Origin of the sequence: Roseococcus sp. (assembly GCF_965227005.1) — a bacterium.
Taxonomy (GTDB): Bacteria; Pseudomonadota; Alphaproteobacteria; order Acetobacterales; family Acetobacteraceae; genus Roseococcus.
Map to the genome: position 1 here is coordinate 229,779 of NZ_CBDDFJ010000036.1, position 223,387 is coordinate 453,165.

Genomic DNA, 223,387 nt, shown 5'->3' on the forward strand with positions numbered 1-223,387 from the left:
ACGAAGGCCTCGATCTCCAGCAGGAAATCCGGCACCGGCAGCGCCGAGACCACGCTCGTCGTCCGGGCGGGGAGGTGCTCGGCCGGGAAGGCCGCGGCATAGAGGCGGTTCATCTCCGGCACGTCCGTCGCGCGCACCAGGAGTACGCTGGTCTTGAGGATGCGCGTCATATCCGCGCCCGCATCGGCGAGCACCGTTTTCAGATTCTCGATCACCTGTGCGAACTGCGCGGCGAAGTCGCCACGTGCGATGGTCCCCTGCGCGTCCAGCGGCCCGAGGCCTGAAACGTAGAGCGTTCCGTTATGGCGCACTGCCATCGAAAAAGGCGGAAAGGGTCGCCCGCCCGTCGGTGTTGCGTAGCGCGTGATCTTTTGCATGGTTCCTGCTCCTTGCCGGACGGAAATCCTCGCCTATCCTGCCGCTTTCGCGAAGGAGCGTGGCATGGCGCAGGTGGATACCGATCGGTTTTTGAAGGACCTTAACGATCTGCGGAAGATCGGCGAGTTCAAGACCGGCGTGCACCGCCCGACCTTCTCCGAGGTCGATATGCAGAGCCGCCATTGGCTCATGGACCGCATGAAGGAATGCGGGCTGGAGCCGAGCATCGACGGCATCGGCAATGTCTTCGGCCGCCATCCCGGCCCGGGGCCGCATCTGCTCGTGGGCAGCCATATCGAGAGCCAGAACGAGGCCGGCTGGCTGGACGGCGCGCTGGGCGTGATGTCGGGCGTCGCACTCGCGCGCGCGGGCCTGCCGGTGGACGTCGTGGCCTTCGCCGACGAGGAGGGGCACTACGGCAGCTTCATCGGCAGCCGCTCCCTGACCGGCCTGCTCGACGAGGCCGAGATCGACATGCTCTCCAATCGCTATCACGGCAAGCCCCTGCGCCAGGCGCTGAAGGAAGCGGGGCTCGAGGGCAAGCCGCGTCCGCAGCTGGACCTCGCCCGCTACAAGGGCTTCTTCGAGATGCATATCGAGCAGGGCACGCAGCTCGAATCCCAAAGCCTGCGCTCGGGCGTGGTGACGGGCATCGTCGCGATCTGGCAGTTCCGCATCGCGATCGAGGGCATGCAGGACCATGCGGGCGGCACGACCATGGCCGAGCGCAAGGATGCCGGCCTCACCGCCGTGCGCATGCTGGCGCGGATCGACCGCGAGTTCCCCATGGTCTGCGGCCCGCGCACGGTCTGGACCTGCGGGCGCATCGCGCTCGACCCCGGCGCGCCGTCGATCATTCCCGGCAAGGCCGAGGTGCTCTTCCAGTTCCGCGACATCGACGTCCCCACGCTGGAGCGGCTGGAGGCCTGCCTGCGATCCATCGTGCAGGAGATGAACCGCACGGAGCGCACCGTCTCCACCGTCGAGGCGATGAGCCGCAGCAAGCCCGCCCCCTGCGATCCTGCGATGCAAGCCAAGCTCGCCGAGGCCGCGACCAAGCACGCCAACGGCCAGTGGCAGCACATGCCGAGCGGCGCCGGCCATGACGCGCAGTACATGGCGCGCGTGATGCCCTCGGCGATGCTCTTCACGCCCTCGATCAACGGCATCAGCCATCACTGGGCCGAGGACACGAAGGAGGAGGATCTGGCGCTGAACATCCGTATCCTGGCCGACGCGGCCGAGGCCTTCCTGCGTGGCTGAGGTCGACACCGCGCGTTTCCTCGCCGATCTGCACGAGCTTCGTAAGATCGGCGAGTTCAGGACGGGCGTGCATCGCCCCACCTATACGCCGCAGGACATGGAAAGCCGTCGCTGGCTCATGAGCCGCATGGCCGAAGTGGGGCTGGAGCCGAGCATCGATGGCCTCGGCAATGTGCTCGGCCGGCATCCGGGCGAGGGGCCGCGCCTGCTCGTCGGCAGTCATATCGAGACGCAGAACGAGGCGGGCTGGCTGGACGGCGCGCTCGGCGTCGTCGCGGGGCTGGCCTTGGCCCGCGCCGGACTGCCGGTGGATGTCGTCGCCTTCGCCGATGAGGAGGGCCATTTCGGCAGCTTTCTCGGCAGCCGCAGCCTGATCGGTGCGCTGGACGAGGGAGAGATCGACGCGGCGAGGCACGTGCTGACCGGCCAGCCGCTCCGCGAGGCATTGGCCGAGGCGGGCCTCGCCGGGCTGCCGCGCCTGCGGCTGGATCCCGCGCGCTACAAGGGCTTCTTCGAGCTCCATATCGAGCAGGGCACGCAGCTGGAGAGGGCCGGACTGCGCAGCGGCGTGGTCAGCGGCATCGTCGGCGTCTCCCTCTGGCGGATCACCTGCATCGGCAAGCAGGACCACACGGGTGGCACGACCATGGCCGAGCGCAAGGACGCCACGGTCGCGGCCATGCGCGTGCTGAGCCTGATCGACGAGCGCTTCCCCATGGTCGCGGCCGAGCGCACGGTCTGGACCTGCGGGCGCCTGGCCATCGAGCCCAATGCGCCGCACATCATTCCCGGCCGGGCCGAGATGATCTTCCAGTTCCGGGACATCGATGAGGCCGTGCTGGACCGGATGGGCGAATGCCTCAAGGCCATCGTGCAGGAGGTCGATCGGCGGGACGCTTGCAGCGTCAGCCTGGAGCCCGTCAGCCGCTCGGCCGCCGCGATCAGCGCCGCACCCATGCGGGCGGCGCTGGAGACGGCGGCGACGAAGCACGCCAATGGCCAATGGCAGCCCATGCCGAGCGGCGCGATCCACGACGCGCAGCACGTGGCGCGGATCATGCCGGCGGCCATGCTCTTCACGCCCTCGATCGGCGGCATCAGCCACCATTGGAGCGAGGACACGAAGGAGGAGGACCTGGCGCTCGCTATCCGCATCCTGGCGGATGCGGCGGAGAGCTACCTCAGCGCTTAGACGCAGGCTGGGCGCGCCATCGCCCTGGCCAGGATCGCCGTTCCGGCTCGGCGGTCCTGATTTTCACAGCAGCAGATCCGCGGCGAGCCGCAGCATCGCGCCGCCCGGCTGGCGCAGCGTCTCGAGCACGCGGAAATGGTCCGCGCCGGGGATGTGCAGCAGCGGTCCCGGCGCCTGGGCATCGGCGCGCATCGCGTAGAATTCACGCGACTGGCGGCAGAGCTCCGGCAGCTCGGCGCCGCCATAGACGATGGCCATCGGTTTCTGCACCACGGGCCGGCGCATCGGCGAAAGCTCGATGATCTCCTCGTCGGTCAGCTTCAGCGCGGCGTTGAGATAGGTGTCGCGCACCGGCCCGAGCTCATAGATGCCCGAGATGGCGATGGCCGCCGTCACGGCCGGATGCTCGGCGCCCAGAGCGGTGAGGTGGCCGCCGGCGCTCCAGCCCGTCAGCACGAGGGGACCGGCCAGACCATGTTCCGCGCCATGCGCCGAGAGCCAGTCCAGCGCGGCGTGGATCTGATAGGCGATGCGCATCATCGTCACTTCGGGGCAGAGGCTGTAGCCGCAGATGGCTACATTCCAGCCCATGGCAAGCGCGCCCTCGGCGAGGATCGCGAAATCCTCGCGCCGGTTGCGCTGCCAATAGCCGCCATGGATGAAGACCAGCGTCGGCGCCTGGGGATTCTTGCCGGGATAGAGATCCCATTGCTCGCGCTGGCTGTCGCCATAAGCGAGGTTCAGCGTGGCGCCGTAATTCGCGCGGAAGGCGGCGGAGGCGTTGTTGCGCTCCTCGACCAGCTTCGCGCTGTCCACCACGGCTTCGGAGTTGTTATACGCATTGTCGCGCTCGCGCTGCGTCGCGCTTGCCCAGTCGAGCCTCATGCCGCTTCCCACCATTTCAGAATATCGCGGCCCTGAGCGAACACTGCCCCGGGCCGGCTGGCAATGGCGGCAAGCCTGGCTTCCAGCACGCCGATCCGATGCCCGCCGGACGCCGGACATCCTCGCCTCTGGCCTGCCCGCCCCTGGGGCGGGCAGGCAGGACCTCAGGTGATGACGCGGATGGGCTTGCCCGCATTATAGGCCTCGATGGCCTCCACCGCGCCGGCGAAATAGGCGCGGTAGTTCTCCACCGTCGAATATCCCAGATGCGGCGCCAGCAGCGTGTTCGGCGCCGACAGGATCGGGTGGCCGGCGGGCAGGGGCTCGATGTCGTAGACGTCGATGCCCGCCCCGGCGATCCGCCCGGCCTTCAGCGCCGCGATCAGCGCCGGCTGGTCCACCAGGGGCCCGCGCGAGGTGTTCACCAGGAAGGCCGTGGGCTTCATCGCCGCCAGCTCCGCCTCGCCCACCACGCCGCGCGAGCGATCGGAGAGGATGAGGTGCAGCGTCACCACATCGGCCTCGGCGAAGAGCGTCGCCTTGTCCACGCGCGTGGCGCCCTGGGCGGCGGCCGTCTCCTCGGTGAGGTTCTGGCTCCAGGCGATGACCTTCATGCCCAGCGCCTGGCCGATCTTGGCCACCTTGGTGCCGAGCTTGCCCAGCCCCACGACGCCGAGCGTCTTGCCCTCCAGCGTCGTGCCCAGATCGGTCTGCCACTGCCCCGCGAGCAAGGCGGCGGTCTGCGAGGGGAACTTGCGCGCGAGGGAGATGATCAGCCCCCAGGTGATCTCCACCGTCGGCGCGCCGAAGCTCGGCGTGCCGCTGAAGGTGATGCCGTGCTCGGCGGCGGCGGCGGCGTCGATGCCGCGGTTGCGCTCGCCCGTGGTCATCAGCAGCTTGAGATTGGGCAGGCGCGCGATCAGCGCGCGCGGGAAGGGCGTGCGCTCGCGCATGGCGAGGATCGCGTCGAAGGGCATCAGCCGCTCGACGATCTTGTCCTCGTCGAAGAGGGTGTCGCGGAACACCGTCTTCTTCAGCCCCGGAAGCCGGTCCCAGGGACCGAGCTTGAGGGTGACGTCCTGATAGTCGTCGAGAATGGCGAGGTTCTTCAGCTCGGGCATTTGGGGCTTCCTTGGATCCTGGCCGGGAGGGACGGCGAGAATCCGCCGCCCGTCAAGCCAGGAGCGGCTCGGCCGCTGCCCGTAGCGCGGCCGGAAGCGGGACCGTTCGCGCCTGCTCGTCGCGCCTCACATAGACATGGGTGAAGTGGCCCTCGGCGATGGCCTCGTCCCCGTCGTTGCGGAACAGCGCCAGCTCATAGGTGATGGAGGAGCCCCCGATCCGCTTCACCCGCAGCCCGCCGGTGATCTCGTCGGGGAAGGCGGCGGGCGCGTGGTAGCGGCAGCCGGTCTCGACCACGAGGCCGACCTCCTGGCTCGCCTTCAGGTCCAGCACGCCATGGGCCAGCAGGAAACGCGCGACCAGCGTGTCGAAGAGGCTGTAGTGCTGGACGTTGTTCATGTGGCCGTAGATGTCGTTGTCCATCCAGCGCAGCGGCATCGAGAGAAACCAGCGGTAATCGGCCCTCTGGCCGGGCGGAATCCTCACGCCAGCGCCTCCTCGACCACCGCCTCGTCCACACAGATCTCGAAGGCGGGCAGATGGGGCAGGGTCTTCGCCCGCAGCATGGCCTCGCCGAGCGAGTCGAAGGCGGCGCGGGGGAAGCGCGGCCCGTCGCCCCAGAGGCCCACATGCTGGTAGCGCGCGATGGCGCGGGCGCGGATCTCGGGCAGGACGTCGGGGAAATAGGGCTGCAGCAACTCGGCGACCTCCGCCGCCTCGGCGACGGCCAGCCATTCCAGCGTCTCGGCGAGGGCGCGCACCATGCCGCGCATCGACTCGCGCCGCTCGGTCAGCGTGTCCTGCCGGGCATAGAGCGAGGAATAGGCCATGAGCCCCGCCTCGGCCTGGGCGTACCAGACACTGGCGCCCGCCGCCTCGGCTTCGGAGGCGAAGGGCTCGAAGACCTGGATGGCGTCCAGCGTTCCGTCCAGCAGGCGCGCCAGGTTCTGCGCCATGGTCCCGCCCGAGCGGTCCTTCAGCTTCTGGCCGCCCGCCTTGGCCACGGCATCGGCCAGGCACCAGACCGGCGTGGGAACCTCGGTCACGAGGCCGAGGCGCATCAAAGGCAGCTCCGCCAGATGCAGCCCCTCGCGCGCGGCGCGACCGACGATGAGGAAAGGATCGCGCATGATCACCGCGCAGAAGGCCGTGATGGGCGAGGCGGGGTCGGCGGCGCGGTGCTGCATCACGCGCATGGGTCCGCTCCAGGCCACGTCGGCCTTGCCGGAAAAGACCGCCTCGGCGGCGAGGACCGTGGTGCCGGCGGTCTCCATGCGGACCTCCAGCCCCTGGCGGGCAAAGGCTCCGCGCGCCTGGGCCAGGTAATAGGGCGCATAGAAAAGGGCTCGAAAAGGCTCGGAGAGCGTCAGGATGTCCGTCATGGCGGCAGCATGAGGCCGAATCCGCATCGATTCCAGACGTCCCCCGACAGTTGGGGCTTCGCTGGAGCCGCCGGGCCGGGTATCACGGTTCCTTCAGCATTCTGTCCGGTAAGCCCCAGGAACCACATGTCAGCCACTGCGAGGCCCGCCTCGCCCCCCGAGACCTTCCGGCTCCGCGCGAGCAATTATAGCCTACTGACGCTGCGCCTTCTCACGGGCGACGTTCAGGCCGTGCTGCCGGCGCTTGGCGACCAGTTCCGCCGGGCCCCTGGCTTCCTGCGCTTCGCCCCCATCGCCATCGGCCTCGACGACCTGGGCGGCGAGCAGGTGGATTTTCCCGCCCTGATCCAGGGGCTTCGCGCGCTCGAGATCCTGCCGATCGGCGTCGTCGGGGGCGCCCAGCCGCTGCGCGCCGCCGCCGCCGGCGCGGGCCTGCCGACGCTGCGCCCCAATGGCCAGCGCGAGTCCGAGGTCGATATCGCGGCGCCGGCCGGGGCTTCCCCGGTCGTTGCTCCGGCCGTGAACATGGCGCCCGCGCCCAGCCTGGCGGCCGAGCCGCCGCGCCCGGCCATGGCGCGCACCATGATGGTGACCCAGAACGTCCGCGCCGGGCAGCGAATCTATGCCCAGGGCAGCGACCTGATCATCGTGGGTTCGGTGAATGCCGGCTCCGAAGTCATCGCCGACGGCAATATCCACATCTACGGCGCGCTGCGCGGCCGGGCCGTGGCCGGCGCCTCCGAGGATGCCGAGGCGCGCATCTTCGCCCAGAATTTCGACCCGGAGCTGGTCGCCATCTCCGGATTCTACGCGGTGCGCGAAGGCCTCTCCGCGACGCCGATCGGCCGCGGGGTGCAGGTGCGCCTCGACGGCGAGCAATTGCGGTTCGATCCCCTTGGGTGAGCCGGTGACCCAACTCCAGAAGGAACCAACCATGGCGCAGGTGATCGTCGTCACGTCGGGCAAGGGGGGCGTGGGCAAGACCACCAGCTCCGCGGCCATCGCCACCGGCCTCGCGCAGCGCGGCAAGAAGACCGTGGTGATCGACTTCGACGTCGGCCTGCGCAACCTCGACCTCATCATGGGCGTCGAGCGGCGGGTGGTCTTCGACATCGTGAACGTCGTGCAGGGCGAGGCGAAGCTGTCGCAGGCCCTCATCAAGGACAAGCGCGTCCCCGGCCTGTGCATCCTTCCCGCGTCGCAGACGCGCGACAAGGACGCGCTGACCAAGGAAGGCGTCGCGACGATCATCGAGGAGCTGTCGAAGGAATTCGACTACATCCTCTGCGACAGCCCCGCCGGCATCGAGAAGGGCGCGCTTCTGGCGCTTTACTTCGCCGACCAGGCCATCGTGGTCACCAATCCCGAGGTCAGCTCGGTCCGCGACAGCGACCGAATCCTGGGCGTCCTGCAGTCCAAGTCCAAGCGCGCCGAGGACAAGAAGGAGCCGGTGAAGCAGCATCTGCTCCTCACGCGCTATGACCCCGTGCGGGTCGAGCGCGGCGAGATGCTGAAGCTCGAGGACGTGCTGGAGATCCTGGCCATCCCGCTGCTCGGCGTGATCCCCGAGAGCGAGAGCGTGCTGAAGGCATCCAACGCAGGCAGCCCGGTTATCATGGACACGGAGAGCCAGGCGGGACAGGCTTACTCCGATGCGGTTTCCCGATTCCTCGGAGAGGAGAAGCCGCACCGCTTCATCGAGATCGAGAAGAAGAAGGGCCTCCTCGGGCGGCTCTTCGGTGGGAGGGCCGCATGAGCTGGCTGAACTACTTCCGCAGGGAACGCGAGACCAGCGGTACGGCGTCGACGGCCAAGAACCGTCTGCAGGTCATCATCAGCCATGAGCGGGTGAGCCGCACCAAGGACGACTTCCTGCCCAAGCTCCAGCAGGAGCTGGTGCAGGTGGTGGCGCGCTACGTCTCGATCGACCCGGACAAGGTGCAGGTGAATCTCGAGCGTGGCGGCGATTTCTCCACGCTGGCGATCGACATCGAGCTGCCTGGTCCGGCCGCCGGCCGCGCCGCCTGACACCTCCGGGGCGGATCGCCCCGGGGCGTGCCATGATCCTGACCGGCCCCTTGCCGACGCACGCCCGCGCGGGTGAAATGCGCGTCCAAGAAGCTTCAAGGTTTTTCCTATGACTCCCGCATTGAAGGCGGCCACGGATTTCGCGCTCGCGAGCGAAACCCCCTGGCCCCGTGATATCCTCGCCCATCTCGAAAGCGGCTTCTTCGAGCCGGCGCCGGACAACGAGGTCATTGGCCCGACGGCGCCGCGCGGCGGCCCGAATGGCGTCATCTACTGGCACGGCAAGCGGGTGGCTGAATGGGGCGATCCCAGCCGCGCCGACATGACCTTCAGCGTGGCCAAGAGCTACCTCGCCATCCTCGCCGGCCTCGCCTGGCGCGACGGGCTGCTGCCCGACCTGGACGCGAAGGTCGGCGAGAAGGTGCCGCACGAGGCCTTCACGGGCCCGCATAACGGCAAGATCACCTGGCGCCACCTGCTGACCAACACCTCCGAATGGGAGGGCACGCTCTTCGGCAAGAGCGACCTGATCGACCGCGGCCGCAGCCTGGGCGTCGAGGGCCAGGGCAAGAAGCGCAGCAACCGCCCGCTGGCCGAGCCTGGCGACTACTGGGAATATAACGATGTGCGCGTGAACGCGCTGTCGATGGCGCTGCTCTATCTCTTCCGCCGTCCTTTGCCGGAAGTCTTCGCCGAGCGGATCATGGACCCGATCGGCGCCAGCAAGGACTGGACCTGGCGCGGCTACAGCACCTCGCAGGTCGAGGTCGGCGGCCGCATGATCGAGAGCGTCTCGGGTGGCGGCCATTGGGGTGGTGGCCTCATCATCAATGCCGAGGACCAGGTGAAGGTCGGCCTGCTTGTCGCAGCCGACGGCCAGTGGAAGGGCCGCGAGCTCATCCGCAAGGAGTGGCTCGACCTCTGCCGCGCGCCTTGCCCGCTGAATCCGCATTACGGTTTCCTCTTCTGGCTCAACACCGGCCGCACGAAGTGGCCGAGCGCGAGCGAGGGGGCGGTCTGCTTCTCGGGCGCGGGCGGGGCGACGACCTGGATGGAGCCCGCCGAGGAGATCGTGGCCGTGTCGCGCTGGATGGACGGCACGAAGCTCAACGAATTCATGCGACTGGTTCGGGCAGCCCTCGCGGGTTAGTGCTTCCTCCGTCAGCGTGAACCGACACGAATCCGGGTTTGTCGCCCGGGTTCGTGTTGCGGCCGGGCGCGGTGAACGAGCACACTCTCCGCATGAGCCTTGCCCGTATCGTCACCTTCGCCTTCGCGGGCATCCAGGCCATTCCCGTGGAGGTCCAGGTGCAGCTCGCACCCGGTCTTCCCGCCTTCCTCGTGGTCGGCCTGGCCGACAAGGCCGTGGGCGAAAGCCGCGAGCGGGTGCGCGCGGCGCTCACCGGCCTCGGCCTCGCCTTGCCGGCCAAGCGCGTGCTGGTGAACCTGGCGCCGGCCGACCTCGCGAAGGAGGGAAGCCATTACGATCTTCCCATCGCGCTCGCGCTGCTCGCCGCCATGGAGGTCATCCCGCGCGACGAGCTGGCGGGTTTCGCGGCGCTGGGCGAGCTCTCGTTGGACGGCTCCATCCTGCCGGTCGCCGGCGTGCTTCCGGCCGCGCTTGGCGCTTCCGCCCGCAGCCTCGGCCTGATCTGCCCCGCCGCGCAGGGCGGCGAGGCCGCCTGGGCCGGGCGCGGCGAGGTCCTGGCGCCGGCCGATCTGCCCATGCTGCTCAACCATTTCCGGGGCGTGCAGGTGATGAGCCCGCCATCCCCGCCGCCGATCCAGCGCGAGGAATGGCGCGGGCCCTGCCTCTCCGAGGTGAAGGGGCAGGAGACGGCCAAGCGCGCGCTCGAAATCGCGGCGGCCGGCGGGCACAACCTCCTGATGATCGGCCCGCCCGGCGCGGGCAAGTCGATGCTGGCCGCGAGGCTGCCCGGCCTGCTGCCGGAGCTCACGCCCGGCGAGGCGCTGGAGCTGTCGATGATCCACTCCGTCGCCGGGCTCCTGCGCGACGGCCGCCTGCTTACGCGCCCGCCCTTTCGCGAGCCGCATCATTCGGCAAGCCAGGCGGCCCTCATCGGCGGCGGCAACCGCGCGCGGCCGGGCGAGATCAGCCTCGCCCATCACGGCGTGCTCTTCCTCGACGAATGGCCCGAGTTCCCGCGCCCCGCGCTGGAGGCGCTGCGCCAACCCATGGAAACCGGCCGCGCCGTCATCGCGCGCGCCAATGCCCATGTGACCTATCCCGCGCGCTTCCAATGCATCGCGGCGATGAACCCCTGCCGCTGCGGCCATCTGGGCGAAACGGCGCGCGAATGCGCGCGCGCGCCCCGCTGCGGCGAGGAATATGCGGACAAGCTGAGCGGCCCGCTGCTCGATCGCATGGACATCACGATCGAGGTCCAGGGCGTGCCGGCCGCCGAGATGGCGCGCGCGCCGGCCGGCGAGACCACCCGCGTCATCGCCGCCCGCGTCCAGGCCGCGCGCGACCTGCAGCGCACGCGCTATGGCGAGGACGGCCCGCGCCACAACGCCGCCGCCGACGGCGCCATCCTGCAGGACAGCGCCGGGCTCGACGCCGAGGCGCGGCTGCTGCTGGAGCAGGCGGCCGAGCGGCTCGGCCTCTCCGCGCGGGGCTTCGTGCGTACCATCCGCCTGGCCCGCACCATCGCCGATCTGGCGGGGCTTGCCGGCGTCCAGCGGGGCCATGTCGCGGAGGCCCTGTCCTACAGGGGCCGGCGGGGGCTGCGCCGCGCCGCGTGACCGGCCGGTAAAACCGGGCTAAGCCGCCTGGGTGATCCGCGCGCCGCTCCTTGCCCTGCTGCTGCTCTTCCCGATCACCACGCTGGCCCAGCCGGTCGTGGCGGAGCGGCAGATGGTAGTCGCCTCGCATCCGCTGGCCGCCGAGGCCGGGCGCACCATGCTCCGCGCGGGCGGGCGTGCCGTCGACGCCGCCATCGCCGTGCAGGCCGTGCTGACCCTCGTGGAGCCCCAGGCTTCGGGTATCGGCGGCGGCGCCTTCCTGCTGCATTGGGATCCCAAGGACCGCCAGCTCACCGCCTGGGACGGCCGCGAGACGGCGCCCGCCGCCGCGCGCGCCGACCTCTTCCTGCGCGATGGCCGGCCCATGGCCTTCCTGGACGCCATCGTGGGGGGCCGCGCGGTCGGCGTGCCGGGCGTGTTGCGCATGCTCCAGGAGGCGCATCGCCTACATGGCAAGCTGCCCTGGGCCGATCTCTTCGCGCCGGCCATCCGCCTGGCGGAGGAGGGCTTCGCGGTCTCCCCGCGCCTCGCGCAGTCCATCGCCGTCAGCGCCGAGACCCTGCGCCGCGACCCCGCAGCGCGGGCGCTATTCTTCGACGCGGCCGGCGCGCCGCTGGCCGAGGGCGCGATGCTGCGCAATCCGGCTCTGGCCGAGACGCTGCGCGCGGTGACGCAGCAGGGCGCCGATGCGCTGCATCGCGGGCCCATCGCCGCCGATATCGTCAATGCTGTGCGCCGCCACGCCAATCCCGGACTGATGACCGGCGACGACCTGGCCGGCTATGCCCCGCGCCGCGCCGCGGCCATCTGCATGCCCTATCGCGCCTATACGGTCTGCGCGCCGCCGCCGCCCTCGGGCGGGGCGGTGGTGCTGCAGATCCTCGGCCTGATCGGCCATTTCGACGTCGATCCCGACCCGGCGAGCCTCGATGCGGCGATGCTGCTGGGGGAGGCCGGACGCCTCGCCTTCGCCGACCGCAACCGCTACATGGCCGACCCTGGCTTCTCGCCCGTGCCGACCTCGGGGCTGCTCGATCCGGCCTATGTGATGTTGCGCGCGCAGATGCTCTCGCTCGACCGCGCCCTTAGCGCGCCGCGTCCGGGCAATCCCAGGCGCTTCGGCCGGGCCCTGTCCAGCCAGCCGCCGCAGGCCGAGGGCGGCACGGCGCATATGGCCATCGTGGACGCGGAAGGCGAGGCGCTGTCCATGACTACGACGGTAGAAAGCGCCTTCGGCGCGCGCATCCTGGTGCGCGGCTTCGTGCTGAACAACCAGCTCAGCGACTTCTCCTTCCTGTCGGAGCTGGAGGGGCGGCCCATCGCCAATCGCGTCGAGGGCGGCAAGCGCCCGCGCTCCTCCATGTCGCCGCTGATCGCCTTCCGCGACGGCGAGGTCGAGCTCCTGACGGGCTCGGCCGGGGGCTCGCGCATCATCGGCTATGTGGTGCAATCCGTGGTCGCGACGCTCGACTGGGATCTCGATCCGCAGGCCGCGGCGGCGCTGCCGCATGTGGGCGCGCTGAACGCGCTGACGGAACTCGAGCAGGGAACGGCGGCGGCCGGCCTCGCGGCCGCGCTGATCGCCCGGGGCGCGCCCGTCGAGGCACGCGAGATGAATTCCGGCACCAACATCATCCGCATGCTGCGCGACGGGCAGACGCGCCGTCTCGTCGGCGGCACCGACCCGCGGCGCGAAGGCGCCGTCGCTGGAGACTGATTTCCCATGAGTCGCAGTCTGGCGCGTTTCCTCTCGGGCCTCGTGCTCCGGGCGACCGCGCCCATGAAGCCGCGCCGCGCGGCCTCCACCCGCGCCCTCGTCGCCGAAGCGCTGATGCAGCGCGTGACGGTGCAGACCCAGGCCGGTCCGATCGAGGTGGAATGCCCATCGTCGCGCGCGCTGCATGACCCGCAGGGCTTCGGCCAGGACGAGCCGGAGACGGTGGCCTGGATCGCCGGATTGCCGGCGGGGACGCGGTTGTGGGACATCGGGGCGAATATCGGGCTCTACAGCCTCTTCGCGGCGAAGCGCGGCCTGCAGGTGATGGCCTTCGAACCCTCGGCCTCCAGTTTCGCGGCGATGGTGCGCAGCATCGAGATCAACGGCTTCGACGACCGGATCTCGGCCTATTGCCTGGCCTTCGCCGAGCGGACGGGCCTCGTTTCGCTGAACATGGCGAGCACGGAAGCGGGCCATTCCATGCACAGCATCGAGGCGCGCGAGGGCGGCTTCCGCCAGGCGGTGCCGGGCTTCTCCATCGACGATTTCGTCCGTCACATGAGTGCGCCGCCGCCCGATGCCATCAAGCTCGACGTGGACGGAATCGAGCCGATGATCCTGCGCGGCGCGCAGGCCACGCTCAGGGACCATGTGCGCGAGGTGCTGGTGGAGATCGACGGCGCCAATGCGGCGGCGGGCGGCAACGGGATCCCCGAGATCCTGGCCGCCTGCGGCTTCCGCGAGGCGCCCATGCCGGAGGCCGCGCGCAACCGCCGGTTCGTGAAGGTCTAACTAAGGCCGGATGTTCTTCTCCGCCACGAGGCGCGTCCAGGTGGCGAGCTCCGTCTCGATCCGCCGCCCCAGCGCGGCGCCGTCGCCGGTCATCGGCGTCGCGCCCTGGGAGGCGAAGCGCTCGCGCACCGCGGGCATGGCGTTCACCTGGGTCACGGCCTGGCGCAACCGCGCGGCGATGGCGGGATCCAGGCCACGCGGGGCGAGCAGCCCGTACCAATAGGTCATCGCGAAGTCATAGCCGGCCTCGCGCACCGTCTGCACGCCGGGGAAGGCCGCGATCTCGCCGCCCGGTGTGCTGACGGCGATGGCGCGCACCTGCCCGCCCTGCATGCCCGAGATCATCGTGGCCGGCGCGGCGAGCACGAGCTGGATGCGTCCGGCCACCGTGTCGAGGAAGGCCGGGCCCGCGCCGCGATAGGGCACATGGGTCATGCGCATCCCGGCCAGGTCCTGGAAGACCTCCATATAGAGATGCATGGTCGAGCCATTGCCCATGGAGCCGTAGTTCAGAACTTCCGGCTGGGCGCGGGCCAGCGCCACCAGCTCGCGCAGGTTGCGGACGGGCAGGGCCGCGGGGACGGTGAAGACGACGGGATAGTCCAGCAGCTCGGCCACCGGCTCCATGGCCGTGCGCATGTCGAAGCCGAGATCGGGCAGCAGCGGCGGGACCGTCACGATGGAATTGTCGGTGATGAGCAGCGTGTAGCCGTCCGGCCGGGACTGCACGACCTGGTTCCACCCGATCGCGCCGCTGCCGCCCGTGCGGTTCTCGACCACGACGGATTGGCCGAGCACGGCGCCGAGCTGCTGGGCATAGAGGCGCGCCACGAAATCCGTGGTGCCGCCCGGGGCCCAGGTGATGACCACACGAACGGCGCGCTCCGGCCAGGAGGCCTGGGCCGCGGCCGGAAGGGCCAAGGGCAGGAGGGCCGCCAGGCCCGCCAAAAAGCGACGAAGGATCATGGACACGGTTCCCTGGCCGTCATGCGCGGCCTTTCCCGTGATCTAATCCGAAGCCGGCGGGCGGTCCAGGAGCCCCAAACGGCGATGTCAGGGCAGGCAGAGCAGGTCCTGATGCTCCACGCGCACGGCCAGCTTGCCGTCATCGGCCTGCAGGCCCCGTGTTTCCGCCCATTCGCGGATCTGCGCCGCGCCGCGTCGCTCGTGGCGCAGCGCCGCCTCCGCATGGCCGAGCGCGAGTTCATAGGCCATCTCATGCGCCTGGCGCGGCACGATCCAGGGGCTGGGCGCGCGATGCACCGTGTAGCCCTGCGCCGCGAAGACCCGCGCGATCACGGCCGGGGCCTCGGGGCCGAGGGCGATGCCGCCGAAACCCTTGTCGCGCCGCTGGTCCCGCAGGAAGCCGCGCGCGACCAGGGCGTCGCCCGGCAGCGGCGGCGTGAAGCGCTCGCGGCCCGAGACGTTCAGCGCGGCGTAGAAGGGCAGCCTGCGCTGTGCCATGGCCTCCGCCAGCCGCTCCAGCCACGCCTCGGAGACGAGGTCGCAGAGCGCGGAGCAGGTGACCACGTCCACCTTGTCCAGCGGCAGGCTGTCGGGCGCTTCGGCGAGGTTGGTCAGGATGCCCTCGATGCGCCAGGCGCCCTGGGGCGAATGCATCAGCAGGGCCTTCTTCTGCGGCCAGGTGGCCTTCCAGCCGACCTCGTCCGCCGCCTCCATCATGCTGTCGAAGGCGCGCGACATCAGCTCGGCATCGGCATCCGCCAGGATCCAGCTGTGCGGCCGCCCGACGAAATGGCCGAGCCAGCGCGTGAGGCTGCCCGTGCCCGCGCCGAGGTCGAGGAAGCGCGGACGCGCCGTCTCGTCCACATGCTGCATCAGCAGCTCCGCGAGGCCCGGGTCGCGCGCGGCCGCATCGAAGGGCTCGCGCAGTTCCAGCCAGTCGCCGTCGAATTCCTCGGCCGCTTCCTCGTTATCCATGTCCGGCGGCCTCCAATTCGGTGACGAAGCGCGCGGCGCGATCCTCCCATCGGGGCAGGGACTGGCCGGCGGCCCAGCTCGCCTCGGCCATGGCGGCGCGAAGCGCGGGGTCGTAGATCGGGCGGCGCATGCCGCGCGAGAGGCTGTTGGCATCGCCCGGCGCGGCCAGGATCGCCGCACCTCGCCCGACGAGATCGGCGATGGCGCCGCCGGTGCACAGCGCCATCGGCAGGCCGCGCGCCTGGGCCTCGGCGGCGGCCATGCCGAAGCCCTCGAAATGGGTGGCCAGGGCGAAGAGATCGGCCGCCGCATATTCCCGGTCCAGCTCGCTCTGCGTGACGGAGCCCAGGAAGGTGACGCGCGAGGTGAGGCCGAGCTCCTCGGCCAAAGCGGCGAGGCCCTCGGCATGCACGGGATCGGCCGGGGGGCCGGCAATGCGTAGCGTCCAGTCGAGATCGGTCAGGCGGCCGAGGGCGCGCAGCAGCACGTCGTGCCCCTTGCGCGGAATGATCGAGCCGACCGAGAGGATGCGCGCACCCGGCCCGCCCGAGCCGCTGGCGCGCGGCGCGGGATCCGTGCCCGGCTCCACCACGCCGATCCGCGAGGGCTCGGCCCCCAGCGGCGCCATGCAGCGCGCGGTGAAGTGCGAGGTCGTCACCAGCCGGCCGCAAGCGGCGAAGAGCGCGCGCTCGCGCTCGGCCAGGGCCTCCTGGTGAGGGCCGGGCTCGAGCGAGGTCGGGTGATGGATCAGCCCGACGGCGCTGCGGGCGGCAAGCTCGCTCGCGAGGCTGGCGAAGGCCGGCAGGGCGAGGCCATCGATCAGCGGAATTTCGTCCCCGGCGAGGCCGAGGAAGCCGGCGCGGGCCGAGGCCTCGGCCGTCTCGTCGGGCATGGGGAAGCGGCCGTCGAGCTCCATCACGCGGACCTCATGGCCGAGGGCGCGCAGGCCCTCCACCAGGCGGCGATCGTAGAGATAGCCCCCCGAGACCGTGTCGAAGGGGGCGGGAACGAAGAGCGCGATCCTCATTCGAGCGGACCTTCGAAGGCGGCCCAGGCCACGTGGCTCTCGCGCAGCAGCACCTTGATGCCGGTCACGCCATCGCCGCCGGGGCCCATGCGCCCGTCACGGCAGGCGGCGGCCAGCAGGCCGTGGATATGCAGGCAGAGGAATTCCGTCGTCGTGTTCTTGGCGGCGAATTCCGGCACCTCGTCGAGATTTCGGTAATCGAGCGCCGAGAGGATTTTTCGCAACTCGTCCTTCGCCAGGCCGATATCGATCAACAGATGCAGGTCGTCGATCTTCGGGGCGCGGAATTCCGCCTCGACGACGAAGGTCGCGCCGTGGAGGCGCTGGGCCGGACCGAATTCGGCGCCGCGGAAGGAATGCGCGACCATGATGTGGTCGACGACGGTCAGGCTGAACATGTCGGAAGTCCTTACTGATCGTAGAGAATGATGGGGCAGAGCGGCTGGGCCGCGCCAGCCGGCGGGTCCAGCAAAGCGGACATGGAGGCGGCGAGCTCCGCGAAGGGAACCGACGGGCCGACCAGCGCGTCGAGGCGCGGATCGTCCAGCAAGGCGAGGGCGAGCGCCATCCGGTCCGTATAGGCGCGGCGGCCGCGCATGGCGGGCGAGACGCTGCCGACCTGGGTCGAGATCAGCTGCAGCCGCTTCTGGTGGAAGGCCGCGCCGAGGGGCAGCGACGGCTCGGCATCGCCGAACCAGCTGGCTTCCAGGAGGCGCGCCTCGAAGCCGGCGCGGTCGAGCGCCAGGCGAAGTCCGGCCTCGCTGGCGCTGGCGTGGATGAGGAGCTCCTGCTCGGCGGGCGCGGCGTCGGGCGTGAAGAATTCGGCGCCGAGGGATCGCGCGAGCTTGGCGCGGGCCGGATCGCGGTCCACCGCGCAGACCTGCACGCCGGGGATGCGCGCGAGGAGAAAGGCACAGAGCAGCCCGACCACGCCCGCGCCGATCACCATGGCGCGCTCGCCCAGGCGTGGCGCGGCATCCCACATCACGTTCAGCGCCGTCTCCATATTGGCGGCGAGCACGGCGCGCCGGTCGGGGATCGCCTCGGGGACAGGGGCGCACATGGCGATGGGGGCGACGAAGCGCGTCTGGTGGGGGTGCAGCGCGAAGACGCGGCGGCCGATCCATTCGGCCGGCCCCTGCTCGACGAGGCCGACCGCCGCATAGCCGTACTTCACCGGGAAGGAGAGCTCGCCCTCCTGCATCGGGCAGCGCATGACGGCGTGCTGGGACGGGGGCACGCGACCGTGATGCACCAGGCGCTCCGTGCCGCGGGAGACGCCGCTGGCCAGGGTGCGGATCTGCAGCTCGTCGGCGGCGGGGATGCGGACGCGTTCCTCACGCAGCTCGCAGCGGCCGGGGGCGACGTGCCACAGGGCACGCGCCATGCTCTCGCGCCGGATGGTCATGCGGCGCGGCGGCCCAGGGCGATGTCGAAGAGCATGTCGGGCTCGATGGGATGGCAGGTCCAGGAGAAGCGCAGGCCCTGGCAGATGCGCGCGACCTCGGGCAGGTCGAAGGCCGGGCGGCCGGAGCCCAGGATCATGGGCGCGACCGTGACATGCAGCCGGTCCAGGCAGCCGGCGACAAGGAAGCGCGAGACCGTCTGCCCGCCGCCCTCGACGAAGATCTTCGTCAGGCCGCGCGCGGCGAGGGCGCGGAGCAAGGCCGGCAGGTCCAGCTGCCCCGCGGCGTCGCGACCGATGCGCAGGGCCTGGGCCGCGCCATGCATCGCCGGGCCATCGCAGGCGGTGACGAGCAAAGTGGGCGGGCCGTCGCGGAAGAGGGCGTAATCCGCGCCGAGCCGCCGCTCGGGATCGATCACCACGCGCAAAGGCGAGGGGCCGGGGACGTGGCGGGTCGTCAGTTGCGGATCATCGGCGCGCACCGTGCCGGCGCCGACCACCACGGCATCGCAGAGCGCGCGGAGGCGGTGGGTGTGGCGGATGTCGCCGGGGCCGCCGATCCATTGGCTATGCCCCAGGTTGGTCGCGATCCGTCCGTCGAGCGTCTGGGCGAGGCGGCCGATGACGAGGCAGCCGTCGGCGGCTCCGGGCGGGGCGAGGAGGGGAGAGAACAGCGCGGCCAGCGCGCCCGCGCTCTCCGGGCGCCCCGCGAGGAGCGCCTGCCATTCCGGATCGTCCGCGCCATCCATCCGCGAGGGTTATGCCGGAAGCGGAGGGCGACCGCGAGGGGGCTTCGCCGCCTCACGGCATCACGGTCGCCTCCACCGAGGTCGGGGCGCGGGCCGCCATGGAGCGGGCGAAGGCCACCAGAGCGAGCCTGCGGCGATGATCGCCGATCGAGGAGAACATCTCCACCAGCGTCACCAGATCCTGAGTGTCGGGCGAGGTGGGCAGGGTTTGCGGCGCGGGAGGGGGCGGGGCGTCGTTCATGAAGTCCGCCGGGTGGACGCCGAAGACCGTCGCGATGGCCAGCAGCCGGCTGGCGGCCACGCGGGTGGAGCCGACCTCGTAGCGGTGCAATTGCGGGGCCGTCACGCCGATCTTCTGCGCGACCTGCTTCTGCGTCAGGCGCTGCTTGCGGCGCAGCGCCTTGATCCTGCGCCCGACCATCACATCGGAAGACGTCGCGGCGCGGTTGTTGTGGTCGCCATCCCTGACCGGCGGGGGGGCGGGCATCGACATATGGGTCATGGACATAACCTGCCTCCGTGGCATCCGGACCAGCTGCCGTCTCGGGGGCGAACGGCGGGCCTGACCCTGGGCGCTGCCTTTAGACCCGCCATGTCGCCACTTCGTCCCGCCGGCGGGTTCTATTGTCGCGTCTGTCGCGCCGGCAGGGTCGGCGAGGCGGTTTTCAGACCCGGGTGGTGACCGCCAGGGCCGGGGCCTGGCTCGGCGGCCGGCGCAGCCCGCCTCGCCCATAGCCCGGCGCGGCGGAAAGCGGCTTGGCCGCCCCGGCGATGGTCTCGATCACACGGGACTGCAGCGCGATCGCGGTTTCCAGCAGCTGGCGGTTCTCCCGGCCCAGATCGGCCAAGGACAGCGCCATCTTCTCGGCTGCCACGCGGGTTTCACCTTCGGCGCGGGCCTGGGTGCTGGTGGCGGCGGCGGTCGCGGCGGCCAGCGCGTCGGTCGCCTGCATCTTGCGGGTGGCCATGGCCGCGGCGCGGGTCATGTCGAGAGCGGCCAGCGCCTCGTTCTCCGCGCGCAGGGCTTCGGCGAGCCGCTCTCCGGCGGCGATCACGGCGTCCATCATGGGCGATTCTCCTGGTTGGATTGGGAAAGCTCCTGCAGGCGGATCATGTGGCTCAGTACCATGTCCTGCAGGCCGATGCCGCGTCCGGCGCGGGCAGCGCCCGTGGCGAAGCCCTCGACGAGCAGGGGGCGCCACTGAGCCTCCGCTGCGCCGCCGCCGAATCGGCCCTGGCCGACGCTGTCGAAGGCGGGCTGCAGCAGCTGGGCGAGAACCTGCGCCTCGAAGCGCTGGGCCACCTCGCGCATGCGCTCGGGCGTCTGGGCCGTGGCGGCCCGGGTGATGGGAGAGAGCATCAGCGCACCTCCAATTCGGCCTGGAGTGCCCCGGCGGCCTTGATGCTCTGCAGGATGGTGATGAGGTCGCGCGGGCCGACGCCGAGGCTGTTCAGCCCGCGCACCAGCTCGGCCAGAGTGATGCCGCCGCGCAGGATGCCCAGCCGCCGCTCGCTCTGGTCGTCCACTTCGATCTGCGTGCGCGGCACCACCACCGTCTCGCCGCCGGCGAGAGGATTGGGCTGGCTCACCTGCGGCGTCTCGGTGATGCGGATGGTGAGGCTGCCCTGCGCGATCGCCACCAGGGAGACCCTGACATTGGCCCCCATCACGATGGTGCCCGAGGCCTCCTCGATGACGACGCGGGCCACCTGGTCGGGCTCCACGCGCAGCTGCTCGATGGCGGTGATGAAGCCCATCGGGTCGCGCCCGCCCAAAGTGAGCATCACGGTACGCGGATCCGTGGCGCGGGCCACGCCGCCGCTCGCGCGGTTGATGGCGACGGCGATGCGCTGGGCCGTGGTGAAGTCGGGATTGCGGAGCGAGAGGCGGACATGGTCGCGTCCGCCCAGCGTATAAGGAATGGCGCGCTCGACGATGCCGCCCGCCGAGATGCGTGCCGAGGTCGGCACGCCGCGCGCGACCGAGGCGCCGGCCCCGCGCACGGTCAGCGCGCCCGTCGCGACGGCGCCCTGCGCCACGGCATAGACGGCGCCATCCGCGCCCAGCAGCGGCGTGACCAGCAGCGTGCCGCCGGTCAGGTTCTGCGCATCGCCCATGGAGGAGACGGCGACGTCGATCCGGCTGCCGGTCTGCGCGAAGGCGGGAAGATTGGCGGTGACCATGACGGCCGCGACGTTGCGCGTGTCCAGCCGCGCCTCGTTGTCGCGCGTGTTGACGCCGAGCCGCTCCAGCATGCCGACCAGGGACTGGCGGGTGAAGATCGCGGTGCGCAGCCGGTCGCCGGTGCCGGGAAGGCCGACCACGAGGCCGTAACCCACCAGCTGGTTGTCGCGCACGCCCTCGACATCGGCGATGTCCTTGATCCGCACGGGCTGCGCCGCCGCCATATTGGCAACCAGCATCAGCGCCGCCGCGAGCATCTTCACGGGTTGGAAAGGATATTTTCGCACTCTCGCCAGCTCTCCGCGATGACGGGCCGCACGCGGCGGCCTTGGAATGAGCAAGGCAACTGCCGTGCCAGCCCTGGGGCTCCCGGGATGGGCATTTCGTGCCGGGAGAGGGGGCGGGTTTGCCGCCCGGAGTCTTGGGGGCGGCACAAAGCGCCGCCCGGAAGGAGAGTTGCCGATGCTGACGCCGATCCGGGGCTACACCGCCATCGGGCGCGGGGCGGCCACCCGACGCAGTGGCGGCGCGGGCTTCGCCTTGCCGGAGGCGGAGCGCGGACGGGAGGCGGCCGCGGCCGGATCGGTCACGGGCAGCCTTGGCCTGATCGGATTGCAGGAGGGCTTTTCCGATGCCGAGCGCGACGATGCCGCGCGGCGCCGCGGTCATGCGGCATTGGAGGAACTGGAAGGACTCCAGCTGGCCCTGCTGTCCGGTCGGATCGATGCTGGCCGGCTGTCGCGATTGGCCCAGCTGGCCGAGGGCGAGTCGGGGGCCGATCCGGCGTTGCGCGCCATCATGCGGGCCATTTCGCTGCGTGCGCGGATCGAACTGGCCCGCCTGTCGCCAATGGCACGATGACAGAATTCGTCTCTCAAACCGCAATTGCTCGCGATTTTGGCAAGAATCCTCCTTACATGACGTCAAATGCATGAAATTGCTTGTGGTTCGCACTCTTGGGCAGGAATGGCCTCTTGGCGGGCGCAGAACAGTTGAATATGGTCCGGCCGCCCCGGGATCGCGGTCGGCACCGGGCCGAACGCACCACGTGGGGAGGGTTAAGGCTCATGGTCGTCACTCTTCCGCCCGATTATCGTCCCTCGGAAGACGAAGAATTCATGAATGCTTTACAGCAGGAATACTTTCGCCAGAAACTATTGAGGTGGCGCGGGGACCTTCTCCGTGAAGCAGGAGTGACCCTCAATTCTCTGTCCGCCGGCGGAATTTCTGAGCCGGATCTCACGGATCGGGCCAGTGTCGAGACCGACCGGGCGCTGGAGCTCCGCACGCGGGACCGGGCCCGCAAGCTGATCAGCAAGATCGATCAGGCGCTCGACCGCATCTCCAACGGCAGCTACGGCTTTTGCGAAGAAACCTTTGAGCCGATCGGCCTGCGCCGTCTCGAAGCCCGGCCGATCGCCACCCTCTCCATCGAGGCGCAAGAGCGCCACGAGAAGATGGAAAAGGTGCACCGGGACGACTGAGCTCCCGGCCACTCTTCCTCAGGGGGTGGCCACCGTCTCCTCGAGGGAGGCCAGAACCTTGTCCACGCGGCGCCCGTCCATGTCGACGATCTCGAAGCGCCAGCCGGAATGCACGATGCGGTCGCCCTCGCGCGGCACGCGCTCCAGCAAGGCCAGCATCAGCCCCGCCACCGTGTGATAGGCGCTGGATTGCGGCGGCGCCTCGAAGCCCTTGAGCCGGTCGCGCAATTCATCCAGCGCCATCATGCCGTCCAACAGCATGGAGCCGTCGAACCGCTCGATGACCGAGGGCTTCCCCGAGCTCGGCGCGGGGCCCAACTCGCCCACGATCGCCTCCAGCACGTCGGAGGCCGTCACCACCCCTTCGAAGCTGCCATATTCGTCGAGCACCAGCGCGAGGCCCAACGGGTCCGCCCGCAACCGCTCCAGCGCCGCCAGGGCGGAGAGCCCGTCCGGCATGGCGATGGGTTGGCGCATCGCGCGGGCGATGTTGAGGGGCGCGCCCTCCAGCATCTGGTCCAGCAGGTCCTTGGCGGCGACCACGCCCAGCACATTGTCCACGCGCCCGTCGGAGACGATGAAGCGCGTCACCGATTCGGCCCGCAGCGCGGCGGCGATGTCCTGCGGCTCGGCATTGCTGTCGAGCCAGGCGACCTCGGGCCGCGGCGTCATGAGCGCGCGGACCGGGCGGTCAGCCAGGCGCAGCACGCGCTCGATCATCTGGCGCTCGCTGTGGTCGAGCGCGCCGGCATGCACGCCCTCGGCCACGACGGCCTTCACCTCCTCTTCCGTGACGCTCTGGTCGGTCGGCACGTGCGCGCCGAAGAGCCGCAGGATCAGCGCGGAGGATTGCGACATGAACCAGATGAAGGGGGAGGTGAACCGCGCCAGCGCCGTCAGCGGCCGCGCGAGGGCGGAGGCCACCTTCTCGGGATTGCGAAGCGCGAGCTGCTTGGGGACCAGCTCGCCCAGGATCAGGTTCACATAGGTGATGGCGAGCACGACGAGGGCAAAGGCGAGCTCACGCCCGAAGCCCGCGAGGATCGGGATCTGCGCCAGGACTTCGCCGAAGGGGCCCGCGATGGCCGCGCCGCCGAAGACGCCGGCCAGGATGCCGACCAGCGTGATGCCGACCTGGACCGTGGGCAGGAAGCGCTGCGGGTTCTCCTGCAGCTCGAGCGCCGCGGCCGCGCCGAGGCTCCCCGCGCGCTCCATCGCGAGCAGCCGGCCCTTTCGGGAGGACACCACTGCCAGCTCGCTCATGGCGAAGATGCCATTGAGCAGCGTGAGAAGCAGGACGAAGACGATCTGTACGCTGACACCCATCGCCGATGCATAGCGCAAAGACGGGTTTGAAAGAATTGGTCCCGTGGATCTGGTGGAAGGCCATCTCGCCCATTGAGGCTGAGGCGATAAATGAAGATTGTATTAAAAAATGAGACTCGTTAACCTCCGATTCATAGATGGAAGCCACCGACGGGAGTCTGACCAATGGCCCAGATCCTCGCTTTCCCGCAGAAGCCGCAAGATCGCCTGCGCGCCGCGCTACGCAGCCTGGAGGCGGCGCTGACGGAGCAGAAGGAGGCGGTGGGTGCATTGCGCGGCAGTCTCGCGGCGCTGGGAGGCGCGGTTTCGGGCCTGGAGACGCGGGTGCAGGATTATCGCGGCGCCCTGGCCGGGACGGCGCGGGAACTGGACGGCGCCCGGGCCTCGGCGCGGCGGCTGGAGGCCACCGCCGATGGTTGGGCGAAGCAGGCGCCCTGACTTGTTGCATGGAGTTTGAGGGGCGGCGCGGCCCGATCCGTGCTTTGATCAGCCCATGTGCGGCCGCTACACCCTCCAGCGCAAACCGGCGGACCTGACCGCCTATTTCGCCACCCTTGCGCCGGTGGACGATTTCCCCGCCACCTGGAACCTCGCGCCGACGCAGGAGGGGCTCGCGGTCCGGCGCCATCCGCAGACCGGCGCGCGGCATCTCGATGCTCTCCGCTGGGGGCTGGTCCCGCATTGGGCCAGGGATTCCGCCGGCGCCGCCCGCCTGATCAACGCGCGCTCCGAGACGATTCTGGACAAGCCGAGCTTCCGAGAGGCCTTCGCCCGGCGCCGCTGCCTCGTCCCCATGGATGGCTTCTACGAATGGCTTACCGGGGCGGAGGGCAAGCAGCCCTTCGCCGCGGCCCTGCGCGACGGTGCTCCCATGGCCGTCGCCGGGCTTTGGGAGAATTGGAAGCGCCCGGATGGCGGCTGGATGCGGAGCTATTGCGTCATCACCATCGCCTCGGCCGGGCGCCAGGCGCTGATGCATGCCCGCATGCCCGTGATCCTGCCACCGGAGGCCTGGGCCGCCTGGCTCGGCGAGGAGGCGGCGGGCGAGGCGGCGCTGCTGGAAATGATGCGCCCGGCGGAGGACGCGCTCCTGGCCTTCTGGCCGGTGGATGGCCGGGTCGGCCGCGTCGCCGAGAACGACGCCCGGCTGTTGGCACCGGCGCCGGTGGAACTGCCGCCGGCGCTGCAGGCCCTGAACGACCCGCCGCCCGGCTGGGCGTTGGCCGGCTGGGCGATGGGCTGAGGCCGCGTCAGGCCTTCTGCGTCGCTTTCGCGATGGGCGCGATGAACTGCGCCTCGGTGTCCCAGGGGAAGAGGATCCAGGTATCCTGGCTCACCTCGGTCACGAAGCTGTCCACCAAAGGCTGGCCGGCGGGCTTGGCGTAGATCGTGGCGAAATGCGCCTTCGGCAGCACCGAGCGTACGACCCGCGCCGTGGTGCCGGTGTCCACCAGATCGTCCACCAGCAGCCAGCCGGTGCCGTCGCCGGCGGCGGCGGGCAGTTTTACGATCTGCGGCTCGCCGCGATCCTCCTCGTCATAGGTGACGACGCTGACCGTCTCGATGACGCGGCATTCGAGCTCGCGCGCCACGATCGCGGCCGGAATCAGCCCACCGCGGGTGATCGCGACCACGCCCTTCCAGGGGCCGCGTTCCAGGAGCTTCCAGGCCAGCGCCTTGCTGTCGCGATGCAACTGGTCCCAGGTGACGGTGAAATAGCGCGGCGTGGCCATCAGAACATCCGCCCGCCATCGGGCACCCGCAGGTCCGGCTTGAGCAGCACCACGTCGCCATTGTCGTCCGGCACGCCGAGGACGAGGACCTCGCTGCGAAAGGGGCCGATCTGGCGGGGCGGGAAGTTCACCACCGCCATCACCTGCCGGCCGATCAGCTTGTCCGGCGCGTAATGCGCGGTGAGCTGCGCGGAGCTTTTTCGAATGCCGAGGGGCTCGCCGAAATCCACCCAGAGCTGGAGGGCCGGCTTGCGCGCCTCGGGGAAGGGCTGGGCGTCGACGATGGTGCCGACGCGGATCTCCGCGCGCTCGAAATCGTCATAGGTGATGGTGGCGGACATGCCCTGGCTTAGCGGATCGGGGAGGCCAAAGCCAAGCCCCGCGCGCGCCTCGGGGATTCCCCCACAGATGGACGGACCGGCGATCTGGGGTATTCTTAGGGCTCGCCAGCGTCCTAGTGGGAGTCCTTAGCATGAATGTCATTCCGCCAATGGCGAGCCGTCCGGCTTTCCTCAAGAGCCACAGCAGCCGCGATTTCCACGCGCCCGGACGCAGCCCCGTCGTCTCCATGCGCGGAATGGCCGCGACCTCCATGCCCGCCGCGACCATGACGGCGCTCGACATCCTGAAGTCCGGCGGCAATGCGATGGATGCGGCGATCGCCGCCGTCGCCGTGCTCGGCGTGATCGAACCCCAGAGCACCGGCATCGGCGGCGACTGCTTCTGCCTCTATGCCCCCGCCGGCACGGGCAAGGTCTATGCCATGAACGGCTCGGGCAAGGCCGCGGGCGCCTCCACGCCCCAGAAGCTGCGCAGCCTGGGCGTGAAGCAGCTGGACGACACCAGCGCGCATGTCGTCACCATTCCCGGCGCCATCTCCGCCTGGGAGGCGCTGAACGCCGCCCATGGCCGCAAGGGCCTGGACGCGCTGCTGCAGCCCGCCATCAAGTTCGCCGAGGACGGCTTCGTCGTCGCCTCGCGCGTGGCGGCCGACTGGGCCGATGCCCGCGGCAAGCTCGCGGCCAACGAGGCCTCGGCGCGCCACTACCTGAAGAACGGCGCGGCGCCGCAATTCGGCGACGTCATGCGCTTCCCCGCGCTGGGCGCCACGCTGCGCACCATCGCCGCCAAGGGCGCGCGCGGCTTTTACGAGGGCGAGGTCGCGGCCGATATGGTCAAGCACCTGCGCGCGCTCGGCGGCGTCCACACCGAGGAGGATTTCGCCAACGGCCTGCGCACCGCCGAATTCGTGGAGCCGATCAAGCGCGCCTGGAACGGCATGGAGATCTACGAGTGCCCGCCCAATGGCTCGGGCATCATCACGCTCATGATCCTGGGCATGCTGGAGACCTTCCAGGCCCCCGGCCAGGCGATCTCGGCCGAGCGCTTCCATCGCCACATCGAGGCCGCGCGCCTGGCCTATCGCGACCGCGACGCCTTCATCGCCGACCCCGCCTTCGCCGATGTTCCGACCGAGGTGCTGCTCTCGGACGGCTACCTGCACGACATGGCGAAGTCCATCATGGACGCCCAGGCCATGGTGGTGCCGCCGGCGCCTGACACGCTGATCCCCAAGCACAAGGACACCGTCTATCTCTGCGTGGTGGACGAGGACGGCAACGCCTGCTCCTTCATCAACTCGCTCTTCAAGAGCTATGGCTCGGGCATCCTGGCCGAGGGCTCGGGCGTGATGCTGCAGAACCGCGGCTTCGGCTTCCGCCTGGAGGAGGGGCACCCCAACACCATCGCGCCTGGCAAGCGGCCCATGCACACCATCATCCCCGGCATGGCGATGAAGGACGGCAAGGCGGTCATGCCCTTCGGCGTGATGGGCGGGCATTTCCAGCCGATGGGCCAGTCGCTGCTGCTGTCCAACATGTTCGAATACGGCATGGATCCCCAGGCCGCGCTCGACGCGCCGCGCGTCTTCCCCGAGGACGGCAAGGTGCAGGTCGAGAGCAGCGTGCCCAAGGAGGTCGTGGCCAAGCTGGAGGCGCTCGGCCATAGCTGCGTGACCATCTCCAAGCCGCATGGCGGCGGCCAGGCGATCTTTATCGACCACGAGCGCGGCGTGCTCGTCGGCGGCAGCGATCCCCGCAAGGACGGCTGCGCCATGGGCTACTGAGCCCGGCTCCCGCAGGCTTCGCGACAGCGCCCCGCATGGCAACATGCGGGGCGTTTTCGTATCTGCCCGTCACAGTTCCTCATGGGGCGACACGCTCCGGGTCATGCTGCCGTAACCCTAGGCTCCAAACCCAATCAGTTGTGGCATCGACGCGCGAGGATGTGATTCACGATCTTTGGGAGGTCGTGGATCATGGAGCAGGGGTTTTGGCTGAGTGATGTTCAGTGGGCGGCGCTCGAGCCGCACCTGCCGCGCAACCAGCCTGGCGCACATCGGGTGGACGATCGGCGCGTGATCAGCGGGATCGTTCATGTTCTGAAGCATGGTGGCCGCTGGCAGGACTGCCCGCGGCGCTACGGCCCGCCGACGACCATTTACAACCGCTATCACCGATGGTCGCAGCGTGGCGTCTGGCAGGGCGTGTTCGCAGCCTTGGCCGAGGCCACGCCGGGCGGCGTGCAGTTGATCGACAGCACGACCGCCAAGACGCAGCGCAGTGCCGCTGGTGGAAAAGGGGGGCCGACGCTCAGGCCATAGGACGGTCTCGCGGCGGCAGGGGGACCAAGATCCACCTCGTCGTCGACGGGCGAGGGCGCGTTCTCGCCTTTGTCGTGAGCCCAGGTCAGATGGGCGATATCCGAGCCGCCCATGGTCTGCTGGCCAACCTTCCGCCCTCGGCTCTTTGCGCTGCAGACACGGCCTATGACAGCAATGGCCTACGCAGCTTTCTCATCGCACGCGGGACCTTGCCGGTCATTCCCAACAATCCTACCCGCAAGCATCCACACCCCTTCGACGAGAAGTTCTACAAGCTACGAAACCGCATCGAACGCACCATCGGGCGCCTCAAGGATTGGCGACGCATCCACACCAGATACGACAAGCTCGCCAACAACTTCGCCTCAGCTGTCGCCATCGCGGCCATCCTCATCGGATGGACCTGATTGAGTCTGGAGCCTAGGCCATCATTTTCATCGCATCGAAGGGGCGCCTCGCCTTTTCCGCCGATGGAGACGACGATGAAGCTGACGCGCGCGATGGCCCTTGGCGCCCTGGTCCTGGCCTGCGGTACGGCGGCGGCGCAGCCTGCGCCGGCTTCCCACGAACTGAGGGTGGGCATGCGCGACCTCGATCAGGACGGACGGGTGAGTCGGAACGAGGCCGAGCTCTTCGCGCTGGCGGATTTCCTCGCCGCCGATTCGGATGGCGACGGCGCGCTGACGGCGCAGGAATTCCGCGCCCTGCTCCTGCCCGATATCGCCCGCGAACTGGGGCTGTCCGGCCAGACCTCCGGCATCCGGCTTGCCGGAGGCCTGCCCCCGGTCGGTTTCCGCAGCTTCGACGCCGACGGGGATGGCGTCGTGACATGGCGGGAAATTCAGGCCGTCGTCGCCGCGGAGTTCCCCTCGATCGACAACTGAGCGGCCCTCGTCTTGCGCGAGCGCCCGAAGCGGGGATGATCCGGGAAACGCTGGAGATTGCCCGTGACCGAGCCCTGTGACCTGACCGCCGTGGAGGCTCGCCGCCTCATCGGGACGAAGAAGCTGTCTTCCACCGAATTGCTGGAATCCTGCCTCGCCCGCATCGCGAAGGTGAACCCCGCCGTCAACGCCATGACGGCGATGGACGAGGGCGCCGCCCGGGCCACGGCCAAGGCCGCCGACGCCGCGACCATGAAGGGCGACGCGCTGCCGCTGCTGCACGGCCTGCCGCTCGGCATCAAGGATCTGGAGGAGACCAAGGGCCTGCGCACCACCTGGGGCAGCCCGATCCTCGCCGATCACGTCCCCGACAAGGACGAGCACATGGTCGCCAATCTGCGCGAGCAGGGCGGCGTGATCGTGGGCAAGACCAATGTTCCCGAATTCGGCCTGGGCGCGAACAGCCGCAACCTCGTCTGGGGCGCCACGGGCAACGCTTTCAACCCCGAATTCAACGCCGCCGGCTCCTCGGGCGGCTCGGCCGTCGCGCTGGCGACGAACATGGTGCCGCTCGCCTCGGGCAGCGACACCGGCGGCTCGCTGCGCAATCCGGCGGCCTTCAACGGCATCATCGGCTTCCGGCCCTCCTCGGGCCTGGTGCCGAGCTCGCGGCGCCCGCATGGCTGGTCGCCGCTGCCGATGCTGGGGCCAATGGCGCGCAACGTGCCCGACCTCGCGCTGATGCTCTCGGCCATGGCCAGCGACGATGCGGTGGACCCGCTCGCCTATAGCTATCCCGGCCAGAAGATGCGCGCGCGCCCGGAACTCTATCATCCGGTCGTGCCGGCCGACCTCGCCTCGATGAAGCTCGCTTATAGCGAGGACTTCGGCCTGGCGCCGGTCGAGGGCATCGTCCGCCGCGCGTTCCAGAAGGTGGTGGCCGCCATCGGGCCGATGTTCGCCCGCGCGGTTCAAGCCCATCCCGACGTGTCAGGCGGCGATGAGGCCTTCGAGGTGCTGCGCTCCACGGGCGTGCTGACCTCGCATGTCGAGAAGGTGAAGAACCGCCCGCAGGATTGCGGCCCCAACCTGCACGCCAATGTCGAGGAGGCGCTGGGCTACTCGCTGGAGGATCAGGCCAAGGCGCTGGTGCGCCAGACGCAGATCTATCGCGGCTTCCAGTCCTTCTTCGCCGAGCATTCCATCCTCGTCACCCCGGCCATCTGCACGAGCCCGCGGCCCTGGCTGGAGCTCTATCCGGCCGTGATCGACGGCAAGCCGGTCCGCACCTACTTCCACTGGCTGAGCCTGTCCTACTACGTGACGCTCACGGGCCATCCGGCCATGAGCTTCCCCATCGGCAAGGACGAGAAGGGCTTCCCCTTCGGCCTGCAGATCGTGGGTCCGCGCGGCGGCGACGTGCTGGTGATGCAGGTGGCGGCGGCGCTCGAGGCGGCCTTCGCGGGCGATGCCGAATTCGCCCGCCCGTTGCCCGATCTGGCGGCGCTGGAGAAGGCGCCGCCGATCTCCTCGCGTCCGGGCTTCAAGACGTGGGATCAGGTCCCCTACCAGCAGTCCTGATCACCAGCCGCGGTGGTGGCCCCAGCCACCGCCGTGGCCGCGACCATAGTCCCGGCCCGGGCCACCCCAGCCATAGGCCGGGCGAGGGGCGTAGCCGCCATAGCCGTAGTAGCGCGGCGGGGGAGGGGGCGGCGGCGCATAGCCATAGGCGGGACCGGCCCAGCCATAGGCGGGCGGCGGGGCGTAGCCATAGCCGTAACCATATCCGTAGCCATGGGCCTCGGCCGGTGCGGCCAGCCCCGCGAGGCCCGTGCCGATCAGGCCGGTGAGCGCGAGAACGGAGAGAAGCTTGCGCATGGTCCTGGCTCCTTCGGGAGCAGCGAGGCGGTGCTTTCAGGATCCGCATCGGGAGGGGGTTTCTTGATCCTCTGACGATGAATCTGACGCGGCCTCGTGGCGCGAAGAGGGTCTCTTCAAGGCGCGTGCGGGCCGAATTGCGCCGGTTGCGTCGGCCCTGCGGCAGGATCGTGGCGGGTGCCTGGACGGCAAAAAGGGCGCCGGCATTGCTGCGGCGCCCCGAGACATCCTCCTGATGACCTACCAGCGGCGGCCGCCGCCATAGCCGCCACCGTAGCCGCCGCGATACCCGCCGCCGTAACCGCCGCGATATCCGCCGCCATAGCCCGAGGCATAGCGCGGGCCGCCGTGATGGCTGGTGGCCGCGACCGCCAGGCCCGCCGCGGCGAGGACGCCCACGCCCAGAAGGCCGGTCGCGAGCGGATCGACGCGGCCGTAGGGATCGGTGCAGGCCGCGAAGCCCAGGAGGGAGGAGAGGGCGAGGAGAGGGAGAAGCTTGCGCATCGGTCTGGCTCTTCGGGAGCATCGACGTGGCGTTTCGGGCGCCGCGCCTGGGAGGGGGTTTCTTGCATCCTCTGAGGGTGAATCTGACCCGCCTCCATGGCGCGATGAGGGTGTCTCCAAGACGTGTGCGGGCGGGATTGCGGCGGGCATGTTGGATTGATGGCGCGATGAAGGCGCAGCCCCGTTTGCGAAGGTACGGCAAGCGGTTCAGACTTCGCGGCAGCGGAAGCAACGAAGAGGACGCCCCAGCCATGTCAGCCTCAGCATCTCTCGCGGCGGACCCCGTGCAGGCCGACGCCTTCGACGCGATCGTCATCGGCGCGGGCATGTCCGGCCTCTACCAGCTCATCAAGCTGCGCCAACTCGGATTGAAGACGCGCGTGCTCGAGGCCGGAACGGGCGTCGGCGGCACCTGGTACTGGAACCGCTATCCCGGCTGCCGCTTCGATTCCGAGAGCTATTCCTACGGCTATTCCTTCGACCAGGAGCTGCTGAAGGACTGGGACTGGACCGAGCATTTCGCCCCCCAGCCCGAGACCGAACGCTACCTGAACCTCGTCGCCGACAGATACGACCTGCGCCGCGACATCCAGTTCTCCGCCCGCGTGAAGGCCGCCCGCTGGGACGAGGCCAGCCGCCTGTGGAAGGTCGAGCTGGAGGATGGCAGCCTCCAGCGCGCGCGCTTCCTCGTCACCGCCATCGGCGCGCTCTCCTCGCCGACGATGCCGAGCTATCCGGGCATGACGGATTTCGCCGGGCCGTCCTTCCACACCGGGCTCTGGCCCAAGGAGCCGGTGGACTTCACCGGCAAGCGCGTGGCGGTCATCGGCACCGGCGCCTCGGGCGTGCAGACCATCCAGGAGGTCGCGAAGACGGCCGCGCAGCTGACGGTGTTCCAGCGCACGCCCAATTGGTGCGCGCCGCTGCACAACGGCAAGATCCCGCCCGAAGAGATGGCCGAGATCCGCACGCGCTACGACGATATCTTCCGCCGCTGCCGCGAGACCTGGGCCTGCTTCCTGCACACCGCCCATCCGCAGGACACCTTCGATGCCTCGGCCGAGGAGCGGCGCGCCTTCTGGGAGAAGCTCTACGCCGATCGCGGCTTCGGCATCTGGGTCGGCAACTACCAGGACATCCTGACCAACCGCGCCGCCAATGAGGAGATCTCGCGCTTCATCGCCGATAAGATCCGCGAGCGCGTGAAGGACCCTGCGGTCGCGGAGTTGCTGATCCCCAAGAACCACGGCTTCGGCACGCGCCGCGTCCCGCTCGAGACGCGCTATTACGAATGCTACAACCAGCCCAATGTCACGCTGGTGGACAGCAAGGCCACGCCCATCGAGCGCATCACGCCGACGGGCCTCGTCACCAGCGCGGCCGAGTATGAATTCGACATCATCGTCTATGCCACCGGCTTCGACGCGCTGCGCGGCGCCTTCGACCGCATCGACTTCCGCGGCAAGGACGGCGTGTCGCTGAAGGACCAGTGGGAGGAGGGCGCGACGTCGCTGGTCGGCATGCTGGTGGACGGTTTCCCGAACATGCTGATGCTGGTCGGGCCGCACAATGCGCTGGGCAATATCCCGCGCACCATCGAGTTCAACGTGGAATGGGTGGCCGAATTCCTGCGCCACGTGACCGAGCGCGGCATCACGCGCTTCGAGGCGCGGCCCGAGGCGGTCGGGCAATGGATGGACCATGTGATGGAGATCGCCCAGGGCCTCCTCAGCATGGAGGTGGATTCCTGGATGACCGGCGTGAACATCAACGTGGCCGGCCGCCAGACGCGGCGGGTGGCGCGCTACACGGGCAGCGCCACCAACTACCGCGCCTGGGCCAACGGCATCGCCGAGCGGGGCTATGCCGAAGTGGAGCTCGGCTGAATCAGGCCTTGTCGGAGGCGAGCACGCCGCCGGTCGCCCAGTCGCTCTTCTCGATGTCCTGCAGGACGATCTGCACGGAGTCCGGCGTGCTGCCGGCGGTGGCGACGAAGGCCTCGGTGAGGGCCTTCACGAGAGCCTTCTTTTGCTCGGGCGAGCGGCCGGCATACATCTCGACGCGGATCATGGGCATGCGGTTTCTCCTGGATGGCGCGGCGGAACCATCGAAGATCGCGCCGCCGCCAGCAAGATGGGCGCGTTCGATTTCCAGCCCTCCGGGCCGATGGTAGACAAGGCGATCTCAGCAACGACAAGAAGTGATCCAGGAATGACATCGAACATCCGCAAGGCCGCGCTCATCACCGGCGCCGGGCGCAATATCGGCCGTGCCGTCGTCCTGACCCTGGCGGGCGAGGGCTTCGACGTCGTCGTGAACGGCTCGTCCGACCGCGCGGCGGCGGAATCGGTGGCCGCCGAGGCGCGCGCGCTTGGCGTGCAAGCGCTGGTCGCCATGGGCGATGTCGGCCGGCGCGATGAGTGCCTGCGCATCGCCGCCGAGGCGCTGGCTGCCTTCGGGGCGATCGACGTGCTGGTGAACAACGCCGCGCTGCGTCCGGAAAAGCCCTTCCTGGAGATCAGCCCCGAGGACTGGTCGCGCGTGATGACGGTGGATCTGGAGGCGGCCGTCTGGCTGTCGCAGGCGCTGTTGCCGGGCATGATCGCGCAGGGCTGGGGCCGCATCGTGAACTTCACCGGCATGAACGCCATGCAGGGCTATTCCGGCCGCGCGCCCGTCTCGGTCGCCAAGCACGGCGCCTGGGGCCTGACCAAGGCGCTGGCGAAGGAATTCGCGACGAAGGGCATCACGGTCAACGCCATCTCGCCCGGCCCGATCGCGGCCGATGACGACAAGCCGGGCGTCGTCACGGATCGCCACGGCTATGTCGCGAAGGTCCCCTCGGGGCGCATGGGCACGCCGGCCGAGGTGGCGGCGGTGGTGCGCATGCTGGTGAGCGAGGGCGGCGCCTATGTCAGCGGGCAGATGCTGCAGGTGAATGGCGGCGCGGCGACCTGACCGCTCACCTGCCGTCCATCTTCGCATGGACGAAGTCGCGCGGCGGCCAGCAGGTCGCCAGCACGCGCCGCCGTCCTGGCTGGCGCGGCTCGATGCCCGAGGCGTCCCACCGGACGACCTCCGTTCCCGTGACGCGGAAGCGGCGCACCGCGCCCGGCTCGCGCGCGAGGACGGCTTCGCGCGGATGAGCTGAACGGGGTCAGTTCGGCACCATCCCGCTCCAGAACTGCATCACCTGTCCCGTCTCGACGGGGATCGAGCTCGCGAAGGCGAGGCGGCCGTTTGGGGCCACACGATAGATCGCGAGGTTCGCCGGGCGCATCACCGTGCCGTCTCCCTGGCGCACGCGCCGCCCCACGATATCCGCCGCCACCAGCATCCGCGCCGAAGGATCGAGCGAGAAGGTGCGCGGGTGGAAGCCCTCGGTGTCCAGGCTCTGCACCAGGGTCGGCCGGCCGGTCGCGGGATCGAGGTCGAAGACGGCGACGCTGTTCTCGCCGTCGAGCCCGATCTCCTGGCCCTGGAACTGGGCCACCGCGTCGCTGCGGTTCGCCAGGTAGAGATGCCGCCCATTGGGGTGCGCATGCAGCGCGCTGGCCAGCTGCTGCGGCGGCAATGCGCCGGGCTGGCGCAGCGTCTCCACCGTGAAGATCGGATCGGGCGTCATCATGCCGTCGCGCAGGCCGTAGACCTGCAGCTTGTTCTGCCGCTCGATCGAGACATAGACGAGCGGCAGCGTGGGATGGAAGTCGATGTGGCGCGGCCCGAAGGCGCGTCCGCCATTCGGGGCGACGGATTGCCGCAGCGTGAGCTGGCCGTCGCGAAAGCCGAAGACCTTCAGCGCGCCGGGATCCTCGGGCTTGCCGCCGGCCGCGTCGTTGCCGCGCGTGACGAGGATGACCGCGCTGTTGTCCGGCGTCGCCAACACTTGGTGGCCGTAGATGCCGCCATCGGGCGTGGCCGTCTGGCGCACCTCCTCGCCCAGCATGCCGTCGGACGCGATGCGGTGAACGGTCAGGCCGCTCGGATTGTTGTAGGCGACGAGCGCGTATTCGCCGCGGCGATCCACTGACATGTGGATGGGCCGGGCGCGCAGGGGGATGGGCTCGCCATGCGGGCTCAGCGCGCCGCTTTCGGGGGCCATCCGGAAGGCGTTCACGAAATGCCGGTCGCCCGGACCGCCGGGGCCGCCATTGCTGGAGGCCACGTAGAGGATCCGCAGCCTCGGGTGCCGCCAGACATATTGGACATTGGCGGGCAGGGTCGTCTCGGACAGGCGCGTCAGCGAGGCGGCCGCCACATCCGGCCTCCAGTTGGCGAGGACCGGGCCGACGCTCTGGTAGAAGTTCACGACATCTCCGCCTGTTGCTGGGGTCTGGGCGGAGGCCGGACCGGCGATGGCCGTCCCCAGCGCCAGACCCATGGCCGTGCGACGCTCGATCATCCGATCCTCCTGAATTCTTCTTCGTTCTGGATGGAAAGCATGGTCCGGGCCGCCAGGGGCCGCAAGCTTCCATGCCGTGGGGCGAAGTGGCAGTCTCGGCCGGACCGGGCCCCTCGGCATCACCCCCCGGAGGAGCATCAGCGCTGGCGCAGATCGAGACCCTCGACGGAGATCCGCCGACCTCCCGCGAGGTCGAGGCGCGGCGCGTCCCGGCCGGCGAGGGCCGGGCGGAGGAGGTCTCGCGCCGGGTCGCCGTCGAGATGCCCGTGAGCCTCGTCTACGGCTTCCAGCCCTATGCGGTGATGATGGCCACCCCCGCCGATCTTGAGGACTTCGCCATCGGCTTCAGCCTCACCGAGGACGTGATCCGCGCCACCGCCGATATCCGCGGAATCCAGGTGGAGGAAGGCGAGGGCGGCCCCGTCGTCACCATCGATCTCGTGCCCGAACGCCTGCACGCGCTGCTGGCCAATCGCCGGCTGCGCAACACGGTCGGACGCACGGGATGTGGGGTCTGCGGCGTGGAGGAGGTCTCGGGCCTGCCGCTGGCCGCGCGGCGCGACGGTTCGGCGCCGCCCATCGCGCGCGAGGCGATCCATCGCGCCTTGGCCGGGCTTTCGGGCGGGCAGCCGCTCAATGCCGCGACGCGGGCCACCCACGCCGCTGCCTGGGCCGCGCGCGACGGCCAGCTGATGCTGGTGCGCGAGGATGTCGGCCGGCACAACGCGCTTGACAAGCTGATCGGCGCGCTGCTGCGGGCCGGGGCCGATCCGGCGGAGGGCTTCGTCGTCATCACCAGCCGCCTTTCCTTCGAGATGGTGGAGAAGGCGGCGGCCTTCGGCGCGGGCACGGTGGTTGCGATCTCCGCCCCCACCTCCCTGGCGCTGGACCGCGCGCGGCATCACGGCATGACGCTGGTCGCGATCGCGCGCGACGATGGGCACATGGTCTTCACCGAGCCGGGTGCATGATCCTGTGCTGACGGCCTTGCCGCCCGATCCCCTCGCCCTCCTGCGCGAGCCGCTGGCGCGGCTGCTGACCCTCGCCGGGCCGGTGTCAGGCACCGAGACGCTGGCGGCCGGGGCGGCCATGGGCCGCGCGCTGGCCGCGCCGATCCTCGCGCTGCACGACGTGCCGCCCTTCGACCAGTCGGCGATGGACGGCTATGCGCTGGGCCCGCCGGAGGGGGCGGGCACGGCCTGGCGCGTCACGACGCGGCTGGCGGCGGGCGATGCGCCGGTCGGGGCGCTCGCCCCCGGCGAGGCCGCGCGGATCTTCACCGGCGCGCCAGTGCCCGGCGGGGCGCGGTCCGTCCTCCAGCAGGAGAAGGCGAAGCCCCTGGGCGAGGGCATCGCCGTTCCGGCCAACTGGCCCGCCGGCGCCAATATCCGCCTCCGGGGCGAGGACGTGCGCGCGGGCGCGACCCTTCTCGCGGCCGGCCAGCGCATGGATGCGCGGCATATCGCGCTCGCCGTCGCGGCCGGGCATGGGGCGCTTTCGGTCACGCGTCGGCTGCGGGTGGCGCTGGCCTCCACGGGCTCCGAGCTGCGGCAGGCCGGGAGCGGGCTCGGCTCGGGCCAGGTGCATGATTCCAACGGGCCCATGCTGCGCGCCATGCTCGCCGCGCCGGATGTGGAGCTGGTCGAGATCGGCATCCTGCCCGACGAGCCCCTACGGCTGCGCGACGCCCTGCTGCGGGCCAGCGAGGAGGTGGACCTGATCGTCACGACCGGCGGCGTCTCGGTCGGCGAGGAGGACCACATGGTGGGCGCCATCCTGGCCGCGGGCGGGAAGATCGAGGTCGTCCATCTGCCGATCCGCCCGGGCAAGCCGGTGAAGGCCGGGCATCTGGGCGCGGCCGTGATCCTGGCCCTGCCGGGCAATCCGCTGGCTGCCTATGTGAACTTCTGGCTGGTGGGGCGGCGCGTGCTGGACGGGCTGGCGGGGACGCCCGCGCGGCCGCTGCGCCCTCTCGCCGTGCGGTCGGGCTTCCGCGAAGAGCGCCGGCCGGGGCGCGTCGAATTCGCGCCCGCGCGCTTCGCCGGGACCGATCCCTCGGGCCTGCCGGTCGTGGAGCTGCTGGGCCGGGGCAGCTCGGCCCGGCTGGCGCCGCTGGCGGCGGCCGACGGGCTTTGCGTGATCGGGCCGGAGGTGCTGCGCGTCGAGGAGGGGGACCTGCTGGCGCTGCTGCCGTTCTGACTAAGGCCGCACTCAGAACTCCGCGTCGAATTCCAGCTCGGTGATCCGGGGCTCGGGCTCCTTCCGGGCCGCCTCCACCCACTCCTGGTAATCGGCCCATCCCTCGATGGTCTTCGCATAGCCCTCGCAGATCTCGTCCAGCTTCACGTCATAGGTCCGGAAGCGCGTGACGACCGGGGCGAACATGGCATCCGCCACGCAGCGCTCCGTCCCGAAGAGCCAGGGCCCGCCCCATTGCTCCAGGCAACCGCGCCAGAGCAGCAGGATCCGCTCGATATCCGCCCGCGCGGCCGACCACACGGTGAAGCCGTGCACATGCGCCTTCAGATTGATCGGCAGCGAGGACCGAAGCGCGTGGAAGCCCGCATGCATCTCGCCGCAGATCGAGCGGCAGCGGGCGCGGGCGATGCGGTCGGCCGGGAAGAGCTTCGCCTCGGGCCGCAGCTCGTTGAGGTATTCCACGATTGCCGAGCGTGTCCCAGACCTCCGCGCCCTCATGCAGCAGGCAGGGCAGCAGGATGGACGAGGAGTTCAGCAGCAGCTCGGCCCGCGCGCCCGGCGTCGTCGGCGACCTCGGTGCGGAAGGGCAGGCCGGAGAGGCGCAGGATCAGCCAGCCCGCGCATGGACCAGGAGGAATAGTTGCGGCTGCTGATGCGCAGCCTCGCCAAGGGCGGCGGGCTGCGGTGCTCCACGGGCTTGGGCCGGGCCACCGCCTTGGGCTTGAGGGCGGCCGGCTTGCCCGCCACGGCCTTGTTGCGAGTCTTCACGCCTGACATGTGGGCCCCCGTCGATCCTCGGCACCCTACCCATCATTTCGCGGTTGCGAAAAGGCCCGGTGCGGTCAACATGATCGCACGGCGGTCCCCCACGGCAGGATGTACGGATGATCTACAGGGCTTTGCAGACCGGTCAGGACTTCTTTCACCCGCTGCGCTCCATGGCGCGCGGGCTGGGCGGGGCCATGGCGCCCCTGGAGACCCCGGGCCTGCCGGGGCTGAAGATGCTGCGCGCGGCCTTCGAGGTCTTCGGCCATTCGGGCATCTCCTCCACCCGCCCCGCCTTCGGCCTGGCCCCCGTGCGCGTGGGCAACCGGCTCGTCGAGATCGGCGAGGAGGTGGTCGCCTCCACCCCCTTCGCCGACCTGCTGCACTTCAAGAAGGACATCGACCTGGCTTTGCCGCGCGTGCTGGTTGTGGCCCCCATGTCCGGCCATTTCGCGACGCTGCTGCGCAACACGGTGCAGGTGCTGCTGCAGGACCACGACGTCTACATCACCGACTGGCGCAACGCGCGCGAGGTGCCGCTTTCGGCCGGGCGCTTCGGCCTCGACGAATTCGCCGAGACGGTGATGCAGTTCCTGGAGGCGATCGGCCCGGGCGGGCATGTGCTGGCGGTGTGCCAGCCGGTGGTGGCAGTGCTGACGGCAGTCGCCGTCATGGCGGAGGACCGCAGCCCCTTCTCGCCGCGCAGCATGACGCTGATGGCCGGCCCGATCGACGCGCGCCAGCATCCGACGGAGGTGAACAACCTCGCGGCCAGCAAGGAGATCGGCTGGTTTGAGCGCAGCCTGATCGCCGAGGTGCCGTGGCGCTACAAGGGGGCGGGGCGGCGGGTCTATCCCGGCGCGCTGCAGCTCTCGGCCTTCATGTCGATGAACATGGACCGGCATGTGAAGGCCCATCGCGACCAGTTCTGGGCGCTGTTCAAGGGCGATGCGGCCAAGGCCGCGCAGCACCGCCGCTTCTACGACGAATACCTGGCGGTGATGGACCTGCCGGCGGAGTTCTTCCTGGAGACGGTGAAGACGATCTTCCAGGATCATCTGCTGGCGAAGGGCGAGCTGACCTGGCGCGGGCGGCCGGTGCGGCCGGAGGCGATCCGGCGGACGGCGGTGATGGCGGTGGAGGGCGAGAAGGACGACATCTGTGGGATCGGGCAGACGATGGCGGCGCTGGACCTCTGCCGCAGCGTGCCGGTGACGATGCGGAGCTACCACCTGCAGACGGGGGTGGGGCATTATGGGGTGTTTTCGGGACGGCGGTGGGCGCAGGCGATCTATCCGCGGGTGCGGGAGATGATCCAGGCGAATGAGGGTTAGCTAATTCATTTTATATTTTTTTAAATAAATAAAATTAATTGGTGAATATAGATTTAATCGTCTCTAGGATACCAGAAGCTATGAGATTCCCTGCTGCACCTTCGCAGGTAGTCTTCATAGACGTTAAGGCCGCTCGTATTTTTCCCTGCGAGGGGTCTTTTGATTTAGTTTCCGCGGTCAAAATTTCAATTGGCTCAACAAGCGCTGATTGAACTTCAGGAGGCAATAACTTAATTGCAGGTGAAAGCTGATTCAAGAATGGAATAATCTTTTCGATTCCAATATCATTATTAATAGTTTGATTGTTATTTACCTGTCCTCCAGACGTAACGTCACCGATATTTCCGATATTACTATTAGCAAAATTATTAGTGATCGACACTGCCGCATTCCTTTCCCACAAGCTGAAACTAAAGCCCGCCCCGAGAACTCCACCCGCCTCAAGATCCAATGCCCATTGCATGGCACGACTTCTAACGGCTTCGACCAATGCAGCTAGTTGTCCGGGCCCAATCGCCCACCGCAGCGGCCAATCTTCGTCGGCGATTTCTGATACAAGCTGCTGAAGTTCTGGCGGGAAGGGTATCCGTAGCTTCGATACGCCGCCCTTTGTGATTAGAGCTTCGACCTCTGGTACCCCATTCAAAAAAGGCAATTCAAATAGAGCGCGCCGAATCGGCTCTGGACTTCCGTGTGCTAATTGAACTGGGATCTCACCCCGTACCGGGTTCATTGCCAAGGGATGACCGCTTAAAATACGGTAGGCTGGAAGTTCTTGCCCGCTACCCATGTATCCATCGAGCTCGTGTCCAATCCAACGCGCAATTTCCGCGTTACCCATTCCCAGCTTGCTCGCAACCAGCTTCGCCTTAAGCAAAATCGAGGACACTCGCTCCGAACTATCCATCGCCGCCATTTGAAGCTGGATTACAAGAGGCACGGCCTCACTAGAGTTGCCCATATTCCCGCCCCCGAATTCGCGCTAGATATGCGGTATCTGTATAGAAATATCAACTCCTGCGTGTGGAGGTAGATTGAGTGTATTCCTCGCGATGATTGTGGTGTTATGCCCTTTAGCCACCTAGTTCTCGCACCAACCAATCCCGAAACGCCAGCGCTTCTCTTCGCGCCGGCCCCGGCGGCAAAACCAGCCAATAGTGATCCCCCGTCGCCACATCCCCCTGCGCCAACCCCACCAGCCTCCTCCGCCGCACATCCTCCGCCACCAGCAGCGGCGGCGCGATCACCGCCCCCAGCCCCTCGATCGCCGCCTGCACGGCCAGCGACGTGCTCTCGAACAGCAACGGCGTCGCCGGCAGCGCCGTCCCCGTCACCTTCGCCCAGATCCCCCAATCCTGCGGCCGCACCACGCTCCCCAGCAACGTCACCCCCGCCAGCCCGCCCCGCTTCGCCGCCCGCGCCGGCCCCGGCGCCGCGAAGGGCGCGATGGTCACCTTGTGCAGCCGCTCGGCCCCCGGCGCCGGCGGGCGGTCGCTGGTGCGGATCGCCGCGTCCACCTGCTCGCGCGAGAAATCCACCGGCGTCACCGAGGTCGTCACCTCCACCTCCAGCCCCGAATGCCGCTCCCGGAACCGGGACAGCCGCGGGATCAGCCAGCGCAGTGCCCAGGTCGTATAGGCCCGCACGCGCAGCGGCCCCGAGGCGGGCGCGGCCAGCGCCGCCGTGGCCGTGCGGATCTCGGAGAAGGCGCCGGCCAGCGCCGTCGCGTAGCTTTCGCCCTCCGGCGTCAGGCGCAGTGCATTCGCCCCGCGCCGCACCAGCGCCACGCCCAGATGCGCCTCCAGCATGCGGATGCGCTTGCTGATGGCCGGCTGCGTCACGTTCAGCCGGTCGGCGGCCGCGGCCAGGCTGCCGGTCTCCGCCACCAGGACGAAGGCGTGCAGGCTCGACAGCGGGGGCAGGGACTCGATCACGCGTGCAGACTAACCCAGGGTTGGCCTACCCCGCGAATTCCTGCGCTGGCGGCCCTTCCGGACCTGTCGCAGGATCGCCGCCAGGAACGACCAGGAACACCATGCCAGACACCAACATGGCCTCGCCCGCCATCAACGCCCCGTGGGAGATGCGCGACAAGATCGCCTTCGCCGGCATCGGCACCAGCCGCTTCGGCAATTTCCCCGAGACCGACAGCTACGGCCTGGGCTGCGAGGCGCTGAACGCCGCGCTGGACGATTGCGGCCTGAAGCCCTCGGACATCGACGGCCTCATCGTCAACCGCATCCCCACCTACGAGCGCTTCGCGGAGATGATGGGAATCAACCCGCAATACTGCCTGCTGACCGAGGCGCCCGGCCGCTTCTCCGGCGTCTCGCTGGCGCTGGCGGCCCAGGCGATCCACAGCGGCGCGGCCAAATGCGTGGCGCTCGTCTACGGCAACAATGGCCGCTCGAACCGCATGATGTATGGCGGTGGCGACAGCCAGTGGTCGCCCTGGGGTATGACCAGCCCCGGCGCCACCCACGCCATGATGTGGCAGCGCCACATGCACCAGTTCGGCACGACGCATGCCGATCTCGGCCACGTCTCCAAGGCTTTCCGCGACCACGCCTGCCTCAACCCCGACGCGGTGATGCACGGCCGGCCGATCACGCTGGAGGACCACGCCAAGGCGCGCCCGATCTGCGAGCCGCTGAAGCTGCTGGACTACTGTCTCATCAATGACGGCGCCGTCGCCTGGATCATGACCACGGCCGAGCGCGCCAAGGACATGAAGCGCCCGCCCGTGCTGCTCTCGGGCTATGCCCGGCAGGACGCCTTCCACTACGGCAGCGGCCCGGCCGACGACCTCTGGTATCCGAACCTCAGCGCCACGCGCTCGGTCTATGACCGCGCGGGGATCGGGCGGGAGGACATCCAGGGCCTCGGCATCTACGACAACTTCTCGCCGACCGTGCTGCTCAGCCTCGAAGGCCTCGGCTTCTGCCCGCAGGGCGAGTCCGGCAACTTCGTGCGCGACGGCGCGCTGCGCCTCGGCGGGCGCTGGCCGACCAATACCTCGGGCGGCCATCTCTCCGACAGCTACATGCAGGGCTGGGGCATCATCGCCGAATGCGTCCGCCAGTTGCGCGACGATTGCGGTGCGCGTCAGATCAAGGACGTCCAGGCCATGCAGTACATCTGCGCCACCAACATCGCCCAGAGCCTCATCCTGCGGAGGGGCGCATGAGCCTCGCGACACGCCCCAAGCCCCTCGTCGACAATTGGAACCGTCCCTTCTGGGACGCGTGCAAGGACGGGCACCTGATCCTCCAGCGCTGCGCCGCCACGGGAAAATGCTTCTTCCCGCCGGCGCCGGTCTCGCCCTTCACGGGGCGGCCGGACTGGGAATGGGTCGGCGCCTCGGATCGCGGCGAGATCTGGTCCTTCGTCGTCTTCCACCAGAGCTACTACCCTGGAATGAAGGACGAGTTGCCCTATCCCGTGGCGATGGTGAAGCTGGAGGAGGGGCCCTACCTCCTCACCAACCTCGACGGCATGACCGCTGCCGACGCGAAGATCGGCATGAAGGTCTCCGTCCGCTTCCCCGGCGGGCCCGACGATTTCGTTCTCCCCCAGTTCGGACCTGCAGCATGAGCGGACCCATCGTCGTCACCCGGCACGAGGGCTGGGCGGAACTGCGCATCGACCGCGAGGACAAGCGAAACTCCATGAACCGCGAGAGCCGGCAGGGCCTGCTCAAGGCCTTCGACGAGCTGCGCGGCGTGGCCAAGGCCATCGTCATCACTGGCACAGGCGGCAGCTTCTGCGCGGGGATGGACCTGAAGGAGCGCGAGGTGGATCGCGTCGCCGGCATCGAGGGCGCGGGCGACGAGTGGATCGCGGTGAACATGGCGATCCGCGCGCATTCCTCGATCTTCATCGCGGCGGTAAACGGCATCGCGCTGGGCGGCGGTTCCACGCTGCTCAACGTCTGCGACCTCGCGGTGGCCAGCACCAAGGCCAGCATCGGCTGCCCGGAGATGGGCTTCTCCACCTATCCCGGCATGGCCGGCCCCGCGGCGCAGCTTTCGGGCATCACGCGCAAGCAGGCCGCCTGGCTGGTGCTCACCACCAACCGCATCGACGGCGCGACGGCCGAGCGCTGGGGCATGGTGAACGAGTGCGTGGAGCCTGACCGGCTCCTGCCGCGCGCCGCCGAGATCGCGGCCCAGGTCGCGCAGTTCGACGGTGTCGCGCTGGCCGAGAGCAAGAAGGCGCTGGACCGCATCCCCGCCTTCATCACGGACTGGCAGGAGGCGATGGATCACGGCCAGATGGTGAACCTCACCATCCGTTCGAAGACCAACGCCCAGGCGGAGGGCAATGCGCGCTTCGCCGCCGGCATCAAGAATCCGGGGCAGGGCTGAGCATGGCCGCCCCGCTCGCGGGCCGCCGCGTGCTGGATCTGGGCGCGCTCTGCGCCCAGCGCCCGCATGGCCTGGCCGCCTCGATGGCGGCGCGGCTCTGCGCCTCCTACGGCGCCGAGGTCGTGCGGCCCTTACCCGAGGGCGGCGAGCCGCTGGCCCAGGCCGCCCCGCTCCTGCCGGCCGGCGGCTCGGCGCTGGACCGCTTCCTGAACCTCGGCAAGCAATCCGGCCCGGCGACGGGGCGCTTCGACGTGGCGATTGGCGACGACGCGGCCCTCTCGGCGCATGCGGCCGGCGTGCCGATCCGCGCGCGCATCTCCGTCTTCGGCCCCGGCGAGGATCCGCCGATGAGCGAGCTCGGCCTGCTGGCCCTGTCCGGTCTGCTCGGCATTGTCGGCGAAGCCGAGGGTCCGCCCGCGCGCCTCGCCGGCCACCAGCCCGCCTATGCGGCGGGACTGGCCGCCTGCACCGGCATCCTGGCCGCGCTGCGGGCCGGAGGGGAGGAGGTCGTCGACGTCTCGCTGATCGATGTTGCGACCTGGCTGAACTGGAAGGTCGCGGCTGGCGTGCTCGTCCTCGGCAGCTCGCCCGTGCGCGGCGGCGCCCGCGCCGATTGGTACACCGTGCCGGTCAAGGACGGGCATGTCGCGCTCGTCTACCAGGAGAAGGATTGGCCCGGCCTGCGCGCTGTCGTGGGCGACGCGCGCCTGGAAGAAGAGCGCTTCAGCACCGCCGCCGGCCGCCGCCAGCATCGCGTGGAGTTTCTCGCCATCCTCGGTCCTTGGTTCCTGGCGCGCACGCGCGCCGAGGTGACGGCCGCGGCGCAATCCCGACGTGTCCCGGTCGGGCCGGTGAAATGGCCCGCCGAGCTCCTCGCCGACGCACAGAACCGTGCGCGCGGCTTCCTCGGCGCGGACGGCATGCCCGTGCTCCCCATCGGCTGGAACGGCCGCCGCGTGACCCCGGAGATGACCGATGCCGCGTGATCTGCCCCTCTCCGGAATCCGCATCGTGGATCTCGGCTGGCTGACGGCCGGTGCGGCTTCCTCCGCCTTGCTTTGCGATCTCGGCGCCGAGGTGATGAAGCTGGAGGGCCCCGGCGCCGTCGATCCCTTCCGCAACTGGGACGGCGCGCAGGACGGCACCGACTGGTGGAACCAATCGCCCTGGTTCGGCTTCACCAATCGCGGCAAGCGCTCGGTCTGTCTCGACCTCAAGGATCCGCGCGGCAAGGCGGCGCTGCTGCGCCTGCTCGAGACCGCCGACGTGCTGGTGGAGAACTATCGGCGCGGCGTGCTGGCCCAATGGGGGCTCGACGCCGCCACGCTGCGCCAGCGTTTCCCGCGCCTGGTCATCGCCAGCATCTCCAGCCAGGGGGAGGACGGGCCGGATCGCGACATGGTCTCCTTCGGCTCCACGCTGGAGGCCACGGGCGGCATGGCGGCGCTCACCGGCTCGGGCGAGGCGCCCGTTATCACCGGGCGCGACGTGAACTACCCCGATCAGGTGGTCTGCCTCTTCGCCTCCGGCGCGATCATCGCGGCCCTGCTGGAGCGCGACCGGACCGGGGAGGGGGCGCATCTGGACCTCTCCCAGCGCGAGCTCACCATCTTCCTGATCGGCGAGGAGCTGGTCGCCGCGGCCGCCGGAAATCCCTCGCCGCGCCTGGGCAATGCCGATCCGCTGGAGCCCGCGGACCGGGTCGTCGCCGATGGCGCCGGCTGGCGTGCCGAATGGCCCGGCGGCAGCGCCCCCGCGCGCGACGGCAAAGCGCTCGCCGCCGCCGAGGATTTCGCCAGGGGCACCGCGGTGCTGCGCAGCCCGGATGGCAAGCCGGCGAAGGGCATTCCCTTCCGCCTCTCGAGCCGTCCGCTCGCCATTCGCGGCAACTGCCACACGCTGGGCCAGGACAACCGCGCCGTCCTGACCGAGGCGGGGCTCACGCCGGAAGACATTGCCGCGCTGGAGGAGGCGGGTGTGCTCGCCACCGCTCCCCGGCGCGGAATCATCGCCTGAATCACTGAAAGCTCCGGCCATCAAGGCCGGAACCCCGAGGAGAATGTTCCAATGCGGCCTGCCGCAACCCTTCCGCTCGCCCGCCGGGCGCTGCTTCCGCTCGCTGCCGGATTGGCCGCCATTCCCACCGCGCTGCGCGCCCAGACGCCTTATCCCGACCACGCCATTCGCATGGTCGTGCCCTATACGCCGGGCGGCGGCACCGACAATCTCGGCCGCCTCGTCGCCCGCGCGCTCAGCGAGCAGCTTGGCCAGTCCGTCGTGGTCGAGAACCGCGGCGGCGCCGGCGGCAATATCGGCACGCAGAACATCGCCCTCTCCCCGGCCGACGGCTACAACCTGCTCTTCACCGGCAACGGCATCGCCATCAGCAACGTGCTGTTCCGCAATCCGGGCTTCGACTGGCGGGCCGACTTCGTGCACGTCGCCCGCTTCGCCAGCACGCCGATGCTGCTGGTGGTGAACCCCTCGCTGCCCGCGCGGAATCTCCAGGAGTTCATCGCGCTCGCCCGCGCCAATCCGGGAAAGTTCAACCACGGCACGCCGGGCGCCGGCACCTCGCAGCACCTGGCCGCCGCGCTCTTCGACGAGCTGGCCGGCACCCGGATCACCCACATCCCCTATCGCGGCACCGCGCCTTCCGTCACGGCGCTCGTCGCGGGCGAGGTGGAGGTCATGTTCGCCTCGGTCAGCGCGGTTGAGTCGTTGATCCGCGACGGCAAGATCCGCGCCTTGGCGAATACCGCGGGCCAACGCGCCCGCGCCTGGCCGGACCTGCCCGCGATCGCCGAGGCGCTGCCCGGCTATGCGGCGGAGCTCTGGTACACCATGGCCGCGCCGGCCCGCACGCCCACGCCGGTCGTCGCGCGGTTGGAGGAGGCCGCGCGCAAGGCCATGGAGGATCGGACCTTCCAGACCGTGCTGATGGAGCGCGGCTTCGATCCGGAATTCCTCGGCAGCGCGGCCCTGACCGCGGCGCTGGACGAGGACAACCGGCGCTGGGCGCCGCTGATCCCGCGCCTGGGCATCACCGCCGACTGAGGCGCGTCAGGCCTTGCCGGAGGCCGGAACCCGCAGGCGGGCCTCGCACCCGCCTTCCGGCCGCGTCGCCAGCGAGAGCTCTCCCCCATGGGCCTCCGCCACCCGCCATGCCAGCGCCAGGCCGAGGCCCGCGCCGGGCCAGTCCCGGCTGTGCGACATGTCCTTCTGCAGGAAGGGAATGCCCAGCTGCGCGAGGACCTCGGGCGAGATGCCCGGCCCCTCGTCGCGCACCGTGAACAGCGTCCATTCGGGCGCGCGGGCTTCCCAGCCGATGCTCACCGTGGCGCCGCTCGGCGAGGCCTTCACCGCATTGTCGACGAGCTGGAAGAGCGCGCGCTCGATCCGTGCGACGTCCCCCCGGACGCGGACCTCGCCCGGGCCGTCGGGGCGGATGGTGATCCGCCGGTCGCTCGCGGAGTCCTTGAGCATCGAGGCGACCCGCTGGGCGATGGCGGCGGCGCGGTCCTCCGAGAGCGGTCCCAGCCCCTGGCGGTCCTGCAGGGCCACGACGTCGAGCGCCACGTCGACGAGCTTCAGCAGGCTGTGGCCCGATGCGCGGATGAGGTTGGCGTATTCCTTCAGCTCCTCAACCGGGAGGCCGGGGGAGGTGGCGATCACCTCGGCAAATCCGATGATCGGGATGAGCGGCGAGCGCAGTTCGTGCGAGACGATGGTCAGAAGGTTGTAGCGGGCGCGCTCGCTGTGTTCGAGCGCGGTGCGGGTGTGCTGGAGCCCATGCTCGGATTCGACGAGGCGCTTCAACAGGCCCTGCCGTTCCTCATCCGCAACACGGGTGCGATTATGGATCTCCGCATCCCGGGTCGCCCGGGCGCGCCGGGCCAGGGCCGATCCCGCCGCGCGCTGCACCACCGCGGCGATCTCGGCGAAGCGGAAGGGCTTCTTCACGAGGTCGAAGGCCTGGGCGCGCATGGCGGCGATGGCGATTTCGGTGTCGGCGAAGCCGGTGATCAGGATGATCTCGATCGCGCGCAGCTCGTCGGTCTGGGCGAGCATCGCCCCAGCGAGATCGAGCCCCGTCCGGTCGGGCATCGAGATGTCCGAAACGACGACGCAGATCGACGGGTCCTGCGCGATCCGGGCTTGCGCCTCGGCCACACCGGCGGCGCCCTCGGCCTCGATGCCGAGCCGTTGGAGGTAAAGGGTCAGGGATTCGACGATCGCGCGCTCATCATCGACGACCAGCACGCGCGCCGCCCTGAGGTCGGCCTCGGGGGCCGGGGATTCGCTCAAGGCGATGCCTCCTTCCTCGACGGGGCGACATGGCCGCATGAAAATGGCCGGGACGGACATTCTGGGGCGGGCGGACCGTCGAGCTTCGTCATCGTAATTCTCGCAAAAGCGAAGTGAAGAGCTAGAGCCCGGGCGCGGAAAACGGGATTACTCGAGGCACGAATCACTCCCTTAAAACAATAAGTTATAAATTCCGCAATGATGTCCTCGACGCCCGGCGCCGGTGCGCCGGGGACGGCTGTGCTGACCCAGCTCTGATTCGCGCTCCAGGCCCAAGCCTCAGCGGCAAAGTGGGGTAATGATCTCTCTGGACGTCGCATGCGGCAGAAGCAAAAAGATGTGGCGCCCGCTGGCCGGCGCTTCCGGGCATCATGCCTGCCCGGCCGGGAACTGTCCCGGCCGATGCGTCATCCCAACTCGGACCGCCAGGGGCAGGTTGCGCCGGGCGGCCATTCTGCCCGCCGTCCAGGCGCCCCCCGCCACCCTCAGCCCCGTCGGATATTGTGGAACTGCGGCGGCCCGCGCAGCACGCCGCTGATATTGGCGCGATAGGCCGTCGGCTGGAAATACTGGCCGATGGGCATGTAGGGCACCGTGTCGAAGGCGATGCGCTGCATGTCGCGCGTCGCCGCCTGCTCGGCTGCGAGATTGGGCGCGTCGAACCACTCGTCGCGCTTGGCCTCCAGCTCGGGGATGGACGGCCAGCCCGGCCAGGCCTCGTTGCCGTTGCCGCGGATGGCGTTGTGGCCGGCCGGCGTCCAATGGTCGAAGGCGGACCAAAAGGTGCAGAAGGCCGACCACCCGCCCTGCTCCAGCGGATTGCGCGTGGCGCGGCGCTGCAAAACCGTGCCCCAGTCGGTCGAGGCCAGGTCCACGTTGAAGCCGATCCGGGTGAGGAGGTCGGCCATCACCAGCGTGCAGGCATTGATGGAGGCGAGGTCGGTCGCGTTCATCAGCACGAGCTTCTTGCCCATGGCACCGGCTGCCTGGAGCTCCGCGCGCGCCTGGGCGATCGATTGCTTGTAGCGATCCAGCCCGACATCGGAGGCCAGAGGCGAGGCCGGCGCGAAGAAGCCCACCTTGTCGCGGATCAGCTCCGGATTGCCGATCACCGGCGTCATGCAGTCCATCTGGTTGACCGCCGTGATGACGGCGCGGCGCACGGCGGGGTTGTCGAAGGGCTCGGTCAGGTGGTTCGGCCGCATGATGCCGATGAGGCCGAGCACGTCCGCCACCTCCACCTTGAGGTTGCGGTTGCGGCCGAGCATCGGGAGGAAGTCGCCCGTGGGCTGTTCCCACCAGTCGGTCTCGCCCGATTGCAGGGCGGCGGCGGCGGTCGAGAAGTCGGAGATGATCTGCCACTCGACGCGCTCGAAATGCGCGACCTTCGGGCCCGCCGTCTGCTGCGCCGTGCCGTTGGGTAGCGGCACGTAGCCGGCGAATTTCTCGAAGACGGCCTTGCTGCCCGGGTTCCACTCGTTGCGCACGAAGCGATAGGGCCCGCTGCCGACGACGTCAGTGATCTGCTGGAAGGGATCGGTCTGCGCGACCCGCTCGGGCATGACGAAGAGGCAGGGCGTCGTGATCTTCGCGAAGGCGTCGATCATCTTGGGGAAGGGCTTGTTGAGCTGGATCTCGAAGGTGGTGTCCGAGGGCGCGCGCATCTCCACGGTCTGCGTCAGCAGGCGCTGGCCGAAGGCGTCGCGCCGCGCCCAGCGGCGGATGGAGGCAACCACGTCGCGCCCGCGCACCGGCTCGTTGTCGTGGAAGCGCAGGTTGGGGCGCAGCGTGAACTTCCACAGAAGCCCGTCATTCTCGACCGTGTGGCCGGCGACCATCTGCGGCTGCGGCTTGAAGTCGTTGTCCAGCCCGTAGAGCTGATCATAGACGAGATAGCCGTAGTTGCGGACGATGAAGGCCGAGGACCAGAAGGGGTCGATGGTCGAGAGGTTCGCGTGCGGAATATGCCGCACCACCCTCGCATTGGCGGGCTGGGCCAGCGAGGGGCCGGCCAGCGCGGCTGCGCCGAGCGCGCCGGCGCCCGAGAGGACGTGACGTCTTTGGATCATTGTCCGGAAGTCTCCCGAGGATCGATGGCCGAATCCTAACAAGAGATCGGCGCATGTCTCCACAGAATCGGCTTTGGCCGGGACGAATTCTGCGAGGGCGCGGCTGCCGGGGTTGCCCGGCCGCAATTGCGCCATCGCGGCTGGAGAAAAGCGCGGTCATGCAAAAAACGATTCTGCAGTTTCTGCGCTTCGGCGTGGTCGGTGTCGCCGGCTTTCTGGTGGATGCGGGCGTGCTCACGGCGATGCTCTGGCTGGGGCTCGGCCCCTATGCGGGCCGTGTGCTGTCCTATCTCGCGGCCGCCAGCACGACCTTCGCGCTCAACCGCGCCTGGACCTTCCGCACGGCGCCGCGCGAGGGGGCGGTGGCGGCGCAATGGGGCCGTTTCGTGCTGCTGAACCTGGTGGGCTTCGTGGCGAATTACGGAACCTATGCCGCGCTGGTCGCGGGGACGGAGATCGTGGCCGCCCATCCGGTGATCGGCGTGGCCGCGGGCTCGGTCGCGGGGATGTTCCTGAACTTCGGGTTGTCGCGGCGCTACGTCTTCAAGGCGTAGGCGGGAGGTGGCGCGTGAACGGATGGGGAACGAGAGTGCATCATGGCAATCCTGCCATTCGAGCACTGTACTACCGCGAGATAACCACCTGAAAAGATGGTCGGAGTGAGAGGATTCGAACCTCCGGCCCCTGCGTCCCGAACACAGTGCTCTACCAGGCTGAGCTACACTCCGGTGTTGGCGGGTTCTTAGCCATGTGCCGGCCGCTCGGCAAGCCGGCCGTGAAAGATTGCTGTCATGCGACGGTGCGAAGGCGCTCCAGCCAGGGCTCGGCGAGCTCCTCGGGGAAGAAGAAGAAGCTGAAAATATAGGGATCGGAGCCCCCGAAGACGGCGGGATCCGCGCTCGCGACCTGCATCGTCGCGGCATCGAAGGCCGCCAGAGGCTGCCAGCCCGCATGCCAGAACCAACCCGAAAACCCAAGCTCCGCCAGCAATTTCGGGACTTTGCGCGTGCTGCCCGGCCGGTGGCGCTCCTCGATCTCGACGCTGAGCAGCGGGCGCGAGTGGGTGAGGGTGGCGCGCGCGCCCTCCAGCACCTCCTGCTCCGCGCCCTCGGCGTCGAGCTTGATGGCGGTGACGTCACGAAGATCCAGGCTGTCGAGCGTGACGACCCTCACGCGCCGCGAATCGGTGCCGACGCTGGCGTGCTCCGCATAATCCTTGGCGATGCTGGCCCATTGCTCCTGCGGCACGCCGTCCAGCACGGGCCAGGTGAGCACGGCCTCGCCGGGCGCGGCGCCCAGCGCCTCGGCATGGAGCGTCACATGCGGGGGGATGGCGCCGAACTCCTGGGCCAGATTCGTGCGCAGCCGGGCCATGGCCGCGGGCAGGGGCTCGAAGGCATGCACGCGCGAATCGGGCAGGCGGGCGAAGGGCAGGGTCAGCAGCCCGTCATGCGCGCCGATATCCAGCAGGACACCGGGGCGGTGCAGCGCGCGGTGGACGTCCAGTTCCTCCACCGGGCGCGCGCCCATCAAAGGGTGATGTGCCCGCGCGAGACGGCGACCACGCCGCCGCCGACGCGCACGCGGATCGCGCCATCGGCCTCGCGCCGGGCGGCGAGATGGAGTTGGCTTGGCCGGCCCATCTCGATGCCCTGTTCGACGTCCAGCAGCAGCGCGCTGCCGCCGGCCAGATGCAGCAGCAGCCCGGCCAGCGCGATATTGGCCGCCCCCGTCGCCGGATCCTCCACGATGCCGCTGAGGGGGGCGAACATGCGCACGCGCCGCCGCCCGATGCCCAGCGGCGTGTGCAGCAGCAGCCCCACCGGCGGCGTCGGCAGGCCGGGCAGGTAGCGCGCCATGGCCGCGAGGTCGGGCATGGCGGCGGCCAGCAGCTCCGCATCCTCGACTTCCGCGATGGCGAAAGCCGCGCCGCAGCCGGCCAGAAGCGGTGGATGGCCGTTCATGTGGATGGCCGCCTCCGGCAGGGCGACGCAGGCGGCGATGGCGGCGCGGTCCAGCGTCGCGCCGATCGCCAGCGGCAGGGGGGCCTCGATCTCGGCGGCGACGGGCAGGCCCGTGCTGTCGCGGGTGAGGCGGGCGGGGACGAGGCCGGCCGCCTCCTCCAGCACCAGCGTCTCGCCGGCATGGTCCATCCGGCGCGCCAGCATCACCGCCGCGCCGACGCTGGGATGCCCGGCGAAGGGCAGCTCGACGGCGGGGGTGAAGATGCGCAGGCGGATATCGGCGCCTTGCGCCTCGGCGGGCAGGACGAAGACGGTCTCGGGCAGGCCGAGCTCGCGGGCGACGGCCTGCAGGACCTCCGTGTCCAGCGCCTCGGCGCCGAAGACCAGGCCCAGAGGATTGCCGGCGAAGCGGCGTTCGGTGAAGACGTCGGCCGTCGCGAATTCAAGCTCCACGTTCGATTCCGCGCCGGGCCTCCACGATGGCCGCGTTCATGGCGCGCACGCCGGCGGCCGGGCCTTCGGGATGGCTCCACACCGCGCCGACCACGGCGAGGAAATCCGCGCCCGCCCGCACCAGCGGCCCGCAATTGGCCGCGTTGATGCCGCCGATCGCGACCGAGGGAACCTCCATCATCTCGCTCCACCATTCCAGGATCTCGGGATCGGCCTGGTGCTGGGTTTCCTTGGTCGAGGTCGGGAAGAAGGCGCCGAAGGCCACGTAATCGGCATCGAGCTCGCCCGCCTCCATCGCGAGGTGGCGCGAGGCATGGCAGGTGATGCCCAGGATCTTGCCCTTCAGCAGCTTGCGCGCGCCGGCATGGTCGCCGTCGGTCTGGCCGAGATGGGCGCCGTCGCAGCCGGTGGCGGCGGCGAGCTTCGCGTCGTCATTGAGGATGAAGGCCACCTCGCGCGCCTGGGCGATGGGCATCAGCGTCTCGACGGCGCGCCTGATCTCGTCCTCCGGCGCGTCCTTCAGGCGCAGCTGGAGGCAGGCCACGTCGCCCGAGTCGAGCGCGGCGGCGAGCAGGTCCGCAAAGCCCGTGGGAAGCACGGGTGGGGTGACGAGGTAGAGGCGGCAACGGTCATCCATCGCCTTTCATCGCCCGCCGAGGGGTGTTTGGGAAGCGGGATCAACCGCGCGCTCTCCGGACCCAGAGCCAGAGCGCCGGCGTCACGGCGAGCTCCATGACCAGCGCGAGCAGATGCGGCAGCGGCGGAATTCCGGCGAGGCCCAGCCCCAGCAGGCGCGCGAGGCCGCCCAGCACGATGATGGGCGCGAGCAGATCGAAGACCCAGGCGCGGCGTTCCAGCTCGAAGGCGGCCCAGGCCAGGGCCAGTCCCATGCCCAGCAGCAGCCCGGAAAGGTAGCGCATATGGCTGTCGGCGGCCGGCGGCCCATGCCCGCCGAGGAAGCCCGTTCCCGTCAGGCAGCCCGCGAGGCCGCCCAGGATCGGAACGCAGCAGGCCAGCCAGATCATCGCGCGGAGCATCATGGGGACAGGACGCGCGAGCGACGCCTTTGGATGCATCAGCCCTTCAGCGCGATCGCCGCCCCCAGCAGCACCAGCGAGGCGAAGAACACCTGGCGGAACGCCGCCTCCGACATCGCGCCCCGCAGCCGCGTGCCGATGGACTGGCCGATCAGCGCCGGCGCCAGCGCCAGCAGCGACTGGCCGAGCAGGCCCCAGTGCAGCTCGCCACTCCCGCCGAGCAGCAGGCCGAGCCCCAGCGTCGCGACCGTGAAGGTGACGCCCAGCGCGCGGACCAGCTCGTCCTTGCCCAGCCCGCGCGACTGCAGCCAGGGCACGGCGGGGATGACGAAGACCCCTGTGGCCGAGGTCAGCCCGCCGGTCGCGAGGCCGATGGCCAGGCCCCAGCCCTCCGGCAGGCGCGGCCGCCAGGCGGCCAGGCCCACGACGCCGTAGATCGCCAGAACGATGCCCAGCACCACCGCGCCATAGGTCCCGCCGAAGCCGCCCCAGAGCCAGCCGCCCAGGAGAATGCCGGCGAAGAGGCCGAGCAGCATCGGCGCGAAACGCCGCGTCAGCGCCCAGGAGGCGGAGGCGGGCGCCATTTGCACGATATTGGTGACGATGGAGGGCAGCAGGAGCAGCGCCGCGGCCTGGGCCGGGCTCAGCAGGAGGGTCAGCAGCGCCATGGCGATGGTCGGCAGGCCGAGGCCGATGAGGCCCTTCACCCCGCCGGCCAGGAGGAAGACGAGGCCGATCGCGGCGGCCTGGGGAAGATCTGCGGAGGTCATGCCCCAGGCCTAAATGGTTGTGCGCGCGCGACGTTTCGGAAGGAGGCGAAACGTCGCGCGGCGCGTCAGGCTTCGGTCTTGTAGATATCGATGATGTCGCTGAGCAGCTTCAGCGCCTCGGCCTTGGGCCGCTGGAAGGCGTTGCGCCCCACGATCGAGCCGTTGCCGCCGCCGGCACGGATGGCGCGCACCTCGTCCAGCAGCGCGTCGGCACCCTTGGCCTCGCCGCCCGAAAAGACCACCAGCCGCCGCCCGTTGAAGCAGGCCTTCACGATATGCGCGATGCGCGCCGCCGGGTCCTTCACGTCCACCGGATAGGAGGCATAGGTCTTCTTCGCCGCCTCCAGGAAGATCGCATCCGTAGGCGGCTTCACCTTGATGATATGCGCGCCCGTGAGCGCCGCCATGTGCGCGGCATAGGCCGCGATGTCGAGCGCCGTCTCGCCGACCTTGTCCAGCATCGGCCCGCGCGGATAGGACCACACCACCACCGCGAGGCCGACCGACTTGGCCTCCTCGGCAAGCTCGCGCAGCTCCTCGATCATCTCGAACTGGTATTCGCTGCCGGGATAGATGGTGAAGCCGATGGCCGAGCAGCCCAGGCGCAGCGCATCCGCCACCGAGGCCGTCACCGCCTGGTCCTTGGTCGTCGCCAGGCTGTTGGAGGAGTTCACCTTCAGGATGGTCGGGATGCAGCCGGCGAAGGTGGCGGCACCCGCCTCGATCGGGCCGAGCGGCGCGGCATAGGCGTTCAGCCCCGCGTCGATGGCGAGCTGGAAATGGTAGTGCGGATCATAGGCGTCGGGGTTGGGGGCGAAGCTGCGGGCGGGGCCGTGCTCGAAGCCCTGATCGACGGGCAGGATCACCATGCGCCCGGTGCCTCCGAGCCGCCCGGTCATGAGGATGCGGGCGAGGTTCGTCTTGGTGCCGGGGTTGTCGCTCTCATACCAGGCGAGGATGTCCTTCACCTTGCGCGTCAGCTTCATCGGGATTCCTTTCGATGTGCGGCGTTCGTGGCGTCGATTAGGCCACTTCCGCCGGAGTTTGGAAACTCTCCGTGCGATCAACGCGATAGGCGGGCGAGGGTCGCGGACCGCCCGGCTATTCCGTCTCCGGTACGCCGAGCCACCGGGCCAGATAGCGCCGCCCCTGCGGCTTGTTCAGCGCGACCCGCGACAGGTCGAGCGCCGGCGGCGCGGCCTTGAGCAGCCGAGCACCCATCCCGGCCGCGATCCTTTCCAGACCGGGGAAGGCCGCCACCTCCGGGGACAGCACCACCGTCGTGAATCCCGCCTTCAGCGCCGCCAGCGCGTGGCCCGGCGCATCGGCCGCGTCCAGGATTCCGAGCGGCAGCGCGCCATGCGCGTCCAGAATCGCGCGGAAGCCGGCGATGCCGAGATAGCCCGCCGCACCCCGCGCCGAGAGCAGCGCCACGGGACGGCCCCTGGCCAGGGCCAGCACGAAGCCCGCTTCTTCCGCGCCGTGCACGATGACGACGCGCGGTTGACCCTGGCAGTCCTGCATGTCAACGCTTTCCCATGCGCCGCGCCGCCCCGTCCAGCGTGCCGGCAGGAGTCGCATTTGAGCTCGAACGACATCACACTCCTGGCCGCCGAGCGGCTGGAAACCGCGCTGGAACGCCTGGCCGAGGCCCTCGAGGCGCGTTTCGCCGCCGAGGAAGAGGCCATGCTGCAGCGCATGGAGCAGGACGCGGTACGCCTTCTCGTGGACCAGGAGGCAGCGCGGCTGCTCGCCGGCATGGAGCCGCCGGCCGAAGCGGCGGAGCACGCCGACATGGTCCCGCGGGCGGAGGTGGAGCGGCTGACCCTGCGGCTGGACGAGGCGCTGGGCCGGTTGCGCCTCCTTCTCGGCGACGACGCCGGCGCGGATCATTGAACGCAGGGAGGACGCCGATGGGCCAGGTCAACGTACGGGTAAACGGCTACAACCACACCATCGGCTGCAAGGATGGCGAGGAAGAGCACGTCACCGACCTCGTCGCGCAGATCGAGGAGAAGGTGCGGGTCATCCGATCCATGGGCGGGCAGTTCTCCGAGGCGCGCATGCTGCTGCACGTCGCGCTGCTCTTCGCCGACGAGGCGACGGATCTTCGCCTCGACCTCGCGCGCCTGCGCAGCCACGGCGCGGTGGCCAGCCCGCCGCCCCCGCCCGCCGCCAGCCTGCTTCCCGTGCCGCCGGAGCCCGATCCGCAGCTGGCGGACCGCCTCGCGCGCATCGCCGAGCGCATCGAGAACATCACCGGCATGATCGAGAAGCCCTGATCGGGGCGCGCCTTCCTTGTGCTGAGGGCGCCAAAGCCCTACCTGTAGGGGGCGAGGCTGCCCGGTGCGTCCGGCAAGACATCCCCAGGGCCAATACGCATCTCCCGGGAACTGGCGCTGGTTGGATCTTGGTCCAGCTACCTGGTGCCCACCTGCTTATGGCAGGCCTTGGGAGGATGCATGTGCCAACGGCCAGGGTGGCTTCGCGCTTCTTTTCCTGACCGCGCCGCGGGGCCTTTCTGACCGCCTCGCGTGACGCCGGCTCGCCAGCCGGGCGCGTTTGGGCGTATCACCCCGCCCCATGCCGACAACCCCCTCTCTCGAGAGCCGCAAGGCGGATTTGCGCGCCGTGGCCTTTGCCGCGCGTATCGCCGCGCCCGGCGCCGGCGAGGCGCTGCGCGAGGTGATCCTGCGCGAGGCGCCGCCCATGGCCGGGGCGCTCATCGGCGGATTCTGGCCGATGGGCGAGGAGATCGACACGCGCCCGCTGCTCGAGGCGCTGCATGCGCGCGGCCACCGCATCGCGCTGCCCGTCACCACGCCCCGCGGCCAGCCGCTCGTCTTCCGTCCCTGGACCCCGGGGACCGCGATGGCGGCGGGCGTCTTCGGCACGCAGCATCCGGCCGAGGGCGAGCCCGTATTGCCCGAATGGCTTATCGTCCCGCTGCTCGCCTTCGACCGGCGCGGCGCCCGTCTGGGCTATGGCGGCGGCTATTACGACCGCACGCTCGCCCAGCTTCCCCATGCCACCGCGATCGGCGTCGCCTATGCCGCGCAGGAGATTTCCGAAGTGCCCACCGGCCCCCATGACGTCCCGCTCCACGCCATCGCCACGGAATACGGGGTGATCCGCCCGTGAGGATTCTCTTTCTCGGGGACATCGTCGGCCGCTCGGGCCGCGACGCCTTTGTCGAGCGCGTGCCCGGCCTGCGCCAGGAGCTCGCGCTCGATCTCGTGGTGGTGAATGGCGAGAATGCCAGCCATGGCTTCGGCCTCTCGCCCGACATGGCGCGCGCCTTCCTGGCCGCCGGCGCGGATGTCATCACTTTGGGCAACCACACCTGGGACCGGCGCGAGATCATCCCCTATATGGAGGAGGAGCGGCGCGTCATCCGCCCGATCAATTTTCCGCCCGGCACGCCGGGGCACGGGGCTGTCGTCGTCGAGGTGCCGGGGAACCGCCGGGCCCTGGTGGTGAACGCCATGGGCCGGCTCTACATGGATCCGCTGGACGACCCCTTCCGCGCGATCCAGGCCGAACTCGCCAGACATCCGCTGGGCCGCAGCGTCCAGGCCACGATCCTCGACGTGCATTGCGAGGCGACCAGCGAGAAGCAGGCCTTCGGCCATTCCTTCGACGGCATGGCCAGCCTGGTCATCGGCACGCACACCCATGTGCCCACGGCCGATCATCAGATCCTGCCCGGCGGCACCGCCTTCCAGACCGATGCCGGCATGTGCGGCGACTTCGACAGCATCATCGGCATGCAGAAGGGCGGCGCGGCCTTGCGCTTCTGGCGCAAGATGCCGGGCGAACGTCTGGCCCCGGCCGATGGCGAGGCGACGCTCTGCGGCCTCTTCGTCGAGACCGACGACGCGACGGGCCTCGCGATCCGCGTGGCCCCGCTGCGGCAGGGTGGGCGGCTCAGCCAGGCTATGCCCTGACCGGGGCCGTCGCGACGCATGCGGCGCGCTCTGGTTGAGCCCGCCGTGCTTTCGATGGCATGTTTCGGGGTGGATGCGGACCGCATCAAATATCGTCAATATTTCTCGATGCCGTGAGCTTCGTTCTGCCAGTAACTTCGCGAACACGAAGTCGATGGACGCCGGGTTGATTTCTGATATCAAATGTTAGGTTATGTAATTATCTTATTTTTTCACTTGTTATTTTAAATTTCTGAATGTCAGAGAAGAAAAATCCCCAGATATTAACTTGGAGGCCGTGAGGCCCGCGGATAGGTTGTTTTTCATGGAATTCATGCGGCACAGGAGCAGCCTGCTGCGGCGGACGCGCGCGAGAACCGCTCCTTGAAGAGCGGCGCTGACCCTCTGTCCCAGGAAAGCGCCCGGCTGGCGGCGCTGCGGCGCTATGCCGTGCTCGATACCTTGCCCGAGCCCGCCTATGACCGGGTCGCGCGGCTGGCCGCCCGGTTTTTCCGCGCGCCCATGGCGCTGGTCTCCTTCCTCGACGAGGAGCGGCAATGGTTCAAGGCGCGGATCGGCCTCGACCTCGCGCAGGTGCCGCGGGATTCCGCCTTCTGCGACATGACGATCTCGTCGGGCGAGCCCTGCTGCGTGTCCGACGCGATCCACGATCCGCGCTTCGCGGCGAACCCCTTCGTGCTCGGCGCACCGCATGCGCGCTTCTATGCAGGCGTGCCCCTCCTGACGCCGGATGGCCATGCGATCGGCACGCTCTGCGTGCTGGATACCGTGCCCCGCGCCGCGCTCAGCCCGGAGGAAGGCCAGACCCTGGCCGACCTCGCGATGATCGTCGTCGACGAGCTCGAATTGCGGCGCGAGCTCGCGGCCTGCCAGCGCGAGATTCGGCATTCGGCGTCGCGCGAGCGGCTGCTGAAGGGCACGGCCGGGACGGAGGGCTCCAGGGCGGAGGTCGACGCCACCCTGGCGGAGAGCGAGGCCTCCTTCCGCCACTTCTTCGAGCAGCATCCGGCCCCGATGTGGGTCTATGACAGGGACACCTTCGCCTTCCTGGAGGTCAACCAGGCCGCCATCGCCGAATACGGCTGGTCGCGCGAGGAATTCCTGGGCATGACCGTCCTCGATATCCTCCCCGAGGAGGAGCGTGAGGTCGCGGCCGCGGTCATGACCGGCCGGCGCGAGGGCGTCGCCGATTCCGGCCCCTGGCGCCACCGGACGCGGTCCGGTGAAATCCGCATCGTGCAGGTCCGCGCGCAGGTCATCGTGCATCGGGGCCGCAGGGCCGGGCTCGTCGCCGTCTGGGACCTCACCGAGCGCTTCGCGGCGGAGAATGCCGCGCGCGAACTCGCTGCCGACCTTCATGCGACGTTCGAGAGCATCGCCGACGGCTTCTACACGCTCGATCGGGACTGGCGCTTCACCCGCGTGAACGCGACCGCCGCAAGCCTCCTCCACGAAACGGCGACGGGCATGATCGGCCGCGTGATCTGGGACATCAGGCCCGACCTTCGGGACGGCGAGGTTCAGGAGCGCTACCAGCGCGTCGCCGCGACGCGCGAGACGGAGCGCTTTCACTATTATTACCCGGCCTTTGACAGCTGGTTCAACATCGCCGCCTTCCCCTCGCGCGACGGCATCACCGTCTGGTTCCGTGACGTGACCGCCGAGTATCGCCGCGAGGAGCGCCTGCGCATGCTGGAGGCGGCGGTCGCGAACCTCAACGACATCATCATGATCACCGAGGCCGAGCCGGTGCGCGGAGAGGGTCCGCGCATCGTCTTCGTGAACCCCGGCTTCGAGCGGCTGACGGGCTATAGCGCCGAGGAGGTGATCGGCCGGACGCCGCGCATCCTTCAGGGGCCCAACTCCGACCGCAAGGAACTGGATCGGGTGGCGGCGGCGCTGGAGGCGTGGCAGCCCCTGCGCGTCGAGGTGCTGAACTACGCCAAGGATGGCCGCGAGTTCTGGCTTGAGATGGACATCACCCCGATCGCCGATGCGACGGGATGGTTCACCCATTGGGTCGCCGTGGAGCGCGACGTGACCGAGCGGCGGCGCGACCAGGAGCAGCTGCGGCAGCAGGCGCAGATGCTGGACCAGGCCCGCGACGCCATCCTGGTGCGCGACCTTGACCATCGCGTCGAATACTGGAACCGCAGCGCCGAACGGCTCTACGGCTGGACGCGGGATGAGATGCTGGGCCAATCCGTGCTGGAGCGCCTCCACTTCGAGCCGGAGGCCTTCACGGCGGCGATGGAGCTGCTGCTGCGGGACGGTTATTGGGAAGGCCAGTTCCAGCTTCGGCGCAAGGACGGCGTGGGGCTCGTCGTCGACGTCAACTGGACCTTGCTGCGCCACGCGGACGGCACGCCGCGCGGGGTGCTTGCCGTGAACTCCGACATCACCGAGCGGGTGGCGCTGGAGGGGCGGCTGCGCCAGGCGCAGCGCATGGAGGCGGTGGGCCAGCTCACCGGCGGCATCGCCCACGACTTCAACAACCTTCTCACCGTGATCCTCGGCAATGCCGAGATGCTGATGGACTGCCTCCAGGACAGGCCGCTCAGGGCGATGGCCGAGTTCGTGATCTCCGCCGCCGAGCGCGGGGCGGCGCTGACCGGTCGCCTGCTCGCCTTCTCGCGGCAGCAGACGCTGGCCCCCCGGCCGGTGGATGTGAACCAGCTGCTGGCCACGCTGGTGCGGATGCTGCGCCGGACCCTGGGCAATGCGATCGAGCTGGCGATCCTGGCCGCACCCGACCTGCCGAACGCGCTGATCGACGCGCCGCAGCTGGAGAATGCGGTGCTGAACCTCTGCCTCAACGCCCGTGACGCGATGCCCGCCGGCGGCCGGCTGACGATCGAGACCCAGATGGCGACCCTCGGGGCAGGCGCGGCCGTGGCCGAGGAAGTGCTGCCGGGCGACTACATCCTCGTCTCCGTGACGGATACCGGCACGGGCATGGCGCCCGAGGTGGTCGCCCAGGCCTTCGAGCCCTTCTTCACGACCAAGGTCGTCGGCGCGGGAAGCGGTCTTGGCCTCTCCATGGTCTATGGCTTCGCCAAGCAGTCCAACGGCCATGTGATCATCCATTCGCGGCCGGGCCAGGGCACCTCGGTGCGGCTGTACATCCCGTGCGCCCAAGCCCCCGGTCCGCCGGTCGTGGATGCGCCGGAGGCGGAGCATCTGGCGGGCGGCGCGGAGAGCATCCTGCTCGTCGAGGACGATCCGCTGGTTCGCGCGCATGCGGTGCAACAGCTGCGTGACCTGGGCTACCGGGTCACGGTGACGGCCGGCGGGGCGGAGGCGATGGCGGAGCTCGGACGGTCGGACGTCATCGACCTGCTCTTCACCGATGTCGTGCTGTCGGGCGGCATCAACGGGCGCGAGCTGGCGCGACGCGCGCTGGAGACGCGGCCCCGTCTGGCGGTGCTCTTCACCTCAGGCCATGCCGAAGGCGCGGGGGCGGACCAGCCGGATCCGGAGGAAATGCTTCTGCAGAAGCCCTACCGGCGGCGGGAGCTGGCGGAAAAGATCCGCCTGGCCCTCGATCGCCGCATGGGATGAGGCGCGGCTGGAGCGCGATCCGCTTCAGCGCGCGGCGATGACCATGCTGCCCTGGCTGTCGCCCATCGCGACGCGGGCGAGAAGACGCAGCACGCTCGCATAATAGGCGTCGGGGCGGATGGCCTCGTCCGTCGCACGGGTGAGGCGGCGCTGCCCGCAACCGATCGCGGCCAGGCGGGCGATCGCGGCGATGCCGGGATCGGCGGCGTAATGGGAGACCATGCCGGTGCGCAGGTCGGTCCAGGCCGGCATCTCGCGCAGGGAGGGATCGTGCCAGAAGCGCGCGGCCGCCTCGACCATGGGCTCGGAGCCGAAGCCGCCCCAGACCATGTAGAGCGGCACGCGGCAGGCGTCATAGGAGAAGCGCGCGGGCTGGTTGGGGGCAATGCCCGGCAGGCCGGCGCCGCTGCGGGCCAGCGCGACCCAATCGGCGACGAGGCCGAAGCGGCCGAAGCGCGCGGTGCGGGCGAGGCGCAGGCCGGTCGCCTCCAGCTGGCCCCAGACCGGCGAGGGCGCGACCACGCGCAGGGCCCGGAAGGCGGGGTAGATGTAGTAGCTGGGATTGGTGGTCAGCGTCGTCGCGTCGAGGAAACCCTGGCAGCCGGGGAGCAGGTGGGGACGATCGCCGATCCGCACGACCATCAGGGCGAGGATGTCGCGCGCGATGGCGGCGGCGAAGCTGCGCAGGACCGGCTGGTCCCATTTGTCGGCCGCCTCGGTGAGGGCCCAGGCGATCATGAGGTCGCCGTCGGTGGCGTTGTTGCGGTCGCCGGGGCGCCCGCCGGGCTCGCCGGGGCGGAAGCACCAGGCATGCAGGCTGTCGGAGGGGCGCGAGAGGTTGGCGTGCGTCCAGTCGTAGATGCGGCAGAAGCTGTCCTGGTCGTCGAATCGGACGGCGAGGAGCATTGCGAAGCCCTGGCCCTCCGAATGCGAGATATGGCCGTTCATGTTGTCGATGACGCGGCCCTCGCGGCTGACGAAGCGGGCCTTGAAGTGCTCCCACTCGATCCGGGCGGCGCTGCCGCCGGTCTGGGCCGAGGCGGGCATGGCCGCGGGCAGAAGGCCTGCCGCCGCCGTGGCGACCAGAAGGGCGCGGCGCGAGGGAGGGACGAGAACATCGCGATGAACGACTTGCGCGGTCATGGGGTGAATTTTTCGTCCTGATGACACTCAGGAGTTACTACCCAGGGTTGTGCTGCGCCACGTAAGAACGATGGTGAGTTGTAGTGCTGAAAAGCTGATGATTACTGAATGTCGACAAATTGTCGGGTTTCAATTGGAATGAATAGATCAAGAATTCTTTGTGTCGGTATGTGGATGAAGAATTCAACGCGATCTTCAATTGATCGACGTTTCACCACAAATCGAAGCTTTTCCGGCGTTCGAGACATCCTTCCGGCAGGGCCATGACTGGCTGCGGCCTCCTTCGCAGGGGCAATGCGCGGCCCTTGGGCGCAACATAGGCGGGGCACCACAGGAATGCACAGGTCACCGCACCACTTCCGCACGAGAGCCGCCTAGTGTTTTGCTGAGAGATACTGAGGCGAGGACGGAACTGGTGATGCCAAGCGAGTGCCCGGGCCAGACCGTTCCCGCCCCTCGAGGGCATGATACGGCGGAGGCGGTGGATGGCTTCGGCTCCTTCGGGGGCCTGGTGGTGGACGACTTCGGCCAACGCGTGGGCCTGGCCCTGGAGATGCGGGCGCGTCGGCTGATGGCGCGGCTGCGCCGGCACCACCCCGAAAGCGCCCTGCATTCCGCCCGCGTGGCCGCGATCGTCATGGGCATGTGGCGCAAGGCGCCGGCGCTGATGGGCGATGCGGAGACCGCGCTGCTCGGCAGCCTGCTGCATGACGTGGGCAAACTCTTCGTTCCGCGAGACCTCCTGATGTCGCAGGCGCTGCTCACGCCCGAACAGCGGGCGGTTGTCTGCGCCCATTCGGCGCTGGGGGCGAAGCTGCTGCTGCGCCTGGGCTTCCCCGAGGCCATCGCCGCCGTCGCCCGCGGCCATCACGAGCGCTGGTCGGGTGGCGGCTACCCGACGGGGCTGCCCGCGCAGGATCAGCCCTGGGTCGTGCGGGCGGTGGCCGTCGCCGATGCCTTCGACGCCATGACCGATCCCGGCCGGGCCTATCGCGCCCCGCTCGGCGGCGACGAGGCGCTGCGTGAGGTCGAGGCCTGCGCGGGCACCCATTTCGAGCCCATGGCCGCGTCGCTCCTGGCGGACAGCCTTGCCCGGCCGGCCGCCGATTGGAGCTGGCAGGAACCCGCGCGCTCCGATATGGCCGTCTTCGCCCTGCATTGAGCCCTCATGACTGATCGTCCGCCCCCTGAAGACGCGTTGCGGCGTGCCGCCAGTTCGTCCGACCGCACCGCCGTCCAGCCGGATTTCCGCGCGATCGTGGACAGCCTTCAGCATGCGGTGATCCTGACCGATGGCGATCTCGCGGTGCCGGGCCCGACCATCCTCTACGTGAATCCCGCCTTCACCCGGCTGACGGGCTATGCGCCGGAGGAGGTGATGGGCCGCAGCCCGCGCGTGCTGCAGGCCTCCACGACCGACCGCATCACGCTGCGCACCATTTCCTCGGCCCTGCGGCGGGGAGAGGGCGGGCAATGGAAGCTGATCAACCAGAGACGCGACGGCACGCCCTATTGGGTGGAGCTGCGCATCACCCCGCTGCTGGGGCCGGATGGCCGGGTCGAGCAGTTCGTCGCCTTCCAGCGCCCGACCCAGCCCGACATCGAATGGGTCGACACGGCCGGCGCGGAAGCCAGTCGCGATATGCTGACCGGCCTGCCCAACCGGCGCGCGCTGGTGGCGGAGGTGCAGCGCCACCTCGCGCGCGACGCCGCCGGGCAGCTCTGCTTCGCCTATCTCGGCATCGACGGCTTCCGCCAGATCAACGAGGCCGTGGACCGGCCCGTCGGCGATGCGGTGCTGCTGGCCTTCGCCGATGTCCTCTCGGGTGGCGTGCGGCGCAGCGACGGGCTGGGGCGGCTCGGCGGCGAGGAATTCGGCATCTGCATGCCGGGCATCCGGCTGGTCGAGGCGCGGGGGCTGGCCGAGCGGCTGTGCCGCAACGTGCAGGCCCAGCCCTTCGCCACGCCGGCCGGGCCGATGCCCGTCACCTGCAGCATCGGGCTGAGCATGGCCCTGCCGGGGGAGAGCCTGGGTGATCTGCTGGAGCGGGCCGATGCCGCCCTGGCCGCGGCGCGGCGGCAGGGCGGCAACGGCGTCGTCGTCGGCTGATCAGTCCAGATAGGCTTTCATCGCCTCGGAGTAGGGCTCCTCGCGCGTCCAGCGGGCCATCGCGCCCTTCTCCGGCAGGCCGGTGAGGGCGGAGGGCGAGACGCCGTCGCGCAGCGCCTTCAGCGTCGCATGGATCGCCTGGGCGGCCGCCTGGCTCGGCGCGTGGCCTTGCAGCGCGATGCGCACGCCGCGGCTGGCGAGGTAGTCGCGATCGGCGATGGCGGGCGTGAGCGTGCCCAGGATGAGGGGCTGCTTCGCCACCTCGGCCGCCGCGTCCAGCTCCTCGCGCGTGGTGACGCCGGTGAGGAAGAGGCCGTCCGTGCCCGTGTCGTTATAGGCGCGGATGCGGGCGAGGCAGTCGTCCCGCGAGGTCATGCTCATCGCGCCGGTTCGCGCGAGAATGCACAGCGAACGGTCGACGCGGGCGGCCACCGCCGCGCGCATCTTGCCCACGCCCTCCTCGATGGAGATCAGCCGCGGCTTGGCTGCGCCGTAGGGGCGGGGAAGCTCGGTGTCCTCGATGGACATGGCGGCGATGCCGGCCACCTCCAGCTCCTCGACCGTGCGCCAGACATTGAGCGCATTGCCGTAGCCATGATCCGCATCCACCGCCAGCGGCAGCGAGCCCGCGCGCGTGATGCGGCGGCATTGCTCGGCGAATTCCGTGAGGGTGATGAGGATGTGGTCGGGCGCGCCGAGGATGGCGAGCGAGGCGGTGGATCCGGCGAACATCCCCAGCTCGAAGCCCAGCTCCTCGGCGATGCGCGCGGAGAGCGGGTCGTGCACGGAGGCCGGATGGACGCAGGCCTGGCCCTCCAGGACGGCGCGGGCGCGCAGGCGGCGTTCAGTGACGGTCTTCATATGGAATTTCCCCTCAGATGGCCTGCAGTCTCGCGCGCAATGCGAATTCAGGCGAGGGGGCGAGGGCTCGCTATTGCAGCGCGCCCCAGCGTTCCACGGCGGGCTCCGCGCTGGCCCAGCGCCAGCGCTCGCCCTGGCGGCAGATCTGCGCCGCGAACCAGTCGCGCGTCAGCGCCTCGCCTTCGCCGTCCACGACCGAGAAGACGATCTCCCGGCAGGGCGCCAGCGGATTGTCGATGGCGCGGACCATGTGCACCTCGCCCCGCTCATTGCCGATGGGGATGCTGTGGCGGATCTCCCAGGGCGCGCGCGCGCCCGGCGCCAGCGGGCCGGCGGCGGTGGCGATGGCGTCCTGCACGGCATTCTGGCGCGAGCGACCGAAGTATTTGACCGCGTAGTCGGCCGCCGCCGTGACGCCGAGGCCGATCGCCACTCCCACGCCCGGATTGGCCGTGCCCGCGCCGCTGATGATGGCCGCGCCCGCCCCCGCGATCTGCGGCGCGGCCCGCACGGCATCGCAGCCGCCGAGCAGCCCGGGCAGCAGGAGCAGCGCCGCCAGGCGCCTCATTGCAGCGATCCCCAGCGCTCCGTTGCGGGCTCGGCGCTGGCCCAGCGCCAGCGCGTGGCGTCGCGGCAGATCATGGCCGTGTAGAAGCTGCGGACCGGCTGGCGGTCCTCGACCTTGTCGACCGAAAAAATGATTTCGCGGCAGGCGAAGACGTCGTTGCCCAGGACGCGCGTGACGACCACCTCGCCCTGCTCGCTGGGCTCGATGGGGATGCTGTGGCGCACGACCCAGGAGCCGACCTGGCCGGGCGCGAGGCCGCCGGCCGCCGCCGCCACGGCGTTCTGCGCGTTGCGATGCACCCGGCGCTGCGCGTATTGCAGGCCGGCGCGCGCGCCGGCCGCCACGCCAAGGCCGATGCCGGCCGCCACCGTCGCATTGCTGGTCGCGGCCGTTGCGATCGCCGCGCCCGCCACACCCGCCCCCGTCTCCGTGCCCACGCCGAGCAGCGAGCCGCAACCCGACAGCATCGGCGCCAGGAGGCCGAGCACCAGCAGCCGTCCACGGCGGGTTTCCGATTTCGGACGCATTTGGCCACCTTCCCCTCGCGGCGATCCGTCAGATCGATCCGAATCGCGGCGCATGCATTCTATCCGCTCCGCGCGCCGCGCCGGAACCCAAGTCGCGTCGGCCGGGCATGTTCACGCCTCCGGCGAAACGTCCTAGCGTTCCGTCCGACGAATGGGAGAGAGACATCATGGTCAGTGACAACGAGGGCCGGTTCCTGGTCCTGCACGAGTTCGTGAAGGCGGCGAAGAACAAGCTCAGCCCGAACATCTGGGACTACCTGGTCGGCGCGACCGAGACCGAGACCACGCTGCGCCGCAACCGCATGGCGATCGACACCGTCGCGCTGCGCCCGCGCGTGCTGAACGATGTCTCCAAGGTCGATGCCAGCGTGGACTTCTTCGGCCACAAGATCCGCCTGCCGGTCTTCTGCGCGCCGGTCGGCTCGCTGGAGAGCTTCGAGGCCGGCGGCGGCGCGAGCGTGGCCAAGGGCGCGGGCGCCTTCGGCGTGCCCTACATGCTGTCGAGCGTGAGCCAGCCGGGCCTGGAGGCCTGCGCCGAAGCCGCGACCGGCCCCAAGATCTTCCAGCTCTACGTCCGCGGTGGCGACGAATGGGTGGACGGGATCGTCGAGCGCGCCATCGCCGCCGGCTATGACGCCTTCTGCCTGACGGTCGACACCGCCCATTACAGCCGCCGCGAGCGCGACATCTCCAAGCGCTTCATCAAGACCTGGCGCGCCGCCAATACCGGCATGGACCACCAGGCCGCGCTCTCCTGGCGCGAGGTGAAGCGCTTCAAGGACAAGTACAAGATCCCGCTGATCCTGAAGGGCATCGGCACGGGCGAGGACGCGGCGATCGCCTGCGATCATGGCGTGGACGTGGTCTATTGCTCCAACCATGGCGGGCGGCAGCTCGACGGCGGGCGCGGCTCGCTCGACATCCTGCCCGAGATCGTGGAGGCCGTGGCCGGCCGCGCGAAGATCATGGTGGATGGCAGCTTCACCCGCGGCACGGATCTCGTGAAGGCGATCGCGCTCGGCGCCGACTGGGTCGGGCTGGGACGGCTCTATCTCTACGCCCTCGCCGCGGATGGTGCCGCAGGCATGCGCACGATGTTCGAGATCCTGGAGGACGAGACGACCAAGGCGCTCGGCCTCACGGGGGTGAACAGCTTCGCCGAGCTCAATCGCAGCCACGTGCATCTCGGCGCGCCGCCGGTGACCATGCCGCACGTGCACAGCGCCTTCCCGCTGCTGGGCGAGGGCTACTGAGGCCAGGCGATCGCGGCAGGCGCCTCACCGGAGGGGTGGGGCGCCGTCTCGGGAACCGGCCGGTCGGCGTCTTTGAGCTTCGGCTTCAAGCCTGATAATGACTCGCCGGACATGTTCGAGAGCGATGCCTCATGACTGATTGGCGCCAGCGCGCGGGAACCACCTTCACGCCCGAGAAGGCGCCCGTCACCGCCGAGGGCGGCATGGCCGTCACCAACCATCCGCTCGCTTCCGCGGCGGCGGCCGAGATGATGGCCGCCGGCGGCAATGCCATCGACGCGACCGTCGCCGCGCTGTTCACACTGACCGTCGTCGAGCCGATGATGGTCGGCTTCTTCGGCGGCGGTGTGGCAATGATCCGCCTCGCGGACGGCACCATTGTCGCGCTGGACGGGCTCTCCACCGCGCCCGCCGCCGCCACGCCGGACATGTACCGCCCCATCGCGGACACCTGGCCCGACTACATGCAGACCGAGGGCCGCGCCAATCAGGTCGGCGCATCGTCCGTGGCCGTGCCGGGCACGCTCAAGGCTTGGTGCGAGGCGCTGGAGCACTACGGCACCATGCCGCTGGAAGCGGTGATGGAGCCCGCCATCCGCCACGCCGCGCGCGGCTTCCGCGTGACGCATTATCTCGCCTCCTGCATCGCCGAGACGGCGCCCGACCTCGCGAACGACCCCGGCCTGGCCGCGATGTTCCTGCCCGGCGGCAGGCCGCTGGCGGAAGGCGCGTGGCTGACCATGCCGGACTATGCCGCGACGCTGCGCGCCATCGCGACGCACGGCCCGGCCCATGTCTATGGCGGCCCGCTCGGCCAGACGATCGTCGACGAGCTGCGCGGGCGCGGATCGACCATGGCGCTGGGCGACCTCGCCGCCTATCGCACCGAGACGCGGCAGCCCGTGCGCGGCACCTATCGCGGCGTGGAACTCGTCGGCCCGCCGCCGCCCTGCTCGGGCGGCGTGCATGTGATCCAGATGCTCAACCTGATGGAGGGCTTCGACCTCCGCGCCTCGGGCTTCGGCAGCGAGGCCACGCTGCATCTCGTGCTGGAGGCGCTGAAGATCGCCGCCGCCGACCGCCGCGCCGCCACCGCCGATCCCGCCTTCGTGGACGTGCCCGTCGCGCGCCTCATCTCCAAGGCCTATGGCGAGGAGCGGCGGCCCGAGATCGACACGACGCGCGCGCAGGAATTCGGCTCGCGCATCCTGAGCAATGAATCGGCCAACACCACGCATGTGACCATCGCCGACAAGCTGGGGAACATCGTCACCTCGACGCAGACGATCAACTCGCTCTTCGGCGCGCGCATCATGATCGCGGGCACGGGCATCATCCCCAACAACTACATGTATCTCTTCGATCCGCATCCCGGCCACGCGCTCTCGCTGCTGCCGGGCAAGCGGATCACCAGTGGCATCTCGGCGATGATCGGCCTGAAGGACGGCGCGCCCTATTTCGCGGTGGGCCTGCCGGGCGCGCATCGCATCCCCTCGGCCGTGTTCCAGTTCGTGCTCAACCTCGTCGAGCATGGGATGAGCCTGCAGGAGGCCGTCGAGGCGCCGCGCGTCTTCACCCATGGCCCTGATGCCGAGGTCGAGCGCGGCTTCCCCGCGACCGTGCATGCGGCGCTGCTCGCAAAGGGGCATCCTGTGACCGCGACGGACCATGTCGCCGGTGGCATGGGCGCCATTCTCTTCGAGGGCGCGCGCATGACCGGGGCGTCCTGCTGGCGCGCCGACGGCGTTCCCATGGGCCTCGGCGGCGGCCTGGCGCGGAAGGGCACGTCCTTCTGGCCGGATCCGCGCCGGGCCCGCACCTGAAGCTTTCCAAGGAAGTCACCTCATGAACAACACCCGCCGCCATCTCCTCCAGGGCAGTGGATTCCTGGCCACGGCGCTGGCCGCGCCGGCCCTGCATGCCCAGCCGCGCAAGACGGTGAAGGCGGTGATGCACGCGACCCTCGGCGTGCGCGATCCCTATGCCACCACGGCCTATATCACGCGCAACCACGGCTATCTGGTCTACGACACCCTCTTCGCCATGGACGCGCAGAACCGGCCGCAGCCGCAGATGGTGCAGGACTGGAGCGTCTCGGACGACCGCCTGACCTATGAGTTCCGCCTGCGCCCCGGGCTGAAGTTCCATGACGACGCGCCCGTCACGAGCGCCGACGTCATCGCCTCGCTCACCCGCTGGATGCCGCGCGACGCCATGGGCAACCGCCTGCGCGCCGTCCTCGACCGGCTGGAGCCGGTGGACGACACGCGCTTTCGCCTCGTGCTCAAGCGCCCCTACGGTCTCGTGCTGGAGACGATCGGAAAGCCGGGCGGCCCGGTTCCCTTCATCATGCCCCGGCGCATCGCCGAGATCCCCGCCGACGAGCGCATCTCCGAGGTGATCGGCTCGGGGCCCTTCCGCTTCAAGGCCGACGAGTACCGCTCGGGCGACCGCGTGGTCTACGAGAAGTTCGCGGGCTACGTGCCGCGCAGCGAGCCGGCCTCGGGCCTGGCGGGCGGCAAGGTCGCGAAGGTGGACCGTGTGGAATGGCTGGAGATCAGCGATGCCCAGACGGGCGCCAATGCGCTGCTCTCGGGCGAGGTCCATGTGATGGAGAACGTCCCCTCGGATCTGATGAGCCTGATGCGCCGTAACCGCGACGTGGTGCTGAAGCCGCGCGGCCTGGGCAACTTCCTGCTCATGCGCCTCAACAGCGCCCAGGCGCCCTTCAATAACCGCAAGGTGCGCCAGGCGGTCATGATGGCCGTGAACCAGCAGGACTTCCTCGACGCCCAGATCGGCGACGCCACACTGGCCACGCGCTGCCTCTCGGTGCTCAGCTGCGAGTCGCCCTATCTGGCGCAGAACATCGGCGGGCCCGGCGCCAATATCGAGCGCGCGCGCCAGCTCCTGCGCGAGAGCGGCTATGCCAACGAGAAGGTCGTCATCCTGCACCCGGCCGACCTGCCCTCGGGCAGCGCGTTGGCGCCGATGGCCGAGCAGCTTCTCCGCTCGATCGGCATGAATGTGCAGGTCGACACGATGGACTGGAACAGCCTGCTCGCCCGGCGCAACCGCAACGTGCCGGTCTCCGAGGGCGGGTGGAGCATCGCCTGGGGCATCTGGACCAATCTCGACCTGATGAACCCGCTGGTGAACCTCAACCTCGATGGCCGTGGCCCGCGTGGCTATGTCGGCTGGGCGGACAGCCCGGAGATGGACCGGTTGCGCGACGCCTTCTCCTTCGAGACGGATGCGGCCAAGCAGCAGGAGATCGCGGCGCAGCTGCAGCGGCTGTCGAACGAGGAGGCCTTCACCATCCCTCTCGGCGGCTACAAGGTCGTGACCGGCCATCGCCGCAACCTGACCGGCGTGGTGGCCGACCAGATGCTGGTCTTCTGGAACATGGAACTGGCCTGAGGCCAGGCCGGCGGGCGGCTCAGCTGAGCCGCCCGTATCCCCCGAACTGGGCCGTGACGGCGACCATTTCCTCCGCCGTCAGCAGCACGGGCTCCAGCCCGGCCTGCAGCAGGTCCAGATATTCGGCCGCGAGATTCTCGACCTCGCGCGCCAGCGTCTCGGCCGCGGGCAGTCCCGAGCCGATCGCGACCACGCCGTGATTGGCGAGCAGGCAGGCGCGCCGCCCGGCCATCGCGACCACCGCGGCCTCGGCCAGCTCCTGCGTGCCGAAGGTGGCGTAGCCCGAACAGGCGATGTCGTCCCCACCCGCCAGCGCGATCATGTAGTGGAAGGGCGGCAGGCGCCGCCGCGCGCAGGAGAGCGCCGTCGCGCGCGGGCTGTGCGTGTGCACCAGCGCCTTGGCCTCTGGCCGCGCGGCATAGATCGCGGCATGCAGCCGCCACTCGGAGGAGGGGCGGCGATGACCCGCGATCACCGCGCCGTCGAGCGCCACTTCGACCAGATCCGCCTCGGTCAGCGCGGCATAGGGCAGGCCGGAGGGCGTGATGCGGAAACCGGCCTCGGTGCGCAGCGACACGTTGCCGGATTTGCTGGGCATGAAGCCCAGCGCGTCCATGCGACGGGCGCAGTCGATGAGGGCCTGGCTCATGCGCGCCGCATCCCCGGCCTAGGCCGCATCGCGCAGCTTGCGCGCGGCCAGCGCCGCCGGGCGGTTGAAGCAGCGCTCCAGCCAGGCCTTCACCCGCGTATGCGCCCCGAAGTCGAACTTGTTGCTCCACGCGCCGTAGAGCACCGAGGCCAGGTTGCAGTCCGCGATGGTGAATTCCGGCCCCACCATATAGGCCTCGGTCAGCTGCCCCTCCAGCACGTCCAGCCGCGCCGTCACGCCCGCGGCGCCGGCCGCGGCCTGGCCGGGATCGCGATCCTCCTGCGGGCGGATGTATGCGTTGTAGGCCCATTGGCCGGCCGAGGGCTCGACCTCCGTCGCGGCCCAGAGCGTCCATTGCAGCACGCGGCTGTAGTCGTCGCCCGAGGGGGAGAGCGGCGCGCCCACCTTCGATGCGATGTGCAGGTTGATCGCGAGGCTCTCGAAGAGCACCAGCTCGCCATCCTCCATCGCCGGGATCTTGCCGTTGGGATTGAGCTTGAGATGCGTGGCCGACTTCACCGGTGCGCCGAAGCCCACGGGCACGATCTCATAGGCCAGGCCGGACTCCTCGGCTGCCCAGATGCAGCGGAAATTGCGGCTCTTCGGCGTGCCGTAAAGCTTGAGCAAGGGCGTCCTCCCGTGGTGGGGCCCGATGCGTCGCCCGCCGTGGATGACTGGACATGAGCTCCGCGCGAAGCCTAGCGTTTCGCCGGGCCGAGACAAAGACGCCGGGGAGACGAGATGCGCCGATTCATCCTGCTCGCGGCCGCCCTGATGCTCTGGGGCGGCGCGGCAAGGGCCCAGCCTTCGTCGCAGGCAGCGGCGCCGTCCGAGACCATCGCCCGCCGCGTCGCGCTCGTCGTGGGCAACGGCGCCCATGCCCATCCGGCACGGCTTTCGACCGTGGTCAGCAACGCGCGGCTCATGGCGCGAACCCTGGCCGCGTCGGGCTTCACCCTGGTGAGCGGCGGGCCGGTCGTCGATGCGGACAAGCGCGGCTTCGAGGCGGCGATCGAGGAATTCGGCCGCCTGGCGAGGGGGGCCGACATCGCCGTCTTCTACTTTTCCGGCCAGGCCCAGCAGCATGACGGCAACAACTGGCTGGCGGCGCGTGACAGCGGCCCGGTCGCGCGCCCGGCCGATCTGGAATCCGGCTTCGTCGATGTCGGCGAGGTGATGCGGGAGCTCGAGGCGGCGCAGCCCCGGCTGTCCCTCGTCGTGCTGGACGCCTGCGAGCGCAACCGCGCCGGCCTGTCCCCGATGCGCGCGCCGCGCGGAACGATCGTCGCCTTCGCGAATCAGCCGGGGACCGCCTTGCAGCACGATCCGGCCCTTCGCAACAGCCCCTATACGGAGGCGCTCGTGGAGGCGATGCGCGTCCCGGGCCTGGAGCTCATGCAGATGTTCAACGAGGCGTCGCGGCGCGCGATCGACCGCACGAATGGCGGGCAGGAGCCCTGGCTGGCCGTCTCGCCGGTGCGGGGCGATTTCGTCTTCACCGACCGCGATGCGGAGGCCCCGGCCCCCCCGGCACTCGCGGTCGCCGCGCAAGACCCCAACTTCACGCTGGTGAATTTCGCCGGCCGCCCGGTGCGGGAACTGCGCGCCTCGCTCGCCCATGAAACGCTCCTGGGGCCGGATCGCCTCGGCACCCATCTGCTCCAGGCCGGCGAGCGCTTCCGCCTGATCTTCCCGCACGGGGCCGGCTGCCATGTCTCCGTCCGCGTCGAATTCGGCCAGGGCGCGCCGCCGAGCGAGATCCGGGACCTCGACACCTGCGCGGTCGACATGCTGATGCTGACGCCCCAGGGTCAGCTGATCCCCGCCAATCCGGATGTGCGGCTGGTCAATGAGACGGGGCGGGCGATCCAGCGGATCGAGGCCGCGCTCGCGAGCGACCGCAGCTGGGGGGAGGATCGGCTGGAAGGCAAGGCGATGGGGCCCGGCGGGACGCTGGACGTGCATTTGCCGCAGGGACTGACCTGCGACGTGGATATCCGCGCCCGGTTCGTCGATGGAACCAGCCGCGCCTGGTGGCGGCAGGACAGCTGCTCGGTGTCGCAGCTGCCCTTGCGTTGAGGCGCGCCGTCAGGCGATCAGCGATCGCCCGCCGCGAAGCGCACGGCCTCGTCGGCCGCGCGGAAGAGCGCCTTGGCCTTCTGGATGCACTCCTCGTGCTCGGCGCGCGCATCGCTGTCGGCGACGACGCCGGCGCCGGCCTGCACATGCAGCGTGCCTTCCTTCACCAGGGCGGTCCGCAGCGCGATGCAGACGTCCATATTCCCGTCCACGCCGAAATAGCCGACGCCGCCCGCATAGAGCCCGCGCCGCGAGGGCTCCAGCTCCTCGATGATCTCCATCGCGCGGACCTTGGGCGCGCCTGAGAGCGTGCCGGCCGGGAAGCCCGCCTGCAGCGCGTCCAGCGCCGTGAGGCCCGGGCGCATCTGGCCGCGGACCTCGGAGGCGATGTGCATCACCTGGCTGTAGCGCTCGATGCGGAACTGCGCCGTCACCTTCACCGTGCCGATGGCGGCCACGCGGCCCACATCGTTGCGGCCGAGGTCGAGGAGCATGAGGTGCTCGGCCCGCTCCTTGGGATCGGCCAGCAGCTCGACCTCCAGCGCCGCGTCCTCCTCGGGCGTCGCGCCACGGCGGCGCGTGCCGGCGAGGGGACGGATCGTCACCTCGCCGTCCTTCGCCGAGACCAGGATCTCGGGCGAGGCGCCGACGGTGGCGAAGCTGCCGAAGTCGAAGAAGAAGAGATAGGGCGCGGGGTTGATCCGCCGCAGCGCGCGGTAGAGCGCGAAGGGCGGCAGGGCGAAGGGCGTGGAGAAGCGCTGGCTCGGGACGATCTGGAAGGCGTCGCCGGCGCGGATGTATTCGCGCGCCCGCTCCACCGCCGCCATGTAGCCCTCGGGCGTGAAGTTGGAGGTCGGCGCCTGGGTCGGCGGCAGGCGGGCCGGGGGCGCGGGGCGGGGCAGGGGACGCGCCAGCGCCGCCTCGGCCTCGTCGAGCCGCGACTGGGCGAGCGCCCAGGCCGTCTCGGCATCCTGCGCCTTCTCGGCCCAGACCGGGGTGATGAGGGTCAGCGCGTCGCGCACATGGTCGAAGACGGCGACGATGGTCGGGCGGATCATCACGCCGTCGGGAATGCCCAGCACGTCCGGATTGGTGTCCGGCAGGCGCTCCATCTGGCGCACCATGTCATAGCCGAGATAGCCGAAGAGCCCCGCCGCGATGGGCGGAAGGCCGGCCGGCAGTGGCATGCGGATGGCCTCGATGCGCCTGGCCAGCGCCTGGAGCGGTGGCAGCTCCTCGGGCACGAAGGCATGCGGCGCGGAGAGCGCGTGCGAATTGCACTCGGCGATGCCGTCGCGGCAGCGCCAGATCAGGTCGGGCGCGAGGCCGATGGCGGAATGGCGGCCGCGCGCTGCCCCGCCCTCGACGCTTTCCAGCAGGAAGGCATGCGGCTTGCCGTCGGCGAGCTTGAGGAAGGTGCCGACCGGGGTTTCCAGATCGGCCACGCGCTCACGCCAGAGAAGCTGCGACTGACCCGATTCCAGGGCGGCGCGAAAACTCGCAAAATCCGGTGACGTCATGTCATTCCCCGCCGGCGATCTGGTCGAGCAGGGCCGGGTTGATGCGCACATTGGCCCGCGCGCGGAGCGCGGCCTGGAACTGGGCCTCGAGGTCCTCGGCGATGGCCTGCGTCGTCTCGCTGCGCAGGGTGGTCAACGCCTCGGCCTGGCCGGCGAGGTCGGGCGCGGCGATCGAGAGCAGCTGCACCACCGCGAAGGATTGCGGCCGCTGCACCATGGTGGCGTCGGTGCCGCGCAGCTCGAAGACGGGGGCCAGCAGATCGCGCGGCATGGGATTGGCGCCGCCGGCCTCGCGGCCGAAGGGACCGAGCTCCTCGGCGGTCAGGCCCGCCTCGGTCGCGGCCTCGGCCAGGGTCTTGCCGGCGCGCGTGGCGGCCAGCAGCGCGGCCGCGACCTCCTCCTGGTGGCGGCGGCGGGCATCGGCGAGATAGGCGGCCGTCACCTGCTCGCGGATCGTGTCCAGCGGGCGCAGCGCGGGGGCCTGGATGTCGCGCAGCTCGACGGCCATGAAGCCCCACTCGCCCTCCTGCATGCGCGGCGCAGCGCCACGCTCGGCGCTGAAGATGGCGCGCAGCGCCGCGGCCTTCGCGGCGGCGGCGACGGGCAGCGCGGCCTCCGTGCCCTCGGGGGTGCGGCCATTGGCGTCGATCTTGCCGTCGAAGAAGCCGAGCGAGAAACGCTGCGCGGCCTCGGTGAGGGTGGCGCCGCCGGCCAGGGCGTCCTCGATCTGGCCCACGCGCTCGAAGGCCATGTCGGCCGCGCGCTCGGAGGCAATCTCCTGGCGCAGCTGGTCGCGCACCTCGTCCAAGGTCTGCGTGTGGCCGGCCTCGACCTGGCCGAGCTTCATCACATGCCAGCCGAAGGCGCTCTGCACCGGCGCGGAGACGGTCCCGGGCGCCAGGGCGAAGACGGCCTCGGCCAGCTCGGGCAGCGGCAGTTCGGCGCGGGTGCTGAGCGGCAGGGTGGAGGCCAGTCCGCCGGCCGCCTGGGCCGCGGCCTCGATGCCCGCCCAGTCGGCGTCGGCGCGCCAGCGCTCGGCAATCGCCTCGGCGGCCGCCTGGTCCTGCATCACGACCTGGAAGACCTGGCGCTTCTCGGGCGTCTCGAAGCGGGCGTGATTGGCGGCGTAGCCGTCCTCGACGTCGCGGTCGCTGACCTCGACCTCGCCCATGATCCGCGCGGCGTTCAGCGTCGCCACGGCCACGTCGCGGTATTCGGGGGTGGAGAAGCGGCTGGCATTGTTCTCGTGGAAGCGTTCGAGCTGGGCCTGGCTGGGCGCCTCGGGCTCCGGCGCGGAGGAGAAGGGCAGCTCCACCAGGCTCGCCGTGCGCTGCTGCAGGTTCCATGACAGCAGGCGATCGGCCAGGACCTCGGGCGTGGCAGCGCCGGCGCGGACGGCGCCGGCCAGCTGCTGGCGGGCGAGATCGGCGCGCAGCAGGGCCAGGAAGCGGGCCTCGGTCAGGTCGTTGTTGCGCAGGAAGCCGTCGAACATCAGGCGGGAGAAGCGGTTGTCGGGGCCCTGGAAGGCCGGGATCTGGAAGATATAGTCGCGCACCGCGTCGTCGGGCGCGGCGAGGCCCATGCGCGCGCCCTCCAGCCGGACCACGCGGTCGAGCACCAGGGTCTCCACGGCCTGCCCGGCGACGGCGCGGCGGATGGCCGCGTTGATCTCGATGCGGCCCTGAAGCTGACGCTGGACGCGCTGCAGCTCGCGCCGGGCGGCGTCCTGCGCCTCCTCGACGTCGATCTTCTCGCTGCCGACGCGCGCGATGGTCGTGTCGCGCCCGAGGTTGCGCAATGTGTCCTCGATTCCCCATGCCCCGAAGGACAGAATCAGGACAATGAAGAGAGCCTTCGCGAACCAGGTTCCGGCGAGGCGGCGCATCCAGGTGATCATCTTCCGCGCATAGCCCTTTGGCGGGCGGTTGCCAAACGGCCACGTGGAATGCTTGATCGGCGGACAGAAAAGGATCGGGCCGATGACGCCGGGAATTCGTCCGCTGATCGCGGGCAATTGGAAGATGCACGGCAACCTGCGCGAGGCGGTGCGCCTCGCCGAAGGGCTGCGCGAGGGGGTGGATGGCGTGGACCTGCTGGTCTGCCCGCCCTTCGTCCACCTCCATCCGGTCGCGGTGGTGGCGCTCGGCAGCCGCGTCGCGGTCGGCGCGCAGGACTGCCACGCGGCGGGCAAGGGCGCCCATACCGGCGATGTGAGCGCCGCCATGGTGCGCGACACGGGGGCCACGCATGTGATCCTCGGCCATTCCGAGCGCCGGCAGAATCATGCCGAGACCGATGCTTCGGTGATGGCCAAGACCGAGGCGGCGCTGGCCGCCGGCCTCATCCCCGTGGTCTGCGTGGGCGAGACCGAGGCCGAGCGGCTGGCCGGCCGGGCCGAGGCGGTGGTGACCGAGCAGCTCGCGGGCTCCATCCCCTATGGCTTCATCACGGCCGGCGGGATCGTGGCCTATGAGCCGGTCTGGGCCATCGGCACCGGCCGCACGCCGACCGAGGAGGAGGTGGCGGCCATCCACGCGACCATGCGGCATGCGCTGGTCGAGAGCTTCGGCCCGGCGGCGCGCACCACGCGGCTGCTCTATGGCGGCTCGGTGAAGCCGGGCAATGCCGCGGGGATCTTCGCGCTGGAGCATGTGGATGGCGCGCTGGTCGGGGGCGCGAGCCTCGTCGCGGCGGACTTCCTGGCGATTGCGCGGGCGGTGCCGGAGTAGCTCCGGCCCGCTCCGACCGAGGGGGTGCTGACGCGCCCCCTCACAGCGCGGCGTAGACGCCCGCCTCGAACTCCCCGAAGAGCTCCAGCACCGCCGGATCGGCGAAGGGCATCAGCTGCGCGAGCAGCACGCCCGTGACGCCCGAGGCCGGGTCGATCCAGTAATAGGTGTTGTTGATCCCGCCCCAGGCGAGGCTGTTCGCCGCGCGCCGTCCCGGCACCCCCGCCGTGTTGAGCAGGAAGCCCAGCCCCCATTGCGTCGGGATGCCGGGGAAGAAATCCGCAACGTTGGAGCGGCCGGGGAAATGGCTCGCCGGCAAAGGCGCGACCTCGATCCCGCCGACCTGGTTGCGGCCCATCTCGGCCACCGTTTCCGGCGCCAGGATCCGCACGCCGTCCAGCGTGCCGCCCTGGAGGAGCATGCGGGCGAAGCGCAGATAATCCGGCCCCGTGCCGAAAAGTCCGCCGCCGCCGCCCTCGACCTCGGGCGTCTCCGGCGGGTCGAAGGGCGTGGGCGCGAGCGTGCCGTCCGTCCCGCGCTGATGCCGCCCGGCGAGTCGCGACCGCCACCCGGCCGGTACCGCGAAGCCCGTATCGGTCATGCCGAGCGGGCCCAGGATGCGCTCGCGGAAATACTCGCCCAGCGTCAGGCCGGACACCGCCTCCACCACCTGGCCCACGAGATCGGTGTTGATGCCGTAGCGCCAGGCCGTCCCCGGATCGAAGAGCAGGGGCAGGCCCCGTGCGCTGCGCCGCGTGCGGGAGAGGCCGGCCACCTCCATGTAGCGGTCGATGGCCGGGTCCCAGGAATCATAGCCATAGCCCGCGGTATGGGTGAGCAGATGGCGCAGCGTCACCGCCCCGCGCGCCGGGCGCAGGATCGGCTGGCCGGCGGTATCGAAGCCCTCGAGCACCTGCGGGTCGGCCATCTCGGGCAGCACGACCGAGGCGGGGTCGTCGAGTCGGATCCGCCCCGCCTCCACCAGCTGCATCGCCGCGACGGAGGTGACCGCCTTCGTCATGGAGGCCAGGGCGAAGACCGTGTCTGCGGTCATGGGCGAGGGGTCGGCCAGGCCGCGCACGCCATAGGCGCCCTCGAACACTGTCCCGTCGCGCGTCGCGGCCAGGGCGACCACCCCGGGCACCCGCCTTGCTTCGACGGCGGCGCGGAGCCTGGCTTCGATCGTGTTCATTCCCGGCGGTTTCCCCTGTCAACCCATTGGCAAGGTCACTCTGGCCTTGGGCGCGGCGAAGGGGTAGAGGGTGGCCAGCATGTCCACGATCCTCCTCATCATCTTCCTGATCGTCACTCTCGCGCTGATCGGGGTCATCCTCGTCCAGCGGAGCGAGGGAGGCGGCCTCGGCATCGGCTCGTCCCAGGGTATGGGCAACTTCATGGGGGGGCGCGGCACCGCGAACCTCCTGACGCGCACCACCGCCATCCTGGGCACGATCTTCTTCGTGATGGCCCTGTCCCTGGCGCTGCTGCATCGCGGCGCCTCGCAGCAGGGTCGCTCGATCCTGGATGCGGCCCCGCCGGCCGCCACGGCCCCGGCCGTTCCCGCCTTGCCGGCCGTTCCGACGAACTGAGGCCCGGGTCGGGCCGTCGCGAATCGGCAAGCGATTCCGTCAGCCGGCAAACGCCTTGGCAGGGTTGCGCCGATAGGGGGTTGTTCGGTCACCCCCCCTATCGCTAAGACGAACTCCCATGGCGCGGTTCGTATTCATCACCGGCGGCGTGGTCTCCTCGCTTGGCAAGGGCATCGCAGCGGCTTCCCTCGGGGCCCTTTTGCAGGCGCGCGGCTATCGCGTTCGCCTGCGCAAACTGGACCCTTATCTCAACGTAGATCCGGGGACGATGTCCCCGTATCAGCATGGCGAGGTCTTCGTGACCGATGACGGGGCCGAAGCGGACCTCGATCTCGGGCATTACGAACGCTTCACCGGCGTACATGCCAACAAAGCGGATAACTGGACGACGGGACGCCTCTATTCGGAGGTGATCGCCAAGGAGCGGCGCGGGGACTACCTCGGCGCCACCGTCCAGGTCATTCCCCACATCACCGATGCGATCAAGGAAGCGGTCGTCGCCGGCACGGATGACTACGACTTCATCCTGGTCGAGATCGGCGGCACGGTCGGCGACATCGAGTCGCTGCCCTTCCTGGAGGCCGTCCGCCAGCTCGCCAACGAGCTCGGCCCGACGCGCAGCCTCTTCATCCACCTGACGCTGGTGCCCTACATCCCCTCGGCCGGCGAGCTGAAGACCAAGCCCACGCAGCATTCCGTGAAGGAACTGCTGGGCATGGGCATCCAGCCGCAGATCCTGCTCTGCCGCTGCGACCGGGAGATCCCGGAGAACGAGCGCCGCAAAATCGCGCTCTTCTGCAACGTGCGGCCCGAGAACGTCATTCCCGCCTACGACGCGAAGAGCATCTATGCCGTCCCCGCCAGCTACCACCGCGAGGGGCTGGACCGCGAGGTGCTGCGGCACTTCAACCTGAGCATCTACGGCGACCCGAACATGGGCAGCTGGAACAACATCATGGAGCGTATCAGCTCGCCCGAGGGCGAGGTGACCATCGCGGTCGTGGGCAAGTACACCGGCCTGCTGGATGCCTATAAGTCGCTGAACGAGGCCCTCGCCCATGGCGGCATCGCGCACAACATGCGCGTGAAGCTCGATTGGGTGGACAGCGAGATCTTCGAGAAGGAGGAGGGCGAGGTCGTCCGCCGGCTCGATGGCGTCCATGGCATCCTGGTTCCCGGCGGCTTCGGCGAGCGCGGGACGGCCGGCAAGATCGAGGCCGTGAAGTTCGCCCGCGAGCGGAAGATCCCCTTCTTCGGCATTTGCTTCGGCATGCAGATGGCGGTCATCGAGGCCTCGCGGAACCTTCTCGACATCCCCGGTGCCTCAAGCACCGAGTTCGGCCCCTGCGTCGAGCCCGTGGTCGGGCTCATGACCGACTGGACCCGCGGCAATGAGCGCGAGAAGCGCTCGGAGGGCGGCGATTTGGGCGGCACCATGCGCCTGGGCGCCTATCCGGCCGTGCTGACCGAGGATTCACTGGTCAGCAAGGTCTATGGCAAGACCCGGATCGAGGAGCGCCACCGGCACCGCTACGAGGTGAATGTGGGCTATCGCGAGCGGCTGGAGACGGCCGGGCTGCGCTTCTCGGGCATGTCGCCCGACGGGCTGCTGCCGGAGATCGTCGAATATCCGGACCATCCCTGGTTCATCGGCGTGCAGTTCCATCCGGAACTGAAGTCCAAGCCCTTCTCGCCCCACCCGCTCTTCGCGGGCTTCGTGGGCGCGGCGGTGAAGCAGGCGCGCCTGGTCTGAGGCGCTTCGCCGGCCGGGGGAACTCGGCCGGTGCCCTTGCAGATCGCGGGAATTCACCCCGGATTTGCATGAAATTTCATTGCGATTTCCGTTCGAACTCTCCCATCTTCTTGCCCCCGGCAGGCCAAGGCGGCCTGGCCATGGGAGGCTGAGGGAATGCAAAGACGAACCGTGTTCTTCGCCGCGCCGGCGCTGCTCCTGTCGCGTTCTCTTCACGCACAGCAGCACTGGCTGATCGGCACCTGGGAAGGTGAACTCGTCGGCAGCCGGAGCAGCGATTCGCGCCGGGTCCTGCGCGTCTCGGCCGTCGATGCGGCCGCCGGCACGGCCACCGGACGATGGGGCCGGGGTGATCCCATGACGATCCGGCTCAGTGGCAATACCGTGCGCTTCTTTACGTCGGACAACCTCCCGGTCGAGATGACCCATACCGCGGCCGGCACATTGGAGGGCACGATTCAGCAGAATGATTCGGGACGACGGCCGCCCTTTTCGATCACGATGACGAAGCGCTGACGGACCGAAGCCGCGTCACGGTGACGGCCGCCAGAAGCACCGCCGCCACCCACCAATATTGCCAGGCGCCGTAGCTCAGCATGGCGATGACCAGGCCCGCGGCATAGGCGCCGCAGGCCGCGCCGCCCGTCGCACTCAGGGCCAGCATCGCCAGCAGCATCGCCATCAGCGCCGCGCCGACGGCGCCCAGCTCCAGCCAGCTCTGCAAGGCGAGATTGTGCGGATGCAGCGGCAGGAGCTGCGCCGAGGCGAACCAGGCCGATTGCGCGGTCAGGCCGAAATCCGCCAGCATCGCCGCATCCGGATGGCCCGTGCCGCCGGGAACGGCGCGGCTCGCCTCCATGCCCCAGCCCAGCAGCGGGCGTTCGGCGACGCGATCGGACACGAAATCCCAGATCAGCAGGCGATGCGCGGCCGAGGGCGGCAGCCTGCCGGCATCCAGCGGCAGGAATGCGCCCAGCGCCCAGGGCAGCGCGAGCACCAGCACCATTGCGGTGGCCGCGAGTGCCGCGCGGGTCGCCCGGAGCACGAATTGCCCGGCGAGCCCGGCGCCGAGCCCGGCCAGCACCGCGAGCTTGGCGCTATCGCCCGGCAGCATCAGCACCAGCGCCCCGCCGATCAGGCCCAGCGCCACGCGCGGCCAGAGCGGCAGGCTGGGCGCGAAGACGGCGAGCGGCAGCAGCAGCGCCAGCACGGCCCCGGCATTCTTGAGCCCGAAGGAGAGGGTGACATCCCAGGCCGGCAGCCCGCGCACCGTGCCGCGCAGGAGATTGCCGCTCAGATGGTCGAAGGCCGCCGCCGCGATTCCGATCGCGACGCCGATGGCGGCCGCTCGGGGGATCAGCGCGGAGGGCGGCTCGCGCCGCAGCGCATCCGCCGCCAGGAGGGCCAAGGCGAGCGAGATGCCAAGCCGGGCCGCGCCGTCCAGCGCGCGGCCGGCCTCCGGCGCCCAGAGCGCGGAGAGGGCCATCCAGGCCAGCAGCGCCACGGCGGGCCAGGCCAGCCGTGGCAGGGCCGAGGGGCGCCATCCCCGCAGCCAGCCCAGCACGACGCAACCCGCCATGCCGGCCAGCGCGATCGGCGCCATCACCCGGTTCTGCAGAACCACCGCGAAGGGCGCGACGGCGAGGGCCGCCGCCAGCGCCCAGTTCGGAGCGATCATCCGCGGTGGATCAGACCGCGGCGATGCTCTCGCGGCGCAGCTGCACCGAGAGCTCGTCCAGCGCCTTGCCGAAGCGGTCCATCATGTCGACGATCTCTTCCTCCGTGATGATCAGCGGGGGCGAGAAGGCGATGCCGTCGCCCGGAAGGGCGCGCATGATGAGTCCGTGGCTCTCGGCGATCTTCGAGAAGCGCGGGCCGATCTTCTGCGCCGGGTCGAAGGCCTTCTTGGTGGCCTTGTCCGCCACCAGCTCGATCGCGGCGATGAGGCCGATGCCGCGCACCTCGCCCACCATCGGATGGTCGGCGAAGCGGCTGCGCAGGCCGGCCTGCATCACGGGGCCGACCTTCTTCACATGCTCGACGATCTTCATCTCGTCGTAGATCTTCAGCGTCTCGACCGCGACGGCGGCTGGCACGGGATGGCCCGAATAGGTGAAGCCATGGCCGAAGGTGCCGATGGTCGCCGAGCCGTCCGCCAGGCCCTGGTAGACGCGGTCGTTGATCATGACGGCCGAGATCGGCAGGAAGGAGGCGCTGAGCGCCTTGGCGCAGGTCAGGATGTCCGGCTGGATGCCCATGGACTGGCAGCCCCAGTACTCGCCGGTCCGGCCGAAGCCGCAGATGACCTCGTCGGCCACGAAGAGCACGTCGTGCTTCTTCAGCACGGCCTGGATCTTCTCGTAATAGGTGGCGGGCGGAACCAGCACGCCGCCGGCGCCCATGACGGGCTCGGCGAAGAAGGCGGCGACCGTCTCGGGGCCTTCCTCCATGATCATGGCATCGAGCGTCTCGGCGCAGCGGGTGGCGAACTGCTCCTCGGTCTCGCCGGGCAGGCCTTCACGGTAGAAGTGCGGCGTCATCGTGTGGAGGAAGCCGGGGAAGGGCAGGTCGAACAGCTTGTGGTTCGCCGGCAGGCCGGTCACCGAGGCGGCGGCGGCCGTGATGCCGTGGTAGCCCTTCAGGCGGCCGATGATCTTCTTCTTCTCCGGACGCCCGACGGCGTTGTTGAAGTACCAGATCATCTTGATCGCGGTGTCGTTCGCCTCGGAGCCCGAGTTGCAGAAGAACACCTTGCTCATCGGAACCGGGGCGCGCTCGATGAGCATCTCGGCGAGGTCGATCGCCGGCTCGTGGCTGCGGCCGGTGAAGGCATGGTAGAAGGGCAGCTGCTTCATCTGCTTCGTGGCGGCCTCGACCAGGCGCGCATTGTCGAAGCCGAGCGAGGCGCACCAGAGGCCGGCCACCGTCTCGATGTAGGAATTGCCCTGGTCGTCGAAGACGCGGACGCCCTCACCTCGGGTGATCACCAGCGGACCGTTCTTCTCGTGAGCCCTGGCATCCGTCATGGGATGCATCAGATTCGCGATATCGCGGGCGGCATTGGAATTGCGCGGAGGGGTCATGAGATAGTGTCCTTGCAGGATCCTTACAGCCTACGCCGGCAAAGCCCTTCTTGGAACCCAATCCGTCCGAGCTCCGGCTTCGCGTCCGCCGAAATTACAGGCAATCTTCGTCCCATGACCGAGATCAAGCCGCACGCCGCCCATTGGGGCTTCTTCGACGCCGTCACGGAAAACGGCCGCCTCGTCGGCGTCCGGCCCTTCGCCCAGGATCCCGTACCGGCGTCGCTCATCGAATCCATGCCCGCCACGGTCCATAGCGAGGCGCGGATCGACCAGCCCTATATCCGCAAGGGCTGGCTGGAGGGGAGGCGCCGCGGCCATCTGCGCGGCGGCGACGCCTTCGTGCCCGTCAGCTGGGACCGCGCCATCCGCCTCGTCGCCGAGGAGACCGCCCGCACCCGCGCCGAGCATGGCGACGCCGCGATCTATGGCGGCTCCTATGGCTGGTCGAGCGCGGGGCGCTTCCACCACGCCAAGAGCCAGCTCCAGCGCTATCTCGGCTTGGGCGGCGGCTACAGCTTCTCGGTGAACGCCTATTCCTACGCAACGGCCCAGGCGCTGATGCCGCATCTGCTCGGCACCAACGAGGTCTTCCTCGGCCGGATGACCGATTGGTCGGCCATCGCCGGCAACGCGAAGCTGATGCTCTGCTTCGGCGGGCTCGCCGCCAAGAACGGCTATGTCACCTCGGGCGGGGCGGCCAATACCTACGGGACGAATATGCGCGCGGCGGTCGCGGCGGGCGTGAAGATCGTGAACATCTCCCCCTATCGCGCCGATACCGAAGAGGCGCTGGCCGCCGAGTTCATCCCCGTCCGCCCGACCACGGACACGGCGCTGATCCTGGCGATGATCCAGCACATCGTGAGCCTGGGGCGCGAGGACCGCGCTTTCCTGGCCACCCATTGCGTGGGCTGGGACCGGCTGGCGCCGACGCTGACCGACAAGACGCCCGAATGGGCCGAGGGCCTCACCGGCATTCCCGCCGCCACCATCCGCGAGCTGGCGGAGCGCTGCCTCGCCCAGCCGGTCATGCTCACCGCGTCCTGGTCGCTCCAGCGCGCGGATTACGGCGAGCAGCCCTATTGGGCGCTGATCGCTTTGGCCGCGGTGCTCGGCAATATCGGCAAGCCGGGGCAGGGGGTGGCCTTCGGCTACGGCTCCTCCGGCGGCATGGGCAATCCGCGCAAGGAGATGCCGGGCATCTCGCTGCCCGCCTCGCGCAATCCGATCAGCAGTTTCATCCCCGTGGGGCGCATCACCGAGCTGCTGGAGCGGCCCGGCGGCACGCTGCCCTATAACGGCCGCACGCTGAACCTGCCCGACGTGCGCATGATCTTCTGGGCCGGCGGCAATCCCTTCCACCATCACCAGGATCTCAACCGCCTGCTGCGCGCCTGGTCGCATCCCGAGACCATCGTGGTGCAGGAGCCCTGGTGGACCGCGCTCGCCCGCCATGCCGACATCGTGCTGCCGGCGACCACCACGCTCGAGCGCAACGACATCGCCCACTCCTCGCGCGACCGCTTCATCCGCGCCATGCACCAGGCGATCAAGCCGATCGGCCTGGCCCGCAACGACCACGACATCCTGGCCGATCTCGCCGATGCCGGCGGCTTCCGCGACCGCTTCACCGAGCAGCGCGACGAGGGCGCCTGGCTGCGCCACATGTACGAGCGCTGGCGGCAGGCCTGCGCGCGCCTGGACTTCGAGACCCCGGATTTCGACACCTTCTGGGCGCAGGGCCATGTCGAGATGCCGGTCGTCGGGAAGGCCGACGCCTTCACCCAGTTCGCCGCCTTCCAGCAGGATCCCGAGGCCAGTCCGCTCGACACGCCGTCGGGCAAGGTGGAACTGTTCTCCGAGACCATCGCGGGCTTCGGCCATGCCGATTGCCCCGGCATGCCGACCTGGATGGAGCCGCGCGAATACCTGGGCAACGCCGCGCCCGGCGAACTGCATCTGCTGAGCTACCAGCCGCCGACGCGCCTGCACTCCCAGCTCGACCCCGGACCCATCGCCGCGCGCGACAAGATCCAGGGCCGCGAGCCCCTGGTGATCCATCCGGAGGACGCCGCCGCGCGCGGGCTGCAGGCCGGGCAGATCGTCCGCGTCCACAACACGCGCGGCGCCTGCCTCGCCGGCATCCGCCTCGACGACCGCCTGGCGCGCGGCGTGGTCCTGCTCGCGACCGGCGCCTGGTTCGACCCGCTCGAGCCCGGCGTGCCCGGCAGCCTCTGCGTTCACGGAAATCCGAACGTGCTGACGGCCGATATCGCCACCTCAACGCTCACCCAGGGCATGTCCGCGCAATCCTGCCTCGTCCGCATCGAGGCCTGGGAAGGCCCGCTGCCGCCGGTGCGCGCCCATGTGCCCCCGCGTATCGAGGCGGAGCTGCCGGCATGATCTTCCGCCGCGCTCTTCTCGCCGCGCCGGCGCTGCTGCCGGCGGTGGCCGCCGCGCAATCCGCCTTTCCCCTCCTCCAGGACGACAGCGTCGCCCCCGGCTTCCGGCGCGGCGTGCTGATGCGCTGGGGCGACCGCGTGACCTTCGACGCTCCGCCCTGGGATCCGCGCACGGTCGATGCCGAGGGCGCCGCGGCGCAATTCGGTTGGGACGGGCGCATCGCCGGCCTCGTCATCCCGCCCATGGCCGCCGACCGCGTGCCGCGCGGCGTCCTGGCCATCGCCCATCCCACGGTCGATCCCGCCATGGCCTTCCCCGGCGGGCTGGACCGGCCGGAGGTCGCGGCCAGCATGCAGGGCGCGTCCCTGCTCAATGTCGAGCTCCAGGCCGGGCGCTGGATCGTGATCGACGGCGGCTTCCAGTCGCGCCGGCTGACGGCCTCCACCCTCTGCCGCGCCGTGGGGCCGCTGGCCGCGGCGACAGGGGGCGCGCTGCGCGGCGTCGTCGCCGTGACCGGCGGCTGCGCCACGCCGTGGAACAGCCTGCTGCTGACCGAGGGCGACGCGACGCCCTGGATCCAGCGCATCGGGCTGAGCGATGCCGAGGGCTATGGCTGGCTCGTCGAGCTCGACCCGCTCGATCCGCAATCCATCCCGGTGAAGCACACGGCGCTCGGCCGTTTCCCCAAGTCGGACGCCGCCGCGGCCACGGCGCGCTCGGGCCAGGCGGTGGTCTTCGTCGCTGAGCGCGGTTCGGGCGGATATCTCTTCCGCTTCGTCTCCTCCGGCCCCGCGGCCGCCGGGGGCGCGCTGGAATCGGGCCAGCTCAGCGTGGCGCAGATCCAGGGCGGACAGCTCTCCTGGGTGGCGCTGGCCGATGCCGCCCATCCGCCCGAGGCCGCCCGCGCGGCCGGCGGCACGCCCTTCGACACGCCCTCCGGCCTCGCCTGGGATGCGAGCGGCAATCGCCTCGCGCTCTGCGGCGGGCTGGGCGTGATCTCCTTCCTGCCGGATGGCGGCGACCCCGCCGCGCCGACGATGACCCTGCGCCGGCATGATGCGTCCCGCCTGGGCGCGATACGTACCGTCGGCATCGATGCGCGCGGCGGGCTGCTGCTGGGCGCCGATACCGATGGCGTGGTCGGCCCCACGGCGCAGACGCTCTGGCTCATGGACGATCGCGGCGTGCGACCGATCTACGGTGCGGCGCGCGCGGCGGGGATCGGCGGGGCGGCCGTCTCGCCGGACGGGCGGGTCATCTTCACCCTCGCGCGCCGGCCCGGCGCGGAGCGGGGCGCGAGCTTCGAGCGGCCCTCCACGCGCTGGCCGGAATTCGAGCCGGGCGTGCCCCCGCGCTCGGCGCTGCTCTCGCTCGAGCGCGCATGAGGCTCTGCGGAGGCCGGATCCTCGCCACCATCACGCCCTCGGGCAATACGGTGGTGGAGGCGGTGACGCAGGCCTTGCTGCGCGACCGGCTGGACGTGCTGCCCATCTTCTCGCGCATTCCCGTGCATGGCGGCAGCGATCCTTTCCCCGATGGCTACGACCTGGAGAACATGCTTCGCGCGGCCGAGATGCTGAGCCACGCGAAGCCCGACGTGATCCTCTGGAATGGCAGCAAGGGCGGGGTGATCGGCCTGGAGCACGACCGCGATTTGTGCGCGCGGATCACGGCGGCGACGGGCATCGCCTCCACCACCTCGGCCCTCGCGCTGGAGGCGGCGATGGCGCGGAAGCGCGTTCGGCTCGGCCTCTGCACGCCTTATAATGATGCCTATCAACGCCGGTTGATCGAGGCCTTTTCCGCGCGGGGCTGGCGGGTCAGCGCCGAGGATCATCTCGGCCTCGGCGACAACCTCTCCTATGCGGCCGTGCCGCATGCCGAGATCCGCGCCCAGGCGGCGCGCGTCGCGCCGCATTGCGACGTGCTGCTGGGCTGGTGCACCAATTATCCGCTGCCCGTCATCGGTTCCACAATCCTGGGCAAGCCGGTCTGGGACGCGACGGTGCTGGGCGTCCAGGCGGGGCTGGAGCTGATGGCGATCTGAGAGGGAGAGGCGGCCGGGGGCGGGGGGTCGCCCTCGTCACGCGCCCCGTCTAGCCTGCGCGCCAGGAGGAAGCCGAATGCGATTTGACCTGCCGGAAATCCCGCCGGATTCCGAGAAGCTCCGAGGGGAATTGCGCGCCTTCCTCGCTGAGGCCGGCCGTGACTGGTCGCCGACGACGCGCGCGCGTTCCTGGATGGGCTTCGATCGCGATTTCTCGCGCGCCGTCGGCGAGCGCGGCTGGATCGGCATGACCTGGCCGAAGCCATATGGCGGGCGCGAACGCAGCAGCCTTGAGCGTATCGTCGTGCTGGAGGAGATGCTCGCGGCCGGCGCCCCGGTCGGCGCGCATTGGATCGGCGACCGCCAGCAGGGGCCGCTCATCCTGCGCCTGGGCACCGAGGAGCAGCGCAACCGGATCCTTCCCGGCATCGCGCGGGGCGAGCTGGCCTTCTGCATCGGCCTGTCCGAGCCCGATGCGGGCAGCGACCTCGCCGCGCTGCGCACCCGCGCCGAGCGCACCGCGACGGGCTGGACGCTCAACGGCCGCAAGATCTGGACGACCTTCGCGCATAAGAGCGACTACATGGTCGCGCTCGTCCGCACCTCGCCCGTGCCGGAGGGCGGCTCGCGCCATGCGGGGCTGTCGCAGTTCCTGGTGGACCTGCGCCTTTCCGGCCTCTCCATCCGCCCCATCCGCGATCTCGCCGGCGAGGAGAGCTTCAACGAGGTCACGTTCGACGATGTGAAGCTGCGCGCCGACGACCTCATCGGCCAGGAGGGCGCGGGCTGGGCCCAGGCGACCTCGGAGCTCGCCTTCGAGCGCAGCGGGCCGGACCGCTACCTCTCCTCCTTCCCCGCGCTGAATGCCGGCATCGATGCGCTGAACGCCGCCCCGCAACCGGGCGCCGAGGTCACGATCGGACGCATGGTCGCGCGGCTCGCCACGCTGCGCGGGATGTCGCTCTCGGTCGGCGGCATGCTGGAGCGGGGCGAATCGCCGCAGGTGGAGGCGGCACTGGTGAAGGATGTCGGCAACGTCTTCGAACAGGCGCTGCCCGAGCATCTTCGCAACCTGCTCGACCCCGGCGAGTCCACGTCCGAGCTGCGCGAGATCCTGGGCGCCCTGGCTCAGCTCGCGCCCACCTTCAGCCTGCGCGGCGGCACGCGTGAAATTCTGCGCGGCATCATCGCGCGCGACCTGGGGCTGCGCTGATGACCGATCTGCGTTCGATCCTCACCGAGCAGGTGGATCGCCTCATCGGCGATGCCGGGGGCGTCGCGCTGCTTCGCCAGATCGAGGCGGGCGAATGGCCCGCGGAGCTCTGGGACGGGCTGGAGGCGCAGGGCCTCGCCCTCGCACTGGTTCCCGAGGAGGCCGGCGGCGTCGGTCTCAGCTGGGGCGACGCGGTGGCGATCTGGCAGGTGCTGGGCCGCCATGGCGCGCCCGGCCCCATCGCGGAGACCATGTTCGCCGCGGCCCTGCTGGCGAGCGCGGGCATCGAGGTTCCGCCGGGACCGCTCGGCCTCGCCTGCGGCACCGCGGCCGTGCCCTACGGGCGGCATGTCGCGCATATCGTCCGGCTGGAGGGCGCCACCGTTGCGCTGCATGAGGCGGGCGAGGCGCGGTCGGCCGGCAATATCGGCCATGAGCCGCGCGATGCCGTGACGCCCGGCCCGCGCATCGCCCGCGCCCTGCTGCCCAACCAGTTCGGCCCACGCGCGGGCCTGCTCGGCCGCGCGCTGATCCGCGCCGCGGTCATCGCGGGCGCGCTGGAGCGCGTGCTGGCCCTGACCGTGGAATGGGCCAATACGCGCAAGCAGTTCGGCCGGGCCATCGGCAAGTTCCAGGCGGTGCAGCAGCAGCTCGCCGCCATGGCGGGCGAGGTCGCGGCGGTGAGCGTCGCGGTCAGCCAGGCCGCGCGCGCCGCCGATGCGCATGGCCTCGCCGGCGCGGCCTTCGAGATCGGCTGCGCCAAGATCATTGCCGGCGAGGCGGCGACCATGGGGGCGGCCACCGCGCACCAGGTCTTCGCCGCCATCGGCATTACCGAAGAACACGAGCTGCACCACTTCACCCGCCGCCTCTGGTCCTGGCGGGAGGAGGGCGGCACCGAACGATTCTGGGCCGCCGAGATCGGCCGCGCGGCGCTTTCGCGCGGCGGCGCGAACCTCTGGCCCGACCTCACCGCACGCGACCCGCAAGGAAACTGATGAATGGCTGACTTCCTCAAGATCGAGCAGGACGGCCCCGTCGTCACGATCACGCTCAACGCGCCCGAGCGCCGCAATGCCATCTCCAGCTTCGCCGATTGCGACGAGGTGGAGGACGCCTGCCGCCGCATCGCGCGCGACGACAGCCTGCGCTGCGTCATCGTGACTGGCGCCGACCCCGCCTTCTGCGCGGGCGGCGACCTCAAGGGCATGCGCGACCGCACCGGCATCATGGCCGCCACCAATGCGGCCGAGATGCGCGAGAACTACCGCCGCGGCATCCAGCGCATCCCGCTCGCGCTGTGGGAGCTCGACCTGCCGACCATCGCCGCCATCAATGGCCCCGCGATCGGCGCAGGCCTCGATCTCGCCTGCATGTGCGACATGCGCATCGCCAGCGAGAAGGCCATCTTCGCGGAGAGCTTCGTGCGCGTGGGCATCGTCCCCGGCGATGGCGGCGCCTGGCTGCTGCCGCGCGCGGTCGGCCTCGCCATGGCCGCCGAGATGTCCTTCACGGGCGATCCGCTGAATGCCGAGCAGGGCCTGGCCGCGCGGCTCGTCTCGCGCGTGGTGCCGCATGCGGAGCTCATGTCGGCCGCGAGGGAGCTGGCCGCGCGCGTGGCGAAGAATCCGCCGCAGGTGCTGCGCATGACCAAGCGCCTGCTGCGCGAGGGCCAGCACATGTCGCTGGCCTCGACGCTGGAATTGTCGGCGGCCTTCCAGGCGATCGCGCAGGAGACCGAGGATCACAAGGAAGCGGTGAGCGCCATGCTGGAAAAGCGGCAGGCGACCTTCACCGGCCGCTAGGCATCGCGGCGCAGGAAACCAGGTTTCCTGCGCCGTCGAAGCGGTTCAGCCGCGGCCTTCCCAGGGCATCAGCGAGGCCTTGATCGTCAGGAAGGGCACGTTCGCCTCGGGCGTCACGCTGTCCATGAAGACGATGGCGTTGGCCACGTTCTGCACGTCCATCGTGGCCTCGACGACCAGCTCGCCGCTCGGCTGCTTCACGCCCTTGGTCATGCGCTGCGTCATGTTCGTCGCCGCATTGCCGATGTCGATCTGGCCAGCGACGATGTTGTACTTGCGCCCGTCCAGGATCAGCGACTTCGTGAGCCCCGTGATGGCGTGCTTCGTCGCCGTATAGGCCACGCTGTCCGGCCGCGGCGTGTGCGCGCTGATGGAGCCGTTGTTGATGATGCGCCCGCCCTGCGGCGACTGCTCCTTCATCATGCGGAAGGCCTGCTGCGCGCAGAGGAAGGAACCGGTGAGGTTCACGTTCACCACCTGCAGCCACTTCTCCACCGGCAGGTCCTCGAGCAGGTAGCCCTGCACGCCCATGCCGGCATTGTTGAACAGCAGGTCGCAGCGGCCCCACTTCGACTTCACGTCCGCGAAGAGCTTGGCCACGCCCTCGGGCGAGGCGACGTCGGTCGCGACGGCCATGGCATTGCCGGAATTGGCGCCGGCCATCTGCGCCGTCTCGTCCAGCGCCTCCTGGCGCCGCGCGACCAGGGCCACGCGATATCCCGCCTTCAACAGGCCGAGCGCCGAGGCGCGCCCGATGCCCGTGCTCGCCCCCGTCACCACCGCGACTTTGCTCATGCGACTTATTCCCCAGAGTTATGCCGGGCCGAACCGGCCAAGCTTTTGCGGACGCAAGATTGCGTCGGAGACGCGATCGCCGCAATCTCAGGCCCATGGAACCGACCCTGATATTCGATTGCGTCCCCGCAAACGAGAAGACCTGCGCCCCTCGCCAGAAGGCGCCCCCCGGAAGCTGCGACAGCCACTTCCACATCTTTGGCCCCTATGACCGCTTCCCCATGAGCGCGTCGCGGCCCTACACGCCGCCGCCGGCGTCGATCGAGCATTATCTCGATATGGCCAACACCCTCGGGCTCGACCGCCGCGTCGTCGTGCAGGCGAGCGTCTATGGCACCGACAACCGCGTCACGTTGGATGCCGTGGCGCGCTTCGGCCGCGACAATGCGCGCGCCGTCGTCGTGGTGGACGAGGGCGTGATGCCCGACGAGCTGAAGCGCCTTGCCGATGAGGGCGCGGTCGGCCTGCGCCTCAACGTCGTGAGCGGAAACGGCACGCCCGTCGAGCAGATCGAGAGCCTGGCGCGCCGCGTGGCGAGCCTGGGCTGGCACATCCAGCTCTACATGAAGGGCGCCGTGATGAAGGACCTGGCGCCGCAGCTGGCACGGCTTCCGGTTCCGCTGGTGCTCGACCACATGGCGGGCGTGGACGCGGCCGACGGTCCGGAAGGCGCGGAGCTGGAGGCAGCGCTGCGTCTGCTCGAGACGGGCAATGTGTGGGTGAAGATCAGCGGCTACCGTTCCAGCAAACCGCCCTACGACAACCTCGCGCCCATCGCGCGCCGCTTCGTGGAGGTGGCGCCCGAGCGTTGCGTCTGGGGCACCGACTGGCCGCACACGCAGTTCCAGACCCAGGCCGAGATGACCGATGGCGGCATGCTGCTCGACTGGCTCTTCGACTGGGTGCCCGATGCCGCGACGCGCGAGAAGATCCTGGTGACCAACCCGGCGGCGCTCTACCGCTTCTGAGCTGGCGAAAATCCTGAGGGAGGCGTTATGATTGGTCGATCATAACGATTCCGATAGGGAGCCATCATGAAACTCAGCGCCAGGAACCAGATCAAGGGCACCGTCGTCAGCGTGCAGAAAGGCCAGACCACCGGCCATGTGCGCCTCGACATCGGCCAGGGCGTGATCGTCACCTCCTCCATCACCAACGAGGCCATCGACGACCTCGAATTGAAGGTGGGCGACACGGCCATCGCCGTGATCAAGGCCTCGGATGTGATGGTCGCGAAGTAGTCCGATGCGCCGGCTCCTCGTGATCGCTGTCCTCGCACTGCTGGCGGCACCGGCCGCCTGGGCGCAGACGATCGTCGTGGAGATCGAGGGACGCTCCCGCGTCCTGGACGCCGCGGCGCTGGCCGCCCTTCCCACGGCGACCTCCAGCGTCGAGCGCAATGGCGCCCGCGTCACCTATACGGGCCCGCTGCTCTGGCAGGTCCTCGCGGCGGGCGGCGCCGCGCCGGAATACGCGCTCGCGGCGCGGCTCGCGCTGCTGGTGACGGCCAGCGACGGCTACACTACGGTGCTTTCGCTCGGGGAGATCGCGCCCGAGCTGGGGAATCGCCCGGTCCTGCTGGGCCTCTCGGCGGATGACGCCTCCATCCGGTCCTTCCCGCGTCTGGTCGTCCCGGGCGAGCGCCGGGGCGCGCGCGGCGTGCGGGACGTGGCCCGCCTCACGGTGCTGCCCGTCCGGACGCCCTGACACGGGCGGGACGCCCGCCACCCATGCCGAGAATGGACAGCCGCCCGGCGGCCCGGCACATCGACGCCGGGCGCGCGCCCCCTTAGGCAAGCGGCCGAGTTTCCCCCGCATCGGATCCCCCTCATGACCAGCGACCAGACGCTTCCCATCCTCGCGACCCATGGCGGCAAGTTCCATTGCGACGAGGTCTTCGCCTATGCCGTCCTGCGCCTGGCGCTGGGCCTGCGGGCGCCGGGCCAGGACCATGTCCTGCGGCGCACCCGCAAGCAGGAACTGCTCGACACGGCGGATATCGTCTGGGACGTGGGCTTCGCCTTCGACGAGGCGGCGCACCGCTTCGACCACCACCAGCGCGGCGCGCCGCTACGCGCGGACGAGACGCCCTTCTCCTCGGCGGGCCTGGTCTGGCGCGTCTATGGCGAGCGCGCGGTCGCCGCCCTGCTGAAGGAGAGCGGTTCGGAGGGCTTCGCCGCCGCCATCGCGGCCGATCTCGACGAGACGATCGTGCGCACCATCGACGAGATCGACAACGGCGTGACGGCCGATGGCCCGGTCCGGCGCGACACCCTCGGCTTCGCCGGGCTGATCGGCGAGTTCAACCCGACCTGGGACAATCCCTCGGCGAACGGCGCCTCGGCCGGCGATGCCGCCTTCCTGGAGGCGGCCGAGCTCGCCACCGGCATGCTGCGCCGGCGCGTGGACGGGCTGCGGGCGCGGCTGGCCGCGGAGGCGAGCGTGCTGGCGGCCCATGCGGCCGGCGAGGATCCGCGCATCCTGGTGCTGGAGCGCGGCATGCCCTGGAAGAACGTGATCTTCACCCACGAGCTTCCGGTGCTCTTCACCGTCTCGCCAGCCTCGAACGGCAACTGGATGCTGGACACGATGCCGCCGGAGCCCGGCTCCTTCGCGCAGCGCCATCCGCTGCCGGAAGCCTGGGCCGGGCTGGAAGCCGGCGTGCTGGCGGAGACGGCGGGCGTGCCTGACGCCGTCTTCGTGCATCTGCGCCGCTTCGTGGGCGCGGCGAAGTCGCGCGAGGGCGCCCTGGCGATGGCCCGCAAGGCCGTGGAAATGCCGGCCTGATGGTGGATTGGTCCCGAACCCCCCGCGATCCCAGGAGAACGGCATGCTGATCCGCCCCGCCCGCCACGAGGATCGCAGCGCGATCCTGTCCATCATCGGGCCGACGATCCGGGCCGGGGAGACCTATACGCTCGACCCGGCCATGGGCGAGGCCGAGGCGCTGGCCTATTGGCTCGCCGCCGACAAAGAAACCTTCGTCGCCGAGGACGAAGGCGTCATCGTCGGCACCTACTACATGCGCCCCAACCAGGCGGGGGGCGGCGGGCATGTCTGCAATTGCGGATATATGACCGATGGCTCGGCCCTGGGCCGAGGCGTGGCGCGGGCGATGTGCGGACACTCGCTCGAGCACGCCCGGTCACGCGGCTATCGCGCCATGCAGTTCAACTTCGTCGTCAGCACCAACGAGCGGGCCGTGCGGCTCTGGCAGTCCATGGGGTTCCACATCGCGGGACGCCTGCCGCTCGCCTTTCGGCATCCGAGCCTTGGCTATGTGGATGCGCTGGTCATGTTCCAGGCCCTCTGATCGGAAGAGGCCTGGGGCGGTTCCCGGCCTAAAGCTTCTTGCGGTACCAGATCCGCGAATGACCGGGCGGCATGCCATCCAGCCGTCCGGCCTCGATCCAGCCATGGCGCTGCCAGAAGTTCGGCGCATGGAAGCTGAAGGTGTCGGTATAGGCGTCGGTGCAGCCGCGTGTCCGGGCAACGGCCTCCGCGCGGGCCAGCAGATCGCCGCCGAGGCCCTTGCCGCGCACGCCGGGCGAGAGCCAGAGCCAGTCGATGAAGAGCCAGTTCCAATAGGTCAGGCCCAATAGCCCGCCCTTGACCACCTCGTCCTCGTCGCGGGCCAGCACCGTCACCGGCTCGCGGTCATAGGGGCCGCCGCGCTCCTGGTTGTAGCTGTGCAGGCCGCGCTGGATGGCGGCGACCGCTTCCAGCTCGGGATAATCGTCGTCGCTGATGATGAGCTTCGGGGAGTCCAGATCGGGCATTCGCCGTTTATTGGGCCTTCAGCTTGCGGAGGGAAGAGGCCAGGGCCTTCACCTCTTCGGCGGCCAGGCTGCGCGGGCTGCTTTCGGTGACGCCCAGGCCCAAGGCGAAGGCCGTCGCGAAGGCCGATCGGTTGCCCAGCGTCTGCTTCATCACGGGCGCCTTGCGGCGGGCAAGCTCGGCCGTCACCACGTCGCGCAGCCGCCCGGTGGGCGGCATGCGGTTCAGCACGATGCGATAGGGCTTCTTCTCGTCCTCGGCGAGCTTGATCGTGGCCTCGGCGGCCCAGAGGTCGGGCAAAGAGGGTTGCAGCGGGATCAGCACGAGATCGGCCGCGCGCACGGCGATGCGGGCATCGGTGTCGGCATGGGGCGGCGTGTCGAGCACCACGTAATCGGCTGATTTGCGATGCCGGTCGATCGCGCCCGAGAGCCGCCAGCCGGAGGGGGACTCGAAGGCGATGGGAGTGGCGCCCTCGGCGCGCAGCCCATACCAGCGCACCAGGCTCTGCTGGGGGTCGGTGTCCAGCAGCACGACCTTCTTGCCGTCCGCCCCCAGGGCCACGGCGATATTGGCGGCCAGGGTGGATTTCCCCGCCCCCCCCTTTTGTTGCGCGACGGCGATGACGATGGCCAAGGCAGGGTCTCCTGCGATTCGGAAGAACCGAGCTTAGCCCGCTTTTCGGGCCTGCACGGCTGCTCTTGCCGCCGCCATCACGCCGATGCCCGGCACGGTCAGCGGCGGATGGCCCGGCATGAGCCCGGCGGCCGGGGCCATCGAGGCCTGGGCCAGGACCACGCGCCCCTCCAGCCCCTCGGCCGCCGCGGCGATCCGGCCGAGATAGGCGCGGGTCTCGCCGGCCTGGAACAGGCCCCAGGCGCCGTGGACCATGTGCATGACCAGCTTCGCCTCATGGGCGCGGGCCGCCGCCTCGAAGAGCCGCCGCGTGGGCTCGCGGGTGGTGGGCGCGGCGTAGAGGACATGCACCACCCCGCCGGCCCGCGTCGCGGCCTCGGCCAGGGCGCCGTCGGCGCGCAGGACCGGCCGGGGCGAGTCCTGCGCCTGTTCGGCGGCCGCGCCGATGGTCGAGCAGGTGAGCAGCACGGCATCGGCATGCCAGGCGAGGTCGCGCAGCAGCATCGCGGCCTCGGCCAGGACCTCGGGCGTGGGCTCGCGCAGCAGGTCGGCGCGGATCTTGTGGGTCAGGCGCAGCGCGCCGCCGGGCAGGGCGGCGGCGACCGTGTCGAAGAGCGGGGCGTTGCTCTCGGCCGTGTGCAGGCAGGCGATGGTGATGGCCATGGGAACTCAGTTCAGGAAGGGGTTGCGGCCGCGCGGTGGGGCGCGGGGGCCGAAATGCTGGGCGAGGTAGTCCACGATCTGGCCGCGCTCGGCCGGCTCCAGGGGGTTCATGCCCTGCTTGTCGACCATCCAGTCCATGAGCCCGTCCCATTGCGCGCGGGTGAGGGCGCTGCGGCGGATGATCGCGGTGCTGTGACAGGCCGTGCAGGCATAGAAGGTGACCTCCTGCGCCTCGCCGGCGGGGAGCACGGAGGGTTCCTCCGGCTCCGGCGTGGTCTGGGCGAGGGCCGCGCCGCAGGTCAAGGCGAGGGCCAGCAACAAAATCCGCATCAACCGACCAGGATCGCGGCGCGGGAGATGGCGTTGGCCGAATAGCCCTGCGGGTTCCAATTGGCCGCGGCATGGGGCTGCATCCGGCCCTGGCTGTCGGTCGCGCGGTACCAGACCTCGAAATAGCCGTCCGAGGGCAGGGCGACGCGGCCCTGCCAGCGCTGCCAGGCGTGGCGGTTGGCCGGGGCCGCGACCTGCATCTCCGTCCAGGTCGCGCCGAAATCGACGCTGGCATGGACGGCGCGCGCCGTGAGGTCGCCCGCCCAGGCCGCGCCGCGCAGGTCGAGGCCGCGCGTGCCCGCCGGCAGCCGCGAACCATGCGCGTGGGAGGAAAGGATGGCCCGCACCGGCATGCTCTCGAGCTCGGCGAAATCGGCGCCGTTGTTGTCGCTGCCGGGCACGATGGGCTTCACCGGCACGCGGTAGCTGGTGCCGCCCATGCCCGCGCCGTCATGGATCTTGTCGCGGATCCAGATGCGGGTGAGCCATTTCTGGCTGAAGCTGCCCGGCCAGCCCGGCGTGATCAGCCGCAGGGGCGCGCCGTGGATCTGCGGGATCGGCGCGCCGTTCATGCGGAAGGCGAGGATGGTGTCCTCGTCCATCGCCTTGGCGAGGCGCATGCCGCGGTTGATCGCCTGGCGGTCCGTGGCGCCCGAGAGATGCGGGTCCGCGCCGAAATGGCCGGTGTAGATGGCGCTGGGCTTGAGGCCGGCCGCGTTCAGCACGTCGCGCAGGCGCACGCCGGTCCATTCGGCATTGGAGATGGCGCCGTTGCCCCATTGGTTGCCGCGCGTCTGCGGCACATAGGCGCCACGGCCGTTGCCGCCGCACTCCATCTGCAGCTGCAGGGTGACGTTGGGGAAACGGGTCCGCAGCTCGCCCAGCTTGATCGAGAGCGGCGTGTTCACCTCGCCGTCGATGGTGAGGGTCCAGGAATCCGGGTCGCTCACCGGCTCGGGCATCTGGCCATTGTTGCGGATGAAGAAGTTCCGCGCGGAGGTGATCGGCTCGTCGAGCTGGCTTTCGGGCGTCTCGGCCACGAGCGGGCGGTCGCCCAGCAGGATGAGGTCGTTCTTGCCTTCCATGCGGAAGACCTGCGGCGCGGCCGTCTGGGCCGCGGCGGGGCGGGCCAGCAGCTCGGGCAGGGTGCCCGCGGGCATGCGGCCGGCGAAGGGGATGGCTGCACCCAGCGCCGCGCCCATCGTCGCCAGGGCGGTGCCCCTGAGCGCGCCGCGCCGGCCCCAGGCCAGGGCGTCCGCGCGCTCCGGATCGTCACGATACAACTCGGGCAGCGAGCGCTCGGCTTGCCGCGGTCCTTTATAGGACGTCATCTGGTCCTCCCTGATCTTGCGAACATATGACGATGACGACGCCTCCCTCCGCAATGTTTTCCGAACTGCTGACGCCGGCGGAGATGGCGCGGGCGGATCGTTGGGCGGGAAACGGGCCCGCGCTGATGGAGGCGGCCGGCCGCGCCGTGGCGATGGCCCTCCGCAAGCGGTTCCGCCCCTGCCGGGTGCTGATCCTGGCCGGACCCGGCAATAACGGCGGCGATGGCTATGTCGTCGCGCGGCTGCTGGAGCGGGCCGGTTGGGATGTGGCCGTCTCGGCCCTCGCGCCGCCGCGCGTAGGCAGCGACGCGGCGGGGGCCGCCATGCGATGGCGCGGGCCGATGCGCGGGCTGGAGGCGATCGGCCGGGCGGGGCTGGTGGTGGACGCGCTGTTCGGCGCCGGACTCGCGCGGGATTTCGACGGCCCGGCCGCCGATGCGCTGCGGCGGGTCGCGGCCCCCGTCGTCGCGGTGGATGTGCCCTCGGGGCTGGACGGCGCGACCGGGGCGGTGCGCGGCTTCGCCGCCCCGGCGGCGCTGACCGTCACCTTCTTTCGCGCCAAGCCGGGGCATCTGCTGCTCCCCGGGCGCGATCTCTGCGGCGAGCTCGTGGTCGCCGATATCGGCCTGCCGGCCGCGGTGCTGGAGACCATCCGGCCACGAACCTTCGCCAACGGACCTGCCCTGTGGACGCTTCCGCGCCCTGGGGCGGCCTCGCACAAGCACAATCGCGGCCATGTCACGGTGGTCTCGGGGCGCGAGATGGCGGGCGCGGCGCTGCTGGCGGCGCGGGCGGCGCGGCGGGCGGGGGCGGGGCTGGTGACGCTGGCCTGCGCCGATGCGTCCAGCGCCTTGCTGCATCGCCTGGCCGAGCCGGGCGCGCTGGTCCTGGAGGCGGAGGGCGCCGAAGCGCTGGTGGAGGCGATCCTCGCCGACCCTCGCCGCGACACCATGCTGATCGGCCCCGGCTTGCCGCCGGATGCGGCCACCCGGGCCATGGTCTGGCGCATCCTCGCCGCCGGGCGAAGGCTTGTCGCCGATGCCGGGGCGCTGACGGCCTTCGCCGACGATCCGGACGGGCTGCGCGGCGCGGCGATCCTCACGCCCCATGCCGCCGAATTCGCCCGGCTCTTCGGACCCATCGGGGAGGACCGTCTTTCCGCCACCCGCACGGCGGCGGCGCGCATCGGCGGCGTGGTCCTGCTCAAGGGCTCCGACACGGTGATCGCCGCGCCGGACGGTCGCGCGGCCATCAACCACAACGCCCCGCCCTGGCTGGCCACGGGCGGCACCGGCGACGTTCTGGCGGGCCTTGCCGCCGCGCTGCTCGCCCAGGGCATGCCCGCCTTCGAGGCCGCCTGCGCCGCCGCCTGGATCCAGGGCGCGGCGGCGGCGAAAATCGGCCCCGGCCTGCTCGCCGAGGACCTTGCGGGTGCCTTTCGCGACCTCATCTAGGGGTCGCGCTTTGTTTCTGAATATTTCCAGTCTAATCTGCACCGAACCCGGAGACCACCCATGGCTGATACGCTGGCTGTCGCGCCCGAAACCCTGGTGGATCGCGCGCTGCGCCGCGTCACGGGCCTGTGGCGCGACATGGCCGAGCGGGTCGTCAGCCGGGGCGAGCCCGATGACGTCGCCGCCCAGATGCAGGCCTGCCTGACCGGCCCGGGCGGCGAGGTGTCCGCCCGCGCTCGCGCGGCCAAGCTGGCCGCGGCCTATCGCGGCTTCAGCGAGGCCGAGCGGGTGCATTTCCTTCGCACGCTGGCGGGGTTCGATGCCGATCAGAATCTGGTCGAGCGCGCCATCGCCGAATGGACGGGCGCCACCGAAAGCGCCGGCAAGGCCGCCGCCAAGGTGAAGCTGCGCCGCGCGCTGGAGAGCCCGCGCATCCGCCTGCTCACCCAGTTCACCGCCATCCCCGACGGGATGAAGCTGCTGGTGGATCTGCGCGAGGACCTTCTGCGCGTCGCCGAGACGGATCCGCTGCTGCAGGCGCTGGAGGCCGACCTCAAGACGCTGCTGATGTCCTGGTTCGACGTGGGCTTCCTGGAACTCCGGCGGATCGACTGGAACAGCCCGGCCGCGCTGCTGGAGAAGCTCATCCGCTACGAGGCCGTACACCGCATCGAATCCTGGGACGACCTCAAGAACCGCCTGGATTCCGACCGCCGCTGCTACGCCTTCTTCCACCCGCGCATGCCCGCCGAGCCGCTGATCTTCGTCGAGATCGCGCTGGTGAAGGGGCTCGCGGATTCCGTGCAGGCGCTGCTCGACCCGCGCGCCGAGCCGATGGACCCTGCGGGCGCGGACACCGCCGTCTTCTACTCCATCAACAATTGCCAGCGCGGCCTGGACGGTATCGCCTTCGGCAACTTCCTCATCAAGCGCGTGGTCGAGGTGCTGGGGCTGGAATTCCGCGGCCTGAAGAACTTCGCGACCCTCTCGCCCATCCCCGGCTTCTGCCGCTGGCTGACCGCGCGCGAGGAGGCCGGCGACGCGGCCCTGCTGACGAATGACGAGGTCACCGCCATCCGCGCCGCCGCGGGCGCGCCGGCGGAAACCTCGCCCCTGGCCGCGCTGCAGCTGCTGGTCGCGCGCAAGGACTGGACGCCCGAGCTGCGCAAGGTGATGGAGCCCGTGATGGTGCGGCTCTGCGCGCGGTTCCTCGCGCTGGAGGGCGGGCGCAACAAGAAGCGCGCGGCCGATCCGGTGGCGCATTTCCACCTCTCCAACGGCGCGCGGATCGAGCGCATCAACTGGCGCGCCGACACCTCGGTGAAGGGGATGCGCGAGAGCGGGGGGATGATGGTGAACTACCTCTATGACCTGTCCTTCATCGAGGACAATCACGAGGCCTATGCGGGCGAGGGCAAGCGCGCGATGGCGGCGGGCGTGAAGAAGCTGACCAAGGCCTGACCGGGGGGGCAGCGCCCCCCGTCGCCTCAGGCGTGCCGTGGGTGCTCCCAGACCTGGGGGTTCACCACATTCACCGGCCGTTCCCCCCGCATCACCCGCAGCACCTCCTCGGCGGCGGCGATGTTCGTCCGTTCCACCGAGGCCGGCGTCATCCCCGCCCAATGCGGCGTGAGCAGCAGGTTCGGCGCGCCGAAGAGCGGGTTGTCCGGCCGTGTCGGCTCCTGGTTCATCACGTCGAGCGCGGCGCCGCCGATACGACCCTCGTGCAGCACGCGGATCAGCGCCTCCTCGTCGATGACGCCGCCGCGCGAGACGTTGATGAGCCAGGCCTGCGGCTTCATCCGCCCCATCCGCTCCTCCGAGGCCAGCCCGCGCGTCTCTTCCGTCAGCGGGCAGGCCAGGACGAGGAAGTCGGACTCGGCGAAGATGCGATCGAGATCGGCGGGCTCGACATGGTCGGGCAGGGCGCCGCCGCTGCGGCGCACCCCCAGCACCCGCATCCCGAAGCCGAGCCCCGCGACCTGCGCGAGGTGCTTGCCGATGGCGCCCAGACCCACGATGCCGATCGTGCGGCCCGAAAGCTCCACGGCCTTGTCCCAGGCCGCGGTGGCGGCCTTCCAGCCCTGGGTGCGTAAGGTCTGGTCGGCCGATTCCAGCCGCCGGCTGATCACCATCATCTGGGCGATGACATGCTCGGCCACGGACACGGCATTGCCGCCGGGCACGTTGGTGACCGGCAGGCCGAGGGCGGTCGCGCGGTCCACCGGGATGAAGTCGTAGCCGACGCCGGCGCGGGCCACGAGGCGCAGCCTGGGGCTGCGGTCCAGCAGGTCGAGCGGGAGGGGAAGGCGGACGATCAGCGCATCGGCCTCGGCGCAGACGGCATAGAGGCCCTCGGGGCCACGGCTCGGCGGCAGTTCCACCTGCAGCCCGGCCTCCTGAAGCAGGGCGACGGCGGCGGGCGCGATGGGGCTGGTGAGGGCGACGAGCGGCAAGGAAATCCCCGATTCAGAAGCGGTACGAAAGGCGTAGCGTTGCGCCGGTGGGCGTGCAATCCGCCGCGCTCTCGCCAGACCGCTCCAACGGGATAGACTGCCCGCAACTCCCGAGGAACGACCCCAATGAACCAGCAGACGCCCCTGATCCGCGCCCCCGAGGAGGCCCGTCGCCTCGCGCTTCTGAATGCGGTCGAACGCAAGCTGCTCTGGCTCTCGGCCTGGATGATCCACAACGCCAACCACATCCGCCCCAATCGCGATGGGCTGAAGGTGGGCGGGCACCAGGCCTCCTGCGCCTCGGTCATCTCCATCATGACGGCGCTGTATTTCGACATCCTCAAGCCGGCGGATCGCGTGGCGGTGAAGCCGCATGCGGGGCCCGTCTTCCATGCGATGAACCTGCTGCTGGGGCGCCAGACGGCCGAGCGGATGGACACGCTGCGCCAGTTCGGCGGCATCCAGCCCTATCCCTCGCGCATCAAGGACGGCTCGGAGGTGGATTTCTCCACCGGCTCGGTGGGCCTCGGCGTGGCGCTGGCGAGCTTCGGCAGCCTCGTGCAGGACTATGTCCGCCTGAAGAACCTGACGCCCGAGGGCATCCCCGCCGGCCGTCACGTCGCCATCGTGGGCGACGCCGAGCTCGACGAGGGCAATATCTACGAGGCCCTGCTGGAGGGCTGGAAGCACGACATCCGCAATGTCTGGTGGGTGATCGACTACAACCGCCAGAGCCTCGACAGCGTCGTGCAGGACCGCCTTTTCGGCCGGATCGAGGGCCTGTTCCGCGACATGGGCTGGAACGTCGTCACCATCAAATACGGCCGCAAGCTGCAGGCCGCCTTCGCGCGGCCGGGCGGCGAGGCGCTGCGCCGCTTCATCGATGACTGCCCCAACAGCCTCTATTCGGCCCTGACCTTCCAGGGCGGCGCCGCCTGGCGTGCGGCCCTGCTGGCCGAGCTCGGGCGCGAGGACGGGGTGCGCGCCATCATCGACCCGCTCTCGGACGCCGAGCTGGCGGATCTGATGAACAACCTCGGCGGCCACGACGTCGAGACGCTAATGGAGGCCTTCCGGGCGCAGGACGCCGAGGGCGACCAGCCGACCTGCTTCATCGCCTATACCATCAAGGGGATGGGGCTGCCCTTCGCCGGCCATAAGGACAACCACTCCGGGCTCATGACCAAGGAGCAGATGGAGACCTTCCGGGAGCTCATGTCGATTCGGCCCGGCCATGAATGGGACCTGTTCGAGGGCCTCGGCCTGCCGGAAGCGGAATTGCGCGCCTTTGTCGATTCAGTGCCCTTCGCGAAGAAGCTGACGCCCGAGGGGCGCAGCCTCGTCGCGCCGAAGATTCCGATTCCCGCCGTCTTCGCGGTGCCGAAGGTTCCGGCGGGCCGCAAGCTCGCGACGCAGATGGCCTTTGGCGAGATCCTCTCGGGCATCGGTCGCGGCGATGGCGAATACGCCCCCATGGCTCAGCGCATCGTCACCACCAGCCCGGACGTGACGGTCAGCACCAATCTCGGCCCCTGGGTGAACCGGCGCGGCATCTTCGATCGCCACCTCAAGAACGACGTCTTCCGCGACGCCAAGCTCGCCTCCGCCCAGCGCTGGGGCATGTCGCCGCAGGGCCAGCATGTGGAGCTGGGAATCGCCGAGCAGAACCTGTTCCTGATGCTCGCGGGCCTCGGCCTGGCGGACAAGCTCTACGGCGCGCGGCTGCTGCCGATCGGCACGGTCTATGATCCCTTCGTGAACCGCGGCCTCGATGCGCTCATCTACGGTTGCTACATGGATGCGCGCTTCCTGCTGGTCTCCACGCCGTCCGGGCTCACCCTCGCGCCCGAGGGAGGACAGCACCAGTCGGTGAACACGCCGCTGATCGGCATGGCGCAGGACCGCCTGTCGGCCTTCGAGCCGGCCTTCGCCGACGAGCTCGCGATCCTGATGCGCCATGCCTTCGCCCATATGCAGGAGCCGAACGGCTCCAGCGTCTGGCTGCGCCTGTCGACGCGCGGGCTGGAGCAGCCGGAGCGGGTGCTGGACCCGGCGCAGGTGATCGCGGGCGGCTATTGGGTGGTGCCGCCGGCCGAGGGCGGGCGAATCGCCATCGCCTATCAGGGGCCGGTCGCCCCCGAGGCCATGGCCGCCTTCGAGGCGCTGCGGGCCGAGGAGCCCGGCGCGGGGCTGCTGGCGATCACCTCGCCGGACCGCCTGCACCAGGGCTGGCTGGAGGCGCGCCGGCGCGCGCGCTCCGGGCCGGGGGGCGAACCTTCGCAGATCGAGAAGCTGCTGGCGCCGCTGGCGCCGGGGGCGGGGATCGTGACGGTGCTGGACGGCCACCCGGCCGCGCTGGACTGGATGGGCGGGGTGCGCGGCCAGCGGATCTCGGCCCTGGGCGTGGACCGCTTCGGTCAGGCCGGGGATATCCCCGCGCTCTATGCCGAATACGGGCTGGACGAGGCGGCGATCCTGGACGCCTGCGCGCAGCTGCTGATCGGCTAACCGAGGGCCGGGAGGGGGTAGGGCAGCAGCTCCGCGTCGCGCCGCTGGTAGAGCGGGTGCTTGGGGCTGCCGTCGTTGTTCACCCCGAAGCACAGGGCCTGGACGCCGGCCCCGGCCAGCATCCGGGCGATGACCGCCCCGCGCCCCAGCAGGGGCTTGGGCGGCTGCCCCCAGGCCACGACGACCAGCGCCGCCGAGCGGGCGTAGTGCAGGATGGTCGCGTCGGTCTCCTCGCCGACGGCGTCCTCCACCTCCAGCAGCCGCTTCTTGTCGGTGGCCCGATAGCTGAAGGCGTTCAGCATCACGAGGCCGGGCAGCCCCCAGCGATACCGCGCCCGCCACATGCAGCCCGCCACGGTGGGGTCGTCCACGTCGACGTCGGCCGTCGAGGGGTTCATCCCGATCACCACGCCGAAGCCCGGCGTGCCCAGGGGCTCGCTGTCCCAGCGGCGTTCGAGCCACCAGCGCCAGCGGCGGTCAGGGGAGAAAGCGGCGGCCGAAACGACGTCGGAAGCGAGCTTGAGACGGACCTTCCCGCCGGGGTCATGGGATTCGCGCATCAGGGCAGTATTGGCGCGGGCGTCCCTTTCGGCTACACGCCCCGCTTCCTACCAGCAGCAAGCACGCGGGCGTGGTGGAATTGGCAGACACGCTGGATTTAGGTTCCAGTGGCGCAAGCCGTGGGGGTTCAAGTCCCTCCGTCCGCACCACTCCTACAAATCTGGCGAATTTGGAAATGGATTCAAGGGCAATGCAGGTCACTGAAGTCGCGAACGAGGGTCTGAAGCGGGCCTATACCATCGTGGTCCCCGCCTCGAGCATCGCGCTCCAGAAGGACAAGCGCCTCGCGGAGATCGCCAAGGACATCAAGCTGCCCGGCTTCCGCCCCGGCAAGGTGCCCCAGAAGGTCGTCCAGGCGCGTTACGGTCAGTCCGTGATGGGCGAGGTCCTCGAGGCCTCCGTCCAGCAGGCGTCCGACAAGGTCGTGGCCGACAACAATCTCCGCCCGGCGCTTCAGCCCAAGATCGAGCTGGTGAACTTCGCCGAGGGCGCCGATCTCGAATTCCGCATGGATCTTGAGATCCTGCCCGAGATTCCGATGCCCGACTTCGCCGGCATCAGCCTCACGCGCCTCAAGTCCGCCCCCGGTGAGGAAGACATCACCAAGGCGCTCGAGAACATCACCCGCCGCCAGGCCAGCCTGGAAGAGACCGAGGCCCGCGCCGCGGCCAAGGGCGAAGTGCTGGTCTGCGACTTCGTGGGCCGCATCGACGGCGTCGAGTTCGAGGGCGGCACGGCCTCCGACATGCCCATCGAGGTCGCCGGCCCCGGCTTCATCCCCGGCTTCACCGAGCAGCTCGAGGGCATGGCGCCGGGCGAGGAGCGCCTCGTGAAGGTGACCTTCCCGGCCGAATACGGCTCGGCCGAGCTGGCCGGCAAGGACGCCGAGTTCACGGTCACCGCCAAGGCGCTGAAGATCTACGCCAAGCCCACGCTGGACGACGACTTCGCCAAGAAGCTCGGCCTCGAGAGCATGGACAAGTTGCGCGAGGCGATCACCGATTCGCTACAGCGCGAATATGACGGGCTCGCCCGCATGGCGATCAAGCGCAAGCTGCTCGACGCCCTGGCCGAGCGCGCCAGCTTCACCGTGCCCGAGGGCATGGTGGACAATGAGTTCGCCCAGATCTGGCAGCGCGTCGAGGCCGACCAGAAGGCCGGCAAGCTCGACGGCGAGGACGCCGGCAAGGACGAGGCCACGCTGAAGGCCGAGTACCGCGCCATCGCCGAGCGCCGCATCCGCCTGGGCCTGCTGCTCTCTGAGATCGGCAAGACCAACAACATCCAGGTCTCCCGCGAGGAGCTGGGCCAGGCGATGCGCGCCGAGGTGCAGCGCTACCCGGGCCAGGAGAAGCAGGTCTACGACTTCTTCCAGAAGAACCCGCAGGCCATCGAGAACCTCCGCAGCCCGATCTTCGAGGAGAAGGTCATCGACTTCATGCTGGAGCTGGCGAAGGTCGAGGACGAGACGGTTTCCGCCGAGAAGCTGGCCGAGGCCGCCCAGCAGGTCTGATGGAGAAGGGGCCTCCCGATGGAGGCCCCCCTTTCCCTGGGCGCTTCTCTGCCCACATGCTGCTGTCTGACAGGGCCCAGGGCGGATTCGCCGGGCCTTAACCAGGCCGTGCCCATCCTGGGGCGGACCTCAGATGATGGGATACCAAGACGTGCGGGACCGCGATCCGATCGAAATCTACAACAACAACCTCGTGCCCATGGTGGTGGAGCAATCCAGCCGGGGCGAGCGTTCCTATGACATTTATTCGCGCCTCCTGAAGGAGCGGATCATCTTCCTGACCGGTCAGGTCTACGACCAGGTTTCTTCGCTCATCTGCGCCCAGCTGCTGTTCCTTGAGAGCGAGAACCCGAACAAGGACATCTCGTTCTACATCAACAGCCCTGGCGGCGTCGTCAGCGCCGGTCTCGCGATCTACGATACGATGCAGTACATCCGCAGCCCGGTGAGCACGGTCTGCGTCGGCATGGCGGCCTCCATGGGCTCGCTGCTGCTGACGGCCGGCGCCAAGGGCAAGCGTTTCGCGCTGCCGAATGCCCGCGTCATGGTCCACCAGCCCTCCGGTGGCGCCCAGGGCCAGGCCACGGACATCGAAATTCAGGCGAAAGAGATCCTGGAACTGCGCAAGCGGCTTAACCAGATCTACGTGCATCACACGGGCCAGGATGTGGCCGCCATCGAAGCCAAACTGGAGCGCGACAGCTACATGTCCGCCGAGGAGGCCCGCGACTGGGGGCTGATCGACCAGGTGGTGGACAAGCGCCCGGCTTCCCCCGACGCCCCGAAGGTCTGACGACCCAAGGGCGGCCCAGGTGGGTGGATTGACGAGTCTTTAGTGTTTACCGAGGCATGGTCGACCTGTGAGGAGGCCATGCTTCCCCCAAGGCCCTTATGGGGTCTATGGTTTTGCAACGCACTGGTAGGAATGGGCGACCAGCTCCACCTTCCTGGGCGCGAGGAGTTGGCATGAGCAAGTCTGGCGATAGCAAGAACACCCTATACTGCTCCTTCTGTGGGAAGTCGCAGCACGAGGTGCGCAAGCTCATCGCGGGTCCGACGGTGTTCATCTGCGACGAATGCGTCGAGCTGTGCATGGACATCATCCGCGAGGAGCACAAGACGCACCTCGTGAAGACCCGCGACGGCGTGCCGACGCCCAAGGAGATCTGCAAGGTCCTGGATGACTATGTCATCGGCCAGGAGCATGCGAAGAAGGTCCTCTCGGTCGCGGTCCACAACCATTACAAGCGGTTGGCGGCAGGCACGAAGAACAACGACATCGAGATCGCCAAGAGCAACATCATGCTCCTGGGGCCGACCGGCTCGGGCAAGACGCTGCTCGCCCAGACGCTCGCGCGCATCCTCGACGTGCCCTTCACCATGGCCGACGCGACCACGCTCACCGAGGCCGGCTATGTCGGCGAGGATGTCGAGAACATCATCCTCAAGCTGCTGCAGGCCGCGGATTACAACGTGGAGCGCGCCCAGCGCGGCATCGTCTATATCGACGAAGTCGATAAGATCAGCCGCAAGTCGGACAATCCCTCGATCACGCGCGACGTGTCGGGCGAGGGCGTCCAGCAAGCGCTGCTGAAGATCATGGAAGGCACCGTCGCCTCCGTGCCGCCGCAGGGCGGGCGCAAGCATCCGCAGCAGGAGTTCCTGCAGGTCGATACGACGAACATCCTCTTCATCTGCGGCGGCGCCTTCGCGGGGCTGGAGAAGATCATCGGTTCGCGCGGCAAGGGCTCGGGAATCGGCTTCGGCGCCGAGGTGAGCAGCCCCGAGGACCGGCGCATGGGCGCCGTGCTTCGCGAGGTGGAGCCCGAGGATCTGCTGAAGTTCGGCCTGATCCCCGAGTTCATCGGCCGTCTGCCCGTCGTGGCGACGCTCGAGGACCTCGACGAGAAGGCGCTCATCGAGATCCTGACGCGGCCGAAGAACGCGCTGCTGAAGCAGTATCAGCGTCTGTTCGAGATGGAGGGCGCGAAGCTCACCTTCACGGAGGACGCGCTGAAGTCGGTGGCGACGCGCGCCATCCAGCGCAAGACCGGCGCGCGCGGCCTGCGCTCGATCATGGAGCAGATCCTGCTCAACACCATGTTCGAGTTGCCTGGCCTCACCGATGTCGAGGAAGTTGTCGTGAACCGCGAGGTCGCCGAAGTCCGCGCTCAGCCGCTGTTCATCTATGGCGAGAAGCCGGCCGAGCAAAGCTCGGCATGAGGGTGGGCGGGCGCGCCGCTTGTTTTGCGGCGCGGTCGTGACCAATTACCTAATCCAACCCGTGGCTTCGGGTGGATGTGCCGAATGCGGGCGTCCACCTGGCCGACTGTCCAAGTGAGGTCCCTATGACGGATGTGACTCGCGGCGATTTGCTACCCGTATTGCCGTTGCGGGATATTGTGGTCTTCCCGCATTTGATTGTGCCGCTCTTCGTCGGCCGTGAAAAATCCGTCCGCGCCCTCGAGGCCGTGATGCGCGAGGACAAGCAGATCCTGCTTGTCGCCCAGAAGAACGCCGAACAGAACGATCCCAGCGCCAAGGATCTCTACGAGACCGGCACCATCTCGACGGTGCTGCAGCTGCTGAAGCTGCCCGACGGCACCGTGAAGGTGCTGGTCGAGGGCGGCCGGCGCGCGAAGATCGTCGAGTTCAAGGAGACCGACAACTACTTCGAGGCCTTTGCCGAAGTGGTCGAGGAAGCGCCCTCCGAGAAGCGTGAGGTCGAGGCGCTGATGCGCAGCGTCGTCTCGCAGTTCGAGGGCTATATCAAGCTCAACAAGAAGATCTCGCCCGAGGTGCTGGTCTCGATCAATCAGATCGACGACGCCAGCAAGCTCGCCGACACCATCGCCAGCCATCTCTCCATCAAGATCCCGGAGAAGCAGGAGCTGCTGGAGATCGCCTCCGTCGGCGGCCGTCTGGAGCGCATCTTCGCCCATATGGAAGGCGAGATGAGCGTCCTGCAGGTGGAGAAGCGCATCCGCAGCCGCGTGAAGCGGCAGATGGAGAAGACGCAGCGCGAGTACTACCTCAACGAGCAGATGAAGGCGATCCAGAAGGAGCTGGGCGACGGCGAGGACGGCAAGGACGAGGCCGCCGAGCTCGAGGCGCGCATCAAGGCGACCAAGCTCTCCAAGGAAGCGCGCGAGAAGGCCTTGAGCGAGCTGAAGAAGCTCCGCAGCATGTCGCCCATGTCCGCCGAGGCGACGGTCGTGCGCAACTACCTCGACTGGATCCTGTCGATCCCCTGGAAGAAGCGCAGCAAGGTCCGCAACGACATCATCGCCGCCCAGGCCGTCCTCGACGCCGACCACTACGGCCTCGAGAAGGTGAAGGAGCGGATCATCGAGTACCTGGCGGTGCAGTCGCGCAGCCAGAAGATCAAGGGCCCGATTCTCTGCCTCGTCGGCCCGCCCGGCGTGGGCAAGACCTCGCTCGGCAAGTCGATCGCCAGGGCCACGGCCCGCAACTTCGTGCGCATGTCGCTCGGCGGCGTGCGGGACGAGGCTGAGGTGCGCGGCCACCGGCGGACCTATATCGGCTCCATGCCGGGCAAGGTCATCCAGGGCATGAAGAAGGCGAAGACGTCCAACCCGCTCTTCCTGCTCGACGAGATCGACAAGCTCGGCGCCGATTGGCGCGGGGACCCGTCCTCCGCCCTGCTGGAGGTGCTGGATCCGGAGCAGAACGCGACCTTCGCCGACCATTACCTGGAGGTCGATTACGACCTTTCGGACGTGATGTTCGTGACGACGGCGAATTCGCTGCGCATGCCCCAGCCGCTGCTGGACCGCATGGAGATCATCCGCATCCCCGGCTACACCGAGGATGAGAAGGTCCAGATCGCCAAGCGGCACCTCTTCGCCAAGGTCTCCGAGGCCAATGGCCTGAAGCCCGGCGAGTGGACGCTGACCGATGACGGCCTGCTCGACCTCGTGCGCTACTACACGCGCGAGGCCGGTGTGCGCAGCCTCGAGCGCGAGCTCGGCGGGCTGGCGCGCAAGGCGGTGAAGGAGATCGTCTCCAAGAAGGCCAAGAAGGTCGCGATCACGGTCAAGAATCTCGAGAAGTATGCGGGCATCAAGAAGTTCCGCTACGGCGAGACCGAATCGGAGGACATGGTCGGTGTCGTCACCGGCCTGGCCTGGACCGAGGTCGGCGGCGAGATCCTGACCATCGAGAGCGTGGTGGTGCCCGGCAAGGGCAACATCAAGCCGACCGGCCAGCTGGGTGACGTCATGAAGGAGAGCGTGAGTGCCGCGCTGTCCTATGTGCGGTCGCGCTCGGTGAGCTTCGGCATCAAGCCGACGCTCTTCGAGAAGCGCGACATCCACGTGCACGTGCCCGAGGGCGCGACGCCGAAGGATGGACCTTCCGCGGGTATCGCGATGGCCGTCTCCATCGTCAGCGTGCTGACGGGCATTCCCGTCCGCCGCGACGTGGCGATGACCGGCGAGATCACGCTGCGCGGCCGCGCGCTGCCGATCGGCGGGTTGAAGGAGAAGCTGCTCGCAGCCCTCCGCGCGGGGATCACCACGGTCTTCATCCCGAAGGACAACGAGAAGGATCTGGCGGATATCCCCGACAGCGTGAAGAAGGCGCTGAAGATCATCGCCGTCAGCCATGCCGATCAGGTGATCAACCAGGCGCTGGTGCGTCCGCCCGAGGCGATCACCTGGGTGGAACCAGAAGAGACGCCGCTCCCTGCCGCCGATTCGGAGACGGCCGTCCGGCCGCACTGAGCGGATATCGCCCGCGCACGGGCCAATATCGCTTCGATTCGGAAGGGGGCGTCGCGGTTGCGGCGCCCCCTTTGCTTATCAAGGCTTTGTGCGGGTCATCCCCAGAAAACCAAGGCTTTCCGCGGGATTCGGCCGATCTGGCGATTGACGCCCCGGAAAACCGGCCCCTAGTGTCCGGCAAGGATCGCGGCGATGGAATGGGTCTTATCGCCCCACGGTCAGTTCAGAAGAGGGGTCATCCCGTGAACAAGCAGGATCTCGTTGCGGTCGTCGCGGAGTCGGGTGAGATGTCGAAGGCGAAGGCCGGCGACGTTCTGAATTCGGTCTTCGAGGCGATCACGAAGGCGCTGAAGAAGAAGCAGGAAGTTCGCCTCGTCGGCTTCGGCACCTTCAGCACCAGCAAGCGCAAGGCCGGCAAGGGCCGCAACCCGCGCACGGGCGAGGAGATCAAGATCCCCGCCTCGACGACCGTTCGCTTCAAGGCCGGCAAGGGCCTCAAGGACGCCGTCAACTAACTCGGCTTTTCGGATTCGAGACGAAATCACGCCTGTGGTTTTGAACGACCCCGAATCGGCGCTCCAAGGCCTGGCCTCGGAGCGTCGATCGGGGTCGAATCATTTGGGCTGGATCCGTCTGGGCGGGGCCGATGGGGCAGGGGGCGTCGCTGGCGACGCGGTCCGTCTGGCACTGACTGCCGGTTTCGGGCATAAAACCGCCTCACGTCTTTGGCGCGAGGGCGCTTAGCTCAGAGGTAGAGCGCCTGCTTTACACGCAGGATGTCGGCGGTTCGACCCCGTCAGCGCCCACCATCATTTTCTTCCCTTTCGGTCGGTTGACAGGTTTGAGGGGCAGGCTTAAACGCTCTTTCAACATCTTAGCGGGTGTAGCTCAGTTGGTTAGAGCGCCGGCCTGTCACGCCGGAGGTCGCGGGTTCGAGCCCCGTCACTCGCGCCAGATTTTCCCCACCTTAAATCTGCAGGAAAAGTTGCCTCAAGGCTTCTTCTTTCTTTGCCTTTCGGTTGCGAATCATTCGCAGGGAAGTCCAAGGTATCCCTCGGTCTGACACGGGTTTAACCCGTGCCCCCCTATGGCATCCGGCCATCCCCTTGCTGTATGGTGCGACGCGTCAGAGGGGCGCCCCCGGCATTCTTCTGGCCGGCGCCTACCCCCGGGCGCGGATTTGTGAACGCAAGGCCGGATGATGACGCAGCCCCTGCTCGCCGAATATTTCCCCATCCTCGTCTTTCTGGGCATTGCCGGCGGCATCGCCATCGCCATGGTTGGCGGGAGCATGCTGGTCGCGCGCCAGAAGCCGAATGCGGAGAAGCTCTCCGCCTATGAGTGCGGCTTCGCGCCCTTCGACGACACGCGCCGGCGCTTCGACGTGCGATTCTACCTCGTCGCCATTCTCTTCATCATCTTCGACCTCGAGGTCGCCTTCCTCTTCCCCTGGGCCGTCACGCTCGGGGACATCGGCTGGCTCGGCTTCGCCTCGATGATGGGGTTCCTGGGCGTGCTGACGGTCGGCTTCATCTATGAGTGGCGCAAAGGCGCCCTGGACTGGGAGTAAGGCCATGAGCGACCTCGCCTGGAATCGCGAAGCCACCCCGCCCGGGGCGCAGCAGGATGCCGTCCTGCGTGCCGTCACGGGCGAGATCGAGGAGAAGGGCTTCGTCGTCGCCAATCTCGATAAGGTGGTGAACTGGGCCCGCACGGGCAGCCTCTGGCCGATGACCTTCGGCCTGGCCTGCTGCGCGGTGCCGATGATCCACGCCTATATGGCGCGCTACGATCTCGACCGCTTCGGCATCATCCCGCGCGGCTCGCCGCGGCAGTCGGACGTGATGATCGTGGCCGGCACGCTGACCAACAAGATGGCCCCCGCGCTGCGCAAGGTCTACGACCAGATGTCCGAGCCGCGCTGGGTCATCTCGATGGGCAGCTGCGCCAATGGCGGCGGCTATTACCACTACAGCTACAGCGTGGTCCGCGGCTGCGATCGCATCGTGCCGGTGGACATCTATGTGCCGGGCTGCCCGCCCACGGCCGAGGCGCTCGTCTACGGCATCCTGCAGCTGCAGAAGAAAATCCGCCGCACGGGAACCATTCTTCGTGGTTGATCTCGCTTTGCTCGATTCCCTTGAGGCCGATATCCGCGCCGCGCTGGGCGACCGCCTCGCTCCCGAATTCTCGCGCGCCCGCTACGGCGCCGAGCTGGTGCTCCACACGGCGCGCGAATCGCTGCTGCCGCTGCTGCTGCTGCTGCGCGATACGCCCGCGCTCGACTTCGCCCAGCTCGTCGATGTCTGCGGCCTGGACTGGCCCGAGCGGCCGGAGCGATTCGACGTCGTCTACAACCTGCTGTCGCTGACGCGGAACGCCCGCGTGACGGTGATCGTCCCGACCGACGAATCGCAGCCCGTGCCCAGCGTCGCGCCGCTCTGGCCGACCGCGACCTGGTTCGAGCGCGAGACCTGGGACATGTACGGCGTCGTCTTCGCGGGCCTGGCCGATCTGCGCCGCCTGCTCACGGATTACGGCTTCGAGGGCCATCCGCTCCGCAAGGATTTCCCGCTCTCCGGCTTCGTCGAGGTTCGCTACGACGAAGAGGCGGGCAGGGTGGTGCAGGAGCCGGTCAAGCTCACGCAGGACTTCCGTTCCTTCGACTTCATGAGTCCCTGGGAAGCGATGACCTCGCTGCCGGGTGACGAGAAGGTCCACCTCAACCGGCTTCCCCCGCCGGAACCTGCCAAGACGGAAGGGGACAAGCCGTGATGGAAATCAGCCCCACGGAAGATCTGAGCCCGACGGGCCCCGCCGAGGTCGATGTGCCGCGCCGGATCGTCGAGGTGGACAGCCACACCATCAACTTCGGCCCGCAGCACCCGGCCGCGCATGGCGTGCTGCGCCTCATCCTGGAGATGAAGGGCGAGGTGGTGGAGCGCGCCGATCCGCATATCGGCCTGCTGCACCGCGGCACCGAGAAGCTGATCGAGCACAAGACCTATCTGCAGGCGCTGCCCTATTTCGATCGCCTCGATTACGTCTCGCCGATGTGCATGGAGCATACCTTCGCGCTGGCGACGGAGCGGCTGCTCGGCATCACGCAGGATATCCCGGAGCGGGCGCAGTATATCCGCGTGCTCTTCGCCGAGATCACGCGAATCCTGAACCATCTGCTGAACGTGACGACCTACGCGCTCGACTGCGGCGCCATCACGCCGGCGCTCTGGGGCTTCGAGCAGCGCGAGCATCTGCTCGAGATGTACGAGATGACCTCGGGCAGCCACTACCACGCGAACTACTTCCGCCCCGGCGGCGTGGCCAAGGACATCCCGGCCGCGCTGGTCCCCAAGCTCGAAGCCTGGATGGCGCAGTTCCCGACGTTCCTCGAGGAGCTCGAGACGCTGCTGACGGGCAACCGCATCTTCAAGCAGCGCACCGTCGATATCGGCGTCATGACCGCCGAGCAGGCGATGGCCTGGGGCTTCTCCGGTCCCTGCCTGCGGGCCTCGGGCGTGGCCTGGGATCTGCGCAAGTCGCAGCCCTACGACGTCTATGAGCGGATGGAGTTCGACATCCCCGTCGGTCGCAACGGCGACTGCTACGACCGCTACCTGGTCCGCATGCAGGAGATGCGCCAGTCGATGCGCATCATCCGCCAGTGCCTGGACCAGATGAAGCCGGGCCCGATCAAGATCCTGGACAATAAGATCGTGCCGCCGAATCGCGGGACGATGAAGCGCTCGATGGAAGCGCTGATCCATCACTTCAAGCTTTACACCGAGGGCTATCACGTGCCGGCGGGCAGCACCTACACCGCGACCGAGGCGCCCAAGGGCGAGTTCGGCGTCTATCTCGTCTCCGACGGCAGCAACAAGCCGTATCGCTGCAAGATCCGCGCGCCGGGCTTCGCGCATCTCCAGGCGATGGAGGAGTTGAGCAAGGGCCATATGCTGGCCGACGCCGTCTCCATCATCGGCAGCCTCGATATCGTCTTCGGGGAGATCGACCGATGAGCGCAGCTGAGCACATCGAGCCCAGCCACTTCGCCTTCGACGCGGACAGCGAGGCGCAGATCGCCAAGATCGTCGCGCGCTATCCGGAAGGCCGGCAGGCGAGCGCGGTGATCCCCGCGCTCTATATCGCGCAGAAGCAGATGGGCCGCCTGACGGGCAGCGCCTGGGTGCCGCGCATCGCGATGGATGCGGTGGCCGCGCGCCTCGGCATGCCGCCGATGCGCGTCTACGAGGTCGCGACCTTCTATTTCATGTTCAACACCAAGCCGATCGGCAAGTTCCATTTGCAGGTCTGCGGCACGACGCCGTGCTGGCTGCGCGGCTCGGACGACGTGATGCGCGCCTGCAAGGAAGCCGGCCATCTCAAGGGCTATGGCGACACGAGCGCCGACGGCCTCTTCACCATGACCGAGGTGGAATGCCTGGGCGGCTGCGTGAACGCGCCGATCCTGCAGGTCGACGACGATTATTATGAGGACATGGACTACGAGAGCACGGTGAAGCTCCTCGAGGCGCTGAAGCGCGGCGAGCGGCCGGCCCCGGGTTCCGTGATCGGCCGGCAGACCAGCGCGCCCGAGGGCGGGCCGATGGTCCTGACCGGGTCGGAGGAATAGTCATGGCGCTTTCCGACAAGGATCGCATCTTCACCAACCTCTACGGCACGCAGCCGTGGAATCTCGCGGCCGCGCGGATGCGCGGCGACTGGGACGGCACGAAGGACATTCTCGCCAAGGGGCGTGACTGGGTTGTCGAGGAGATGAAGCAGTCCGGCCTTCGCGGCCGCGGCGGTGCGGGTTTCCCCACGGGCCTCAAGTGGTCCTTCATGCCGAAGGAGCGTCCGGCCGACGGGCGCCCGGTCTATCTCGTCGTGAACAGCGACGAGTCCGAGCCCGGCACCTGCAAGGATCGCGACATCCTGCGGCACGATCCGCACAAGCTGATCGAGGGCTGCCTCATCGCCGGCATGGCGATGGGCGCGACCGCCGGCTACATCTATTATCGCGGCGAGTATTTCAACGAGGGCAATATCCTCCAGGCCGCGATCGACGAGGCCTATGAGGCGGGGCTGCTCGGCAAGAACGCCTGCGGCAGCGGTTACGACTTCGACCTCTACTCGCACCGCGGCGCCGGCGCCTATATCTGCGGTGAGGAGACGGCCCTCATCGAGAGCCTCGAGGGCAAGAAGGGCATGCCGCGGCTGAAGCCGCCATTCCCGGCGGCCGTCGGCCTCTATGGCTGCCCGACCACGGTGAACAACGTCGAGACGATCGCGGTGGTTCCGACCATCCTGCGGCGCGGCGCGGGCTGGTTCGCGGGCTTCGGCCGTCCGAAGAACTCGGGCACGAAGATCTTCTGCATCCAAGGCCATGTGAACAAGCCCTGCAACGTCGAAGCCGAGATGAGCATCCCGATGCGGGAGCTCATCGACCGCTATGCCGGCGGCGTGCGCGGCGGCTGGGACAATCTGCTGGCGGTGATCCCCGGCGGCTCCTCCACGCCGATGCTGCCCAAGTCGATCTGCGACGACGTGCTGATGGATTTCGACGCGCTGCGCGAACACAAGACGGGCCTGGGCACCGCCGGCGTGATCGTGATGGACAAGTCGACCGACCTCATCAAGGCGATCCAGCGTCTGTCGGCCTTCTACAAGCATGAGAGCTGCGGCCAGTGCACGCCCTGCCGCGAAGGCATGGGCTGGGTGAACCGGGTGATGATGCGCATGGTCGAGGGACGCGCCGAGGTCGACGAGATCGACGTGCTGGAGCAGGTGACGCGCCAGATCGAGGGCCACACCATCTGCGCGCTGGCAGATGGCGGCGTCTGGCCGGTCCAGGGCCTGATCCGCCACTTCCGTCCGATGATGGAAGAGCGGATCGCCGAGTATAAGGCCAAGCATTTCCCGATGGCGGCGGAGTAAGTCATGGCCAAGGTCACCATCGACGGAATCGAGGTCGAGGTTCCGAACGGCACCTCCGTGCTCCAGGCCTGCGAGGCCGCGGGCAAGGAGATTCCGCGCTTCTGCTACCACGAGCGCCTGTCGGTCGCCGGCAATTGCCGCATGTGCCTGGTCGAGGTCGAGAAGGCGCCCAAGCCCATCGCCTCCTGCGCCTATCCGGTCGCCGACGGCATGAAGGTCTTCACCGACACGCCGATGATCCGCAATGCGCGGCGCGGCGTGATGGAATTCCTGCTGATCAACCACCCGCTCGATTGCCCGATCTGCGATCAGGGCGGCGAGTGCGATCTGCAGGACCAGGCCGTGGGCTACGGCAAGGACGACAGCCGCTACCGCGAAGAGAAGCGGTCGGTGAAGGACAAGTATGTCGGCCCTCTGATCAAGACGATCATGAACCGCTGCATCCACTGCACGCGCTGCATCCGCTTCGCCGCAGAAGTGGCCGGCGTGCCGGAGATGGGCGCGACGGGCCGTGGCGAGAGCATGGAAGTCGGCACCTATGTCGAGAAGGCGCTGACCAGCGAGCTTTCCGGCAATCTGATCGACCTTTGCCCGGTGGGCGCGCTGACCTCGCGCCCCTATGCCTTCGTCTCGCGCCCCTGGGAGCTGCGGAAGACGGACAGTGTGGACGTGCTGGACGCGACGGGTGCTTCCATCCGCGTGGACGTGCGCGGCGGCGAGGTGCTGCGCATCCTTCCGCGCAACAATGACGACGTGAACGAGGAATGGCTCGGCGACCGTTCGCGCTTCGCCTTCGACGGTCTGAAGCGCAAGCGCCTCGACCGTCCCTGGGTGCGCCAGGACGGCAAGCTGAAGCCGGCGAGCTGGGCGGAGGCCTTCGGCGCCATCGTGCAGGGTGCGCGCGGCAAGACGATCGGCGCGATCGCGGGCGACACGGTCGAGGTGGAGAGCCTCTTCGCGCTGAAGGCCATGCTGGCCGCCATGGGCAGCACGAACCTGGATTGCCGCCAGGACGGCGCGAAGATCGATACCTCGCGCCCCGACTACTACCTGTTCAACAGCGGCATCGCCGGCATCGAGCAGGCCGATGCCATCGTCGTCATCGGCAGCAATCCGCGCGTCGAGGCGCCGGTGATCAATGCCCGCATCCGCAAGCGCTGGTCGCTCGGCGGCATGCGCGTGGGCGTGATCGGCCCGGCGATCGACCTCACCTATCCGGCGACGCAGCTGGGCTCCGGCCCGAGCGAGATCGCCCGCGCGGCCGAGTTCCTCTCGGGCGCCAAGAATCCGATGATCATCCTCGGCCGTGGCGCGCTCACCCGCGCCGACGGCGCGGCGGTGCTCGCGGCGGCCTGGGATCTGGCCCGGGCCAGCGGCGCGCTGCGCGAGGACTGGCACGGCTTCAACGTGCTGCATCAGTTCGGCGGCCAGGTCGGCGCGCTGGATCTCGGCTTCGTGCCGGGGCCGGGCGGGCTCGACATGGCGGCGATGCTGGGCGGCGGCGTCGAGGCGCTGTGGCTGCTGGGGGCGGACGGCTTCGACGCCGCGCGCATCCCGGCCTCGACCTTCGTGATCTATCAGGGCCATCACGGCGAGGCCGCCGCGGCGCGCGCCGACGTGATCCTGCCGGGCGCGGCCTATACCGAGAAGGACGGCACCTGGGTCAACACCGAAGGCCGCGTGCAGGTCGGCCGCATGGCCGTGACCCCGCCGGGCGAGGCCCGCGAGGACTGGCGCGTGATCCGTGCCGCCTCGCAGTTCCTCGGCGTCACGCTTCCCTTCGACACGCTCGACGCGCTCCGTGCCGAGATGAAGGCGGAGCATCCGGTCTTCAGCCGCAACAACCAGGGCCCGCTGCCCGGTTGCACGGATGATGCCGGCCCGGCCGGCGGCGTGCTGGGTGCGGCGCCCTTCGCGCTGCCCATCGCCAATTACTGGCAGGTCGATCCCATCACGCGCGCCAGCGCGACCATGGCGGAATGCGCTTCGGTCTATCTGAAGCCGCAGCCCTTGCTGGCGGCGGAGTAAGCCGATGGCCGAATTCCTCGCCTCTCCGCTGGGCATCCTGGCGCTCACCGTTGCGAAGACCCTGGCGCTGCTGGTGCCGGTGCTGATCTTCGTCGCCTATCTCACCTGGGCCGAGCGCAAGGTCCTCGCGGCCATGCAGCTGCGCCGAGGCCCGAACGTGGTCGGCCCGATGGGCCTGCTGCAGCCCTTCGCCGACGCGCTGAAGATGCTGATGAAGGAGACGATCATCCCCTCGGGGTCGTCGCGGCTCCTCTTCCTCGGCGCGCCGATGCTCACCTTCACCCTGGCCATGCTCGGCTGGGCGGTGATCCCGGTGAATGACGGCTGGGCCATCGCCGACATCAATGTGGGCGTGCTCTATCTCTTCGCGATCAGCTCGCTGGGCGTCTATGGCGTCATCATCGCGGGCTGGGCGTCCAATTCGAAATACGCCTTCCTCGGCGCGCTGCGCTCCGCGGCGCAGATGGTCAGCTACGAGGTCTCGATGGGCTTCGTCATTGTGACCGTGCTGATGTGCGTGGGCTCGCTGAACCTGACGGAGATCGTGCGGGCGCAGGAGAACGTCTGGTTCATCCTGCCGCTCTTCCCGATGTTCATCATCTTCTTCATCAGCACGCTGGCCGAGACCAACCGCGCGCCCTTCGATCTTCCCGAAGGCGAGTCCGAGCTGGTGGCCGGCTTCTTCGTCGAATACAGCTCGATGAGCTTCGCGCTCTTCTTCCTCGGCGAATACGCGAACATGATCCTCATGTCCTCGCTGACGACGATCCTCTTCCTGGGGGGCTGGTATCCGCCCTTCGGCTTCGAGCCCTTCACCTGGATCCCCGGTCCGGTCTGGTTCATCCTCAAGGTCTGCTTCCTGCTGTTCACCTTCATCTGGGTGCGCGCGACCTTCCCCCGCTACCGCTATGACCAGCTGATGCGGCTGGGCTGGAAGGTCTTCCTGCCCTTCAGCCTGCTCTGGCTCGTGCTGACGGCGGCCTTCCTCAAGCTGACGGGGATGCTTCCCGCATGACGACCCTCGACCGCTACGCGCGATCCTTCCTGCTGGCCGAACTGGTCGGCGGCATGTGGCTCACGCTGAAGTACTTCTTCCGCCGCAAGGTCACGCTCAACTACCCCTATGAGAAGACGCCGCTCTCGCCGCGCTTCAAGGGCGAGCACGCGCTGCGCCGCTATCCCAACGGGGAAGAGCGCTGCATCGCCTGCAAGCTCTGCGAGGCCGTTTGCCCCGCGCTGGCCATCACCATCGAGGCCGAGCCGCGCGAGGACGGATCCCGCCGGACCACGCGCTACGACATCGACATGACCAAGTGCATCTATTGCGGCATGTGCGAGGAAGCCTGCCCGGTGGACGCCATCGTCGAAGGGCCGAACGCCGAATTCGCGACGGAGACGCGCGAAGAGCTGATGTACGACAAGGACCGCCTGCTCGCGAATGGCGACCGGTGGGAGAGCGAGCTGGCCAAGCGGCTTGAGCTCGACGCGCCCTATCGCTGAACGGATGCCGGACATGAACTTCTTCCTCGAAAGGCAGACGCCGTGATCGCAGCGCTCGCCTTCTACGTCTTCGCCTTCATCCTGATTGCCTCCGCGGTGATGGTCGTCACCTCGCGCAATCCGGTGCACTCGGTGCTGTACCTGATCCTGGCCTTCTTCAACGCGGCGGCGCTGTTCCTGCTCGCGGGGGCGGAGTTCCTCGCGATGATCCTGGTCATCGTCTATGTCGGCGCGGTCGCGGTGCTCTTCCTCTTCGTCGTGATGATGCTCGACGTCGACTTCGTGCAGCTGCGCGAGGGCTTCCAGCGCTACGCGCCGATCGGCGCCATCGTCGGCGGCATCCTCTTCCTGGAGCTGCTCCTCGTCTTCGGCGCCTGGCAGTTCTCGACGGATGCGGCCGAGCTGCGCCTATCGCCCACGCCGGCCGGGATGTCCAACACCGAGGCCATCGGGCGGATCATCTACACCGACTACGTCTACCTCTTCCAAGGCGCGGGGCTGATCCTGCTCGTCGCCATGATCGGCGCGATCGTGCTGACCCTGCGCGAGCGGCAGGCCGACAGCAAGCGGCAGGTCATCGCCACGCAGGTCTATCGCTCGACCGAGCTGGTGATGGCGCAACCGGCCATCGGCCAGGGCATCGCGCGCGGGGACATCCTCCGCCCGCTGCCGCCGCCGGCCAAGGCCGCGCCCATCGAACATCACGACGGTCATGGGCATGATTCTCACGGGGGGGGGCATCACTGATGCTGGTCATCGGCCTCGCGCACTACCTCACGGTGGGCGCCATCCTCTTCGTGCTCGGCATCTTCGGCATCTTCCTGAACCGCAAGAACGTCATCGTCATCATGATGTCGATCGAGCTGATCCTGCTCAGCGTGAACCTGAACCTCGTGGCCTTCTCGTCCCGCCTGGATGACCTCGCGGGGCAGATCTTCGCGATGTTCATCCTGACCGTGGCCGCCGCCGAGGCGGCCATCGGGCTCGCCATCGTCGTCATCTACTTCCGGAACCACGGCAGCATCGAGGTCGAGGATATCTCGGCTCTGAAGGGTTAGACCGATGTTCGTCGGCGCAATCTTCTTCCCGCTGCTGGGCGCCTGCATCAGCGGCTTTCTCAACCGCTGGATCGGCGTCAAGGCCTCCATGTGGTCCACCGTGTTCTTCATGGTGCTGGCCGCGATCTGCGGGTCGCTGAGCTTCTGGCAGGTCGCCATGGGCGGGCAGCCGGCCACCGTCACCATCTTTACCTGGATGGACGTGGGCGAGCTCGAATTCGCCTGGGCGCTCCGCTACGACACGCTGAGCGCGATCATGGTGGCGATGATTACCTTCATCTCCACGCTGATCCACCTCTATTCGATCGGCTATATGTCGCATGACGCGACACCGCCGCGCTTCTTCGCCTATCTCGGCCTCTTCACCTTCATGATGCTGATGCTGGTGACGGCGGACAACCTCGTGCAGCTGTTCTTCGGCTGGGAGGGCGTGGGCCTCGCGAGCTATCTGCTCATCGGCTACTGGTACGAGAAGGAGAGCGCCAACGCCGCGGCGATGAAGGCCTTCATCGTGAACCGCGTGGGCGACGTCTTCTTCATGCTCGGCATGGCGCTGACCTTCCTGACCTTCGGATCGCTCGACTTCGACACGATCTTCGCCGCTGCCTCCTCCAAGGTGGACAGCACCTTCATGGGCATCCCCTCGCTGGAGCTCATCGGTCTGCTGTTCTTCGGCGGCGCCTGCGGCAAGTCGGCGCAGTTGGGCCTGCACACCTGGCTGCCGGACGCCATGGAGGGCCCCACGCCCGTCTCCGCGCTGATCCATGCGGCGACGATGGTCACGGCCGGCGTCTTCCTGATCTGCCGCATGTCGCCGATCATGGAATACGCGCCCTTCGCGCTCGCCGTGGTCACGGTGGTCGGCGCCTCGACGGCGCTCTTCGCGGCCACGATCGGCTGCGTGCAGAACGACATCAAGCGCATCATTGCCTATTCGACCTGCTCGCAGCTCGGCTACATGTTCTTCGCCGCCGGCGTGGGGCTGTACCAGGCCGCGATGTTCCATCTCTTCACCCACGCCTTCTTCAAGGCGCTGCTCTTCCTGAGCGCGGGCTCGGTCATCCACGCGATGTCCGACGAGCAGGACATCCGCAAGATGGGCGGCATCTGGAAGAAGATCCCGGTCACCTATGTGGTGATGTGGATCGGCTCGCTGGCCCTGGCCGGCATCCCGCTCTTCGCCGGCTACTATTCCAAGGACGCGATCCTGGAGGGCGCTTTCGCGGCGCATAGCGGTGTGGGCATGTATGCCTTCGTCTGCGGCATCATCGCGGCCTTCCTGACGGCCTTCTATTCCTGGCGCCTGCTGATCCTGACCTTCCACGGCAAGCCGCGCGCCGACCAGCACACGATGGACCATGTCCATGAGAGCCCGGCGGTGATGCTGATCCCGCTGATCCTGCTCGCGGCCGGCGCCGTGCTGACCGGCATGGTCTTCGCGCCGTACTTCATCGGCCATGATCACGAGCAGTTCTGGAACGGGGCGATCTTCAACCTGCCCGGCAAGGACATGATGGACGCGATGCATCACGTCCCGCATTGGGTTCCGCAGATGGTGCTGACCGTCGCGACAAGCGGCATCGTGCTCGCCATCATCCTCTACGGCTTCTTCCCCAAGGTGCCGGCGAAGCTGGCCGCGGCGATGCCCGGCCTGCACCGCTTCCTGCTGAACAAGTGGTACTTCGACGAGCTCTACGACAAGATCTTCGTGCAGCCCGCCAAGCGCCTCGCCGTGCAGTTCTGGAAGGTGGGCGATACGCGCATCATCGACGGCATGCCCAATGGCGCGGCCAGCCTCGCGGCCGGCACGGCGCGCGGCGTGGTCCGGCTGCAGACGGGGCGGGTGGCGAACTACGCCTTCGCCATGATCATCGGCCTCGTGGTCTTCGTGACCCTCTTCCTGTTGGGGCGCTGAGCCATGAACGCCGCGGGTTTCCCGATCCTCTCGCTGCTGACCTTCCTGCCGCTGCTCGGCGTGCTCATCATCATGATGGTGCGCGGCGACGAGGCCGTGGTGGCGAGCAATGCGCGCTGGACCGCGCTGTGGACCAGCCTCATCACCTTCTTCCTGTCGCTCATCCTCTGGGTGAAGTTCGACAAGAGCTCGCCCGACTACCAGTTCGTGGACCAGCTGGCCTGGCTGCCCGATTTCGGCATCTCCTACACGATGGGCGTGGACGGCATCTCCGTCCTCTTCGTCCTGCTGTCGACGCTGCTGACGCCGATCTGCATCCTGTCGGCCTGGAGCGTGATCCAGTCGCGCGTGCGCGAGTTCATGATCGCCTTCCTCATCCTCGAGACGATGATGGTCGGCATGTTCTGCGCGCTCGACTTCATGCTCTTCTATATCTTCTTCGAGGCCGTGCTGATCCCGATGTTCCTCATCATCGGCATCTGGGGCGGGCCGCGGCGCGTCTACGCCTCCTACAAGTTCTTCCTCTACACGCTGCTCGGCTCGGTGCTGATGCTGCTGGCGATCATCGCGCTCTGGTATCAGGCCGGGACGACGAGCATCCCCGAGCTCTCCGAGTTCGACATTCCCTTCAACCTGCAGGTCTGGCTCTTCCTCGCCTTCTTCGCGAGCTTCGCGGTGAAGGTGCCGATGTGGCCGGTGCACACCTGGCTGCCCGACGCCCACGTCGAGGCGCCGACGGCGGGCTCGGTCATCCTGGCCGGCGTGCTGCTGAAGATGGGCGCCTATGGCTTCCTGCGCTTCTCCATCCCGCTGCTGCCCGAGGCGAGCGCCTATTTCGCGCCCTACGTCTACGTGCTGAGCATCGTGGCGGTGGTCTACACCAGCCTCGTGGCGCTCGCGCAGCAGGACATGAAGAAGCTGATCGCCTATTCGTCGGTGGCCCATATGGGCATCGTCACGCTGGGCATCTTCACCTTCAACCAGCAGGGCATCGAGGGCGCGCTCCTCACCATGCTCTCGCACGGCATCGTGGCCGGCGCGCTCTTCCTCTGCGTGGGCGTGGTCTATGACCGGCTGCACACGCGCGAGATCGCGCGCTACGGCGGCGTGGCTAAGGTGATGCCGGCCTATGCGCTGGTCTTCATGCTCTTCACCATGGCGAGCGTCGCGCTGCCCGGCCTCGCCGGTTTCCCGGGTGAATTCCTGGTGATCGTCGGCGCCTGGGCGGTGAACCCCTGGGTGGCCTTCGGCGCCGCCACCGGCATGGTGCTTGGCGCCTGCTACATGCTGACGCTCTATCGCGGCGTCGCGTTCGGCAAGCTCACCAAGGACGATGTGAAGCGCATGCTGGACCTGGAGCCGCGGGAATACGCGATCTTCGCCCCGCTGATCGCCCTGACCCTGTGGATGGGCATCTATCCGCAGTCCTTCCTCTCCTTCTTCTCGGCGACGGTCGCGCAGATGGTGCAGCAGCACCAGGCCGCGATCGGGGCCGCGTCGCGTCTGGCAGGCCTCTGATGAACTGGACCCTCGCCCTCCCCGAGCTGGTGCTGGCCCTTAGCGGGCTTGCCATCCTCGTCATCGGGGTCATCCCCAAGCGGGACATGACCTTCCCCTGCACCATGGCGGTGATCGCCGCCTTCGCGGTGACGGGGGTGCTCATCATCTCCCAGGCCGAGGGCACGGCCTTCGGCGGGCAATATATCGCCGACGCCTTCTCGGCCTTCATGAAGCTGCTCTGCCTCGCGGCGGCCGCCCTGGGCCTGCTGATGGCGCTGGACTGGAACACGAAGGAGGGGCTGTCGCGCTTCGAATTCCCGGTCCTCGTGCTCTTCGCCACCGTCGGCATGATGGCGATGATCTCCGCCAACGACCTGATGAGCCTCTATCTCGGCCTCGAGCTGCTCTCGCTACCGCTCTACGTGCTCGCCGCCTTCGACCGCGATAATCCGCGCTCGGCCGAGGCGGGGCTGAAGTACTTCATCCTGGGTTCGCTGGCCTCGGGCCTGCTGCTCTACGGCGCCTCGCTGGTCTATGGCTTCGCGGGCACGACGAATTTCGACCGCCTCGCCGATGCGCTTTCCGCGGAGACCGGCGTCTCGGCCGGCGTGGTCGTGGGCATCGTCTTCGTGATTGCGGCCCTGGCCTTCAAGCTTGCCGCCGTGCCGTTCCACATGTGGACGCCCGACGTCTATGAGGGCGCGCCGACCCCGGTCACCGCCTTCTTCGCCTCCGCCCCCAAGGTCGCGACCATCGCGCTGCTGGTGCGCGTGCTCTCCGGTCCCTTCGGCGACGTGGTGGGCCAGTGGCAGCAGGTCATCGTGCTGACGGCGATCCTCTCCATGCTGCTCGGCGCCTTCGCCGCCATCGGGCAGAAGAATGTGAAGCGGCTGATGGCCTATTCCTCCATCGGCCATGTGGGCTTCATCCTGATGGGCCTGGCCGTCGGCGGCGAGGCCGGCCTGCGCGGCGTTCTGGTCTACACGGCCATCTACATCGCCATGAACATCGGCGCCTTCGCCGTGCTCGTCGCCATGCGCCGCAACGGGCGCGCGGTGGAGGGCGTGGACGATCTCGCCGGCCTCGGCCGCACCGATCCGGCAATGGCGCTGGCCATGGCGATCTTCATGTTCTCGATGGCGGGCATCCCGCCGCTCGCGGGCTTCTTCGCCAAGATCTACGTGCTGCTCCCCGCGATCGAGCAGGGCTTTTGGGCCATGGCCGTGATCGGCGTGCTCTCCTCGGTGGTCTCGGCCTATTACTACCTGCGTATCGTGAAGGTGATGTACTTCGACGCCCCGGTGACGGGCTTCGATGCGCGTCCGGCCGGGATTTCGGTCGTGCTCGCGGGGACGGGGCTGTTCACCTTGTTCTTCTTCCTCTTCCCGGCCTCGCTCCTGAGCGCGGCCCGGCATGCGGTCGCGGCGATCATCGGTTGAGCGGTCTCGCGGGCTGGCGGCTCCGCATCCACGACAGCCTGCCCAGCACGCAGAGCCTGGCACTCGAACTGGCTGAACAAGGCGAGCCCGGCGGGCTCGCCATCCTGGCGCATCGCCAGATGCAGGGACGGGGCAGGGCAGGGCGGGCCTGGCAGTCCCAGCCCGGCAACCTTGCGCTCTCCGTGCTCCTGCGTCCGGCCGGTTCCGCGCGCGAGATCGCGGTCCATGCGCTGCTGGCCGCCGTCGCGGTGCACGAGGCCGCGGCGCATCACGCGCCCACCCGCGCGCTGCGGCTGAAATGGCCCAACGACCTGATGGAGGACGGCGCCAAGATCGCCGGCATCCTCGCCGAGGCCTCGCTCGATCCTGGCGGCGGCATTGCCCATCTGGTGCTCGGCTTCGGGGTGAACCTCGCTCATGCGCCCGCGGTCGAGGGCCGCGCCGTCGCCTGCCTCGGCCCCGTCCCGGTCGAGGATTTCTGCGCGACCCTGCTCGGGCGGCTCGCGCATTGGCAGGAGGTCCACGTCCGCCAGGGGTTTGCGCCCATCCGTGCCGCCTGGGAGGAGCGTGGCCCTGTGCGCGGGACAGTCCTGACCCTCCGGCAGGGCGACAATCCCGTTTCAGGAAGGTACGAAGGGCTCGCCGAGGATGGCGGATTGCGTCTTTCGACGGTGAATGGCCCGCAGGTCTTCCATGCGGGCGAGGTGATCGGGGACGGGCATGCTTCTCGCGATTGATGCCGGCAATACCAATGTCGTCTTCGCCGTGCATGACGGCGCGGAGTGGCGCGGCCGTTGGCGCATCGCCACCCGCGCCGATCGCACCAGCGACGAATATGCCGTCTGGCTGCTCACCCTCATGCAGCATTCCGGCCTGAAGCCCTCGGACGTCGACCGCTGCGTCATCGGGACCGTGGTGCCCGCGGCGCTCTACAACCTGCGCCGCCTCTGCCGGGACTGGTTCGGGCCCGAGCCCCTGGTGGCGCGCTCCATCCTGGACTGGGGCTTCGAGATCAAGGTCGACCAGCCGCAGGAGGTGGGCGCCGATCGTCTGCTGAACTCGCTGGCGGCGCATCACCACTACAAGGGGCCGCTGATCGTCATCGATTTCGGCACCGCCACTACCTTCGACGTGGTGGATGGCAAAGGATCCTATCTCGGCGGCGTCATCGCTCCGGGCATCAACCTGTCCATCGAGGCGCTGCACCGCGCCGCCGCCCGTCTGCCGCGCATCGGCATCGGCCGGCCGCAGGCGGCGATCGGCCGGAATACGGTCTCGGCCATGCAGTCCGGAATTTTCTGGGGCTATGTGGGGATGATTGAGGGTATCGTCTCTCGCATCCGCAACGAGGCCGAACTTCCGCATATGAAAGTCATCGCCACGGGCGGCCTCGCGCCGCTTCTGGCCGAGGGCACGACCCTCATCGAACGAATCGATCCTGATATCACGCTGGAGGGGCTGCGCCTGTTGGCATCTCGCAACCCCGCCCCCATTTCAACAAAAGACCTTTTGTGATCCCCAAAGAACCCATGGACGATTTGGCCTTTATCCCGCTCGGTGGCACGGGCGAGATCGGCATGAACCTCAATGTCTATCGCTGCGACGGAAAGTTGCTGGCTGTGGATTGCGGCATCGGCTTCGGCGGCCCGGACAATCCGGCCGTCGACGTCATGGTGCCCGATCCCGCCTGGCTGGCCGCGCGCCGCGATGACCTGCTGGCCCTCGTGATCACTCATGCGCATGAGGACCATATCGGCGCCGTCGCGCATCTGTGGCCCAGTCTGCGCTGCCCAGTGATCGGCGGTCCCTTCGTGACCTCGGTGCTGCGGCGCAAGCTCGGCGAGGCCGGCCTCGGCCACGATGTCGAGATCGACACCGTGCCGCTGCCCGGGCGGCGCCAGGTCGGCCCCTTCGACCTGGAATTCCTCCGCGTCACCCATTCGGTACCCGAGGCCAGCGCGATCATGATCCGCACGCGGCACGGCAATGTGCTGCATACGGGCGACTGGAAGCTCGATCCCCATCCGCTCATCGGCCCGCCCACCGACGAGGCCGCCTTCGCGCGCCTCGGCGAGGAGGGCGTTCTGGCCATGGTCTGCGACAGCACCAATGCCATGGTCGAGGGACATTCCGGCTCCGAGGGCGAGGTGCGTCGCAACCTCAAGGTGCTGATGAAGGGCCTCAAGGGCCGCGTGGCCGTGACCTGCTTCTCCACGAACCTGGCGCGCGTCGAATCCATCGCGCTGGCCGGGCAGGCGGCGGGGCGTCAGGTGGCGCTCTTCGGGCGCTCGCTGCGCAATGCCGTGGCCTCGGCCCGCGAGTGCGGCTACCTCGATTCGGTGCATGACTTCGTGAGCGAGGAGGAGGCCCGCTTCCTCTCCGACGACAACCTGCTGATCATCTGCACCGGCAGCCAGGGCGAGGAGCGCTCGGCCCTCTCCAAGATCGCGGCCGACACGCACCCGAACATCTCGATGGGCGAGGGCGACACCGTCATCTTCTCCAGCCGCATGATTCCCGGCAATGAGCGCGGGATCCTGCGCGTACAGGACGAGCTGACCCGCGCGGGTTGCGAGGTCATGACGGCCGACGACCATGCGGTGCATGTGTCCGGACATCCGGCGCGCGACGAGCTCAAGAAGCTCTATGGGCTGGTGAAGCCGAAGTTCTCGGTCCCCGTGCATGGCGAGTGGCGGCACATGTCGGCCCATGCCGATCTTGCCGAGGATTGCGGCTCCGATCCCATCATGCTCGAGGACGGCGATGTGCTGCGCCTTTCGGGCAAGGATCCCAAGGTGCTGGAGAGCGTGCCCGTCGGCCGGCTGGTGGTGGATGGCAACCGCCTTCTGCCGCTCGAGGGCGGCGTGATGGGCGCGCGCAAGCGCATGCTCTTCAACGGCGTGGTCGTGGCCAGCCTGGCGGTCGACACGGCGGGCCGCATCGTCGGCCGGCCGCGCGTCTCCGCGCCGGGTCTCTTTGAGGCGGAAGGTCCCGAGCAGGGCCAGTTGGCCGATGACCTCACGCGTGGCGTGGGCGAATTGCCCAAGGGGCTGCGCAAGGAAGACGAGGCCATGACCGAGGCGGTGCGCGGGGTGATGCGCAAGGCCATCGCGCGCCGGCTCAAGAAGCGGCCGAATATCGAAGTGCATCTTTTGCGGGTGTAGCCGGTGGGGCGTCATGCCCCGGATTCGACGACTGACGAAAGATCCAGGAAACGCTGTTTCCTGGAGTCTGAGGGAGCCTGAGCCCCCTCAAGGAGCGCGCATGGGTTGGTTCCTGAGCCTGGTCGTCTACGCCATCATCTGGTGGACGACACTCTTTGCCGTTCTGCCCATCGGCATCCGCCCCGATGCGCAGGGCGATCCGGAGGCCGGTGGCTGGCGCGGCGCGCCGACGCAGCCGCGCATCCTCCAGAAGGTCATCATCACGACCATCGTCTCGGCGATTCTGTGGCTCGGCGTCTATGTGCTGATCGAAAGCGACTGGATCAGCTTCCGCGATCCCTGGCTGGCCATTCCGGACTGAGGGCGTCTGCACAAAGAAAAGGCGGCTATCTGGGTTGTCCCGGACAGCCGCCTGTATTTTGAGCATCCATTGGCTGAACGCTCTGTTTTTCGCCGTCTGTAGCGTCCTTTGGCGTTGAGCCTTGAAGGGGCTTTGCGGCAATCTTTGTTTTAGAGAGAGGGCTTTCCTCTTTCTGCCGTGTGACTGGCGTTTCCTCCCTAAACTTGGGCCGCTCCCTATGGGGGCGGCCCTTTCTTTTTGTTACGGCTTTCCTCCGGACAACTCAAGACATATTTGTAGGAAAAACGATTGTGCGGCGCAGCATTATTGCGCCTCCCAGTGGTCTGTTCCGGCGCTCCGGTTTCTCGGCTAGGGTCCGCACCCGCCTGACCTGACGAGGAAACTACCTTGCGCCTTACCCGTGCCTTCTTGCCCACATTGAAGGAAACGCCCGCCGAGGCGCAGATCGTTTCCCATCGCCTGATGCTGCGCGCGGGCCTGATCCGCCAGACATCGGCCGGCATCTATGCCTGGCTCCCGGCGGGACTCCGTGTCCTGCGCAAGGTCGAGCAGATCGTCCGCGAGGAGCAGAATCGCGCCGACGCCCAGGAAATCCTGATGCCGACCATCCAGCCGGCCGATCTCTGGCAGAAGTCCGGACGATACGACGACTACGGCAAGGAAATGCTGCGCATCAAGGATCGCCACGATCGCGAGATGCTCTTCGGCCCGACCAACGAGGAGATGATCACCGACATCTTCCGGGCCTATGCGACCAGCTACCGGGACCTGCCGCGCAACATCTATCACATCCAGTGGAAGTTCCGCGATGAGGTGCGTCCGCGCTTCGGCGTGATGCGCGGGCGCGAGTTCCTCATGAAGGACGCCTATTCCTTCGACCTGACGAAGGAAGGCTCGGAGCACACCTATCGCCAGATGTTCCTGGCCTATCTGCGCACCTTCCAGCGGATGGGGCTGAAGGCCGTGCCGATGCGCGCCGATACCGGGCCGATCGGCGGCAAGCTCAGCCACGAATTCATCATCCTGGCCGAGACCGGCGAGAGCACCGTCTTCTACGACGCGAAGTTCGACGAACTCGACTGGGCCGGCACCGAGGTCGGCAATGACGACGTTCCCGCGCTGCAGGGCTTCTTCGACGAAGTCACGTCGATGTACGCCGCCACCGAGGAGATGCACGACGAGGCCGCCTGGTCGGGCGTGGACGCCGCCAGCCGCCGCGAGGGCAAGGGCATCGAGGTCGGCCACATCTTCCATTTCGGCACCAAGTATTCCGAGCCGATGGGCCTCTCGGTTGCCGGTCCCGACGGCACGACCGTGATCCCGCAGATGGGCAGCTACGGCATCGGCGTCTCGCGCCTGGTGGCGGCGCTGATCGAGGCGAATCACGACGAGAACGGCATCAAGTGGCCGGATGCGGTGGCACCCTGGAAGCTGTCGATCCTGAACCTCAAGGTCGGCGATGCCGCCTGCGACGCGCTCTGCGAGAAGCTGCACGCGGCCTTCCCGGACGACGCGATCTATGACGATCGCGCCGACCGCGCGGGGGCGAAATTCGCCGATGCGGATCTGATGGGCCTGCCCTGGCAGGCGATTATCGGCCCGCGCGGTGCGGCGGCCGGCAAGGTGGAGCTGAAGCGGCGCGCCACCGGCGAGCGCATGGAGCTCACCTTTGAGGAAGCCCTGGCGAAGTTGACCGCCTGATGTTCGGGGCGTTCGAGCGCACCGTCGCGATGCGCTACCTCATGTCGCGCAAGAGTGACCGGTTCACCTCCATCATCGGCACCTTCTCGCTGGTGGGGATCATGCTCGGCGTGGCCACGCTCATCATCGTGCTGTCGGTGATGGGCGGGTTCCGCCAGGAGCTGCTCGGACGCATCCTCGGCCTCAACGGCCACATGGGCATCTACGCCGCGGATCGCGGCAACCTGCGCGACTTCGACGCCATCACCGCCACCATCCGCCGGCAACCCGGCGTGGTGACGGCAACACCGGTGGTGGAGGGGCAGGTGCTGCTCTCGGGCGCGGGCAATTCGGCGACGGGTGGCCTGGCGCGCGGCATCCGGCCGGAGGATCTGCGGACCAAGGCGATCGTGGCGAACAACATCCGCGCGGGCTCGCTCGAACAGTTCGAGGGCGATGACGCCGTCGCCATCGGCACGCGGCTGGCCTATCGCCTCGGGCTCAATGTGGGCGACAAGATCACGATGATCAGCCCGCAGGGGCGCGCCACGGTGATCGGCACGATTCCGCGGCTGCGCGCCTATACGGTGGTCGCGCTCTTCGAAGTGGGCATGAACGAATACGACAGCAGCTACGTCTTCATGCCGCTGCCGGCCGCGCAGGTCTATTTCCAGACGACCCCCGAGGCGGTCACGCAGATCGAGGTCTTCGTGCAGGACCCGACGCGCGTGCGCGCGGTGAACGCCGAGATCCGCCGGGCGCTCAACCAGCCGGTGCGCATCATCGACTGGCAGGATTCCAACAGCAGCTTCTTCGCCGCGGTGCAGGTGGAGCGGAACGTGATGTTCCTGATCCTGACGCTGATCATCATCGTGGCGGCCTTCAACATCATCTCCACGCTGATCATGCTGGTGAAGGACAAGGGCAAGGACATCGCGGTGCTGCGCACGATGGGGGCCACGAGCGGCTCCATCATGCGCATCTTTCTGATGTGCGGTGCGTGGATCGGCGTGTCCGGCACGCTCGCGGGCTTCGCGCTGGGCGTGCTGTTCTGCAAGAACATCGAGAACATCCGCCAGTTCGTGCAGTGGGTGATCGGGGCCGAGCTGTTCAGCGCGGAGATCTACTTCCTCACGCAATTGCCGGCGGTGCTGAACTGGAACGAGGTGGGGCAGGTGGTGACGCTGGCGCTCACTCTGGCGCTGCTGGCCACGATCTATCCCAGCTGGCGCGCGGCGAAGACCGACCCCGTGGAGATGCTGCGCAATGAGTAACGCGCCTTTGGAATTGCGCGCGGTCGAGCGTCGCTACAAGACGGAAGCAGGCTCGCTGGAGGTGCTGAAGGGCGCGGAGCTGACGCTGCGGGCCGGCGAGATCGTGGCGTTGGTGGCGCCCTCGGGGACGGGCAAGTCCACGCTGCTGCATCTGGCGGGGCTGCTGGAGCGGCCGGACGGCGGCGAAGTCTTCATCGAGGGAAAGGCCGCCGGGACGCTGTCGGACGACGCGCGGACGTCGATCCGGCGGAACACCATCGGCTTCGTGTATCAGTTCCATCATCTGCTGCCGGAGTTCTCGGCGCTGGAGAACGTGATGCTGCCGCAGATGGCGGCGGGCGTGTCGCGGGCCGATGCGAAGGCGCGGGCCAGCGAATTGCTGAGCCAGTTCGGGCTGGGGGCGCGGGTGGATCACCGGCCTGGAAAACTCTCGGGCGGCGAGCAGCAGCGCGTGGCGATCGCCCGCGCCTTGGCCAATGCGCCGAAGGTGCTGCTGGCGGATGAGCCGACCGGGAACCTGGATGTGGCGACGGCGGAATTGGTGTTTTCCGAATTGCTGCGGGAGGCGCGGGACCGGGGGCTGGCGGCGCTGATCGCGACGCATAATCCGGCGCTGGCGGCGCGGATGGATCGGGTCGTGACGTTGAAGGACGGGAAAATCACAGCGTCCGAAGTTGTCTGAAGCGACCTGATCCTGGTTTGGGCGCGGCCGAAGCAGCAGGCAGCAGTATTGCGAGGGGTCTTGAGTGTGCCATGCTGGGAGGAACGGAGGTGCCGTTCCCGGCAAGATCCAAGCGAAGGCCCCATGACCATTTCACGCCCGCTGCGCCTGTTGATGGTCCTCGCCTTCCCCTTGCTTGCCTCCTGTGAGGGGGCAAGGAGCAGCGATGCTCCGACGCCCATGCGAGCGAGCGGGCCATCGACCCCCGCTCCACTTCCGTCCGAAGTGACGGACGACTACGAGGCTGCGCGGCGAGCCAGCCGCGTGGCCGCTCCGACCGGCCCCAATGCCATGCCGGGCTTCTTCCCGGTCCAGCGCGAAGGTGCCGACGTGCAGTTGGCGCCGATCCCTCAGCCGTTGCCGCGCTAACGCTCTATGGGGAGATTCCGGCGGTAGCATTATAGGCGACGGGCGAGGCCGGCCGTTCAGGTGCCCGTCTCGGATCATGCTTTTCTCAAGGCCAGCGTGACCCCGCCCAGAACCAGCACCATCGCCGCGCCCTCGCGCCACCCCAGTGGTTCCCCCAGCACGAGGCTCGCCGAGATCACCCCGATCAGCGGCACCAGCAGCGTTCCTGTCGACGCCGTCGCCGGTGGCAGCAGCCGCAGCGTCGCGAACCAGGTCACGTAGCAGAGCCCCATCGGCACCAGCGTCATATAGACCAGGACCGCCCACCCGCTCGCCGAGAGCGCTCCCCATCGCGGCGCCTCCACGAGAAACCCGAAGATCAGCATCGGCAGGCATCCCAGCCCCACCTGCCAGGCCGCCGAGGCCAGCGGCGGGATCGGCAGCGCCTTGCGGTTCAGCACCGTCCCCAGCGCGAAGAGCACGGCCGCCGCCAGCGCGAACCCCACGCCGATCAGCTTGTCCGGCCCCAGCGCGAAGCCCTGGCCGCCCAGCAGCACCCCGATCCCGGCAAAGCCCAGCACCAGCGCCCCGATCTGACGTGGCCCCGGCCGCGCGCCCAGGATCGGCCAGGCCAGCAGCGTCGCCCAGAGCGTCATCGTGTAGATGAGCAGCGTGCCCTCCGAGACGCTCAGCCACACCATGCAAAGCGTGCCGAAGCCCATCCAGGCGAAGACATTGGTGAAGCTCGCAAAGAGCAGGCGCGGCCAAGCCTCGCGCGGCACGTGCAGCGTCTCGCCCGCGCGCCAGGCCAGGGCGGCGAGGATCAGCGAGGCCGCGACCCCCGCCACGCCGCGCGAGCTCATCGGCGGCCAGTCGCGCAGCAGGATCTTCATCCCCGGCCAGTTCAGCGCCCAGCCGGCCGTCGTGACCAGGAGGAGAAGGAGGCCGAGCCTGTGGGCCCGTCGCGCGGCATGCGTCATGTCAGGGACAAGCCTGACAGAACGCGGCGGCCGCCGATATGCCTAGTCGAACACGACCCGCGCCTCGCGCACGATGGACTTCACCACCGCGCGCTCCGTCACCAGCCTTGCGCCGAAGGTCTCCGGCTGGGTTTCCGTGGCCTCGCTGCCGATCGCGGCCATGCGCTCGCGCACCGCGGCATCGGCCGTGGCGTGGTTGCAGGCGGCGGCGAGCTTGCGGATCACGCCGGGCGGCGTTCCCGCGCGGGTGAAGACGCCCGTCCAGCTCGTCACGTCGAAGCCCGGAAAGCCGCTCTCGGCGATGGTGGGGATGCTGCGATCGCCGCGCCGGATGCCGCTCGTCACCGCGATGGCCTTGGCCCGCCCGCTGGTCAGCACCGGGGCGAGCGAGTTGTAGCTCAGGATGCCCATGGGAATGGTGCCCGCCGCCAGGTCGCGCGCCACGTCGGCGCCGCCGCGATAGGACACGTGCTCGAGCTGCACATTCGCCCGCGTCGCCAGCAGCGCGCCCGAGAGGTGCCCGATGCTGCCGATGCCCGGCGTGCCATAGGGCAGGGGCTGCCCGCTGGCCTTCACCGCGGCCAGGAAGCCCGCGAGGTCGTTCACGCCCAGGCTGGGCGCCACGGCCAGGACATAGGGCTGTTCCGCGACGAGGCCGACGGGCGCGAAGGCCGTCTCGTAGTCGAAGGGCAGGCCGCGCACGGCCAGCGGCACGATCAGGAAGGAGGCCGCGTCGAAGAGCAGGGTGTAGCCATCCGCCGGCGCGCTGGCGACGATGCCGCCGCCGATGGAGCCGCCCGCGCCGGAGCGATTCTCGATCACCACGGGCTGGCCCAGCGCCTCGGTCATGCGCGGCTGCAGCAGGCGCGCGATGGTGTCCGCCTGGCCGCCGGCCGCATAGGGCAGGATGATGCGCACGGGGCGGTTGGGAAAATCGCCCGCATCGCCCTGCGCCGCGGCGGCGCGGCCCAGCAGGGGCGTGGCGAGAAGGGCGGGCAGGGTGGCTCTCCGCGTGAGCATGGCGATCTCCGGATCGTGAATTCGCGCGGAACCTAGGCCTTCCCGATGCGGCCTCCAACCACCACGTCGTCCTTGCGGATGGAGGGGCGCGGATTGCAACCCACCTCCAGCTGCGTCACCTTCTGGCCGACAATCGGAGAACATCCCACATGGCCGAATACCCCAACGTCCAGCTGCACATCGCCGGCAAGTGGCGCGACGCCGATGGCGGCAAGCGCATCGACGTGCTGAACCCCGCCAGCGAGGAAGTGGTCGGCACCGTCGCCCATGCCTCGATCAAGGATCTCGACGAAGCGCTGGAAGCCTCCGAGCGCGGCCTCGCCAAGTGGCGCAAGGTCAGCGCCTACGAGCGCTCCAAGCTGATGCGCAAGGCGGCCGACCTGCTGCGCAGCCGCGCCGACGCCATCGCCCGCCTGATGACGATGGAGCAGGGCAAGCCGCTCGACCAGTCCAAGATGGAAGTGCTCGCGGGTGCTGACGTCATCGACTGGTTCGCCGAGGAATCGCGCCGCACCTACGGCCAGGTGATCCCGGCCCGCGGCGAGGGCATCTATCAGCTCGCCATCAAGGAGCCGGTCGGCGTCGTGGCGGCCTTCACGCCGTGGAACTTCCCGATCAACCAGGTGGTGCGCAAGCTCTCCGCGGCGCTCGCGGCCGGCTGCGCCATCATCGTGAAGGCGCCGGAAGAGACGCCGGCCTCCCCGGCCGAGCTCATCAAGTGCTTCCTCGACGCGGGCGTCCCGGGCGACGTGATCGGCCTCGTCTACGGCGTGCCGAGCGAGATCAGCTCCTACCTCATCGCGCATCCGACGGTCCGCAAGGTCACCTTCACCGGCTCGACCCCCGTGGGCAAGCTGCTCTCGGCGATGGCCGGGCAGCACATGAAGCGCGTCACCATGGAACTCGGCGGCCATGCGCCGGCGATGATCTTCGACGACGCCGATGTGGACCATGCGGCCAAGACGCTCGCCATGGCGAAGTTCCGCAATGCCGGCCAGGTCTGCGTGAGCCCCACGCGCTTCCTGGTGCAGGAGAAGGTCTACGACCAGTTCGTCTCGACCTTCACGACCTATGCCAAGGGCCTCAAGGTCGGCAACGGCCTGGACGAGGGCGTCACCATGGGCCCGATGGCCAATGAGCGCCGCGTGCCGGTCATGGAGACGCTGATCGCCGATGCCCGCAGCAAGGGCGCGGAGATCACCACGGGCGGCAGCCGCATCGGCAACAAGGGCTACTTCTTCGAGCCGACGGTCGTGGCCGGCGCCACCATCGACATGCGCGCGATGAACGAGGAGCCCTTCGGCCCGGTGGCGCTGATGCGCTCCTTCAAGACGATCGACGAGGTGGTGACCGAGGCGAACCGGCTGCCCTTCGGCCTGGCCAGCTACGCCTTCACCACGAGCGGCAAGACGGCGCAGACGCTGGCGGCGGGCGTGGAGGTCGGCATGATGACGATCAACCACCTCGGCCTGGCGCTGCCCGAAGTGCCCTTCGGTGGCGTGCGCGACAGCGGGTACGGCACCGAGGGCGGGTCGGAGGCGATCGACGCCTATCTGAACACGAAGTTCGTGAGCCAGTTCGGGCTCTGAGCGTGACTTGAGAGGGGCTCTGCCCCTCTCAAACTCTCCCCGCCAGGGCTTTTGGCCCTGGACCCTGTGAGCATCGGGGCGACTTTGCCAACCATTATGCGGTCAAGTCGCCAACAGGGTCGCATTCTAAAGCTCTCAAGCGAGTGAAGAACTACTCGTTCGTCTCAGGTCTCCAGGTCCTTCCGCTTCCGTCATCACCGGATTGGTTCGGTAGGGAGATCGGTGTCGCGCATTTCAAACATCAACTGAACCATCCAGTCGAAGACGCCCGGCAGCCTCAATCCGTGCGGAGGAAGGAGCTCGACGTCGTCCCGATGCAGTAAGGAAGGCCTGGGGTGAGCAAGCCTCAAGGCCGCCGTATTGTCCGGCTTGGGGAGGAGAGACTGCTCCGGCGCAAAGATGTTCTCGTGAGCTGAGGCGACGCACTTTTGGTTCAACATGCCGATCAGCGGGTGATCTGCCTCTAGCACCTGAAACACAGCAGGCGGGTCGCGCCACTCGGCCACGAGGCAGGCATTCATCGCGAGTGGCAAGGTGAGCGTCGCACCTTTGTCGAGAATGGAACAGTTGGAGTCCGGAAGGCCCGATAACCGAAATAGGGCGATTGAGACTGGGTCATCTGAGGTGAGGAACCGCGCGTCTCCGGAGGTCCTGATGACACTCCAGGACATGTGGGAGATGATCTGGCCGAGCTTCATCATGTGCATCAGCGCATGGGCGTGGAGGTGCTCCGGGCGGACTACCGTGAGGCCGAAGTGCCGCCTCAGCGTCTCAGTCAGCCGAGCTTGGAATGCCTTGGTCCGAATGATCATGTTTGCCACGAACGAAGCGTAGTGGTGCCTCTCCTCTATCAAGAGAGCGCCGCCGGCCGCGAGGCGCCGCGTCAGTTCTCCTGCATCTGCCTCCGTGCGCGCGAAGGCGTTCTCGACGTCGTCCCGCTTATTTCCATCCGCACCAGTGAACGTATAGAGGTCCCGCTCCATAGGGGCGCCCTCTAGGTTCGAGGGGCGCGACTTGCCGCTACGAAGGTGATGGATCCATAGGACGGAATCTCTTCGGACGTCGCGCGCTTCCTCCGATCCCGGGCAAAAGCCGGAGAGATACTCGCAGCCGATGATGTGGTGCCGGATCTTTCTCTGCGCCGAAGGCAGCGAGACTGGAAGGTCTTCAAGAGTGATACGGCGAGTCATCGCCTCATACTTTAGGGGATGTCGCGCGTTTCGGACACGATTATCCCTGCCCGCAGCGCTGCAAATTCCGCCAATGAAGTCAAAAGCAGAAACTGAGCGCCGAATACGAAGTCGATAGCCGGAAGGTGCAGGAAACTCAGTTTCCTGCCTCCGCTGTGCTACCCTCCCGCCCATGCCCGAGTCCTTCATCCACCTCCACACCCATTCGAGCTATTCCCTCTCCGAAGGTGCCATCAAGGCCGACAAGCTCCCCGCTTTGGCCCTCGAAGCCGGCATGCCGGCGGTCGCCCTCACCGACACCGCCAATCTCTTCGGCGCCCTCGAATTCGCCCAATACTGCTCCGGCAAGGGCGTCCAGCCCATCATGGGCTGCCAGCTCTGGCTCTCCCGCGCCGCGACCGGCGAGGAGCGGCCCGAGGCCCTGCGCAACGGCGCCGACTGCGTCACGGCCTTGGCCATGGACGCCGAGGGCTGGATCAACCTCCAGCGGCTCTCCTCCCTCGGCTGGCTGAACGACGACATCTCGGGCAAGCCCGCGATCAGCCTCCAACAGCTTTTGGAGAACGCGCCCGGCATCTTCCTGATGACGGGCGGCGACCACGGCCCGCTCTCCCGCCTCATCGTCGAAGGCCGGCGCGACGCGGGGCGGACCTTCCTCCACGCCCTGCGCGAGGCCTTCCCCGACCGCCTGGCCGTCGAGCTCATGCGCCACCAGACCGAGCGCCAGCAGGCCATCGAGCCCGGCCTGCTGCGCCTGGCCGACGAGGCCGCTTTGCCCATCGTCGCCACCAACGACGTCTATTTCGCCAAGTCCTCGATGCACCTCGCGCACGACGCGCTGCTCTGCATCGCCGAGGGCCGCCTCGTCGCCGAGGCCGATCGCCGCCGCGTCACCGCGCATCACTGGTTCAAGCCGGCCGCCGAGATGCGTGCCCTCTTCGCCGACCTGCCCGAGGCCTGCGACAACACGCTCGCCATCGCGCGCATGTGCTCCGTCATGGCGGAGAGCAAGAAGCCCGAGCTGCCCATCTGCCCCAAGGTTCGCCCCGGCAGCACGGAGACGGAAACCGTCGCCGCCATGGCGCGGGAAGGGCTGGCCAAGCGCTTCCCCGAGGGGGTGCCCGAAGTCCATGCCGAGCGCCTGGAATACGAGCTCGGCGTCATCGATAAGATGGGCTTCTCCGGCTACTTCCTCATCGTCGCCGACTTCATCCAGTGGGCGAAGGAGCAGGGCATCCCCGTGGGGCCAGGCCGAGGCTCGGGCGCGGGTTCCGTCGCCGCCTGGGCGCTGGCCATCACCGATCTCGATCCGCTGCGCTTCGGCCTGCTCTTCGAGCGCTTCCTCAACCCCGAGCGCGTCTCGATGCCCGACTTCGACATCGACTTCTGCCAGGACCGCCGCGACGAGGTGATCGACTACGTCCGCCGCGAATACGGCGCCGAGCGCGTCGCGCAGATCATCACCTTCGGCAAGCTGCAGGCCAAGGCGGCGGTGCGCGACGTCGGGCGCGTGCTGGGCATGCCCTATGGCCAGGTCGACAAGATCGCGAGCCTGATTCCCAACAACCCGGCCAATCCCGTCTCGCTCGGCGATGCGATCAAGGGCGAGCCTCGCCTGCAGGAAATGCAGCAGAACGACGAGGCCATCGCCAAGCTGCTCGACACGGCGCTCCAGGTGGAGGGGCTGTACCGCAATGCCTCGACGCATGCCGCCGGCGTGGTGATCGGGCGGCGGCCGCTGATCGACATCACCTCGATCTATCGCGACCCGCGCTCGCCCTCGCTCATCACCCAGTACTCGATGAAATACGTCGAGCAGGCGAGCCTGGTGAAGTTCGACTTCCTGGGCCTCAAGACGCTCACCGTGCTGCAACGCGCGGTCGAGCTGCTGCGCGCCCAGGGCATCGAGGTCGATCTCGCCGCCGTGCCGCTGGACGATAAACTGACCTACGAAATGCTGGCCCGTGGCGATGCGGCCGGCGTGTTCCAGTTCGAAGGCCAGGGCATGCGCGACTGCTTGCGCGCCATGCGCCCCGACCGCTTCGAGGACCTGATCGCCGCCGTCTCGCTCTATCGCCCGGGCCCGATGGAGAACATCCCGGCCTATTGCGCCCGCAAGCACGGCGAGAAGTGGGCCTCGCCGCACGCCTGCATCCACGAGATCCTGGCCGAGACCTATGGCATCATGGTCTACCAGGAGCAGGTGATGCAGATCTCGCAGGTGATGGCGGGATATTCGCTCGGCGGGGCGGACCTGCTGCGCCGCGCCATGGGCAAGAAGAACATGGCCGAGATGGCGCAGCAGCGCGCCATCTTCGCGGAGGGCGCGGAGAAGAACGGCGTCCTCGCCGAGACGGCCGGCGAGGTCTTCGACCTGATGGAGAAGTTCGCCAATTACGGCTTCAACAAGTCGCACGCGGCGGCCTATGCGCTGGTCGCCTATCACACGGCCTGGCTGAAGGCGAACCATCCGGTGGCCTTCCTCGCGGCCTCCATGACGCTCGATCTCGACAAGACGGACAAGCTCGCCTCGCACATGCAGGAGGCCGGGCGGCTCAAGATCAAGGTGCTGCCGCCCGACATCAACAGGAGCGGCGCCGAATTCACCATCGAGGAGTGGACGCCCCCGCCCAGGCCGCCCCAGCCCTCGGGCGAGCCCGCCCCGGTCGAGACCGGCTGGAACAGCCAGGCCATCCGCTTCGCGCTGGCAGCCGTGAAGCGCGTGGGCATGCAGGCGATGCGCGAGCTGGTCGCCGCGCGGCGGGCCACCGGCCCCTTCAAGAGCCTCGCCGACTTCGCCGATCGCGTGGACCCGCGCGTGATCAACAAGATGCAGGTGGAGAACCTCGCCAAGGCCGGCGCCTTCGACAGCCTGGAGAGCAACCGCGCCCGCCTCGTCGCCGGCGCCGAGACCGTGCTGCGTCGCGCCCAGGCTTCGGCCGAGGACCGCAACAGCAACCAGATCGGGCTCTTCGGCGCGGTGGAGCAGGGGCCGTCCCTGCTGCGCCTGCCCGAGGCGGTGAGCTGGCCGCAGCTGGACAAGCTGGCCTTCGAGGCCGAGGCGGTGGGCTTCCACCTCTCGGCCCATCCGCTCGACGAATACAAGGGCGCGCTGCGCCGCCTCGGCACCGTCCCCTCGGCGCTGATCGCCGACCGGGCGCGCGCGGGCACCACGCGGCTCAAGCTCGCCGGCACGGTGACGGCGCGCAAGGAGCGCAACACGCGCACCGGCAGCCGCATGGCCTGGGTCAGCCTCTCCGACCAGACCGGCAGCTTCGAGGTGACCTTCTTCAGCGAGGTGCTCAACCGCTCGCGCGAGCTGATGGAGGAGGGCACGGCCGTGCTCGTCACGGCCGAGGCGCGGATGGACGGCGAATCCCTGCGCCTCACGGCCCAGGACATCGAGAGCCTGGAGAAGGCGGCGGCCGGGGTGGGGCAGGGGATGCGCATCTTCCTCGATGCGGGCACCGCCCTGCCGGATATCCGCAAGGTCCTGGAGCGTGACGGCAAGGGGAAGGGGCGCGTCAGCCTGGTGCCGCATCTCGCGGCCGGGCAGGAGGTGGAGCTCACCCTGCCGGGCACCTGGAACGTCTCGCCGCGGGTGATGCAGGCGATGAAGCTGCTCGCCGGCGTGGAGAAGGTGGAGGAGGTCTGAACTTTGCCGCTCTTCGCGGCAAGGGATGGCTGACCTGCGCCGCGCCCTCGGTTAGCTTGCCTCCCTGGAGCCCGGCGCGGATCCGCGCCGGCATGAATGGGAGTTGAGGCGATGATCCTGCGACTGGCGGAGGAGAAGCGGCTTTCGGGCGCCGTGGTGCATGGCAATATGGTCTATCTGGCCGGCCAGGTCGCCGATGATTCGAGCCTCGACGCCGAGGGCCAGACCGACGACGTGCTGCGGCAGATCGACGCGCTGCTCGCCGTGGCCGGCACCAGCAAGCAGTATCTGCTGAGCATCCAGATCATCCTGGCCGACATCAACGACGCCCCGGCGATGAACCGCGCCTGGGACAAGTGGCTCGACCCCGCCCACAAGCCCGCGCGCATGACGATCCAGGCGCCGCTGGTGGATCCGAGCTGGAAGGTCGAGATCACGGGGGTCGCCGCCCTGCCGTGAAGGCGCGCCCCTCCCCGCACCGGATGGTCCTGCTGGCGACGGGGATGACCCTCGCCTTCATGCTCCTTGTGGCGATGGGCGTGTCGGATCAAGGCTGGGCCTTCGCCGCGGTGGCGCTGGTGATCGCGAGCCTGGCGCTGGGAGGGCTGCATTTCGTCTTCCCGCACGGGCTGCTCTTCGCGCTCGGCCTCGCGAACGGCCTGGCGATCTATGTTTGCCTTTTCGTGGTGATCGCGCGCGCCTCCTTCCCCGAGGCGGCCGAATGGTCGCGCAGCGTGGCCTTCCTGCTGCCGGTGCTGTCCTTCGTGCTGGCCTGCGTGGCGCGGCGCCGCGCGCTGACGGCCGCCGCCTCGTCGGAGATGGGGGCCGACCTGAAGCATCTGCCGCGCTTCGTGCGCTGGATGATCCCGACGGCGCTGGTGGGCGCCGTCTCGCTCTCGCTGCCGGTCAATCGGGTCGATCCGGAATGGCAGACGCTGGCGCTGCTCTTCGCGATGGGCCTGATCGCGGCCATCACGGCGGCCTCGGTCGGGCCCATCGTGCGGCTGCTGGTGGATATCGCGGTGATCATGCGGCAGGTCGGCGACCGGGTGATGGTGCTGGCCGTGCCGATCGCGACCTATGTGAGCCTCTTCGCCTTGCTGGCCGTGGCCTTCGGCTGCCTCTACCGCATCGCGGACGGCTTCTCGAGCGGGCCGATCTTCGTCCTGATGGGGCAACCCGGGCGGCTGTCCTTCTCGGATGCGCTGCACTTCAGCATCGTCACCCTCTCCACGGTCGGCTATGGCGACATCCAGCCGGCGGATGACGGGATCCGGATCCTGACGGCGATTCAGATGATCCTGGGGCAACTTCTGCTGCTCTTCGGCTTTGCGGAAATCATGCGGAGCCACGGCACGGGCAGGCCGGACCAATGAAGCCGTGGGCCCATGAAGCCATGGACAAATGAAGCCACGGGGCTGGCGTGATTCCGCCGTATTGCGCGACAAGATGGCGACAGTGGAACAGGCGATGGGCAAGTGACGGCGATGTTGGGTGATCCTGGCTTCTGGAAGCGCAAGCGGGTGCTGGTGACGGGGGGCGCGGGCTTCCTCGGCAGCAATCTCTGCCACGCGCTGGCCGCGCTGGGCGCGCGGGTCACCGCGCTCGACGCCATGCAGCCCGAGGGGGGCGCGAACCCGGCCAATCTCGAGGGCGCGGGCGTCATGCTCGTGCGCGGCGACCTGCGCGACACCGAGCTGCACAGCCTCTGCGATCGCATCGACGTCCTGTTCAACATGGCCGCCCAGACCAGCCATATGGGCGGGCAGAAGGACCCCGTCTCGGACATCGCGATCAATGCCGTGGCCCAGGTGCGCCTGATCCAGGTGATGCGCACGGCCGCGCCCCAGGCGGCGGTGCTGCATGCCTCCACGCGCCAGTTCTACGGCCGGCCGATCAGCCTGCCGGTGAACGAGCTGCATCCCGTCAATCCGCCCGATGCCAATGGCGTCTCCAAATGGGCCGGCGAGCAGTATTGGATGCTGGAGAACCGGGTGCTGCACCGCCCCGTCGTCTCGCTGCGCCTGACCAATTGCTACGGCCCGCGCCTGCGCATCGCCGATGCGCGGCAGACCTTCCTCGGCATCTGGATGCGCAAGCTGCTGGAGAACGAGCCCTTCGAGGTCTGGGGCGGCGAGCAGCTGCGCGACCTCGCCTATGTGGACGACGTGACGCGCGCCTTCCTCATGGCGGCCGAGCAGGCGTCCAAGCCGGGCGTGTCGGGCGAGGTCTTCAACCTCGGCGGCTCGCCGCCTATCTCCCTGCGCGACCTCGCGGGCGCCATCATCGCCGCCAATGGCGGCAAGGGCGGCTTCACCACCCGTGAATTCCCCGCCGACCGCGCGCCGATCGACATCGGCAGCTATCACGCCGATGACAGCGCCTTCCGCTCGGCCACGGGCTGGGCGACGCAGGTCTCGCTGGCCGAGGGGTTGCGCCTCAGCCTCGACTGGTATCGCGATCGCATGAGCGACTACGTTGACCTCGATCAGGCCGTGAAGGCCTGACGCCGGGAAGGACCACCAAGATGAACGCCTCCCTCCCCATGCTTCCCTTTGCCGATCCGGGCGCGGGCTATCGCGCGCTCCAACCGGAGATCGACGCGGCCGTGGCGCGCGCCTTGGCCTCGGGCTGGTACATCCTCGGCAAGGAGGGCGAGGCCTTCGAGGCCGAATTCGCCGCCTGGCTGGGCGACAAGCCCGAGGCGCCGCAGATGCACGCCGTCGGCTGCGCCAATGGCACGGACGCCATCATGCTCATCCTGCGCGGCATGGGCATCGGCGAGGGCAGCACGGTCGTGACCGTGAGCCACACCGCGGTGGCCACCGTGGCCGCCATCGAGATGGTGGGCGCGACGCCGCTGCTGCTCGACATCGACCACGACACCTACACCATGGACGCCGACGAGCTGGCCTCGGTCCTGGCCGATCCGCCGCCGGGCCTGCCGCCGATCCGCGCCGTGATCCCGGTGCATATCTACGGCCAGGCCGTCGATCTCGGCCCCATCAAGGAGGCCTGCGACGCGGCCGGCGTGATGCTGATCGAGGATTGCGCGCAATGCCATGGCGCGGAGCTGCACGGCTGGAAGCTGGGCACGATCGGCCATGCGGCCGCCTTCAGCCTCTATCCGACGAAGAATCTCGGCGCGCTGGGCGATGGCGGCATCCTGGCCACGCCGGACCCCGAGCTCGCCGCGCGCATCGCCGCCATCCGGCAATATGGCTGGAAGCGGCGCTATATCAGCGACCTGCAGGGCGTGAATTCGCGGCTGGACGAGGTGCAGGCGGCGATCCTGCGCGTGAAGCTGCAGCATCTCGATCGCCAGAACGCCCGCCGGCGCGAGATCGCCGACGCCTATGACGCCGCCCTCTCGGGCACGGCGCTGACGGCGCCGGCGCGCCGGGCGGATGCCTATCACGTCTTCCACCTCTATGTGCTGCGCCACCCCGAGCGCGACGCCTTCATGTCCAAGCTGAAGGCGCTGGGGATCGGCACGGGCATCCACTACCCCATGCCGGTGCACACCCAGCCGGCCTATGCGGGGCGCGTGGCGCTCGGCCCGGCCAATTGCGCCGAGACGGCGCGCACGGCGCAGGAGGTCTTCTCCCTGCCGATGTTCCCCGAGATGACGGACGAGCAGGTCGCTCGCGTCTGCCTCGCGCTGCGGCAGCTCTGATCCCGGCGGTCATCTTTCCGGCCGCCGCGCTGGCGGAAATCGCCGGCTGCTTCGCCTTCTGGGCCGTGCTGCGTCAGGGGGCGAGCGGCTGGTGGCTGGCGGCGGGCGTGGCCTCGCTGGTGGTCTTCGCCTGGCTGCTGACGCTCGCACCCGGCGATGCGGCAGGCCGGGCCTTCGCGGCCTATGGCGGGGTCTATGTCGCGGCGTCGCTGGTCTGGCTGACGGCGGTCGAGGGCTTCCGGCCCACGGCCTGGGATCTCGGCGGCGCGGCGCTCTGCCTGCTGGGCGCAAGTGTGATCGTGCTGGGCGCGCTGCGGGGCTGAAGCTTCTTCCGGGCATCTTCACCGCTCCGGCGAAGGCGCCGGAGCTGCCCTAATCCTCGTTTTCGAGCCGGTCGATATCTTCGTCCGAAAGCCCGAAATGATGGCCGATCTCGTGGATCACCACGTTGCGGATCAGCCGGAACAGATCCTCGCCCGTCTCGATCCATTCCAGCAGGATGGGCTCGCGGAAGAGCAGGATGGTGTCCGGCGCGGCCGGCGCGTCCAGCACGGATTTCTGCGTGAGCGGCGTGCCGCGATACAGCCCGGTCAGCTCCCAGGCGCTGTCCAGGCCCATCTCGGTGGCGAGCTCGTCATCGGCCACCTCCTCGACGAGGATGGCGGTGCCGCGCACCATCTCGCGCAGCTCGACGGGGATTGCGGCGAAGGCATCCTCCGCCATTTCCAGGATGTCCTCGAGGCTTGGGGGCGTGGTCGGGCGCATGCGCCTGAATGACACGGGAGGCTGAAATGGTCGAGAAGCTCGATGCCGCCGGACGGGCGAAGCTGGCGGAACTGCCGCATTGGAAGATGGTGGAGGGCCGCGACGCCCTCCGCCGCGACTTCCGCTTTCCAGACTTCTCCGAGGCCTGGGGCTTCATGGCCCGCGTCGCGCTGCTCGCCGAGGCGCAGGACCACCATCCGGAGTGGTTCAACGTCTACAACAAGGTCGAGATCACGCTCTCCACCCATGACGCCGGTGGGCTGTCGCTGCGCGACCTGAAGCTGGCGGCGGCGATCGACCGGCTGGTTTAAGTTCCCCTCTTGTTCTCGCGTGGCGCCTGGGCGAAAATCCGGCCATGGACGCCGCCGCCCGCACCCTCGCCACCACCCGCGCCGCCATGCGCCACTGCCTCACCCGCGCCTGGTCGCCGCTGAGCGAAGTGCCGCTGCCCGATGGCCGCCGCGCCGACATCCTGGCCCTGCGCCCGGACGGCGGCTTCGTCATCATCGAGGTAAAGTCCTGCGCGCGGGATTTTCTCTGCGACGGCAAGTGGCAGGACTACCGCGCCTTTTCCGACGAGCTGCACTTCGCTGTCGATCTCGATTTTCCCCAGGCCCTGCTGCCCGAGGATGTCGGCCTGATCGTCAGCGACGGCTGGGAGGCCTCGCCGATCCGCGAGGCGCCGCCGCACCCCATGGCGCCCGCCCGCCGCAAGGCGCTCATGCATCGCTTCGCGACCCTGGCCGCCACGCGTCTCGCCGGCCTCACGGACCCCATGGGGCTCACCGAACGCCGCGCCGCCCTGCGGCTGGACTGAGGCCTCCCCCGGGGGCAGCATCGCGCCCGGAGGAACCATGATCCTGTACATCTCGCCGGGCAGCCCTTTCGCCCGGATCATCCGCGTCCTGGCGCGCGATCGCGGCCACGCCTTCGAGGAGATCGAGGTCCCGCTTCGCGACCCGGCCTCGTCTCTGCTGCCCTATAGCCCCGCTGGCCGCGTCCCCACGCTGCGCGACGGCGAGGACGTGCTGGTGGAGGTGCCCCTCATCCTCGCCCATCTGGGCTGGCTGCCCGCCGATGCGCCCGCGCGCGGCCGCCTGGGCCGGTCGCTGTCCTTCCTCGACGGCATCGCGGTGTGGAATCGCGACCTCCGGCGCCCCAAGGGCGAGCAATCGCTCCCCTTCCAGGCCATCGAGCGCGCCCGCGCGGCCCGCACCCTCGATGCCATGACGCCCGAGGATTACGACGCCTTCACCCCCGAGGGCGTGGCCCTGGCCTGTGCCCTGGGCTATTGCGAGCGACGGCACACGGTCTTCCGCTGGCGCGAGGGCAGGGGCACACTCGCCGCCTGGTACGACGCCGCCATCGCACGGCCCGCCTTCCAAGAAACAACTCCGCCCCTATCCGGGATTTAGAACCATGAAGAACAGCGAACCCGTCTGGCGCCACGTCGAGGCCAAGCAGGACGCCGCCATCGAGCTCTCCGACCGCGTCTGGGGCATGCCCGAGCTGGCCTATGCCGAGACCCGCTCGGCCGCCGAGCACACGGCCTATCTTAACGCCGAAGGCTTCCGGGTCACGGAAAACCTCGCCGGCATCCCTACCGCCATGATGGGCGAGTCGGGCGAGGAAGGCCCGGTCATCGCCATCCTCGGCGAGTTCGACGCGCTGCCCGGCCTGTCCAACGAGGCGGGCGTTGCCGAGCACACCCCCGTTCCCGGCGACGGCAACGGCCATGCCTGCGGCCACAACCTGCTGGGCGCGGCCTCGCTTCTCGCCGCCACCGCGGTGAAGGACTATCTGGCCGCCAACGGCCTCAAGGGGCGCGTGCGCTATTACGGCTGCCCGGCCGAGGAAGGCGGCGCCGCCAAGGGCTTCATGGCCCGCGCCGGCCTCTTCGACGACGTGGACATCGCCATTTCCTGGCACCCGGCCTCCTTCGCCGGCGTGAACGAGCCGATCTCGCTGGCCAATACGCGCATCGACTTCACCTTCCACGGCCGCGCCAGCCATGCCGCGGCCTCGCCGCATCTGGGCCGCAGCGCGCTCGACGCGGTGGAGCTCATGTCGGTCGGCGTGAACTACCTGCGCGAGCACGTCCCCTCCGAGAGCCGCATCCACTACGCCTATCTCGATGCCGGCGGCGTGGCGCCCAATGTGGTGCAGGCCAAGGCGAAGGTGCGCTACCTGATCCGCGCCTCGGACGTGGCCTCGCTCAAGCCGCTGGTCGAGCGCGTGCGCAAGATCGCGGACGGCGCGGCGCTCATGACGGGCACGACCGTGACGACGCAGGTGATCTCGGCCGTGTCCAACCTGCTCGGCAACGACCCGCTCGAGAAGCTGATGCAGGACAACCTGGATCGCCTCGGCCCGCCGCCCTTCGACGCCGCCGACCGCGCGGCGGCGAAGAAGTTCCAGGACACGCTTTCGGCCGAGGACGTCTCCTCCGCCTTCCGCAAGATGGGCATGCCGATCATCGAATCCGCTCTGACCGACGCCATCGTGCCGCTCGATTCCAAGCGCGCGCCGATGGTGGGCAGCACCGATGTGGGCGACGTCTCCTGGAAGGTGCCGACCGTGCAGGCACGGGGTGCGACGCATGCCATCGGCACGCCGCTGCATTCCTGGCAGGCGACGGCCCAGGGCAAGCTGCCCCACGCTCATAAGGGCATGGTGCATGTGGCCAAGGTGATGGCCGGCACGGCAATCGACGCGCTGAACAACCCCGCGATCATCGCGGCGGCCAAAGCCGACCACGCCGCGCGCGCGGGCGGCCCCTACCAGTGCCCGCTTCCGGAAGACGCGACGCCGCCGATCGGCATGTCGCTCGCTATCTGACGGATCGTCGCTGAGGATGTTGATCGTTCGTGACGCGGCCGCACTCGCGGCCGCCGTTTCCGCCTGGCGCGACGCGGGAGACCGCGTCGCCGTCGTGCCCACCATGGGCTATCTGCATGAGGGGCATCTGGCGCTCGTCGCCCGCGCGCGGGAGCTGGCGCAGCGGGTGATCGCGACGATCTTCGTCAACCCGACGCAATTCGCCCCGCACGAGGATCTCGGCCGCTATCCGCGCGACGAGGCCGGGGACGTGGCGAAGCTGGAGACGGCGGGGTGCGACCTGCTCTTCGCGCCCCCGGTGGAGGTGATGTACCCGCCGGGCTTCGCGACCCGCATCGCCATGGGCGGGCCGGCCGAGGGGCTGGAGGGGACGCACCGGCCGCAGATGTTCGCCGGGGTGGCCCTGGTCTGCTCGCGGATCTTCGGGCTGACGCGGGCGGATGTGGCGGTCTTCGGCGAGAAGGACTGGCAGCAGGTGATGGTGGTCCGCCGCGTGGTGGAGGACCTGGCGATCCCGGTCGCGATCGAGACGGTGCCGACGGTGCGGGCGGTGGATGGCCTGGCGCTGTCCTCGCGGAATGCCTACCTCGATCCGGAGGCGCGGGTGAAGGCGGCGGCGATGTATGCCGCGCTGACGCAGGCGGCGGAGCGGTTGAAAGCGGGGGCTACGTCGGCGGAGGCCTGCGGGGAGGCGGAGGAACGGCTGCGGGAGGCTGGGTTCCGGCAGGTGGATTACGTGGCGCTGCGAAGTGCGCGAGAGTTTTCGGAGCTAGGACGGCTGGACGAGCCAGCCCGTGTGCTTGGAGCGGCTTGGCTAGGTCAGGTTCGGTTGATCGATAACCTGCCGGTGTGACGGTCTGAAAATAGACCGCCTTTTTGCCGAACATAGCTCCAGGCGTGCTTTTGACGCTGTGCGCCTCAGGCCCGCCGAGAGCGCCCTTGGTTGGATTTCTACTCCAACCTAGCCCCCGAAACCTGCACCAGCCGCTGCCAGACCGGCGTCTCCCGCTCGATCAGCCCATCCAGCGCCGCCGGACTCTCGCTCACCACCGTCTCGTAGCCCAGCGGCTTCAGCTTCTCCACGAAGTCCGGCTGCGCCGCGATCGTCCGGATCGCCGCATGCAGCCGCGTTAAATGCGCCGCCGGCGTTCCGCCCGGCGCCATCACCGCATTCCAGGTCGAGACGTTGTGCTGCCCCAGGCCGAGGTCGGCGAAATCCTTCATCCCCGGCACCTCCGGCAGGATCGACAGCCGCTCGTGCGAGCTCACCGCCAGGGCCACGAAGCGCCCGCTCGTCACATGCGGCATCAGCGCCGGCATCACGTCGAACATCATGTCGATCGTCCCGCTCAGCGTGTCCGTGATGGCCGGGCCGCCGCCGCGATAGGGCACGTGCAGGATCTTGGCGTTCGCCGCCGCGTTGATCGCCTCGATGTTGATGTGGCTCGACGTGCCGGTGCCGCTGCTGCCCATCTTCACCTGCTCGGGATGCGCGCGGCTCCACTCCACCAGCTTGCGGAAGTCGGTCCAGCCGTTGCGCCGCGCATTCTCGGCATTCACCACGCACATCAGCGCGCCGTCGGTGACCTGCGAGACGGAGGCGAAGTCCGTGCGCGGGTTGAAGGGCAGCCGGCTCGTCATGAAGGGGAAGGCGCAGACGACGGTGACGCCGAGCAGCCCGATCATCGTGCCGTCCTTGTCGCCCTTGGCGAGGAAGTCCGCCCCGATCATCCCGCCTGCGCCCCCGCGGTTCTCGATGACGACGGAGGCGCCGACCACGGGCGCCAGCTTCTCGGCCATGATTCGCCCCAGCAGGTCGACGGCGCCACCGGGCGGGAAGGGAACCACGAGCCGCAGCGTGCGTCCCTGGGCGTGAAGGGCCGGCGCTGCCAGAGGGAGGGCGCTTGCCCCAAGAAGCATGCTGCGTCGCATCATCATGGCCGTTTTCCCTTTAATCATACGGCCATGTTGAGGCTTACTTCGTGAGTTCGGCAAGCCTCTGTCGGGACAAAGAAATGACGTCCAGCGCGGCTTTGGTGAGCTGATAGGCAGCCAGCTGCCGCGGTCCTGCCCAGGCCACGGCCGCGACGTCGTCGCCGGGCTTCGCCTCGCCCGCATGCCAATGCGCGCAGTAGTCGATGATCGTATAGTGATAGCGCGGCTGGCCGCGGGCATCGAGCGAGATGGCGTCGATCACGTCGGCCAGGATCAGCGGGCCGGCCTGCAGCCCCGTCTCCTCCAGCAGCTCGCGCCGCGCGGCCATCTGCGTGGTTTCGCCCAGATGCTGCGCGCCGCCGGGCAGCGACCAGGAGCCCACGCGCGGCGGCTTGCCGCGCTGGACCAGCAGCACCTCGTCGCCCCGGAACAGCACCACGCCGATGCCGACCCAGGGGCGGTCGGGGTATTCGCGCTCGTCGCTCACTGCGGCGGGGCGGCGGGCTCGGGCTCCGGTTCGGCCGCCGGGGCCGCGGGCAGCAGGTCGGCGAGGCGCGGGATCAGCGCCTTCTCCTTCCAGATGCCGAGCTGATAGGCCCAGCCGTCCCAGCGCGCCTGGAACGCGCGGGCCTCGTCGCTATCGCCCTCGGCACGCAGCTTCACCCAGAGCACCTGGCCGTCGCGCAGCGGTGTCGCGGTGATGGTGAGGCCGTCGGTGTAGTGGAACCGGCTCTGACCCAGCGCCTCGCCGGGCGTGTCGGCCTCGTGGCGCACCTCGACGAAGGTGAGCATGTCGAAGGCGCGGCCCACCTCGTCCAGCGCGCCGCGATCGGTGACGAGGGGCTCGGCCGGCACCACGACCTCCAGCGGCGCGTCCACCTCGCCGGCGCGGGCGAGCGCGAGCGCGGGCTCCCCGCTGCGGGCGATGTCGATGCGGCGCAGGCGCTCGGGCGCCAAGCTCGCCATGTCGCGGTTGATCCAGAGCGAAGGGTCGGCATCGGCGAGGACGCGCCCTTCCGCCAGCCAGGACCTCTGCTCGTCCGGCCGGCGCACATAGATCGCCTCGGGCACATTGCCCTGGGTGCGGACGCGGCGGCGGCCCAGGATGAGCTCGGCGATCACGCCGCTTTGGCCGTCCAGCACGCGCAGCCGCGCGGCGGTGCTGCCCTCGCGGGCCGGGTCGTCCACGCCGATATCGGCATGGCGCGCGGGGTCGGAGGTGCGCTCCTCGACGAGGCGCAGCTCGGTCAGCCCGGTCAGCATCTCGCGGATGCGCTCGCCGCGGGCGGGGTAGCCGGCCATCTGCTCGATGCGCCAGGCATCGCCGTCGCGCATCAGGGTGACGGCCTGGCCGTGGCGGGTGATCTCGATCCGCATCGCCGTCCCGAGCCGCGCCGCGAGGCCGGGGAAGGCGAGGGTGCCGGGGACGAAGACGCCCTCGGACTCGTTCTGCGGCTTCAGGAGATAAGCGCCGGCGAAGGTGGCGACGGCCGCCCCGCCCAGCAGCAGCAATCCGCGCCGGCCCATCATGCGCGGGCCGCCGCGCGACGGCGGCTCCTCACCAGGGCCATCGTCACCGCGAAGACGGTCAGCAGCACGGGCACGAAGGCGATGTTGAAGACGCGCAGCCAGAATTCCAGCGTCTCGATGTCGCGCCGCAGCTCCAGCTGCACGCCGCGCAGCTGGCGCCGCGTGGCCGCGATCTCCTCGCGGGCGCGGTCGATCTCGGCGCGCTGCTCGGGGGTGATGACGGTCTGGTTGGTGTTGCGCGCGGCACCTTCGACGCCCGCCGGGGCGGTGCCCTGGCGCAGCTCGCGCAGGCGGCGCTCGGTGGCCGTCAGCCGCTCGGTGAGCTGCTGCTCGGACTGGCGGAACTGGGCATCGGCCTGGCGGCGGATGTTGTCCACCAGCTCGAAGGGCCGCTGGCCCTCGCCGCGCGAGCGCAGGCTGATCATGGCGTCCGAACCGGCCAGGGTGTCGGCCAGGTTCACCACGAAGCTGCCATTGCCCGAGAAGGGCGTGGCGACCTGCTGGCCGAAGAAGTCCTGCACGCGCACCCAGAAGCGGTCCTCCAGGATGTCGGAGTCATTGGTCACGACGATATTCGCCGGACCCTCGGTCGCCGCGCGATGGGCGGGGAAGTCGGCCACGCGCTCGATGCCTTCGGCGAGCGGCGGGGCACCGTCGGGGAAGGCGGTGCGCAGGTTGCCGCGGATGCGCGCGGCGATCACGCGCCGCTGCCCGTCCGCGCGGAAGTCGGCGAGGATGCGCGTGGGCGTGGGCTCGTTGCGCACCTTGGCCGCGTCCACGACCATGGATTGTGCCGAGCTGGTCAGCAGCGGGATGAACTCGATGCCCGATCCCTCGCGCGGGCTGAGGAAGCCCGCGGAACCCACCGTCACCTGTTCGATTTGCGCGGTGGCGACCTCGGTGCGGTTCACGCTGTCGCCCTGCAGGTTGAACCAGGCGATGTAGTCGACGGCCTGGACGCGGTCCTGCGGGCCGGCGCGCACGCGCCAGGCGCCGCGCAGGTCCAGCACCACCTGGTCGTCCGGCGCATCCACGCCCCAGGCGTTCAGCAGGCGCGGCAGGGAGGAGGCGGTGTCGGTGTTCGGACGCCCGCCGGGGCCGGGGCGGCTCGCCTGCATCTCGCTATGCGGGTCGAGCATCAGGAAGAGCTTGCCGCCGCGCATGACGAACTGGTCGACGGCGTATTGCGCGACGTCGGACAGATGCTGCGGATGGGCGAGGAGCAGGATCTGCACCGCGGCCGGGATCACCTGGGCGTCCATGGCGACGTCCTGGACGGTGAAGGTCTCGCGCAGCTGGCGGATGATCACCTGCGGCTGGGCGAGCTGCGGCTGGCGCATCATCATCGCGCGCGGATCGCCGTTGAGCGGCAGGGCCGACATCACGCCGATGACCGGGCGCGCGGGGTGCGAGAGCTCGAAGACCAGCCGCGTCAGGTCCGCTTCCAGGAAGCGTTCGCGCTCGGGCTGGAAGAAGGGGATGTTGCGCTCCTCATCGGTGAGGTTCGCCGCCGAGAGGCCGAAATAGACCTGCTCGCCGCCCTGGTCGACGGGGACGCCCTGCAGGCCGAGGGCCTGGGCGCGGTCCTCGACGTCGGAGAAGGGCTCGGGGTCGAAGAACTCCAGCCGGATCTTGCCGCCCGAGGCCGCGACGTATTCGCGCAGCATCTCGCGCACGCGCCCGGCATAGGTGCCGTATTGCGGAACCTCCGAGCCGAGCTTGCGCGAATAGAAGAGGCGGAAGGTGATCGGGTCCTGCAGGCTGCCGAGCACCTGCCGCGTGCCGGGCGAGAGCGTGTAGAGGCGCTGCTGCGTGAGGTCGACGCGCGCGGCGTAGAGCGTGCGGTCGGCCAGCAGGTTGACGCCGATGGCGAGGGCGAGGGCCAGCAGCACGCCGAGGGCGGAATAGGTGAGGCGACGGTTCCGCATGGGATCAATCCGCCTTCTTGTGTTCGAGGATGACGGCGTTCAGGAACAGCCAGAACCCGATGAAGCTGGCGAAGAAGAGGATGTCGCGCGCCGAGACGACGCCGCGCGTGAAGCCCGAGAAGCGCTCGTTCACCGAGACGCCGCGCGCCACATCCGCCAGCACGGGCAGGTTGGCCGAGAGGAACTCCGTCACCACCGGCGAGCCGGCGGCGGCGAAGAGGAAGCAGGCCGCGACCGCGAGCACGAAGGCGATCACCTGGTTGCGCGTCAGCGCCGAGATGGCCGCGCCGATCGCGAGATAGGCGCCCGCCACCAGCAGGCAACCCAGATAGCCGGTCAGCACCACGCCGTTATCGGGCCGGCCCAGGATGTTGATGGTGATCCAGAGCGGGAAGGTGAGGGCCAGGGCCACCGCGCAGAAGGCCCAGGCGGCGAGGAACTTGCCGACCACGGCCTGGGCGGCGGTGATGGGCAGGGTCAGCAGCAGCTCGATGGTGCCCAGGCGCCGCTCCTCGGCCCAGAGGCGCATGGTCAGCGCCGGGACCAGGAAAAGAAAGAGCCAGGGGACGAAGCTGAAGAAGGGGATGAGATCCGCCTGGCCGCGCGTGAAGAAGCCGCCGAGCGTGAAGGTCAGCGACCCCGACAGCACCAGGAAGATCACGATGAAGACGGTGGCGACGGGGGTGGCGAAATAGGCGGCGAATTCGCGCCGCGCGACGACCATGGCCGCGCTCATGCCGCTTCTCCCAAAGTGAGCGCGCGGAAGACGTCGTCCATGCTGCGCCCATCGGCCACCAGCTCGGCGGGCGTGGAATCGGCCAGGACCCGGCCGCGGGCGATGACGATGGCGCGCGAGCAGACGGCGGCCACCTCCTCGAGGATATGGGTCGAGATGATGATGGCCTTTTCCGGCGCCATGGCGCGGATCAGCTCGCGCACCTCGTGCTTCTGATTGGGGTCGAGGCCGTCGGTGGGCTCGTCGAGCACCAGGACGGGGGGCGAGTGCAGCAGCGCCTGGGCCAGGCCGACGCGGCGCTTGAAGCCCTTGGAGAGGGTCTCGATCGGCTGGAGGCGCACGCCTTCCAGCTGGGTCTTGGCCATGGCCTCGGCGATCCGGTCGTCCTTCTCCGAGCCGCGGAAGCCGCGGATGTGGGCGCAGAACGACAGGAAATCCGTCACCGACATTTCGGGGTAGGTGGGCGCGCCCTCGGGCAGGAAGCCGAGCTCGCGCTTGGCGGCGACGGGCATCTCCACCACGTCATGGCCGCAGATGCGCGCGGTGCCGGCCGTGGGCAGCATGAAGCCGGCCAGCATGCGCATGGTGGTCGACTTGCCGGCGCCGTTGGGGCCGAGGAAACCCACGACCTCGCCCTTGGCCACGGAGAAGCTGACCCCGTCCACGGCAGTAAAGCCGCCAAATTTCTTGGTCAGCCCTTCGATCTCGATGAGTGCAGACAATCCAGATCTCCCAATCCGGCCTCCGGTTTACCCTGGGGGGCGGGGTTTTCAAGTCGCGGAGATTTCACCCGGCGGCCAGGATCGCCACGGCATCGAGCTTGTCGAAGAGGCGCAGGAGGTCGCGGGCGGCCATTCCGCGCGGCGAGGTGAGGTCCGGATCGCGCTGGAGCAGCACCTCCGCGTCGGTCGCGCCCATCTCGATCAGGGCGCGCTGGCGGCGCTCGGCGGCCGAGTCCTCCTCGCCGCGCAGGCCCAGCCTGAACAGGACCTGGCCGGCCTGGCGGGTGCCCAGCGCCTCGCCGCCGCCTCGAAGCCGGAGGTCTTCCTCGGCGATGACGAAGCCGTCCTCCGTGTCGCGCAGGATGAGCAGGCGCTCGCGCTCCCTCTCGGTGAGGCCTTCCGAATGGACGAGCAGGCAGGAGGACGGCTTGGAGCCGCGCCCGACACGGCCGCGCAGCTGATGCAAAGCGGAAAGCCCGAAGCGCTCGGCCTGCTCGATCAGGATGATGGTGGCTTCCGGCACGTCCACGCCCACCTCGATGACCGTGGTGGCCACCAGGATCTGCGTCCGCCCGGTCGCGAAATCCGCCAAAGCCTGCTCGCGCACGTCCACGTCCAGCTCGCCGTGGGCGAGGCCGACCTTGCCCGGGAAGCGCTCGGAAAGCTCCGCGAAGCGGGTCTCGGCGGCGATGCTGTCGTCGTGGTCGCTGCCGGTGATGGCGCGCACCACCCAATAGGCGCGCTCGCCGCGCTCCACGGCCGAGGCCATGCGGGCCGTGATCTCCTCCAGCCGTGCGCCGCTGGCGATGCGGGTGGCGATGGGCTTCCGCCCGGCCGGCTTCTGCGCGATCCGGCTCACCTGCATCTCGCCCCATTGGGTGAGCTGGAGCGTGCGCGGGATGGGGGTGGCGGTCATGACCAGCATGTCCACCTCGCTGCCCTTGCGCGAGAGCTCCAGCCGCTGGGCGACGCCGAACCGGTGCTGCTCGTCCACCACGGCGAGGGCGAGATCGTGGAACTCCACCGCCTCCTGGAACAGCGCATGGGTGCCGATGGCGATGGGGATGGTGCCATCCGCGAAGCCTGCCAGCACGCGGCGGCGTTCCGCCCCCTTCACGCTGCCGGCCAGCAGCGCGGTCGGGACCGGGCAGATGCGCTCCAGCGTTCGCGCGTGCTGGCGGGCCAGGATCTCGGTCGGCGCCATGAGGGCGGCCTGGCCCCCGGCCTCCACGGCCTGGAGCATGGCCAGCACCGCCACCAGCGTCTTGCCCGAGCCGACATCGCCCTGGAGCAGGCGCAGCATGCGGTGCGGCGCGGCCAGGTCGGCCTCGATCTCGGCCAGGGTGCGGGTCTGGTCGGCGGTGGGGGGGAAGCCGAAGGCGGCGAGGGCCTTGCGGCGCAGGCTCCCATCGCCGGTCAGAGCGCGGCCGGGCGCGTCGCGGCGGCGGCGGCGCAGCAGGCCGAGGGCGATCTGCCCGGCCAGGATCTCGTCATAGGCCAGCCGCTCCCAGGGCTTTTCCGAAGCACGGACGACGGGGGCGTGCAGGGCGCGCAGGGCCTCGGCGAAGGGGGGCCATTGCTCGCGCGCCATCAGCGGGCCGTCATGCCATTCGGCCAGATCGGGCAGGCGGTCGAGGGCGGCCCGCATCGCCGGCGCCATATGGCCCCGCGCCAGGCCCTCGGTCAGGGTCCAGACGGCCTCCAGAGTCGGCAGGGCGTCCTCGTCCTTGGCGACGTCGGGGCTGATGCAGGACCAGGCCTCGCCCTCGGGGCGGATGCGTCCCGAGATGAAGCGGTTCTCCCCGCGCGGCAGCAATCGCTCGATCCAGCCGAGGTTGGACTGCATGAAGCGCAGCGTGACCTCCTCCTCGGTCCGCACCTCGATATAGCGGCGGGCGGCGCGGCTCATGGCGGAGCGGTAGGACATGGGCGTGACGCGCAGGACGCAATCGACATCCGGCGCGGCTTCCATGGGGTGCGTGATGCGCCGTCGCTCGGCCACGCGGTCCGGAAGATGGAAGAGGAGGTCGAGCACGCGCGCGCCGCCGCAGGCCTTCTCCAGCAGCAAGGCCCGTTTCGGACCTACGCCAGGAAGCGAATCAAGGGGTTCTAGGAGACCCGGGAGGCTGACAGTCTGGCTCACGCGGGCCTATATGGCACTCGTGACGAGTCCTGACGAAGCCCCCGAACTTCCCACCCGCCAACGCCGGATGCTGTTTCGGGCCCTGCACCGCGGCACGAAGGAGTGCGACCTGATGATCGGCGGCTTCGTGCGCCGGAACATCGCGGGCTTCTCCGAGGCGGAACTGGACGAGCTGGAACGCATCCTGGAAATGCTGGATGTGGACCTGACCGACTGGCTCACCGGCCGCCAGCCCGTCCCCGACGCGGCGCGAGGGCCGCTGCTGGACCGCATCATCGCCGCCGCCGACCTCCCCGGCTCGGGCCTGCCGGACCATCTGCGATGAGTGGCGGGCTGCCAAAGGGGCTGGACGTCTATGGAGCGGCGGAAGGTTATGACGCCCTCCTGATCCGCCAGCGTCGCGTCGAGAGCCAGGAGCCGGTGCTCCACGTCTGCCGCGACGACGCACGCATGGCCCGCCTCGCCGATGCCCTGGCCTTCTTCATGCCCGAGGCCGAGATCCTGCGCCTGCCGGCCTGGGACTGCCTGCCCTACGACCGCGTCTCGCCGAATCCTGAGCTGGTGGCCGAGCGCGTGGCGACCCTGGCCGAGCTGACCACCAAGCCGGCCGGCCACCGCATCGTGCTGACCACGGTGAACGCTCTGGTCCAGAAGGTGCCGCCGAGCACGGCCTTCGCGGGCTCGGCGCTGCTGCTGCGCAAGGGCGGACGGGCCGAGATCGATCAGGTCACGCGCTTCCTCGATTCCAACGGCTACAACCGCACGGGCACGGTGATGGAGCCCGGCGAATACGCCGTGCGCGGCGGCATCCTGGACCTCTTCCCCTCGGGCGAGAGCGAGCCGGTGCGCGTCGACCTCTTCGGCGACGAGATCGAGAGCATCCGCCGGCTCGACACCGGCACCCAGCGCAGCGGCGCGGGGCTGGACCGGCTGACCCTGCGCCCGGTGGGCGAGGTCTTCCTCGACCAGCCCTCCATCGAGCGCTTCCGGGCGGAGTATCGCGAGCTCTTCGGCAATGCGGCGGCGGAAGACCCGCTCTATGCCTCCATCAGCGCGGGGCGGCGGCATCCGGGGATGGAGCACTGGGCGGCGCTCTTCCACGACCATATGGAGACGCTGCTCGACTACCTGCCCGGCGCGTCGGTGAGCCTCGATTCCCAGGCCGACGAGGCCCTGGCCGCGCGGCTGGAGATGATCCAGGACCATTACGAGGCCCGCCGCATCCCCGCGCGGATCAGCGAGGGCGAGGTGCCCTACCGGCCCGCCCCGCCGAAGATGCTCTATCTGGATCAGGCCGGCTGGGACGCGATGCTCGCGGGCGGCAAGCGCCTCAATTTCTCCCCCTTCCACAAACCGGATGGCGCGGCGGGCTATGACGCCGGCGGGCGGGCAGGGCGGCTCTTCACCGAGATCCGCCAGGCGGGCGAGAACCTCTTCTCCGCCTATGGCGCCCATGCCGAGACCGAGCGCGGACGTGGCCGCCAGCCCATGCTGGCCGCCTGGACGCGCGGCTCGCGCGAGCGGCTGGTCACGCTGCTGCGCGAGAACCGCGTCGCGGCCGAGCCCGTCGAGGATTTTTATCAGTTCCAGAAGCTCACGCCCGGCACGGTGGGCGTCGGCATCCTGGGGCTGGAACGCGGCTTCACGGCCGACAACATCTCCATCGCCGCCGAGCAGGACCTGCTGGGCGAGCGCATCGCCCGCCCGCCGCGCCGCAAGAAGCGCGCCGACCAGTTCATCGCCGACGCCACCCAGATCGAGGTGGGGGACCTGCTGGTCCATCAGGACCACGGCATTGGGCGCTATGACGGCCTCGCCACCATCGAGGTGAGCGGCGCGCCGCATGACTGCCTGCGGATGATCTATGACGGCGGCGACAAGCTCTTCGTCCCCGTCGAGAACATCGAGATTCTTTCCCGATTTGGCAGCGAGACCGCGGGCGTCGCGCTCGATAAGCTCGGTGGGGCCTCCTGGCAGGCGAGAAAATCCAAGGCCAAGCAGCGCATCGCGGACATGGCCTCCGCGCTCATCCGCATCGCGGCCGAACGCCAGACGCGCGAGGCGCCCATCATGGCGCCGCCCGAAGGCAGCTGGGACGAGTTCTGCGCGCGCTTCCCCTATGTCGAGACCGACGACCAGGCCCGCGCCATCGCCGACGTGCTGGAGGATCTCGCGGCCGGCAAACCGATGGACCGCCTCATCTGCGGCGACGTCGGCTTCGGCAAGACGGAGGTCGCGCTGCGCGCCGCCTTCACCGTCGCCATGGCCGGGGTGCAGGTGGCGGTGGTCGTGCCCACGACGCTGCTGGCCCGCCAGCATCATCGCACCTTCACCGCGCGCTTCGCCGGCCTGCCGGTGAAGGTGGCCCAGCTCTCGCGCATGGTGACGGGCAAGGAGGCGGCTGCCGTGAAAGCCGGCCTCGCCGATGGCTCCATCGACATCGTGGTCGGCACCCATGCGCTGCTGGGCAAGACGATCCAGTTCGCCGATCTCGGCCTCGTCATCGTTGACGAGGAGCAGCATTTCGGCGTGAAGCACAAAGAACGCCTGAAGGACCTCCAGGCCGGCGTTCATGTTCTGACGCTCACCGCCACGCCCATCCCGCGCACCCTGCAGATGGCGCTCTCGGGCGTGCGCGAGATGAGCGTGATCGCGACGCCGCCGGTGGATCGCCTGGCCGTGCGCACCTTCATCATGCCCTGGGACGGCCTCGTCCTGCGCGAGGCGGTGCAGCGCGAGCGCTTCCGCGGCGGGCAGATCTTCTGCGTCGTGCCGCGGATCGAGGACATGCAGCGCATGTCCGAGCGCCTGGTCGAGATCGCGCCCGATGCGCGCGTGGTCCAGGCCCATGGCCGCCTTGCGCCCACCGAGCTCGAACAGGTGATGACCGAGTTCGGCGACGGCAAGTACGACATCCTGCTGGCGACCAATATCGTCGAGAGCGGGCTGGACATGCCCGCCGTGAACACGCTGTTCATCCACCGCGCGGACATGTTCGGGCTGGGCCAGCTCTACCAGCTGCGCGGGCGCGTGGGGCGCGGCAAGCAGCGCGGCTATGCCTATCTGACCTGGCCGCCGCACCACCGCCTCTCGCCCACCGCGCAGAAGCGCCTGGAGGTGATGCAGACGCTCGACAATCTGGGCGCCGGCTTCACCCTGGCCAGCCACGATCTCGATATCCGGGGCGCGGGCAATCTGCTGGGCGAGGAGCAGTCGGGCCAGATCCGCGAGGTCGGCATCGAGCTCTACCAGGAGATGCTGGAGGAGGCCGTGGCCGATCTGCGCGCCGGTTCGCGCAAGCATCGTGAGACCGAGGGCAGCTTCACCCCGCAGATCAATCTCGGCCTGCCGGTGCTGATCCCCGAGAGCTATGTGGCGGAGCTGCCCGTGCGGCTCGGCCTGTACCGGCGCATCGGCGCGCTGATGACGGATGCCGAGGTCGAGGCGATCGCCGCCGAGCTGGCCGATCGCTTCGGGCCCATCCCGGTCGAGACCGAGAACCTGCTGCAGGTCGTGGCGCTGAAGCTGCAATGCCGCGCGGCGGGGGTGGAGAAGGTGGATGCCGGGCCGAAGGGCGTGGTGGTCGCCTTCCACAAGAACCGCTTCGCCAATCCGGCCGGGCTGGTGGCCTGGGTCTCCAGCCAGAAGGGGCTGGTGAACCTGCGGCCCGACCACAAGCTGGCCCTGCTGCGCGAACTGCCCTTCGAGGCGCGCGTGAAGGCCGCGCGTGGGCTCGTGGCGAAGCTGCTGGAAGTGGCCCTGCAGGCCCAGGCGGCGTGACGCTGCGGCGATGCGCCGCTCAGAACCCCAGGCCGAATCGCAGGCCGACCGTGTTCAGCCCCTCATTGCTCCGCGACAGCCCGCCATTGGACATGTGGTCGATGAAGAGCGCGACCGAGTGGCGCGGCGTGAACTGGTAGCCGATCTCGCCGCCGCCGCGGAACAGCAGGCTGCTCCCCAGCGCCTTGCGGTCGGTCAGATGCGTGTTGCGCAGCCCGTCATGCACGGCGCCGCCGCCGAAGAGATCCAGGCGGATGGCGTCGCCGCGCCGGAAGACATCGTGGGCGAGAGGCACGCTCCAGGTCGCGCCGAAATAGCCCGAGCTGGTATTGCCCGAGGTATTGGCGGTGAAGCCGAGATGCGGACGGGGCGTGGCCAACCAGCGCCAGCTCGGCGAGAGGCTCTCGGCCCAGGCGCGGGGGAGGGGCGTCACGAAGAGCAGTTCCCCATTGATGTCGAGGCCGCTCTCGCGCCCGCCGGCCAGCCAGGCAGGATCGTGCCAGGTCAGGCCGCCGCGCAACTCGCTGAGCCAGGTCGCGGCGGTCTCGCCGGCATGCATGCGCGGGAGGGCGTCCTGCGCCTGGGCGGCGAGCGGCAAGGCGGCCAGCAAGGGCACGACGAAAGCCAGTCGGAAGGCGCGATGAAAAGAAATCACTGCGAGCACCCCGGGAAATGACGTGTTGCGACCAAAGATCGGGATTTGGGAAGCGACGTCAGTCTGGCAGGGAAAATTATATGGGTCGCGCAATAAATTCTTCTAAAAAGACTGACAAAGTCAGAAGGCCAGCGCGACCTCGATGAGCCGTTCCAGTACCTCGGGCTCCTGGGCGCCGGCGATGGCGTGCTCGCCCTCCACCAGGAAGCAAGGCACTCCGTTGATCCCCAGCCGGTGCGCCCGCAGGTTTTCCAGATGCACCCATTCCATCTCGCCCGGCCCGGCGAGGAAGCGCTGGGCGGCGGCGGCATCGAAGCCCTGCTCGCCCGCCAGCATGGCCAGGGTGGCGTGCTGGCCGATATCCAGGCCCTCGCAGAAATAGGCGGAGAAGATCCGCTCCACCAGCAGGTCCGCATTGTCCTGCCGCGCGGCCCAGCGCAGCAGCCGGTGGGCGTCCAGGCTGGCGGGGATGCGGCGGACGAGGTCGAATCGGAAGTGGATGCCCTCGGCGAGGCCGAGCTCGGCGATGGTGCCGTGCAGGCGCCGCGCACGGTCCTCGCCGCCGAATTTCCGGGTCAGCCAGTCCTGACGGGGGATGCCCCCCGGCGCGATCTCGGGGTTTAGCAGGAACGGGCGCCACTGAATGTCCGGCTGGATGTCGTGCCGCCCGGCCAGGACGCGCATCAGCCGCCGGATGCCGAGGTAGCACCAGGGGCAGACCAGGTCGAAGACGACCTCGATGGACAGTCTGGGCCGGGGAGGAGCGAGGACGTTCACATCTGCATTGTAGCGCAAGCCGGTTCCGGGCAAAGGGTTCTGATGGAAAGCGGCAAGCAACAACTGGCACGGCTCGTGGCACTGGTGGGGGCGGCGGCCCTGGCGGCGGGTTGCTTCCTGGTACTGAAGCCGTTCATTTCATCGCTGCTCTGGGCCGTCATTCTGGTCTTCTGCACCTGGCCGGCCTATCGGATGCTGACCGACCGGCTGAAGCTCGGCCCCAACACGGCCGCGGTGATCATGGTCTCCGTCGAGTTCCTGGTGATCGGCCTGCCGCTGGTCTTCGCGACGCCGGTGAGCCGCGAGGACATCGATGGCATCCGCAACTGGATCGAGCGCGTCTTCTCCGAAGGACTGCCCGATCTCTCCGGCGTCTTCCTCTCCATTCCCCTGGTGGGCGAGCGTCTGAGCACCTGGTGGCAGGCCGTGGCCGGCGACACCTTCAGCATCGTCGCGGTGTTCCGCCCCTATGCCGGGACCATCGCCCAGACCCTGCTTGGCCTGCTCCTGGCCCTGCTTTCCGGCATCGCGGAGATGCTGATCGCCATCCTGCTCGCCTTCTTCATCTATCGCGACGGCGAGGCGCTGGCGAAGCACGCCTATTCCCTGCTGGAGCAGGTCGCGGGCCCGCGGGCGCAGCCGCTGTGGGATCTCACGGGAAACGTGACGCGCGGCGTGGTCTACGGGCTGCTCGGAACGGCCGTGGTGCAGGGCTTCATGACCTTCATCGGCCTGTGGATTTCCGGCGTGCCGCAGCCGGTGCTGCTGGGCGTGATCGCGGGCGTCATCTCCATCCTGCCCGTGGGCGCGCCTTTGGTCTGGTTGCCGGCGGCGATCTGGCTGCTGGCCTCGGGCAGCATCGGCTGGGGCATCTTCATGCTGGTCTATGGCGCGGCGGGGATCTCGTCGGTCGACAACTTCATCCGCCCCTGGCTGATCGCGCGCGGCGCGGACCTGCCTTTGCTGCTGACGATCCTCGGCGCGCTGGGCGGCGTCTTCGCCTTTGGTTTCCTGGGATTGTTCCTGGGGCCCGTGCTGCTGGCGCTCGGCTATTCGCTCATCAAGGAATGGTCGACGGGTCAGCGCGATGAGACTTCCACGGAGCCGCGCCAGCCCCTATAGCGGAAGTCGACCGGATAACATTCCGGCGGGGGACGGCTTAGATGCGAATGCTTCGAATCACGGCCCTGGCCGTGGCACTCTCGTCCATCTGGATGGCGAATGGGCAGGCGCGAACGGTCCGCTGGGCTGCCAGCGGCGATCCCAACACCATGGATCCGCACAGCCAGAATGTCGGCACCGTCACGATGGTGCTTCAGCAGATCTACGACAGCCTCATCCAGCGCAACCGCCAGCTGGGGCTTGAGCCCGGCCTCGCCACCGCCTGGCGGCAGGAGGAGCCCCATCGCTGGCGCTTCACGCTGCGGCCGGGCGTGCGCTTCCACGAGGGCGAGGCTTTCACCAGCGACGACGTCGTCTTCAGCATCACCCGCGCTTTGGCGCCGACGAGCAATTTCGGCATCTTCGTCGACACGATCGAGCGCGCCGTCGCCGTCGACGCGCTGACGGTCGACATCGTCACCAAGGCGCCGGACCCGATCCTGCCCAACAAGCTCGCCAGCGTGATGATGATGTCGCGCGGCTGGAGCGAGCGGAACAACGCCCCGCGCCCGCAGAACACCCGCCAGCGCGAGGAGATGCATACCACCCGCAACGCCAACGGCACCGGCGCCTATCGCCTCCAGTCGCGCGAGCCCGATGTGCGCACGGTTCTGGTGCGCAACACCGACTGGTGGGGATGGCAGCTGCCGGCCAATGGCGGCAACGTGACGGAGATCGTCTTCCGGCCGATCGCCTCGGACGCGACGCGCATCGCCGCTTTGCTGTCCAATGAGGTGGACTTCGTGCTGGATCCGCCGCTGCAGGACCTCCAGCGGCTGCGCGCCCAGCCGGCGCTGCGGGTGCAGGAAGGGCCGGAGGTCCGGACCATCTTCCTCGCCATGGATACGGCGCGCGACGAGCTACTCTATTCCAACGTGACGGGGCGCAATCCCTTCCGGGATCTGCGGGTGCGCCAGGCGCTCTATCAGGCGATCGACATCGACGCGATCCACCGCACGACCATGCGCGGCCAGAGCGTTCCCACCGGCACGCTTTTCCCCGAGCAGGTGAACGGCTGGGTGCGCGAGGAGGATGTGCGCCTGCCCTTCGATGCGGCGCGCGCCCGCGCCTTGCTCGCCGAGGCCGGCTATCCCAATGGCTTCGAAATCACGCTCGACTGCCCGAACAACCGCTACATCAACGATGAGCAGATCTGCCAGGCGGTCGCGGCCATGTGGGCGCGGGCCGGCGTGCGGACGCGGATCAACTCGCTGCCGCTCGGCCCCTTCTTCGCGAAGATCCAGCGCGACGACACGAGCATCTATCTGCTCGGCTGGGGCGTGCCGACGCTGGATGCGCTCTATTCCTTCCAGTCGCTGATCGCGACGCGCAACGGCGCGCAGGGCGACGGTATCTGGAATTACGGCCGCTATTCCAACCCGGCGATGGACGCCCTGATCCAGCGCATGAAGGTCGAGACCGGCGACACCCGCGCGGCCACGATCCGTGAGGCGCTGCGTCTCTACCGCGAGGACGTGCCGAATATTCCGCTGCACCACCAGATGATTCCCTGGGCGATGCGTGCCACGCTCGACATCCCGCACATGGCGAACAACCAGCCGTATTTTCGATGGGCGACCATGAATTGAAGAAAACTTCCAGCCGGAATCCTGCCTGATGTTCTCCTTCGTCGTCTCGCGCATCCTTCAGGCTTTGCCGGTGATGTTCGTCGTTTCGCTCATCTCCTTCGCCATGTTCGCCTATGTCGGTGATCCCGTGTCGATCATGCTGGGGCAGGACTTCACCGAGGCGCAGCGGGCCGCCCTCGTGCACGACCTCGGCCTGGACGAACCCTTCTTCGTGCAATTCGCCAAGTTCATCTGGAACGCGGCCCAGGGGCAGTTCGGCCTGTCCTACCGCCTCTCGCGCCCCGTCGCGGAGCTGATCGCCGAGCGCGCGCCGGCGACGCTGGAGCTGGCGCTCTGCGCCGCCTTCATCTCGCTCTGCGTCGGCGTGCCGATGGGCATCTATACCGGCCTCTTCCGCCATTCCTGGCTAAGCCGCTTCCTGCTGACCTTCAGCCTGGTCGGCGTCTCGCTCCCGACCTTCCTCATCGGCATCCTGCTCATCCTCGTCTTCAGCGTCTGGCTCGGCTGGCTGCCGAGCTTCGGGCGGGGCGACGTGGTGCGGATCGGCTGGTGGACCACGGGCTTCCTGACCCTCTCGGGCCTCAAGGCGATGATCCTGCCGGCGATCACGCTGGGGCTGTTGCAGCTGACGCTCATCATGCGCCTCGTGCGCAGCGAGATGATGGAGGTGCTGCGCACCGACTACATCAAGTTCGCCCGCGCCCGCGGCCTGCCCAACCGGTCCATCTATTTCGGACATGCGCTGAAGAACACGCTGGTGCCGGTGATCACGATCGCCGGCCTGCAGCTCGGCTCCATCATCGCCTTCGCCATCGTCACGGAGACGGTGTTCCAGTGGCCGGGGATGGGGCTGCTCTTCATCCAGAGCGTGGGTTCGGCCGATATCCCCGTCATGGCGGCCTATCTGATGCTGATCGCGATGGTCTTCGTCACCATCAACCTGATCGTGGACCTGCTCTATTACGCGGTGGACCCCCGACTACGCGTCGGTCGCGGGGGTGGCCACTGATGAAGGCCTTCTTCGATTCCGACATCTGGTGGAGCTTCAGGAGCTCGCCGGTCACGGTCATCTCGGCCATCGTGGCGCTGGTCTGCGTGGTGGGCGCGCTCTTCGCCTCCTTCATCGCGCCGCACAATCCCTTCGACCTGGCCTCGCTCCAGCTGATGGACGCCTTCAAGCCGCCGTCCTGGGAGGCGGAAGGCGATCCGGTCTATCTGCTCGGCACGGACGACCAGGGCCGCGACATGCTCTCGGCCATCATGTACGGCGCGCGCGTCTCGCTGATGGTGGGCTTCTGCGCGGTCATCTTCTCGACGCTGGTCGGCGTCACGGTCGGGCTGGTGGCGGGCTATATGGGCGGCAAGGTGGATTCGCTGCTGATGCGCATCGCCGATATCCAGCTGACCTTTCCCTCCATCCTCGTCGCGCTGCTGGTGGACGGCGTGGTCCGCGCCGCCGTGCCGCGCGAGGTGCATGACCAGATCGCGCTCTTCGTCGTGATCTTCGCCATCGGCATTTCCAACTGGCCGCAATTCGCCCGCACCGTGCGCGGCTCGACGCTGGTCGAGCGCAACAAGGAATATGTGCAGGCGGCCCGCGTGATCGGGCTCTCGCCGCTGCGCATCATGCGCAGCCACGTGCTGCCCAACGTCATGTCGCCGGTGCTGGTCATCGCCACGCTGAACCTGAGTTTCGCGATCCTCTCGGAGGCGACGCTCTCCTTCCTTGGCGTCGGTGTGCCGCCGACGCAGCCCTCGCTGGGCACGCTCATCCGCATCGGCAACGACTTCCTGTTCAGCGGCGAGTGGTGGATCGCGATGTTCCCCGGCATCGCGCTGATCGTGATGGTGCTCTCCGTCAACCTGCTGGGCGACTGGTTGCGCGACGCCCTCAACCCGAAGCTGCGCTGACATGTCCCTGCTGCAAGTGAAGAATCTGCGCGTGGAGTTCCCCACGCGCCGCGGCACGCTGGTCGCGCTGGACGACGTGTCCTTCGAGATCGCGCCGGGCGAGGTGCTCGGCGTGGTGGGCGAGAGCGGGGCAGGCAAATCCATGACCGGCGCCGCCATCATCGGACTGCTGGAGCCGCCGGGGCGCATCGCCTCCGGCCAGGTCCTGCTCGAGGGCCAGCGCATCGACAACCTGCCCTATGAGAAGATGCGCCGCATCCGCGGCCGCCAGATCGGCGCGATCTTCCAGGACCCGCTGACCACGCTGAACCCGCTCTACACCATCGGCCGGCAGCTGGTGGAGACGATCACCACGCACCTGCCCGTCGGCCCCGGCGAGGCGCGCGAGAAGGCGATCGGCTGGCTGGAGCTCGTCGGCATCCCCGCCGCGCGCGAGCGCATCGACAGCTATCCGCATGAATTCTCGGGCGGCATGCGCCAGCGCGTGGTCATCGCGCTGGCGCTGTGCGCCGAGCCCAAGCTGATCGTCGCCGACGAGCCGACGACCGCGCTCGACGTTTCCATCCAGGCGCAGGTCATCGCCATGCTGAAGACGCTCGCCCGGGAGAAGGGCACCGCCATGATGCTCGTCACGCACGACATGGGCGTCATCGCCGAGACGGCCGACCGCGTGGCCGTGATGTATGCCGGCCGCATCAGCGAGATCGGCCCGGTGCGTCAGCTGGTGCGCCATGCGCGCCATCCCTATTCGCAGGGGCTGATGGGCTCCATCCCGCCGCTCGACCGGCGGGTGGAACGGCTCCAGCAGATCGACGGCGCCATGCCTCGGCTCTCGGCCATTCCGCGCGGCTGCGCCTTCAATCCGCGCTGCCCGAAAGTCTTCGACCGTTGTCTGGTCGAGCGGCCCGAGCTGATGGATGCGGGCACCACCCGCGCCGCATGCTGGCTCTATGCCGAAGGGGCCTCGGCATGAGCGCCGCGCCGATGCTGGAAGTGCAGAACGTCGCGCGGCATTTCGACGTGTCCAAGCCGCTGCTCCAGCGCCTCATCGCCCGCGAGGGCAAGCGCACCCTGCGGGCGGTGGACGGCATTTCCTTCGCCATCCCGACGGGAACCACCCTCAGCCTCGTGGGTGAGTCCGGCTGCGGGAAATCCACCGTCGCGCGCCTCGTCGTCGGGCTTTATGGGCCGAGCTACGGCACGGTGCTCTTCGACGGGCAGGACCTGTCGAAGGCGCGTGCGGATTCCACGCAGCGCAGCCGCATGCAGATGATCTTTCAGGATCCCTACGCCTCGCTGAACCCGCGCTGGCGCGTGGTGGACATCGTGGCCGAGCCGATCCGCGCCTTCGGCCTGCTGAAGGACAAGAAGGCCATTCTCGCCCGCGTCGGCGAACTGCTGACGCAGGTCGGTCTCTCGCCGCTGGACGGCCAGAAGTATCCGCATGAATTCTCGGGCGGGCAGCGCCAGCGCATCTCGATCGCGCGCGCGCTCAGCTCCAACCCGGAGTTCCTGGTCTGCGACGAGCCCACCTCGGCGCTGGACGTCTCGGTGCAGGCGCAGATCCTGAATCTCATGAAGGAACTGCAGCAGCGCCTGGGGCTGACCTTCCTGTTCATCAGCCACAACCTCGCCGTGGTGCGCCAGGTCAGCGACCGCATCGGCGTGATGTATCTGGGCAAGCTGGTCGAGCTCTCGCCGGCGGAATCCCTCTTCGAACGGCCGCGCCATCCCTATACGCGCGCCCTCATGGAGGCGATCCCGGACCTGGAGATGACCGGGCGTCAGCGCATTCCTGTGGGGGGCGAGGTGCCGAGCCCGATCTCCCCGCCGCCGGGTTGCACCTTCCATCCGCGCTGCCCGCTGGCCAATCAGCGCTGCCGGACGGAAGTGCCGGTGATGAAGCCGGCCCAGGACGCCCTTGTGGCGTGTCATGCCGTCGAGGAAGGGCGGGACCACGCCGCCCTGGTCCTGGCGGGGGCATAGGCACCTTAGCCAGAAAGCTATTATGATCCTCGCATGCCGGGACAATTAAACCCGGTCCGGAGGAAATGAATCATGAACCGTCGCGCCTTCGCGCGAGGCCTCGCCGCCACGCCCTTCCTGCCCGCGCTTGCCCAGGCCCAGACGCCCTGGAAGCCCGATCGCCCGATCCGCTTCGTCGTGGGCTTCGCGCCCGGCGGCAGCACCGACACCTCCGGCCGTGTCGTCGCCGAAGCCATCTCAGGCCTGCTGGAACAGCCCGTCGTCATCGAGAATCGCGTGGGCGCGGCGGGCAATATCGGCTCCGAATTCGTCGCGCGCAGCGCGCCCGACGGCTACACCTTCGTGGTCGCTTCGGTCGGCACCCATGCCACCAATCAGTTCCTGTATCGCAACATGGGCTTCCACGTGGTGCGGGACTTCACGCCCGTCTCGCTGGTGGTGCTCGGCGGCGCCATACTGGCGGTGCATCCCTCGGTTCCCGCGCGCAACGTCACCGAGTTCATCGCCCATGCGAAGGCCAATCCCGGCAAGCTGAACATGGGCACCAGCGGCCCCGGCAGCACGCAGCATTTCGCGGGCGCGCTCTTCGAGCAGCGGGCGGGGGTGCAGTTCACCCACGTGCCCTATCGCGGCGGCGCGCCGGCCATGGCCGACCTGATCGCCGGACGGATCGACGTCCTCTTCGCGCCCGCGGTGGAGGTGCTGCCCTTCGTGCGCTCCTCGCAGGTGCGCCCGCTCGGCATCACGCGTTCGGAACGGGTGGCGAGCCTGCCGGACCTCCCCACGATCGCCGAGACGGTGCCCGGCTACAACTTCAGCAGCTGGATCGGCATCTTCGGCCCGGCCAACCTACCGCAGCCGATCGTCCAGCGCATGTCCGCCGCTATCGCCGAGGCGGTCCGCACGCCCCGCACGAAGGAGCGGCTGGAGCAGCTTGGCTATATCCCGGCCGGCGGGGATGCGGCGGCCATGGCCGAATTGCAGCGCCAGGACGTGGTGCTCATGGAGGAGCTGGTGCGCCTGACCGGGGCCAACGCCGATTAGAGCAGCTCCCGATCGAGCTGCTTGGCTCGATCGGGTGAAGATGCTCGGAAAACGACAGGCTGGCAGGCGAGGAGGGGGCGGGAGCTCCCTCCTCGCATCTCAGCGCCGGTTGACGCAGGCCCCTGGGTCCTGCGCGGCCATGCCCGTCTTGAACGACTGCACCCGCTGCGCGCTGCTGCCATGGGTGAAGCTCTCGGGCACCACCTGTCCGCGTCCGCCGCGCGACTGAAGGCGATCGTCGCCCACGGCGGCCGCCGCGCCCATGCCTTCCTCGATATCGCCCTGCTCGAGGATGTTGCGCATCTCATTCGCCCGCCGCGCCCAGAATCCGGCCAGGCAATCGGCCATCAGCTCGGTCCGCACCGAGATGGCATTGGCGTCGCGCTGGCTCGACGCCTGCTGCGCCTGCTGGTTGCGGCTGAGGATGCCGAGCAGGTTCTGCACGTGATGGCCGACCTCATGCGCCACGACATAGGCCTGGGCGAAATCGCCCGGCGCGCCGAGGCGCTGGGACATCTCGCGGAAGAAGGAGAGATCGAGGTAAACGCGCTGGTCGTTAGGGCAGTAGAACGGCCCCATCGCCGATTGCGCCGCCCCGCAGCCCGATTGCACCGCGCCCGAGAAGAGCACGAGCCGCGGGGCCTGGTATTGCCGCCCGGCCCTGGCGAATTCGGCGGTCCAGACATCCTCGGTGCTCGCCAGCACGCGGCTGACGAAGCGCGCCGAAGGGTCGTCCTGCGGCGGGGCGGGGCCGCGCGCCTCCTGGGTCTGCTGCTGGTAGCCGGAGCTGGGCGCGCCGCCGCCCTCCAGCCCGCTCAGGATGACGCTGGGGTCGACGCCGAAGAGCAGCGAGATGACGATGACCGCGACCAGCCCGAAACCGCCGATCCCGCCGGCCCGGCCGATCTGGAATCCGCCGCCGCCGCCGCCGCCACCGCCGCGGCGGTCCTCGAGGTTCGCGCTTTCGCGCTCGTTGTCCATCCGCACTTCAAGGGCCCTTTGCGCGTCAGGCGCGTTCGAGGATGCTCACATAATTCGCGACGGCCGCTCCCCCCATGTTGAACACGCCGGCCCGGTCGGCCTTGGGAAGCTGCATATCGCCCGCCTCGCCGGTGAGCTGCATGGCGGCGAGGGCGTGCATGGAAACGCCAGTGGCGCCGATCGGATGCCCCTTGGACTTCAATCCGCCGGAACGGTTGACGGGCAGTCGGCCGTCGCGGGCGGTCCAGCCCTCCAGCGCGGCGCGGCTGCCCTGGCCCTCGGGGGTGAGGCCCATGGCCTCGTATTCGATCAGCTCGGCGATGGTGAAGCAGTCATGGACCTCGGCGAAGGAGAGGTCCAGCAGGCTCATCCCGGCGGTGTCGAGCGCCCGTGCCCAGGCCTCCTTCGCGCCCTCGAAGCGGATGATGTCGCGCCGGGCGATGGGCAGGAAGTCGTTCACCTGGGCGGTCGCGCGGAAGCGCACGGCGCGGCGGGCGTTGGACGCCACGTCGCCCTCGGCGATCACGATGGCGGCCGCGCCGTCCGAGACCAGGCTGCAATCCGTCCGCTTGAGCGGGCGCGCGACATAGGGGTTCTTCTCGCTCTCGTTGCGGCAGAAGTCGTAGCCGAGGTCCTTGCGCATCTGGGCATAGGGGTTGTCGACGCCGTTGCGGTGGTTCTTGGCGGCGATGGCGGCCAGCGCGTCCGAGGCGTCGCCATGCCGCTGGAAATAGGCCTCGGCGATGCGGCCGAAGACGCCGGCGAAGCCCGCCTCGATGCCGGCCTCGGTCTTGAGATAGGAGGCGGAGAGCAGGATCTCGCCCACGCGCGGGCCGGGGGTGGAGGTCATCTTCTCCACGCCCACCACCAGCGTGGCCTTGCCGCGCTTCGCCCCCAGGAAGTCGAGTGCGCCGTGGATGGCGGCGCTGCCGGTGGCGCAGGCGTTCTCGAAGCGGGTGGCGGGCTTGAAGCGCAGCTCGGGCACGGCCTGGAAAACCAGGGAGGCGGGGAAGTCCTGCTGCTGGAAGCCGCCATTGAAGGTGCCGAGGAAGACGGCATCGATCTCATGGGGCTCCAGCCCGGCATCGGCGATGGCCTGGCGCGCGACGAGGCCGATCAGCGCCTCGGCGTCCGGCGCCTCCTCCAGCTTGCCGAAGCGGCTATGGGCCCATCCGATGATGGCGGCGTCATGCTGTGCGGACATTTTTTCGGGCTCCCTCGATTCAACCCGAGACTAAGGGAGAACCGGCCGGGGGACCAATTAACTGACGCGGCGGGTGACGAAAACAGACTTTGATCGAGGGGGGGCAGCCAGTAATTGGAAGCTGGTTCAAATGATTGAGTGGGACCGAACTCTCCTTCCAAATTCATGACCTGGCGGCCGCCCTTTCCCGGAGGACGGCCGCTTTTTTTCACCCGGGCTCCGCCGCCACGACGTAATCCGCCCCATAGGCGAGGCAGCCGAGCCGGCCGATCATGGCCGAGGCCTTCCTGCGCAGTTTCCCGGCCTGGGCCGAGAGCGCCCGCGCCAGCCCGCGGTCGGCGATCCGCTCCATGAGCGCCTGGCTGGTGGCGAGCTGCATCTCCACCCATTCCATCGTGTAGTGGTTGGGGAAGCGCTGGGCGAAGAGGATGCGCATGCCGGCCTGCTCCAGCCGCTCCAGCGCCCATTCCGCCGGAAATTCGCGATAGGGCGTCTCGCCGGCCAGCAGCGCGCAGCCGTCGCGGAAGCGCCCGATCGCCTGGACGAGGCGACCGGCTTCGCCCTCGGCGGATCCCGAGACATAGGGATCCAGCCCGACGACATAGAGCCGCCGCCCGACGAGCGGCCGCAGCCGCGCGAAGAGCCGCTCCTGGAAGTACGGGGAAAAGCCCTCCACCGCGCCGAGAAGGTATTCCGCGAGCACGGTGTCATGGACTTCGCCGGCCAGCAGGGCCGGGTCGGTCCAGTTGCCCGCGACCAGCCGGTCCTGCGGGCGGAGCGGCTCCCGAAGGCCGGCCCGGGTCTCGGCGAGATGGCCGGGATCGGCGGTGACCGCCGTCCATCGCTCCGTCCGGAGGCCGCCCGCCCAGAGGGCGGATTTCATCCCTGTCCCGGCGTCGAGGAGCGAACCCCAGGGCAGGTCGCCCTGAAGCCGCTCGATGACGCCGAAGAGTGGGGCGGGGATCATCTGCGTCACGCTCAGAAGGTGAGGGTGGCGCCGCCGATGACGGTCGCGCCGCGACCGCCGCCGATCGTCTCGGCCGCCGGCACGGTGTAGACGGTGTTGCCGATGTTCGTCGCATTCACGAACAGCGTGAGCCGGTCGATCGGGCGGTAGGAGGCGTAGAGGTCCACCGTCGTGTAGCCCGGGATGGGCGAGGTCGTGCCGGTCGTCGTGGCGCTCTGGGTGCTGCCGACCGAGCGGACCCGCCCGCCCAGCGTCAGGCGGCGGTCCATCAGCCGCACGCCGGCATCCACCAGCAGATTGTTGCGCGGCAGGAAGCTGCGATCGGCGCCGTTGGCGTAGCTGATGTTGGTGTTGGTGTAGTTCAGGTTGATGTAGGCGACGCCCATGTCGTAGCCGCCCTCGAGCTCGACGCCGCGCAGGCGGCTGGTGCCGGGCACGTTGTTGTAGAAAGAGTAGGAATAGGCCGTCCGCCCGACGGTGCCCCGGATGTTGACGAGGTTGATGAGGTCTTCGACGTCGTTGTCGAAATAGGCGACCTTGAAGCGCAGCCGGTCGCCCTCGGTGAGAAGGTTGCGCCGCAGGACGTTCGTGCCGACCTCCCAGCCTTGCGACGTTTCGGGACGCAGGAAGGGGTTCGGGTAGAGGGTCGAGGCGCCACCGGCGGTGTGCGGGCCGGAATACATGGTCTCGGCGATGGTCGGCGGACGGAAGGTCCAGCCGTAGCTGACATAGGGCTGCAGCCAGCTCAGCGCCTGCACCGCCAGGGTGAAGCGCGGGCTCACGCGGCCCTCGCCGGAATTGGTGGTGTAGGCGCCGGTCACCGGGACCGGACCGAGGGCCGGGTTGGCGAAGCCCGAGCCGTTCAGCGAATAGTGGTCGTAGCGCAGGCCCTGGGTGAAGCTGAAGATGCCGCGGCTGAAGGTGGCGCGCGAATAGGCGCCGAACAGGTCCAGCGAGCCGTCGCCGTTCACCCCGCCCTTGCGGCTCTTGGCGTCGTCCGTCGCGTATTGGAGACCGTACTCCCAGTTCACCCCCACGCTGCCGAGCGCGAAGCGCGACGTGTTGGAGATGTGGCCCTGGTAGGAGTCGTTGACGATGCGGCGCCCCGAGGCGGTGGCCGAGAAATTGCCCGCCTCCGTCAGGTAGTTGTTCATCCGGATCTGGTTCCACGCCACGGCCGCGTCGAGGTCGACCAGCGGGTTGCCGGTCGGCTGGTAGCGGTAGCCCAGCCGCACGAGGTTCGACTGGATGTTCTGGTCGTAGAAGTTCGAGGTGAAACGGTTCTCGTAGACATTTGCCAGCAGGGAGATGCGGTGCTCCTCGTTGGGCTGCCAGTTGATTCGCGCGATGCCCGAGCGCAGCGACTGCTCGGTATTGGGCACGGTCACGCCGTCGCCATTCTTGAAGCGGGAGTTCTCCCGGCCGCTGAAGCCGCCGAGCACACTGACGCCGTTGCCCAGGCGTGCGGCGGTGACGAGGCTGGTGTTCCACTGGTAGCCGTTCGAGCCGGTCATGCCCGTCGCGCGGCCGCCGATGTTCTGGCCGGGGCGCAGGATGTCCTCGACGTCGAGAAGGCGGAAGTTCACCGCGCCGACCAGGGCGCCCATGCCGCCGCGGCCGGTGACGGCGCCGCGCTCGACGTCGATGCCGGCCAGGAAATTCGGGTCGACATAGGCGAAGGAGCCGCCCTCATGCCCCGCATTGCGGAAATTCTGGCGGATGCCCTCCACCATCATGTTGACGCGGCCAAAGCCTTCCATGCCGCGCATGTTCACCGCAATGCCGGGCTGCGAGGCGAAGCCGGCGGCGGTGGCGCCCGGCACCGTGTCGAGCAGCCGGTTCGTGTCGGCGCCCGGCAGCAGCCGGTCGGGCTGGACGGTGCTGACCGCCGCGGGCGTCTCGAAGGCCTCGTCCCCGGCGTCACCATGCACATGGACCTGAGGTAACTGAAGGCTTCCCGGATCGATCGGCGGCTGTTGGGCTGCTGCCCCCAGATTGCCCACGGCATAGAGCGCAGTTGTTACGAATGCGTATCTGAGAGCGCTGATGTGGCTTCGCCGCACAATCGGAATCCTTTGCGTTTTCATGTTCATGGGCATTCGCTCTGCCCAACCCGATGTGCTCATTAGTGATAATGATTCTTATTTGCAATGCGAGTGAGTCTCATTTGCATATCGAGATTCTGCCGCTATGGTCCCGAACAGCTTCCTGAAAGGTAATTTGGATGACGAAACGATTTATTCTTGCCGCTGGCCTCACCATCGCCGCCGCCGCGGCGTTCGGTCCTTTCGCGGCTGGGGCCCAGACCCCCGCGCCGGCCACGCCGGCGGCCCGCCCGGCCGATGGGCAGCCGGCGCCCAGCCCGGAGGCCGTCGCGGCCACGCGCCGTCGCTTCCGGGACACCTTCCTTCAGCAATACGACACCAACCGCGACGGGCAGGTGACGCGGGCGGAGTACGACCCGATTCGGGCCGAGACCTTCCGCCGGACGGACGCCAACAAGGACGGCAGCCTGTCGGAGGTCGAGTACGTCGCCGAATACGCGGGCCGGCTGCGCCTGCAGTATGGCGAGCGCGAGATCGACGACGCCTTCCTCCGGGCGATCGTGCAGGCGAGCCCTCGCTTCGAGTCGATCGACCGTGACCGGAATCTCTCGATCAGCCGGGAGGAATACGACGCCGTGGCGCAGCGCACCTTTGACCGCGCCGACCTCAATCGCGACGGCGTCGTGACGGCGGCGGACTGGGACGCGCTGCCCGGCGTCCATCCCTGACCAGCGGGCCCTGACCAGCAGCGGGGCCGCCGCGATGGCGCGGCGGCCCGTCACCCCCCGACGAGGATGACCTCATGCGTTCCCTTCTTCCCGCCTTGGCCGTTGTCGGCCTGACGGTCGCGCCCGCCGCCGGCGCGGAGTTGCGCGTCAGCATCGAACTGCCTCAGCTGAGCGTTGCCGAATATCACCGGCCCTATCTGGCGGCGTGGCTGGAGAACCGCCGGCAGGAGCCGGTCGCCAGCCTGTCGGTCTGGTACGACACGCGCATGCGCAACGAGCATGGCCAGCGCTGGCTCAAGGATCTGCGGCAATGGTGGCGGCGCACCGGGAACGCGATGACCCTTCCGGCCGACGGCGTCAGCGGCGCCACGCGCGCCCCGGGCCGCCATCAGCTGGTGATCGACGCCGCGAATCCGCGCCTGGCCGCGCTTCCGCCTGGCGAGTACAGCCTCGTCGTCGAGGTCGCGCGCGAAGCCGGGGGACGCGAGATGGTTCGCGTGCCGTTGCAATGGCCGCCCACCGGCCCGGCCACCAGCGCCTCGGGCTCTTCGGAGCTGGGCGTCGTGGCCGTCAGCAGCCGGCCCTGAGCGGCCGGCGAGGGGGCGGTCAGTCCGGGATCAGCAGGCTGACGGCGGCCTGGGCGGCGATGCCCTCGCCGCGGCCGGTGAAGCCCAGCCGCTCGGAGGTGGTGGCCTTCACGCCGATGCGCTTCTCCTCGACGCCGAGCAGCTCCGCCAGCCGCGCGATCATGGCCGGGGCATGCGGGCCGATCTTGGGCTGCTCGCAGATCAGGGTGACGTCGGCATTCACCAGCATGCCCCCCCGCGCGGCGATCCGCCCGGCGGCGTGGATGAGGAACTGCGCGCTGTCGGCGTCCTTCCACTTCATCTGGGAGGGCGGGAAGTGGCGGCCGATATCGCCCTCGGCCAGCGCGCCGTAGATGGCGTCGCAGAGCGCATGGATGCCGACATCCGCATCCGAATGCCCGTCCAGCCCGAGGTCATGCGGCACGGTGATGCCGCAGAGGGCGAGGGGGCGGTCCGGCACCAGGCGATGCACGTCGAAACCGGTGCCGACGCGCGGCAGGAGGCGGGGCAGGAGGGAGGCTTCCACGCGGGCGAGATCCTCTGGGAAGGTGATTTTCACGTTGCTCTCATGGCCGGGAACCAGCGCCACCGCCGCCCCCTGCCATTCGAGGAGCTGGGCGTCGTCGGTGGCCTCGGCCGTCGCGGCCTCATGGGCGGCGCGGAGCGGGGCGAAGCGGAAGGCCTGGGGCGTCTGGGCGCGGAAGAGGCCGGCGCGGGGCACCGTCTCGCCGATCCGGCTCTCGGCGCCGCGCTTGAGCGTGTCCGAGACGGGCTGGGCGGGGATGGCGCCCGGGCTCGTCTCCAGCGCGGCCAGCAGGGCCTCGACGGTGCCCGCCGGGATGATCGGGCGGGCGGCGTCATGCACGAGCACCACCTCGGGCCCGTGGGATACGAGGGCGGCAAGGCCGGCTTTCACGCTGGCCTGGCGGGTCGCCCCGCCGGTCACGGGGGGCAAATGGGGCAGGCCCTCCAGCATTCCCGCGATGCGCGCCTCCTCGCCGGCCGCGCAGACCGGCTGGAGCAGCTGGACCTGCCCGCCGGCCAGCAGCGCCTCGGCGGCCACGCGCAGGACGGGGCGGCCCAGGAGGAGCGTATATTGCTTGGGTTCGGGGGCGCCGAAGCGCTCGCCGCGCCCGGCGGCCATGAGGAGTGCTGCGATCATTGCGCCCATCGCATAGGCCAGATCGCCCCGGTTGCGGAAGCCGGGCGGTGAAATGCATGCCGCCGCCACGGGCGACGTGGACGTGAGGCGACATTTTGCGTAGACCTGCACAAATGATGAGCACCCGTCTCCGCCCGATCTCGCTCTCGCGCGACGTGACGATCGAAACGCCGGTGATCCTGGCCCCCATGTCCGGCGTGACCGACCTGCCCTTCCGGCGGCTTGCCCGCGCCGAGGGCACCGGGCTGGTGGTCAGCGAGATGATCGCCTCGGCCGCCATGGTCCGCGAGAACTGGCAGAGCCTGAAGATGGCCGAGACCGACGGCTTCGGCGCGCCCTCCTCGGTGCAGCTGGCCGGTTGCGAGCCCTCGGTCATGGCCGAGGCGGCGAAGCTGGTGGTGGATCGCGGCGCGGCCATCGTGGACATCAATTTCGGCTGCCCGGTGAAGAAGGTGGCGCTCGGCCAGAGCGCCGGCTCGGCCCTGATGCGCGACGAGCTGCGCGCGGCGGCGATCCTGGAGGCCACGGTGAAGGCCGTGAACGTGCCCGTCACGCTCAAGATGCGGATGGGCTGGGACCACACCAACCTCAACGCGCCCAAGCTGGCGCGGATCGCGCAGGAATGCGGGATCAAGCTGGTCACCATCCACGGCCGCACCCGCCAGCAGCTCTACACCGGCGTGGCGGACTGGGACTTCATCGCCTCGGTGAAGGCCGCGGTGGACATCCCCGTCATCGCCAATGGCGACATCCTCACGGTGGACGACGCGGCCAGTGCGCTCACCCGCGCCAATGCCGATGGCGTGATGATCGGCCGGGGCTGCTACGGCCGGCCCTGGTTCCCCCGCCAGGTCGCGGCCTTCCTGAACGAGGGCATCCGCATCCCCGATCCGACCATCGAGGAGCAGCTGGCCATCCTGCTGCGCCACTATCACGCGATGCTGGAGCACCATACCAACGGCTATGGCGTGCGCATGGCCCGCAAGCACATCGCCTGGTATTCGCGCGGCCTGCCGGGAAGCGCCGAGTATCGCGCGGTCGTGAACCGGGTGGAGACGCCCGAGGAGGCCGAGGAGCTGATGCGCCGCTACTATGGCGGGTTGATCGAAAGCGGCGTGACCTCGGCGAGCGAGCCCTTCCAGGAAGCTGCGTGATGCCCACGGGGGTCATCGGCAAGGTCGCGGCCCTCGCGCGGCGGCCGCGGCAAATCGCGATGCCGGAATCGGCGGCCATCCTCTCGGCCCTGCCCATGCCGGCCATCGTGCTCGACGCGGAGGATCGCTTCCGCTTCGCCAATCCCGCCGCCGAGATCTTCTTCCAGCATTCCAGCCAGACGCTGCAGAACATGCCGCTCGGCGAGATGCTGCCGCCCGACAGCCGGCTCTTCGCCTTGCTGCGCCAGGTGCGCGTGCAGGAAAGCCCTGTCGCCGATCACGACCTCACGCTGGAAAGCCCGCGCCTGCACCGCCACGGCGTCTCGGCCTATGGCGCGCCCATGCCCGACATGCCGGGCGGCGTGGTGCTGACCCTGCAGGACGGCTCGACGGCGGCCATGCTCGACCGGCAGATGCATTTCCTGGGCGCCGCGCGCGGCGCCACCGCCATGGCCGCGATGCTGGCCCATGAGGTGAAGAACCCGCTCTCGGGCATTCGCGGCGCGGCGCAGCTGCTGGAGCAGGGCGCCTCCGAGGGCGACCGCGAGCTCTGCACCCTCATCCAGGAGGAGACAGACCGCATCCGCAATCTGGTGGACCGGATGGAGATGTTCTCCGACCGGCCGATCGAGCGCCGGGCGGTGAACATCCATTCCGTGCTGGATCATGTGCGCCGCGTGGCGCAGACGGGCTTTGCCGCGCATCTGCGCATCAGCGAGGAGTACGATCCTTCGCTCCCCGCCGTCTGGGGCGATCGCGACCAGCTCGTGCAGATCCTGCTGAACCTCGTGAAGAACGCGGCCGAGGCGGTCTCCACCGGCGCGGCCAGCGGAGGGCCGGGTGAGATCCATCTCATCACCGCCTATCACCATGGCGTTCGCATCGCGGTGCCCGGCAGCAATGAGCGCGTCCACCTGCCGCTGCAGGTGATGGTGCGCGACAACGGGGCCGGCATCCCCGAGCCGCTGCGCAGCACGCTCTTCGAGCCTTTCGTGACCACCAAGCGGGGCGGGCAGGGGCTCGGCCTCGCCTTGGTCGCCAAGCTCGTCGCCAATCACGGCGGGCTGATCGAATGCGACAGCCGCCCCGGCCGCACCACCTTCCGACTGTCCCTCCCGGCGCCGCCGCCAGGCGAGCCGGGCCATGAGAGTGACGAATGACCGAATCACGCACCGTCCTGATCGCCGATGACGACCGCGCGATCCGAACCGTCCTCTCCCAGGCCCTGACGCGGGCGGGCTACAACGTCCGCGCGACCTCTTCCGCCTCCACGCTCTGGCGCTGGGTGGAGGATGGCGAGGGCGATCTGGTGGTGACCGACGTCGTCATGCCCGACGAGAACGGGCTCGACCTGCTGCCCCGTATCAAGCGCATCCGGCCGGACCTGCGGGTGGTGGTGATGAGCGCGCAGTCCACCTTCACGACCGCGGTGAAGGCCGCCCAGCGCGGCGCCTTCGAATACCTGCCCAAGCCCTTCGACCTGAAGGAGCTGCTGAGCGTGGTGGAGCGTGCCTTGGCGCATCCCGCCAGCGCCCAGGCGCCCGAGGAGGAGACGGAGGGCGAGCGCCTGCCGCTCATCGGCCGCAGTGCCGCCATGCAGGACATCTATCGTACCGTTGCCCGCCTCACGACGGCGGACCTCACCGTCATGGTCACGGGCGAGAGCGGTACGGGCAAGGAGCTGATCGCCCGCGCGCTGCACGACTACGGCAAGCGCCGCACCGGCCCCTTCGTCGCCATCAACATGGCGGCCATCCCACGCGAGCTCATCGAGAGCGAGCTCTTCGGCCATGAGCGCGGCGCCTTCACCGGCGCGCTGACCCGCGGCGTGGGCCGCTTCGAGCAGGCGGCCGGCGGCACGCTCTTCCTCGACGAGATCGGCGACATGCCGGCCGAGGCCCAGACCCGGCTGCTGCGCGTGCTGCAGGAGGGCGAGTTCACCACCGTCGGCGGCCGTGCGCCGGTGAAGGCCAATGTGCGCATCGTGGCCGCGACCCATCGCGACCTGCGCGCCTCCATCCGCGCGGGCCTGTTCCGCGAGGACCTCTTCTACCGCCTGAACGTGGTGCCGATCCGCCTGCCGCCGCTGCGCGAGCGGACCGAGGATATTCCCCTGCTGGCTCGCCATTTCCTCGACCGGGCGCGTTCGGCGGGCCTGCCGCTGAAGTCGCTGAGCCCCGAGGCGCTGGAGCGCCTCAAGCGCCACGCCTGGCCCGGCAATGCGCGCGAGCTGGAAAACCTGATGCGCCGCCTCGCGGCCCTCTACCCGCAGGAGATCATCGGCGAGGAGGCGGTCGCCTCCGAGCTCGCGGAAGCCGAGGCCCCGGCCGATGGCGCGGCGCGCAGCAGCGAGACGCTGGAGCAGGCGGTCGAACGCCACCTCAAGCTCTTCATGGCCGCCCACAAGGAGGGCATGCCGATCCGCGATCTGCACGAGCGCGTGATCTCCGAGGTGGAGCGCCCGCTGCTGCGCCTCGCGCTCAGCGCCACGCGCGGCAACCAGATCAAGGCGGCGGCGCTGCTCGGGCTGAATCGCAACACGCTGCGCAAGAAGCTGCGCGACCTGGAGCTGCCGGTCGTGCGCGGGCTTTCATGAGGCGATGAGCGCGAGTCCGGCCGCACCCCGCCCGCGCGTCTCTCTGCTGCGGCGGATGGCGGATATGCTGCTGGGCCGCGGCGTCACGCTCGGACTGGGCGTCGGCGCGCTGCTGATGGGCATCGCGACCTTCGTTCTGCTCTCCGACGGCAGCCCCTTCGGGCCGACCCGGCCAGGGCAGGTCGTCGTCATCTTCCTGGTCAACACCTCCATCATCCTGCTGCTGCTGGTCTCGCTGCTCGGCCAGCTGGTGCGCGTCTGGGCGGAGCGGCGGAAGGGTTCGGCGGGGTCGCGGCTGCACACCCGGCTCGTGCTGCTCTTCTCGGTGGTGGCGATCGTGCCGGCGATGACGGTGGCGGGCTTCTCGGTCGGCTTCTTCAACCTCGGCATCCAGGCCTGGTTCAGCGACCGTGTGCGCACGGCGCTGGAGGCTTCGCTGGTCGCCAGCCGCGCCTATTTCGAGGAACACCAGAACAACATCCGCGCCGATGCGCTGGCCATGGCCAACGACCTCAACCGCGCCGTGGTGCTGCTGCCCGACCAGAGCCTCGCCTTCGCCCGCGTGCTTGCCACCCAGGCCAGCGCGCGGGGGCTGACCGAGGCGGTGGTCTTCGAGCCGCTGCTGGGCCGCATCGTCGCCCATGCCGGCATCAGCTCGGCCTTCCAGCTCTCCCCGCCGCCCGACTGGGCCATGGAGCTGGCGACCAACGGCGAGGTCGCGGTCATCGCCGTCGGGGAGGAGAACCGCGTCCGCGCCGTGATCGCCCTGACGCCGACCTCCGGGCTCCAGCTGATGATCGGCCGGCCCGTGGATTCCTCCGTGCTGGAGCATATGCAGCGCACCGAGCAGGCGGTGACGGCCTATCAGCAGATCGACCGCAACCGCGAGGGGCTGCAGGTCACCTTCGTGATGATCTTCGCCATCGGCTCGCTGCTGGTGCTGCTGGCCGCGGTGCTGATCGGCCTGGTTCTCGCCAACCAGCTGGCGGTGCCCATATCGCGGCTCATCGTCGCGGCCGAGCGGGTGCGCGGGGGCGACCTGTCCGTGCGCGTGGTCGAGGGCGATGCCGATGACGAGGTCGGCAGCCTCAGCCGCGCCTTCAACCGCATGACCAATCAGCTCGCGGCCCAGCGCAGCGAACTGATGGAGGCCTATCGCCAGATCGCCGAGCGGCAGGGCTTCACCGAGGCCGTGCTGGGCGGCGTCTCGGCCGGCATCGTGGGGCTTGATTCCGAACTGCGGGTGAACCTGCCCAATCGCAGCGCGAGCCAGCTCCTCGGCATCGACCTGGAGCGCGAGATCGGCCGGTCCATGGCCGAGATCGCGCCGGAATTCGCGTCCCTGCTGGCCAATCCCGGCGCCACGCGTACGGCCGAGATCCGCGTCGGTCCCCACAATGCCCGGCGCACGCTGCTCGCCCGCCTCTCGCCCGAGACGGAGCAGCAGGGCCATGTGCTGACCTTCGACGACATCTCCGCCCTGCTGACCGCCCAGCGCCAGGCGGCCTGGGCCGATGTCGCCCGGCGCATCGCCCATGAGATCAAGAATCCGCTGACGCCCATCCAGCTCAGCGCCGAGCGCCTGAAGAAGCGCTACCTCAAGCAGATCCACGACGACCCAGAGACCTTCATCGCCTGCACCGAAACCATCGTCCGCCAGGTGGGCGATATCGGGCGGATGGTGGATGAGTTCAGCGCCTTCGCCCGCATGCCCCAGCCGGTGATCCGCACCGAGGAGATGGGCAAGATCGTGCGTGACGCGCTGATCCTGCAGCAGAACTCGCGGCCCGAGATCGTCTGGACGACGGAGCTTCCGGAGATCAGGGTCTATGGCGCCTGCGACCGGCGGCTGATCAACCAGGCGCTCACCAACCTGCTCAACAACGCGGCCGATGCCATTGCCATGCGGGTGCAGCGGGCCGAGGATGAGGGGCAGGAGCGCCCGAATCCGCTTGGTCATATTCGGGTGAGCCTGCAACCGGATGGCGATATGCTCGTCATAGCCGTGGAGGACGATGGAATCGGCCTCCCGGAAGGGGTCGAGGTCGATCGTCTCACCGAACCCTATGTGACCCATAAGGCAAAGGGGACCGGCCTTGGTCTTGCTATCGTGAAGAAGATCATGGAGGACCATCGTGGGCGCATCGTGCTGAGCGATGCCCCAGGGGGGCAAGGCGTGCGCGCCGAGCTGTTCCTCCCCGCGCGGGAGGCCGAGGTTCAGGACGGGGAAGTGATGGAGCGCGGCAATGGCGCATGACATCCTGATTGTCGACGACGAGCCGGATATCCGCTCGCTCATCGACGGCATTCTCTCGGACGAGGGCTACGAGACCCGTCAGGCTCATAATTCCGACACCGCCATCGCGCATTTCCGCGCCCGCCGCCCGTCGCTGGTCATCCTCGATATCTGGCTGGCCAATTCCCGGCTCGACGGCCTGGGCATCCTCGACACGCTGCATCGCGAGGAGCCGCATGTTCCCTGCGTGATGATCTCGGGCCACGGCAATATCGAGACGGCGGTGCAGGCGATCCAGCAGGGCGCCTACGACTTCATCGAGAAGCCCTTCAAGAGCGACCGGCTGCTGCTCATCGTCTCGCGCGCGCTGGAAGCGGCCAAGCTGCGGCGCGAGATCAGCGAGCTGCGCCTGCGCGCCGGCTCGGAGATGGAGCTGGTGGGCGTGTCACCGGCGATGGCGCAGATGCGCGCGGCCATCGAGCGCGTGGCGCCGACCAATTCGCGCGTGCTCATCAGCGGGCCGGCGGGCACGGGCAAGGAGGTCGCGGCGCGGATGCTGCACGCCCGCTCGCGCCGCGCCGACGGGCCCTTCGTCGCGCTCAACTGCGCCACGCTGAACCCCGCCCGCATCGAGGAGGAGCTCTTCGGCGTCGAGCCGCAGGGCGACCAGCCGCGCCGCGCCGGCACGCTGGAGCGGGCCCATGGCGGCACGCTGCTGCTCGACGAAGTGTCCGACATGCCCATGGAGACCCAGGGCAAGATCGTGCGCGCGCTGCAGGAGCAGGGCTTCGAGCGCATCGGCGGCGCCACGCGGGTGAAGGTGGATGTGCGCGTCATCGCCACCACCAACCGAGACCTCCAGGCCGAGATCACGGCCGGGCGCTTCCGCGAGGATCTCTTCTACCGCCTCTCGGTCGTGCCGCTGCGCATGCCCGCGCTGCGCGAGCGGCGCGAGGACGTGCCCGCTCTGGCGCGCCATTTCCTGGCGCGCTCCATCGAGACCTCGGGACTGTCGCCGCGCGTCCTGGCCGAGGACACGATCGCCTCGCTGCAGACCTATGAATGGCCGGGCAATATCCGCCAGCTGCGCAACCTGATTGACTGGCTGCTCATCATGGCGCCGGGCGAACTGGGCCAGCCGATCCGCGCCGAGGCCCTGCCGCCCGAGATCGTCTCCGCCGCGCCCTCGATGCTGCGGCTCGACCGCTCCAGCGAGATCATGACCCTGCCGCTGCGCGACGCGCGCGAGATGTTCGAGCGGCAGTATCTGGAGGCGCAGCTGCTGCGCTTCGGGGGCAATATCAGCCGGACCGCCAATTTCGTCGGCATGGAGCGCAGCGCGCTGCACCGGAAGCTGAAATTCCTGGGCGTGCAGGCGGAAGACAGAGCCTCGGGGACGGCGTAACCTCGCCGGGTTTCAATGGAAGGCCGGCATGTCCAAGATCGCCTATGTGAACGGGGCCTATCTGCCCCAGAGCGAAGCCAGCGTGAACATCGAGGATCGCGGCTACCAGCTGGGCGACGGGATCTACGAGGTGGTCCACGTCCATCGCGGCTGCTTCATCGACGAGGAGCGCCATCTGGGCCGGCTGGAGCGCTCGCTGGCCGAGATCCGCCTCCCCATGCCGATGAACCGCGCGGCGTTGCGCATGGTGCTGATCGAGGTGCTGCGCCGCAACCGCATCACGGGCGACGGGCTGGTTTATATGCAGGTCTCGCGCGGGGTCGCGCCGCGCGACCATGCCTTCCCCAAGAAGCCGGTCCCGGTCTCCTTCGTGGTAACGGCCAAGCGCATCGCCGCCTATCCGAAGAATCTCGACGCGACGGCGATCGCGGCCATCACCCATCCCGACCAGCGCTGGGCGCGCTGCGACATCAAGAGCGTGAACCTGCTGCCCAACGTGCTGGCCCGCCAGGCGGCGCGCGAGGCGGGTGCGGCGGAGGCCATTCTCTACAACGAGGCGACGGGGATGGTGACCGAATGCGCCGCCACCTCCTTCTGGATCATCGATGCCCAGGGCGTGTTGCGCACCCGCCATCTCGACCAGTCGATCCTGCCTGGCTGCACGCGCGGGGCGCTGATCGCCGAGCTGGAGGCGGCGGGCATCGCCTATAGCCTGGAGGAGTTCAGCCTGGAGACGATGCGCCAGGCGCGCGAAGCCTTCCTCACCTCGGCCACGAGCTTCGTGAAGCCCATCACCCGGATCGACGGCCAGGACGTCGCCGATGGAAAGGTGGGGCCGGTGACGCGGCGGCTCTTTGAGGTCTTCACGCGCCATGTGCAGGCGCAGCTGGGCAACGCGGCGTGACGGCGGCTCCCGTCGCGATCCTGTTCGACTGGGACAACACGCTCATCGACGGATGGGCCGCGATCCAGTCCGGGCTCAACACGACCTTCGCCGCCTTCGGCATGCCGCCCTGGACGCGCGAGATGGTGCTGGCCAATGTCCGAAAGTCCCTGCGCGACAGCTTCCCCGAATACTTCGGCACAGAGTGGGAGCGTGCGCGCGACATCTTCTACGACGCCGTGCGCGCCACTCATCTGGAGGTCATCCGGCCGCTGCCCGAGAGCGTCGCGATGCTCGACGCGCTCGCGCATCTGCCGCTCGGCGTCGTCTCCAACAAGCAGGGGCCGCTGCTGCGGACCGAGGCCGGGCATCTGGGCTGGGATGCCCGATTCCGCGCGCTGATCGGGGCGGGCGACGCGATGGCCGACAAGCCCTCCGGCCTGCCGCTGCACCTCTGCCTTTCGCGCATGGGCCTGCGCGCCGGGCGCGAGGTCTGGTATGTCGGTGACACCGCGATCGACATGCAGGCGGCCCGCTCCGCCGGCTGTACCGCCGTGTTGCTGGGCGATGCGGCCCATGACGGGGGCGTGGAATCAGTGGCTCCAGACATGCATTTCGCGGGGGGCTCCGCGCTGGCTCGCTGGGTCCAGGCCCTGGACAAGCAAGGCTAGAGGCCCGAAATTCGGACCTCGCACGCGGCGCCCGCCTGGGGTCCCTTTGGGATCCACCCTTAGGGGGTATCCATCCAGGGTTCCGCGAAAAACAAGAAGGAGGCCTTCATGGCCGAGAAATCCCAGAACGTGCAGGACGTGTTCCTGAATCACGTTCGGAAAAGCAAAACTCCGGTGACGGTGTTCCTGGTGAACGGCGTCAAGCTCCAGGGGATTATTACCTGGTTCGACAACTTCTCGGTGCTCCTGCGTCGGGATGGGCATACCCAGCTGGTCTATAAGCACGCGATCAGCACGGTCATGCCGGGCGCCCCCATCATGCTCTTCGATCCCCAGGCGGTTGGCACGACGGCCGGCGTCGCGGGAGCTGCGCCGGCAACGGCAGCCGCCCCCCTGCGCGAGACCACGCTGACCATCGGTTCACGGTAGCCCGCCGCTGCCCGTGACGAGTGACGACACCGCGGCCGCGCTCACGCGCGCCGCGGTCATCCTGCCCTATGAGCGGGCGCAGCGTTCCAACGTGTTGGAATTCGCGCCCGCCGGCGCCATGCCGCGAGCCGCCGAAGCGCGGCTTGCGGAGGCCGTGGGCCTCGCCGCCTCCATCGGCGTGACCATCGTCCACACCGGCATCCATCCGCTGCGGCAGCGCCGTCCCTCGACGCTGTTGGGCGAGGGCCAGGTGGAGATGATCAAGCAGGCGCTGGAGGAGCAGGGCGCGACGCTGGTCGTCGTCGACGCAGCCCTCACCCCCGTGCAGCAGCGCAACCTGGAGCGCGCCTGGGGGGCCAAGGTCATCGACCGCACGGGCCTCATCCTGGAGATCTTCGGCGACCGCGCGCGCACGCGCGAAGGCACGCTGCAGGTCGAGCTCGCGCATCTGGAATATCAGCGCACGCGCCTCGTGCGGTCCTGGACCCACCTGGAGCGGCAGCGCGGCGGTTTCGGCTTCCTCGGCGGCCCCGGCGAATCCCAGATCGAGATCGACCGCCGCCTCATCGGTGACCGGATCGTGCGGCTCAAGAAGGAATTGGAGCAGGTGCGCCGCACACGCGGCCTGCACCGGCGGGCGCGCGAGCGCGTGCCCTATCCGGTGATCGCGCTGGTCGGCTACACCAATGCCGGCAAGTCCACGCTGTTCAATGCGCTCACCGGCGCGGTCGTCTATGCGCAGGACCAGCTCTTCGCGACACTGGACCCGACCATGCGGCAGATCACGCTGCCCTCGGGCCGCAATGCGATCCTGTCGGACACGGTCGGCTTCATCAGCGAATTGCCGACCCAGCTCATCGAAGCCTTCCGCGCCACGCTGGAGGAGGTCGCCTCGGCCGACATCATCCTGCATGTGCGCGACGTGGCGCATCCCGACAGCACCGCCCAGCGCAACGACGTGGTCGGCGTGCTGGACGAGATGACCGAAGGCTCCGACGCCGCGCTCGACGAGGGCTGGCGCGCGCGCAGCATCGAGGTCCTGAACAAGGCGGACCTGCTCGGCGGCACCGAGGCCATCGCAGCCCGCTCGCAGGGCGGCCTGGCCGTCTCCGCGCTGACGGGCGACGGGCTCGACCGGTTGCAGCAGGTGCTCGACGAGCGGCTCTCGGCCAGCATGGTCGTCGAGCGCTTCGACCTGCCGCCCGAGGACGGCGCCCGTCTCGCCTGGCTCTATCGCCATGGCGAGATCATCGACCGCGCGGAGACCGAGGGGCTGATTCAGGTGACGGTGCGGCTCTCGCCGACCGACCGCGCGCGCTACGCCCAGCTGCCATGAGGATCACGACCACGCAGGCGAGCGACGTCGCCGCCCTGCTGCGCGACGCGGCCCGGGCGGAGATCCTGCCGCGCTTCCGCCAGCTCGCCGCGGGCGATATCCGCGTCAAATCCGGCCCGCTCGACCTCGTGACGGAGGCGGATGAGGCGGCGGAACGCAGGATCAGCGCCGCTTTGTCCACGCGCTTCCCCGACGCCATGATCCTCGGCGAGGAGGCGGCCGCGGCCGATCCCTCGCTGCTGGAGAAGATGGCGGAGGCGGAGCTCTGCTTCATCATCGACCCCGTCGACGGCACGGCAAATTTCGCGGCCGGCGTGCCGCTCTTCGGCGTGATGGTCGCGGCCGTGCGCAACGGCGAGACCATCGCCGGCTGGATCCACGACCCGATGGGCGACGACACCGTCATCGGCCTGCGCGGCGAGGGCGCCTGGGTACAGTCGCCCGACGGCGCCCGGCGCGACTGCCGCGTCAGCGCGCCCGCGCCGGTCGGCTCCATGGTGGGCGCGGTCTCCTGGGGCTTCATGCCGCCGGAGCGCAAGGCGCGCGTGCTGCCGCGCCTCTCGCGGCTCGCCGGCACGCTCAACTTCCGCTGCGCGGCGCATGAATACCGCCTGGCCGCGACAGGCGGTGCGCATCTGCTCGTCTACAACAAGCTGATGCCCTGGGATCACGCGGCCGGCGTGCTGATCCATGCCGAGGCGGGCGGCCACTCCTCGCATTTCGACGGCGCGCCCTATTCGCCGCGCCGGCACACGGGCGGGCTGCTCTGCGCGCCCGATGCCGCCAGCCACGCCGAGGCGATGCAGTCTCTCTTAGGCGAGGATTGATGGCCTTCGGCTTCGCCCCGCGTGAAGCCGACCGTAAACCCCAGCGGCCGCCCGAAGTGGACTACGGCCTCGACGACCGGGTTCCTTTTTCCGCCGCCGCCGGCCTCGCTTTCCAGCATCTGGCCGTGCAGGCGATCTTCCTCGTGCTCCCGGCGGCCATCGCCGTGGGCTATGGAATGGGCCCGCGCGAGGCCACCAATTTCCTCTGCCTCTCGCTGCTGGCCGTCGCGCTCTTCGCCGCGTTGCAGGGGCTGCGGCGGGGCGCGATAGGCGCGGGCTATCAACTGCCCGCGATCCCCTCTCCGGTCTTCGTGGGCATCTATCTGCTTTGCGCGGGCGCCGGGCTCACCCTGGAGCGGACTGGCGCCTTGCTGGTCGTGGCGGGCGTCATCGCGATGGCGGCGACCTTGGTCATCCGCCGGCCGCAGGCTCTGGTGCCGACCGAGCTCGCGGGGCTCGTGGTCATGCTGCTGGGCGTCTCGCTCGTGCCGGTGATGCTGGACGAGTTGCGGCTGCGGGGGCCGGTGGCGGGGGCAGGGCAGGTCACGGACATCGCCATCACGCTGGTGGCCTTTCTGGTGATGGTCGGCGTCGCGCTCTCGCGGACGCGGCTCGCGCCCTATGGCGTGCTGGTCGGCGCCATCCCCGCCTGGGGCGTGGTCGCGCTGCTGCCGGGCGATTCCGGCGTCATGGCGATCCTCGCGGCCAATCCCTGGCTCGCCTGGCCCGCGCCGGTCCTGCCGCGCTTTGATGGTCTGCCGGTGGCGCTGCTGCTGGGCTTCGTCTTCGCCCTCGTGCCGGCCAAGGCCGTGCTGCTGGGCAATCTCCTGGCCTTGCAGCGCGCGTCCGACGCGCAATGGCGCAAGCCCGATGGCGGGCCGCTGCGGCGTGGGCTCCTGGCGAATGCGCTGACCCTCGTGGCCTCGGGCCTCTTCGGCGGCATGGCGCCCTCGGCCTCGGCGGCCTGCGCCGGACTGTCGATCGCCAACCGCACGCTGGCGCCGGCGATCGCGACGATCGGGGCGGCGATGATGGCCGCGCTGGCCTTCTCGCCGAAGCTGGTGGCGCTCTTCGTCGCCATGCCGGGGCCGGTGAAGGCGGCCATGGTGCTCTATGCGACCTGCTTCATCATCGCGACGGGCTGCCAGCTCATCACCGCGCGCATGCTGGACGTGCGGCGCAGCCTGGTCGTGGGGCTCGGCCTGGTGACGGGACTGTCGGTCGTGATCGCGCCGGGCCTTTTCGCCGAGCATCTGCCGGCCTTGGCCTCGCCGCTCACCTTCGGCGCGATGACGGGCTTTCTGCTCTACGTCGTCACAGCGCCCTTCATGACGCGGCAGGCCAGCTTCACGCTGCGGCTGGACGCCTCGCTGCCCCGCCTTGCCGAGGACGAGGCGCTACGGCTCGGCGGCGCCTGGGGCGCCCGGCGCAGCACCATGGAGAAGGTGGAGCATTTCCTGATCGAAATGGGCGAGGTTCTCGCCGGGCGCGGGCTCTCCAGTCTTCAGGTGCAGGCGCGCCACGCCGAGGGAGAGGTGTCCATCGCCGTGCGCTTCGCCGGCCCGCCGCTGCCGGCACCCGCGATCGCGCCGAATGCCGCGGCGCTCGAGGGTGAAACCGACGAGCAGGAAGCCTTCACGCTCTGGCTCGCGACGCGCGAGGCCAGCCGCCTCGAACGCCGCGCTCGGGAATGGCGCGCGGTGTTCGAGGACGTCTGAGGGCCGGAGCGGGCAAGCGCCGTATCAGGCGCAGCCCATCTTGGCGGCGAGGTCCACGAAGTCCGTCCCCACCCAGTCCCAGGGATCCTCCGCGCCGAGGTCCTTGTCCTGGCCCTCGCCATGCTCGGTCCGACGCGGCACGAAGGCCGTCTTCAGCCCGGCCTTGCGCGCCGCCCGCAGGTCGCCGTTATGGGCGGCGACGAGGCAGACCTCCTCGGGCTTCATCGCGAGGATCTCGGCCGTGCGCAGATAGGCCTCGGGCTGCGGCTTATAGGCCCGTGTGGGCTCCGCGCCGAGGATCGCGTCCCAGGGCAGGCCGGCGCGCTTGGCCATGTTGGCCATCAGCGCGATATTGCCGTTGGACAGCGTGCCGAGGAAATACTTCCGGCTCATCCGCGTGAGGCCGAGCACCACATCCGGCCAGGGATCGAGGCGATGCCAGGCGCGGTTCAGGTGATCGAGATCGCCCTCGCTCGCGCCCGTGATGTTGTTCGCGGCGAGCACCTTCTCCAGGCTCTCGCGATGCAGCACGTCCAGCCGCGTCCATTCACGCCGCCCGGAGCGGCACTCCTCCATCCCCGGCTGGTAGAGCCGCCGCCAGGAATCGGCGAGCGCGAAGGGGTCGAGGTCGGTGCGGCCGAAGGCGGGCAGGAAGGCGGCGAATTCGCGCGCCACCCCCGTCCGCCAATCCACAACGGTTCCGAAGACGTCGAAGACGAGGGCTTTGACCTGGCTCATTTCGCGGATTCCTTGGCGGCGATTTCCGCCCAACGCTTGTCGAATTCCCAGACCTCCGGGAAGCCCATCAGCTCGCAGATGCGGCCGAAGCCGTAACTTTCCTGGGCGGGCAGGCCGTTGCTGTCGCCCACCTGCTTCAGCTCCTTATAAACACGCTCCAGCGCGGCCGCGACGGCGAGGAAGCCGACCGCCGGATAGATGGCGATGCCGTAGCCGATCTCGCTCAGCCGCGCCTTGGAGAGGATGGGCGTGCGGCCGCCCTCCACGTTGTTGGCGAGCAGCGGCTTGTCGGTGATGGCCTTGCCGATCGCGACCATCTCCGCCTCGCTCTCGGGGCTCTCGATGAAGACGACGTCCGCGCCGGCATCGCCATACATGCGCCCGCGGCGGATGGCCTCCTCAAGCCCGAGGCCCGTGCGCGCATCGGTGCGCGCGACGATGAGGAAGTTGGGATCGCGCCGCGCCTCGGCCGCGACCTTAATCTTGAGCACCATTTCCTCGGCGGGGATGACGCGCCGGCCGGGCGTGTGGCCGCATTTCTTCGGGACCTCCTGGTCCTCGAGCTGGATGCCGCTGACGCCGGCCGCCTCATAGCCCATCACCGTGTGGCGCACGTTGAGCAGGCCGCCATAGCCGGTATCGGCATCGGCGATGACGGGCGTCTTGGACATCTGCGCGAAGCGGCCGATGCGCGAGATCATGTCGGTATAGGTCGCGATGCCGGCATCCGCGACGCCGAGCCCCGAGGCGACCGTGCCGAAGCCGGTGACGTAGAGGCAGTCGAAGCCCATCCCGTCCGCCACCTTGGCGCTGATCATGTCGAAGATGCCCGGCGCGACCACGAATTTCTTCGCGTCGAAACAGGCTTTGAGGGAGGGGTTCGCCATCGTGCAATCCTATTGCTTGGGAAGGGTGCCGGCCGCCGAAGCCGCGGCCCAGATACGGTCCTCGCGCCGCATGGCGTCGAGGCAGGCGGCGGGCGCGCGCAGGTCCGGCTCGATGCCGAGCGCGGTCAGGCGGGCGAGGAAGTTCGGCTCGGCGAAGGCGCGCTCCACATGGCCGTAGATGCGTTGGGCGAGGGTGTCGGGCATGGCCTTGGGGCCCAGCAGGGCGACCCATCCGGAGAAGTCGAAATCGGGAATGCCCTGCTCGATCACCGTCTTCACCTCGGGGAAGAAGGGCGTGCGGGTGGCGGTGCTGACGGCGATGATGCGCGCGCGCCCGGTGCTCATATGCGGCGTGGCGCTGGCCGTGCTGGTCCAGCCGAGCGGCAGGTTGCCGGCGACGACGTCGGTCATGAGCTGGCTGCCGGCGCGGTACTGCACGTCGGGAATCTCGGCGCCGATGCGCCGCGCCAGTTCGAGACCGATGAAGCTCGACAGCGCCTCGGTGCCGCCGCTGGACAGGCGCGTGGGGTTGGCGCGCGCGAAGGCGGCCAGGCTCGGGATATCGGTGAAGGGCAGGGTGGCCGAGGCGGCCAGCACCATCGTGTTGCGCGTGAGCATGGCCACCGAGGTGAAGTCCGCGATCGGATCGAAGGGGATCGCGTTCAGCACGTGCTTGTTCATCACATGCGTGGAGACGACGGCCATGAGCGTGTGGCCGTCGGGCTCCGCGCGCGAGACGGCCTCGCTGCCGATGACGCCGGACGCACCCGCGCGGTTCTCGACCACGATGGGGAAGGGCAGGTGCGGGCGCAGCGCCTCGCCGAGCGCGCGGGCCAGGATGTCGGTGCCGCCGCCCGCGGCATAGGGCACCACGAGGCGCACTGGCCGCTGCGGCCAGGCCGATTGCGCCGAGGCCAGCCCGGGGATCAGGGCCGGAAGGGCGAGCAGGCTTCGCTTGCTGATCATTCTCGTTGTTTCCTCCGTTGCCGGAAGCTTCGCGCGGCGCGGTCTTGTGCGGAAGCCCCGCTTTCGTGCCAACCTCGCCTCATGTCGCGAAGCGTCACCGTCATCGGCCTCGGCTATGTGGGGCTGCCCACGGCGGCCTTGCTCGCCAGCCGCGGAATCCACGTGCGGGGCGTGGACAGCAGCGCCGCCGTCCGCGCGACCCTCACCGCCGGGCGCATCCACATCGACGAGCCGGATGTCGGGCCGCTCGTGGAGCGCGCGCTGCGGGAGGGGCTCTTCACCCTGCATGAGACGCCGCCGCCGGCCGACGTCTTCGTCATCGCCGTGCCCACGCCGCTGGACGCCGATCGCGCGCCGATGCTGGACCATGTGATGGACGCCACGCGCGCGCTCGCGCCTGCGCTGACATCCGGCGACCTGGTGCTGCTGGAAAGCACGAGCCCCATCGGCACCACCGCGCGGATCGCGGATCTGCTGCGGCAGCTGCGCCCGGAGCTGGAGGACCTCGCCATCGCCTATGGGCCGGAGCGCGTGCTGCCCGGGCGCATCCTCGCCGAGCTCGTGGCGAATGACCGCGTGGCCGGCGGCCTCACGCCGGAGGCGACGCGCCGGGCCATCGCATTCTACCGCCTCTTCGTGCGCGGCGCGGTGCACGGCACCAATGCGGCGACGGCCGAGATGGTGAAGCGTTCTGACTTAGAGGGTCGCCCCCTCGAAACCCAGGTCTAAGGCCGTCTTGCACCGGAAAACTGCTCCACGCATCATCTTCAGATGGAAGACGCTGACGTGGCCAAACTGCCCTACCTACGCCAAGGCAAAGATCGCAACTGGACAATTCGGCGGATCGTTCCGCCTGAGCTTCGGCCCGTCGTCGGGAAGCGCGAGCTGTGGGCCAGTCTGCGCACCCCGGACAAGAAGATCGCGGCGAAGCGATACCATCCGGCCATGGTGGAATTGGAGGCCGAGCTAGAGCGCGCACGTCACACGCTCGCTGCCGTCTCACCGCCGGCCGAGCCCACAGAGGCAGACATCCGCGCCGCCATCCGCAGACGCTTCGCCCTTGCCGACCGCGAAGCTGAAGCCGCCGATGCCCACGCCCTGGCCACGGGCATGGCCGATGTGCTCATTGACCATCGCCGCGAGGATTCCGCGCACCTGACCAACTTGGCCTCCGCATTTGAAGAAGCTGGCGCCAGCGTCACCGCTGAAACTCTGCACCGGGTTGCAACGCCCGATCCTGCCGACAAGAAACCAATTGTCTCCACCGTGGCGGGTGCCAGACCGAAGCGCATTGATGCCCTCATGCACGCCCATCGCTTCGGCAACGTGCCTGACCCGCTGCGCCTGTATGCCGCCCGGCTGCTACTCGCGGCCGAGGCTGAGAATGCAGCCCGCTCCCTCCACCGTCTTGGGGACCATGCTGCCCCGCCACCGCATCCCGCGTTCCTCGATCTGCACGGCCTCATGGAAGCGCCGCCTGCACCTGCACCGCCAGCACGGCCGCTGCCGGCCGCCGAGCTGGTCAAGGCGTGGGCCGCCGAGAGGAAGCCCACCGAGCGCACTCAAAAGGCCGCCGAGCGCCGCTTCGCGCAGCTTGCAAAATTCCTCGGCTACGATGATCTCCGCAGGGTCGCGAAGTTGGACGCCGGAAACTGGAAGGCCGATCTGCTGGAGAAGGGCCTGGGGGTTAAGACGGTTCGCGACTGCCTGTTGTCCCTGAGCGCCGTCTGCGCCCTCGCCGTGGCCAACGGCAAGCTGGAATCCAACCCCTTTGCAGGAGTGGCCCCGCCGCAGCCCCGCAAAGATGCCTCGACATCGCGTCGTGGTTATACGGACCGGGAGGCCGCCACGCTGCTCGGCGCTGCCCGCGCGGAGCGCGGCTTCCTCCGCGTCGCCGCGCCTGCCTTGTGCTTTACCGGCATGCGCATATCCGAGCTTGTCGGTCTTCGGCGCCAGGACCTCCGCGAGGTGGACGGCGTGCTAATCTTCGACATCGTGCCCACCCCAGAACGCCCATTGAAGACGGCCGCCGCGCGCCGCATGGTCCCGGTGCATCCCGCCCTCTTGCCGGACCTGATGGCTTACCGCGCCGCTCTGCTATCGCCCGACGATCCCGCCGGTCCGCTCTTCCCCGACATCAAAAGCAAGCGGGGTGACCGAGTAGGGCTGGCGACTAAGCGCATGTCGGTATGGGTGCGCAGCGCGGGGGTGACGGACACGCGGACAGCTCCCGCCCATTCGTTCCGACATCGCCTGAAGCGCTCCCTGGTCACACTTCGCGTCCTGCCGCATGTGCAAGACGCTCTGCTTGGCCATGAGGGACGACACGGGTCCGGGGACGCTTACCTGGAGCCGCTTTCCGAGCAGCCGGCAGAGACGCTGAAGGACCTCCGTCGCGTGCCGGACCCGCTCAATCCGGAGTGAAGGGTGCCGCGCGAGTGTCAGCCTCGGCCAAGACGTCGCTACCCAGGTCGGTCAGAGCGGCGGTTCCGCCACGTTCGACGACCAGCTCATGGCGGAGAAGTGCTGCCATAGTGGCCACATGAAAGGGCAGGGCGGTCGAGCCCCCCTCGGCGCCGATGGCGTGCAGAAGGCGCCATTGCGGCCCCGTGAGCTTCGAGGCGATCCGTTCATGCGCGGGCCTAAGCCAACCAGGGCCTAGGTAGTCCTCCCCCGTCACGTCACGACGCCAGCGGCTGCCAGCCCGGCAGCAGCGCGGGGTCCTGGCCCGGGACCAGCAGCACCCCGCGCTCTGTGGTGTAGCTGCCGTCCGGCCTGAAGACGTTCACCTCGCCGATCCCGAAGCGTTCCATGATGATCGACTTCGCGCCGAACAGAGGCACGTCATAGGCATCTATCGTGCCCTCAGGCACGTCGCAGCGGCCGGAAAGCCGCGTTTCGCCGGTTGCCTTGGAGAAGACCTTCATGGGCGCCGAATATGCCGCAGGCACTGGAATGCAAAAAGGCTCTTGATGGTCGGCTGAGAGCCATGGGTAGGGCGGCGCGAAACGGGTGCGGCGCAGATGCCGCTGCTGTAGCATCGGCCGATGCTCACGCACCTCAACTTCACCAACTTCAAGTCCTGGCCCAGGGTGGACTTGGCCTGCGGACGGATCACGGGGCTGTTCGGCACCAACTCTTCCGGCAAAACCAGCATTCTTCAATTCCTGCTGCTGCTTAAGCAGACGAAGGAAGCGACCGACCGCGCGGTCTCGCTGGAGCTGAACGGCTCCTATGTGGAACTGGGCACCATTCGCGATGCAATCCACCGGCATGACGAATCGCTGGGCATCGAGCTGGAGGCGACGTTTCGGCTGGATGCCCCCTTGCTTCTGGCAAACCCTTCCGAGGGAAAAAGCAGTGCGCCCCTGGCGGCGGGCGACGCGATGACGCTCCTGGCCAGCATGGCCGTCGAGAAGCGGGCGCCCGTGGTCAAACGGCTGGCTTATCGGTTGGCCGACCAGGAGTTCGCCCTGACGCAAAGCAAGCGAGCGGATCGCGGTTATGACCTTAGCCCACGTGGCGAGGGGGCAGGGTTTCGCTTTGTGCGAACCCAAGGTCGTCAATGGCCGCTGCCGGGACCGATCAAGGGTTACGCTTTTCCCGATCAGGCAAGGACCTACTTTCAGAACGCCAGCTTCCTATCCGACCTGGAAGCGGCATATGAGAAGGCCGTAGACCGCATCTTTTACCTTGGACCGCTGCGCGAATTCCCTAAGCGCGATTATCTCTGGGCGCGTTCTCGGCCTTACGATGTGGGCCAGCGCGGCGAGAAGACGATCGACGCCATCCTCGCTGCAACTGAAGCCAATGTGCAGTTGAACCTGAAGCCCAAGACGCGGCTAAGGCCCTTCCAGGCCATGGTCGCGCACTGGCTAAAACAGCTTGGGCTGATTCACAGCTTCAAGGTGGAAGAGATTGCCGAGGGCTCTAACCGATGGCAGGCGAAAGTGACTACCCGGGAGGGGGGCAGTGAGGTCCTACTCACGGATGTTGGCTTCGGCGTGTCGCAGGTCCTGCCGGTAGTCACGCTTCTGCTCTTCGTGCCGGAAGGCTCGACCGTGATCTTGGAGCAGCCGGAGATTCACTTGCATCCGCTTGCCCAGGCGGCGCTTGCCGACGTGATCATCCATGCCGCGATCCATCGTCGCGTGCAGGTGATCTTGGAGAGCCATTCTGAGCACCTGCTGCTTAGGCTGCAACGCCGCGTTGCCGAGGAGGCGCTGAACGCGGGCGATGTCCGCCTGTATTTCTGCGACGCCGCCGGGGGCCGGTCGAGCCTGACTGCATTGGAACTCGACCTGCTGGGCCAGATTCGGAATTGGCCGCCGAACTTCTTCGGTGATTCATTCGGTGAAACGGCGCAAGCGGAACTTGCCCGTCTGAAGCGGCTCCGCGCCCGAGCCACGAAGTGAAGCGGTTCGTTGTGGACACTAACGTCCCCATCGTGGCGAATGGCCGAGCGGACGGGGCGGGCGGTGGCAGCCCGTCCGTGGATTGCCGGCAGGCTTCGATCGAATTCCTGACCCGGCTTCTGAGCGACGGTCGTGTGCTGCTCGACCTCAATGGAGAGATTCAGGCCGAGTATCATCGGCACTTGCATCCGAAAGGGCAGCCGGGGGTGGGGGATCGCTTCTATCTGGCCGTCCTGCAAAGTGCGCCAGAGCGCGTGGAACGCCTGGAATTGCCGAAGGCGGCGGACGGATCGTTTGAGGACTTCCCCGTTGATGCAGCGCTGGCGTCTTTCGATCTTTCGGATCGAAAGTTCGCCGCCCTGGCGCGACGCGCCAAGGTCCCTGTTGGCGTTGCGACCGATAGCGACTGGGTCCATGCCGGAGCAGCCCTGCGCAAGAATGGCGTGAAGATCAAGTTCCTCTGTGGATGTGCCCCTGGCATATGGTTCCAGACATGAACGAGGAGGAAATGCACCGAGGAGCCATGGCGAAACTCAAGTAGATCACGAAGCATCCGCCATCAGACGCTGGTAGACGCCGGCCCTTAATGATGGAGCTACCCACATGTCCCTTCGTCAACTCGCGTTGTCAGCTGCCCTTGCGGGTTCCATCGGCTCCACTGCACTCGCCCAAGGAACTCCGAATCCGCAGGCACAGCCCAGCATCGGCACCTTTTGCGGGACGGGTGCAGCCTCCGTTATCCGGAGGCTGGAGAATCAGGTGCGGGCCGGCTCCAGGAATCCAACTCAGCCGGCCGCACCCAGCATCACGACGCTATACGAGAGGTGCCAACCCGGCGACATCATCGCCATAAACGCCGAAGAAATCGGGGGCATCGGCTCCATGTGCGACTTCACGAAGACGGTCGTGTGGTCAGCCAACACGGTTCTCTGCGTCTATGTCGGGGTCCGGTCCGACCGATAGGAAATCTGCGCCCTGGGGTGCAGGCCAACTGTCGCCTACCTGCGGTGGCTCGCGCAGCGGCCGTTCGGTAGGCGATATCCGGGGCCGCCGCGACTGCCGCATCCGGAGCCTGATGAGGCTCCCTCATAGGGTGCTGTGAGCGTGGACGGTGCGGCCCCCACCTCTCCACGTCGTCGCCGTTGCTCCTGGAGCACCCAAACGATGATGATATCGACGGTTCGGTTGATGCGCACTTCTCGCGCTTGTTTGGCGGGTGCGGCGGCTCCTCGTCGAAGTGAAGGCTCAGCCGCCTCGGCAAGGGCGCGAGCCCGTTCCGCCATCACGCCGGGCATCATGTTCAGAAGCGGGCGCATCTGCTCTTCCGAAAAACCGGCCGGCGGCGGGGGCTCTGTGCTTGATGCCATCACCAGTGGCGCCGGCACCGATGCCGATGGGGACGGTGGGGGTGCTGCACAGGCCGCCAACGCGAGCATGACCAACAGCGCCCTCATTTCCTGGCCCCTTCATTTGTAGGTAACCAGACTAACCATGGCTCGGCCATGTGGATATGCGCATCAGTGCCGACGCCAGGCGTATAAAATTCAGCCAACGTTCGTTGACTAGAATTTACACATCAATCTGAGCGGGGTATCTGTCGCTCATGAACAGCACGCCCCGCACCTTCGTTGCCTACCTTCGCGTCAGCACCGACAAGCAGGGCCGCAGCGGTCTCGGCCGGGAAGCTCAGGAAGCCGCCATCAACGGTTTCCTCCGGCCCGGTGACCGACTTCTCTGCCCGACCTTTGTGGAAGTCGAAAGCGGCCGGAAGTCAGACCGGCCCGAGCTGGCGAAGGCCCTGGAACGCTGCCGCCGCACGGGCGCGACGCTTCTGGTGGCGAAGCTCGACCGGCTGGCCCGCGACGTTCATTTCATCTCGGGGCTCATCAAGCAGGGCGTGCCTTTCATCGCCACCGACTATCCGGACACCGACCGCTTCATGCTGCATATCCGCGCCACCGTTGCCGAAGAGGAGGCCCGCATGATCGCGACCCGCACCAAGGCCGCCCTGGCCGCCGCGAAGGCCCGGGGCACGAAGCTCGGCGGCATCCGGGAGGGGCAGCGGCCTCTCACGCGCGAAGAGGCGATGAACGGTCGCGAGCTGGCCGCCAAGGCCCTTCGACGCAAGGCGGACCACTTTGCGAACCACCTCGTGGCGCATGTGGAAACAGCCCGCGCGAGCGGCGCCGTCAGCCTGCGCGAGATTGCGGCCTACCTGAACGAGAACGGCGTGCCGCAGCCCCGCGAAGTGGCCAGGGCCAAAAAGGCCGGCATCCCAGCCGTGGCCTCCGGGAAGTGGACGGCAACCGGCGTGCGCAACGCGCGGCTCCGGGTGGACGCTATCCAGGGCTCCACCTCTTCCGAGCCGCTGGGCGCTGAGAGCTGACGGAACTGCTCCACCCTCGCGCTATTCGATGGCGGGGAGTCCGGCCGCCGCGCGCTCGGCGTCGATCCGGCTAAACAGGGGCGAGGTTCCGCCCCGGATACCAACCGCGCGCATGCGTCGTGGCACGGTGTCACAAGGCACGAAGGGCGTGGCGGCACCGTCCGGGCCGCGCGCGTCGATCCCATTCCAATGAACGCAAGTGTCGGTCGCGGAGCGCCAGTCCGCGCAGCGCCCGCCGCTGTAGTGCTCCGCGCAGACCGCGAACCCGCCGGGCAGCGGCGATCCCGGGGCTGTCGCCATCTGGGCTGTTGGGCCGCAACCCGCCAACAGCAGCATGCACCCGGTTGCAGCGATCCATCCGCGCATGTGCGCTTTCCTCCGATTCCCTGCGGGCAGGTTACCGCCTGATCACCCACCGCCGACGAGAGCCATTCAGTCCAGATCGTTTTGACCGGTCGCCCACTCTGCTCCCTGCAACCCGGTGCAGGCTGGAGTGTAGGCGGCACATCTGCCGCCTACATGTATTTTATTTTCAATCACTTAAGGGCTTTTACGGCCCGCCTGTCGGGGCTCATAATCCACCGGCACCGTGCGCAGACCTGCGGCCATCTCGGCCGGCCGCGCGGTGCTCGGAGGACATGAGATGAAGAGTTTGGCCACGATGCTGCTCGGCCCTGAGTGGTTCTGCTACGCGCTGGCGCCGCGCATCGAGCCACCGCCAGGGGTCCAGTTCCAGACGCCGGTTTTCGCCTTCACCACCGCCTGGGAGCGCAACGCCGCCGCCGGCCGGAACTACAAGCCTTCGATCCAGCGGACCCATGCGCTGCACGTGGCCTCTGGCCCGATCCGGGCCCGGACGAAAGAAGCCGCCGCCGAGAGGTTCGCCTTCGAGGTCATGGACATCCCCGCCGAGCAGCGGGTGGCGTGACCCATTCCGCCTCCATTTCCTCTGACAATAAAGAATTAATAGCACAAGAATTCTTTGTCAGGGCGTACTAATGGCATCGAGAAGAGTCAGTCCTTGGCAAAGGAACGTAAAATTTTCCCGTATGGCTATGGTGATTGGACAATCTTTAGTATAGCCTGATTAAGGTAGTTGATCATGAATCGAGGTGGGTTTCGTCCCGCGTGTTTCACGGTTGCCGCCACTCCATGCTGGTCGGTACCAAACGGTAGCGGCATGGTTTCATCCGCCACTATGGGAACTTCTCAAACGCGGTAACCCGGTCCTGAATGCATAAGGGTGAGAAGCGCGGCGTGTGAGAGCCGCGATAAGTAGATGCAGAGGCAACGGGCACACACGCCACGTTGCTGCCAAGGCGAGGGGCGGCTCCATACCATAGGACCGCAACATTCGCGGAGGCATAGGGACCGTCCTCGCTGAAATGGCGGGGATGGTCGTCCTATGCCTTCAGCTCAGGGCTCACCACCCATAGTGATACCTGAAAGAAAGGATCACTCCACGTACCGAAGAAACTGCACCCGGGTGCAGAATGCGTTGGAGTACCGCGCAGGAGGAAAGGTAACCACATGACCTTGATCCATCCAGTCCGGCGCGCTGCGTGAACACTTTCCGCACTCGCAATAATTTGTATTATTATTTACACGGTAACCGATTGGTGGGATTGATCGCTCTCGGCCGTGCTTCGATTGGAGCAATCGCGGCGGTGTCGTTTTTCGATGGCCCCGAGGCCCATACCTGCGGTCAGCATCTTGGGGCGACCCGTCGCAGGCGCTCCTCGGTAATGCCTACAGGACATCCCCGGCCCTTGGGGCACCTCGGTAGATTCTACCGGACTCCCTCCTAGCCATCTCTGGCGATCATGAGCCTTCCACCTCGGTAATATCTACCGGGGTCTCCAAGATTGCACCCGGTTGCAGGGGTCAGAAATGCGAAGCGGACCCGGAGGGCACTCCTTGGGGTCCGGTAGATTTTGCCGGGGTGAACTAGGTCCACGGTCATCAGACAGCGGGTCAGGCCGCCCTCACAGAGGCTGAGGCCCGCAGGGTCTGCCACGGTCCGTGCCGAAAGTGATCGACTTGTCCGCTGCCCGCGCAGCCCGAACTGCCGCCTGACCTGCATGACCCGTTAGTTATCTTAAAAAATCAGTAATTGACAAGTATGTCATCATTAAATCCCGCATTAAAATCCGAATTACCGTTGAAGACAGTTGAATAAACGGGCAAAAAATCGTAGGGTACTTTATATATTCATGAGGAGGTCTCCATGGCCAAGATGTCCTTCATCAGCATGACCATCGATCCCGAGGCGAGGGAGGCCGTTTTCTCGTTCGCGGAGGCGAACGGCATGTCCGCCTCCGAGCTTTTGCGGGCGGGGCTTCGTTCTATGGGCGTAAACATTCCCGGGGTTAGGCGGCCCGGCCGACCCCACCGCCCGCCGACTGCGCGCCCGGTATCTGCCCGTGTCAGAACCCGCACCGCCGTCCCGTCCGCATCCTGACCGAGGAGGCCACCATGGCCGGGAAATTCCACAGCCTCAGCACCGGCCTCCGCCCCGAGGCGTTCGATGTCGTGATGGCTGCTGCCGGCGCGCGTGGCCTAACGATCTCCGCGCTTTTGAGGGAAGGGCTACGGGCGCTGAACATCCCCGTCCCCACGACCGCCCAGGAGCGGAGCCGGCTGGCCACGAAACCCAACCAGCCCATGCAGCCTCGCCAGCCCACGCCTCCGTCCCGCAGCGTAGCCATCACCGGGCTCACGCCCCATGCGCGGCTCTGCCGCCTCCGCCGCCCCTGACCAAGGAGGTTCCCATGACCGATCCCCAGTTCTCCACCATTTCCATGGTTCTTCCGCGCGAGGTGGTGGCCGACATCAACGCCTTCGCCCGCGAGCGGGGCCGCACCCGAGGCGCCTTGCTCCGCGAGGGCCTGCGCCGTCTGGGCGTTCCTGTCCCGGAGGATGACGTGCTCGGCTTCAGCGAGGCGCCAGCTCCTACCACCTGATGCCGTCCAGGCATTCCCCACCGCCACACACAGGAGGCCCACCATGGCCAATCAAACGATATCCACGTTCTCGGGCACCCTGAGTTTCATTCCCTCCTCGGAACATGCCGCACCCCAGGACATCCGCCAGAAGGCCGAGGCTGAAGCTCAGAGCGCGGCCGAGCAGAGCCGCCTCGACCGGCTGCCGGGCGCCGCGAAGGGGTGGGCTGATCGTCACACGCTGCCGGAGCTGGAACTGCTCGGTGCGATCATGCAGTCCTTTAAGGCCGAAGGTTTCGCCCCGGTCCACGTCAACGGCGGCGCCTACGCAGCCCGGATCAAGGCCAGCCCGGATGATGTCCGCGCCCGCCTGGACAAGCTGCTGAAGAGTGGCGCGGTTACCAAGACCGAACGGCTCGCCGGCCCGCCCGTCTTCAAGCCCCACCCGAAGACCAGTGAGACCACCGCCGCCAAGGCCGAGGCCCCCTTCACCGGGTTCGCAGGCGCTGCCCTTGGTCTCCGCCAGAAGCGGGACCGCGCCTAACCAAGATCGGGGCGGCTGGGTTCTGCCCCCCCTGGCCGTTCCGTAGGGGGATGTCGAGTAGGGGCGGCATCCCCTTCCACTCCTCCGCCGGTTCGTCGGGTCGCTGGTGGCGGGGGCGCGACCGAGTGTTGATCTCCGGGCGCTCGGTCCCATCCGCCCAGCACCGACCTGAAGAGGGTGTCTCGGCCCGGAGCAGATGACAGAATCTGACAAGTTTGAAGTCCCGACAACCAACCGCTTGAGGTGCCGCCATGTCCACGGAAACCCTGACCTATGACCCCGGCGCATTTGGCGCGATGCCGCTGGCCCCCGAGATCAACCACGTCGTCGGCACGGCCGCCATGCTGCTGGCCCGCCCGTCCGGCGAGCGGTTCCTGGTGCTCCGGGCCGACAAGGGCGGCTTCCGTGTGCGGCGCGGTGATTTCGCCGCATCCGGCATGCCGGCCACCGAGCTGCCGGATGCGGCGGTGACGGACGGCTCCGGCGCCCTCTACCTCGCCGAGGGCCAGACCCTGCCCATCCCCTGCAACGCCGCCTCCGTCTTCACCGTGAAGGGCTACGCTGCCGCTTCCGTTCTCACCTATTTCTGGCGCTGAGGGAGCTGAAGACATGTCCGAGATCCTTTTCGCCGAGCCCACGATGATGATGCGCAAGGTGATCCTCCACGGCCGCCTGAAGCGCGTGGTGGGCCAGGAAGAATTCAGCATGATGGCCTCTACACCTAAGGAAGCCATCTCCTGCCTCTGTACCCAAGTGCCCGGCTTCCAGAAGACGCTTATGGACGGCTGGTATCGGTGCATCCTCGTGAGCCCCAAGCGGCAGCAGGCCATCACCGAGCACCGCGACGCCACGAAGCCCTGGCAGGCCATCGGCGACGATGCCGTCTTCCACATTATCCCCGTGACCAAGGGACGCGGCGGCGGGCGCGGAGGCGGCGCCATGAAGATCATTCTCGGCGCGGTGCTGGTGGTCGGCACCATTGCGACGGCCGGCGCGATGGGTGCCTTCGCGGCAGGCGCGGCAGGACTGGGAAGTGCGGTTCCGGGCGCATTAGGTGCGTCGCTTGGAGTGACTTACGCGCAGATCGCCAGCCTGGGTACGATGATGGCGCTCGGCGGCATCTCGCAGCTCCTGTCGCCCCAGGCCAAAGCCCCGGCCGCCAGCGACCGCGAGGCGCCCGACCAGCGGGCATCCTTGATGTTCCAGCAGGCCGTGAACGTGACCGATCAGGGCGGCGCCGTCCCCATCATCTACGGTGATTGTCTGGTCGGCTCCAACGTGCTCGCGGCTGGCCTGCTGCCCTATGACTTCGGTAACACGGGTGGTTCCAGCAATGCGCCGCTCGGCGAGCTGCCGCCCGGCTGGTATTACGGCTGATGGCCACTACGCGCGGCAAATCTGCAACCGGGTGCAACGGCGCTGCCCAGAAATGTGGGCAGCGGCCGGCGTATTTCCCCTTGCCAGGGCGCCGTGGCTGCTCCACGGTTTCGCCTCAACGCGATGGAGCAGCTTCCGGTAGGCAACTGTTTTTCCTGGATTTAAGTCACCCTATCGAGAGGGTGAAGCTCTCGGAGAACGCCTTTCGCGACGTGAACATCGCCTTCGCCAATGAGCTTTCGCTGATCGCGGGCCAGCACGAGCTGGATGTGTGGCGCGTGATCGAGCTGGCGAACCGCCATCCGCGGGTGAACATCCTCAGGCCCGGCCCTGGGGTGGGTGGCCATTGCATCGCGGTCGATCCGTGGTTTCTCGCCCATGGCGCGCCGCGGGCCGCGCGGCTGATCCCGGCCGCGCGGGCGGTGGACGCCGCCAAGCGCGCTTCCGTGCTGGAGCAGGCCTCGGCCCTCTGCGCGGCGGGCGAGCGGGTGATCTGCCTCGGCCTCGCCTTCAAGGGCGATGTGGGCGACCTGCGCGAGAGCCCCGCTCTGGCCATCGCCACGGAGCTGGCGCGGCGTCATCCGGGCCAGGTCGTCGCGGTGGAACCGCATCTGGACACGGCGCCGGCCGGGCTGGATGCTCCGCTCCTGTCGTTGGACGCGGCGCTGGAATCCCCCGGCGCGCTGCTGGTACTGACCGATCACAGCGTCTTCGCGCGCCTTCCGCCCGCCGCTCTGGCCGGGCGGCGCATCATCGACACCCGCGGCATCTTCCGCCGCCCAGAGGAGACTGCCTGATGCCCGAAGGTTCCATGAGCCTGCCCGCCCTCGCCGCCATCGAGGCGGTCGCGCGCACCTATCTCGACGGCCTTTTCGAGGGCGATCCCGTCAAGATCGCCGCCGCCTTCCACCCGGTCTCGCATCTCTACAGCGTGGCGCCGGATGGGAGCGTCGCGGACCTGCCGCGCGCGGAGTGGCTGGAGCGCATCGGCACGCGCCGGAAGCCCAGCGAGATGGGTTTCGCGCAGGAAGATCGCATCCTCGCCATTGACATGGCCGGCGAGGATTCGGCCTGCGTGAAGGTGTATTGCCACCTGCCGCCGCGCCAGTTCACGGACTACCTGCTGCTGCTGAAGACCGCCGAGGGCTGGAGGATCGTCAGCAAGAGCTTCCACACCGACATGGATTAGCCGGGACGGTGCGTGGCGCTGCCCCATTGGGCCGGCGCCACGCCCACCACGACCGTGAGCGGCGGCACGAGGTTGGTGAAGTTGCTCATGCGCGCGGGGCCGATGAGGGCGACCCTGCGCATCCAGAGCGCGGGCGCGAGCGCGGAGGACATAAACCCCGCATAGCGCAGCAACCCGATCCCCTGCGCGCTCACCACCGGCAGCGACCGTCGCTTCAGCAGCATGCTCTAGACGGCGTAGCTTTCCGCCCTGGAGGCGCGAGGCCGATCCGGATTCGAGCGCATGCGACCGGATGGGGCAGGCCTTGGTCCGTGGCGTGCCGGGCGATAGGCTCACCGCGATCCAGGAGAAACCGACATGTCCAACCGCGCCCGCATTCTGCTCTGGACCGACACGCCGGCGGCCTATCTCGCCGCCATCGAGGCCGCCGGCCTCGCCCCGCGCGTCCAGGTCGAGACGCTGGCGCGCGCGGAGATGCCGAGCGAGGAACAGCTCGCCGAAACGGAGGCGCTGCTCGGCTGGGTCGTGCCGGAGGGCGTGCTGCCGCGCATGCCGAAGCTGCGCTGGGCCCAGGCGCTGATGGCCGGCGTGGAGGGTTGGCTCGCTCTGCCCGACCTGCCGCCCCGCCTCCTGCTCACCAGCGCGCGCGGTACGCATGGCGATTCCATGCCGGAAAACATCCTCGGCGCGCTGTTCCATCTCACCAAGCCCTATGCCGAGGCCGCCGAGGCGCAGAAGGAGAGCCGCTGGGCGCGGCGCGTGCCGGTCTCCTTGAACGGCAAGACGCTGGGCATTCTGGGCCTCGGCGCGATCGGCCAGGAGTTGGCGAAGCTCGCCCGCATTTTGCGCATGGAAGTCATCGGCACGCGCCGCAACCCCGCGCCGATCGAGGGCGTGGACGAGGTCCTGCCGCCGGAACGCACCGACGAGGTCCTGGCGCGCGCGGATTTCGTGGTGCTGCTGCTGCCGGCCACAGCCCAGACCGAGAACTTCATCGATACCGCGCGCCTTGCGAAGATGAAGCCCACGGCCTGGCTGCTGAATTTCGGCCGCGGCCAGGCCATCGTGGATGCCGACCTCGTCGCCGCCGTCCAGAGCGGGCGGATCGCCGGCGCGCTGCTGGATGTGTTCCGCCAGGAGCCGCTGCCGGTGAGCCATCCCTTCTGGACCACCAGGGGCATCCGCGTGGTGCCGCATGTGGGCGGCATGCACGCCGCGCGCGACGAGGCCGTGGCGCGGCTCTTCGTCGATAACCTCGGCCGTTTCCTCGAGGGCAAGCCGTTGCTGGCGGTGGTGGATCGCGCCGCCGGGTATTGAGGGTTCTGCCATCGAACCGCCACGGCCCTCGGCCATCACGCAGACCACGCTTAACTGTCGGGAGTTCACGGAACGTGAAGATGCCATCCATCCGGCGCTGGACGCTGCGAGCCGCCTGCCTTGCCACCGTGGCCCTGCTGCCCTTGCCGTTGGCCCAGGCGCAGCCGACGCCGCCGCCCAAGCGCATCGCCGCGCCGGCCTCCGAGCAGGTCCTGCGCCCTGGCGAGCCCCTTCGCCTGCGCCTCGGCACCCGCCAGGATGCGCGGACCCTGCGCGTCGCGCCCGAGGCGGGGAGCGACTACACGATCGTGACGCGCAACCTCGGCCGCGGCGTTGATACCCTGCTGGAGCGGCTCGACGCCTCCGGGCGCGTGGTCGATCAGGACGATGATGGCGGGGACGAATCCCTGGCTTCCAGCCTCGAGGTCACGGGTGCTTCGGGCGCAACGCGGATTCGCGTCCGCACCATCGCCGGGCCCGGCGAGTTCGAGGTTGTCCTCACGCGCGACGTGCCGCGCGGCCCCGCCGATTTCCCGACCAGCCTGAGCGCGGCTCGCAATGCGCCGCCTCTGGCCATCGGCACGCCACGGCGCCTGCGGCTGCTGCGCGGTGAGGAGGCCTTCCTCGCCTTACCGGAAGATGCGCGCGCGCTCGGCGCCTTCACGCGCAACCTGGCCCGCAACACCGACACCGTCCTCGCGCTGATCGATGGGGCGGGCCGCGTGGTGGCCGAGGATGACGACAGCGGCGACGAGAACCTCGCCTCCTGGCTGTCCGTTCCGCCGGGCGGGCGGCCGCTCTTCCTGCGCGTCTCGGGCCTGTCCAAGGCCCGGGCGGAATTCGACCTCGTCCTGGAGGCGGAAGAGCCGGTCGCACCCCCGAATTTCGCCACGAGCCTCGTCGATTCCGCCGCGCGTCCGCCCTTGGCGGTCGGGCAGCCCCAGCGGATCGAGCTGCGCCGCCAGCAGGCGGCCTATTTCGCGCTGCCCACGGGCGATGGCGATCTGGTCGCGCTCACGCGCAATCTGGCGGCCAATACCGACACGATGCTGCGGCTCGTGGACGGCAATGGCCGGGAGGTGGGCGAGGATGACGATGGCGGCGATGAGAATCTGGCCTCGCGCCTCGAAGTGCCGGGCGGGCCGGCGCGGCTCTTCCTGCAGGTCACGAACATCACCGGCCGCGCCGGCGCCTTCGAGCTGGTTCTGGAACGCGTCGATCCCAGCGCGCGGCCCAGCTTCGCCGCGAGCATCGAGGAAGCCCGCAACCGGCCCGCGATCGTCCTGGGCGAGGCCGTGCCGCTCACGCTGCGGCCGGGGCAGCCCGCGGTCTTCGCTTTGCCGGAGGGGACCACCGGCCTGGAGGCGCTGACGCGCAACCTCGGGCGCGGGGCCGACAGCGTCCTCGAACTGCTCGATGCCGATGGCACGGTGCTGGTGGAGGACGACGATGGCGGCGACGAGCGCCTCGCCTCGCAGCTGGATATCCCGTCGGGCAGCCGGCCGCTCTTCCTCCGGGCGACGGTGCTGAGCCGGGGTTCCTTCGAGCTGCTGGTCCGCGTGGCGGAGCCCGTCGCGCCGCCGGACTTTGCGACCTCCATCGAACAGGCCACGACCCGGCCGCCGATCGCCATCGGCCAGCCTTTGCGCATCGAGCTGCGCCGCCGGCAATCGGCCTTTTTCCGGATCCCCGCCGGATCGGGGATGGTGGCGCTGACGCGCGATCTGGGGCCGGACGCGGATACGACGCTGGCGCTGCTGGATGCCGATGGCCGGGTCCTCGCCGAGGATGACGACGGCGGCGATGGCCTGGCCTCGCGCCTCGCTTTGGCCTCCACCGGCAAGGGCAACGTGTTCCTGCGCGCGAGTTCCTTCGGCAATCGCGCGGCGAGCTTCGAGCTGATCGTGGAGCGGCGTTAGAGCCGCCCCACAGGCGTCAGCCGGCGTCCCGCAGCACGTAGGGGACGCCGGCACGCCCGGCGATGTCCTGGATCAGCTTTTCCAGGCTCGCCGGCACCGGGATGCCCTTGGCCATGCGCGTCTCGCGCGAGAACTCCTCCGGCTCGCCGGGCAGCAGCACCGGCTTGGCGGGATCGGTCGGCGCGGTGCCGTGCAGCACGTCGATCACAGCGTCGAGATCGGTCGTGTATTCCTCCATGTCGCGATAGGCGCGCGGGTCCACCGCCAGCATGAAGTGGCCGATGTTGTTGGGATCGTCCGGCCGCTGGGACTTGTTGCGCAGTGGCGAGAAGCTCGCGCCCACCAGCGTGCCGCCCAGGATATGCGCCATCAGCGCCAGCCCGTAGCCCTTGTGGCCGCCCAGCGATTCCGGCCCGCCGACGGGCGTGATCCCGCCCTCCTTCCGCTTGAAGACATAGTCCATGGCGAGGTGGGAATCGGTCACGGGCTGGCCGGCCTCGTCCTGCACCCAGCCCTCGGGCAGCGTCTTGTCGTTGAGGTGGTAGACCTTGACCTTGTTGCCCGCGACCGTCGTCGTCGCCATGTCCAGCACCACCGGCTTGTGGCCGGGCCCGGCGGGGGCGGCGAAGGCGATGGGGTTGGTGCCGAGCACCGGCTCGGAGGCGCGCGTCGGCACCATCAGGATGCCGCGCGTGGACGAGGTGACCATGCCGATCACCCCCGCATCGGAGGCGATGCGCGCGTAATAGCCGGCCGCGCCGAAGTGATGGCTGTTCACCACGCCCACCGCGCCGACGCCGAAGGTCTTGGCCTTCTCGACCGCGAGCTTCATCGCCATCACCGCCGCGGGATGGCCGAGCCCATCGGCGCCATCCACCAGCGCCGTCGCCGCGAAGTCGCGCACCACGCGCGGCTCGCCGCCGATGCGCAGCTGGCCGAGCTTCAGCATTTCCTCATAGCTCATCAGCATCGAGATGCCGTGGCTGTCCACGCCCATCAGGTCAGTCTCGACCATGACCTCGGCGGTGATCTCGGCGTTGTGCTTCGGGCTGCCCCAGGCCGTCAGGATGGACAGGATCTGGGCCCTGACGGAATCGTGCGTCGCGTTCATTTCTTCCCTCGATCGATAAGGATCGTCGCTGCGGGCGGGATGACACGGGGCCGCGCCCGCGTCACCCCCGGGTCGTTATAAGATCCCGTGGCGCAGCGTACCGATGCGCTCGACGGTGAGCTCCAGCCGGTCGCCGCTTTTCAGATAGCGCGGCGGCTTGCGGAAATGGCCCGAGCCCGACGGCGTGCCGGTCGCGATCACATCGCCCGTGTCGAGGCGCATGAAGCGCGAGACATAGGCAATCAGCGCGGGCACGGAGAAGATGAGCTCGCGCGTATTGCCGTGCTGCACCTCCTCGCCGTTGAGGGTGCAGGCGATGTCCAGCGCCCAGGGCTCGCCCAGCGCGTCGGCCGTCACGATCCAGGGGCCGATCGGGCAGAAATCCTGCAGCCCCTTGGCGAAGCTCGTCATGGCCAGCGGCACGTCGAACTGGAATTCGCGCGCCGAGACGTCGTTGAGGATGGTGTAGCCCGCGACATGCTCCAGCGCGCGGCGCTCCTCCACCTCGAAGGCGGGCGCGCCGATGACGACGGCGAGCTCTACCTCCCAGTCCGGCTTGGTGACGGCCCGCGGGATGGCGACGTCCGTGCCGGGGCCGCAGATGGTGGAGGTCGGCTTGAGGAAGAGCTTGGGCGCTTCCAGCTTCGGCCCGCCGACCTCGGCCGCATGCGCGCCGTAGTTGCGGCCGACGCCGATGATTTTCCCCGGGCGCAGGGGCGCGTCGAGCAGCGCTTCGTCCAGTGGCAGGCGCAACGGCGCGCTCTCCGGGCGGGCGGCGAGGGCCAGAGCGCGCGCGGCCTCGGTCATCGCGGCCTCGTTCGCCAGCAGTGCGATCATGTCGCGCGGCAAAGCGGCGCCGTTCCCGCCCGCCGCCTCCAGCGCTGCCGCCAGCGGCACGAACGCGGTTTCCAGCACGCCGGCCAGGCGGCCGTCCTTCAGCGTCGCGAGCCTCATGCCGCGAGCGCCGCGTAATCGAGGCTCGCCATCACCTGCACGCGCAGGATGAAGCGCGGTTCGTCGGGTCCGTAGTCGGCCATGGCATTGTGGGTGGTGCCGATATTGTCCCACATCAGCACGTCGCCCGGCGTCCAGGCGTGGCTGTGCAGATATTTCGCCTGGGACTGGTGGCGGAAGAGGTAGTCGAGCATCGCGTCGCTCTCGTCCTTCTCCATGCCCTCGATGTGCATGGCGTAGCCGGGATTGCAGTAGAGGACGCGCTTTCCGGTGATCGGATGCTCGCGAAAGATCGGCTGGCGCACCGGCGGCTTCTTGGCGCGCTGCGCCTCGGTGAGCGGCGCGCGGATGGAGCCGGGGCGGATGCGCATCATGTCCCAGAACTTCGCGAAGTCGTGGATGGCGACCTTGCCGTCCAACCGCGCCTTCACCTCGGCGGGAAGGTCGTCATAGGCGGCGCGCTGGTTGCGGAACTGCGTGTCGCCGAGCGGGCGGCCGTCGCGCAGCGGCACCTGTTTGGCATGCAGCACATTGGCCAGCGCGATGTCGTGCGAATAGCTCATATCCGTGTGCCAGCCCTGGCCGGCATCGTTGAGCCCGACCGGCTTGCCCTCGGCATCGCGCTTGTTGGAGAGGATCATGACCTCGGGCAGGCCCGGCGCGTGGAACATATTGGCCACGTTCACCTCGAGATCGCCGAAGCGCCGGCCGTAATCGGCGAGCTGCGGAGCGTCGAGATCCTGCTCGGGGAAGCACAGCACGCCATATTCGCCCAAGGCCCGCAGAACGTCACGAAAATCCTGCGGTGACAGGGGCTTGGACAGGTCTATGTCATGCACGCGGGCCCCCAGCCCGCTGTTGTTGGGTGCGATGCGCATGGTTCGTTTCCCTCGGTTGACGAGAGGATCGCGTCGCTGTGTTGTATAGTCAACTTACCGGAAGCAATTCACGCATGGACCACAGACCCTCGGTGCTGGTCATCGGGGCCGGAATCGTCGGCCTCTGCACCGCCTGGCACCTCGCGCGCGCGGGTGCCGACGTGACGGTCGTGGATCGCGCCGGGCCGGGGGAGGGCACCTCCTCGGGCAATGCGGGCGCCATCTCCGCGGGCTCGGTCGCCCCGCTCGCCATGCCGGGCGTGCTGCGCGACGTGCCGAAGATGCTGCTCGACCGCAAGGGCGCGCTGACCATCCCCACGCGCTACTGGCCGACGGCCTTTCCCTGGCTGTGGAAATTCGTGCTCTCCGCCCGGCCTGAGCGCGTGGAGGCCATCGCCCAGGGCCTCGCCACGCTGCTGCAGGGCGCGGAAGACCGGCATCTGGAAATCCTGGAGGCCGAGGGCGCGGCCGACCTCATCTCGCGCCAGGGGCAGCTCTATCTCTACCGGGACCGCGAGCATCTCGCGAAGGACGATGCTGCCTGGGAGCTGCGCCGCCGCCACGGGCTCGACATGCGCGTGTTGAACCGCATCGAGCTGCTGGAGCTGGAGCCCGAGGTCTCGGATCGCTACGGCATCGGCGTCTTCCTGCCCCAGCAGAGCCATTCGGTGAATCCGCTGCGCCAGGCGCGCGTGATCGCCCGCGGCGTCGAGCGGATGGGCGGCGCGTTCCGGCGCGGCAACGCCACCGCACTGATGACCGAGGGCCATCGCGTCACCGGCGCGCGCATCGACGGCGAGGCCTTCGCGGCCGATCACACCGTGCTCGCGGCCGGGGCCTGGTCGGCGAAGCTGCTCGCGCCGCTCGGCCTGCATGTGCCGCTGGAGAGCCAGCGTGGCTACCACGTCATGCTCCCCTCGCCGGGCGTGATGCCGCGCCGCCCGATCATCCCGGCGGACCGCAAGGTCTTCCTCACGCCGATGGAGGAGGGGCTGCGCATCGCCGGCTCCGTGGAGTTCGGCGGCACCGAGGCGCCGCCCAGCCCCGAGCGTTCCGCGCTGCTGCTGGAGGATCTCGCCAAGGTCTATCCCCAGGCCGACACGCGCGAGCAGCGTCCGCATTGGATGGGCCATCGCCCATGCCTGCCGGACAGCCTGCCCGTGATCGGCCCGGTGACGGCCTGGCCGGGCTTGTGGTGCGCCTTCGGCCACGGCCATCTCGGCCTCACCGGCTCGGCGCCGACCGGCGCGCTGCTGGCCGCCGCCCTGATGGGGCCGGCGCCCAATACCGACCTCACGCCCTTCGGCCTGGAGCGCTTCGCATGAGTACCTCCGAGGCGGTGAACGCCGCCCTTCGGCCCACCAAAGGCGATCTCGCGCGCCGCATCCTCGCTTTGGCCGCGCCGACCACCATGGTCTCGGTGCTGCAGGTGGTGGCGCTGCTGATCGAGACGGTGATCGCTGCGCGCCTCGGCCGCGCGGCCCTGGCGGGATGGGCGGTGGTGCTACCCTTCTCGCTGCTGCTCGGCCAGATGTCGGCCGGCGCGATGGGCGGGGGCGTGGTCTCGGCCATCGCCCGCGCGCTGGGTGCGAAGAAGGAGGAGGAGGCTTCGCAGCTCGCGGTGCATGCGCTGCTCATCGCGCTCGGCTTCGCGGCGATGTTCGTGGTCGTGCTGGCCGTCTTTCCAGGTGTGGTCCTGCCGCTGATCGGCGGGCCGGAGGCGGCGGCCGCGGCGGTACCCTATTCCATGGCGCTCTTCGGGCTCGGCGCGGTGCCGGCCTGGGTGGCCAATACCCTCGGCTCGATCCTGCGCGGCGCGGGCAAGCACGCTCTGGCGGCGCGGGTCCTGAACATCGCCTGGCTCTCCTATCCGCCGCTCGCCTTCGTGCTCAGCGACACGCTGGGCCTGGGGCTCATGGGCATCGGGATCGGCTTTGCCATCAGCTTCTGGGGCGCGGCCTTCGTGATGGCGAAGGTGGTCTTCTCGGGTGCCGCGGGCTTCAGGCCGGACCTGCGGGTGAAGCTGCGCTGGCCCTTGTTCCGCCGCATCCTGGCCGTGGGCGCGGTCGCCTGCTGCCTGGCCTTCGTGGCGAATATGGCGACCATCCTGGTGACCGCACGGCTCGCGGTCTATGGCCCCGTCGCGGTGGCGGCCTATGGCGTCTCGGCGCGGCTGGAATTCATGATGATCCCGCTGGCCTTCGGCGTGGGCTCGGCGCTGACCGCGCTGGTCGGGCGCTCGGTCGGGCAGGGCGACTGGGAGACGGCGCGGCGCAGCGCCTGGGTGGGTGGGCTGATGGCGCTGTGCATCTGCTCGGCGGTGGGGCTCAGCGTGGCGCTCTTCCCGATGGCCTTCGCGAACCTCTTCGCCTCGGATGCCGAGGTGGCGGCGATCGCGGCGCGGGCGCTGGGCTTCATCGGCCCGGCCTTCGGCGGCTTCGGCCTGGGCATGGCCATGTATTTCGCGGCGATGGGCGCGGGGCGGATGGGCTATCCCGTGGCGGCGGGCCTTTCGCGGCTCGCCATCGCGGTGGGCGGCGGCTGGCTGCTCGGCGACGTGATGGGCCTGGGCATGGACGGCCAGTTCCTGGCGGTGGCGCTGGGCGTGACGGCCTATGGCGTTCTGACGGCGGTGGCGGTGCGGCCCGGGGTCTGGGGTCCTAAGGCGTGATGCGCTGCGCTGATCACGCAGACGGATCGCGCTTCAAGGCGACTTGAAGCGTGCGCGGTCCAGCGCGGGGGCGAGCAACTGCCCCCCACGCTTCAGCGCACAGGCCAGACCCACCAGCAGCGTGGTCGCGCCAAAGGCGGTGAGCGGCGGGGCGAGCCGGTGCAGCAATCCCAAAGCGAGGCTGCGCGAGCCGTGCTGGGCCGCGCTCACGGCCAGCAGCAGCGCGGACTCGCTTTCCGTCACGGAAGGGCAGAGGGGGGCGGCGAGATGCAAGGTCGGCAGGCTGCGTAGCAGGGGATCGAGCATCAGCGCCGAGCCCTCGACGCCGCCGGCGGCCAGGACGATCGCCGCCTCGGCCATGGGGCCGGCGGGTCCATCGGAGGCCCAGGCGCGCGCGGCGTCGAGCAGGAGGCGCTCGGCCTCCGGTAAACCATCTGAATCCTGGCCCAGGTGAGGCCAGGCGGGCAGGCCGCGAGTCGCCATGGAAGACCTCCGATCTGAGGGCAGCCTAGTGCAACTGAGAATTATTCGCAAATATATATCGAAAAAATCAATGAAAATCCCGGCTGGGCTGGCGGATACCGGGGCCGCGAACGCTGACATGGGGCTCGCCGTGCAGGATTTCGTCCCGCGGTGAGATCACCTTGTCCCAGGAGTCGAGGTCCAGCTCGTGCAGGCTATAGAGCAGGGCGGAATGGTCTTCCAGCTTGCGCACCACGAGGTGGAGGATCGGCACATGGCCGGGCGCGCGTTCCATGCGGCCCTCGGCGATGACGAGGCGGGCGCCCACCACCTCGGCGCGATACTCCTGCGAGACATGCTTGAAGAGCACGAGATTGGCCACGCCGTGCTCGTCCTCGATGGTGAAGAAGATCACGCCCTTGGCGCTGCCGGGATGTTGTCGGACGAGCACGAGGCCCGCCAGGCGCAGCCAGGCGCCGGCAGGGGCGGCGGCGAAATCGGCGGTCGTTACGGCTTTCAGGCGTTGCAGCTGCGGCCGCAGCAAGGTGAGCGGGTGCTGGCGCAGACTGAGGCCGGTGCCGGTGTAGTCGAGCAACACCTGCTCGCCGGCGGTGGCGCGCGGAAGGAGCGCCGCGGGCTCGGCGACGGGCGCCTCCAGCGGAACCTCGCGCTCGACGGCGGCGGCCTCCCAGAGGGCGGTGCGGCGGTCGAGCCCGAGCCCGCGCAGCGCATCGGCCTGGGCGAGACGCTCCACGCTGCGGCGGTCGAGGCGGGCGCGGAGGATCATGTCGCGCAGATCGGCGAAGGGGCGGGCGGCGACGATGCGATCGGCCACGTCTTTCGAGAGGCCGCTGATGAGGCGCAGGCCGAGGCGGAGGGCGCTGTCCTCGACGCGGCCGGTGGGGGCATCGGGGCCAACGGGCTCCATCGTCGAATCATGGAGGCTGACCGTCACGTCGGCAGGGTGGACCTGCACGCCATGATCGCGCGCCTCGCGGACGATCTGCGCTGGCGCGTAGAAGCCCATCGGCTGGCTGTTCAGCAGCGCGCAGGTGAAGGCGGTCAGGCGATGGCATTTCAGCCAGGCGGAGATGTAGACGAGCAGCGCGAAGCTGGCGGCGTGGCTCTCGGGGAAACCGTAGGAGCTGAAGCCTTCAAGCTGCTTGAAGCAACGCTCGGCGAAGTCCGGCGCATAGCCGCGTGCGATCATGCCGGCCATGAAGTCCGGCTTGAAGGAAGGCACGTCGCCCGTGTGCTTGAAGGTCGCCATGGCGCGGCGCAGCTGGTCGGCACGGGCGGGGGAGAAGCCCGCGCCCTCGATGGCGATGCGCATCGCCTGCTCCTGGAAGAGCGGCACGCCCTTGGTCTTTTCCAGCACCTTCTCCAGCCCTTTCGGGATGTCGATCGGCTCCTCGCCGTTCCGGCGGCGCAGATAGGGATGCACCATGTCGCCCTGGATGGGGCCAGGCCGCACGATCGCGACCTCGACGACGAGATCGTAGAATTCGCGGGGCTTGAGGCGCGGCAGCATGTTCATCTGCGCCCGGCTCTCCACTTGGAAGACGCCGAGGCTGTCGCCGCGGCAAAGCATCTCATAGGTCTCGGGATCCTCGGCCGGGATCTCCGTCATCAGCTTCATGCCGATGAGGTCCAGAGCGCGGCGGATGCAGCTCAGCATGCCGAGGCCGAGCACATCCACCTTCAGCATCTTCAGCGCGTCAATGTCGTCCTTGTCCCACTCGATGGTGTGGCGGTCCTTCATGGCCGCGCGCGTGACGACGCAGAACTCGGTCAGCGGGCCGCGCGTGAGAACGAAGCCGCCGACATGCGTGGCGAGATGCCGGGGGAAGTTATGGATCTCCTCCGCCAGCTCGCAGGCCATCCTCAGGCGGGGATCGGCGGCATCCAACCCATGCTGCTCCACGATCTCCGCCCAGCTCGAATCATTGCCGGGCGAGCCGCCGGTCTTGGCCATGAAGGCGGTCGTCGTCTCGTCGAGGCCGAGCGCCTTGCCCACCTCGCGGATGGCGCTGCGGCTGCGGTAGCGGATCACCGTCGCGGCGATGGCGGCGCGGTGGCGGCCGTAATGCGCGTAGATGTGCTGGATGACCTCCTCGCGCCGCGAATGCTCGAAATCGACGTCGATATCGGGCGGCTCGCCGCGCTCCTCGCTGATGAAGCGCTCGAAGAGAAGCTGGTAGGTATTGGGATCGAGCGAGGTGACACCGAGCGCGTAGCAGACGGCGGAATTGGCCGCCGAACCGCGCCCCTGACAGAGGATTTTTTCGCTCCTCGCGAAGCGCACGATCTCGCTGACGGTCAGGAAATAGGAGGCGTAGTTCAGCCGGCCGATGATCCCGAGCTCCTTGTCGAGCTGCGCCTGTACGGCTTCGGGCACGCCGCCGGGCCACATCTTCGGCAGCGCCTCGGTGACGCGCGCCTCCAGCGTCTCCTGCGGCGTTCGGCCAGGATCGAGGATCTCCTCCGGATACTCGTACAGAAGATCGTCCATCCGGAAGCTGCAGGCCGCAACCACCTCGGCCACGCGGCCTACGGCCTCTTCGTGCCCTTCGAAGAGGCGGCGCAGCTCGGCTTCGGGCTTGAGGCAGGCTTCGGCATTGGGCTCGGCGGCGAGGCCCAGCTCGTCGATGGTGCAGCCTAGCCGGATGGCGCTCAGCACATCGGCGAGGCGGCGGCGTTCCGGGGCGTGATAGCGCACGCCGCCGGCCACGATCAGCCGCGCCTCGGGGATCTGCGCGAGCAGGTCCAGCCGGTGCCGGTCCGAGCCGCGCGCGCGGTGATGCGTCGCGATCAGCAGTGGCATGGCCAGTCGCTCGCGCAGCATCCGCGCCTCATGGGCATGGCGCGTGGCGAAGGCCCGGTCGGGGAGCTCCGGGGCGAGGCGCGCCAGAACCTGGCCCTCCATCGCTGCATACATCTCTTCGGGCGAGAGGGGGCACTCGCCCTTGGGCGCCTCCATCCGCGCGGCGGAGAGCAAGGCGCAGAGGCGGCCCCAGGCGGCGCGGTCGGTCGGCCAGGCGAGGTATTCGCTGCCATCGGTGAGGCAGAGGCGCACCCCCGGCAGGAAGCGGAGATCCACCGCCGGATCCCGGCAGGCGACCCAGGCCCGCACGATCCCGGCCATGGAATTGCGGTCGGCGATG

At 69.0% G+C, this 223,387-nt stretch carries 218 protein-coding genes, 4 tRNA genes, 1 other RNA gene and 1 pseudogene (2 of these 224 only partly in view); 140 read left to right on the forward strand and 84 right to left on the reverse strand.

The window, feature by feature from the left end:
• Positions 1 to 377, reverse strand: partial view of a RidA family protein gene (locus ACO057_RS18400; RefSeq protein ID WP_421994152.1) — the 5' portion only. 13 nt of this gene lie to the left of the window's left edge; the window shows 377 of its 390 coding nt (coding positions 1–377); the start codon lies at positions 375 to 377; its stop codon lies beyond the left edge, outside the window.
• A 64-nt stretch (positions 378 to 441) separates the two neighbouring features.
• Here ACO057_RS18400 and ACO057_RS18405 point away from each other — a divergent pair, with 64 nt between their 5' ends.
• Positions 442 to 1,641 carry a Zn-dependent hydrolase gene (locus ACO057_RS18405; RefSeq protein ID WP_421994154.1) on the forward strand — a complete coding sequence of 400 codons (1,200 nt, stop codon included), beginning with the start codon at positions 442 to 444 and terminating at the stop codon, positions 1,639 to 1,641.
• Positions 1,634 to 2,833, forward strand: coding sequence for a Zn-dependent hydrolase (locus tag ACO057_RS18410; RefSeq protein WP_421994156.1), 1,200 nt, complete (start codon positions 1,634 to 1,636; stop codon positions 2,831 to 2,833). Before ACO057_RS18405 ends, ACO057_RS18410 begins: the two co-directional genes overlap by 8 nt.
• A gap of 63 nt (positions 2,834 to 2,896) precedes the next feature.
• Here ACO057_RS18410 and ACO057_RS18415 read toward each other — a convergent pair whose 3' ends face one another.
• The 4 genes from ACO057_RS18415 to ACO057_RS18430 form a co-directional block, all read right to left on the reverse strand.
• Entirely contained in the window at positions 2,897 to 3,718 is an 822-nt protein-coding gene (locus ACO057_RS18415) for an alpha/beta hydrolase (RefSeq protein WP_421994158.1), read from the reverse strand.
• A 164-nt stretch (positions 3,719 to 3,882) separates the two neighbouring features.
• On the reverse strand, positions 3,883 to 4,839 hold the full coding sequence (locus ACO057_RS18420; protein ID WP_421994160.1) for a D-2-hydroxyacid dehydrogenase family protein: 957 nt from the start codon (positions 4,837 to 4,839) through the stop codon (positions 3,883 to 3,885).
• A 52-nt stretch (positions 4,840 to 4,891) separates the two neighbouring features.
• Positions 4,892 to 5,326, reverse strand: a complete 435-nt coding sequence (locus tag ACO057_RS18425) for an acyl-CoA thioesterase (RefSeq protein ID WP_421994162.1) — start codon at positions 5,324 to 5,326, stop codon at positions 4,892 to 4,894.
• The gene (locus ACO057_RS18430) at positions 5,323 to 6,222 is read right to left on the reverse strand and encodes an ABC transporter substrate-binding protein (protein WP_421994164.1); all 900 of its coding nucleotides are present in this window, start codon (positions 6,220 to 6,222) and stop codon (positions 5,323 to 5,325) included. Before ACO057_RS18430 ends, ACO057_RS18425 begins: the two co-directional genes overlap by 4 nt.
• A 126-nt stretch (positions 6,223 to 6,348) precedes the next feature.
• On the opposite strand from ACO057_RS18430, the gene minC reads away from it, so the two are divergent.
• The 7 genes from minC to ACO057_RS18465 all read left to right on the forward strand — a co-directional run bounded on the left by minC (position 6,349) and on the right by ACO057_RS18465 (position 13,525).
• Complete coding sequence (minC, locus tag ACO057_RS18435; protein WP_421994166.1) at positions 6,349 to 7,125, forward strand: septum site-determining protein MinC; 777 nt, start codon at positions 6,349 to 6,351, stop codon at positions 7,123 to 7,125.
• Positions 7,126 to 7,156: 31 nt separating this feature from the next.
• Positions 7,157 to 7,978 carry a septum site-determining protein MinD gene (minD, locus tag ACO057_RS18440; protein ID WP_421994168.1) on the forward strand — a complete coding sequence of 274 codons (822 nt, stop codon included), beginning with the start codon at positions 7,157 to 7,159 and terminating at the stop codon, positions 7,976 to 7,978.
• Positions 7,975 to 8,250 (forward strand): cell division topological specificity factor MinE, encoded by a 276-nt coding sequence (gene minE, locus ACO057_RS18445; RefSeq protein ID WP_421994170.1) that lies wholly within the window; start codon positions 7,975 to 7,977, stop codon positions 8,248 to 8,250. Before minD ends, minE begins: the two co-directional genes overlap by 4 nt.
• A 121-nt stretch (positions 8,251 to 8,371) precedes the next feature.
• Complete coding sequence (locus ACO057_RS18450) at positions 8,372 to 9,400, forward strand: serine hydrolase domain-containing protein (protein ID WP_421994172.1); 1,029 nt, start codon at positions 8,372 to 8,374, stop codon at positions 9,398 to 9,400.
• 92 nt (positions 9,401 to 9,492) lie between these two features.
• Positions 9,493 to 11,016 (forward strand): YifB family Mg chelatase-like AAA ATPase, encoded by a 1,524-nt coding sequence (locus ACO057_RS18455; protein ID WP_421994174.1) that lies wholly within the window; start codon positions 9,493 to 9,495, stop codon positions 11,014 to 11,016.
• A 31-nt stretch (positions 11,017 to 11,047) separates the two neighbouring features.
• Entirely contained in the window at positions 11,048 to 12,733 is a 1,686-nt protein-coding gene (gene ggt / locus ACO057_RS18460) for a gamma-glutamyltransferase (protein WP_421994176.1), read from the forward strand.
• A 6-nt stretch (positions 12,734 to 12,739) separates the two neighbouring features.
• Positions 12,740 to 13,525, forward strand: a complete 786-nt coding sequence (locus ACO057_RS18465) for an FkbM family methyltransferase (RefSeq protein WP_421994178.1) — start codon at positions 12,740 to 12,742, stop codon at positions 13,523 to 13,525.
• On the opposite strand, the gene ACO057_RS18470 is transcribed toward ACO057_RS18465, so the two are convergent.
• The 10 genes from ACO057_RS18470 to ACO057_RS18515 form a co-directional block, all read right to left on the reverse strand.
• Entirely contained in the window at positions 13,526 to 14,491 is a 966-nt protein-coding gene (locus tag ACO057_RS18470; RefSeq protein ID WP_421994180.1) for a Bug family tripartite tricarboxylate transporter substrate binding protein, read from the reverse strand. It abuts the gene before it with no gap.
• A gap of 87 nt (positions 14,492 to 14,578) precedes the next feature.
• Entirely contained in the window at positions 14,579 to 15,466 is an 888-nt protein-coding gene (locus tag ACO057_RS18475) for a class I SAM-dependent methyltransferase (protein ID WP_421994182.1), read from the reverse strand.
• Positions 15,459 to 16,493 (reverse strand): glycosyltransferase family 4 protein, encoded by a 1,035-nt coding sequence (locus ACO057_RS18480; protein ID WP_421994184.1) that lies wholly within the window; start codon positions 16,491 to 16,493, stop codon positions 15,459 to 15,461. The genes ACO057_RS18475 and ACO057_RS18480 overlap by 8 nt, the downstream gene beginning before the upstream one ends.
• Positions 16,490 to 16,891: a 6-pyruvoyl trahydropterin synthase family protein gene (locus ACO057_RS18485; RefSeq protein WP_421994186.1), complete on the reverse strand. Its 402-nt coding sequence runs from the start codon at positions 16,889 to 16,891 to the stop codon at positions 16,490 to 16,492. Before ACO057_RS18485 ends, ACO057_RS18480 begins: the two co-directional genes overlap by 4 nt.
• A gap of 11 nt (positions 16,892 to 16,902) precedes the next feature.
• A complete protein-coding gene (locus tag ACO057_RS18490; protein WP_421994188.1) occupies positions 16,903 to 17,880 on the reverse strand; it encodes a zinc-dependent alcohol dehydrogenase in 978 nt (325 codons plus the stop codon).
• A 17-nt stretch (positions 17,881 to 17,897) separates the two neighbouring features.
• Positions 17,898 to 18,647 carry a RibD family protein gene (locus ACO057_RS18495; protein ID WP_421994190.1) on the reverse strand — a complete coding sequence of 250 codons (750 nt, stop codon included), beginning with the start codon at positions 18,645 to 18,647 and terminating at the stop codon, positions 17,898 to 17,900.
• Between the two features lie 52 nt (positions 18,648 to 18,699).
• Positions 18,700 to 19,155 carry a helix-turn-helix domain-containing protein gene (locus ACO057_RS18500; protein ID WP_421994192.1) on the reverse strand — a complete coding sequence of 152 codons (456 nt, stop codon included), beginning with the start codon at positions 19,153 to 19,155 and terminating at the stop codon, positions 18,700 to 18,702.
• A gap of 157 nt (positions 19,156 to 19,312) precedes the next feature.
• Positions 19,313 to 19,714, reverse strand: a complete 402-nt coding sequence (locus ACO057_RS18505; RefSeq protein ID WP_421994194.1) for a hypothetical protein — start codon at positions 19,712 to 19,714, stop codon at positions 19,313 to 19,315.
• Entirely contained in the window at positions 19,711 to 20,007 is a 297-nt protein-coding gene (locus ACO057_RS18510; RefSeq protein ID WP_421994196.1) for a chemotaxis protein chel, read from the reverse strand. The genes ACO057_RS18505 and ACO057_RS18510 overlap by 4 nt, the downstream gene beginning before the upstream one ends.
• Positions 20,007 to 21,089, reverse strand: a complete 1,083-nt coding sequence (locus ACO057_RS18515; RefSeq protein WP_421994637.1) for a flagellar basal body P-ring protein FlgI — start codon at positions 21,087 to 21,089, stop codon at positions 20,007 to 20,009. The genes ACO057_RS18510 and ACO057_RS18515 overlap by 1 nt, the downstream gene beginning before the upstream one ends.
• A gap of 205 nt (positions 21,090 to 21,294) precedes the next feature.
• Between ACO057_RS18515 and ACO057_RS18520 the strand changes: the two genes are divergently transcribed.
• Both ACO057_RS18520 and dksA read left to right on the forward strand, forming a co-directional pair.
• On the forward strand, positions 21,295 to 21,693 hold the full coding sequence (locus tag ACO057_RS18520) for a flagellar assembly protein FliX (protein WP_421994198.1): 399 nt from the start codon (positions 21,295 to 21,297) through the stop codon (positions 21,691 to 21,693).
• Between the two features lie 206 nt (positions 21,694 to 21,899).
• On the forward strand, positions 21,900 to 22,316 hold the full coding sequence (gene dksA / locus ACO057_RS18525; RefSeq protein WP_421994200.1) for an RNA polymerase-binding protein DksA: 417 nt from the start codon (positions 21,900 to 21,902) through the stop codon (positions 22,314 to 22,316).
• Between the two features lie 18 nt (positions 22,317 to 22,334).
• Here the strand turns inward: dksA and ACO057_RS18530 are convergent, their stop codons facing one another.
• Positions 22,335 to 23,642, reverse strand: coding sequence for a hemolysin family protein (locus tag ACO057_RS18530; RefSeq protein ID WP_421994202.1), 1,308 nt, complete (start codon positions 23,640 to 23,642; stop codon positions 22,335 to 22,337).
• A 165-nt stretch (positions 23,643 to 23,807) separates the two neighbouring features.
• Here ACO057_RS18530 and ACO057_RS18535 point away from each other — a divergent pair, with 165 nt between their 5' ends.
• On the forward strand, positions 23,808 to 24,080 hold the full coding sequence (locus ACO057_RS18535) for a hypothetical protein (RefSeq protein ID WP_421994204.1): 273 nt from the start codon (positions 23,808 to 23,810) through the stop codon (positions 24,078 to 24,080).
• A gap of 55 nt (positions 24,081 to 24,135) precedes the next feature.
• Entirely contained in the window at positions 24,136 to 24,885 is a 750-nt protein-coding gene (locus ACO057_RS18540) for an SOS response-associated peptidase (protein WP_421994206.1), read from the forward strand.
• Positions 24,886 to 24,892: 7 nt separating this feature from the next.
• Here ACO057_RS18540 and gpt read toward each other — a convergent pair whose 3' ends face one another.
• Both gpt and ACO057_RS18550 read right to left on the reverse strand, forming a co-directional pair.
• The gene (gene gpt / locus ACO057_RS18545) at positions 24,893 to 25,375 is read right to left on the reverse strand and encodes a xanthine phosphoribosyltransferase (RefSeq protein WP_421994208.1); all 483 of its coding nucleotides are present in this window, start codon (positions 25,373 to 25,375) and stop codon (positions 24,893 to 24,895) included.
• A complete protein-coding gene (locus tag ACO057_RS18550; protein ID WP_421994210.1) occupies positions 25,375 to 25,716 on the reverse strand; it encodes a tRNA-binding protein in 342 nt (113 codons plus the stop codon). Before ACO057_RS18550 ends, gpt begins: the two co-directional genes overlap by 1 nt.
• Before the next feature lie 149 nt (positions 25,717 to 25,865).
• Between ACO057_RS18550 and ACO057_RS18555 the strand changes: the two genes are divergently transcribed.
• From ACO057_RS18555 to ACO057_RS18575, 5 genes and pseudogenes are all read left to right on the forward strand, one after another.
• A complete protein-coding gene (locus tag ACO057_RS18555) occupies positions 25,866 to 27,500 on the forward strand; it encodes a gamma-glutamyltransferase family protein (protein WP_421994212.1) in 1,635 nt (544 codons plus the stop codon).
• 192 nt (positions 27,501 to 27,692) lie between these two features.
• Positions 27,693 to 27,863, forward strand: a pseudogene (locus ACO057_RS18560) (transposase); the annotation flags it as partial.
• A gap of 29 nt (positions 27,864 to 27,892) precedes the next feature.
• Entirely contained in the window at positions 27,893 to 28,444 is a 552-nt protein-coding gene (locus tag ACO057_RS18565; protein ID WP_421990400.1) for an IS5 family transposase, read from the forward strand.
• 75 nt (positions 28,445 to 28,519) lie between these two features.
• On the forward strand, positions 28,520 to 28,921 hold the full coding sequence (locus tag ACO057_RS18570; RefSeq protein ID WP_421994214.1) for a hypothetical protein: 402 nt from the start codon (positions 28,520 to 28,522) through the stop codon (positions 28,919 to 28,921).
• Positions 28,922 to 28,984: 63 nt separating this feature from the next.
• Entirely contained in the window at positions 28,985 to 30,502 is a 1,518-nt protein-coding gene (locus tag ACO057_RS18575) for an amidase (RefSeq protein ID WP_421994216.1), read from the forward strand.
• Here the strand turns inward: ACO057_RS18575 and ACO057_RS18580 are convergent, their stop codons facing one another.
• Together ACO057_RS18580 and ACO057_RS18585 are read right to left on the reverse strand one after the other, a co-directional pair.
• The gene (locus tag ACO057_RS18580) at positions 30,503 to 30,799 is read right to left on the reverse strand and encodes a hypothetical protein (protein ID WP_421994218.1); all 297 of its coding nucleotides are present in this window, start codon (positions 30,797 to 30,799) and stop codon (positions 30,503 to 30,505) included.
• A 240-nt stretch (positions 30,800 to 31,039) separates the two neighbouring features.
• Positions 31,040 to 31,303, reverse strand: a complete 264-nt coding sequence (locus tag ACO057_RS18585) for a hypothetical protein (RefSeq protein ID WP_421994220.1) — start codon at positions 31,301 to 31,303, stop codon at positions 31,040 to 31,042.
• 251 nt (positions 31,304 to 31,554) lie between these two features.
• Between ACO057_RS18585 and ACO057_RS18590 the strand changes: the two genes are divergently transcribed.
• Entirely contained in the window at positions 31,555 to 33,189 is a 1,635-nt protein-coding gene (locus ACO057_RS18590; RefSeq protein WP_421994222.1) for a flavin-containing monooxygenase, read from the forward strand.
• A gap of 1 nt (position 33,190) precedes the next feature.
• Here ACO057_RS18590 and ACO057_RS18595 read toward each other — a convergent pair whose 3' ends face one another.
• A complete protein-coding gene (locus ACO057_RS18595; RefSeq protein ID WP_421994639.1) occupies positions 33,191 to 33,457 on the reverse strand; it encodes a 2-hydroxymuconate tautomerase in 267 nt (88 codons plus the stop codon).
• 57 nt (positions 33,458 to 33,514) lie between these two features.
• Between ACO057_RS18595 and ACO057_RS18600 the strand changes: the two genes are divergently transcribed.
• Positions 33,515 to 34,261, forward strand: a complete 747-nt coding sequence (locus ACO057_RS18600) for an SDR family NAD(P)-dependent oxidoreductase (RefSeq protein WP_421994224.1) — start codon at positions 33,515 to 33,517, stop codon at positions 34,259 to 34,261.
• Positions 34,262 to 34,265: 4 nt separating this feature from the next.
• Here the strand turns inward: ACO057_RS18600 and ACO057_RS18605 are convergent, their stop codons facing one another.
• On the reverse strand, positions 34,266 to 34,409 hold the full coding sequence (locus tag ACO057_RS18605; protein ID WP_421994226.1) for a hypothetical protein: 144 nt from the start codon (positions 34,407 to 34,409) through the stop codon (positions 34,266 to 34,268).
• Between the two features lie 51 nt (positions 34,410 to 34,460).
• Positions 34,461 to 35,705: a lactonase family protein gene (locus ACO057_RS18610; protein ID WP_421994228.1), complete on the reverse strand. Its 1,245-nt coding sequence runs from the start codon at positions 35,703 to 35,705 to the stop codon at positions 34,461 to 34,463.
• Positions 35,706 to 35,776: 71 nt separating this feature from the next.
• Here ACO057_RS18610 and fdhD point away from each other — a divergent pair, with 71 nt between their 5' ends.
• The gene (gene fdhD / locus ACO057_RS18615; RefSeq protein ID WP_421994230.1) at positions 35,777 to 36,676 is read left to right on the forward strand and encodes a formate dehydrogenase accessory sulfurtransferase FdhD; all 900 of its coding nucleotides are present in this window, start codon (positions 35,777 to 35,779) and stop codon (positions 36,674 to 36,676) included.
• Positions 36,669 to 37,904, forward strand: coding sequence for a molybdopterin molybdotransferase MoeA (locus ACO057_RS18620; protein ID WP_421994232.1), 1,236 nt, complete (start codon positions 36,669 to 36,671; stop codon positions 37,902 to 37,904). Before fdhD ends, ACO057_RS18620 begins: the two co-directional genes overlap by 8 nt.
• 12 nt (positions 37,905 to 37,916) lie before the next feature.
• On the opposite strand, the gene ACO057_RS18625 is transcribed toward ACO057_RS18620, so the two are convergent.
• Both ACO057_RS18625 and ACO057_RS18630 read right to left on the reverse strand, forming a co-directional pair.
• Positions 37,917 to 38,366: a glutathione S-transferase C-terminal domain-containing protein gene (locus tag ACO057_RS18625; protein ID WP_421994234.1), complete on the reverse strand. Its 450-nt coding sequence runs from the start codon at positions 38,364 to 38,366 to the stop codon at positions 37,917 to 37,919.
• A gap of 69 nt (positions 38,367 to 38,435) precedes the next feature.
• Positions 38,436 to 38,672: a hypothetical protein gene (locus tag ACO057_RS18630; RefSeq protein WP_421994236.1), complete on the reverse strand. Its 237-nt coding sequence runs from the start codon at positions 38,670 to 38,672 to the stop codon at positions 38,436 to 38,438.
• Positions 38,673 to 38,788: 116 nt separating this feature from the next.
• On the opposite strand from ACO057_RS18630, the gene ACO057_RS18635 reads away from it, so the two are divergent.
• A complete protein-coding gene (locus ACO057_RS18635) occupies positions 38,789 to 40,003 on the forward strand; it encodes a polyhydroxyalkanoate depolymerase (RefSeq protein WP_421994238.1) in 1,215 nt (404 codons plus the stop codon).
• Positions 40,004 to 40,037: 34 nt separating this feature from the next.
• On the opposite strand, the gene ACO057_RS18640 is transcribed toward ACO057_RS18635, so the two are convergent.
• Positions 40,038 to 40,964, reverse strand: coding sequence for a hypothetical protein (locus ACO057_RS18640; protein WP_421994240.1), 927 nt, complete (start codon positions 40,962 to 40,964; stop codon positions 40,038 to 40,040).
• A gap of 112 nt (positions 40,965 to 41,076) precedes the next feature.
• On the reverse strand, positions 41,077 to 41,937 hold the full coding sequence (locus tag ACO057_RS18645; protein ID WP_421994242.1) for a LysR family transcriptional regulator: 861 nt from the start codon (positions 41,935 to 41,937) through the stop codon (positions 41,077 to 41,079).
• Between the two features lie 101 nt (positions 41,938 to 42,038).
• On the opposite strand from ACO057_RS18645, the gene ACO057_RS18650 reads away from it, so the two are divergent.
• From ACO057_RS18650 to ACO057_RS18675, 6 genes are read left to right on the forward strand one after another with little or no spacing between them, the layout of a single operon-like run.
• Entirely contained in the window at positions 42,039 to 43,190 is a 1,152-nt protein-coding gene (locus ACO057_RS18650; RefSeq protein WP_421994244.1) for a thiolase family protein, read from the forward strand.
• The gene (locus ACO057_RS18655; protein ID WP_421994246.1) at positions 43,187 to 43,597 is read left to right on the forward strand and encodes a Zn-ribbon domain-containing OB-fold protein; all 411 of its coding nucleotides are present in this window, start codon (positions 43,187 to 43,189) and stop codon (positions 43,595 to 43,597) included. Before ACO057_RS18650 ends, ACO057_RS18655 begins: the two co-directional genes overlap by 4 nt.
• Positions 43,594 to 44,370, forward strand: a complete 777-nt coding sequence (locus ACO057_RS18660) for an enoyl-CoA hydratase/isomerase family protein (RefSeq protein ID WP_421994248.1) — start codon at positions 43,594 to 43,596, stop codon at positions 44,368 to 44,370. The genes ACO057_RS18655 and ACO057_RS18660 overlap by 4 nt, the downstream gene beginning before the upstream one ends.
• Before the next feature lie 2 nt (positions 44,371 to 44,372).
• Positions 44,373 to 45,356: a CoA transferase gene (locus ACO057_RS18665; protein WP_421994250.1), complete on the forward strand. Its 984-nt coding sequence runs from the start codon at positions 44,373 to 44,375 to the stop codon at positions 45,354 to 45,356.
• Complete coding sequence (locus ACO057_RS18670) at positions 45,346 to 46,386, forward strand: CaiB/BaiF CoA transferase family protein (protein WP_421994252.1); 1,041 nt, start codon at positions 45,346 to 45,348, stop codon at positions 46,384 to 46,386. Before ACO057_RS18665 ends, ACO057_RS18670 begins: the two co-directional genes overlap by 11 nt.
• Positions 46,387 to 46,437: 51 nt before the next feature.
• A complete protein-coding gene (locus ACO057_RS18675) occupies positions 46,438 to 47,427 on the forward strand; it encodes a Bug family tripartite tricarboxylate transporter substrate binding protein (protein ID WP_421994254.1) in 990 nt (329 codons plus the stop codon).
• 6 nt (positions 47,428 to 47,433) lie between these two features.
• Here the strand turns inward: ACO057_RS18675 and ACO057_RS18680 are convergent, their stop codons facing one another.
• Positions 47,434 to 48,678 carry an ATP-binding protein gene (locus ACO057_RS18680; protein ID WP_421994256.1) on the reverse strand — a complete coding sequence of 415 codons (1,245 nt, stop codon included), beginning with the start codon at positions 48,676 to 48,678 and terminating at the stop codon, positions 47,434 to 47,436.
• Positions 48,679 to 49,163: 485 nt separating this feature from the next.
• Positions 49,164 to 50,744, reverse strand: coding sequence for an ABC transporter substrate-binding protein (locus ACO057_RS18685; protein ID WP_421994641.1), 1,581 nt, complete (start codon positions 50,742 to 50,744; stop codon positions 49,164 to 49,166).
• A gap of 161 nt (positions 50,745 to 50,905) precedes the next feature.
• On the opposite strand from ACO057_RS18685, the gene ACO057_RS18690 reads away from it, so the two are divergent.
• Positions 50,906 to 51,301, forward strand: a complete 396-nt coding sequence (locus ACO057_RS18690) for a GtrA family protein (protein WP_421994258.1) — start codon at positions 50,906 to 50,908, stop codon at positions 51,299 to 51,301.
• 97 nt (positions 51,302 to 51,398) lie between these two features.
• On the opposite strand, the gene ACO057_RS18695 is transcribed toward ACO057_RS18690, so the two are convergent.
• From ACO057_RS18695 to ACO057_RS18730, 8 genes are all read right to left on the reverse strand, one after another.
• Positions 51,399 to 51,475 (reverse strand) — tRNA-Pro (locus ACO057_RS18695).
• A gap of 61 nt (positions 51,476 to 51,536) precedes the next feature.
• Entirely contained in the window at positions 51,537 to 52,277 is a 741-nt protein-coding gene (locus ACO057_RS18700; protein ID WP_421994260.1) for an FkbM family methyltransferase, read from the reverse strand.
• Complete coding sequence (locus ACO057_RS18705; protein WP_421994262.1) at positions 52,277 to 53,164, reverse strand: PhzF family phenazine biosynthesis protein; 888 nt, start codon at positions 53,162 to 53,164, stop codon at positions 52,277 to 52,279. The genes ACO057_RS18700 and ACO057_RS18705 overlap by 1 nt, the downstream gene beginning before the upstream one ends.
• Positions 53,154 to 53,801, reverse strand: coding sequence for a thiamine phosphate synthase (thiE, locus tag ACO057_RS18710; RefSeq protein ID WP_421994265.1), 648 nt, complete (start codon positions 53,799 to 53,801; stop codon positions 53,154 to 53,156). The genes ACO057_RS18705 and thiE overlap by 11 nt, the downstream gene beginning before the upstream one ends.
• A 40-nt stretch (positions 53,802 to 53,841) precedes the next feature.
• Positions 53,842 to 54,204, reverse strand: coding sequence for a DUF4345 family protein (locus ACO057_RS18715; RefSeq protein WP_421994267.1), 363 nt, complete (start codon positions 54,202 to 54,204; stop codon positions 53,842 to 53,844).
• A gap of 35 nt (positions 54,205 to 54,239) precedes the next feature.
• Complete coding sequence (locus ACO057_RS18720) at positions 54,240 to 54,971, reverse strand: TSUP family transporter (RefSeq protein WP_421994269.1); 732 nt, start codon at positions 54,969 to 54,971, stop codon at positions 54,240 to 54,242.
• 65 nt (positions 54,972 to 55,036) lie between these two features.
• Complete coding sequence (locus tag ACO057_RS18725) at positions 55,037 to 55,957, reverse strand: class I fructose-bisphosphate aldolase (protein WP_421994271.1); 921 nt, start codon at positions 55,955 to 55,957, stop codon at positions 55,037 to 55,039.
• Positions 55,958 to 56,072: 115 nt separating this feature from the next.
• Entirely contained in the window at positions 56,073 to 56,495 is a 423-nt protein-coding gene (locus ACO057_RS18730) for a hypothetical protein (protein WP_421994273.1), read from the reverse strand.
• Positions 56,496 to 56,552: 57 nt separating this feature from the next.
• Here ACO057_RS18730 and ACO057_RS18735 point away from each other — a divergent pair, with 57 nt between their 5' ends.
• The 6 genes from ACO057_RS18735 to ACO057_RS18760 all read left to right on the forward strand — a co-directional run bounded on the left by ACO057_RS18735 (position 56,553) and on the right by ACO057_RS18760 (position 62,479).
• The gene (locus ACO057_RS18735) at positions 56,553 to 56,867 is read left to right on the forward strand and encodes a hypothetical protein (protein ID WP_421994275.1); all 315 of its coding nucleotides are present in this window, start codon (positions 56,553 to 56,555) and stop codon (positions 56,865 to 56,867) included.
• A gap of 17 nt (positions 56,868 to 56,884) precedes the next feature.
• Entirely contained in the window at positions 56,885 to 57,253 is a 369-nt protein-coding gene (locus ACO057_RS18740; RefSeq protein WP_421994276.1) for a cell division protein ZapA, read from the forward strand.
• Between the two features lie 51 nt (positions 57,254 to 57,304).
• Positions 57,305 to 57,461, forward strand: a non-coding RNA gene (gene ssrS / locus ACO057_RS18745) — 6S RNA.
• 93 nt (positions 57,462 to 57,554) lie between these two features.
• A complete protein-coding gene (locus ACO057_RS18750) occupies positions 57,555 to 58,112 on the forward strand; it encodes a 5-formyltetrahydrofolate cyclo-ligase (protein ID WP_421994278.1) in 558 nt (185 codons plus the stop codon).
• Entirely contained in the window at positions 58,109 to 58,918 is an 810-nt protein-coding gene (locus ACO057_RS18755; RefSeq protein WP_421994280.1) for a TIGR00282 family metallophosphoesterase, read from the forward strand. The genes ACO057_RS18750 and ACO057_RS18755 overlap by 4 nt, the downstream gene beginning before the upstream one ends.
• 363 nt (positions 58,919 to 59,281) lie before the next feature.
• Positions 59,282 to 62,479, forward strand: coding sequence for a PAS domain S-box protein (locus tag ACO057_RS18760; RefSeq protein WP_421994282.1), 3,198 nt, complete (start codon positions 59,282 to 59,284; stop codon positions 62,477 to 62,479).
• 24 nt (positions 62,480 to 62,503) lie between these two features.
• Here the strand turns inward: ACO057_RS18760 and ACO057_RS18765 are convergent, their stop codons facing one another.
• Positions 62,504 to 63,622: a glycosyl hydrolase family 8 gene (locus ACO057_RS18765; protein ID WP_421994284.1), complete on the reverse strand. Its 1,119-nt coding sequence runs from the start codon at positions 63,620 to 63,622 to the stop codon at positions 62,504 to 62,506.
• Between the two features lie 418 nt (positions 63,623 to 64,040).
• Between ACO057_RS18765 and ACO057_RS18770 the strand changes: the two genes are divergently transcribed.
• Entirely contained in the window at positions 64,041 to 64,784 is a 744-nt protein-coding gene (locus ACO057_RS18770; RefSeq protein ID WP_421994286.1) for an HD-GYP domain-containing protein, read from the forward strand.
• 6 nt (positions 64,785 to 64,790) lie between these two features.
• On the forward strand, positions 64,791 to 65,732 hold the full coding sequence (locus tag ACO057_RS18775) for a sensor domain-containing diguanylate cyclase (protein ID WP_421994288.1): 942 nt from the start codon (positions 64,791 to 64,793) through the stop codon (positions 65,730 to 65,732).
• On the opposite strand, the gene ACO057_RS18780 is transcribed toward ACO057_RS18775, so the two are convergent.
• From ACO057_RS18780 to ACO057_RS18790, 3 genes are all read right to left on the reverse strand, one after another.
• Entirely contained in the window at positions 65,733 to 66,593 is an 861-nt protein-coding gene (locus ACO057_RS18780; protein ID WP_421994290.1) for an isocitrate lyase/PEP mutase family protein, read from the reverse strand.
• Positions 66,594 to 66,663: 70 nt separating this feature from the next.
• Positions 66,664 to 67,161: a hypothetical protein gene (locus tag ACO057_RS18785; protein WP_421994292.1), complete on the reverse strand. Its 498-nt coding sequence runs from the start codon at positions 67,159 to 67,161 to the stop codon at positions 66,664 to 66,666.
• Positions 67,158 to 67,688 (reverse strand): hypothetical protein, encoded by a 531-nt coding sequence (locus ACO057_RS18790; RefSeq protein WP_421994294.1) that lies wholly within the window; start codon positions 67,686 to 67,688, stop codon positions 67,158 to 67,160. Before ACO057_RS18790 ends, ACO057_RS18785 begins: the two co-directional genes overlap by 4 nt.
• 167 nt (positions 67,689 to 67,855) lie before the next feature.
• Between ACO057_RS18790 and ACO057_RS18795 the strand changes: the two genes are divergently transcribed.
• The 3 genes from ACO057_RS18795 (at position 67,856) to ACO057_RS18805 (ending at position 72,361) form a co-directional block, all read left to right on the forward strand.
• Positions 67,856 to 68,941, forward strand: a complete 1,086-nt coding sequence (locus ACO057_RS18795; protein ID WP_421994296.1) for an alpha-hydroxy acid oxidase — start codon at positions 67,856 to 67,858, stop codon at positions 68,939 to 68,941.
• A gap of 131 nt (positions 68,942 to 69,072) precedes the next feature.
• On the forward strand, positions 69,073 to 70,764 hold the full coding sequence (ggt, locus tag ACO057_RS18800; protein WP_421994298.1) for a gamma-glutamyltransferase: 1,692 nt from the start codon (positions 69,073 to 69,075) through the stop codon (positions 70,762 to 70,764).
• A 22-nt stretch (positions 70,765 to 70,786) separates the two neighbouring features.
• Entirely contained in the window at positions 70,787 to 72,361 is a 1,575-nt protein-coding gene (locus ACO057_RS18805; RefSeq protein WP_421994300.1) for an ABC transporter substrate-binding protein, read from the forward strand.
• 19 nt (positions 72,362 to 72,380) lie between these two features.
• On the opposite strand, the gene ACO057_RS18810 is transcribed toward ACO057_RS18805, so the two are convergent.
• Positions 72,381 to 73,010 carry a class II aldolase/adducin family protein gene (locus ACO057_RS18810; protein ID WP_421994302.1) on the reverse strand — a complete coding sequence of 210 codons (630 nt, stop codon included), beginning with the start codon at positions 73,008 to 73,010 and terminating at the stop codon, positions 72,381 to 72,383.
• An 18-nt stretch (positions 73,011 to 73,028) separates the two neighbouring features.
• Complete coding sequence (locus ACO057_RS18815) at positions 73,029 to 73,637, reverse strand: glutathione S-transferase family protein (protein ID WP_421994304.1); 609 nt, start codon at positions 73,635 to 73,637, stop codon at positions 73,029 to 73,031.
• 114 nt (positions 73,638 to 73,751) lie between these two features.
• Between ACO057_RS18815 and ACO057_RS18820 the strand changes: the two genes are divergently transcribed.
• Positions 73,752 to 75,089: a caspase family protein gene (locus tag ACO057_RS18820; protein ID WP_421994306.1), complete on the forward strand. Its 1,338-nt coding sequence runs from the start codon at positions 73,752 to 73,754 to the stop codon at positions 75,087 to 75,089.
• 17 nt (positions 75,090 to 75,106) lie between these two features.
• Here ACO057_RS18820 and trpE read toward each other — a convergent pair whose 3' ends face one another.
• Both trpE and ACO057_RS18830 read right to left on the reverse strand, forming a co-directional pair.
• Complete coding sequence (trpE, locus tag ACO057_RS18825) at positions 75,107 to 76,609, reverse strand: anthranilate synthase component I (RefSeq protein WP_421994308.1); 1,503 nt, start codon at positions 76,607 to 76,609, stop codon at positions 75,107 to 75,109.
• A gap of 1 nt (position 76,610) precedes the next feature.
• Positions 76,611 to 78,494, reverse strand: a complete 1,884-nt coding sequence (locus ACO057_RS18830) for a peptidyl-prolyl cis-trans isomerase (RefSeq protein ID WP_421994310.1) — start codon at positions 78,492 to 78,494, stop codon at positions 76,611 to 76,613.
• A 106-nt stretch (positions 78,495 to 78,600) separates the two neighbouring features.
• Between ACO057_RS18830 and tpiA the strand changes: the two genes are divergently transcribed.
• Positions 78,601 to 79,338, forward strand: a complete 738-nt coding sequence (gene tpiA / locus ACO057_RS18835) for a triose-phosphate isomerase (protein WP_421994643.1) — start codon at positions 78,601 to 78,603, stop codon at positions 79,336 to 79,338.
• A 40-nt stretch (positions 79,339 to 79,378) separates the two neighbouring features.
• Here the strand turns inward: tpiA and ACO057_RS18840 are convergent, their stop codons facing one another.
• Positions 79,379 to 80,530 (reverse strand): serine hydrolase domain-containing protein, encoded by a 1,152-nt coding sequence (locus tag ACO057_RS18840; protein ID WP_421994312.1) that lies wholly within the window; start codon positions 80,528 to 80,530, stop codon positions 79,379 to 79,381.
• Positions 80,531 to 80,609: 79 nt separating this feature from the next.
• Here ACO057_RS18840 and secG point away from each other — a divergent pair, with 79 nt between their 5' ends.
• The 3 genes from secG to ACO057_RS18855 all read left to right on the forward strand — a co-directional run bounded on the left by secG (position 80,610) and on the right by ACO057_RS18855 (position 83,196).
• Positions 80,610 to 80,927 (forward strand): preprotein translocase subunit SecG, encoded by a 318-nt coding sequence (secG, locus tag ACO057_RS18845; protein ID WP_421994314.1) that lies wholly within the window; start codon positions 80,610 to 80,612, stop codon positions 80,925 to 80,927.
• A 118-nt stretch (positions 80,928 to 81,045) separates the two neighbouring features.
• Positions 81,046 to 82,680 carry a CTP synthase gene (locus tag ACO057_RS18850; protein WP_421994316.1) on the forward strand — a complete coding sequence of 545 codons (1,635 nt, stop codon included), beginning with the start codon at positions 81,046 to 81,048 and terminating at the stop codon, positions 82,678 to 82,680.
• A 156-nt stretch (positions 82,681 to 82,836) separates the two neighbouring features.
• The gene (locus tag ACO057_RS18855) at positions 82,837 to 83,196 is read left to right on the forward strand and encodes a hypothetical protein (protein WP_421994318.1); all 360 of its coding nucleotides are present in this window, start codon (positions 82,837 to 82,839) and stop codon (positions 83,194 to 83,196) included.
• Here ACO057_RS18855 and ACO057_RS18860 read toward each other — a convergent pair.
• Together ACO057_RS18860 and ACO057_RS18865 are read right to left on the reverse strand one after the other, a co-directional pair.
• Positions 83,177 to 84,358, reverse strand: a complete 1,182-nt coding sequence (locus ACO057_RS18860) for an O-antigen ligase family protein (protein ID WP_421994320.1) — start codon at positions 84,356 to 84,358, stop codon at positions 83,177 to 83,179. The genes ACO057_RS18855 and ACO057_RS18860 overlap by 20 nt on opposite strands.
• Before the next feature lie 10 nt (positions 84,359 to 84,368).
• Entirely contained in the window at positions 84,369 to 85,763 is a 1,395-nt protein-coding gene (locus tag ACO057_RS18865; RefSeq protein WP_421994322.1) for an aspartate aminotransferase family protein, read from the reverse strand.
• A gap of 114 nt (positions 85,764 to 85,877) precedes the next feature.
• On the opposite strand from ACO057_RS18865, the gene ACO057_RS18870 reads away from it, so the two are divergent.
• From ACO057_RS18870 to ACO057_RS18895, 6 genes are all read left to right on the forward strand, one after another.
• A complete protein-coding gene (locus ACO057_RS18870) occupies positions 85,878 to 88,169 on the forward strand; it encodes a molybdopterin-dependent oxidoreductase (RefSeq protein WP_421994324.1) in 2,292 nt (763 codons plus the stop codon).
• Entirely contained in the window at positions 88,166 to 89,554 is a 1,389-nt protein-coding gene (locus tag ACO057_RS18875) for a PhoX family protein (protein WP_421994326.1), read from the forward strand. Before ACO057_RS18870 ends, ACO057_RS18875 begins: the two co-directional genes overlap by 4 nt.
• The gene (locus ACO057_RS18880) at positions 89,551 to 90,216 is read left to right on the forward strand and encodes a maleate cis-trans isomerase family protein (protein ID WP_421994328.1); all 666 of its coding nucleotides are present in this window, start codon (positions 89,551 to 89,553) and stop codon (positions 90,214 to 90,216) included. Before ACO057_RS18875 ends, ACO057_RS18880 begins: the two co-directional genes overlap by 4 nt.
• 76 nt (positions 90,217 to 90,292) lie before the next feature.
• A complete protein-coding gene (locus ACO057_RS18885; protein ID WP_421994330.1) occupies positions 90,293 to 91,429 on the forward strand; it encodes an acyl-CoA dehydrogenase family protein in 1,137 nt (378 codons plus the stop codon).
• A complete protein-coding gene (locus ACO057_RS18890) occupies positions 91,429 to 92,427 on the forward strand; it encodes an acyl-CoA dehydrogenase family protein (RefSeq protein WP_421994332.1) in 999 nt (332 codons plus the stop codon). Before ACO057_RS18885 ends, ACO057_RS18890 begins: the two co-directional genes overlap by 1 nt.
• A gap of 3 nt (positions 92,428 to 92,430) precedes the next feature.
• Positions 92,431 to 93,234: a crotonase/enoyl-CoA hydratase family protein gene (locus tag ACO057_RS18895; protein WP_421994334.1), complete on the forward strand. Its 804-nt coding sequence runs from the start codon at positions 92,431 to 92,433 to the stop codon at positions 93,232 to 93,234.
• 45 nt (positions 93,235 to 93,279) lie between these two features.
• Here the strand turns inward: ACO057_RS18895 and ACO057_RS18900 are convergent, their stop codons facing one another.
• The gene (locus tag ACO057_RS18900; RefSeq protein WP_421994336.1) at positions 93,280 to 94,029 is read right to left on the reverse strand and encodes an SDR family oxidoreductase; all 750 of its coding nucleotides are present in this window, start codon (positions 94,027 to 94,029) and stop codon (positions 93,280 to 93,282) included.
• Between the two features lie 95 nt (positions 94,030 to 94,124).
• Between ACO057_RS18900 and ACO057_RS18905 the strand changes: the two genes are divergently transcribed.
• The 5 genes from ACO057_RS18905 (at position 94,125) to ACO057_RS18925 (ending at position 97,342) form a co-directional block, all read left to right on the forward strand.
• Positions 94,125 to 94,997 (forward strand): amidohydrolase family protein, encoded by an 873-nt coding sequence (locus ACO057_RS18905; protein WP_421994338.1) that lies wholly within the window; start codon positions 94,125 to 94,127, stop codon positions 94,995 to 94,997.
• Between the two features lie 66 nt (positions 94,998 to 95,063).
• Positions 95,064 to 95,270: a TOBE domain-containing protein gene (locus tag ACO057_RS18910; RefSeq protein ID WP_421994340.1), complete on the forward strand. Its 207-nt coding sequence runs from the start codon at positions 95,064 to 95,066 to the stop codon at positions 95,268 to 95,270.
• Positions 95,271 to 95,274: 4 nt separating this feature from the next.
• A complete protein-coding gene (locus ACO057_RS18915) occupies positions 95,275 to 95,736 on the forward strand; it encodes a hypothetical protein (RefSeq protein WP_421994342.1) in 462 nt (153 codons plus the stop codon).
• Positions 95,737 to 95,859: 123 nt separating this feature from the next.
• Positions 95,860 to 96,816: an MYG1 family protein gene (locus ACO057_RS18920; protein ID WP_421994344.1), complete on the forward strand. Its 957-nt coding sequence runs from the start codon at positions 95,860 to 95,862 to the stop codon at positions 96,814 to 96,816.
• Positions 96,817 to 96,859: 43 nt separating this feature from the next.
• Positions 96,860 to 97,342 carry a GNAT family N-acetyltransferase gene (locus ACO057_RS18925; RefSeq protein WP_421994346.1) on the forward strand — a complete coding sequence of 161 codons (483 nt, stop codon included), beginning with the start codon at positions 96,860 to 96,862 and terminating at the stop codon, positions 97,340 to 97,342.
• 28 nt (positions 97,343 to 97,370) lie between these two features.
• Here ACO057_RS18925 and ACO057_RS18930 read toward each other — a convergent pair whose 3' ends face one another.
• From ACO057_RS18930 to ACO057_RS18950, 5 genes are read right to left on the reverse strand one after another with little or no spacing between them, the layout of a single operon-like run.
• Positions 97,371 to 97,808, reverse strand: a complete 438-nt coding sequence (locus tag ACO057_RS18930) for a GNAT family N-acetyltransferase (RefSeq protein WP_421994348.1) — start codon at positions 97,806 to 97,808, stop codon at positions 97,371 to 97,373.
• A gap of 7 nt (positions 97,809 to 97,815) precedes the next feature.
• Positions 97,816 to 98,442: a ParA family partition ATPase gene (parA, locus tag ACO057_RS18935; RefSeq protein WP_421994350.1), complete on the reverse strand. Its 627-nt coding sequence runs from the start codon at positions 98,440 to 98,442 to the stop codon at positions 97,816 to 97,818.
• Between the two features lie 33 nt (positions 98,443 to 98,475).
• Positions 98,476 to 99,105 (reverse strand): hypothetical protein, encoded by a 630-nt coding sequence (locus ACO057_RS18940; protein WP_421994352.1) that lies wholly within the window; start codon positions 99,103 to 99,105, stop codon positions 98,476 to 98,478.
• A gap of 6 nt (positions 99,106 to 99,111) precedes the next feature.
• Positions 99,112 to 99,435 (reverse strand): hypothetical protein, encoded by a 324-nt coding sequence (locus ACO057_RS18945; protein ID WP_421994354.1) that lies wholly within the window; start codon positions 99,433 to 99,435, stop codon positions 99,112 to 99,114.
• Positions 99,435 to 100,766, reverse strand: a complete 1,332-nt coding sequence (locus tag ACO057_RS18950) for a sulfite oxidase (RefSeq protein ID WP_421994356.1) — start codon at positions 100,764 to 100,766, stop codon at positions 99,435 to 99,437. The genes ACO057_RS18945 and ACO057_RS18950 overlap by 1 nt, the downstream gene beginning before the upstream one ends.
• A gap of 53 nt (positions 100,767 to 100,819) precedes the next feature.
• Between ACO057_RS18950 and ACO057_RS18955 the strand changes: the two genes are divergently transcribed.
• Together ACO057_RS18955 and ACO057_RS18960 are read left to right on the forward strand one after the other, a co-directional pair.
• Positions 100,820 to 102,220, forward strand: coding sequence for an NAD(P)H-hydrate dehydratase (locus tag ACO057_RS18955; RefSeq protein ID WP_421994358.1), 1,401 nt, complete (start codon positions 100,820 to 100,822; stop codon positions 102,218 to 102,220).
• A gap of 60 nt (positions 102,221 to 102,280) precedes the next feature.
• The gene (locus tag ACO057_RS18960; RefSeq protein WP_421994360.1) at positions 102,281 to 103,681 is read left to right on the forward strand and encodes a malonyl-CoA decarboxylase; all 1,401 of its coding nucleotides are present in this window, start codon (positions 102,281 to 102,283) and stop codon (positions 103,679 to 103,681) included.
• Positions 103,682 to 103,707: 26 nt separating this feature from the next.
• Here ACO057_RS18960 and ACO057_RS18965 read toward each other — a convergent pair whose 3' ends face one another.
• Positions 103,708 to 104,676, reverse strand: coding sequence for a hydroxyacid dehydrogenase (locus ACO057_RS18965; RefSeq protein ID WP_421994362.1), 969 nt, complete (start codon positions 104,674 to 104,676; stop codon positions 103,708 to 103,710).
• Between the two features lie 126 nt (positions 104,677 to 104,802).
• Between ACO057_RS18965 and ACO057_RS18970 the strand changes: the two genes are divergently transcribed.
• Complete coding sequence (locus ACO057_RS18970) at positions 104,803 to 107,184, forward strand: 1-deoxy-D-xylulose-5-phosphate synthase N-terminal domain-containing protein (RefSeq protein ID WP_421994364.1); 2,382 nt, start codon at positions 104,803 to 104,805, stop codon at positions 107,182 to 107,184.
• On the opposite strand, the gene ACO057_RS18975 is transcribed toward ACO057_RS18970, so the two are convergent.
• A complete protein-coding gene (locus ACO057_RS18975) occupies positions 107,181 to 107,744 on the reverse strand; it encodes a DUF1643 domain-containing protein (protein WP_421994366.1) in 564 nt (187 codons plus the stop codon). The two genes, ACO057_RS18970 and ACO057_RS18975, sit on opposite strands and share 4 nt — an antisense overlap.
• A gap of 65 nt (positions 107,745 to 107,809) precedes the next feature.
• Between ACO057_RS18975 and ACO057_RS18980 the strand changes: the two genes are divergently transcribed.
• The 29 genes from ACO057_RS18980 (at position 107,810) to ACO057_RS19120 (ending at position 136,541) form a co-directional block, all read left to right on the forward strand.
• A tRNA-Leu gene (locus tag ACO057_RS18980) sits at positions 107,810 to 107,894 on the forward strand.
• A 41-nt stretch (positions 107,895 to 107,935) separates the two neighbouring features.
• On the forward strand, positions 107,936 to 109,258 hold the full coding sequence (tig, locus tag ACO057_RS18985; protein ID WP_421994368.1) for a trigger factor: 1,323 nt from the start codon (positions 107,936 to 107,938) through the stop codon (positions 109,256 to 109,258).
• A gap of 151 nt (positions 109,259 to 109,409) precedes the next feature.
• Complete coding sequence (gene clpP / locus ACO057_RS18990) at positions 109,410 to 110,051, forward strand: ATP-dependent Clp endopeptidase proteolytic subunit ClpP (RefSeq protein ID WP_421994645.1); 642 nt, start codon at positions 109,410 to 109,412, stop codon at positions 110,049 to 110,051.
• Between the two features lie 173 nt (positions 110,052 to 110,224).
• The gene (clpX, locus tag ACO057_RS18995) at positions 110,225 to 111,481 is read left to right on the forward strand and encodes an ATP-dependent Clp protease ATP-binding subunit ClpX (protein ID WP_421994370.1); all 1,257 of its coding nucleotides are present in this window, start codon (positions 110,225 to 110,227) and stop codon (positions 111,479 to 111,481) included.
• 125 nt (positions 111,482 to 111,606) lie between these two features.
• A complete protein-coding gene (gene lon / locus ACO057_RS19000; RefSeq protein ID WP_421994372.1) occupies positions 111,607 to 114,003 on the forward strand; it encodes an endopeptidase La in 2,397 nt (798 codons plus the stop codon).
• Between the two features lie 197 nt (positions 114,004 to 114,200).
• On the forward strand, positions 114,201 to 114,518 hold the full coding sequence (locus ACO057_RS19005) for an HU family DNA-binding protein (protein WP_421994647.1): 318 nt from the start codon (positions 114,201 to 114,203) through the stop codon (positions 114,516 to 114,518).
• A 219-nt stretch (positions 114,519 to 114,737) separates the two neighbouring features.
• A tRNA-Val gene (locus ACO057_RS19010) sits at positions 114,738 to 114,812 on the forward strand.
• Positions 114,813 to 114,880: 68 nt separating this feature from the next.
• Positions 114,881 to 114,957 (forward strand) — tRNA-Asp (locus ACO057_RS19015).
• 247 nt (positions 114,958 to 115,204) lie between these two features.
• Positions 115,205 to 115,573, forward strand: a complete 369-nt coding sequence (locus ACO057_RS19020; RefSeq protein ID WP_421994374.1) for an NADH-quinone oxidoreductase subunit A — start codon at positions 115,205 to 115,207, stop codon at positions 115,571 to 115,573.
• 4 nt (positions 115,574 to 115,577) lie between these two features.
• Positions 115,578 to 116,123, forward strand: a complete 546-nt coding sequence (locus ACO057_RS19025) for a NuoB/complex I 20 kDa subunit family protein (RefSeq protein ID WP_421994376.1) — start codon at positions 115,578 to 115,580, stop codon at positions 116,121 to 116,123.
• A 7-nt stretch (positions 116,124 to 116,130) separates the two neighbouring features.
• Positions 116,131 to 116,778: an NADH-quinone oxidoreductase subunit C gene (locus ACO057_RS19030; RefSeq protein ID WP_421994378.1), complete on the forward strand. Its 648-nt coding sequence runs from the start codon at positions 116,131 to 116,133 to the stop codon at positions 116,776 to 116,778.
• Positions 116,778 to 118,022, forward strand: coding sequence for an NADH-quinone oxidoreductase subunit D (locus ACO057_RS19035; RefSeq protein WP_421994379.1), 1,245 nt, complete (start codon positions 116,778 to 116,780; stop codon positions 118,020 to 118,022). Before ACO057_RS19030 ends, ACO057_RS19035 begins: the two co-directional genes overlap by 1 nt.
• On the forward strand, positions 118,019 to 118,636 hold the full coding sequence (locus ACO057_RS19040; RefSeq protein WP_421994381.1) for a complex I 24 kDa subunit family protein: 618 nt from the start codon (positions 118,019 to 118,021) through the stop codon (positions 118,634 to 118,636). Before ACO057_RS19035 ends, ACO057_RS19040 begins: the two co-directional genes overlap by 4 nt.
• Positions 118,637 to 118,638: 2 nt before the next feature.
• Positions 118,639 to 119,940, forward strand: a complete 1,302-nt coding sequence (nuoF, locus tag ACO057_RS19045) for an NADH-quinone oxidoreductase subunit NuoF (RefSeq protein ID WP_421994383.1) — start codon at positions 118,639 to 118,641, stop codon at positions 119,938 to 119,940.
• A gap of 3 nt (positions 119,941 to 119,943) precedes the next feature.
• Complete coding sequence (nuoG, locus tag ACO057_RS19050) at positions 119,944 to 121,968, forward strand: NADH-quinone oxidoreductase subunit NuoG (RefSeq protein ID WP_421994385.1); 2,025 nt, start codon at positions 119,944 to 119,946, stop codon at positions 121,966 to 121,968.
• Positions 121,969 to 121,972: 4 nt separating this feature from the next.
• Positions 121,973 to 122,983 (forward strand): NADH-quinone oxidoreductase subunit NuoH, encoded by a 1,011-nt coding sequence (nuoH, locus tag ACO057_RS19055; protein ID WP_421994387.1) that lies wholly within the window; start codon positions 121,973 to 121,975, stop codon positions 122,981 to 122,983.
• The gene (gene nuoI / locus ACO057_RS19060) at positions 122,980 to 123,468 is read left to right on the forward strand and encodes an NADH-quinone oxidoreductase subunit NuoI (protein ID WP_421994389.1); all 489 of its coding nucleotides are present in this window, start codon (positions 122,980 to 122,982) and stop codon (positions 123,466 to 123,468) included. Before nuoH ends, nuoI begins: the two co-directional genes overlap by 4 nt.
• A 42-nt stretch (positions 123,469 to 123,510) precedes the next feature.
• Entirely contained in the window at positions 123,511 to 124,215 is a 705-nt protein-coding gene (locus ACO057_RS19065) for an NADH-quinone oxidoreductase subunit J (protein ID WP_421994391.1), read from the forward strand.
• Positions 124,215 to 124,526, forward strand: coding sequence for an NADH-quinone oxidoreductase subunit NuoK (gene nuoK, locus ACO057_RS19070; protein ID WP_421994393.1), 312 nt, complete (start codon positions 124,215 to 124,217; stop codon positions 124,524 to 124,526). The genes ACO057_RS19065 and nuoK overlap by 1 nt, the downstream gene beginning before the upstream one ends.
• Before the next feature lie 4 nt (positions 124,527 to 124,530).
• Positions 124,531 to 126,441 carry an NADH-quinone oxidoreductase subunit L gene (nuoL, locus tag ACO057_RS19075; protein ID WP_421994395.1) on the forward strand — a complete coding sequence of 637 codons (1,911 nt, stop codon included), beginning with the start codon at positions 124,531 to 124,533 and terminating at the stop codon, positions 126,439 to 126,441.
• A gap of 3 nt (positions 126,442 to 126,444) precedes the next feature.
• Positions 126,445 to 127,959, forward strand: coding sequence for an NADH-quinone oxidoreductase subunit M (locus ACO057_RS19080; protein ID WP_421994397.1), 1,515 nt, complete (start codon positions 126,445 to 126,447; stop codon positions 127,957 to 127,959).
• Positions 127,959 to 129,380: an NADH-quinone oxidoreductase subunit NuoN gene (nuoN, locus tag ACO057_RS19085; protein WP_421994399.1), complete on the forward strand. Its 1,422-nt coding sequence runs from the start codon at positions 127,959 to 127,961 to the stop codon at positions 129,378 to 129,380. The genes ACO057_RS19080 and nuoN overlap by 1 nt, the downstream gene beginning before the upstream one ends.
• Complete coding sequence (locus tag ACO057_RS19090; protein WP_421994401.1) at positions 129,377 to 130,117, forward strand: biotin--[acetyl-CoA-carboxylase] ligase; 741 nt, start codon at positions 129,377 to 129,379, stop codon at positions 130,115 to 130,117. The genes nuoN and ACO057_RS19090 overlap by 4 nt, the downstream gene beginning before the upstream one ends.
• Positions 130,101 to 130,895, forward strand: a complete 795-nt coding sequence (locus ACO057_RS19095) for a type III pantothenate kinase (protein ID WP_421994403.1) — start codon at positions 130,101 to 130,103, stop codon at positions 130,893 to 130,895. The genes ACO057_RS19090 and ACO057_RS19095 overlap by 17 nt, the downstream gene beginning before the upstream one ends.
• Before the next feature lie 14 nt (positions 130,896 to 130,909).
• Complete coding sequence (locus ACO057_RS19100; protein ID WP_421994405.1) at positions 130,910 to 132,544, forward strand: ribonuclease J; 1,635 nt, start codon at positions 130,910 to 130,912, stop codon at positions 132,542 to 132,544.
• Positions 132,545 to 132,644: 100 nt separating this feature from the next.
• Positions 132,645 to 132,905: a DUF1467 family protein gene (locus ACO057_RS19105; RefSeq protein WP_421994407.1), complete on the forward strand. Its 261-nt coding sequence runs from the start codon at positions 132,645 to 132,647 to the stop codon at positions 132,903 to 132,905.
• Positions 132,906 to 133,292: 387 nt separating this feature from the next.
• Positions 133,293 to 134,606, forward strand: coding sequence for a proline--tRNA ligase (proS, locus tag ACO057_RS19110; protein ID WP_421994409.1), 1,314 nt, complete (start codon positions 133,293 to 133,295; stop codon positions 134,604 to 134,606).
• Positions 134,606 to 135,859, forward strand: coding sequence for a lipoprotein-releasing ABC transporter permease subunit (locus ACO057_RS19115; protein ID WP_421994411.1), 1,254 nt, complete (start codon positions 134,606 to 134,608; stop codon positions 135,857 to 135,859). Before proS ends, ACO057_RS19115 begins: the two co-directional genes overlap by 1 nt.
• Complete coding sequence (locus tag ACO057_RS19120) at positions 135,852 to 136,541, forward strand: ABC transporter ATP-binding protein (protein ID WP_421994413.1); 690 nt, start codon at positions 135,852 to 135,854, stop codon at positions 136,539 to 136,541. Before ACO057_RS19115 ends, ACO057_RS19120 begins: the two co-directional genes overlap by 8 nt.
• 482 nt (positions 136,542 to 137,023) lie before the next feature.
• Here ACO057_RS19120 and ACO057_RS19125 read toward each other — a convergent pair whose 3' ends face one another.
• The gene (locus ACO057_RS19125) at positions 137,024 to 137,908 is read right to left on the reverse strand and encodes a DMT family transporter (RefSeq protein ID WP_421994415.1); all 885 of its coding nucleotides are present in this window, start codon (positions 137,906 to 137,908) and stop codon (positions 137,024 to 137,026) included.
• A gap of 42 nt (positions 137,909 to 137,950) precedes the next feature.
• Positions 137,951 to 138,928 (reverse strand): Bug family tripartite tricarboxylate transporter substrate binding protein, encoded by a 978-nt coding sequence (locus ACO057_RS19130; RefSeq protein ID WP_421994417.1) that lies wholly within the window; start codon positions 138,926 to 138,928, stop codon positions 137,951 to 137,953.
• A gap of 149 nt (positions 138,929 to 139,077) precedes the next feature.
• Here ACO057_RS19130 and ACO057_RS19135 point away from each other — a divergent pair, with 149 nt between their 5' ends.
• On the forward strand, positions 139,078 to 140,517 hold the full coding sequence (locus tag ACO057_RS19135) for an NAD-dependent succinate-semialdehyde dehydrogenase (RefSeq protein ID WP_421994419.1): 1,440 nt from the start codon (positions 139,078 to 139,080) through the stop codon (positions 140,515 to 140,517).
• A gap of 194 nt (positions 140,518 to 140,711) precedes the next feature.
• On the opposite strand, the gene ACO057_RS19140 is transcribed toward ACO057_RS19135, so the two are convergent.
• A complete protein-coding gene (locus ACO057_RS19140) occupies positions 140,712 to 141,707 on the reverse strand; it encodes a DUF4238 domain-containing protein (protein ID WP_421994421.1) in 996 nt (331 codons plus the stop codon).
• 172 nt (positions 141,708 to 141,879) lie between these two features.
• On the opposite strand from ACO057_RS19140, the gene dnaE reads away from it, so the two are divergent.
• The 6 genes from dnaE to ACO057_RS19170 all read left to right on the forward strand — a co-directional run bounded on the left by dnaE (position 141,880) and on the right by ACO057_RS19170 (position 149,361).
• Complete coding sequence (dnaE, locus tag ACO057_RS19145) at positions 141,880 to 145,362, forward strand: DNA polymerase III subunit alpha (RefSeq protein ID WP_421994423.1); 3,483 nt, start codon at positions 141,880 to 141,882, stop codon at positions 145,360 to 145,362.
• Between the two features lie 111 nt (positions 145,363 to 145,473).
• Positions 145,474 to 145,821: a RidA family protein gene (locus tag ACO057_RS19150; protein ID WP_421994425.1), complete on the forward strand. Its 348-nt coding sequence runs from the start codon at positions 145,474 to 145,476 to the stop codon at positions 145,819 to 145,821.
• Positions 145,818 to 146,738: a potassium channel family protein gene (locus tag ACO057_RS19155; protein ID WP_421994427.1), complete on the forward strand. Its 921-nt coding sequence runs from the start codon at positions 145,818 to 145,820 to the stop codon at positions 146,736 to 146,738. Before ACO057_RS19150 ends, ACO057_RS19155 begins: the two co-directional genes overlap by 4 nt.
• Positions 146,739 to 146,849: 111 nt before the next feature.
• Positions 146,850 to 147,869, forward strand: coding sequence for an NAD-dependent epimerase/dehydratase family protein (locus ACO057_RS19160; protein ID WP_421994429.1), 1,020 nt, complete (start codon positions 146,850 to 146,852; stop codon positions 147,867 to 147,869).
• Positions 147,870 to 147,889: 20 nt separating this feature from the next.
• Complete coding sequence (locus ACO057_RS19165; RefSeq protein ID WP_421994431.1) at positions 147,890 to 149,038, forward strand: DegT/DnrJ/EryC1/StrS family aminotransferase; 1,149 nt, start codon at positions 147,890 to 147,892, stop codon at positions 149,036 to 149,038.
• Between the two features lie 11 nt (positions 149,039 to 149,049).
• Positions 149,050 to 149,361 (forward strand): YnfA family protein, encoded by a 312-nt coding sequence (locus tag ACO057_RS19170; protein WP_421994649.1) that lies wholly within the window; start codon positions 149,050 to 149,052, stop codon positions 149,359 to 149,361.
• A gap of 49 nt (positions 149,362 to 149,410) precedes the next feature.
• On the opposite strand, the gene ACO057_RS19175 is transcribed toward ACO057_RS19170, so the two are convergent.
• Positions 149,411 to 149,803 carry a metallopeptidase family protein gene (locus ACO057_RS19175; protein ID WP_421994433.1) on the reverse strand — a complete coding sequence of 131 codons (393 nt, stop codon included), beginning with the start codon at positions 149,801 to 149,803 and terminating at the stop codon, positions 149,411 to 149,413.
• A 26-nt stretch (positions 149,804 to 149,829) separates the two neighbouring features.
• Between ACO057_RS19175 and ACO057_RS19180 the strand changes: the two genes are divergently transcribed.
• The 5 genes from ACO057_RS19180 to panC are packed head-to-tail and all read left to right on the forward strand — an operon-like array spanning position 149,830 to position 153,494.
• Positions 149,830 to 150,114, forward strand: coding sequence for a 4a-hydroxytetrahydrobiopterin dehydratase (locus ACO057_RS19180; protein ID WP_421994435.1), 285 nt, complete (start codon positions 149,830 to 149,832; stop codon positions 150,112 to 150,114).
• 44 nt (positions 150,115 to 150,158) lie between these two features.
• On the forward strand, positions 150,159 to 150,620 hold the full coding sequence (locus ACO057_RS19185; RefSeq protein ID WP_421994437.1) for an MmcB family DNA repair protein: 462 nt from the start codon (positions 150,159 to 150,161) through the stop codon (positions 150,618 to 150,620).
• Between the two features lie 37 nt (positions 150,621 to 150,657).
• On the forward strand, positions 150,658 to 151,218 hold the full coding sequence (locus ACO057_RS19190; protein ID WP_421994439.1) for a glutathione S-transferase family protein: 561 nt from the start codon (positions 150,658 to 150,660) through the stop codon (positions 151,216 to 151,218).
• Positions 151,219 to 151,222: 4 nt separating this feature from the next.
• On the forward strand, positions 151,223 to 152,641 hold the full coding sequence (locus ACO057_RS19195; protein ID WP_421994441.1) for an amidohydrolase: 1,419 nt from the start codon (positions 151,223 to 151,225) through the stop codon (positions 152,639 to 152,641).
• A 16-nt stretch (positions 152,642 to 152,657) separates the two neighbouring features.
• On the forward strand, positions 152,658 to 153,494 hold the full coding sequence (gene panC, locus ACO057_RS19200; RefSeq protein WP_421994443.1) for a pantoate--beta-alanine ligase: 837 nt from the start codon (positions 152,658 to 152,660) through the stop codon (positions 153,492 to 153,494).
• Positions 153,495 to 153,592: 98 nt separating this feature from the next.
• On the opposite strand, the gene ACO057_RS19205 is transcribed toward panC, so the two are convergent.
• The 7 genes from ACO057_RS19205 to recG all read right to left on the reverse strand — a co-directional run bounded on the left by ACO057_RS19205 (position 153,593) and on the right by recG (position 161,635).
• On the reverse strand, positions 153,593 to 154,579 hold the full coding sequence (locus tag ACO057_RS19205; protein ID WP_421994445.1) for a Bug family tripartite tricarboxylate transporter substrate binding protein: 987 nt from the start codon (positions 154,577 to 154,579) through the stop codon (positions 153,593 to 153,595).
• A 37-nt stretch (positions 154,580 to 154,616) separates the two neighbouring features.
• A complete protein-coding gene (locus ACO057_RS19210; RefSeq protein ID WP_421994447.1) occupies positions 154,617 to 155,063 on the reverse strand; it encodes an NUDIX hydrolase in 447 nt (148 codons plus the stop codon).
• Positions 155,060 to 156,106 carry a DUF4340 domain-containing protein gene (locus ACO057_RS19215; protein WP_421994449.1) on the reverse strand — a complete coding sequence of 349 codons (1,047 nt, stop codon included), beginning with the start codon at positions 156,104 to 156,106 and terminating at the stop codon, positions 155,060 to 155,062. Before ACO057_RS19215 ends, ACO057_RS19210 begins: the two co-directional genes overlap by 4 nt.
• Positions 156,103 to 158,034: a GldG family protein gene (locus ACO057_RS19220; protein WP_421994451.1), complete on the reverse strand. Its 1,932-nt coding sequence runs from the start codon at positions 158,032 to 158,034 to the stop codon at positions 156,103 to 156,105. The genes ACO057_RS19215 and ACO057_RS19220 overlap by 4 nt, the downstream gene beginning before the upstream one ends.
• A gap of 4 nt (positions 158,035 to 158,038) precedes the next feature.
• Positions 158,039 to 158,770: an ABC transporter permease gene (locus ACO057_RS19225; protein ID WP_421994453.1), complete on the reverse strand. Its 732-nt coding sequence runs from the start codon at positions 158,768 to 158,770 to the stop codon at positions 158,039 to 158,041.
• Positions 158,767 to 159,492 carry an ABC transporter ATP-binding protein gene (locus ACO057_RS19230; protein ID WP_421994455.1) on the reverse strand — a complete coding sequence of 242 codons (726 nt, stop codon included), beginning with the start codon at positions 159,490 to 159,492 and terminating at the stop codon, positions 158,767 to 158,769. Before ACO057_RS19230 ends, ACO057_RS19225 begins: the two co-directional genes overlap by 4 nt.
• Positions 159,493 to 159,556: 64 nt before the next feature.
• Positions 159,557 to 161,635 carry an ATP-dependent DNA helicase RecG gene (gene recG, locus ACO057_RS19235; protein ID WP_421994457.1) on the reverse strand — a complete coding sequence of 693 codons (2,079 nt, stop codon included), beginning with the start codon at positions 161,633 to 161,635 and terminating at the stop codon, positions 159,557 to 159,559.
• A 67-nt stretch (positions 161,636 to 161,702) separates the two neighbouring features.
• Here recG and ACO057_RS19240 point away from each other — a divergent pair, with 67 nt between their 5' ends.
• Positions 161,703 to 161,960, forward strand: coding sequence for a succinate dehydrogenase assembly factor 2 (locus ACO057_RS19240; protein WP_421994459.1), 258 nt, complete (start codon positions 161,703 to 161,705; stop codon positions 161,958 to 161,960).
• Complete coding sequence (mfd, locus tag ACO057_RS19245) at positions 161,957 to 165,415, forward strand: transcription-repair coupling factor (RefSeq protein WP_421994461.1); 3,459 nt, start codon at positions 161,957 to 161,959, stop codon at positions 165,413 to 165,415. The genes ACO057_RS19240 and mfd overlap by 4 nt, the downstream gene beginning before the upstream one ends.
• 19 nt (positions 165,416 to 165,434) lie before the next feature.
• Here mfd and ACO057_RS19250 read toward each other — a convergent pair whose 3' ends face one another.
• Both ACO057_RS19250 and ACO057_RS19255 read right to left on the reverse strand, forming a co-directional pair.
• Positions 165,435 to 166,031, reverse strand: coding sequence for an acyloxyacyl hydrolase (locus ACO057_RS19250; RefSeq protein WP_421994463.1), 597 nt, complete (start codon positions 166,029 to 166,031; stop codon positions 165,435 to 165,437).
• A gap of 159 nt (positions 166,032 to 166,190) precedes the next feature.
• Entirely contained in the window at positions 166,191 to 166,865 is a 675-nt protein-coding gene (locus ACO057_RS19255) for a DsbA family oxidoreductase (RefSeq protein ID WP_421994465.1), read from the reverse strand.
• Positions 166,866 to 166,889: 24 nt separating this feature from the next.
• Here ACO057_RS19255 and ACO057_RS19260 point away from each other — a divergent pair, with 24 nt between their 5' ends.
• The 7 genes from ACO057_RS19260 (at position 166,890) to ACO057_RS19290 (ending at position 174,538) form a co-directional block, all read left to right on the forward strand.
• Positions 166,890 to 167,969 carry an AI-2E family transporter gene (locus tag ACO057_RS19260; RefSeq protein ID WP_421994467.1) on the forward strand — a complete coding sequence of 360 codons (1,080 nt, stop codon included), beginning with the start codon at positions 166,890 to 166,892 and terminating at the stop codon, positions 167,967 to 167,969.
• Positions 167,970 to 168,010: 41 nt separating this feature from the next.
• The gene (locus ACO057_RS19265; protein ID WP_421994469.1) at positions 168,011 to 169,597 is read left to right on the forward strand and encodes an ABC transporter substrate-binding protein; all 1,587 of its coding nucleotides are present in this window, start codon (positions 168,011 to 168,013) and stop codon (positions 169,595 to 169,597) included.
• Between the two features lie 28 nt (positions 169,598 to 169,625).
• The gene (locus ACO057_RS19270; protein ID WP_421994471.1) at positions 169,626 to 170,606 is read left to right on the forward strand and encodes an ABC transporter permease; all 981 of its coding nucleotides are present in this window, start codon (positions 169,626 to 169,628) and stop codon (positions 170,604 to 170,606) included.
• On the forward strand, positions 170,606 to 171,508 hold the full coding sequence (locus ACO057_RS19275; RefSeq protein WP_421994473.1) for an ABC transporter permease: 903 nt from the start codon (positions 170,606 to 170,608) through the stop codon (positions 171,506 to 171,508). Before ACO057_RS19270 ends, ACO057_RS19275 begins: the two co-directional genes overlap by 1 nt.
• Before the next feature lies 1 nt (position 171,509).
• Positions 171,510 to 172,481 (forward strand): ABC transporter ATP-binding protein, encoded by a 972-nt coding sequence (locus ACO057_RS19280; RefSeq protein WP_421994475.1) that lies wholly within the window; start codon positions 171,510 to 171,512, stop codon positions 172,479 to 172,481.
• On the forward strand, positions 172,478 to 173,494 hold the full coding sequence (locus ACO057_RS19285) for an ABC transporter ATP-binding protein (protein WP_421994477.1): 1,017 nt from the start codon (positions 172,478 to 172,480) through the stop codon (positions 173,492 to 173,494). The genes ACO057_RS19280 and ACO057_RS19285 overlap by 4 nt, the downstream gene beginning before the upstream one ends.
• Positions 173,495 to 173,566: 72 nt before the next feature.
• Positions 173,567 to 174,538 (forward strand): Bug family tripartite tricarboxylate transporter substrate binding protein, encoded by a 972-nt coding sequence (locus ACO057_RS19290; RefSeq protein WP_421994479.1) that lies wholly within the window; start codon positions 173,567 to 173,569, stop codon positions 174,536 to 174,538.
• A 99-nt stretch (positions 174,539 to 174,637) separates the two neighbouring features.
• Here ACO057_RS19290 and ACO057_RS19295 read toward each other — a convergent pair whose 3' ends face one another.
• The 4 genes from ACO057_RS19295 to ACO057_RS19310 form a co-directional block, all read right to left on the reverse strand.
• Positions 174,638 to 175,519, reverse strand: a complete 882-nt coding sequence (locus ACO057_RS19295; protein ID WP_421994481.1) for a neutral zinc metallopeptidase — start codon at positions 175,517 to 175,519, stop codon at positions 174,638 to 174,640.
• 25 nt (positions 175,520 to 175,544) lie between these two features.
• On the reverse strand, positions 175,545 to 176,723 hold the full coding sequence (locus ACO057_RS19300; protein WP_421994483.1) for an acetyl-CoA acetyltransferase: 1,179 nt from the start codon (positions 176,721 to 176,723) through the stop codon (positions 175,545 to 175,547).
• Between the two features lie 208 nt (positions 176,724 to 176,931).
• A complete protein-coding gene (locus tag ACO057_RS19305) occupies positions 176,932 to 177,699 on the reverse strand; it encodes a hypothetical protein (RefSeq protein WP_421994485.1) in 768 nt (255 codons plus the stop codon).
• A gap of 2 nt (positions 177,700 to 177,701) precedes the next feature.
• Complete coding sequence (locus ACO057_RS19310) at positions 177,702 to 179,621, reverse strand: TonB-dependent receptor domain-containing protein (protein WP_421994487.1); 1,920 nt, start codon at positions 179,619 to 179,621, stop codon at positions 177,702 to 177,704.
• Between the two features lie 293 nt (positions 179,622 to 179,914).
• Between ACO057_RS19310 and ACO057_RS19315 the strand changes: the two genes are divergently transcribed.
• Both ACO057_RS19315 and ACO057_RS19320 read left to right on the forward strand, forming a co-directional pair.
• On the forward strand, positions 179,915 to 180,463 hold the full coding sequence (locus ACO057_RS19315) for an EF-hand domain-containing protein (RefSeq protein WP_421994489.1): 549 nt from the start codon (positions 179,915 to 179,917) through the stop codon (positions 180,461 to 180,463).
• Between the two features lie 74 nt (positions 180,464 to 180,537).
• A complete protein-coding gene (locus ACO057_RS19320) occupies positions 180,538 to 181,050 on the forward strand; it encodes a DUF2271 domain-containing protein (protein ID WP_421994490.1) in 513 nt (170 codons plus the stop codon).
• Between the two features lie 19 nt (positions 181,051 to 181,069).
• Here ACO057_RS19320 and ACO057_RS19325 read toward each other — a convergent pair whose 3' ends face one another.
• Positions 181,070 to 182,212 (reverse strand): bifunctional 2-C-methyl-D-erythritol 4-phosphate cytidylyltransferase/2-C-methyl-D-erythritol 2,4-cyclodiphosphate synthase, encoded by a 1,143-nt coding sequence (locus tag ACO057_RS19325; protein WP_421994492.1) that lies wholly within the window; start codon positions 182,210 to 182,212, stop codon positions 181,070 to 181,072.
• 113 nt (positions 182,213 to 182,325) lie between these two features.
• Between ACO057_RS19325 and dusB the strand changes: the two genes are divergently transcribed.
• From dusB to ACO057_RS19380, 11 genes are all read left to right on the forward strand, one after another.
• Positions 182,326 to 183,366 carry a tRNA dihydrouridine synthase DusB gene (gene dusB / locus ACO057_RS19330; protein ID WP_421994494.1) on the forward strand — a complete coding sequence of 347 codons (1,041 nt, stop codon included), beginning with the start codon at positions 182,326 to 182,328 and terminating at the stop codon, positions 183,364 to 183,366.
• Entirely contained in the window at positions 183,366 to 184,526 is a 1,161-nt protein-coding gene (locus ACO057_RS19335) for a two-component system sensor histidine kinase NtrB (protein ID WP_421994496.1), read from the forward strand. Before dusB ends, ACO057_RS19335 begins: the two co-directional genes overlap by 1 nt.
• Positions 184,523 to 185,962, forward strand: a complete 1,440-nt coding sequence (ntrC, locus tag ACO057_RS19340; protein WP_421994498.1) for a nitrogen regulation protein NR(I) — start codon at positions 184,523 to 184,525, stop codon at positions 185,960 to 185,962. The genes ACO057_RS19335 and ntrC overlap by 4 nt, the downstream gene beginning before the upstream one ends.
• A gap of 4 nt (positions 185,963 to 185,966) precedes the next feature.
• Positions 185,967 to 188,219 (forward strand): ATP-binding protein, encoded by a 2,253-nt coding sequence (locus ACO057_RS19345; protein ID WP_421994500.1) that lies wholly within the window; start codon positions 185,967 to 185,969, stop codon positions 188,217 to 188,219.
• Positions 188,209 to 189,603: a sigma-54-dependent transcriptional regulator gene (locus ACO057_RS19350; RefSeq protein WP_421994502.1), complete on the forward strand. Its 1,395-nt coding sequence runs from the start codon at positions 188,209 to 188,211 to the stop codon at positions 189,601 to 189,603. Before ACO057_RS19345 ends, ACO057_RS19350 begins: the two co-directional genes overlap by 11 nt.
• A 28-nt stretch (positions 189,604 to 189,631) precedes the next feature.
• Complete coding sequence (locus ACO057_RS19355; protein ID WP_421994504.1) at positions 189,632 to 190,507, forward strand: D-amino-acid transaminase; 876 nt, start codon at positions 189,632 to 189,634, stop codon at positions 190,505 to 190,507.
• Positions 190,504 to 191,157, forward strand: coding sequence for an HAD family hydrolase (locus tag ACO057_RS19360; RefSeq protein WP_421994506.1), 654 nt, complete (start codon positions 190,504 to 190,506; stop codon positions 191,155 to 191,157). Before ACO057_RS19355 ends, ACO057_RS19360 begins: the two co-directional genes overlap by 4 nt.
• A 108-nt stretch (positions 191,158 to 191,265) precedes the next feature.
• Positions 191,266 to 191,586, forward strand: coding sequence for an RNA chaperone Hfq (hfq, locus tag ACO057_RS19365; RefSeq protein WP_421994508.1), 321 nt, complete (start codon positions 191,266 to 191,268; stop codon positions 191,584 to 191,586).
• A 13-nt stretch (positions 191,587 to 191,599) separates the two neighbouring features.
• The gene (hflX, locus tag ACO057_RS19370; protein WP_421994510.1) at positions 191,600 to 192,922 is read left to right on the forward strand and encodes a GTPase HflX; all 1,323 of its coding nucleotides are present in this window, start codon (positions 191,600 to 191,602) and stop codon (positions 192,920 to 192,922) included.
• Positions 192,919 to 193,749, forward strand: coding sequence for an inositol monophosphatase family protein (locus ACO057_RS19375; RefSeq protein ID WP_421994512.1), 831 nt, complete (start codon positions 192,919 to 192,921; stop codon positions 193,747 to 193,749). The genes hflX and ACO057_RS19375 overlap by 4 nt, the downstream gene beginning before the upstream one ends.
• On the forward strand, positions 193,749 to 195,467 hold the full coding sequence (locus tag ACO057_RS19380) for a solute carrier family 23 protein (protein ID WP_421994514.1): 1,719 nt from the start codon (positions 193,749 to 193,751) through the stop codon (positions 195,465 to 195,467). The genes ACO057_RS19375 and ACO057_RS19380 overlap by 1 nt, the downstream gene beginning before the upstream one ends.
• A 24-nt stretch (positions 195,468 to 195,491) precedes the next feature.
• Here the strand turns inward: ACO057_RS19380 and ACO057_RS19385 are convergent, their stop codons facing one another.
• The 3 genes from ACO057_RS19385 to ACO057_RS19395 are packed head-to-tail and all read right to left on the reverse strand — an operon-like array spanning position 195,492 to position 198,058.
• Positions 195,492 to 196,205, reverse strand: a complete 714-nt coding sequence (locus ACO057_RS19385) for a haloacid dehalogenase type II (protein ID WP_421994516.1) — start codon at positions 196,203 to 196,205, stop codon at positions 195,492 to 195,494.
• Positions 196,202 to 197,092, reverse strand: coding sequence for an isocitrate lyase/PEP mutase family protein (locus tag ACO057_RS19390; protein ID WP_421994518.1), 891 nt, complete (start codon positions 197,090 to 197,092; stop codon positions 196,202 to 196,204). The genes ACO057_RS19385 and ACO057_RS19390 overlap by 4 nt, the downstream gene beginning before the upstream one ends.
• Before the next feature lie 9 nt (positions 197,093 to 197,101).
• Positions 197,102 to 198,058, reverse strand: a complete 957-nt coding sequence (locus ACO057_RS19395; protein WP_421994520.1) for a Bug family tripartite tricarboxylate transporter substrate binding protein — start codon at positions 198,056 to 198,058, stop codon at positions 197,102 to 197,104.
• Between the two features lie 81 nt (positions 198,059 to 198,139).
• Here ACO057_RS19395 and ACO057_RS19400 point away from each other — a divergent pair, with 81 nt between their 5' ends.
• Positions 198,140 to 198,787 (forward strand): NAD(P)-binding domain-containing protein, encoded by a 648-nt coding sequence (locus ACO057_RS19400; protein ID WP_421994522.1) that lies wholly within the window; start codon positions 198,140 to 198,142, stop codon positions 198,785 to 198,787.
• A 42-nt stretch (positions 198,788 to 198,829) separates the two neighbouring features.
• Complete coding sequence (locus tag ACO057_RS19405; protein WP_421994524.1) at positions 198,830 to 200,482, forward strand: DUF6538 domain-containing protein; 1,653 nt, start codon at positions 198,830 to 198,832, stop codon at positions 200,480 to 200,482.
• Positions 200,483 to 200,739: 257 nt separating this feature from the next.
• On the opposite strand, the gene ACO057_RS19410 is transcribed toward ACO057_RS19405, so the two are convergent.
• Entirely contained in the window at positions 200,740 to 200,985 is a 246-nt protein-coding gene (locus ACO057_RS19410; protein WP_421994526.1) for a hypothetical protein, read from the reverse strand.
• 120 nt (positions 200,986 to 201,105) lie between these two features.
• Here ACO057_RS19410 and ACO057_RS19415 point away from each other — a divergent pair, with 120 nt between their 5' ends.
• The 11 genes from ACO057_RS19415 (at position 201,106) to ACO057_RS19465 (ending at position 210,911) form a co-directional block, all read left to right on the forward strand.
• A complete protein-coding gene (locus ACO057_RS19415) occupies positions 201,106 to 202,473 on the forward strand; it encodes a DUF3696 domain-containing protein (protein ID WP_421994528.1) in 1,368 nt (455 codons plus the stop codon).
• On the forward strand, positions 202,470 to 202,970 hold the full coding sequence (locus ACO057_RS19420) for a hypothetical protein (protein ID WP_421994530.1): 501 nt from the start codon (positions 202,470 to 202,472) through the stop codon (positions 202,968 to 202,970). The genes ACO057_RS19415 and ACO057_RS19420 overlap by 4 nt, the downstream gene beginning before the upstream one ends.
• 1,106 nt (positions 202,971 to 204,076) lie before the next feature.
• Complete coding sequence (locus ACO057_RS19425) at positions 204,077 to 204,859, forward strand: recombinase family protein (protein ID WP_421994532.1); 783 nt, start codon at positions 204,077 to 204,079, stop codon at positions 204,857 to 204,859.
• Positions 204,860 to 205,502: 643 nt separating this feature from the next.
• Positions 205,503 to 205,787 (forward strand): hypothetical protein, encoded by a 285-nt coding sequence (locus tag ACO057_RS19430; RefSeq protein WP_421994534.1) that lies wholly within the window; start codon positions 205,503 to 205,505, stop codon positions 205,785 to 205,787.
• Positions 205,788 to 207,334: 1,547 nt separating this feature from the next.
• The gene (locus ACO057_RS19435; RefSeq protein ID WP_421994536.1) at positions 207,335 to 207,616 is read left to right on the forward strand and encodes a hypothetical protein; all 282 of its coding nucleotides are present in this window, start codon (positions 207,335 to 207,337) and stop codon (positions 207,614 to 207,616) included.
• A 14-nt stretch (positions 207,617 to 207,630) separates the two neighbouring features.
• Positions 207,631 to 207,822, forward strand: a complete 192-nt coding sequence (locus ACO057_RS19440) for a CopG family transcriptional regulator (protein WP_421994538.1) — start codon at positions 207,631 to 207,633, stop codon at positions 207,820 to 207,822.
• Between the two features lie 43 nt (positions 207,823 to 207,865).
• Positions 207,866 to 208,345 (forward strand): hypothetical protein, encoded by a 480-nt coding sequence (locus ACO057_RS19445; RefSeq protein ID WP_421994540.1) that lies wholly within the window; start codon positions 207,866 to 207,868, stop codon positions 208,343 to 208,345.
• 251 nt (positions 208,346 to 208,596) lie between these two features.
• The gene (locus ACO057_RS19450) at positions 208,597 to 208,941 is read left to right on the forward strand and encodes a hypothetical protein (protein ID WP_421994542.1); all 345 of its coding nucleotides are present in this window, start codon (positions 208,597 to 208,599) and stop codon (positions 208,939 to 208,941) included.
• 13 nt (positions 208,942 to 208,954) lie between these two features.
• Complete coding sequence (locus ACO057_RS19455; RefSeq protein WP_421994543.1) at positions 208,955 to 209,722, forward strand: hypothetical protein; 768 nt, start codon at positions 208,955 to 208,957, stop codon at positions 209,720 to 209,722.
• Positions 209,723 to 209,904: 182 nt separating this feature from the next.
• Positions 209,905 to 210,519 (forward strand): UDP binding domain-containing protein, encoded by a 615-nt coding sequence (locus ACO057_RS19460; protein ID WP_421994545.1) that lies wholly within the window; start codon positions 209,905 to 209,907, stop codon positions 210,517 to 210,519.
• A complete protein-coding gene (locus tag ACO057_RS19465; RefSeq protein ID WP_421994547.1) occupies positions 210,519 to 210,911 on the forward strand; it encodes a nuclear transport factor 2 family protein in 393 nt (130 codons plus the stop codon). The genes ACO057_RS19460 and ACO057_RS19465 overlap by 1 nt, the downstream gene beginning before the upstream one ends.
• On the opposite strand, the gene ACO057_RS19470 is transcribed toward ACO057_RS19465, so the two are convergent.
• Positions 210,908 to 211,135, reverse strand: coding sequence for a hypothetical protein (locus ACO057_RS19470; protein WP_421994549.1), 228 nt, complete (start codon positions 211,133 to 211,135; stop codon positions 210,908 to 210,910). The genes ACO057_RS19465 and ACO057_RS19470 overlap by 4 nt on opposite strands.
• A gap of 133 nt (positions 211,136 to 211,268) precedes the next feature.
• Between ACO057_RS19470 and ACO057_RS19475 the strand changes: the two genes are divergently transcribed.
• Positions 211,269 to 212,228, forward strand: coding sequence for a D-2-hydroxyacid dehydrogenase (locus tag ACO057_RS19475; protein WP_421994551.1), 960 nt, complete (start codon positions 211,269 to 211,271; stop codon positions 212,226 to 212,228).
• Positions 212,229 to 212,308: 80 nt separating this feature from the next.
• Positions 212,309 to 214,147 carry a hypothetical protein gene (locus ACO057_RS19480; protein ID WP_421994553.1) on the forward strand — a complete coding sequence of 613 codons (1,839 nt, stop codon included), beginning with the start codon at positions 212,309 to 212,311 and terminating at the stop codon, positions 214,145 to 214,147.
• A gap of 16 nt (positions 214,148 to 214,163) precedes the next feature.
• On the opposite strand, the gene ACO057_RS19485 is transcribed toward ACO057_RS19480, so the two are convergent.
• The 3 genes from ACO057_RS19485 to ACO057_RS19495 form a co-directional block, all read right to left on the reverse strand.
• A complete protein-coding gene (locus ACO057_RS19485) occupies positions 214,164 to 215,258 on the reverse strand; it encodes an Ldh family oxidoreductase (RefSeq protein ID WP_421994555.1) in 1,095 nt (364 codons plus the stop codon).
• Between the two features lie 75 nt (positions 215,259 to 215,333).
• Entirely contained in the window at positions 215,334 to 216,212 is an 879-nt protein-coding gene (locus ACO057_RS19490; RefSeq protein ID WP_421994557.1) for a fumarylacetoacetate hydrolase family protein, read from the reverse strand.
• Positions 216,209 to 217,090 carry a TauD/TfdA dioxygenase family protein gene (locus ACO057_RS19495; protein WP_421994559.1) on the reverse strand — a complete coding sequence of 294 codons (882 nt, stop codon included), beginning with the start codon at positions 217,088 to 217,090 and terminating at the stop codon, positions 216,209 to 216,211. Before ACO057_RS19495 ends, ACO057_RS19490 begins: the two co-directional genes overlap by 4 nt.
• A 74-nt stretch (positions 217,091 to 217,164) precedes the next feature.
• Here ACO057_RS19495 and ACO057_RS19500 point away from each other — a divergent pair, with 74 nt between their 5' ends.
• Positions 217,165 to 218,415 carry an NAD(P)/FAD-dependent oxidoreductase gene (locus tag ACO057_RS19500; RefSeq protein WP_421994561.1) on the forward strand — a complete coding sequence of 417 codons (1,251 nt, stop codon included), beginning with the start codon at positions 217,165 to 217,167 and terminating at the stop codon, positions 218,413 to 218,415.
• The gene (locus ACO057_RS19505; RefSeq protein WP_421994563.1) at positions 218,412 to 219,761 is read left to right on the forward strand and encodes an MATE family efflux transporter; all 1,350 of its coding nucleotides are present in this window, start codon (positions 218,412 to 218,414) and stop codon (positions 219,759 to 219,761) included. Before ACO057_RS19500 ends, ACO057_RS19505 begins: the two co-directional genes overlap by 4 nt.
• A 33-nt stretch (positions 219,762 to 219,794) precedes the next feature.
• Here ACO057_RS19505 and ACO057_RS19510 read toward each other — a convergent pair whose 3' ends face one another.
• Together ACO057_RS19510 and ACO057_RS19515 are read right to left on the reverse strand one after the other, a co-directional pair.
• Positions 219,795 to 220,244 (reverse strand): hypothetical protein, encoded by a 450-nt coding sequence (locus tag ACO057_RS19510; RefSeq protein WP_421994565.1) that lies wholly within the window; start codon positions 220,242 to 220,244, stop codon positions 219,795 to 219,797.
• A gap of 67 nt (positions 220,245 to 220,311) precedes the next feature.
• On the reverse strand, positions 220,312 to 223,387 hold the 3' portion of the coding sequence (locus tag ACO057_RS19515; RefSeq protein ID WP_421994567.1) for an error-prone DNA polymerase. The gene runs 179 nt beyond the window's last position; only the last 3,076 of its 3,255 coding nucleotides appear in the window; its start codon lies beyond the right edge, outside the window; the stop codon is at positions 220,312 to 220,314.

Coding starts and splice junctions, on each gene's coding strand:
- ACO057_RS18405 (WP_421994154.1), top strand. CDS start 442: ATGGCGCAGGTGGATACCGATCGGTTTTTGAAGGACCTTAACGATCTG.
- ACO057_RS18415 (WP_421994158.1), bottom strand. CDS start 3,718: ATGAGGCTCGACTGGGCAAGCGCGACGCAGCGCGAGCGCGACAATGCG.
- ACO057_RS18420 (WP_421994160.1), bottom strand. CDS start 4,839: ATGCCCGAGCTGAAGAACCTCGCCATTCTCGACGACTATCAGGACGTC.
- ACO057_RS18430 (WP_421994164.1), bottom strand. CDS start 6,222: ATGACGGACATCCTGACGCTCTCCGAGCCTTTTCGAGCCCTTTTCTAT.
- minC (WP_421994166.1), top strand. CDS start 6,349: ATGTCAGCCACTGCGAGGCCCGCCTCGCCCCCCGAGACCTTCCGGCTC.
- minD (WP_421994168.1), top strand. CDS start 7,157: ATGGCGCAGGTGATCGTCGTCACGTCGGGCAAGGGGGGCGTGGGCAAG.
- minE (WP_421994170.1), top strand. CDS start 7,975: ATGAGCTGGCTGAACTACTTCCGCAGGGAACGCGAGACCAGCGGTACG.
- ACO057_RS18455 (WP_421994174.1), top strand. CDS start 9,493: ATGAGCCTTGCCCGTATCGTCACCTTCGCCTTCGCGGGCATCCAGGCC.
- ACO057_RS18465 (WP_421994178.1), top strand. CDS start 12,740: ATGAGTCGCAGTCTGGCGCGTTTCCTCTCGGGCCTCGTGCTCCGGGCG.
- ACO057_RS18470 (WP_421994180.1), bottom strand. CDS start 14,491: ATGATCCTTCGTCGCTTTTTGGCGGGCCTGGCGGCCCTCCTGCCCTTG.
- ACO057_RS18475 (WP_421994182.1), bottom strand. CDS start 15,466: ATGGATAACGAGGAAGCGGCCGAGGAATTCGACGGCGACTGGCTGGAA.
- ACO057_RS18480 (WP_421994184.1), bottom strand. CDS start 16,493: ATGAGGATCGCGCTCTTCGTTCCCGCCCCCTTCGACACGGTCTCGGGG.
- ACO057_RS18485 (WP_421994186.1), bottom strand. CDS start 16,891: ATGTTCAGCCTGACCGTCGTCGACCACATCATGGTCGCGCATTCCTTC.
- ACO057_RS18490 (WP_421994188.1), bottom strand. CDS start 17,880: ATGGCGCGTGCCCTGTGGCACGTCGCCCCCGGCCGCTGCGAGCTGCGT.
- ACO057_RS18495 (WP_421994190.1), bottom strand. CDS start 18,647: ATGGATGGCGCGGACGATCCGGAATGGCAGGCGCTCCTCGCGGGGCGC.
- ACO057_RS18500 (WP_421994192.1), bottom strand. CDS start 19,155: ATGTCCATGACCCATATGTCGATGCCCGCCCCCCCGCCGGTCAGGGAT.
- ACO057_RS18505 (WP_421994194.1), bottom strand. CDS start 19,714: ATGATGGACGCCGTGATCGCCGCCGGAGAGCGGCTCGCCGAAGCCCTG.
- ACO057_RS18510 (WP_421994196.1), bottom strand. CDS start 20,007: ATGCTCTCTCCCATCACCCGGGCCGCCACGGCCCAGACGCCCGAGCGC.
- ACO057_RS18515 (WP_421994637.1), bottom strand. CDS start 21,089: ATGCTCGCGGCGGCGCTGATGCTGGTTGCCAATATGGCGGCGGCGCAG.
- ACO057_RS18520 (WP_421994198.1), top strand. CDS start 21,295: ATGCTGACGCCGATCCGGGGCTACACCGCCATCGGGCGCGGGGCGGCC.
- dksA (WP_421994200.1), top strand. CDS start 21,900: ATGGTCGTCACTCTTCCGCCCGATTATCGTCCCTCGGAAGACGAAGAA.
- ACO057_RS18530 (WP_421994202.1), bottom strand. CDS start 23,642: ATGGGTGTCAGCGTACAGATCGTCTTCGTCCTGCTTCTCACGCTGCTC.
- ACO057_RS18535 (WP_421994204.1), top strand. CDS start 23,808: ATGGCCCAGATCCTCGCTTTCCCGCAGAAGCCGCAAGATCGCCTGCGC.
- ACO057_RS18540 (WP_421994206.1), top strand. CDS start 24,136: ATGTGCGGCCGCTACACCCTCCAGCGCAAACCGGCGGACCTGACCGCC.
- gpt (WP_421994208.1), bottom strand. CDS start 25,375: ATGGCCACGCCGCGCTATTTCACCGTCACCTGGGACCAGTTGCATCGC.
- ACO057_RS18550 (WP_421994210.1), bottom strand. CDS start 25,716: ATGTCCGCCACCATCACCTATGACGATTTCGAGCGCGCGGAGATCCGC.
- ACO057_RS18555 (WP_421994212.1), top strand. CDS start 25,866: ATGGCGAGCCGTCCGGCTTTCCTCAAGAGCCACAGCAGCCGCGATTTC.
- ACO057_RS18565 (WP_421990400.1), top strand. CDS start 27,893: ATGGTCGCAGCGTGGCGTCTGGCAGGGCGTGTTCGCAGCCTTGGCCGA.
- ACO057_RS18570 (WP_421994214.1), top strand. CDS start 28,520: ATGAAGCTGACGCGCGCGATGGCCCTTGGCGCCCTGGTCCTGGCCTGC.
- ACO057_RS18580 (WP_421994218.1), bottom strand. CDS start 30,799: ATGCGCAAGCTTCTCTCCGTTCTCGCGCTCACCGGCCTGATCGGCACG.
- ACO057_RS18585 (WP_421994220.1), bottom strand. CDS start 31,303: ATGCGCAAGCTTCTCCCTCTCCTCGCCCTCTCCTCCCTCCTGGGCTTC.
- ACO057_RS18590 (WP_421994222.1), top strand. CDS start 31,555: ATGTCAGCCTCAGCATCTCTCGCGGCGGACCCCGTGCAGGCCGACGCC.
- ACO057_RS18600 (WP_421994224.1), top strand. CDS start 33,515: ATGACATCGAACATCCGCAAGGCCGCGCTCATCACCGGCGCCGGGCGC.
- ACO057_RS18610 (WP_421994228.1), bottom strand. CDS start 35,705: ATGATCGAGCGTCGCACGGCCATGGGTCTGGCGCTGGGGACGGCCATC.
- fdhD (WP_421994230.1), top strand. CDS start 35,777: ATGCCGTGGGGCGAAGTGGCAGTCTCGGCCGGACCGGGCCCCTCGGCA.
- ACO057_RS18635 (WP_421994238.1), top strand. CDS start 38,789: ATGATCTACAGGGCTTTGCAGACCGGTCAGGACTTCTTTCACCCGCTG.
- ACO057_RS18640 (WP_421994240.1), bottom strand. CDS start 40,964: ATGGGCAACTCTAGTGAGGCCGTGCCTCTTGTAATCCAGCTTCAAATG.
- ACO057_RS18650 (WP_421994244.1), top strand. CDS start 42,039: ATGCCAGACACCAACATGGCCTCGCCCGCCATCAACGCCCCGTGGGAG.
- ACO057_RS18655 (WP_421994246.1), top strand. CDS start 43,187: ATGAGCCTCGCGACACGCCCCAAGCCCCTCGTCGACAATTGGAACCGT.
- ACO057_RS18660 (WP_421994248.1), top strand. CDS start 43,594: ATGAGCGGACCCATCGTCGTCACCCGGCACGAGGGCTGGGCGGAACTG.
- ACO057_RS18665 (WP_421994250.1), top strand. CDS start 44,373: ATGGCCGCCCCGCTCGCGGGCCGCCGCGTGCTGGATCTGGGCGCGCTC.
- ACO057_RS18670 (WP_421994252.1), top strand. CDS start 45,346: ATGCCGCGTGATCTGCCCCTCTCCGGAATCCGCATCGTGGATCTCGGC.
- ACO057_RS18675 (WP_421994254.1), top strand. CDS start 46,438: ATGCGGCCTGCCGCAACCCTTCCGCTCGCCCGCCGGGCGCTGCTTCCG.
- ACO057_RS18690 (WP_421994258.1), top strand. CDS start 50,906: ATGCAAAAAACGATTCTGCAGTTTCTGCGCTTCGGCGTGGTCGGTGTC.
- ACO057_RS18700 (WP_421994260.1), bottom strand. CDS start 52,277: ATGGGCGCGCGCCCGGTGGAGGAACTGGACGTCCACCGCGCGCTGCAC.
- thiE (WP_421994265.1), bottom strand. CDS start 53,801: ATGGATGACCGTTGCCGCCTCTACCTCGTCACCCCACCCGTGCTTCCC.
- ACO057_RS18715 (WP_421994267.1), bottom strand. CDS start 54,204: ATGATGCTCCGCGCGATGATCTGGCTGGCCTGCTGCGTTCCGATCCTG.
- ACO057_RS18720 (WP_421994269.1), bottom strand. CDS start 54,971: ATGACCTCCGCAGATCTTCCCCAGGCCGCCGCGATCGGCCTCGTCTTC.
- ACO057_RS18725 (WP_421994271.1), bottom strand. CDS start 55,957: ATGAAGCTGACGCGCAAGGTGAAGGACATCCTCGCCTGGTATGAGAGC.
- ACO057_RS18730 (WP_421994273.1), bottom strand. CDS start 56,495: ATGCAGGACTGCCAGGGTCAACCGCGCGTCGTCATCGTGCACGGCGCG.
- ACO057_RS18740 (WP_421994276.1), top strand. CDS start 56,885: ATGGGCCAGGTCAACGTACGGGTAAACGGCTACAACCACACCATCGGC.
- ACO057_RS18750 (WP_421994278.1), top strand. CDS start 57,555: ATGCCGACAACCCCCTCTCTCGAGAGCCGCAAGGCGGATTTGCGCGCC.
- ACO057_RS18765 (WP_421994284.1), bottom strand. CDS start 63,622: ATGACCGCGCAAGTCGTTCATCGCGATGTTCTCGTCCCTCCCTCGCGC.
- ACO057_RS18770 (WP_421994286.1), top strand. CDS start 64,041: ATGCCAAGCGAGTGCCCGGGCCAGACCGTTCCCGCCCCTCGAGGGCAT.
- ACO057_RS18775 (WP_421994288.1), top strand. CDS start 64,791: ATGACTGATCGTCCGCCCCCTGAAGACGCGTTGCGGCGTGCCGCCAGT.
- ACO057_RS18780 (WP_421994290.1), bottom strand. CDS start 66,593: ATGAAGACCGTCACTGAACGCCGCCTGCGCGCCCGCGCCGTCCTGGAG.
- ACO057_RS18785 (WP_421994292.1), bottom strand. CDS start 67,161: ATGAGGCGCCTGGCGGCGCTGCTCCTGCTGCCCGGGCTGCTCGGCGGC.
- ACO057_RS18790 (WP_421994294.1), bottom strand. CDS start 67,688: ATGCGTCCGAAATCGGAAACCCGCCGTGGACGGCTGCTGGTGCTCGGC.
- ACO057_RS18795 (WP_421994296.1), top strand. CDS start 67,856: ATGGTCAGTGACAACGAGGGCCGGTTCCTGGTCCTGCACGAGTTCGTG.
- ggt (WP_421994298.1), top strand. CDS start 69,073: ATGACTGATTGGCGCCAGCGCGCGGGAACCACCTTCACGCCCGAGAAG.
- ACO057_RS18805 (WP_421994300.1), top strand. CDS start 70,787: ATGAACAACACCCGCCGCCATCTCCTCCAGGGCAGTGGATTCCTGGCC.
- ACO057_RS18810 (WP_421994302.1), bottom strand. CDS start 73,010: ATGAGCCAGGCCCTCATCGACTGCGCCCGTCGCATGGACGCGCTGGGC.
- ACO057_RS18820 (WP_421994306.1), top strand. CDS start 73,752: ATGCGCCGATTCATCCTGCTCGCGGCCGCCCTGATGCTCTGGGGCGGC.
- trpE (WP_421994308.1), bottom strand. CDS start 76,609: ATGACGTCACCGGATTTTGCGAGTTTTCGCGCCGCCCTGGAATCGGGT.
- ACO057_RS18830 (WP_421994310.1), bottom strand. CDS start 78,494: ATGCGCCGCCTCGCCGGAACCTGGTTCGCGAAGGCTCTCTTCATTGTC.
- ACO057_RS18840 (WP_421994312.1), bottom strand. CDS start 80,530: ATGAACACGATCGAAGCCAGGCTCCGCGCCGCCGTCGAAGCAAGGCGG.
- secG (WP_421994314.1), top strand. CDS start 80,610: ATGTCCACGATCCTCCTCATCATCTTCCTGATCGTCACTCTCGCGCTG.
- ACO057_RS18850 (WP_421994316.1), top strand. CDS start 81,046: ATGGCGCGGTTCGTATTCATCACCGGCGGCGTGGTCTCCTCGCTTGGC.
- ACO057_RS18855 (WP_421994318.1), top strand. CDS start 82,837: ATGCAAAGACGAACCGTGTTCTTCGCCGCGCCGGCGCTGCTCCTGTCG.
- ACO057_RS18860 (WP_421994320.1), bottom strand. CDS start 84,358: ATGATCGCTCCGAACTGGGCGCTGGCGGCGGCCCTCGCCGTCGCGCCC.
- ACO057_RS18865 (WP_421994322.1), bottom strand. CDS start 85,763: ATGACCCCTCCGCGCAATTCCAATGCCGCCCGCGATATCGCGAATCTG.
- ACO057_RS18870 (WP_421994324.1), top strand. CDS start 85,878: ATGACCGAGATCAAGCCGCACGCCGCCCATTGGGGCTTCTTCGACGCC.
- ACO057_RS18875 (WP_421994326.1), top strand. CDS start 88,166: ATGATCTTCCGCCGCGCTCTTCTCGCCGCGCCGGCGCTGCTGCCGGCG.
- ACO057_RS18880 (WP_421994328.1), top strand. CDS start 89,551: ATGAGGCTCTGCGGAGGCCGGATCCTCGCCACCATCACGCCCTCGGGC.
- ACO057_RS18885 (WP_421994330.1), top strand. CDS start 90,293: ATGCGATTTGACCTGCCGGAAATCCCGCCGGATTCCGAGAAGCTCCGA.
- ACO057_RS18890 (WP_421994332.1), top strand. CDS start 91,429: ATGACCGATCTGCGTTCGATCCTCACCGAGCAGGTGGATCGCCTCATC.
- ACO057_RS18895 (WP_421994334.1), top strand. CDS start 92,431: ATGGCTGACTTCCTCAAGATCGAGCAGGACGGCCCCGTCGTCACGATC.
- ACO057_RS18900 (WP_421994336.1), bottom strand. CDS start 94,029: ATGAGCAAAGTCGCGGTGGTGACGGGGGCGAGCACGGGCATCGGGCGC.
- ACO057_RS18905 (WP_421994338.1), top strand. CDS start 94,125: ATGGAACCGACCCTGATATTCGATTGCGTCCCCGCAAACGAGAAGACC.
- ACO057_RS18910 (WP_421994340.1), top strand. CDS start 95,064: ATGAAACTCAGCGCCAGGAACCAGATCAAGGGCACCGTCGTCAGCGTG.
- ACO057_RS18915 (WP_421994342.1), top strand. CDS start 95,275: ATGCGCCGGCTCCTCGTGATCGCTGTCCTCGCACTGCTGGCGGCACCG.
- ACO057_RS18920 (WP_421994344.1), top strand. CDS start 95,860: ATGACCAGCGACCAGACGCTTCCCATCCTCGCGACCCATGGCGGCAAG.
- ACO057_RS18925 (WP_421994346.1), top strand. CDS start 96,860: ATGCTGATCCGCCCCGCCCGCCACGAGGATCGCAGCGCGATCCTGTCC.
- ACO057_RS18930 (WP_421994348.1), bottom strand. CDS start 97,808: ATGCCCGATCTGGACTCCCCGAAGCTCATCATCAGCGACGACGATTAT.
- ACO057_RS18940 (WP_421994352.1), bottom strand. CDS start 99,105: ATGGCCATCACCATCGCCTGCCTGCACACGGCCGAGAGCAACGCCCCG.
- ACO057_RS18945 (WP_421994354.1), bottom strand. CDS start 99,435: ATGCGGATTTTGTTGCTGGCCCTCGCCTTGACCTGCGGCGCGGCCCTC.
- ACO057_RS18950 (WP_421994356.1), bottom strand. CDS start 100,766: ATGACGTCCTATAAAGGACCGCGGCAAGCCGAGCGCTCGCTGCCCGAG.
- ACO057_RS18955 (WP_421994358.1), top strand. CDS start 100,820: ATGTTTTCCGAACTGCTGACGCCGGCGGAGATGGCGCGGGCGGATCGT.
- ACO057_RS18960 (WP_421994360.1), top strand. CDS start 102,281: ATGGCTGATACGCTGGCTGTCGCGCCCGAAACCCTGGTGGATCGCGCG.
- ACO057_RS18970 (WP_421994364.1), top strand. CDS start 104,803: ATGAACCAGCAGACGCCCCTGATCCGCGCCCCCGAGGAGGCCCGTCGC.
- ACO057_RS18975 (WP_421994366.1), bottom strand. CDS start 107,744: ATGCGCGAATCCCATGACCCCGGCGGGAAGGTCCGTCTCAAGCTCGCT.
- tig (WP_421994368.1), top strand. CDS start 107,936: ATGCAGGTCACTGAAGTCGCGAACGAGGGTCTGAAGCGGGCCTATACC.
- clpX (WP_421994370.1), top strand. CDS start 110,225: ATGAGCAAGTCTGGCGATAGCAAGAACACCCTATACTGCTCCTTCTGT.
- lon (WP_421994372.1), top strand. CDS start 111,607: ATGACGGATGTGACTCGCGGCGATTTGCTACCCGTATTGCCGTTGCGG.
- ACO057_RS19005 (WP_421994647.1), top strand. CDS start 114,201: ATGGGTCTTATCGCCCCACGGTCAGTTCAGAAGAGGGGTCATCCCGTG.
- ACO057_RS19020 (WP_421994374.1), top strand. CDS start 115,205: ATGACGCAGCCCCTGCTCGCCGAATATTTCCCCATCCTCGTCTTTCTG.
- ACO057_RS19025 (WP_421994376.1), top strand. CDS start 115,578: ATGAGCGACCTCGCCTGGAATCGCGAAGCCACCCCGCCCGGGGCGCAG.
- ACO057_RS19035 (WP_421994379.1), top strand. CDS start 116,778: ATGGAAATCAGCCCCACGGAAGATCTGAGCCCGACGGGCCCCGCCGAG.
- ACO057_RS19040 (WP_421994381.1), top strand. CDS start 118,019: ATGAGCGCAGCTGAGCACATCGAGCCCAGCCACTTCGCCTTCGACGCG.
- nuoF (WP_421994383.1), top strand. CDS start 118,639: ATGGCGCTTTCCGACAAGGATCGCATCTTCACCAACCTCTACGGCACG.
- nuoG (WP_421994385.1), top strand. CDS start 119,944: ATGGCCAAGGTCACCATCGACGGAATCGAGGTCGAGGTTCCGAACGGC.
- nuoH (WP_421994387.1), top strand. CDS start 121,973: ATGGCCGAATTCCTCGCCTCTCCGCTGGGCATCCTGGCGCTCACCGTT.
- nuoI (WP_421994389.1), top strand. CDS start 122,980: ATGACGACCCTCGACCGCTACGCGCGATCCTTCCTGCTGGCCGAACTG.
- nuoK (WP_421994393.1), top strand. CDS start 124,215: ATGCTGGTCATCGGCCTCGCGCACTACCTCACGGTGGGCGCCATCCTC.
- nuoL (WP_421994395.1), top strand. CDS start 124,531: ATGTTCGTCGGCGCAATCTTCTTCCCGCTGCTGGGCGCCTGCATCAGC.
- ACO057_RS19080 (WP_421994397.1), top strand. CDS start 126,445: ATGAACGCCGCGGGTTTCCCGATCCTCTCGCTGCTGACCTTCCTGCCG.
- nuoN (WP_421994399.1), top strand. CDS start 127,959: ATGAACTGGACCCTCGCCCTCCCCGAGCTGGTGCTGGCCCTTAGCGGG.
- ACO057_RS19095 (WP_421994403.1), top strand. CDS start 130,101: ATGCTTCTCGCGATTGATGCCGGCAATACCAATGTCGTCTTCGCCGTG.
- ACO057_RS19100 (WP_421994405.1), top strand. CDS start 130,910: ATGGACGATTTGGCCTTTATCCCGCTCGGTGGCACGGGCGAGATCGGC.
- ACO057_RS19105 (WP_421994407.1), top strand. CDS start 132,645: ATGGGTTGGTTCCTGAGCCTGGTCGTCTACGCCATCATCTGGTGGACG.
- ACO057_RS19115 (WP_421994411.1), top strand. CDS start 134,606: ATGTTCGGGGCGTTCGAGCGCACCGTCGCGATGCGCTACCTCATGTCG.
- ACO057_RS19120 (WP_421994413.1), top strand. CDS start 135,852: ATGAGTAACGCGCCTTTGGAATTGCGCGCGGTCGAGCGTCGCTACAAG.
- ACO057_RS19125 (WP_421994415.1), bottom strand. CDS start 137,908: ATGACGCATGCCGCGCGACGGGCCCACAGGCTCGGCCTCCTTCTCCTC.
- ACO057_RS19130 (WP_421994417.1), bottom strand. CDS start 138,928: ATGCTCACGCGGAGAGCCACCCTGCCCGCCCTTCTCGCCACGCCCCTG.
- ACO057_RS19135 (WP_421994419.1), top strand. CDS start 139,078: ATGGCCGAATACCCCAACGTCCAGCTGCACATCGCCGGCAAGTGGCGC.
- ACO057_RS19140 (WP_421994421.1), bottom strand. CDS start 141,707: ATGACTCGCCGTATCACTCTTGAAGACCTTCCAGTCTCGCTGCCTTCG.
- dnaE (WP_421994423.1), top strand. CDS start 141,880: ATGCCCGAGTCCTTCATCCACCTCCACACCCATTCGAGCTATTCCCTC.
- ACO057_RS19150 (WP_421994425.1), top strand. CDS start 145,474: ATGATCCTGCGACTGGCGGAGGAGAAGCGGCTTTCGGGCGCCGTGGTG.
- ACO057_RS19160 (WP_421994429.1), top strand. CDS start 146,850: ATGTTGGGTGATCCTGGCTTCTGGAAGCGCAAGCGGGTGCTGGTGACG.
- ACO057_RS19165 (WP_421994431.1), top strand. CDS start 147,890: ATGAACGCCTCCCTCCCCATGCTTCCCTTTGCCGATCCGGGCGCGGGC.
- ACO057_RS19175 (WP_421994433.1), bottom strand. CDS start 149,803: ATGCGCCCGACCACGCCCCCAAGCCTCGAGGACATCCTGGAAATGGCG.
- ACO057_RS19180 (WP_421994435.1), top strand. CDS start 149,830: ATGGTCGAGAAGCTCGATGCCGCCGGACGGGCGAAGCTGGCGGAACTG.
- ACO057_RS19185 (WP_421994437.1), top strand. CDS start 150,159: ATGGACGCCGCCGCCCGCACCCTCGCCACCACCCGCGCCGCCATGCGC.
- ACO057_RS19190 (WP_421994439.1), top strand. CDS start 150,658: ATGATCCTGTACATCTCGCCGGGCAGCCCTTTCGCCCGGATCATCCGC.
- ACO057_RS19195 (WP_421994441.1), top strand. CDS start 151,223: ATGAAGAACAGCGAACCCGTCTGGCGCCACGTCGAGGCCAAGCAGGAC.
- panC (WP_421994443.1), top strand. CDS start 152,658: ATGTTGATCGTTCGTGACGCGGCCGCACTCGCGGCCGCCGTTTCCGCC.
- ACO057_RS19205 (WP_421994445.1), bottom strand. CDS start 154,579: ATGATGATGCGACGCAGCATGCTTCTTGGGGCAAGCGCCCTCCCTCTG.
- ACO057_RS19215 (WP_421994449.1), bottom strand. CDS start 156,106: ATGATGGGCCGGCGCGGATTGCTGCTGCTGGGCGGGGCGGCCGTCGCC.
- ACO057_RS19220 (WP_421994451.1), bottom strand. CDS start 158,034: ATGCGGAACCGTCGCCTCACCTATTCCGCCCTCGGCGTGCTGCTGGCC.
- ACO057_RS19225 (WP_421994453.1), bottom strand. CDS start 158,770: ATGAGCGCGGCCATGGTCGTCGCGCGGCGCGAATTCGCCGCCTATTTC.
- ACO057_RS19240 (WP_421994459.1), top strand. CDS start 161,703: ATGCTGTTTCGGGCCCTGCACCGCGGCACGAAGGAGTGCGACCTGATG.
- mfd (WP_421994461.1), top strand. CDS start 161,957: ATGAGTGGCGGGCTGCCAAAGGGGCTGGACGTCTATGGAGCGGCGGAA.
- ACO057_RS19260 (WP_421994467.1), top strand. CDS start 166,890: ATGGAAAGCGGCAAGCAACAACTGGCACGGCTCGTGGCACTGGTGGGG.
- ACO057_RS19265 (WP_421994469.1), top strand. CDS start 168,011: ATGCGAATGCTTCGAATCACGGCCCTGGCCGTGGCACTCTCGTCCATC.
- ACO057_RS19270 (WP_421994471.1), top strand. CDS start 169,626: ATGTTCTCCTTCGTCGTCTCGCGCATCCTTCAGGCTTTGCCGGTGATG.
- ACO057_RS19275 (WP_421994473.1), top strand. CDS start 170,606: ATGAAGGCCTTCTTCGATTCCGACATCTGGTGGAGCTTCAGGAGCTCG.
- ACO057_RS19280 (WP_421994475.1), top strand. CDS start 171,510: ATGTCCCTGCTGCAAGTGAAGAATCTGCGCGTGGAGTTCCCCACGCGC.
- ACO057_RS19285 (WP_421994477.1), top strand. CDS start 172,478: ATGAGCGCCGCGCCGATGCTGGAAGTGCAGAACGTCGCGCGGCATTTC.
- ACO057_RS19290 (WP_421994479.1), top strand. CDS start 173,567: ATGAACCGTCGCGCCTTCGCGCGAGGCCTCGCCGCCACGCCCTTCCTG.
- ACO057_RS19295 (WP_421994481.1), bottom strand. CDS start 175,519: ATGGACAACGAGCGCGAAAGCGCGAACCTCGAGGACCGCCGCGGCGGT.
- ACO057_RS19300 (WP_421994483.1), bottom strand. CDS start 176,723: ATGTCCGCACAGCATGACGCCGCCATCATCGGATGGGCCCATAGCCGC.
- ACO057_RS19315 (WP_421994489.1), top strand. CDS start 179,915: ATGACGAAACGATTTATTCTTGCCGCTGGCCTCACCATCGCCGCCGCC.
- ACO057_RS19320 (WP_421994490.1), top strand. CDS start 180,538: ATGCGTTCCCTTCTTCCCGCCTTGGCCGTTGTCGGCCTGACGGTCGCG.
- ACO057_RS19325 (WP_421994492.1), bottom strand. CDS start 182,212: ATGATCGCAGCACTCCTCATGGCCGCCGGGCGCGGCGAGCGCTTCGGC.
- dusB (WP_421994494.1), top strand. CDS start 182,326: ATGATGAGCACCCGTCTCCGCCCGATCTCGCTCTCGCGCGACGTGACG.
- ACO057_RS19335 (WP_421994496.1), top strand. CDS start 183,366: ATGCCCACGGGGGTCATCGGCAAGGTCGCGGCCCTCGCGCGGCGGCCG.
- ntrC (WP_421994498.1), top strand. CDS start 184,523: ATGACCGAATCACGCACCGTCCTGATCGCCGATGACGACCGCGCGATC.
- ACO057_RS19345 (WP_421994500.1), top strand. CDS start 185,967: ATGAGCGCGAGTCCGGCCGCACCCCGCCCGCGCGTCTCTCTGCTGCGG.
- ACO057_RS19350 (WP_421994502.1), top strand. CDS start 188,209: ATGGCGCATGACATCCTGATTGTCGACGACGAGCCGGATATCCGCTCG.
- ACO057_RS19355 (WP_421994504.1), top strand. CDS start 189,632: ATGTCCAAGATCGCCTATGTGAACGGGGCCTATCTGCCCCAGAGCGAA.
- hfq (WP_421994508.1), top strand. CDS start 191,266: ATGGCCGAGAAATCCCAGAACGTGCAGGACGTGTTCCTGAATCACGTT.
- ACO057_RS19375 (WP_421994512.1), top strand. CDS start 192,919: ATGAGGATCACGACCACGCAGGCGAGCGACGTCGCCGCCCTGCTGCGC.
- ACO057_RS19380 (WP_421994514.1), top strand. CDS start 193,749: ATGGCCTTCGGCTTCGCCCCGCGTGAAGCCGACCGTAAACCCCAGCGG.
- ACO057_RS19385 (WP_421994516.1), bottom strand. CDS start 196,205: ATGAGCCAGGTCAAAGCCCTCGTCTTCGACGTCTTCGGAACCGTTGTG.
- ACO057_RS19390 (WP_421994518.1), bottom strand. CDS start 197,092: ATGGCGAACCCCTCCCTCAAAGCCTGTTTCGACGCGAAGAAATTCGTG.
- ACO057_RS19395 (WP_421994520.1), bottom strand. CDS start 198,058: ATGATCAGCAAGCGAAGCCTGCTCGCCCTTCCGGCCCTGATCCCCGGG.
- ACO057_RS19400 (WP_421994522.1), top strand. CDS start 198,140: ATGTCGCGAAGCGTCACCGTCATCGGCCTCGGCTATGTGGGGCTGCCC.
- ACO057_RS19405 (WP_421994524.1), top strand. CDS start 198,830: ATGGAAGACGCTGACGTGGCCAAACTGCCCTACCTACGCCAAGGCAAA.
- ACO057_RS19410 (WP_421994526.1), bottom strand. CDS start 200,985: ATGAAGGTCTTCTCCAAGGCAACCGGCGAAACGCGGCTTTCCGGCCGC.
- ACO057_RS19415 (WP_421994528.1), top strand. CDS start 201,106: ATGCTCACGCACCTCAACTTCACCAACTTCAAGTCCTGGCCCAGGGTG.
- ACO057_RS19425 (WP_421994532.1), top strand. CDS start 204,077: ATGAACAGCACGCCCCGCACCTTCGTTGCCTACCTTCGCGTCAGCACC.
- ACO057_RS19430 (WP_421994534.1), top strand. CDS start 205,503: ATGAAGAGTTTGGCCACGATGCTGCTCGGCCCTGAGTGGTTCTGCTAC.
- ACO057_RS19435 (WP_421994536.1), top strand. CDS start 207,335: ATGGCCGGGAAATTCCACAGCCTCAGCACCGGCCTCCGCCCCGAGGCG.
- ACO057_RS19440 (WP_421994538.1), top strand. CDS start 207,631: ATGACCGATCCCCAGTTCTCCACCATTTCCATGGTTCTTCCGCGCGAG.
- ACO057_RS19445 (WP_421994540.1), top strand. CDS start 207,866: ATGGCCAATCAAACGATATCCACGTTCTCGGGCACCCTGAGTTTCATT.
- ACO057_RS19450 (WP_421994542.1), top strand. CDS start 208,597: ATGTCCACGGAAACCCTGACCTATGACCCCGGCGCATTTGGCGCGATG.
- ACO057_RS19455 (WP_421994543.1), top strand. CDS start 208,955: ATGTCCGAGATCCTTTTCGCCGAGCCCACGATGATGATGCGCAAGGTG.
- ACO057_RS19465 (WP_421994547.1), top strand. CDS start 210,519: ATGCCCGAAGGTTCCATGAGCCTGCCCGCCCTCGCCGCCATCGAGGCG.
- ACO057_RS19470 (WP_421994549.1), bottom strand. CDS start 211,135: ATGCTGCTGAAGCGACGGTCGCTGCCGGTGGTGAGCGCGCAGGGGATC.
- ACO057_RS19475 (WP_421994551.1), top strand. CDS start 211,269: ATGTCCAACCGCGCCCGCATTCTGCTCTGGACCGACACGCCGGCGGCC.
- ACO057_RS19480 (WP_421994553.1), top strand. CDS start 212,309: ATGCCATCCATCCGGCGCTGGACGCTGCGAGCCGCCTGCCTTGCCACC.
- ACO057_RS19485 (WP_421994555.1), bottom strand. CDS start 215,258: ATGAACGCGACGCACGATTCCGTCAGGGCCCAGATCCTGTCCATCCTG.
- ACO057_RS19490 (WP_421994557.1), bottom strand. CDS start 216,212: ATGAGGCTCGCGACGCTGAAGGACGGCCGCCTGGCCGGCGTGCTGGAA.
- ACO057_RS19495 (WP_421994559.1), bottom strand. CDS start 217,090: ATGCGCATCGCACCCAACAACAGCGGGCTGGGGGCCCGCGTGCATGAC.
- ACO057_RS19500 (WP_421994561.1), top strand. CDS start 217,165: ATGGACCACAGACCCTCGGTGCTGGTCATCGGGGCCGGAATCGTCGGC.
- ACO057_RS19505 (WP_421994563.1), top strand. CDS start 218,412: ATGAGTACCTCCGAGGCGGTGAACGCCGCCCTTCGGCCCACCAAAGGC.
- ACO057_RS19510 (WP_421994565.1), bottom strand. CDS start 220,244: ATGGCGACTCGCGGCCTGCCCGCCTGGCCTCACCTGGGCCAGGATTCA.